The sequence below is a fragment of the Amycolatopsis sp. WAC 04182 genome (assembly GCF_003947465.1).
Lineage (GTDB): Bacteria > Actinomycetota > Actinomycetes > Mycobacteriales > Pseudonocardiaceae > Amycolatopsis.
Window position 1 is genome coordinate 794,390 of the sequence record NZ_QHJJ01000004.1, and the last position, 223,302, is coordinate 1,017,691.

The following is a 223,302-nucleotide window of genomic DNA, read 5'->3' on the forward strand; positions in this document are numbered from 1 at the left end:
CCTGGTCGGGATGGCGCTCGCGCTGGCGGGTTCGCTCATGCAGGCGATCACCCGTAACCCGGTCGCGGAACCCGGTCTGCTCGGCATCAACCACGGCGCCGCCGTCGCGATCGTCCTCGGCTCCGCGGTGTTCTCGGTGACTTCGCCCGGCGAGTACGTCTGGTTCGCCTTCGCCGGAGCGCTCGCGGGAACCGCGCTGGTCTCGGTGATCGGCGGGACGCGCGGCGCCACGAGCCCGCTGCGGCTGGTGCTGGCGGGGGTCGCGGTCCAGGCGGTGTTCGTCGGGATCAACCAGGGCATGCAGATGGTCAACACGCACAACCTGCAGGCCATGCGGTTCTGGCTGGTGGGTTCGCTGGTCAATCGGAACGCCGACCAGCTGACCGTGCTGCTGCCGTTCTTCGTCGCCGGCGTGGTCATCGCGATCGTGCTGGCCCGCGCGCTGAACGCGCTGGCGCTGGGCGAGGACACGGCCCGAGGTCTCGGCGCGAATCCGGCGCTCGTCCGCGTCGCCGGGATGGTCGCCGTCGGGCTGCTTTCGGCGTCGGCGACCGCGGCCTGCGGGCCGATCGCCTTCGTCGGCCTGATGATCCCCCATGTCGTCCGGACGCTGATCGGCCAGGACGAACGCTGGGTGATGCTGCTTTCGGCGCTGCTCGGACCGGTACTGCTGCTCGGCTGCGACGTCCTCGGCCGTCTGCTCGGTTCGCCGGGGGAGATCCAGGTCGGCGTGATGACCGACGTCGTCGGCGGGATCGCGTTCGTGATCGTGGCCCGACGGCTCAAGGCGGTGCGCCGATGACCGCGCTCGTGCGTCGCGAGTCCCGTTTGGACAGACGATCGCTGGTCGTCGTCGCCGCGCTGGCCCTGGTGGTCCTGGCGCTCGTCGTGCTTTCGGTCGGCACGGGCGACTACGAGATGAGCCCCGGCGAGGTGCTCGCGACCCTGGCGGGCCAAGGGACGAAGGCGCAGTACCTGGTCGTCATGGGACGGCTTCCGCGCGTGCTGGTCGCGATCCTCGTCGGCGCCGCGCTGGCGCTGGCCGGGGCGATCTTCCAGACGATCACCCGGAACCCGCTCGGCAGCCCGGACATCATCGGCTTCACCACCGGTTCGGCGACCGGCGGCATCGTGACCCTGCTGCTCTTCGGCTCCGGCCCTGGCCTCGTCTCACTCGGTGCGCTGGGAGGCGGTCTGCTGACCGCGCTGGTCGTGATGGCGTTGTGCGCGCCGCACGGCCTGCTGAGTTCACGGCTGGTGCTGCTCGGAATCGCGGTCAGCGCGGTGCTGGTCGGCGTGAACTCGTACCTGCTGGTGAAGGCGAACCTCGAAGCCGCCGCGCAGGCTGTCGGCTGGCTGGTCGGTGACCTCTCCGGCCGCGACTGGAGCTACTTCGTGCCGCTTGCGGTCGCGATGGCCGTGTTCGTCCCGATCGTGTTCGCGCACGGCCGCGCGCTGCGCATGCTGGAGATGGGCGACGACACCGCCACCGGTATCGGCGTCGACGTCCACCGGGTGCGGCTGACCCTGGTGCTGGTCGCGGTCGCGCTGGTCGCCGCCGCCACCGCGGCGACCGGGCCGCTCCCGTTCATCGCGCTCGCGGCGCCCCAGCTGGCGCGCCGGATGACTCGCCTGCCAGGGCCCAACCTGCTCGCGTCGGCGTTCGTCGGGGCGACGCTGGTCGTCGCGGCGGACTACCTCGGCCAGCGTCTGCTGGCGTCCTCGCTGCTGCCCGCGGGCGTCGTCGCGGCGGCCCTCGGCGGCGCGTACCTGCTCTGGCTGTTGCTCAGGCGCAGGGCTTAGGTCAGCCGGGTCAGCTGCACCGATACGTCCAAAGTGGACTGACCGCCGCCGGTGAAGATCCCCTTGAGCGGCGGCACGTCGGCGTAGTCGCGGCCGTACGCGACCCAGACGTGCCGCGGCCCGACCGGGATCGCGTTCGTCGGGTCGTAGGCCCACCAGCCGCCGGTCCAGACGTCGACCCAGGCATGGCTTTCACCTTCGACCGTCTCGCCGAGCTTCGCCTCCGGTTTCGTGTGCAGGTACCCGGAGACGTACCGCGCCGGGACGCCGATCGCGCGCAGCATCACCAGCGTGACATGCGCGAAGTCCTGGCAGACCCCTTCGCGCGCACGCCACGCGTCGGTCGCCGTGCTGTGCACGCCGGTCGTCCCCGGCTGGTACTTGAGCTGCTTGTTGACCCATTCGCAGACGGCGAGCACGGCCTCCGCCGGTTCGAGGCCCTTCCGCAGTTCGCGCGCGACCTTCGTCAGCTCCGGATCGCGGGGCGTGTACGGCGTCGGCGTCAGGTACTCGGTGCGGTGGTCGACGACGGTGTCGCTCCGAAGGTCCTTCCACGTCGCCGAGCGGACCGGCTCGCCTTCGTCGGCGGTCTCGACCACCGACGTCGCGAGCACGGTGAACTCGGTGTGCGGCGCGTGAAGGTCGAACGAGGTCACGACGGTGCCCCAGTAGTCCGTGTACCGGTAGGCGCGGGTCGCCGGCGTCGTCTCGACGCGGTTCACGACCGTGGTCTGCCGCCGGTCGGAGCGCGGGGTCAGGCGTGCCTCGTTGTACGACTGCGTGGCCGGTGTCGCGTACCGGTATCCGGTCCGGTGGGCCACCCGAAGCTGCCAGGTCACAGCGAAACCTCCGCACCGCTCCAGGCCACCCAAGGCGACGAATGGAAGTACTGCACCGAAACCGCGTCGCCGATGTCCTTGATCGAGGTCTGCAGGGCGCCGAGCCGTTTCGGCAGGTCCTCCAGCAGATCCGACGGCCGCAGGAACTCCAGCTCGCTGCGCGCGCGGCCGAGTTGCCGCAGCGCCTCGGACTTCTCGTTGGCACGCGAGTTGACGCCGGGGTCCAGCCGCTCCAGGCATTCCTCCGCCTGCCGCAGCGCGTGGAACACCGAACGCGGGAAGAGCGTGTCCCGCAACAGGAACTGCACGACCCGGCCGGCGTCGAGCGCGCCGCGATAGGTCCGCAGATAGGTGTCCTGCGCGCCCGCCGAACGGAGCACCGTGATCCAGCCGGGTGACGACGCGCTGTCCTGGACCCGCGAGAGCAGCAGCCGCACCACCATGTCCGCGCGTTCGACCGACCGGCCGAGCACCATGAACAGCCAGCCGTCGTCGCGGCTCATCGTCGAATCCGCGAGCCCGGCGAACATCGCCGCCCGTTCCTCCACAAAGGACAGGAAGGCGTGCGGGCCGGCGCGGCGCGCGTACCGCTGCCGGTCCGGCACCGCGTTCCACGTCGCGTTCAGGCATTCCCACAGCTCGGTCGAAACGACCTCGCGGGCGCCGCGCGTGTTCTCGCGGGCGGAGTTGATCGAACCGACGATCGACGCGGGATTGTCCTTGGCGTAGGCGACCAGCTCGGTCAGCTTCCACACGTCGAGCGTGTCCATGCCCTCCGGCGAGATGCCGAGGACGGCGAGCAGCTGGCGGCTCGCGTGGTCCGGGTCGACGCTGGCGTCTTCGAGCAGCTGGTGCACGGAGACGTTGAGGATCCGGGAGGTGTCATCGGCGCGTTCGACGTACCGGCCGATCCAGTACAGCGATTCCGCGTTGCGGGCGAGCACATCAACCTCCCTTATGCCTGCTGCTGCTGCTGTTGCTGGGTGGTGGTCAGCTCGGGGCCCTGCTCGGCGACCAGACCGTCCACTTGGGACAGCGCGCCGAGCGCCGGCCGTTCCAGTTCCCGCTCCGCCGTCGACGACCGCGTCGCCAGCACCCAGGTGTCCTTGGAGCCGCCGCCCTGCGACGAGTTGACCACCAGGCTGCCCTCCGGGAGCGCGACCCTGGTCAGCCCGCCCGGCAGCACGAAGATCTCCTTGCCGTCGTTGACCGCGAACGGGCGGAGGTCGACGTGCCGCGGCGCCAGCCGATCGTCCACTTTGGAGGGAACGGTGGACAGCTGGACCACCGGCTGCGCGATCCAGCCGCGTTTGTGCGCCCGGACCTTCCGCTTGAGGGCGGTCAGCTCGGCCGGCGTCGCCTCCGGGCCGAACACGATGCCGTAGCCGCCCGAACCTTCGACCGGTTTGATCACCAGCTCGTCCATATGCTGCATGACGTGGTCGAACTCGTCCGGCAGCCAGCACCGGAACGTGTCCACGTTGGGCAGCAGCGGCTTCTCGTTGAGGTAGTACTTCACCATCTCGGGCACGTAGGTGTAGACGAGCTTGTCGTCGCCGACGCCGTTGCCGACCGCGTTCGCGATCACCACGTTGCCCGCGCGCGCCGCGTTCAGGACCCCGGCCACGCCGAGCACGGAATCCGGCCGGTAGTGCACCGGATCGAGGAACTCGTCGTCGATCCGCCGGTAGATGACGTCGACCTGCCGCTCGCCCTCGGTGGTCCGCAGGTAGACGACGTTGTCACGGCAGAACATGTCGCGGCCTTCGACCAGCTCGACACCCATCAGCCGGGCCAGCAGCGAATGCTCGAAGTAGGCGGAGTTGTGCACGCCGGGCGTGAGCACGACGACCATCGGGTCGGCGACGTTCGCCGCCGCCGCGGCCCGCAGCGCGCGAAGCAGATGCGAGGCGTAATCGCCGACCGGACGGACCCGGTGCTGGGCGAACAGGTCCGGGAACACGCGCGCCATCGTGCGGCGGTTCTCCATCACGTACGACACGCCGGACGGGTTGCGGAGATTGTCCTCCAGCACCCGGAAGGTGCCCTCCTCGTCCCGCACCAGGTCCACACCGGACACGTGGATGCGGACGCCGTTGGGCGGGTTGATCCCGAACGCCTCGCGCTGGAAATGCTCACACGAGGTGATCAGCCGTCGCGGGAGGACGCCGTCGCGCAGGATCTGCCGGTCGCCGTACACATCGGCGAGGAAGGCTTCGAGCGCGCGAACCCGTTGCGCCACACCGCGTTCGAGTTTGCTCCATTCGGCGGAGGTGATCACGCGCGGCACCAGGTCGAGCGGGAACGGGCGCTCCTGGCCGGACAGCGAGAACGTGATGCCCTGGTCCACCATGGCGCGGTCGATCGCCGCCGACCGGGACGAGAGGTCGGCCGACGTCAGCGCGGAGATCGATTCGTACAGCGCCCGGTACGGCTGGCGGACCGTGCCGTCGGCCATGAACATCTCGTCGTACGCGCCCGCGTGCGGCCGGGACGGCGAGAGATAGCCGTCGAACTGCGCCCCGGGTTTCGCCGCGCGCCGCGCCGACGTCGTCGTCCGAGGGCGGCGGCCCGCAGGTGGGAGCCGCGGCGCCGGGTTGTTGTTCATGGTCGCCATACTCGCTCACCCTGCCATGCCGGCGCGATACCTCATGCAACGCCCGTGACGGCCGAAACGGCGCTGTAACGTCGTAGTGCTGTGCTTGCCGCCGGATGAGTGGCAATATGCGTGCTCTCGACACATGGGAACTACGAGGAGTGACGACGTGGCTCGATTCAAAGCGCTCGCCCTGATCCCGGCGCTCGCCCTGGCCGCGGGTGCGCTGTCCGCGTGCGGCGAGGAAGGCGGAACCGCGGCCGGCGGCGTCCAGCTCGTCGCGTCCGGCAAGGTCACCACCTGCACGCACCTGCCCTACCAGCCCTTCCAGGTCAAGCAGGGTGACAAGATCGTCGGTTTCGACGTCGACCTGGTCGACCTGGTCGGCAAGAAGCTGGGTGTCGAGCAGAGCATCGTCGACATCGCCTTCGAGACCATCGAGTCCGGCGAAGCGATGAACACCGGACAGTGCGACCTCGCCGCCGCGGGTATGACGATCACCGACAAGCGCAAGGAGAAGTTCGACTTCTCCGACCCGTACTTCGAGGCGACCCAGGCGCTGCTGGTCAAGGCCGGTTCGCCGATCAAGGACCTGTCCAACGTCGCGGGCAAGAAGATCGGTGTCCAGTCGGCCACCACCGGCGCCGACTACGCCAAGAAGGAAGCCAAGGGCGCCGAGATCGTCACCTTCGACGACCTCGCGCTGCTGGAGCAGGCCGTCAAGAACGGCACGGTCGACGCGGGCGTCAACGACAACGGCGTGCTCTACGACTTCGCGAAGACGAACCCGGACACGACGGTCGTCACCGAGTTCAAGACGAACGAGTTCTACGGCATCGGCGTGAAGAAGGGCAACAGCGCCCTCCTCGGCAAGATCAACGAGGTGCTCAAGGCGTCCGCGGCGGACGGCTCCTACGCGCAGATCTACCAGAAGTGGTTCGGCAAGGCGCCGACCTGGCAGCCGGGCAGCCCGGCCGCCGGTTGATAATCAGCTCTCCTGTGGCCGGTGCCAGCGCACCGGCCACAGGCTTGTCGCCACCTGTTTGAGGAGAGAAATGGCTTTGAGCCGCCGCCAGCGCCGTTCGGCCTTCCGGACCGGGCAGTACGTCCTGCTGCTGGTGATCGTCATCGTGCTCGCGCTGCTGGCCGACTGGAGCAGGATCGGCAAGGCGTTCTTCGATCTCGAAGTCGCCGCCAAGCAGTTCCCGGACGTCATCACCGTCGCACTGAAGAACACCATCGTCTTCACCGCGCTGGGCTTCGCGCTCGGCCTCGGGATGGGCCTGCTGCTCGCCCTGATGAGACTTTCCTCGGTCGGCCCGTACCGCTGGTTCGCGCGCGGGTACATCGAGTTCTTCCGCGGCCTGCCCGCGCTGCTGATCTTCCTGGCCGTCGGCATCGGCGTGCCGACCGCGTTCGACACGACCCTGCCCCGCAACGTCGCGATCATGCTGGCGCTGGGCATCGTGTCGTCCGCCTACATGGCGGAAACCATCCGCGCCGGTATCCAGGCGGTGCCGCGCGGACAGGTCGAGGCCGCGCGTTCGCTCGGCATGTCGCCCGCCCGCACGATGATCACCGTCGTGATCCCGCAGGCGTTCCGGATCATCCTGCCGCCGCTGGCCAACGAGCTGATCATGCTGACGAAGGACTCGTCGCTGGCGTTCCTGCTCGGCACCACCCCGGCGCAGCAGGAACTCGCGCAGTTCAGCCGCCAGGCGCTGCTCGAGGCCAAGGGCCTGACCCCGATCGTCGTCGCCGGTCTGTGCTACCTGGTCATCACCATCCCGCTGTCGATCCTGCAGCAGCGGCTAGAGAAGAAATACGGAGCCGGAGTGCCCGGCGGAGGAACGGTATGAGCGCCCAGACGATCGTCGAGGTTTCGGGACTGCACAAGGCGTTCGGCGAACTCGAGGTGCTCAAGGGCATCGACCTGCACGTCGAGCGCGGCCAGGTCGTCTGCATCATCGGCCCGTCGGGCTCGGGCAAGTCGACGCTCCTGCGCTGCGTCAACCTCCTCGAGGAACCGCAGCAGGGCAAGATCGTGGTCAACGGCAGCGAGATCACCGATCCCGACGTCGACATCGACGGCGCCCGCACGAAGATCGGCATGGTCTTCCAGTCGTTCAACCTCTTCTCACACCTGAGCGTGCTCGACAACCTGACGGTCGCGCAGCGCAAGGTGCTCAAGCGCGGCAAAGACGAGGCGGTGCGCATCGCGAGGGAAAACCTCGCGAAGGTCGGGCTGGCGGAGAAGGAGTCTTCGCTGCCGACGCAGCTTTCCGGCGGGCAGCAGCAGCGCGTCGCGATCGCCAGGGCGCTGTCGATGGACCCCGACGTCATGCTGTTCGACGAACCGACATCGGCGCTGGACCCCGAACTGGTCGGCGACGTCCTCGCGGTCATGCGGCAGCTCGCGCAGGAAGGCATGACGATGCTCGTCGTCACGCACGAGATGCAGTTCGCCCGTGAGGTGGCCGACATCGTGCTGTTCATGGACGGCGGCGTCGTCGTCGAGCAGGGCTCACCGGACCAGGTGATCGGGGACCCGCAGGAGGAGCGCACGAAGACGTTCCTCTCGCGGGTCCTGAACCCGAACCACCAGGGTTAGGCCGTGTCCGGTAAGTCTGTCCGCGGTCTCCGCGCCCAGGCGGCCCCTGACGGCACGGGCGATTCAGCCGAGTACAACCCGGTACGAGGCCGAATCGCCCGCACCGTCAGGAACCACCTGGATCACGGAGCCCATCGAACGGACTTACCGGACACGGCCTAACGCCCCCGGAGCTCCGACTCCAGCTGGACCACCTTCGCGACGATTTCGTGCGGCCCGGCGCCCATGAGGCTCACCCAGCCCTTGGCGTCCGGGCCGAACACGACCCGGCCCTGGTCGGTGTCCATCCAGCCCGGTGGCCTTTCAACGCGTTTCCGGTTGCCGCCACCATCGCGGATGGCGACGTAAAGCCTGCCGAAGAAGGTGTGCGGCGACCGGATCCACTGGAGGATCTTCTTGGCGTCACGGATGCTCGGGCCGCTGCCGGTCAGCGTTTCGCCCTTCATCAGGACCTGCAGATCGTCTTCCGAGCAGTTCAGGGACGGTGTGCGCGCGGCGGGAGCCTCGGGGAGCAGGCCGGTGAAATCCTGCGCCAGCGTGTCCGGCCGTGTCGGGGTCAGGTAGACGACCTTGTCGACCAAGACCACCGTGACCGCTTCCCGGCCACTGCCCGCGGCGCGAACGGTCCGCTCACGACCCTCGGACTTCACCCACGAGTAGTACTCCACCGCGGGCCGCTGCAGGAAACGCAGTGTGTCGAGGAATTCGTCGTCGATCCGGCCGCGTCTGAGGAGGCCTTGTCTGTCCAATTCGGACTGTGCGGTGGCGGCCAGCTCGCGACGTTCCTCGGGCAGGTACCACTGCGCGCCACGGACGAGCGTCGGATGGATGTCGCCCAGATTGTGTTGGTCCAGCAGGGTTTCGTAGGTCTGGAGCGTCAGCTCGACGGGTTTCCGCAGCACGATTACGCGCCGATCACCGGCGGAACCGGCTTGTCCCCGTCGTAGCCGCCGAAGAGGGAGTCCCCGTCCTCTTCCTGCAGCGTGATCTTGCGCTGGTGCTCTTCGTCCTCGCCGCCCTTGCCCTTGCCGGCACCGGCGCCCATCCCGCCGCCGCCCATGCCGGGCGCGCCAGGACGTCCCGCCGCTGCGGGGCCTCCCGCCGGCGTACCGCGCATCGCGCCTTCACCGGGCATGGCGGCGCCGACGCCGCGACCCGGCCCCATGCTCCCCGGCCCGCCGGTCGACCCACCCGGCCCGAACCCGGCGCCGGGCCCGAAACCGCCGCTGAACCCGCCCGCCCCCGGGCCGAATCCGCTGCCGCCACCCCCAGGTCCGCCGGGGCCTGGCCCGAAGTTGGGCGGGCGGTGGTCGCCCGGCCGCACCTGTGTCCCTCGGTCCCACTGGGACAGCTCTGTCCGATCGTTCGGCTGCGACGAAGGCAGCGGTCGCGGGACCTGCGGAATCCTCGGCGGCTGCGGGACCTGCGGCGGCCGCGGCGCCTGATACCCCTCGGCGCCCGGAGGCGCGCTGTACGAACTCGGCCCGCCAGTGTACCCACCGGGGCCACCGTGCCGCCCGGAGTCGCCGGGCCCGCCGGTGAACCCGCTGACCTTGGTCTGACCAGGATCGACCGGATCCGGCGTGATCGGCCCGGACGAGACATTCGGATCGTGCGCGGCCGGATAGGCCGGCGCGAGCGACTGCTGCCGAGGCTGAGTGCTCTGGTAGTACGGCTCGTAGATCTCGACGTTGTGCTTCGTGTCCGCGTCGAACTTCGCCGCCGCGATCTCGTCGTCACTCGCCCCGATCGACAGGACGTCCTCGGGCCCGCTGTCCCCTGCGCGCTCCTTCTCGACCGGACGGACATTGCCGCGCGTGTAATGGAAAGAGGCGTTCTGGTCGAACATCGACTGACGGGCGCGGTCCATGTTCTCGCCCGCGATCTTGGAGGTCGCTATGAGCGGGGCGAGGCCCGCGACCCCGCTGTCGGCGGCCTTGCCCTTCCAGAAGGAACTGAGCGCGGTTTGGCTGGACTCCATCGCCTTGCTCATGTCTTCGTGAATGACCATCAGCTTGTGCGATGACACTTGGGCCCTGTCGAGGGTTTCGGTGGTCGCGGGGTTGGTGTTGAGCTTGTCGAAGATCTCCCAACCGCTATAGGTCATTGCCTACGCCCCTTTGAGATTCTTGATGCCCGCGGCACCGACCTTGGCCGCCAAGCCGCACGGATCAGAGTACGAGGGGTGGTCGCTGCCAAGACGTGGGATTATGGTGTAGACGAGATCATCTCGAACGCCGATAGCGAGCGTGCAGGTTCCCGGACCCTCGCCACCGTTCGCATAGACGACGGCCGGGTAGCCAGCGACTGGTTCGACGGGCTTGAACGTGGTCAAGCCGCCAGTCGCGTTTTGGGCGTAGAGAGAGCTAAGGCCGTCTTTATTACCGGCGACAAGTCCGGCGCTCACCGTGTTCGCTCCCTTTGAGAAAATCCAGGCGCAGGCCTTGCCCATGGTCATATTTTCTTGCTCGGAACGCTCGACCTGGCCACCGATCGACTCAATGTCGGCGGTAGGAATAGTTGCGCATGGATCCGATTCGTATCGCGCAGTATTGGCGATCGGATTTGCTACAGCAGGGGCCCCGTTCGAGGGCAGTCCGGTTGGCGAAGGTGCGCTCGTCGGGGTAGGAGTGCCTGACTTCTGGTCGCTGCAGCCACCGAGAAGGGCCATCGAGCTCAGCGCTGCAATGGTCAGGAGTGTGGCCTTGGGTCGCATCAGTCGACCTTTCCAATCTGACGGAGCGCGTCGATCGCGGCTTGGTCTTGCTCTTGGTAGGCGGTACGGATTTGGATCAGAGTGTCGACATAGGCGCGGGTATACTGCTCGGCACTCTGGAGGAAGTTCTTGTATTCGGCGCCGGACTTGTTCGCCGCCACCACGTAGCCCTGGCTGCCGACCTCCTCGCCCGGTGGCTTTATCTGATCCAGCCACACGGCTTCGTTCTGAGCACGCCTGAAGTCATTCTTAAGGCAGTCCTCAAGGGACTTGATCACCTTGTCCATGGCTTCCTGGTCGAACTCCCAGCCGCCGTTCGCCGAGGCGGCCGCGAAGTCAGCCTTTGCCTGCCCGGCGCCGAGATTGCGGTAGTCCGGCGGCGGAGGTGGCGGCGATGAGGCGGCGGCGCCCTGCATCAACCCCGAGTTCGGCGGCGGTGCTTGTGGCCCCGGCCCGTTGATCTGGTCGTAGACCCCCTGAGGGCCGCGTCCCGGTCCTGTCATGACGTGCCTCCCCGCACGGGCCGCGATGGGGCGCGACCTACCCGTAGTTTCCTACTGACTCCAACCCGTGACGATAGCAGGAGGTAAACCGTTGATCAGCCACTTCGAGGAAGATCACCATCGAAAGATGGGACGATCAGCGTGGTCTGGCCTGAAAGACGGTTTTGTCTGATCAAACAGGCCCGGGTCGCCGCCTCGGCTCGTCCCTTCCGGCTCGGCGGATGTCGCCGTGTGTGTGTGGCGCAAGAGGCGTTCTGGGCGTACACCGACCGGCAGGTGCGCTCCGCTGCCGGCGATGAGCTCTCGCATCGCCGATAGGTCATTGGACCGCCTTCAGATGCTGGATCGTGAACTCTGCGATCTTCACGCTCAAGCCGCACGGGTCGTCCAGGTAGGGGTTGCCACGCCGCAGTTGCGTGACCAGGACGTATGTCACGTCGTCGCGGAGGCCTACTGCGAGCTGACAAGCGCCTTTACCTTCGCCGCCATTCGCGTATTCGACTGCCGGATACCCGGCGATGTCCGGCAGTGGTTTGAACGTCGTTACGCCGCTACCTTGAGCTTTGAGCGCGTAGAGGTGACTCAGGCCGTCGGGCTGGCCGACGTTCAATGCGCCGCTGACGTTGCCTGCGGACTCGGCGAAGATCCAGGCACAACCTCGTCCGCTCGCGATGTCTTCGGCCGCTGTGCTTTTGAGCGCTCCTCCCACGCCTTCGACCTCGGTTTTGGTTGCAGCGCCGCAGGGATCCGCGGCCAGCAGATCGGTCTTCAGCGGACTTCGCACGGCAGGGGCGCCTGCTCGCGGTAGGCCCGAGGACGACGCCGGTGCAGAGGTGGGGCTCCCCGAGGTCTTGTCATCGTTGCAAGCCGTTGCAAGCAGCAAAGTCGTGCAGATGATCGTCGAGGCGATGATGAGCCGTCGCGTTCGGAGGGCCCTTCCTGCTTTCGCTTGTCTGGAACCGGGCTCGCCATGGTTCGGCTGCGGAGGCAAAGTGCTACCGCTGCTGCGCGGGCAGTGCGGTACAGCACCGTTGATCTGGTCGTAGATCCCCTTGAGGGGCCGCGTTCCTGTTTTCTTCATGTCGTGCCTCCCCGCACGGGCCGCGATGGGCGCGACCTACCCGTAGTCCACCACCGACTCCGCTGAGTGACCGTAGCAGCGAACCGCCGCCCTCACGCCGAATCCGCTCAAGATCACCAGCGCCGCGAGAAACGGCCTGGTCCGGAACCCGGGGCGGTCGTTCTGCCGTCGTACGCCCGTGGCAGTTTCCGGTCTGATGTCCTGGGCCACTTGCGAATCCCGTGTGTGATCGGCTTCGCTGGTGGCCGAGGAACGACGGGGGAGGGAAGCGAGACGATGCCGGGTTTTCGGCGCAACAACGGGCCGCGCGATCCGGGGGAGGGCGACCAGAACGGTGACACGTCGCTGCCGCCGCTCGATCCGTTCGATCCGAACCCCGACAAGCGGTACGAGGTTCCGGCGTCCGAGCTGATGAAGCCGGGTACGACGGGGCTGCTCCGCTGGCGTCGCCAGGCGACCAACGCGCCGATCGTGCAGGTCGAGGACGCGTACATCACCGGTACGCTCGATCTGCGCGCGGCCGACATCAAGTATCTGTTCCGGTTCGAGCGGTGCCGGTTCGAGCATCCGCCGGACGTCCGCGAGGCGCATCTGCTCGGGCTGGTGTTCCGCAAGTGCTGGCTGCCCGGGCTCAAGGCGCGCAACCTCCGCACCCGCAACGACGTCCGTCTCATCCGCAGTGTCGTGCACGTCGACGCCGAGCACGAGATCGAGGAGACCACGGTCCAGCGCGGCGACGATCGCGAGCGCGGGATGCCGAACGCGGCGGTCAACCTCACCGACGCGGTCATCGAGGGCTCCGTCGTGCTGACCCGCACGGTGATCACGCATCCGCGCGGCAAGGCGATCCAGGCCGACCGGGTCAACATCGTCGGCGCATTGCTGGCGTATCGGTTGGTGGCCAACGGGGAAGTCCGCATCCCGGGCATGCGCGCCGGCGGTAACGTCAACTTCTCCGGCGCGACGCTGAACAACCGGGACGGCTTCGCGCTCAACGGGAACGGGATCCACATCGGCGGCAGCCTGTTGTGCGAGGTGGACAACTACGGTCCCGCTTCGCAGCGGAAACGCTTCTCCGCCAGTGGGATCATGTTCCTGCCGAGCGCCACTGTGGACAGTGACATCATTTTGCGCGAGGCCAGGCTTTCGGTGAACCAGTCCGGGCCGATCGTCGTCGACGCGTGGAAGTCCAACGATCCGTACATCGATCCGCGGCCGGCGCTGGTCGCGGATCGCTCGACGGTCAAGGGGAACCTCGAGCTGAGCGACGGGATGCAGGCGACCGGGACGCTGCGGATGGTCAACGCCCGGATCGGCGGTTCGCTGCGGCTGGCCGGCGCCGAGGTCCAGGTCGTCCGCGGGCAGACCATTCCCTACTACGACCGCGCGATCCACCTCGACGGGACCACCATCGGCGGCGACCTGGAGGCGACGAGCCTGCGGGTGCCGTCGGGGCAGTTGCGCATGGCGGACATCACCGTCGGCGGCAATGTGCTGGCGTGGAACTCGATGTTCCTCCACCCGCGCCGCGACGTCTTTTCCGCACGGCGCGCGAAGATCGCGGGCAACTTCCAGCTCACCGATGCGACCGTCCAAGGCACTTTGCGGTTGCAGGGCGCCGAAATCGGCGGCAGCGTGAACCTGTTCGGCACGAGCCTGACCGAGCCCGGCGCCCGCACGCGCACCAGTTACTCGCTGGACGTCCGCACCGCGCGGATCGGCCGGGACCTGATCCTCACCGAGAACAAGGAACGTCCGTTCGTCGCGCAGGGCGGGGTCAACCTCGACGGCGCACAGGTCGCGCGGCGCGTCGACTTCCGTGGCGCGCGGCTCGGTTCCCTGCCGCAGCACGGGATCGCGCTCGACGGCAGCGACGTCTCGGCCGACGAATTCCTTCTCACGCCCGGCGTCCCGCCGGACGGCCGGATCGTGCTGAGGCGCGCGCATTGCGGGACGCTGGGCGACAACGAGGCCTTCTGGGCGTCGGCGACCGGGATCGAGCTGGAGGATTTCCGTTACGACGCACTGCAAGAGGACATCGCGCTCGACGACGACCGGGCGATCGACCATCGGATCGCGTTGCTGCGCAAGGCGATGGACGGTTACCGCCCGGGGCCCTACGACCAGCTGGCGGCGACGCTGCGCGCGTCCGGTAACGAAGAGCACGCCTCCACGGTGCTGCTGAAGAAGCAGCAGTTCCGGTATGAGGCGCTCGCGAAGGGCTTCAAGTTCTTCGGGCCCGGCGTGCACGTGTGGAGCTGGTTGCAGCGGTCGATGGTCGGCTACGGCTTCCGTCCGGTGCGTGCGCTCGGCTGGCTGCTGACGCTGCTCGTGCTGGGGAGCCTGTGGTTCGGGCTCGGCGTGGACGACTGCATCACGAATCCGAAGCTCACGGTGAGCGGGCCGCGCTGCCTGGTCAACCAGGATGACACCGGGCTGCAGTGGAATCCGGTGCTCTACACGATCGACCTCCTGGTCCCGATCGTCGACTTCGGCAACAAGTCCCGCTGGTACATGCACGGCATGGACAACTGGGTCGCGGCCGGGTTCACCGCCTCGGGCTGGGTGCTGGCGACGACGGTCGCGGCCGGCATAAGCCGCATGCTTCGCCGCGACAACTGAGGGTATTTCACATACCCTCAGTACGGAGGTATGTGATGACGCAGCGCAGCGCCACCGGCGAGATCGCGATCGCCGCCCCGCCCGAGAAGGTGTACGCCCTGGTCAGTGACCCGGGCGCCCTCGCGGACATGGCCGAGGAGTACGAAGGGCACCGCTGGGTCGGTGCGGTGAAGGAGCCCGCCGTCGGCGCCCGGTTCCGCGGCCGCAATCGCCGCGGGATCCGTCGCTGGAGCACCCTCTCGACGATCACCGACGCCGACGAGGGCAAGCGGTTCGCGTTCGAGGTGACCACGTTCGCCGGTCTCCCCGTCGCGCGCTGGCAGTACGACATCGAGGCGACGGCGGACGGTTGCGTGGCCGTCGAAAGCACGTGGGACCGGCGGCCGGGCTGGCTACGCGGGCCGACGTCGCTGTTCACCGGGGTCTGGAAGAGGGACGACGCCAACCGCGCGAACATCGCCGCGACGCTGGCCCGGCTGAAGGCCGCCGCCGAGTCCGTTCACTCCACGAACCGCGACCAGAAGTCGATCTGACGCGGCCCGCCGGGCGGCGGCGGGCCCAAGGGGTCGCCGCAGAAGTCGTGCCGCAGGTATCCCCGCAGGTCGTAGCCGTAGTAGACGATGTCGGTCTGATACACCGACAGCACCGGATAGCCCGTGCTTCCGGCGATCCCCGGCAGGTATCGGTGCCCGCAGACGGGCACCAGCTGAGGGGCGAGCGCCAAATGCGAGCGGGCCCGTGAAAGCGCGTCGGCGAGGTCGATCGGGCGCAGGCCCCAGTCCGGCGGCCAGAAGCCGTTGTGTTCGACGTCGTACAGCACCCCGTCGACCGGCCAGTCCAGGCGTTTCCGCAGCTGGTCGGGGTTGCCGCAGCGCCAGTCCGGCCAGCGGTCGCCGATCGGCACCCCGGCGGAGAGGAAGGTGCGGTGGTCGGCGGCGAACCGGAAGCCGAAGCGGGCTTCGACGTCGTCGAGCTCGGCCTCGCTCAACCCGGGACGCACGGGTTCGGCCAAGCTCGCCTGGAGGTCGTGTGCCTCCTCGATGGTGAAGGCGTGCTCAACAGTGGACATGTGTTCGAGCCTAAATTGCGCAACGCGAAGGCGCCTTCTCTTTTAACACCACTCCCTCATCACCCACATGGGGCTCCTCCCCCGGGGTGAGCTCGCCCTCTCAACGCCTGGACCTCGGAACAGCACGGCCGCGCGTGTAGTTCACTCATGTCGTGACTTCCCCACGAACGCAGTCCCGCGTGCGGGCGCCCGAGCTCGACGGCGACGTGTGGCTCAACACCGGCGGCGAGCGGATCACGCTCGCCGGGCTGCGCGGCCGCGTCGTCCTGCTGGACTTCTGGACCAGTGGCTGCATCAACTGCCTGCACGTGCTGGACGAGCTGCGCCCGCTGGAGGCCGAGTTCGCCGACGTCGTGGTGACCATCGGCGTGCATTCGCCGAAGTTCCTGCACGAGGGCGAGGCGGCCGCGATCGAGGCCGCCGTGCGGCGTTACGAGGTGCATCACCCGGTCCTCAACGACCCGAAGATGGCCACCTGGTCGCAGTACGCGGTCAAGGCGTGGCCGACGCTGGTCGTCGTCGACCCCGAGGGTTACGTCGTCCACGTCGCCGCCGGCGAGGGGCACGCCGAGGCGTTGCGCCGGGTGATCGCCGACCTCGTCGCGACCCACGAGGCGAAGGGCACGCTGCGCCGCGGCGGCAGCCCGTACGTCCCGGCCGAGGAGCAGCGCACCGAGCTGCGCTTCCCGAGCAAGGCCGTCACCACCGCCGAAGGCCGCATCCTGGTCGCCGACACCGGCAACCACTCCATCGTCGAATTCGCGTCCGACGGCGAGACGATCATCCGCCGCTTCGGCAGCGGTGAGCGCGGCGCGCAGGACGGGCCGTTCGACCTGGCGAGCTTCACCGAGCCGTCCGGGATCACCCTGTTGCCGTACGAGGTCGCCGAGCGCGCGGGTTACCACGCCGTCGTCGCCGACACGGCCGGTCACCGGCTTCGCGGTATCGACCTGATCACCGGCGAGGTCTCCACGGTCGCTGGCACCGGCCGCCAGTGGCGTGACGGCGTCGACACCGGCAAGGCGCTCGACATCGACCTCACCAGCCCCTGGGACGTCGCGTGGTGGGGGCCCGCGGGCGGCGTCGTGGTCGCCATGGCGGGCAACCACACGCTGAGCGTGTTCGAGCCGGTCTCGGGCACCATCCGCCGCTTCGCCGGCACGACCGTCGAGGGCCTCCGTGACGGCGACGTCCACGAAGCGTTCTTCGCGCAGACGTCCGGTCTCACGCCCGACGGGCGGAAGCTGTGGCTCGCGGACGCCGAGACGTCGGCGCTGCGCTGGATCCAGCCCGAGGGCGAGACGTTCACCGTGCACACCGCGGTCGGCGTCGACCTGTTCTCCTTCGGGCACGTCGACGGGCCCGCCGACAAGGCGCTCCTGCAGCACCCGCTCGGTCTCGCCGTGCTGCCCGGCGACACCATCGCGATCGCCGACACCTACAACGGCGCGATCCGCCGCTACGACCCGCTCAGCCGCCAGGTGACCACGCTCGCGACCGGTCTCGCGGAGCCGTCCGGCCTGCTGGTGCACGACGGCGAACTGCTGGTCGTCGAGTCGGCGGGAAGCCGTATCGGTCCGGTGCCGCTCGGGGAGCAGGCGGTGGCCGGAGACGCGCACGCGGTCCGCCGCCCGCCGACCGTGCTGGCGCCGGGTGAGCTGGAGTTCTCCGTCGTCTTCACCCCGCCGCCCGGCGAGAAGCTCGACGACCGGTTCGGCCCGTCGACGCGGCTGGAGATCAGCGCGTCGCCGCCCGAACTGCTCGCCGACGGCGCCGGGGTGGGCACGGACCTGTTCCGCAAGCTCCGCTTCGCCGAGGGCGTCTCCGGCGGCGTTCTGCAGGTCGTCGCGCAGGCCGCCAGCTGTGACGACGGGGGCGAGCACCCCGCCTGCCGCATCACCCGCCAGGACTGGGGCGTGCCGGTGCGGTTCGAAAAGGGCGGAGAAAGCGTGCTGAGCCTGGTCATGGCGGGCGATCCGGGTAAGTAGAGTCGTACTCGTGTCAGATCGGCCGAAACTCGAGATTCAGATGCTGCAGGACCGGGTGCTCGTGAAGCTGTCCCCCGAGGACGGGGAGCGCCGAAGCTCCGGCGGCATCGTCATCCCCGCCACCGCGCAGGTCGCGCGGCGGCTCGCGTGGGGTGATGTACTGGGCGTGGGCAACAGTGTGCGGAACGTCAAGACCGGCGACCGGGTGCTGTTCAACCCGGACGACCAGCACGAGGTCGAGATCCAGGGCGAGGGGCACCTGGTGATGCGGGAACGCGACATCCACGCCGTGGCGACCGAACGGACCGAACACGGCACGGGGTTGTACCTGTAACTCAGTCGCGGGAGGGGTGGTGGGAGTTGGCACGCGATGACCACGACGAGCCGGGTGCCGAGCTGTTCACCGACGATCTCCTCCCGGACTCCGACCAGGGCCTGGTGGACGAGCTCTTCGAGGGCGACAGGGTGGTGCATCCGCCACCGACACCCGCGTCGAAGCTCCGCCGGGGGCTGGGCAAGGCCCTCATGGTCACCGGGGTGCTGATGGGCCTGTTCGTGGTGGCCTACGCGGTCGACCTGATCGTCAGCGCCGGGGACGTCCCACGCGGGGTCACGGTCGCGGGGATCGACGTCGGCGGCCTCACGCACAAGGAGGCCGAGTCGAAGCTCCGCCGCGAGCTGGAGCCCAGGCTGATCGAGCCGGTGCGGGTACGGGCGGGCGACGTCCGGACGGTGCTGTACCCGACGTCGTCGGGTCTCGGCCTGGACTGGCCGCAGACGCTGGGGCGCGCCGGTCATCAGCCCCTGAGCCCGTACACGCGGCTGATGTCGTTCTTCAGCAGCCGTGAGGTCGGCGTCGTCACCTGGACCGACGCGCCAAAGCTCGAAAAGGCCGTCTCGGACCTCGCCGCCGCGCAGCTGAACCGCCCGCCGGTCGAAGGGAACATCACGTTCCAGCCCGTCCCGGGCAGCGACGGCGGTGTCGTCCCGGCCGCGGTCGAGCCGCGGAACGGGCAGACCCTCGCCGACGTCAAGGAGGCGGTCGCCGCGGTCATCGACCGCTGGCTGGGCGACGAAGGTGTCGAGCTGAAGGTGAACGTCGCGCCCGTGAAGGCGACTTCGCCCGGTGTGCACGCGGCGCTCGTCAAGATCGTCGTCCCCGCGGTCGCGAAACCGCTCGTCATCCGCGGCGAGGGCAAGGACGCGACGCTGAAACCGAACAAGATCGCGGAGTCCTTCCAGTTCGCCGCGCGCGACGACGGCAATCTCGAAGTCCGCATCGACCAGGGCAAACTACGCGCCGCCGCGCAGCCTCAGCTCAAGGAGACCGAGACCGACGGGGCGGACGCCCAGATCGTCTTCGTCGGCGACAGGCCGGCGGTACAGCCGTCGAAGGACGCCAAAAAGATCAACTGGGACCACACGTTCTCGTCGTTGACCTCGGTGCTCGCGAAGAGCGAAGAGCGGGAGCTGAAGGCGGTCTACGACGCCAGCAGCCCGGCCGTCAGCACCGACGCGGCGAACGTCCTCGGCATCAACGAGGTCATCGGCGAATTCACCACGTCGGGCCTGAACGGGCCGGCGATGACGAACGTGCAGGCGTTGGCGAGCAGGGTCTCGGGCGCCATCGTGAAGCCGAACGAGACGTTCAGCCTCGGCGCGCGGTCCGGGGCGAGGACGGCGGACGCGGGCTACGTCCCCGCTCCGGTGAACGAAGACGGCACCGGACCGGTCGTGGTCGGAGGCGGCGTCTCCCAGCTCGCGACGACGCTCTACAACGCCGCGTACCTGGCGGGGCTGGCCGACGGCGGACATCTGGAACACGACCACTACCTGGACCGCTATCCGGTCGCGCGCGACGTGAAGGCGATCAACGCCGACGGTTCGCCGGTCGAGCTGCAGATCGTCAACGACGCCCCGACCGGGATCGCGATCCAGGTGATCCCCGCCAACGGTTCGGTGACCGTGCGGATCTGGGGCACCAAACGGTTTTCGGTGCAGAGCGTCGGCGGCGAGCGGCATTCCTACGTCCCCCAGCCGGTGCAGATGGGGTCGGGACCCGGCTGCGTGCCGGATCCCGGAGCCCCCGGGTTCGGCACCTCGGACACCCGAGTGCTGATCGACGTCGTCACCGGGACGGAGGTCCGCCGGGAGACCCGCAACGCGACCTACTCACCGCGGGCCGCGATCATCTGCGCCTGAGCCTTATCGCAGCACCATGCAGCCGCGCGCCTCGAAGTCCGCGAGCCACGACGGCTCCCGCAACTCCTTGTTCCAGCGCAGATCCAGTTTGTCCAATTTGGACAGCCGGGCGATGGACGACGGCAGCGAAGTGAGCTTGTTCTCGCGCAGATCCAGCTGACGCAGCTCGCTCAACTCCCCGATGGAGGACGGCAAGGAAGTCAGCAGATTCTTCCGCAGATGCAGCTCGCGTAACGCGGAAAGCGTCCCGATCGACTCCGGCAGTTCGGTCAATCCGTTGCCGTACAAGCGGAATTCGCGCAACGAGGCCAGCCCGGAGAGATCTTCCGGAAGGGTGGGGATGCGATTGTCCGTGCAGCCCAGGTATTTCAGCCGTCCGAGCGAACAGAGCGCGGCGGGGAATTCGGTGAGCCGGTTGTCGCTCACGTAGAGGTATTCGGTCAGCCCGGGGAGTTCGCCGAGTTCGTCCGGCAGGGCCGGAAGCTCGTTGTGCCCCAGATCCAGGGTGTGCAGATTCCGCAGGGCGCCGATCGAAGGCGGGACGGTGGTCAGCCGGTTGGCGGCGAGATTCAGCACGCGGAGCCCGGTCAGCGACCACAGCTCGTCCGGAACGGACGTCAGCCGGTTGTCGTACAGGTCCAGATGCTCCAGCGAGGAGGGGAGGGAGGTGCCGGGCAGGGAGGTCAGCCCCTGGCCACTGAGATCGAGTCGAGTGGTCACAGGGGCCGACCGTAGCCCTGATCAGGTGACGGCGCGGTGCCCGCCGCCCTTGACCTTCGCATAGATGGCGGCCGCGGCGATGACGCCGACGACAGCCGCGCCGACCTGGAAGGCATGCCGGATCCAGTCGATGCCCGGGGTGTCACGGACACCGAACACGCCGGCCAGCCAGTTGCCGATGAAGGCGGCGATGATGCCGACCACGATCGTCAGCCACATCGGGATCTTCTGATCGCCGGACGCCAGCATCCGGCCGATGACACCGAGGATCAGCCCGACCACGATCGTGGTGATGATGCCCCAAAGGCCACCCAACATGGTTCCTCCTTCGCTGGAGATCGATGAGCCCACGGTGACACCGATTCGGGCTCATCGCGCCTCAAGACCCCTTACCGGGTGACACCGCGGCGTCCGTAGAGGTTCGCGGCCAGGGTCACCCCGATCCCGGCGAGGACGATCTGGGTGATGAGTTCGAGCCAGTCGAAGCCCTTCGTGTCCGCGTAGCCGAGTCCACGGGCGATCGCCGTTCCGATGAAGGCGGCGACGATACCGACGACGATGGTCAGCCAGATCGGGATGGACTGCTTGCCGGGGGCGAAGAACCTGCCGAGCACCCCGAGGATCAAACCGACCACGATCGCCGTGATGATGCCGGTGACTGTCATTGAGACTCCTTTGCCGAGGTCTCCGCCCGGAGGCGGACTCAGCACGGTGATGCCCGCCCGAAACCCCCTCGAAACCAGAAAGGCCCTCTCCGCGGGGGAGAGGGCCTTTCGTCACGAAACCGTTTAGAACGCGGCTTCGGAGATCTCCATGAGGCTGTTGTCCGCGGCCTCGACGATCGCGCGGCGCGACGTCAGCTCCGGCAGCACGCTCTTGGCGAAGAACGACGCCACGGCGAGCTTGCCCTCGTAGAACGGGACGTCCTTCGCGGACGCGCCCGCGTCGAGCTTGCCGATGGCGACCTCGGCGTGCTTGATGAGCTGCCAGCCGATGAGCAGGTCGCCGACCGACATCAGCAGGCGGACCGTGTGCTGGCCGACCTTGTTGATGTTCTGCGGGTCTTCCTGCGACGAGGTCAGGTAGCCGATCAGCGAGCCGAGCATGCCCTGGGTGTCTTCCAGCGCCTGCTTGAGCAAGGAGCGCTCGTTCTTGAGCCGCCCGTTGCCGATCTCCGACTCGATGGTCTTCGTGATCTCCCCGGCGACGTAGGCCAGCGAAGCGCCCTTGTCGCGGACGATCTTGCGGAAGAAGAAGTCCAGCGACTGGATGGCCGTGGTGCCTTCGTACAGCGAGTCGATCTTCGCGTCACGGATGTACTGCTCGATCGGGTAGTCCTGCAGGAAGCCCGACCCGCCGAGGGTCTGCAGCGACTGCACGAGCTGCTCGGTCGCGCGCTCGGAGCCGACACCCTTGACGATGGGCAGCAGCAGGTCGTTGACGCCGTGCGCGATCTTCTGCGAAGCCTCGTCGCCCTCGCCGGTCCACACCTGGTCCTGGAAGGTCGCGGTGTAGAGGTACACCGCGCGCAGGCCCTCGGCGTACGCCTTCTGCAGCATCAGCGAGCGGCGGACGTCCGGGTGGTGGGTGATGGTGACGCGCGGCGCCGCCTTGTTCAGCATGTTCGGCAGGTCGGCGCCCTGGACGCGCTCCTTGGCGTACTCGAGCGCGTTGAGGTAACCGGTCGACAGCGTCGCGATGGCCTTCGTGCCGACCATCATGCGGGCGTACTCGATGACCTGGAACATCTGCGCGATGCCGTCGTGCACCTCGCCGAGCAGCCAGCCCTTGGCGGGGGTGCCGTGCTGGCCGAAGGTCAGCTCGCAGGTGGTGGAGGCCTTGATGCCCATCTTGTGCTCGACGTTGGTGACGAAGGCGCCGTTGCGCTCGCCCAGCTCACCGGTCTCGCCGTCGAAGTGGAACTTCGGCACGAGGAAGAGCGAAAGGCCCTTGGTGCCGGGGCGGGTCTCGATGCCGGGGCCCTCGGGACGGGCCAGCACCAGGTGCATGATGTTCTCGACCATGTCGTTCTCGGCCGAGGTGATGAACCGCTTCACGCCGTCGATGTGCCAGGAGCCGTCCTCCTGCTTGACGGCCTTGGCGCGGCCCGCGCCGACGTCGGAACCGGCGTCGGGCTCGGTGAGCACCATGGTGGCGCCCCAGCCGCGGTCGATCATGATCTGCGCCCAGCGCTTCTGCTCGTCGGTGCCGTTCTTGTCGACGATGCCGGCGAAGTTCGGGCCCGCCATGTACATGAACAGCGGCGCGTTGGCACCGAGGATCAGCTCGGCCGCGGCCCACTGCACGGTCGGGGGCAGGCCGAAGCCGCCCAGCTCGTTCGGCAGGCCCAGCCGCCACCATTCGCCGTCCATCAGCGCCTGGTAGCTCTTCTTGAACGACTCGGGGATCTTCACCGAGAAGGTCTTCGGGTCGTACACCGGCGGATTGCGGTCCGCGTCGGCGTACGAGTCGGCGAGGGGACCGGAAGCGAGCTTGTTCAGCTCGGTCAGCACGCCGCGGGCGGTCTCCTCGTCGGATTCCGCGAGGACGCCCTTGCCGAGGCGGTCCTGCACGCCGAGTACCTCGAAGAGGTTGAACTCCAGGTCTCGGACGTTGCTCTTGTAGTGGCCCATTTCGTCACTCCAATGTGTTCGGCTCCCCGGCCGGGCACACGTCCCCTACTCGCCGGTAACTTCAGGATATTACCTGTGGGTAACCGGCGGCAAGTGAATGGCCACTGTTGTGATGTGTAAATCAGCAATACGGGGGGTCTCAGCGCGAAGACGGCGCGATCGAAGTAGCCGCCGGCGTCTCGACCGGCGTGTGCGCGTCGTCGGGGTTCGTGACCAGGATGCCGGAGCGGAACGCGATCGTCACCGCGTGTGTCCGGTCGCGGGCGGAAAGCTTGCGCAGGATGCTCTTGACGTGCGTCCGCACGGTTTCCACGGACAGGAACAGGATCTTCGCGATCCCGGAGTTCTCCAGCCCCTCCGCCACCAGCTGCAGGACCTGGTACTCGCGGCGGGACAGCGGCATCAGGCCGCGCGCGGTCGCCGGTTTGGGGGCGTCGCCCGGCTTCGGGAGCACGGGCTGGCGTTTCGGCCGCGCGGTCAGCGCCGCCAGCGTCGGATCGATGTAGCGGCGGTCGCTGTGCGCGCGCCGGATCGCCTCGGTCAGATGCCGCCCGTCGGTCGCCCGCGGCACGATCGCGTGCACGCCGGCCGCGATCGCCGCGGCGAGGTACTGCTGCGTGCGGTTCGTGTCCCTGATCATCGTGATGATGACCAGCGCCGGGTCGCCGCCGCTGAGCAGGCGGGACAGGTGGCAGTTCGGGTCGAGCGCCGAATCCAGCACGATGACGTCCGGTTTGAGCTGTTCGCACAGTTGGAGCGCCGCGTGATGGCTGGTCGCGTGCCCGAGCCACTGCAGGCCCGGCGTGCGATGGACCAGTGAGCTCAGGCCCTCGCAGAAGATCGGGATCGGATCGACGGCGGCCACGCCGAGTCCGCGGCCGCCTGGTGACAGTCCGCCAGGCCTGCCGGCCTGCGTTCGGTTCGGCTCGATGCTTCGCATCACGGACCCCTCCGTTTTCCTGCCCGCCATCTCCGAACGAGAGGACCCGTGAGTCCATTCGGTGACCACCGCCCCCCGGCGTGGTCACCCTCGTCAACCGGTCCCCCCTGCGGGACCGGACAGAGATGACACCTCGTAACTATTACGAGTCAGTAGGTCGGAGCACGTGACGCGATATCCCCCTCATAGATGTATCGCTCCGTCGCGGCAAACTCTGCGTACCAGCTGGTGGTGGATCTCTTGCTCGAATGAGCGCGCCGAGGGGAGAACCTGACCAGTTCGCTACTCAGAGTGGACTTCGGCGCGTAGGCGGCCGAATTCGTCTCCTAGCGCCGCGGGCGTCCAATGCGCGTTCAGCCCGCTGGGATTGGGCAGGACCCAGACCCGTGCCCCGCCGATCTCGCCGTTCTGCGGGCCGATCTTCGCCTTCGGCAGCCCGAACGCCGTCCGGAAGGCCGTGATCCCGACCACGGCGAGCCAGTGTGGCCGGTATTCGGCGACCCTCGCCGCGAGGAGGCGCCCGCCTTCGCGGAATTCTTCCGGCGTCAGCTCGTCGGCCCGCGCCGTCGTCCGCGCGACGACGTTCGTGATGCCCAGGCCGAGGCCGAGCAGTTCGTGCTGCTCACTGGGATCGAGCAGGCGCGGGGTGAAGCCGCCGCGGTGCAGTGCCGGCCAGAACCGGTTCCCCGGCCTGGCGAAGTGCAGGCCGAGCGCGCCCGAGTAGAGACCGGGGTTGATCCCGCAGAACAGCACGTCCAGGTCGGGCGCGATGACGTCGTCGATGGTCTTGCCGTAGGCGGCGGCCAGGTCGTCCTTGGTCGGTTTGGTCCTCACCGTGCCAGTTTCCGGCACGCTGGCGGGTATGGAGCAGGGGGCGTTCACGGCCGACGGCTGTCCGGTCGAGGTCTACCGGCTGCTGCCGCCCGGCGACGAGCCGGGGACGGTGCACGCGGCGATCCCGGAAGGCGCCTCGATCCTGGAGCTCGGCAGCGGCGTCGGGCGGATCACGCACGCGTTGCTGGACCTGGGTCATCCGGTGGTCGCGGTGGACGACTCGCCGGAGATGCTCGCGCACGTCCGCGCGGACAAGGTGTGTTCGAAGATCGAAGAACTGCGGCTCGGCCGTGTCTTCGACGCGGTACTGCTGGGCAGCCACCTGGTCAACACCGCCTCCGCGGTCGATCGCGAGGCCTTCCTGGCCACCGCTCGCGCCCATGTCGCGCCCGGTGGCCGGGTGCTCGTCGAGTGGCATCCGCCGGAGTGGTTCGACTCGGTCCGTGAAGCCCAGGGCGGCAGGCTCGGTGAGGTCGACGTCCGGCTCGAACGCGTCGTCCGTGACGGTGACCTGCTGTCGGCCGTCGTGCGGTACTCGGCGGCGGACCGGTCGTGGAGCCAGCCCTTCACCTGCCGCCGTCTGGACTCAGCGGCACTGAACGCCGCCCTGACCAGGGCCGCCCTGGTCTTCGAGCGCTGGTGCACCGCCGACCGGACCTGGTTCTCGGCGACGCCCGCGTGACCTGGGACACCCACTTTCGTCTCAAGGGGTGGTCAAGTCACCACGATGTGCGTACTGTTTGTGATCTCGCACACAAGGTCGTCTTCGAGGAGGCGTTTTGCAGCTCTCGCTCATCCTCGGCCTGGTCGCGTTGATCTTCGTCGTGGCCACCGTGCTGGTGATCGCGGAAGACCGGCGGGCCGCACGGCGTGCGGCCCAGCGACGGCAGGCGAGGCTAGCGGACCTGGGCGAGGTCGACCCGCTCGCCACGCAGCGGCTGCATCTCGACCATTGAGGGAGCGGGCTTCCGCACGAGGCTGAGCAGCAGCGCCCCGGCGATCCAGCCGAGCATCGCGCCACCGGTGTTGTTGAGCAGATCGTCGACGTCGAAGATCCGGTAGACGTAAGGCGCGGTGCCGAAGTTCGCGGTCAGCTGCGTGATCTCGATCAGGAGCGACGCGGCGAGCCCGATCAGCGTCGTGCCGATGAGGCCGCGCTTCCAGAGAGTCCTGGCGAAGAAGCCGAGCGGGACGAACAGCAGCACGTTCATGGTGGCCTGCTGGAAGGTCTGGGTGGTGAACCAGTCGGCCGCCGGCAGCCCGTGCTTGAGCAGTTCGGTGTGGATGTCGGCGATCCACTGGAACGGGTGCAGCTGCACGGTCTGGCTCAGCCGGTTGAGGCCGGGGCCGGGCAGCGGCAGGAAGGTCACCGCGAGCGTCATGCTGACGTAGAGCAGCACGGCGGCCATGGTCAGGACAGGACGAAGCCGCACCCGGCCGTGCCGCGCGTGCAGGACGATCAGCTGCGGGATCAGCACCGTCGCCCAGAGCGCGAAGAAGCCGATCAAGCCGTACTGCAGGGCGGTGACCTGTGCGTTCGTCATGACCACGACGTTATGGATCAGGCGGGTGCCGCCACTTCGGTCGAAGAGCCGCCGCCGACGGGGCCGGATCGGCCGAGTGGCCGACCCCGATCTTGGCCGATCGGCGATATTCATTCCCTGCTTCGCCGTCGGACGTGGGATTCTGCCCGGATGGTGCTCGTTCGACGGCTCATCCCCGCGGACCTCGACGTCTTCCGTGAGATCCGCCTGCGTGCCCTGACGGACACGCCGGAGAACTACGGCTCGATCGCCGCGGCGGAACGCGCGCAATCCGACGAGGAGTGGCTCGAGAAGCTGGCCGGGGACGCCTGGTTCGCCGCCTTCGACGACGGGCGTCCGGTGGGTCTCGTCGCCGGACGGGCGCGGGACGACGGCTGGATCCTCTACTCGATGTGGGTCGCGCCCGAAGCCCGCCGCCGGGGATTGGGCGCCAAGCTGATGGGCGAAGTGCGGGCGGCCGCCGAAGACGACGGTGCGCGCGAGGTGTGGCTGCACGTCGCGGAGGACAACGACCAAGCGCGGCGGCTGTATTTGAAACTCGGTTTCATCGCGACGGGTGAACTGGAGCCGATGCCGAACGACGTCACTCGCCGGCGCGAACGTCTCTATCTGCCCGTCACCATGTGACGTTTGCCTATCGTCCTGCTTTCTGCCCTGGTGAAGGTCAAATCCGCAAGGCAGACTCCTCCGCCGTGCGAATCGGAGGAAGCATGAAACTCTCTACCCGGCTGGCCGTGGTCGCCGGCGCCGCGCTGACCGCGCTGGCCGCCGTCGCCGCGCCCGCTTCCGCCACGTCGGCGACCACCGACGTCCGGCTGATCACGTTCAACGACCTGCACGGCAACCTCGAACCGCCGTCCGGTTCGAGCGGCCGCGTCACCCTGCCCGACGGAACGACCGTCAACGCGGGCGGCGCCGCCTACCTCGCGACGCACCTGAAGAAGCTTCGCGGCGAAGTGCGTAACTCGGTCGTCCTGTCGGCAGGTGACAGCATCGGCGCGTCGCCGGTGATCTCGGCGCTGTTCCACGACGAGCCGACCGTCGCACTGTTGAACCAGCTCGGTGTCGAGGCTTCCGTGGTGGGCAACCACGAATTCGACGAGGGCCTCAAGGAACTCCGCCGGATGCAGAACGGCGGCTGTCACCCGACCGACGGCTGCCAGTTCCGCGAGTCCTTCAAGGGCGCGAACTTCCCCTTCCTCGGGTCCAATGTGTACTACGAGAACGGCTTCCCCGCGTTGCTGCCGTTCAACGTCGAGTTCTCCGGCGGCGTCCCGATCGGCGTCATCGGCGCGACGCTGAAGGATCTGCCGCAGGTCGTCACCCCGGAGGCGATCAAGGGCCTGAAGTTCGGCGAAGAGGTCCAGGCCATCGACCGCACCGCCAAGCTGCTCGACCTGTTCGGGGTCAAGGCGCAGGTCGTGCTGCTGCACCAGGGCGACAACTCCGAGACCGCCGGTCCGGACGAATGCAGGGTCAAGCCGGGAGCGGCGACCGCCATCGCGCAGCAGGTGACGTCCACAGTGGACGCCATCTTCACCGGGCACAGCCACCAGCAGTACAACTGCGTGATCAACGACCCCGACGGCAAACCTCGCCCGGTGATCCAGGGCGCGTCGTTCGGCCGTCTGCTGTCGGTCGTCGACCTGAAGATCGACCGCCGCACCCTCGACGTCGTCCGTGGCGAAACCCAGGCGCACAACCAGATCGTCACCCGCGACGTCAAGCCCGACCGCGCCGTGCAGGACCTGATCGACGAGGCCAAGACCAAGGCCGCGCCGATCGCGAACAAGGCCGTCGGCACCATCACCGCGGACCTGTCCGCCAAGGGCACCCCCTCCGGTGAATCGCCGCTCGGCGACGTCATCGCGGACGCTCAGCTCGAAGCCACGAAGTCGAACGGCGCGCAGATCGCGATGACGAACCCGGGCGGGATCCGCACGGACTTCACCCACGAGTCGTCGCCCGCCGGCGAAGGCGACGGTGTCGTGACCTACGGCGAGGCGTTCGCCGTGCAGCCGTTCGCGAACATCATGCAGACCATCACGCTCACCGGGGCGGACCTGAAGAACGTCCTCGAACAGCAGTGGCAGGCCAACGGGGTCGTGCGGATCCTGCAGATCTCGAAGTCGCTGAAGTACTCGTACTCGGCGTCGGCGGCCCAGGGGTCACGCGTCTCGAACCTGACGCTCGACGGCACGCCGATCGACCCGGCGGCGTCGTACCGCGTTTCGGTGAACAACTTCCTCGCCGCCGGCGGGGACGGCTTCACCGAGTTCACAAAGGGGACCAACCTGTTGGGTGGTCCGGTGGACCTGGACGCGCTGATCGCGTACTTCGGGGCGCACCCCGGTATCGCGCCGCCCGCCGCGGACCGGATCACCGCTCTTCCGTAGCCCTCACGAGTGCCAGGAAAGGTCCCTTCCTTGCGAAATTTGCGAGGAAGGGACCTTTCCTGGCGTCTGCGGGGTGGTTTTGTCAGTGACCCAGGGCACAATGGCCGCCATGACGACCTGGCAAGAAGTCGTGGAACTGGCGGGCAGGCTGCCCGAGGTCGAGGAGTCCACTTCGTACCGCACGCCGTCGCTCAAGGTCGCGGGCAAGAGCTTCGCCCGGCTGCGCACCGAGGCCGAGGGTGGGCTGATGCTGCTGTGCGAGCACGCGGAGAAGGAGGCGCTGCTGGCCTCCGGCGACCCCGCGTACTTCACCACGCCGCATTACGACGGCTATGGCGCGATCCTCGTCGACCTGGAGAAGGTCGAGAAGACACAGCTGCGCGAACTCATCGAGGAGGCCTGGCGGATGAAGGCACCCGCCAGGCTCACGAAAGGACTGAACGACTAGCGGAGTTCCCCTTCGAGCAGGCTCATCAGGTACTCGTCGTGCCACTCGCCGTTCTGCCCGCGGAACGACTGCCGGTGCCTGCCGTCCACCTGGAACCCGAGCTTCTTGTAGATGTGGATCGCGGCCTCGTTGTCGACCACGACCCACAGTGCGATCATGTGCAGCCGCATCATGTCGAAGCCGTAGCGGCAGAGCGTGCGCATGGCGTCGGTGCCGTACCCGCCGCCCCAGTGGTCCTTCTCGCCGAGATAGATGTCGAGTTCCGCGCGGCCCTGCTCCGGGGTGGCGTCGCGCAGGGTGCAGGTGCCGATCAACGAGCCGACGGCCAGACTTTCGATCGCGAAGTTCACCTGGCTGAAGTTGTTGGGCTTCTGGCGGGCGAAGCGCTCGCGGATCTGGGCGAGGGATTCCGGGTGGTCCGCGGGCAGCCAGCGCGTGACCTCCGGGTCGTTGTGCCAGCGCCACAGCGTGTCCGCGTCCTCGGGTTCCAGCGGGCGCAAGCGGATCAGTTCACCGGTCAGCATCGTCCATCCCAAGATCGGTATCGGACTTTCCAGACTATTGGGCGACACCCGCGAGCAGCCACCGCTTAACGGGGACTTCCAGCAGCACCCTGGCGCCGAACGGCTCGATCTCCTCGCCCGCCGCCCAGCCGTCGTACTTCGCCGCCAGGGCCGCAAGGATGTCTTCGCGCAAAGCCCCTCGATGGACGCGCCCCATGCCTTCGGCGACTGCGGGAGCGTCGCCGTCCTCGAGCGCCAGGCTGACCCGCGGATCGCCGTCGATGTTGCGCACCTTGACGTTCCGCTCGCCGCTCCCGATCCAGAAGACGTCGTCGAGGTACACGAACCACACCGGCGTGACGTGCGGCGAACCGTCCGCGCGGAGCGTGCAGAACCAGACGTTGCGCTCCCGCGCGAGCCGTTCGATAAGCGATTGATCACGTTTCACCTGGTCAGCCTGCCCGAAAGCTAGGGTGCCGGGCGTATGAAGGTCCACCAGTACTGCTACTTCGCCTTGAAGAGCGAAACCGTGTCCGCCGCGGAGATCACCGCGCGGCTCGGCATGGCGCCCGACGAGGTCCTGGTACTGGGTTCGCGGTCCGCCGAACACCGGTTGCCGCGGATGCACGCCTGGAAGGTGACGCACCGCGGTTCGGAACCGGTCGACGACCAGATCGAGAGCGTGATCGGCAGGCTCGCCCCGGTCCGCCCGGAGATCCGGAAACTGGTGGACGAAGGCGCCAGCGCGGTGCTGCAGGTCGTGCGGTACTTCCATCACCGTGACGGCGGCGAGGAATTCGGCTGGCACCTGTCGCCCGCCGTGCTCGCGTTCCTCACCGAAGCCGCCGCCGCGCTCGATGTCGACGAGTACGACCTCAGCGAATGAGCTTCCGCCGGTCCGGTGCGCGGCGGGAACCCCGAAGATGGTGGGATGGTGCCCCACAGCCGGACAACCCCGTTGGGAGCCCAGCATGTCGAGCGAGAACTGGCCGCTGAGTCAGGATCCCGAGTCGCCGGTGATCATCTCCCGGTCGCTGGTGGACGACCCGTCGAACCTCGCGTTCGTCGTACTGGACGACGACGGTGACTGGTTCATCAGCGACGGCAACGAGTTCTCCGAGGACATGGAGGAGAACAAGGACGCGTTCGGCGCGCTGCCGCTGCGGGAAGCGGTGGAGCTCATCCCCGAACTCGCCGTGCTCGCCGGCCTCCCCACCGGCATGGCCGCCGACTGGGATCCGGAGCGGCGCTCGTGGCTGCTGAGTTCGGTCGCCGACTCGGACGACGACGAGGAAGACCTCCTGGTGCGCGCCGCCCGTCTCGCCGCGTGGACGCATCCGGGCTCGCCGCTGGAGGAAGTCCACGTGAGCACCGAACTCGCCGAGATCTCCACCGACCCCGCCGCCCCGGCCCGTGCCGTGCGCCAGGTCGTCCGCGAGGCCGACGGCAGCTGGCTGCTCGTCGGCTTCCAGGTGCCGGAGAACGAGGACTTCGAAGTCGAAGCCCTCGAAATGGAGCACGCCGTCACGCTGTACCCGGACGTCGCCCTGGTGCTGAGCGCCGCACCCGGCCAGGTGTACGACCGGCCGAGCGCCGACGCCCCCTGGGAACTCGTCGAAGGCTAGAGGCAACGCAGCCAGACGGCGTGGCGCCACGACATCCCGTCGGCTCGGACATCGACGACGCCGAGCTGGACGTGGGTGGCGGCCATGGTGTTCGTGCCGACACAAGTGGGCCCCGATGAGCCGTCACGCCAGACGTTGTCGGCGCTGGTCCACCGGGCGCCCGCGAGGATGAAGCCGTTGCCCTTCGAGTTGCCGTCCGGTGTCTCGGTGAGCCAGACCGTGTTCCCGGCCGAGTTCGGCCACGCCCAGCCTTCGAGGGTGGCCGGCCGGATATCGCGGTTCAGCAGCCAGGTCGCTGTCACGGCAACCGCCGTCGCGGCCACGACTGCCGTGACCGCGTGTCTCTTGATCGTCTCGTTCACTCTTTTCGGCCGAAGTCGCAGTACATGACGTGCAGCCCGATGCGCCCCAGCGTCGGGTGCTCGAACGCGCCCGGCACCGTGCCGACGATCTCGAACCCGAGCCGTTCGTAGATCCGGATCCCGGCCACGTTCGATTCGGCGACCGCGTTGAACTGCATCCCCGCGAAGCCCTGTTCCCTTGCCCACTGCAGAGCGTTCGCGCACAGCGCACCGCCGATGCCCTTGCCGCGAACATCCTTGTCCACCATGAAACTGGCCGTCGCCACATGCGACCCGGGCCCGCCGCGGTTCGGCCCCATCTTGGCCGTTCCGAACACGCGGCCGCCCTCGACCGCGACCACCGTCCGGCCCGGCGGTGCCGCGATCCATGTCTCGCGGGCGTCGTCCTCGCTGAGGTTCGGGTCGTAGGTGTACGTGTCCGCGGCTCGCACGACTTCGCGCACGATCGGCCAGACCCGCGCCCAGTCCTCGTCGGTGAATTCCCGGATCTCCATACCCTGCACGGTAATCAAAACCCCGCCCGGCGGTTCTGGTGCCACCGCCGGGCGAAGCCGGAAGCCAAGGCCAGCCCGGCGCCCGTCAGGGCCGCGCCGATCCAGATCATCGTCGAGCCGGATTCCCGCTCGACCCGCGTCCCCGGCGGCAGACCGTCCGCGATCCCGTCGATCTTGGTCTGGACCGAACGATGGTCGAAGACGCTCAGTCCGCCGTCTTCCGCCAACGTCGCCAGCCAGTGGCGAACGTCGTCGTTCTGCTCACGGGAGAAACCGGGGAATTCGAGCGAGGACGTCCGGAGCACGCCAGGACCCATGCACCTCAGCGGCTCCCCCGTGGACGCCTCGAGGTACTGCCCTTTCGCCCCGCATTCGTCGCCCACCGCGGCGAAAACGACGGTGTACGGCCCTGGTGCGCTGCCCGTGTTCAGGCCGACGGCGACGAAGATCCCGCCGACCAGGAGAAGCGGAAGGATCAGCGACCCCGCCAGGACGGTCAGCAACGCGACCGCCGTACTGTCGCTTGATTTCCTCCGCACGCGTCGGAAGGTAGCCGCCCGGCGAGGGGACGAGTCCCGAACCGACCGGCGCATGCCCTGACTGAGGCAGGATGGCGGTATGACCCCTGAGCCGTTTTCGCTGCGTGAGGAGGCTCGCCGCCTTCTCGACACCGTCCCCGATGAGCGGCTGCCTGCTGGGCAACCACGTCGCTGTTTTCGCACGGTCGGTGTGTTCGACGGTGAGCACGATCTCGGCCGGTCCTGCAAGGCTAGCCGGTACCGGCCGGCTAATGGCCCATTAATGGCACGCGAGGGCCGATGACCGGACAAAGCGAAAGCCCCAGGTCCTAAGTGGACATCCACTGACCTGGGGCTTTCGCTTGAGAGCGGATGACGGGAATCGAACCCGCGTATTCAGCTTGGGAACCAGGGTGATCATGCTGGAAAGTGGCTCTGACCTGCGGACGGCGCTTCCTCGGGGTGGCCGCGATTGACCGTGGTTGACCCCTCTGAATGGCCCGTTAATGGCCCAACGCGCTCCTGCCCCCACCTGCGTCTTTGTGCCTGTTCGCTCCGCTTCCCTCGCCCCTGCCATCTCTAGCACCGGGTCGGTCGTGTCAAGGCACGCTTTCCCGCCTTGATGCGGGCGACACGGTGTTAGACGCTGAGCAGCGAGGGACACCCGGTGACCACTGCCACGCGGTCAGGTGGGTCGGGTGATCTGACGTCATGCTCCATGGGTCTCCGGGGGCGGCGGCGCGCTGTGCGGTGCTGCCTCGTCGGCGGGCTCGCCCGGCGGCGCCTGCCGGAGCGGAGCGGGAGGCCGGCGTCCGCCATGGGCGAAGCCCGCCGTACGGGCGGTGACGTGCGCGCCGCCGGGGGCGGCGCCTTGATCCCATAGAGCCAAGTTCGGCAAGGCAACGTGGTGGGCGAGATGAGCATCCCTGGTGATTTCAGTCACGAGGCTCCAGGTAACATCAGCACGTGGCGAGGAAAAAGGACAGGACGCGCGGTTCTGGTTCGCGCTCGGGTTCTGGGTGGCAACGCATCCTCGGATTTTTTGCTCTGGCGCTGATTACGCTTGTGCTGGCTACCTTGACGGTCGTAGTTGGTGTTCAAGAGCCTCCAAACAAGCTGGCCGCGTCGATCATGCAGGGCATGACACTTCTTTTCGGTGTTCTAACTGCACATGTTTACGGATTGCTTTCTGCAAAAAATGCAGCTAAAGAAATGGTTCGTTTACACGCTCGAAAATCGATCCGGCGAATAGTTAACTTGCAGCAAGCGCTATTTAGACATGATCAAAAGCATTCGAGCTACCTTGATGAGCTGCAAGAAGCCTTAGTTGACGACGAGGCGGGTAAGTCGTATGTCGATTTTACTCAAGTCAAGTGGGCTATCGGCACTTTGCAGCAGTTGACCCAGGAGTTGCAGGCGACATGTCGCGATTCCCTGGAAGACTGGAAAGATATTGCTCCAGAGGAGCTGGAATCAGAGTCGGGCGTGACTCTGAAGGAGGAGCCTAATGCCTGACGTTGAAATTAATGGGTTAGTAGCGCGGGTTATTGCGTCTGACGAACTAATTATCAACCGTGGTTCTTTAGATGGCGTCACCGTAGACATGATCTTTGCGGTTGTGGATGAGCGTACTCAATCTGTAACCGATCCTGTAACCGAAGAAGATCTGGGCTCTATTGAGCGCATGAAGGCCAAAATATATATTACGGACGTTGCCGAGCGGATCGCTTTGGCAAAGTCTATGCGACGGCAATCTTTCAGGTCGATTATCGCCGCCTCGGATGCTGATGCTTCACGCCGTACGATTCTCGGTAGCAGTCAAGTTTGGCCTGAAGGGGTGCGGAGGGGGGACGAGGTTCGTTTTACGGGGAATTATGTAAAGCGTGAAGCAAAGTAGTAGTTGTGTTTTGGGTGGCTAATAGGAGAATAACCTCGTCTGCGTCTCGTTGGCCCGACCGCTCGTTGATTTATTCTGTGTATGGACCTTGGTGCGGCAAGGCCTATACACAAGAGGCTTCGGGATGCTGAATCGTCACATGGGGCGCAATGAGCGCGTTGTGTGTGCTTTCCATATAATCTCGGGTCTTGCCTGTCAGACGAGGAAATCTCTTCTGTGAATAGGCTGATGTTTACAGTCTGTTTCGCTTCGGCCGACCACGCGGAACTGGCGGCTGCCATGTAGTGCGTGAAGCGGCGCTGCCTTTAGAGCAGGCGTTCCGTGAAACCTACTCGCACCAACTGGTCGTACGCACCCTTAACGTTTTCTGGGATCATCTGTCGGACTGCGAAGCCGCGTTCGGCGTAGACGGTGATGCGCTGGGTGTCGCCGACAAGCATGTTGATGACGCGGTCCACGTCGCCGATGCTCTCGATGTACTCGTCCAGCGGGAGCGGTCGCGAAGCGCACGTGACGTCAACCTCGGGCCAAAGCTTTTTGCAGGTCGCGTAGGCGCGTCGCTGCTGGTACGGCCGTGAGATGAGGACGACCGACCCGACTTCGATTCCGTGAGAGTCCAGTAGTGCGCGAGTGAGCGTGATGTTGTCCCCGGTGTTCCGCGCCTCGGGTTCAACCAGGATGGCGTCATCCGGCACGCCCAGCTCAAGCGCATGTTCGCGGTAGTGCACCGCCTCGCCGCGCGGAAACCGTTCGACAGTCGTCGGCGCATTGGCCCCGGTGAAGACGATGAGCGGGAACATCCCGGCGTGGAACAGTTCCGCGGTGAAGGTCGCGACCCCGAGATCATGGCTGCCAAGTCCGATCCCGACATCGGCGGGCCGGAGTTCGTGGTGCATGTCGTGGTAGTCCCAGAGCGTCTGGACGTCGGCGCGGAGGTTGTCCGGCAGGGTGGTCGAACGCTCGGGCATGGGGGTCTCCGGGGTCAGTCGGGGATCTTGAAAGTGTAGGTCCAGGAGAACCGGCTTGCGGCGTGCACGCCTCGTGCGAACTCGACCACGCGGCCGTCCTCGGTGTACGTGCGGCGTTGCAGGACCATGACGGGTTCGCCTGCGGGCAGTTCGAGCTGTTCGGCCTCGTCGGGCGTCGGCATCCGCGCGTAGAAGGTCTCGGTCATGGTGTCCGGCTCAAGACCTTGCAAGGTGAGGACCAGAAACCCACCGCCTCGTCCGGCTGGGCCAGGGGTTGGGTCGACGATGGGCGTGCCTTCGACGTCGGCGGGCCGGTAGTAGCTGGTGAGCACGTGGGTGGGCTGGCCGGCGTCCTTGACCAGTCGTGCCCGCTCGTAGACCGGTGATCCGACGATGACACCGAGGGCGTCGGCGACCTCTCGGTCAGCTTCGATCTTGGCGACGGTCTGCGTCTGGTCGGTCGGCTTCCAGTCTCGGCCGGACGCTTCACGGTCTGCGACGAAGGCGACGGTATCGCCGTACTTCCACTTGCTCTTCGCGTACCGATCCTTGCCCAGGCGCTTCATGGGCGGGCGTGCACGAACGACTGTCCCGCGTCGTCTGATCGGCGTGACCAATCCTTCGGCTTCGAGGACCCCAACGGCCTTGCGAACGGTGTTGACGTTGACGTCGTACTCGTCGGCCAGCTCGTCTTGCTTGGGCAGCGTGGTGTCCGGGGCGTAGTCGCCCCGCTGGATCGCGTCTCGCAGGATCGCGGCCAGCTCTCGGTAGCCAGTGCCCACCTGGTCCTCCTTCGTCGGTCGATAACGCTAGCGGTATCACCCCATCATGGTCTACAGAGCCCGATAGAGATAGTTCTATTGACAACTGGCACGGCAAAGCGCTTAATAGAACTACCTCTAACAGATGCAAGCCCGGTAGGGCTCCAGAGACGACAGGAGACAGACGACATGGCGATTGCCAAGGGACACCGTTTCGAGATCGACTTTGATGCTGCGTTCCCGCTGGGGCTGGTGATGGTCGGAGAGGTCGCGCCGGACAATGAGTACCAGTCGCGGGAAGACCGCTCCGCAGGCCGACCTGTTCGTCAGCGGGTCGACGAAGTGACGGGCAAGCGGCAGTGGAAGGCCACGGTCACCGACCCGAGCGAGACCAACTCCAAGCGCGCGTCCTACGACGTCACGTTCCTGGCCGATGTGCAGCCAGTGCCGACCACGTCGGAGGTGCTGCCGGGTATGCGGCCGATCGAGCTGGAGGGCCTAACGGCTGAGCCGAAGGTGGCTGGTCAGGGCGAGTTCAAGTACCAGTCCTACGTATTCCGCGCGACCGGTTTCAAGGCTGCCGCATCGGGTGGCGCATCCAAGTCGGGCCGTGCCTCCAACACTGCCGAGTCCACGCCCAAGGCGGCGTGATGACGGGCCGGGTGCCTGGCAGTCAGGGCGCGGCCGTGGTTCCACCGCACCTGGTCCAGAGCTGGGAGACGGCGTATCGCCACTACAGCGCGATGACGCAGCGGACCGCACAAGGTGGGGATGCCTTGGCGGCGCATGACATGGCCGTCGCTTCCTTCGCGGTGGCAACTGCGTGGCGGGAGCTGGCGACTCAGGGTCAGTTGCCGTGGTGGGTGCTGGCTGCGGTGTCGGCGGCTGCCGAGGGGTTCGAGGAGAACGCGCGGTCCTGGGAGATCCGTGCTTACAGCGAGGAAGGGCAGGTCCGTGGCGTTCAACGCGATGTGGAAGCCGGGACGGCAGGCGGTCGCGGGGATGCAGGGCAATGGTTCGGCGAACCCTGCTCTGGTGATCTATCTGGATCCGGACAGCCTGGCGATCCTGCCGCCGTCCGACCCGGCCGAGTGGCCGGAGTTCATCCGGCTCCTTCGCCAAATCCGCGACAGCGCGGACGAACTGGCCGTCTTCCTCGCCAAGCATCAGGTGGCGCGCGATGACGACACCCGGCCGGAATGAACCCCAAACCCTCCGAGACGCGCACGCGGTCGCCTCGGCCCGCAGGCCGAAGCCGGGGTCGAACCTGGAGACGTGGCTGAAGTTCCACCAGACCAACGCGCGCATGTACCGCGCTGTGTCTGATGTGGACCGAGGACATCACCACGAACTTCGTTACTGGGTGGGCTATGAGGAGCGGAAGGCCGAGGAGGTGGCCGCGCAGATCCAAAAGGGCAAGTCGCAAGTCGGCTAGAAACTGAATGACAGAGCGAAAAACGCACGCGGGGACGTGCGGCGTACAAACACGTCCTCACACGCTTCCCTTGTCTCGTAAGGCGCAGAACCGGTAACTGGCCTAGGAACCTCGCCGGTTCTGCGCTGTCCACAACCTCTGGAAGTGAACAATGACAACGCTAAACGATGGCAACGAGCGTCCGCTAGACGGGGTCACCCGAACGCGCTGCACAGTCTGTAAGCGGTTCGCCAAGCTCCTGCCCGGCGAGACGGAATGCGCTCCCTGCCGGGGAATGCTGCCGCTGGACCTGACTGGCGGTGGTCGCCGATGAACGCGAACGGGGTCGGTCTTCTCTTGGTCGGCGGCGGGGTGCTGGGTGTGGTGGTGTGGCTGCTGCACAAGCTCGGCCGCGCCTTGGCCACGATCGCGGAAGTCCTCGCCGCCGCAGCGGTGGTCTTCATCGCCCTGTGGTCAGCCGTGAAATTGTTAGTGTGGCTGGGAAAGCAGGTCTTCACGCACTGGAGGACCAGTCTCGCCGTGATCGGTGCGGTGGCCTGGTGGCAGTGGCTAGGCTGGCTCTCACTCGCCATCACCGTCGGTTCGGTCGGCGTGGTGCTGGTGGTGTGGCGGCTGATCGACGTGGTGTCGTTCGACCGGTGCTGCGGCCGGTTCCTGCGGGCGTGGTGGCTGCGCTGGTTCACCTACACCCGAAAGCTTCCCGGCTGGCTGCACGCCTGCGGCCTGTCCATCTCCGACGGCACGGTGCCCGTCGAAGTGACCGTGAACCTTGTCGGCCGTCGCCGGAAGGCGGTCTCTCGCGCTACTGGTGGTGCTGCGGTGCAGGTGCCGAAGGTGCTGGGTGTGAAGTCGGGGCCGTCGTGGGATGAGGTGCGTGTCCGGCTCGTGCCGGGGCAGAAACCGGAGGACTTCGACGACGCTGCCCGCGCTTTGGCTGTGGCTCGCAAGGTCACGCGGTGCCAGGTGCGGGAGCTCGAACCCAACGTCGTCTCGCTCGACTTCCAACGCCGGGACCTCCTCACAGCACCTGTTGACTGTGCGGAGCTACCCGAGCTGGCGGCCGTCGACGGCGTGGATCTGCGGCGGGTGTTCGCCGGACGGACCGAGTACGGGAAGGACTGGCGGCTACCGCTGACCGGTCCGGGCGCTCACATGCTCGTCGCCGGGGCGACAGGCGCCGGAAAGAACTCCGTGATGTGGTCCCCACTGGTGTCGGCCGCCTCGGCGATCCGGGCCGGGACGGTGCGTGTCTCGGGGATCGACCCGAAGGGGATGGAACTCGCTTACGGGCGTGGAATCTTCGCCCGCTACGGGGTTGCGGGCAAGGAAGCGATCGAGGTCCTGGACGACCTGCTCGACGGCCTTGAGTCCCGCAAGCGCGACTTTGCCGGGCACACCCGCAACGTCCCGATCTCCACCGATCACCCCTTGGAGATCTTGGAGTTCGACGAGATCGGCGCGCTCACCAAGTACACCGACCGCAAGACCCGCGAAGCCATCGTCGAACGGGTCGCGATCCTGACCACACAGGGCCGGGCGCTGGGCTACACGGTGCGCGGATACGTCCAAGAGCCGACGAAGGACACCGTTCCGGTTCGAGAGCTGTTCCCCCGGCGGGTGTGCCTGCGCGTCACCTCGAAAACGCACGTCGGGATGGTCCTGGGCGACGGCGCTTACGAACGTGGGGCGTGGGCTAACCGGATCGAGGAGTCGGCTGCGGGCGTCGGCTACATCTGGGGCGAAGGCATCCGCGAACCGCTGCGGGTCCGCGCGGGCTGGGTCCCGGACGAGACGGTCAAGGCACTGGAGACCTACGTGACCAACGGCGGTGCTCATGTCGTCGACCTGGCCACCCGTCGCGGTCCCGAGGGGGTGGCGGCGTGAATCGCGTTTCGGTGTTCCTCGATGCGATCCGCGATCACCTCGACTCCTATGCCTTTCCGCCGGTTGCGTCCGTGCGCGTTGGGATTGGTCCGGACCCGGTGTCTGTCCAGCTCGACACCGACCGTCTGACGGACGCGGCGCGGGGCCTGGTCGTCTGGGCGGATTCGCTAGAGAACGTGACCGCCTCGATCTGGCGGGTTCCCCATGGCGGCCGTGTGCACCTGGAAGTACAGGGCCGGACTCCCTGCGGCATCCCGGTCGTGGTCTACGGCGGAGTCCGGTTCGACGAAGTGACCTTCCCGGACCTGCCTGCGGGGATACGGCAGGAGATGCCGGTGTTCGTGCTGCGGCAGTGGAGTACGCCTGGGGAGGTGGCCGCCTGATGAGCACCCAGGAATCCGCGGTGACCATGCCGGCCAAAACGCGGGCCGCTCGGATGCGCGAACCCCTCGCCTCCGACGTGGTCAAGGCGACCGCTGAGAAGTACGGCGTGTGCGTCCGGCCGTTCACGATGGAAGTCGGCGACACCGACACCGGCGAACTCCGCTACGTCCCCGTTCCTTGCGGCTCGACCGTCGAATCGGTCTGCCTGCCCTGCGCCCGCAAGGCGAAAGCACTGCGACAGGTCCAGTGCCGCGAAGGCTGGCACATGACCGAAGAACCCGACTTCACCGCAGAGCAACCGACTGAGGTCCAGACGGAGCTACTGGCCTTCCGGGCTGATCTGGTGGCGGCCTACCGTGAAGTGAGCGACCAGGCCGAGGCCGATGAGCTGCGGGAGGAGATCCAAGGAGTCGACGACGAACTTCGGCAACTCGGGATGCGGGGCCGTCTTCCGTCGATCGACCTGCCGACGAAGCGGGCGGTGAAGCGCTCGACCAAGCGGCGGCAGGACGCGCCGAACCTGCCTCGGCGCAAGGTCGCCAAGACCACCGTGGGCCGGGAGTACGCGGGACGGTTTCGGCCGTCGATGTTCGTCACGCTCACCTGCGACACCTACGGTCCGGTTCGGTCGGACGGTTCCCCGGTCGATCCGTCGACTTATGACTACCGGCGGGCGGCTCGGGACGCGGTGCACTTCTCCGCGCTGGTGGACCGGTGGTGGCAGAACCTCCGGCGGGTCGTCGGCTGGGACGCGCAGTACTTCGCGACCGTGGAGCCTCAACGCCGGGCGGCTCCGCACCTCCACGCGGCAATTCGAGGTTCAGTGCCGCACGACGTGATCCGCCAAGTCACCGAAGCGACCTATCACCAGGTCTGGTGGCCCAACCATGACCATGCCGTCTACGTCGATCGGATGCCGCTCTGGGACGGCGACCGCCGGGTGTTCGTCGACCCGGACACCCGCGCACCACTGACCGACTGGGACGACGCGATAGAAGCCGTGGAAGACCCGGCCCACGTGGTCACCTTCGGGCGACAGGTCCACTCCAAGGGCATCCTCGGCGGGACGGAGGAAGCCGGACGGCACATCGGCTATCTCACGAAGTACCTCACCAAATCCACGGGCGAAGTCGTGGAAGCCGACACCGCGCGGCAGAAGGATCACCACGACCGGTTGCACGCGGAACTGTCGGTGACGCCCTGCTCTCCTCGGTGCGCGGTGTGGCTGCTCTACGGCATCAACCCCAAGGGAGCCAACGGAAAGACCACTCCGGGGCACTGCAAGGGACGGGCTCATCGGCGGACCACGCTCGGCCTGTCCGGGCGTCGGGTGCTGGTCTCGCGCAAGTGGTCCGGGAAGACGCTCGTCGACCACAAGGCGGACCGGAAGGCGTTCGTCCTGGAGGCGCTGGCGGCCGTGGGTATCGAGAAACCCGCACCCGATCCGGCTCGGCTGGTCTGGCGCAAGGTCGACTCCGGCGACCCGTCCGTGCCGCCTCGGGACCACCTGGTGATGCACGCGATCTCGGAACGGATCACCTGGAAAGCCGAGTACGACAAGGCACTGCTTGCCGCACAGAGCCCGCCCGATCTTTCGGCAACTCCGCTGGCGGCCTAGGAACTGGGGAGGCGAACGTGGAAAAGAACTATCTGACCGTCGAAGAAGCGGCGGCGTATCTGAACACGCGCGTCCGGTTCGTGCGGCGCTTGATCGCTGAGCGGCGCGTGGCGTTCCACAAGGTCGGCGTACATGTGCGGTTCGCCGTCGCTGATCTTGAGGAGTTCATCCAGGCCGGTCGGGTCGAACCGATCACGCGGGCATCGGTGATTCGGGACCTCGGAAGGGCGGCCTGACATGGCGAAGAAGCGCGGGCGGCGCGGCTTCGGCAACGTCCGGCAGCGCGCGTCGGGGAAGTGGCAGGCGCGTTATTCAGGGCCGGACGGCCAAATGCGGAACGCTCCCACCATGTTCGCCAGCAAGCGCGCGGCCGAACAGTGGTTGTCGGTGACGGAAACGCAGATCATCCAGGGTGAGTGGATCGACCCTGAGAAGGCGAAGGTCACGCTCGGGCACTACGCGGACCAGTGGATTACACAGCGACCCGGCTTGCGTCCTCGTACGGTCGAGTTGTACCGCTGGCTTCTGAGGAAGCACATCGAAGCGGATCTTGGCGGCGTCGAACTGGGCAAGTTATCGACGGCGATCGTTCGGCAATGGCGCGCGGATCGGCTGGCGGCGGGAGTGTCGGAGTCGGTCACTGCCAAGGCATACAGGCTGCTCCGGGCGATCCTCACTACGGCGGTCGACGAAGACAAGATCTTGCAGCGCAACCCCTGCCGGGTGCGGGGTGCCGACAGGGAGAACCCGGCGGAGCGGCCGATCCTGACCGTTCCACAGGTATTCGATCTGGCTGGGCGGATGCCGGAGCGGTTCCGGGCGCTCGTGCTGTTGGCCGCGTTTGCGTCGCTCCGTTGGGGTGAGGTGTCGGCGCTGCGGCGGTGCGACGTCGCGGAGGATGGGAGCTGGGTCCGGATCTCGCGAGCGCTGGTCGAGGTTCCGGGGCGGGGGCTGATCGTCGGTCCACCGAAGTCGCGGGCAGGAGTGCGGACGCTGATCGTTCCGGCGGCGATCCGGCGGGACGTCGTGAAGCACCTCGACGTGTTCGTGAAGCCGGAGCACGATGCGTTCCTGTTCACCGGTGAGCGTGCAGGTAACCCGGTGCGTCGGCCGAACTTCAGTCAGCGGACCAAGTGGACGGAGGTCGTGACGAAGATGGGGCTCAAGGGTCTGCACTTCCATGACCTCCGGCACGCGGGGAACATCTGGGCGTCGAAGGTGGGCACGTCGACCAAGGACCTCATGGCGCGGATGGGGCATGACGACATGCGGGCGGCGCTCATCTATCAGCGGGCGACCAGCGACGCTGACGAACGGATCGCCGACAGGCTGTCGAAGCTCGTCGACAAGCACCGTACTGGCGGCACGGACGACGATGACGACGGCCTGAGCGGTCAGCCGGTTCCGGTCGGCTAATGGCCCATTAATGGCCCAGCTCGGAGAATGATCTACCAAAGCGAAAGCCCCAGGTCCAAAGTGGACATCCACTGACCTGGGGCTTTCGCGTGAGAGCGGATGACGGGAATCGAACCCGCGTATTCAGCTTGGGAAGCTGATGTTCTACCATTGAACTACATCCGCAGTGCGCCGCCAGCATACATGGTCCGGATCTCCCCTTGCCAAGCCCCACCCCATCCTTGACGTCGCCCGCGAAAGTGACAACACTTGTTGTCGACCTCGGAGGTGATCCGGATGGGCGAGCGGCTGCCTGATCCCGAACTGTTCCGTCAAGGTGGGTTCCGAGTCGCGTCGAGGTTGTTCATCGAGGGCGACATCAGGGGCGACGAGCGCCAGGTGGCCCGGTTGCGGCGATTCGCGCAGCGGGAGGATCCGGCGGCCGACGTGTTGGTGCCGCTACTGAGAAAAGGCGCCCAAGGCCAGTTCGAACAGGCGCTGCGGCAAGGCATCGACAGCGTCGAGAGTCCGCCGGAGGAACTCGAAGCCTTCTTCCGCGATGTCGAGGCGACGCCGTACTGGGTCGACCCGGACCGCCTTGACAGCGGAGCGCGGGCGATCACGCGTGCCGGGTTGCTCGGCCTGTTTCCGCTCGGCGACGTCTCGCTGATGGGCGGCTATCTCGCGTCGCGCGCCACGAAGGCGCTCGTCGGCACCGGCGAGATCGAGTACAAGGCGGCGCGGCGGCTCGTCGAGACGGCGACGTGGTGGATCCACGTGACGACGCCCGGAGCGCTGGTGCCCGGCGGGCGCGGGTACGAGTCCGCGTTGCGGGTGCGGATCGTGCACGCCCATGTCCGCGCGGCCATGAACCGCCGCAAGGACTGGGATTACGCCGCTTGGGACAAGCCGGTCAACCAGGTCCAGACCGCGGGCACGCTCCTGCTCTTCTCGCTCGTCTACGTCTTCGGCACGCAACTGCTCGGGCTCCGCTACAGCGCCCGCGAGCGCGCCGACATCCTGCACCTTTGGCGTTACGTCGGCTGGCTGATGGGCGTCGACGAGGAACTCCTGCCCGCCGGCGAGGACGACGCCTGGCGTCTGCTGTGGCTGCTCGCCACCACCGAGTTCATCCCCGACGACGATTCCAAACGGCTCGCCGCCGCGCTCATGAAGTCCCACGCCGCGATCGGCGAGGGCCGGGGCGCGGTCGGCAAGGTCCTTTCGCATGTGTCGGTCGCGGGGCACGGGGCGATCAGCAGACTCCTGCTGGGCAAGACCAACGCCGACTTCCTGGAGCTGCCCGACGATCCGCTCGCGCAGGCGGCCGTGGTCGCAGTGGCGGGCGTCAACTTCGCCGCCGAGACGGTCCGGCGGGTGGTGCCCGGCGCGACAGCGCTCCAGGAGCTGATCGGCGCCGCCGGACGGCGGCACTATCTCCGGCAGGTCACCAAGGTGTTCGGGCTCGACCCGACCTACGGCAGGCACATGAAGGCCGCTTGACTACGCTGATCGCGTGCTCCTCAGCGACCGTGACCTCCGTAAAGAGCTCGACGCCGGCCGTCTCGGCGTCGACCCGTTCGACCCGACGATGGTCCAGCCGTCGAGCATCGACGTGCGACTCGACCGCTACTTCCGCGTGTTCGACAACAGCAAGTACACGCATATCGACCCGCAGCTCCAGCAGGACGAGCTGACCTCGCTGGTCGAGAAGGAGGGCGAAGACCCCTTCGTCCTCCACCCGGGCGAGTTCGTCCTCGGCTCCACCTACGAGACCGTCACGCTCGCCGACGACCTCGCCGGCCGCCTGGAGGGCAAGTCCTCCCTCGGTCGCCTCGGGCTGCTCACACACTCCACCGCGGGCTTCATCGACCCCGGCTTCTCCGGACACATCACGCTGGAGCTGTCGAACGTCGCCAACCTGCCGATCACGCTCTGGCCGGGCATGAAGATCGGTCAGCTCTGCATCTTCCGCCTGTCCAGCGCGGCGGAGTTCCCGTACGGCTCGAACGAGGCCGGTTCGCGCTACCAGGGCCAGCGGGGGCCGACCCCGAGCCGCGCGTACAAGAACTTCCACCGCGTGGACACCTGGCGGTGACGTTGGTCGAGCGCTGACGGAAACCCGCCGAAGGGGCGACGCCGCATACCTGGCTCAGTCGGGTGCGAAAGCGCCCCTTCATCGTGTTTCCGTGGGCCTCCGGCCCAAGAACGGGCGCTCGACGCTGAAGTCTCCGTCGGGCGCTGAGCGCCCTTGGGGAGACATCGGCCCTTAGCTCACCGGAGCCTCCCACTCGATCCGGTGCCGCCACATGAAGGCGTTCGGATCCTCCTCCGGCGGGTTCTTGAACGCCCGAGTGAGGAAGAAGTCCCGGATCACCCGTCCGACGGGGCCGACCGCTTTCGCGTCGCCGTTGCGCTTGCCGCGCTCGACGACGGCCTCGACGCGCTCGCGTCGCAGTCCCTCGTAGGTGGCGAGCGCCTGGGGGATCGAGGGCACGTCACGCAGGCATCGCGCCAGCGTGACGGCGTCCTCGATGGCCATCGCGGCACCTTGTCCCGCCGCCGGTGAGGGCGCGTGGGCGGCGTCGCCGATGATGACCATCCGATCCGTCCGCCAGGTCGGCACGCTCGGGAAGTCGTATGTCGCCCACGGCCGGTAGATCTCCCGCGTCGCGCGCACGATCTCGACGGCCGGGGTGCGGTCCACCGCCAGCTGCCGGATCAGGTCCTCTCGCCAGGTGGTCATCTCGGCGAGGTCGGCCGGCGACGGCTCATGCTTGCGGGGGACGTTCGCGAACCACCAGACGCCGCCGTCCGGATGGACGACGTGCGCGAAGAACAGCCGCTTGCCGAACGTCATGTGCATGACGCCGGGTTCGTCGTCCAGCCGCAGCCCTTCGGCCATCCCGCCGGTGTTCAGCAGGGGCACGTAGCGCGGTGACGGCGCCCGCGGGTCGATGATCGTCCGCACCCGCGAGCGGAGCCCGTCCGCGCCGATCAGCAGGTCGCCCTCGGCCGATGAGCCGTCCTCGAAGGTCGCGAGTACGCCCGAAGTGGTCTCTTGTGCGTCGGCCAGACGCTTGCCGTAGCGGATCTCGATGCCGCGTCTGACGGCTTCGTCGCGAAGCCCGATGTACAGGTCTGAGCGCAGCACGGTCTGGCTCACGGTGCCGTCCTCAAGCTGTCCGCCGAGCGCGAGGTCGGCCAGTTCGCGGCCGCCGCCCAGCCGCATCTTGATCCGCGGCGTGTCGAAGCCCAGGTCTTTGACCAGGCTTTTCAGGCCCAGCGGTCCCAGCGCGTCGAGACCGTTCACCGCGAGGGTCAGGAACGCGCCGACCCCTTCCGCGGTCCGGTCGTACGCCTCGTGGATCACGGGCTCGTGGCCCGTCTCGTGCAGTGCGATCGCCGTGATCGTGCCCGCGATACCCCCGCCGGCGATCAGTACCTTCGCCATGTCGTTCACCCCATCGAATATCTTAGAAACTAATTCGTTCTGTCGAACTAAAGACTCCGCTAGGCTGGTCGGCGTGTCAAGCGAGCGAGCTGAACTGGTCGAACGAGTCCTCGGCGGATCGCGGGCGCTGTCGACGGAGACGGTCATGTTCCACACCGCGATCGCCGAGCAGCGCGGCCTTTCGGTGGTCGAAAGCAAGGTGACCGACTACCTCGCCCGCTTCGGGCCGCAGACGCCGAAGGCGCTCTCGCGGCTCGCGGGGCTCGCGCCGGCGTCGATCACCGCGCTCATCGACAGGCTCGAGAGCAAGGGGATCGTCACGCGGAAGCCGCATCCCGAGGATCGGCGCAAGGTGCTCATCGAGATCGACGGGGCGGCGATGGCCTCGGCCGCGCCGTTGTGGGACCACCTGGTGAAATCGGTCCGCGAGGCCTGCGAGAAGTACGCGGACAGCGAGCTGGAGGCGGTGCTCAAGTTCTTGGCCGACGCCACCGCGATCACCCACGAGTCGACCCAAATGATCACGCAGGGCGACCGCTGACCGTTATTACTACTTTCGGGGGTATTGCCGTAACCAGTTCGTGATAGTTTTCGGCCCCGTGTCCCCCAATAGAACACGAAGCCGGTTACTGCTGGTCACGCTCAGCGTCCTGCTGGGCGGGGTGATCGCCAGTGCGAGCTACCTGATGGTGACCGATCGGTTCCAGGGTACTGCGCTGAGTAATCTGTCACTGAGTGTTCCCGACACCAAGGGCAGGCCCGGCGACGCCCTCGCGAAGCCTCCCTCTTACTTCGGTCAGACGTCCGCCCCGGCCCCTGGTGGCCCCGCGGCCGGCTCGCCCGCGCCGACGTCGTCTTCCGCTGCCCCCACGTCTTCCTCCGCGCCGCCGAGTTCGTCCTCCGCCGCGGCCGAGCCGCCCGCTCAGACCTCCGAGGCGCCCAAGCCCACTCCGAGCAAGGCGCCGGTGCCGCCGCGTTCGCAGGACAGCTCACTCGCCGGACAGGTCATCGACCTCGTCAACGCCGAGCGCGCCGACGCCGGCTGCTCGCCGGTGAGCAACGAGTCGCATCTCGCCGCCGCCGCGCAGGGCCACAGCGACGACATGTCGGCCCGCAACTACTTCTCGCATACGACACCGGAAGGCGTCACGTTCGACCAGCGCATCCGCGCCGCCGGCTACGACAAGCCCGGCGCCGAGAACATCGCCAAGGGGCAGTCGAACGCCGCCAAGGTGATGGACGCCTGGATGAACTCCGCGGGGCACCGCGCGAACATCCTCAACTGCAAGCTGAAGAAGATCGGTGTCGGCGTCAACACCAAGGGCATGTACTGGACGCAGAACTTCGGCTACTGACCCTTGCCCCAGTCGCCGTAGCGCGCCAGCACGGCCGCGCGCAGTTCGGCGTCCGTGCGCGGGACGGGTTCGATGAACACCTCGGTGACGTCGCCGAAGGTCCGCGTCAGCTCGGTCGCCATCCGGACGCAGGCGCGTTCGACCTCCGCGGCGCCGAGGGAATCGTCGAAGTCGACGCGGGCGCACACGAGCACCTGATCGGTGCCCATCAGCATGGTCTGCAGATCGACGACGGCCTCGATCTCGGGCGCGCCCAACAGGTGGTCCCGCACCCCGCGCACCAGCCTGGGATCGGCCTGCCTGCCGATCAGCAGGCCGCGGTTGGTGCGCCCGAGCATGTAGGCGACCAGCGCGAGCAGGACACCGATCGCGATAGACGCCGCGCCGTCCCAGACGTGGGATCCGGTGAGCTGGTGCAGCCCGATCCCGGCGAACGCGAGCAGCAGGCCGATCAACGCGGCCGAGTCCTCGAACAGCACGGTCTTCGGGGCCGGGTCGTCGATCATCCGCAGATAGACCGACACCTTCTGGCCCGACTCCGCGGCGTCGCGCCGCACCTGCCGCACGGCCTGGAACCACGAGACGGATTCGAGGGCGAACGCGATCGCGAGGACGACGTAGCCGACGATCGGATCGGTCTGCTCGGTCTCCTCGCCGAAGACCGTCGAGAAGCCTTCGTAGAGCGCGAACATCGCGCCGGAGGCGAAGATCGACACGGCCGCGAGCAGTGACCAGAAGTACCGCTCCTTGCCGTAGCCGAAGGGATGGACGCGGTCGGCGGGACGGTCCGACCGTTTCAGCGCGGTCAGCAGGAGTACTTCGGTGATCGTGTCGGCCACGGAGTGCGCGGCCTCCGACAGCATCGCGCCGGAGCCGGTGATGATCCCGGCGATCAGTTTCAGCACGGCGATGGCGAGGTTGACCCCACCCGCCAGCACCACGGTCAGCGTGCTTTCGTCACCGGATTCTTCACTCACCTCGCGTAGCGTAGTGCGAGTGCGGTGATCTCACAGGCGACGCAATCCCTGCAGGACACGTTCCATCAAGGCGAGTGCCGGATGGCCGTCGAATTCAGCCTGTGTTTCATGAACGGTGACCAAACCGAGTTCGGCCATATCACCCAAAAGGACCTTTGCAACGCCGAGTGGAACGCATAGTGACGCCGCTACTTCGGCGACGGAAGTCGGCCGTCGGCAGAGATTTCTCACGGAATGGAATTCGACGCTGAACCCCGGCGCGTTCCACGGTGCGTCGTTCCGGACGGAAATCATCGCTTCGATCGCGAAGTTCCGTTTGGACTGGGTGCGTCCGCCCGTGCGGACGTACGGGCGGACGCGCGTGCGACGACGTTCCTGCCGCGGCGGCCGCCGGGCGGCCGGGATGCTGGGGATGGTCGCTTCCTGGGCCATCCCGGCGAATGCCGCGGACGAAGGGACGCGGGCGGGCGGGCGAACGGTCGGCGATCCCGGCAGTGCGAGCCGGTGTTCCTTGACCGAGCGGAGTTCGTGCCGGTTGCCCATCGATTTCCTCGCCCCTTTTCCGGATCCGCTGCAGCCTATCGCCACGGTGTACCGCCGAACGGGTAACGGGACCGAATGGTCCGTACGCCATAAAACAAGAGGGGACATTCTCTCGCATTATGTGCGAGAGAATGTCCCCTCCGGTTGTGACGTTCTACTTGTCTTCCTCCGGCAGCGGGGTTCCGGTGGCCGTTTCGTCGGTGGGCACGTCGGCCTTTCCGTCGAGTTCGGCGTCCGAGACGGAGTCCAAAGAGGGCGCTCCCGCCGGGACCAGTTGCGGCTCCGGCTTCCGCTTGACGGCGGTCAGCAGCAGCTGGGCGACGTCGACGACCTCGACCTTCTCGCTCGCCTGCCCGTCGCTCTGGCGCGCCGTGACGCCGTCGGTGAGCATCACGCGGCAGAACGGGCAGCCGGTCGCGATCTTGGACGGGGCGGTGCCGAGCGCCTCGTCGACGCGTTCGACGTTGATGCGCTTGCCGATCTTCTCTTCCATCCACATCCGCGCGCCGCCGGCGCCACAGCACATCGAGCGGTCGCCGTGCCGCGGCATTTCGCGCAGCTGCGCGCCCGAAGCGCCGACAAGCTCACGCGGAGCGTCGTAGACCTTGTTGTGGCGGCCCAGGTAGCACGGGTCGTGGTAGGTGACGTCCTCGGCGACCGGGGCCACCGGGGTCAGGTGCTTCTCCCGCACCAGGCGGTTGAGCAGCTGCGTGTGGTGCACGACGTCGAACTGGCCGCCCAGCTCCGGGTACTCGTTCGCGAGGGTGTTGAAGCAGTGGGCACAGGTGACCACGACCTTGCGCGCCTTGCGTTCCCGGCCCTCGAACACCGAGTTCAGGATCTCGACGTTCTGCTGCGCCAGCATCTGGAACAGGAACTCGTTGCCCGCGCGGCGGGCCGGGTCACCGGTGCAGGACTCCTCCGAGCCGAGCACGGTGTACTTGACGCCGGCGATGTGCAGCAGCTCCGCGACGGCACGCGTGGTCTTCTTCGCGCGGTCCTCGAACGCGCCGGCGCAGCCGACCCAGAAGAGGTACTCGGTGTCGCCGAGGTCGCCGTCGAACACCGGCACCTCGAAGTCCAGGTCCTCGGTCCAGGCGAGCCGGTCCTTGGCGTTCTGGCCCCACGGGTTGCCCTTGTTCTCCAGGTTCTTGAACATCCCGTTGAGCTCGCTGGGGAACGCGGACTCGATCATCACCTGGTAGCGGCGCATGTCGACGATGTGGTCGACGTGCTCGATGTCCACCGGGCACTGCTCGACGCACGCGCCGCAGGAGGTGCAGGACCACAGCACCTCGGGATCGATCACACCGCCGTCGTCGCCGATGAGGGCCTTCTGGGACTCCGCGATCGCGAGGACGTCGATACCCGCGTACATGTTGTCGCCGGACAGACCGACCTCGTCACCCGCCATGTCGCGCTTGCCGCCCGCGAGCAGGTACGGCGCCTTCGCGTAGGCATGGTCGCGAAGCTGCGTGATGAGCAGCTTCGGCGAAAGCGGCTTGCCGGTGTTCCACGCGGGGCACTGCGACTGGCAGCGGCCGCATTCGGTGCAGGTGGAGAAGTCCAGCCAGCCCTTCCAGCTGAAGTCCTCGATCTTGCCGACGCCGAAGGTGTCCTCGTCCGGGTCCGCCTCTTCGAGGTCGAGCACCTTGCCGTTGCTCATCATCGGCTTGAGCGCGCCCAGAGCGACGCCGCCGTCGTCCTCGCGCTTGAAGTAGATGTTGAAGAAGGCGCTGAAGCGGTGCCAGGCGATGCCCATGGTCATCGTGCGGGCGATGACGATCAGCCAGATCGTGGCGCTCATCAGCTTGACGAACGCGAACACCGACACCAGGTCCGGGCTGGCGGGCAGCAGCTCGCCGATCGGGTGCGAGACGAACGCGGCCCAGATCGGGGTTTCGTGGACGTTCAGCGCGGACTTCGCGGCGCGGACGCCGATGATGCCGATGCCCTCGATGAGCACGACGGCCTCGATGAAGTACGCCCACTTGAAGTTGGAGCCCTGGAAACGGGACTGCCGGTCGGCGCGGCGCGGGTGGTTCTTCTGGCGGACCCAGATCAGCACCAGGATGCCGACGATCGTGCCGACCCCGAGCAGCTCCATGAGCAGCTGGAACAGCGACCAGTCGTCGAGGATGGGCCAGCCCCAGGTCGGGACGAAGACCTCGCCGTACGCTTCGAACAGGGCGAGGGACCCGATCAGGAAGCCCCACATGACCAGCCAGTGCGCCGGGCCGACGCTCTTGACCTTGTTCATCCGGGTGTGCGCGGCGAATTCCTTGATCAGGGTCTTCATGCGCGGGATGAACGGGCCGTTGCGGGTCGCGTCGGGCTGGCCGAGGCGGATCACCCGCACGAAGCGGGCGATGGTCGCGAAGAACATTCCCCAGGCGACGACGCCGAGCAGGACCGCGATCCCGCCGAGCGTCAGCTGTACAGCGCCCATCGTCGGGTGCCTTTCGTCCGAATGAAGCTGTGGTGGTTCGGGCAGACTAATGCTTCTTACTGATGGGTAACCCACTGACCGCGCCCAAGTCCCACCGATGTGGTGTACGCCTCTCTTGGTTTTAAGACGATCGTCCAGGTAGTTTTTGTGACATGGGTGCGTACCTTCTCCTCGCTTTGGCCATCGCCGCTGAGGTATCCGCGACGGTGTCGTTGAAACTTTCCGAGGGCTTCAGCAAGGTGGGCCCGTCGATCGTCGTGGTCGTCGGGTACGCCGTCGCGTTCGTCGCGCTCGCGTACGTGCTGAAGGCGGGCGTGCCGGTGAGCATCGCCTACGCGATCTGGGCCGCGGCCGGGGTCGCGCTGGTGGCGGCCGTCGGCATCGTGTTCTTCAAGGAGCCGGTCAACCTGTCCGTGATCGCCGGGCTGGTACTGGTGATCGGCGGTGTCGTGTTGATCGAGGCAGGAGGCGCGCACTAAGTGAAGATCCAGGTCGACGGCCGGAAGGCCAGGGGCGAGAAGCGGCGCGAGGAGATCATCGCGGCCGCGCTGCGGGTGATCGAACGCGACGGCGTCGCCGGTGTCACGCACCGGACGGTCGCCGCCGAGGCGGGCGTGCCGACGGCGTCGACCACCTATCACTTCTCCAGCCTCGACGACCTGCTGATCGCCACCCTCATCTCGTGCGCGAGGGATATGGCGACCGAGGTCTACTGGATGATCGACCGCGCCCGCTCCCGGGGCAGCCGCGGTGCTGAAGAGGTCGCCGGCCTGCTCGCGGAGGCGCTGGGCCCGCGGCGCGGGCGGACGATGGCGGAGTACGAGCTGTACCTGCTGGCCGCGCGCAAACCCGAGCTGCGGCCCGCCGCCCGGCGCTGGCTGGACGTGCTCACCTCGATGGTCCGGCACGACGACGAGGTCGCGTTCCGGGTCTTCCTCGCCGGGATCGACGGGCTGCTGATCCAGGGCCTCATCGACGACGAACCGCCGTCCGCGGAGGAGCTGCGGCCCGTGGTGGACTACCTGCTGAAACCTCGTTGACCTGCTGGGTAGCGTTCGGATCATGAGGACTGTCGGCGCATACGAACTGGATGACGACCCGGCACGGATGGACCTCGACGTGGTGTGGAAGTACCTGTCCACAGAGGTCTACTGGGGCAAATGGCGAGACCGCGAGCTGGTCGAGAAGGTCTTCAGGAACGCGTGGCGGGTCGTCGGCGCGTACGAGACTTCGAGCGGACGGCTGGTCGGGTTCGCGCGGGCGTTCTCGGACACCGTCGGCAGCGCGTACCTCGCGGACGTCTTCATCGTCGACGAGGCGCGCGGCGCGGGGCTCGGCAAGGAACTGGTCCGGGAGATGATCGACAACGGGCCGGGTGCGGAGTTCCGGTGGATGCTGCACACCGCCGACGCGCACGGTTTGTACCGGCAGTTCGGCTTCGGTGACCCGCCCGAGGGGCAGTACATGGAGCGGAGCCGGGCTAGCGAGGGCTGAAGGGGCCCTTCCCCGCATGAGACGTGGTGAAAGCGTCCTTCACCGCGTGCCATGCGGGGAAAGCGTCCTTCAGCCCTTGTTCTCGTGCAGGGCCGTGAGCGACGCCCGGGCGATGGCGTGGCCGAAGAGGTTGAAGCCGAGGAAGGCAGGCGTGGCGTCTTCGCCGACTTCCAGCTTTTCGACGTCGACGGCGTGCACCGTGAAGATGTACCGGTGCGGCCCGTGTCCGGGCGGCGGGGCGGCGCCGAGGAACTGCTTCACGCCTCCGTCTCCCTTCAGGGTCACAGCGCCCTCCGGCAGGCCGGAGCCCGCTTCGTCGCCCGCGTTCGCGGCCAGTGCTGTGACCGACGCGGGGATGTTGAAGACCGCCCAGTGCCAGAACCCGCTCGCCGTCGGGGCGTCGGGGTCGAAGCAGGTCACGGCGAAGCTCTTGGTCCCCTCGGGGAAGCCCTCCCACGACAGTTGCGGGGAACGGTCCTCGCCGCCCGCGCCGAAGATCCCGGAGAGCTGGGGCGTCGGCAGGAAGCCGCCTTCCTCGATGTCGGTGCTGCTCAAGGTGAAGGCAGGCAGATCGGGCAGGAAGTCGTACGGATCGGGTGCCTGCGGCATGCGTCCTCCTGATCGTCGAACAGATGACGGAGCCAGGTTATGGCCCCGGCGACCCCGGTGCGGGATCAGGGACGAATCCGGGGGTTACCCCTATGTCCAACCCGCCGCGCTGCCCTTAGCGTCGAGCTACACGAAAACTGCTCTGGAGGGACTCAAGACCATGGCGCGCCCACTCCTCGCGATCGGAGGCATCGCCCTGATCGGCGTCGGTGTCCTCACCGGCCTCGGCTGGTGGTGGCCGTCCGACGCGGAGGCCACCTCGGAGGTCACCCAGCCGATCCGCAGTGTGCGCATCGAAAACGACGAGGGCCGGGTCAAGGTCCGCACCGGCGAGGGGCCGGTCCGGGTGCACCAGGAGTTCGAGTACCGCTGGGACAAGCCGGGCGATTCGTTCCGTGTGGAAGGCGACACCCTGGTCCTCGGCGACTGCGGCAGCAGCTGCGAGGTCCGCTACGACGTGGTGGTCCCGGCGGGCGTCCCGGTCACGGGCACCCTCGACTCGGGGGCGATCGACATCGCCGGAGTGTCCACTGTGGACGTCACGGTCGATTCCGGCGCCGTTTCCGTCAGCGACGTGCCGGGCACCGTGAAGGTGCGGTCCGACGCGGGCCGCGTCGAGCTGGCGAACATCGGCCAGGCCGTCACGGTGCAGGCGTCGTCCGGCGCCATCAAGGGGGAACGGCTCGGCGGCAACGTCGAGGCCCGCACCGACAGTGGCCGCATCGAACTCCAGCTGGTCAAGGGCGCCGACGTCACCGCGCAGACCGACAGCGGTTCGGTCGAGGTCACCGTCCCGGCGGGCGACTACAACGTCACCGGCACCACCGGCAGCGGCAGCCGCGACATCGACGTGAACCAGTCCGGTTCGGCACAGCACAAGCTCGATCTCAACACCGACAGCGGAAGCGTCAAGGTCAAAGCGGCCTGACGGACTTTATCGGGGGAACACTTTCTCATGGGGAACAAGGAGAAGCGCGTCCTCGGCGCGCTCGCTCTCGGCGCGCTGACCGCCTTCGGGATCGTCGGCTGCACAGGCGAAAGCAACCAGAAGCTGAGTGACGGCGCGCCCGTCACCGAACAGGTCACCGCGATCCGGGTGGACGTCCCGGTCGGCGCGGTCACGCTCCGGGTGGAGGACGGCGCGCCCGTCTCGCTGCGCCGCGAAGTGACGTACACCGGCAAGAATCCCGGCAAGACCTACAGTGTCGAGAACGGCACGCTGGTCCTCGGCGGCTGTCAGCAGTGCGGCGTGGACTACGACGTCGTGGTGCCGCGCGAGCTGGCGATCTCCGGGACCATCGGCACCGGCAAGATCACGCTCGCCCGGGCGGCCGCGGTCGACCTGAAGGGTGACGTCGGCGATCTCAAGGTGCTGAGCACGTCCGGGCCCGTCAACCTGCGCACCGGCACCGGTGACATCGAGGTCGGTCTCGCGAAGCCCGGCGCGGTCACCGCGAACGCGGAGGTCGGCAAGGTCGTCGTGTCCGTCCCCGACGGCGCGTACCAGGTCCGCGCGAAGACGGAGGTCGGCAAGGTCGAGACGGGTGGTGTGCGGCAGGACCAGGCTTCGGCGAACGTCCTGGACCTCCAGTCCGGCACCGGCTCGATCACGGTGAAGCCCGTATGAAGACGCTCGCCGCGATCACCGCGCTGACCCTGCTGCCGCTTTCCGCGCTGCCCGCGTCCGCCGCGCCCGGGATCGACTGGAAGCCGTGCGCGACCGAGTACGCGCCGACGCTGGAATGCGCGAGCCTGCCGGTGAGCGACGGCTTTTCGATCGCGCTGGCGAAACTGCCCGCGACCGAGCCCGCGCGCCGCGTCGGTTCGCTGCTGACCAATCCGGGCGGGCCGGGCGGGGCCGGCGTCACCGTGCTCAAGTACGGCGGCCGCGGTTTCGCGCTGGACCAGCCGGAAATGGCCGAAGTGCGGCAGCGGTTCGACGTCATCGGGTTCGACCCGCGCGGCGTCGGCGACAGCAGGCCCGCGATCACCTGCGGGCCGGGGCTGCACGATCCGGCGATCAGCCGATTCCCGCGGAGCCGCGCCGAATACGACAAGCTCCTCGCGCACAACCGCGCTTCGGGCAGCGAATGTCTGAAGAGGACAGGACCCGGATTGTCCTCTGTGGACACTTGGCGGGCCGCGGACGACGTCGAAGCGATCCGGGTCGCCCTCGGCGAGCCGAAGGTGAACTGGCTCGGCGTCTCCTACGGTTCCGAACTCGGTGCCGTGTACGCGGAGAAGTACCCGAAGCGCGTCCGGACGATGGTGCTCGACGGCGCGGTCGACCATTCGCGGCCGACCAGGCAGGCGGTCCTCGAAGAGGCAATCGCGACCGAAAGCGCGCTCAAGGACTTCGCGCGGTGGTGCACGACGTCGGCCGACTGCCCGCTTCGCGGCAAGGACGCCCTCGCCGCTTACGACGCGCTGATGCGGACGCCCGGGGGTGTGCCGTCGAAACAACTCGGGCGGAACGTGACCGCCGAGGAGATGGCGGCCGGCGTCTACGGCAGCCTCATCCTCCCCGCGTTCTGGCCGGAACTCGCGAAGGCGATCGAGGCCGCGACGGCGGGGAACGCGGACGGACTGCTGCCGTACTCCCAGCTCGACCCGTCTTACGGCGCGTATCGCGCGATCGGCTGTCACGACTTCGGCTCGCCGTTCACCTCCTACGCCGACATGCGGGCGATGCAGGGACTGGTGAAGACCCTCTCGCCGCACGGCTGGCGGTACTCGGAGTTCTGGGACATGGCGAGCGGGTGCGCGGGCTGGCCGGTGCCTTCGGCGTACCTGCCGCGGCCGCAGCGCGTCCAGGGGGCGGCGCCGATCCTCGTGGTCGGCGGCGAACACGATCCGGCGACGCCGCTGGTGTGGGCGAAGGGGCTCGCGCGGAACATCGAGAACTCGACGTTGCTGGTCGACGCCGGGTACGGGCACACGGGGCTGCTCAACTCGGCCTGCGTGCGCACCCAAGAGGTGAAATACCTGGTGAGCGGCGTCACACCCGCTCCGGGCGCGGTCTGCCGGTAGTCCGGGAACAAGACGATCGTGCCGCACGTTGAGCCGGATACAAGGTTGAGTGAGGGTGACTCAAGTCCGGCTTGACGGAAGCCCCACCATCCCGATACAACTTGCGTTGAGCCCACTCAAGGTGGGCCGATACGTGCAGGTCACGAACTAGCAGGAGGATCACACCATGGCGCGAGCGGTCGGCATCGACCTCGGCACGACCAACTCGGTCGTCGCTGTCCTTGAGGGCGGCGAGCCGACGGTCATCGCCAACTCGGAAGGTTCCCGCACCACCCCGTCCATCGTCGCCTTCGCCAAGAACGGCGAAGTGCTGACCGGCCAGCCGGCGAAGAACCAGGCCGTGACGAACGTCGACCGGACCATCCGGTCGGTCAAGCGGCACATCGGTACCGACTGGAAGACCGAGATCGACGGCAAGGCCTACACCTCGCAGGAGATCAGCGCCCGCGTGCTGATGAAGCTCAAGCGCGACGCCGAGGCGTACCTGGGCGAGACCATCACCGACGCGGTCATCACCGTCCCCGCCTACTTCGAGGACGCGCAGCGGCAGGCCACCAAGGAGGCCGGGCAGATCGCCGGCCTGAACGTGCTCCGCATCGTCAACGAGCCCACCGCGGCGGCGCTGGCGTACGGCCTCGACAAGGGCGAGAAGGAACAGACCATCCTGGTCTTCGACCTCGGTGGCGGTACGTTCGACGTCTCGCTGCTGGAGATCGGCGAGGGTGTCGTCGAGGTCCGTGCGACCTCCGGTGACAACCACCTCGGCGGTGACGACTGGGACGAGCGCATCGTCACCTGGCTGGTCGACAAGTTCAAGTCGTCCAACGGCATCGACCTCACCAAGGACAAGATGGCGCTCCAGCGCATCCGTGAGGCCGCCGAGAAGGCGAAGATCGAGCTCTCCAGCTCGAACTCGGCCAGCATCAACCTGCCGTACATCACGGTGGACGCGGACAAGAACCCGTTGTTCCTCGACGAGCAGCTCTCCCGCGCCGAGTTCCAGAAGATCACCTCGGACCTGCTCGAGCGCACCCGCAAGCCGTTCAACAACGTCATCCGTGACGCGGGTGTCGCCGTCGGCGACATCGACCACGTCGTGCTCGTGGGTGGTTCCACCCGCATGCCCGCCGTGTCCGAGCTGGTCAAGGAGCTGACCGGCGGCCGCGAGCCGAACAAGGGCGTCAACCCGGACGAGGTCGTCGCCGTCGGCGCTGCGCTGCAGGCCGGTGTGCTCAAGGGTGAGGTCAAGGACGTCCTGCTGCTCGACGTGACCCCGCTTTCGCTGGGCATCGAGACCAAGGGCGGCGTGTTCACCAAGCTCATCGAGCGCAACACCACGATCCCGACCAAGCGTTCGGAGATCTTCTCCACCGCGGACGACAACCAGCCCTCGGTGCAGATCCAGGTGTTCCAGGGTGAGCGCGAGATCGCGGCGCACAACAAGAAGCTCGGCATGTTCGAGCTGACCGGTCTCCCGCCCGCCCCCCGTGGCGTGCCGCAGATCGAGGTCACCTTCGACATCGACGCCAACGGCATCGTGCACGTCCTCGCGAAGGACCTCGGCACGAACAAGGAGCAGTCGATGACGATCACCGGTGGCTCCGCGCTGCCGAAGGACGACATCGAGCGCATGGTCAAGGACGCCGAGGCGCACGCCGAGGAGGACAAGCAGCGCCGCGAGGAGGCGGAGACCCGCAACCAGGCGGAGACGCTGGTCTACCAGACCGAGAAGTTCGTCAAGGACAACGAGGACAAGCTGCCCGACGAGCTCAAGGGCAAGGTCAAGACCGCGATCGACGAGGCCAACGAGGCGCTCAAGGGCACCGACTCGGCGAAGATCCGCGAGTCCATCGAGAAGCTGAACACCGCTTCGCAGGAGCTGGGCACCGCGCTCTACGCCAACGCGGCGGGCAACGCCGCCGACGACGCCGCCGCCGGTGAAGGCGCCGCCGGGACCGCGGGTGCGGGCACCGGTTCGCAGGCCAAGGCCGACGACGTCGTCGACGCCGAGATCGTCGAAGAGGACGAGAAGGACAAGAAGTGACGGGACGCTACGACGAAACCGAGGGCCAGGGCCCGGATGAGCCGGTGGTCGTGCGGGACCGTAGGCGGATCGATCCGCTGACCGGTGAGGTCCGCTCGGCCGCCCCGGAGGCCGAACCCAAGGAAGGTCCGAAGCACGCCGCTCCTGCCGAGGAACCGGCTGCTCCGACGGAGCCGGAGCCCGCGGCACACGCGGGCCCCGGCCTCGGGGAGTCCATTGTGGACGACTCGGTGTCGGTGGCCACCGGGCTGGAGAAGGAGCTGGCGGAACGCACCGCCGACCTCCAGCGTCTCCAGGCGGAGTACGCCAACTACCGCAAGCGCGTGGACCGCGACCGCGAGCAGGTCGTCGCCGGCGCGAAGGCGTCGGTCGTCAACGATCTGCTCCCGCTGCTCGACGACATCGAGCGCGCGGAACAGCACGGCGATCTGACGGGCGCCTTCAAGGCGGTCGGCGAGAAGCTGGTCGGGAGCCTGCAGCGGTCGGGCCTCGAGCCGTTCGGCGCCGAGGGCGAGCCCTTCGACCCGAGCGTCCACGAGGCGGTCCAGCACAGCACGTCGCCGGACGTCACCGAGCCGACGGTCACCATGGTCATGCGCCGCGGTTACCGCTTCGGCGAGCGTGTGCTGCGCCCGGCGATGGTCGGGGTCACCGACCACGAGCCGGGCGCGGCTCCCGCGCCGTCGGCGCAGGACGCCCCGGTGGACCCGCCCGTCGGTGGCGAACTGCCGCTCGAGGGCGAACTTTTCGATGAGAACAACCGCTGATCGGCGATACGGCGTGAAAGGAGGAGACGTTCGGTGAGTGCACGGGAATGGATCGGTAAGGACTTCTACCGTGAGCTGGGCGTCTCCTCCGACGCCACCGCGGACGAGATCAAGAAGGCCTATCGCAAGCTGGCCAAGGAGAACCACCCCGACGCCAACGCGGGCAACGCGGAGGCCGAGAAGAAGTTCAAGGCGGTCTCCGAGGCGTACGGCGTTCTTTCCGACACGTCCAAGCGCAAGGAGTACGACGAGGCCCGCCGCCTCTTCGGCTCCGGTGGTCCCGGCGGCTTCGGCTTCCCGGGGGCCGGCGGTGGCGGCGGCGGTTTCGACGTCGGCGACATCTTCGGCCAGGCGGGTCAGCAGCAGGGCGGCTTCGGCGGTCTCGGCGACATCCTCGGCGGGCTCTTCGGCCGTCGCGGCGCCGCCGGTGCCACCGCGAACCGGCCGCAGCGCGGCTCGGACGTGGAGACCGACGTCCGGATCGACTTCGCCGAGGCGGTCAAGGGCGCGACCCTGCCGCTGCGGCTGTCGAGCCCGGCGACCTGTTCCACCTGTGGCGGCAACGGCGCGAAGCCGGGGACCTCCCCGAGGACGTGTGCGACCTGCCAGGGCAGCGGGCTGGTCAGCCGGAGCCAGGGCGCGTTCGCGTTTTCGGAGCCCTGCCGGGACTGCCGCGGCCGCGGCACGCTCATCGACGACCCCTGCCCGGAATGCGCGGGCGAGGGCATCAGCACCCGCACCCGCACGCTGACCGTGCGGATCCCGCCGGGCGTCGCCGACGACCAGCGGATCCGGCTGGCGGGCCAGGGCGAACCGGGCCGTGGCGGCGCGCAACCGGGCGATCTGTACGTCCGCGTGCACGTCGCTCCGCACGCGGTGTTCGGGCGCAAGGACCTCGACCTGACGATCACCGTGCCGGTGTCCTTCACGGAACTGGCCCTCGGCGGCACGATCACCGTGCCGACGCTCGAGGGGAAGGTCTCGCTGAAGGTGCCGCAGGGCACGGCGAGCGGTCGCGTGCTCCGGGTGCGCGGCAAGGGAATCGCGAAACGCGACGGCTCGCAGGGCGACCTGCTGGTCACCCTGCAGGCGGCCATCCCGGCCAAATTGGACGACAAGGCCCGTGAAGCGCTGGAGGCCTACGCGGAGGCCATGGCCGACCACGATCCGCGACCGGAGATCACCGAACTTCTCGAAGGCAGGTGAGCACGATGTTCGGCGGGCTGCCGCACGGTGCGGACGAGGACACCCCGGTGTTCGTCATTTCGGTGGCGGCGCAGCTTTCCGGCCTGCACGCGCAGACCCTGCGGTCCTACGACCGCCAGGGTCTCGTGTCGCCGGGCCGGACCTCCGGTGGTGGACGCCGTTACTCGATGCGGGATATCGCGTTGCTGCGCGAAGTGCAGCGACTGTCCCAAGAGGACGGTGTCAACCTCGCGGGCATCAAGCGGATCATCGAGCTGGAGAACCAGGTCGACGCGCTCCGCGCGCGAATCGCCGAACTGACCGATGAGCTCACGGCGGCATATGTCGCCGCCGAACAGACGGCCGCGGCCGTGCACGCCTCCTACCGCAAGGACCTCGTCCCCCTGCGGCAGCAGACGGCCCTGGTCGTCTGGAAGCCCAAAAAACGTACTTAGGTCCCGCGTGATTGAACGTGTCACTCGCGTGATTGAGCACGCAACTCGCGTGATTGAAGGCGTAACTCACGAGTTACGCCTTCAATCACGCGAGTGACACGTTCGCGCACAGAGGACTGAACGCGTTATTGGCCGGGCACCAGGGTCCGGATCTGCTGGACCTCGCCGGTGCGCGAATCCATGATCCGCTGGGCCAGTGCCTTCGCCTCCGGGTTCTTGCCGTCCTTCAGTTCGGTCCTCGCCAGCGCGACCCCGTTGTGCTGGTGCGCGACGAAGATGTCGGCGAAGTCGAGGCTGAACTCCGCACCATCCTTTTTGGACAGTGCTTCGAGCAGTCCCTTGTCCGTGAGCCCGTCGCCACCGTGATGGTGGTGCGCGTGCGGATCCGCCGAGCCCGTCTCGGGTTTGCCCCAGGCCTTCAGCCAGTTCCGCATGTCGGTGGTCTCGGTCTGCTGCGTCGCCTCGATGGCCGCCGCGAGATTCGTCAGCTCCTGCTTCTGCCCCTGCTTGGCCTTCACCAGCTTGACGATCTCCACACCCTGGTCGTTGTGGGCGATCATCATCTGCAGGAACATCACGTCGGCGTCGTTGTACGCCGCCGACGCGCCCGCCGACTGGGGGACCGGGGAGAGCGGGGCGCCGGCGTTGGGGGGTGAGCCGTCGCCGGACCCGCAGCCCGCGAGGGCCACGAGACCGGCGACGAGAACGAGGGCCAGCTTCACTGGCGTGTCCACAGGGCCGGGGTGTTCGGCGGCTCCCAGCCTTGGATCGCCGTATGCGCCATCTGGCACCGGTAGGTGGCGCCGCCGTAGGTCACCGTGCTGCCGACCGAGTAGGACGCGCCGGCCGCCCAGGTGCCGCCGGTGGGCGGGTTGGTCGTGCTGGTCGGGGGGTTCGACGTCGTAGGCGGGTTGCTGGTGGTCGGCGGGTTGCTCGTGGTGGGCGGGTTGCCGCCGCCGATCTGCAGGTCGATGCAGCTGTAGAAGGCCATCGGCGTGTCCGCGATGTTCCAGATGGCGAGCACCTTCTGGCGGCCGCTGAAGCCGTTCAGGCTCACCGTGTGCGACGTCGGGTCCTTCGGCGCGGAGTTGTTCCCGCTGATGTCGGCGATCTTGGTGCCGCCGATGTAGTACTCGTAGTTCGTGGTCCGGTGGTAGGCGGTGAACTTCCAGTTGAAGGTCACGCTGTTGCCGACCGACGCGGCGGGCCACGGCTTCGACTCGTCGTTGAGCTCGGCGAATCCGGGAAGACCGCCGTTGCAGCTGCGGAGCCCCTTGGGGCCTTCGACGCTCTGCGGTTCGTAGACGATGGCACCGCAGCCGGAAACCTTGCCCTGGGCGCAGTTCGCCTGGCGGCTGGGCGGGGACAGCACATAGCCGTGGGCGCTGGCCACCTGCGGGATGGCCACGATGGCGATCGGGGCGAGGATCGCACCGGCGGCGGCTGCCACGAGCTTGCGTTTGACGGTCATGCCGGCTCCTGGGGGATGGAACGACGGTGTTCCCGTAAGGGGGAGCAATGTGGTCTAGACCATAAATCCGCCGGTGACCGCGGTCAATGATTCACTGACCTACTGCTGCGTCGAGCCCAGGTGGAACAGCCGATCGGCCTAATACGAAGGACGCATCGGCTCAGTCCAGGGTGAAGGGGTCGTACTTGATCCGCGCCAGGTCCGTGCCCGCGGCGAGCAGTTTCGCGATCGTCGCCCGGATCATCGACGGTGACCCGGCGACGTACACGTCGCGCTCCTTCCAGGCACCGCGCTGCGTGACCGCCGTGGCCAGCGTGCCGCGGTCGCCGCCGGCGATGGTGCCTTCCTCGGTCACCGGGGTCACCGTCAGCCAAGGGCAGGTGACGGTCAGCCCGCGGAGCTCGTCGAGGGCGTAGAGGTCTTCCGGGCGGCGGCCGCCGAAGAACAGGTGCACCGGCGGGTTGTGCTTCCAGCGCGACATGTCGTCGAGCAGGGCGAGCAGCGGCGCGACGCCGGTGCCGCCGCCGATCATCAGCAGCGGACGGCTCTCCGTGTGGTTCACCGAAAGCGCGCCGAGCGACGGGCCGAGGCGCCAGACGTCGCCGAACCGGGTGTGGTGGACGATCGCGCGCGAGACCCAGCCTCCGCGCACGGCGTGCACGTGGAACTCCATCGTCCCGTCGGCGTGCGGCGCGGTGGCGGGCGAGAAGTACCGCCACATCCGCGGCCGCTGCGGGACTTCGACGCTGACGTAACCGCCGGCCCGGTACGGGAGCGGCTGATCGGTGCGTACCTTGACGATGGCGACGTCACGGGACACGACGCGGTGTTCGATGACGGTCGCCTTCCACCACGCCGGCCCGACTTCCTTGCCCGCGGCCTCGCGCATGTTCTTCGAAATGACGCCGTACGCGGTGACCCAGGCGTCTTCCAGCTCCGGTGTCCAGTCGTCCTTCAGGAACCTTTTCAACGCGGCGATCAGCGCGACGCCGACGGCGTCGTAATGGCGGCCGAGGACGTCGAACTTCCGGTGGTCGCGGCCGAGTTGCCCGAGGAACGTGGCCAGTTCGTCGGGCCGGTCCACCATCTGGACGACGTAGACGAGTGCGCGCAGCAAACGATTTCGCTGCGTGGCCATGTTGATCGGGAACAACGCCCTCGCGTCCGGCGAAACGGAGAAGAGCACGCCGTAGAAGTACTGGGACAGCTCTTCGGCCTTCGTTTCGACGGCGGCGAAACTCTTCCTGATGAGCTTGGCCATCTCGACGGTCTTGTCCGCGGACGGCGTCTCGATCAGGGGCGGAACGGGAATCGGTGAAGATCTCGACGAACTCGGTGGATGCTCGTATTTCACTGTTTCGGCAGTCATGGGTGAACGATTTTCTCCAGTTGGATCGGGCATATTCTCCAGACCCGATGTCATCGTGCTCGTGTTCCCCCGAGGGTTCTCGACTGTATGCCCGAACGTCGCGAAAGGATCCACGAATGGTTGTTTCCCGCTCGAACGGAGCAAACGATATACGCGCCGTCAACACCGTCTGGCACTAAGTAAAGGAAAGCGTGATCGGCCGATCGGGTGGGTTTTCTCCGTGATTACGGGATCACGTAACGCGGCTGACCACCATTGTGGAATGGAATTCCTAGTCGATGGTGAAGGGGTCGTACGCGATCTGGTCGAGCGCGCTGCCCGCGACCAGCATCCGGGACACCGTCGCGCGGATCATCGCGGGCGAACCGGCGACGAGGACCCGGTGCCCCGGCCAGGATCCTTGCTGGGTAACGGCTTCCGCGAGGGTGCCCTGCACGCAGCCGGGCGCCTCTTCGCCGTGCTCGACCACCGGCGTCACGGTGAGCCACGGGTTCGTGGCGGCGAGGGCGCGCAGCTCGTCGAGGTCGTAAAGGTCCTCACGCGACGGTCCGCCGTAGAACAGCTGGACCTTCGGGTTTTCGCCCCACTGCGCGAGGTCGTCCAGGATGGCGCGCAGCGGCGCGATACCGGTACCGCCGGCGATCATCAGGACGCCGCGGCCGTCGGTCCGGTCGACCGAAAGCCTGCCGAGCGGCGGCCCCAGCCGCCAGACGTCGCCGGGCTGCGTGTGGCTGACGATGGCGCGCGAAACCCAGCCGCCGTCGACGGCGCGCACGTGGAACTCGATGCCGCCGTCCTCGCGCGGCGCGTTCGCCGGCGACAGGTAGCGCCAGAGCCTCGGCCGCTGCGGGACTTCGACACTCATGTATTGGCCGGGCTGGTACGGCACCGGGAATTCGGGCTGGACGCGGACCAGGGCGAGATCCCAGGTGAGCCGCCGGTGTTCGAGGACGGTGGCCGACCACGATGCCGGGTTGACGTCGGCCGCGGCGGCCTCCTGCATCGCGCGGGCGACGATGGTGAACGCCTCGGCCCAGGCCCGTTCGACCTCCGGTGTCCAGTCCGGACCGAGGTGGTTCTTGAGCGAGGCGAGCAGTGCGGTGCCGACGGCCTCGTAATGCCGCGGGATGACACCGAACTTGCGGTGGTCGCGGCCGAGCTGGGTCAGGAACGGCACGAGGTCGTCGGGCCGGTCGACCATCTGCACGATGTGGACCAGCGCGCGCACCAGCCTGCCGCGCTGGACCTCCATGTTGATCGGGAAGAAGTCGCGGGTCGCCGGCGCGAGGGTGAACAGCATCCCGTAGAAGAACTGGGAGATCTCCGGGATGAAGGGCTCCGACTTCGCCCAGGTGTCCCGGATGAGCCGCACCATCGCGGTGACCGCGGGCGGGGCTTCTCTCGGTGCCGACGACCGCGGCACCGGACTGACCGCGTCGGCCGTCACGGGCTGGGAGTCGCTGATCGGGTAGCGCATGCCGGAAGACAGTTCCCCAGAATCACGGACGAGGATCCACTGGAGAAGAATTCACGGATCATTCACCTCTCCGGTCAGTGGCTGTCGGGCCGGTCGGCTGGTTCCGGCTCGTTCGCGAGACTAGCTGCCGAGAGCCCTTTTGCCCGCATCGTTGCTCCGGACGGGTGTACTCGAAACCGGGCGGCAGTGGGCGATCTCACGAGGTAAATAGTTGTCTTACGCAAGTGTCGCCGAATAAAGTTGTACTGTACAAGTAGCCGGGAGGCATCGATGAGCTCCGCAGACGACGCCAGGGTCGAACTGATGCGTGAGTTGAAGGCCGCCTCCCAGCTGCAGCACGCCTGGATAATGCAGGCCTGGCAGGACGACCCCGGCCTGCACCCGGCGGCCGCGATGCTGCTGTCCGACCTGGCGAAGCACGGCGAGGCCCGCCCTTCGGAGTTGGCCAAACGACGCTTTGTGGACCTTTCGGTCATAAGTCGTCAAATCTCCCAGCTGTCCGCGGCGGGCATGGTGGACCGCCGTCCCGCGCCCGAGGACGGCCGCGCGTCGATCATCAGCATCTCCGAACGCGGGCGCGCGGAACTGGGCCGCAGGCGGGCCGGATATCTGGAGTTCATGGAGCGCGCGCTCGGTGACTGGGACGACGAAAAGGTCCTCGAACTGACCACGCGGCTGGCGGAGATGAACGCGGACGTCCGAGCGGCCCTGTCCGTCCGGACATGCGACGTTTGACGGCGGCCGTTCCTACCCGCCGGTCTTGACTGAACGGACCTTTCGCGACGCTGTCACGCCGGTAGCGTCGAAGGTGTGCGAAGCAGGGTCGCGTTGCTGGTCGCGTTGGGTATCGACAACTTCGGCTCGGGACTCTTCCTTCCGTTGGGCCTCGTCTTCGTCATCCGTGTGGTGGGTCTGCCGCTCGCCCAGGCGGGGGGCGCGGTCACTCTCGGTGCGTTCGCCGGTCTGCTCGTTCCCGCGCTCGCCGGGCGCCTCGTCGACCTGATCGGCCCGCGGACGGTGATGATCTGCTCCCACGTCCTGCAGGCCGCCGGAGCGAGCGCCTTCCTGCTGGCGGACGGGTTCGCCGGCGTCGTCGGCGCGTCCGTCATGCTCGCGGCCGGGCAGCAGCTGTTCTACAGCTCGCAGTTCTCGCTCATCGCCGACGTCGCGGGCGAAGGACCGAAGGACCGGCCGTTCGCCGAAGCCGCGATGGTCCGCTCCGCGGGCTTCGGGCTGGGCGGGCTCGCGGCCGCCGGACTGCTGGTGTGGATCGGCCGCGAGGGCCTGTACGTCGCCGTGATGGTCGACGTCGCGACCTTCGTCGTCGCCGCGGCCATCCTGGCGACACTGGTCGACCCCGCCCCGCGGCACCTGCCGCGCCTGTCGGGGTCCGCGCGGATCTGGCGGAACCGCCCGTACCTGGCGCTCATCGTGTTCAGTGGGCTGTTCGCGCTCACGATGGACTTCTTCCTCATCGGGATGCCGGTGTACGTCTTCAACGCCTTGCACGGCCCTCGGTGGCTTCCCGGCGCGATCATCGCGCTGCTCACGGTCGTCACCAGTCTGGGTGGAGTCGTCGCGTTGCGGCTCACCCGGAAGCTGACCCGGATCGCCGCCATGCGCGCGGGCTCGGCGTTGTTCGCGGTGTGGTGCCTGGCGTGCGTCCTGGTGGTGTTCGTGCCGAAGGTCTTCCAGCCGGTTTACCTGCTCGGCGCGACCCTCGTGCTGGCCGCGGGCGATCTCGCGTTCGGCCCGCGGTCCGGGGCGCTGGCCGAAGCGGCGGCCCCGCCGGAGGCGCGAGGCCGGTATCTGGCGGCCTTCCAATACGCGTTCACGCTCGCGGCGGTGATCGCTCCGGCCGTCGTGGCGTTGTTCTCCGTGGCAGTCTGGATCCCGTGGGTGCTCGTGGCCGCGTGCGCCTGCACGGCCGTCGTCGGCCTCGGCCGGGTGGGTCCGCGCCTGCCCGTGGAGGCCGTCTCGCCGACCGGGCGCTGAAACTTTTCAAGGTTGAGCGGAACAGACTCAACTTTGCTGACGTTGTACCTGTCGACAAGAACTTCGCAGGACCTAGTACGAGGTGAGGGATGGACGCTTTCAACCCGACCACGAAGACCCAGCAGGCGATCTCGTCGGCGGCGCAGGCGGCCACGATGGCGGGAAACCCGCACGTGGCGGCCGCGCACCTGCTCGGCGCCCTGCTGGCGCAGGGTGAGGGGCTCACCGCACCGCTGCTGACCGCGGTCGGGGCCGATCCGGCGCAGGTGCACAAGGAGCTGGAGCCGCTGATCGCGGCGCTGCCGTCGGCGACGGGCGCCACCGTGTCGAGCCCGCAGTTCGACGCGCACGCCGTCAAGGCGCTGACGCACGCGCAGAAGCTGGCGACCGAACTCGGCGACGAGTACGTCTCGACGGAGCATCTCCTCGTCGGCCTCGCCACCGAAGGCGGGCCGGTGGCCGAGCTGCTCAAGCGGCACGGCGCCACCCCGGACGCGCTGCGCGAGGCGTTCGCCAAGGTGCGCGGCTCCGCGCGGATCACCAGCGCGGATCCGGAGAGCACGTTCAAGGCGCTGGAGAAGTACGGCGTCGACCTGACCGAACGCGCCCGGGCCGGCGAGCTGGACCCGGTGATCGGCCGCGACACCGAGATCCGCCGTGTGGTGCAGGTGCTCTCGCGCCGCACCAAGAACAACCCGGTGCTGATCGGTGAACCCGGCGTCGGCAAGACGGCCATCGTCGAAGGGCTCGCCCAGCGCATCGTCGCCGGTGACGTGCCGGAGTCGCTGCGCGGCAAGCGCGTGGTGGCGCTGGACCTCGGTTCGATGGTCGCGGGCGCCAAGTTCCGCGGCGAGTTCGAGGAGCGGCTGAAGGCCGTGCTCAAGGAGATCACCGACTCCGCGGGCGAGGTCGTCACCTTCATCGACGAGCTGCACACCATCGTCGGCGCCGGCGCGACCGGTGAGGGAGCGATGGACGCGGGTAACATGATCAAGCCGATGCTCGCCCGCGGTGAGCTGCGGATGGTCGGCGCGACCACGCTCGACGAGTACCGGCAGCACATCGAGAAGGACGCCGCGCTGGAGCGGCGCTTCCAGCAGGTGCTGGTCGGCGAACCGTCCACTGAGGACACCATCGGCATCCTGCGCGGGCTCAAGGAGCGGTACGAGGTGCACCACGGTGTGCGCATCACCGACGCCGCGCTGGTCGCCGCCGCGACCCTGTCCGACCGCTACATCACCGCCCGGTTCCTGCCGGACAAGGCGATCGACCTGGTCGACGAGGCCGCGTCGAAGCTCCGCATGGAGATCGACTCGCGGCCGGTCGAGATCGACGAGGTCGAGCGCGCCGTGCGGCGGATGGAGATCGAGGAGATGGCACTGTCCAAAGAGGACGACGCCGCCTCCAAGGACCGCCTTGCCGCGCTGCGTTCGGAACTCGCCGAGAAGCGGGAGACGCTGACGGCGCTGACCGCGCGCTGGCAGAACGAGAAGGGCTCGATCGAACGCGTCCGTGACCTCAAGGAGCAGCTGGAGCAGCTGCGCGGCGAGTCCGAACGCGCCGAACGCGACGGCGACCTCGGCAAGGCCGCCGAACTCCGCTACGGCCGGATTCCCGCGCTGGAGAAGGAGTTCGAGGCCGCGATCGCGGCCAGCGAGGTCAGCCAGCAGAACGTCATGCTGAAGGAAGAGGTCGGCGCGGACGACGTCGCCGACGTGGTCAGCGCGTGGACCGGCATCCCGGCCGGGCGGCTGCTGGAGGGCGAGACGGGCAAGCTGCTCCGGATGGAGGAGGAGCTCGGCAAGCGGGTCGTCGGGCAGAAGGAGGCCGTGCAGGTCGTCTCGGACGCGGTGCGCCGCACCAGGGCGGGCGTCGCCGACCCCGACCGGCCGACCGGTTCGTTCCTGTTCCTCGGCCCGACCGGCGTCGGCAAGACCGAACTGGCGAAGGCGCTGGCCGAGTTCCTGTTCGACGACGAGCGCGCGATGCTGCGGATCGACATGAGCGAGTACGCCGAGAAGCACTCGGTGGCGCGCCTGGTCGGGGCGCCTCCTGGCTACGTCGGCTACGACCAGGGCGGCCAGCTGACCGAGTCGGTGCGCAGGCGGCCGTATTCGGTGGTGCTGCTCGACGAGGTCGAGAAGGCGCACCCGGACGTGTTCGACGTGCTCCTGCAGGTGCTCGACGACGGACGGCTCACCGACGGCCAGGGCCGCACGGTGGACTTCCGCAACACGATCCTGGTGCTGACGTCGAACCTCGGCTCGCAGGCCATCGCCGACCCGTCGCTCGACGAGCGGCAGCGCACCGACGCGGTGATGTCGGTGGTGCAGCGGCAGTTCAAACCGGAGTTCCTGAACCGGCTGGACGACATCGTGGTCTTCCACGCGCTGGGCACCGACGAGCTGACGTCCATTGTGGACATCCAGATCGAGCGGCTCGCCACGCGGCTGTCGCGGCGCCGCCTGACGCTGGACGTCACCGCCGGGGCCCGCGAGTGGCTCGCGCTGAACGGCTTCGACCCGATCTACGGCGCGCGGCCGCTGCGGCGGCTGGTGCAGTCGGCGATCGGCGACAAGCTGGCGAAACAGCTGCTGGCCGGTGAGATCCGGGACGGCGACACGGTGCGGGTGGACATCCCGGCCGAGGAGGCGTCGGCCGCGCTCACAGTCACCCGGGTGGACTGACGCCTCCGGGCCCGGCCGCGGCTTTCGCAATCCGGCGGGGCGGGGCGCGTCGCCCAGCAGGACCCCTCAGTACATGAAGGCCCCCTTCCTTGCGCCAGGCGCAAGGAAGGGGGCCTTCATGTACTCGCGTGAGCAAGGGCCCAGCCGCGAGTCGTCCGCCCGATCACGTGAGTCGTCCATTCCCGCACGCGTGTCGTCCGTCCAGTCACGAGTGCGGGGATGAAAGGCCACTCACGAGCCTTGGCGACACAGCGATTTGTCGACCTTTCGCCGCGTCTTTCGTGGTCTTTCCCGGGCGCGGCACCGAAAGGGGTGGCGCGACACGGCGCCCGGCGGTCACATCCGGTGAGGGCAGGGGGATACCCTGACCGGCGTGGGTATTCCGGCGTGGATCTGGTTCGTCATCGCCGCCGTCGCCTTGGTGGCGGGGCTGGCGCTGCTCGCGGCCGACCGGGCGAAGGAGGGCTCGCGCAATCGCGAGCGCATGCGCTGGGCCGAGCTGCGCGGCTGGCAGTTCGTCGAAGAGGACGAACGGCTGCCGAGGCAGTGGTCCAACGGCGCGATCGGGTACTTCGGCGCCCAGCTGGCGGTCAACGTCGTCGCCGGGTCCACCTTCACCTCCGACGGGCGGCGTCCCGTCTTCATCTTCGACATCGAGACCGAGGGCCAGATCCCGGCGGTCGTGGTCGCCGTGCGGTGCAACCGCGTGCACGAGGTGCCGCTGGAGATGTGGCTGTCCAGCGTGCCGTTCCAGCGCCAGGACATGCCCGAGATGCTCGGCCCGATCGGTCAGCGCTACGCCTTCGCGGACGACTCCGAGGGTGCCCGCAAGGTGATCACGCAGGATCTCGTCGACGCGGCGGACTCGCTCGGCGGCGACGTCGGCGTGGCGTGGCTGGAGAACGAGTGGGTGCTCGCGAGCGTCGCCCCGAACGCCGGGCCGTCGCGGCTCGAGCGGCTGCTGCGCGACCTCGGCGAGATCGCCGACATCGTGGACCCGTTCGACGAGGAGTACGACAACGCCTCGACCCCGGGCCGTCACTGGCAGGCCGAGGCCGCCGACGACATCGAGCCCCAGGCCTAAGCCGGTTCTAGTTCCAGCGGGAGCGCCCCGGCGACGAAGCCGGTGTGCGACGGCTGACCGAGCAGGGTCAGGTCGAGTGTCCCGGACTGCGTCAGATGCCCTGCCTGTGCGGGATCGGCGGTCGGCAGGACCCCGCGCACGGACGACGTCGAGGTGCCGCGGACGGACGCGACCTCTCCGATGCCGAGGTCGCCGCTGATCGTGTGCGAACCGGATCCGGTGAGCCCGGCGCCGGGCTGCGCCAGATTCACGTTCTGCCCGGTGGTGACCAGCCCGGTCGACGGGCCGATGGTGCCGCCGAGTGCGTGTTCCTGGCCGTAACCCGCACCCGAGCCGACGTCGAGCGGCAGGACACCGCGGAACCGGCCGTTGCCGTGCTGCGCCGAGGTCGCCCCGATGGCGGCGAAGTCGCCGACGTCGATCGCGTGCCCGGACGACCGCCCGGCCTCCAGCACGCCGCCGAGGTCGCCGGAGAACGCGCCGTCGAGCCGCATGGCCCGGTCGAGGCCGCCACCGGCCTGCTGGTCCGTCTCGTTGATGACGCCGACCCCGGGCAGCGGGCGGACGGCGTGATAGGTCCCTTCGGAGGCGCGAAGGCCGCGGCTGTCCTCGGAGACGAAGGTGGGGACGCCGGTGCGCGGGTCGAGCGAGACCTCGGTCAGCCGTTCGCCGGTCCGGTCGAGTTCGGTCTCGTTCCCGGCGACGACACTGCCGTAGCGCTCGACCTTCACCGCTTCCCGCTGGCCCTGCTTGACGGCCTCGGAGGTCTTCGCCGCGGCGAGCGCGCCGACCTTGTCCGGGCGGGCCGTGACCCTGTCGCGGGTCTCGACGGTCTGGCTCACCGAGCGGCGGACGTCCGCGACGGTCTTCGCGTCACCGAGGTCCTTGCTGAAGACGTTGCGTTCGGTGTTGGTCAGGAAACCGCGAAAGACGGTCGTGTCGTCTTCGCTGGTGAAGCCGACTCCGCGATCGAAGCTGCCTTCGCGCTGGTGGTCCAGCGGAAGCGGGATCGACGGGTCGGTCTGGGTGGCGAGCGCGGTGGCCGGACCGGCGAGCAACAGCGCCAGTGGCGCCGCGCCGACCGCGACTTTGGGCAGGTAGCTCGGCTTGCGCCTGCTGTGCTTCCCCATGGGGGCGGACGATACTTCCCGACTTCCGCGGTTGCACGTCAAATCCCCACGGTGGGTGACCCCCACGCTTGCCCCAGCCGAGCGTGCTCGCGGAACCCGACCGAGGAGTAGGTTCCCGATATGACACAGACCGCCCTGATCACCGGCGCCACCGCCGGCATCGGCGCGCAGTTCGCGCGCAGGCTCGCCGCCGAGGGGTACGACCTCGTGCTCGTCGCCCGCGACGTCGACAGGCTGGAGGGCTTCGCCGCGGAACTGGTCGAGGCGCATGACGTCGACGTCGTGGTCCTGCCCGCCGACCTGTCCGAAGTGGACGGACGGGCGCTGGTCGAGGACCGCCTGGCCGAAGCGCCGGTGGACCTCCTGGTGAACAACGCGGGCTTCGGGCTCAACGGCGATTTCTGGACCATCCCGCCGGACGCGCTGCAGCGTCAGCTGGACGTCAACGTCACCGCCGTCCTGCGGCTGACCCGCGCGGCGCTGCCGGGGATGATCGACCGCGGCGAGGGCGCGATCATCAACGTCAGCTCGGTCGCCGGCTTCTTCAGCGGCCGCGGTTCGACGTACACCGCCAGCAAGAACTGGGTCACCTCGTTCACCGAGGGCATCGCCGCCTCGCTGCCGGGGAACATCCGGATGATGGCGCTCTGCCCCGGGTTCACCACCACGGAGTTCCACGAGCGGGCCGGACTGGACAAGCCCGGTCCGAAGGCGTTCTGGCTCGGCGTCGAGCAGGTCGTGGACGAGGCCCTCGCGGATCTGCGTCGCGGCAAGGTGATCTCGGTGCCGAGCCTGCAGTACAAGGTGCTCGTCGCGGTCGGCGGGCTGCTGCCGAGGGCCGTGCTGCGCAAACTCGGCGGCGGGTTCGGCGGTAAGGGCCGCACCTAGTCGTCGTCGGCGGTTTCGATCGACCGCACGCCGTCGGCCCCGGCGAGCACGGTGGGAGCGGCGGCGGCGTCGGGACCGGTGAGGTCGAGCGTCACGGTCACTTCGCCGTCGCGGTCGTCGGCGATCCGCAGGGACGTGATCGACCATCGGTGGCTCGTGCACAGCGCCAGCAGGTCGCGCAGGACCCCTTGCCCGTCCACGTAACTCACGCGAAGCCTGGTCGTGCCCGTGCCACCGGGCAGATGCGCGCTCAGCCAGGTGAAACCGAGTACCACCACGAAATGCAGGACCGTCACCACGACCGCCAGCACCAGCAGGCCGGCACCCGCCGCCATCCCGATGGCCGCGGTCTCCCAGACGGCGGCGGCCGTGGTGAGCCCGCGGATCGCGCCCTGTCTGGTGATGATCAGCCCGGCGCCGAGGAAACCGACACCGGACACGATCTGCGCCGCGATCCGGGACGGGTCGAGTACCACCTGCCCGGTCGCGAGAATATCGCCGAAACCGTACTTACTGACCAAAAGGATCAGTGCGGACGCCGTGCCCACGATGGTCTGCGTCCGTAGTCCGGCGCTCTTGCCCCTGAGCTGCCGTTCCAGCCCGATCGCCGCCGACAGTGCGAACGCCGTCGTCAGCTCACCGATCTGGAGCCAGCCCTGTCCGTTCGAGACCATCACCCCACAGTGCCATCGGCCGGACGACGGTTCGAGCCCGTGCGGGGCGGGTACGCGTAGATCATGAAGTCGACACTTCTTGTCATCGCGGTGGCGCTGACGCTGGCCGCCTGTTCCACCGAACAGGCGCCCGCCCCGGCGGCACCGGGTCCGGTCGAAGCCCAGCCGGTGAAGGCGATCCAAGCGGCGGCAGGCGCTTTGCCCGACGGGCGGGTGTTCGACGTGGAGCCCGCGAACGACGGCTGGGAGATCAAGGTCGCGTCACACGGGCAGGAACACAAGGTGCGCGTGAGCCCGGACGGCGGCCAGGTCCTCGGCAAGCAGCAGACCGCCAAGCCGAGCGACGACCTGGCGAAGGTCGAGCAGGCGGGTGTCGACGCGGTCAAGGCACTTCAGGCCGCGCAGCAACGCCAGCCGGGTGACCTCGACGAGATGGAGGTCGACTACGCCGCCGACGGCACCCTCGTCTGGGAGGTCGGGCTCCGTGACGGCAAGGGCGTCGAGCATGACGTCAACGTCGATGCCAGGACCGGCGCGGTGAGGTAGGGCCCGCCCTACCCAGGAGACGCACGCTTGCCCCAGGGTGCTTCCGACCTGGGGTTCCTAGTGTTTTCCCCATGAACACTGGGTGGAACGGTGACGCGGTCCGGCTCGACGGCGTCCGCAAGGAATACGGCAAGGGCGTCGTCGCTCTGGACGGGGTGACGCTGGCGTTCCCGCGCGGCGGTTTCACCGCGGTGATGGGGCCTTCTGGCTCGGGCAAGAGCACCTTCCTGCACTGCGCGGCCGGGCTGGACCGGCCGACGTCGGGGTCCGTCGTGCTCGACGGGCAGGAGCTCGCCGGGATGAGCGAGACAAAGCTGACGAAGCTGCGCCGCGACCGGGTCGGCTTCATCTTCCAGGCCTTCAACCTGCTTCCGGCGCTGACCGTCGAGCAGAACGTCACGCTCCCGCAGCAGCTCGCCGGCGCCAAGCCGGACCGCCGCGTGGTCGAGGAGATGCTCGCCCGCGTGGGCCTTTCCGGCCGCCGCAAGCACCTTCCCGGCGAACTTTCCGGTGGGCAGGCACAGCGCGTCGCGATCGCGCGGGCGCTGGTCACCCGGCCCGCGGTGGTCTTCGCCGACGAGCCGACCGGCGCGCTCGACACCCGCACCGCCGCCGAGGTCCTCGCGCTGCTGCGCGATTCCGTCCGGACGACCGGCCAGACGGTGATCATGGTGACCCACGACCCGATGGCCGCCTCCTACGCGGACCGCGTCATCTTCCTCGCCGACGGCCGGATCGCGGACGAACTGCACGCGCCGACCGCGGACGTCGTCGCCGAACGCATGACCCACCTGGGTGCCTGGGGCAGCCCGGTCAGGGCGGGTGCGTGATGCTGCGACTCGCCTTCCGGACCTTGCGCCTGCGCAAGGGCGGCTTCATCGGCACCTTCATCGCCGTCTTCTTCGGCGCGCTCATCGTCGCCTCCTGCGGCGGTCTCATGGAGACGGGGATCCGCAGCAACGCGGAACCCCAGCGCCTCGCCGCCGCGCCGATCGTCGTCACCGGCGGCCAGACCTTCGAACTGCCCAAGGCGGACCCCGCCTCCCTCGAACCCGACGACAAGCGCAAGTTCGAGGACGCGCGGCTTCCCGAGCGCGTCCGGCTCGACGACGGGCTGGTCTCCCGGCTGCGGTCCGTTCCCGGCGTCTCGAACGTCGTCGGTGAAGTGAGTTTCCCGCTCGCGGCGGGTGGCAAGCCCGGCCTCGGGCACGCTTGGGACTCCGCAGCCTTGACCCCGTACGCGCTGACCACGGGTGCCGCGCCCGCAGCGGGTGAAGTGGTCGTCGAAGCCACGTCGGGAGCGAAGCCCGGTGACCTCGTCGAGATCGCCGCGCGCGGCAAGACCGAAGCGTTCCGCGTCTCCGGCGTGGCCGGTGCGCCGCGTTCGATCACACAGGCCGCTGTGTTCTTCTCGGCCGCCGACGCTGCCCGGCTCTCCGGGCACCCCGGCAAGGCCGACGCGATCGGCGTCTTCACCGTGCCGGGTGCGGACGTCGAAGCGGTGCAGGCGAAGGTCGCCGAGGTCGCGGCCGGGGCGAACGTCCTGACCGGCATCGACCGCGGTGTCGCGGAATTCCCCGAAGCCGATTCGAGCGGCTCCAACCTGATCGTCATCGCCGCGGTGTCCGGCGGGCTCTCGGTGATGGTCGCGATGTTCGTCGTCGCCAGCACATTGAGCCTGTCCACCCAGCAGCGTTCGCGCGAACTCGCGTTGATGCGGGCGATCGGCACGGCCCCGCGCCAGCTCCGGCGCATGGTGCTCGGCGAAGCGCTGGCCGTCGGCCTCCTCGCCACCGGGCTCGCCGCGGTACTCGGCCCCTTCCTGGGCGAGTGGCTGTTCGGGCAGCTCGTCGAGAACGGTGTGGTGCCCGCGGTGCTGCGGTTCTATCAGGGCTGGCTGCCCGCCGTCGTCGGCGCGGGCGCCGCGATGCTCGCGGTGTTCATCGCCGCCTTCTTCGCGGGCCGCCGCGCCGGGAAGATCCGGCCGACCGAGGCGCTCGCCGAGGCCGCGGTCACCCGCCGCTGGCTGACCCCGACGCGCGTCATCGTCGCCGCGCTCTGCTTCGGCGGCGGCACCGCGCTGGCCATCGTGACCGTCGCGGTGATGACCGGCCCGATCGCGGCCAGCACCGCCGGCCCCGCGGTGATCCTCTGGGCGCTCGGCGTCGCGATGATCACCCCCGGTGTCGCCAAGGTGATGACGGCGATCCTGCAGTGGCCGATGCGCCTGCTCGGCGGCATCGACGCCCGGCTCGCCGTGCTCAACACCCGGGCGGGCATCGTCCGGGCGGCGGGCGCGGTCACCCCGATCATGCTCGCGGTCGGGATCGCGACCGCGAACATCTACCTGCAGACCACCCAGCAGGAGCTGGCGAACCAGGCGTTCACCGAAGACGTCCGCGCCGACGCCGTGATCGCCTCCGCGGCGGGCGGGCTGTCCCCGGACCTCGTCCAGCGGATCCAGGCCGTGCCCGGGGTCGCCGGGGCGTCCGAGTACGTCACCAGCAGCGTGTTCCTCGAGAACCCGTACGACTCCTCCGACGAGGGCCGTCCGGCGGTCGGCCTCACGGCTTCCGGCGCGGGCGCGACGACCGACACCAAGGTGGTCCAAGGCGACCTCAAGGCGCTCACCGGCATGACCGTCGCACTCCCCGAAGTCTTTGCGAAGGACTTCGGCCGCGGCGTCGGCGACACACTGGGCCTGCGGCTCGGCGACGGCTCGCCGGTCGACGTCGAGGTCGTCGCGGTGACCAGCCAGCGTCCCGGTTTCGAGAGCCTGCTGCTCCCGGCCGGTCTGCTGGCCCCGCACACCACCGCCGGGCTCGCCCCGCAGATGCTGGTCCGCGCCGCTCCGGACGTCGATCCGGCGGCGCTCACCGAACGGCTTCGCGAGGCGACGGCCGGGCTGCCGGTGTCCGTCGGCGACCGGGCGGCGCTCGTCGCGGCGCACGACAAGGACCAGGCCGTCGGCGCCTGGGTGAACTACCTGCTGGTCGGGATGATCATCGCCTACACGGTGATTTCGGTCGCGAACACGCTCGTGATGGCGACCGTCCGGCGGCGCCGCGAGTTCGGTCTCCAGCGGCTCACCGGTTCGACCAGGGCGCAGGTGCTGCGGATGGCCGGTTTCGAAGGCGGGCTCGTCGCGCTGGTCGGGATCGTGCTCGGCACCATCGTCGCGGCGGGCTCGATCGTCCCGTTCTGCCTGGTGGCGGCCGATTCCCTGCTGCCGATGGGCTCCCCGCTGATCTACCTGACCATCATCGGGCTCGCCGCGGCGCTCGCGCTGGCGGCGACCCTGGTCCCGGCCTGGGCGGCGACCCGCGGCCAGCCCGTCGACGCGGCGACGGCCGGCAATGACTAGAGCTACCGTCGAAGGACCCGCCGGGTCGTGTGTAAGACTCTCGGCCGTGGCTTACCCCGGTGTTGATCAAGCGGCGAAACTCGAACTGGCGAGACTGGTCGGCGAACTCGCCGTCGTGCACGGCAAGGTGACCCTGTCCTCGGGCAAGGAGGCCGATTACTACATCGACCTCCGGCGGGCGACGCTGCATCACGCGGCCGCCCCGCTCATCGGGAAGCTGCTCCGCCAGCTCACGCACGACTGGGACTACGTCGCCGCCGGCGGCCTGACCCTCGGCGCGGACCCGGTGGCGCTGGCGATGCTGCACTCCGCGGCGACCGACGGCGTCGTGCTCGACGCGTTCGTCGTCCGGAAGGCCGTCAAGGAACACGGCATGCAGCGCCGGATCGAAGGCGTCGAGGTGCTGGGGCAGCGCGTGCTGGCCGTCGAGGACACCTCGACCACCGGCGGCAGCGTGCTCACCGCCGTCGAGGCGCTGCGCGAGGCCGGCGCGAACGTGGTCGGCGTCGCGACCGTCGTCGACAGGGACACCGGAGCGCGCGAGGCCATCGAGAAGGAAGGCCTCGAATACCGTTACATTTTGAACAAGGACGATCTCGGTCTGTCCTGAGTAGCCGCGGTGAACCCGCGTCCGCGACTCGACAGCGGATCAGGCGCCCTGCCACCGCGATAGCGGGGCCTTCGGCCGGGGCGGGTTCACGTGTCAGGTCACTTTTCGGGCCCATCTTCTGTTCCGCCCCCTGTCGCCGAATAAAGCGTCCCGAACGGGGCATCCTCCGTGCGAACGGAGGATGCCCCGTTTTTTCGTGAGCGTTTCTCAATCGGAGAGGGGTAACGTCGCTGGTAGGGGTGTGAAAGGGGGCTTGAGGTGGCGGGTTTCCTGGCGAACGTGACAGTCGCGGTGCATATTTTCGCGCTGGTGTTCATCGGATTCGGTGGTTTCCTCGCGTGGCGGTGGCCGAAGGTGATCTTCGTGCATGTGTTCTTCGCCGCATGGGGTGTCCTCGTCAACGTCTTCCCGTGGCCCTGCCCGCTGACGGCGGCGGAGAACTACTTCCGGCACCAGCAGGGTCTCGGCGACCTGCCCGGCGGCTTCAACGCCTACTACCTCTACGACACCGTGTTCCCGCGCTCGTCGCTGCCGGTCGTCGTCGTGGTCGCGATGGCAACGGTGATCATCTCCTACATCGGCGCGTACCAGCGCTGGCGTCACCGCCACCACGACGGGGACGCACCGGCGCACCGCGTCAGCATGGGCTGAGTGACAATCCTCGGGTGAACTCGGAAGAAGCCGGTCCCACCGAATGGGTGGCGAAGGAAGAGGTCGGCGTCGGTCCGTGGGAGGGCGAGTGGCCCTCGGACGAGCGCTACGACCCCGAACTCCTGGCCAACGGCGACCGCCGCAACGTCGTCGACCCGTACCGGTACTGGCGGCGCGAGGCCATCGTGTCCGATGTGGACAGCCGTCGGCATCCGTTCCACGTGGCGATCGAGAACTTCCAGCACGACCACAACATCGGCACCGTGGTCCGGACGGCGAACGCGTTCGCCGCCGCGGCGGTGCACATCGTCGGACGGCGGCGCTGGAACCGGCGCGGCGCCATGGTGACCGACCGCTACCAGCACCTTCTCCACCATGAGGACGTCGACGGCCTGCTGACCTTCGCCGCGACGGAGGGGCTCGCCGTGGTCGCCGTCGACAACACCCCCGGCTCGCAGCCCGTCGAGACCGCCGAGCTGCCGCGCGAGTGTGTCCTGCTGTTCGGCCAGGAAGGGCCGGGTCTGTCGGCCGAGGCGCAGAAGACGGCGGCGCTGGTCGTCTCGATCGCGCAGTTCGGCACGACCCGCTCGATCAACGCCGGCGTCGCCGCCGGGATCGTCATGCACGCCTGGATCCGGCAGCACGCCGACCTGTCCCAAGCCTGGTGACGGGGGCTGAAGGACGCTTTCCCCGCATAAGACGTGGTGAAAGCGTCCTTCACCGCATGAGACGCGGGGAAAGTCCCCTTCAGCCCCCGGCTAGACGGGGGCGACCTCCACCGGGATCCCGTTCAGCACGGCGTTCCCGGAGGGCACGTCGAGCAGGGTCTCATCGGCGACCAGGTTCGAGTTGACCCCGGCGTGCGCGGCCGCGACCCGCGTGCGCGTTCCTTCGAGGTCGTGACCCCAGCCGTGCGGCATGCTCACCACGCCGGGCCGGACGTCGGCCGTGACCTCCACCGGCGCTTCGAGCTTCCCCGCCCGCGACGTCAACGCCGCGAGCCCGCCGTCGGTCAGCCCGAGCCGGGCGGCGTCGTCCGGGTGAACCTGGACGGTGCACCGGTTTCCGCCTCGGACCAGCGGCGTCAGGTTGTGCATCCACGAGTTGTTCGAGCTCAGGTGCCGTCGTCCGATCAGCAGCAGCCCGCCGTCCGGCGCCTTGTCCAGCTCCGCGCGCAGACGGGGGACGTCCTTCGTGATCGCGTCCGGCGCCAGCTCGACCTTCCCGCTGGCGGTGGCGAGCGCCTCCGGCAGCCGCGGTTTCAGCGCGCCGAGGTCGATGCCGTGCGGGGCGGCTTCGAGATCGGCCAGGCTCAGCCCGTACGGGCCGCCGCGCAGCATCAGGTCGATCATCCGCGCCGGCCCTGTGCGGCCTTCGGCGAGCGAGAGGTCGACGCCGGTGCGCCGTGCCGTTTCGCCCGCGACCATCGTGTCGAAGGCGGCGACGTCGATGTCCGGACCCTGGCCGGCGGCGATCCCCGCCAGTCGCAGCAGGGTCACCCATTCCTGCGGCAGATCGGTTTCCAGCGTCTGGGGCGTCCAGTTTGCGACGTTCCGCACGGCGAGCGCGTACAACGCGACGTCGTAATGCGGCCGCTCCAGCGGTGACGGCCCGGGCAGGATGACGTCGGCGTGCCGGGTGGTCTCGTTGAGGTACACGTCGAGGGAGACCATGAAGTCCAGTTGCCGCAACGCTTCCGTGAGCCGCGCGGAGTTGGGCGTGCTCAGTGCCGGGTTGCCGCTGATGGTCACCAGCGCCCGCACCTGGCCTTCGCCGGGCGTCTCGATCTCGTCCGCGAGCGTGGCGACCGGCAGCTCGCCGAGCACCTCGGGATACCCGCGCACCCGGCTCGTCCAGCGGCCACTGGTGAACGGCGAGGACCGGCGCGGCCGCCAGAGGGCGGGCAGCGGGAACATCACGCCGCCTTCGCGGTCGAGGTTGCCGGTGAGCGTGTTGACGACGTCGACCAGCCAGCTCGCGACCGTGCCGAACGACTGCGTCGTCGTCCCCATCCGGCCGTACACCGCGGCGCGCTCGGCGTCCGCGAGTTCGAGCGCGATGCGGCGGATCTCGGCGGCGTCGATCCCGGTCGCGGGCGCGACCGCCTCCGGGGTGAAGGGCTCCGCCAGAGCGCGAACCTCGTCGACGCCGTTGACGTGCTCTCCCGGAGTGACCCGGTTCTCCGCGAACAGGACGTTGACCAGCGCGAACAGGAACAACGCGTCGGTGCCGGGCCGGATCGCGTGGTGCTCGTCGGCGAGTTGCGCGGTCCGGGTGCGGCGTGGATCGAGCACGACGATCTTGCCACCGCGCTTCTGGATCCCGCGCAGCCTCCCGCGGGTGTCCGGGGCGGTCATCAGGCTTCCGTTGGACACCAACGGGTTCGCGCCCAGGATGAGCAGGTGCTCGGTGCGGTCGAGGTCGGCGACGGGAATGGTCTGCGGGTCGCCGAAGAGGTAGCCGGAGGAGAAGTGCTTCGGCATCTGATCGACCGTGGTCGCGGTGTAGAAGTTCCTGGTGCCCAAGGCTTTGAAGAACACGCGGCCGTAGAGCACCAGCGCCGCGTTGTGCACCGTCGGGTTGCCGGAGTAGACGGCGACGGCGTTCTTGCCGTGCTCGTCGATGATCGGCCGGAGCCGCCGGTCGATCTCGGCGAAGGCCTCGTCCCAGGTGACCTCGACGAACTCGCCGTCGCGTTTCACCAGCGGCGCGGTGAGCCTGTCCGGGTCATGGTGCAGCGCGCCGATCGAAGCACCCTTCGGGCAGATGTAGCCCTGCGAGAAGACGTCCTGACGGTCCCCCTGCGCGCGGGTGACCAGGCTCTTTTCGTCGATCGTCACCTCCAGCCCGCAGGTGGCTTCGCAGAGCGGGCAGGTCACATGCGCCGTGGTCATGAAGCACCTCGCGGGTTCGGGAGTCCTCCCAACATACTGAGCGGTATGTCAGCGGGCAAGGGATGATGGCGCGATGACTGCTCTCGCCGACCGTGCCGCGATCGCCGAGCGCGCGATCCGCGACCGGCATCTGAGCCGTGTGTGGGGGCTGCCCGGGACCGTGCTCGGCCGCAGCGGCTGGCCGCCGTCGGCGGGGCAGCGCGCCCACTGGCACTGGAACTACTGGTGGCAGGCACATCTGCTGGACACCCTCGTCGACGCCCAGCTGCGAGACCCTTCACCGGATCGGCTGAAGCTGATCGACCGGTTCGTGGGGTCTGTGCGGCTGCGCAACTTCGGCAAGTGGATCAACGACTACTACGACGACATCGCCTGGCTCGGCCTCGCGCTGCAACGCGTCGGGCATCTCGGGCTGGACGTCCGCGGCGGGCTGGAGGCGATCAGCTCGCGGCTGCGCGAAGGCTGGACCGACGACGCGGGCGGCGGGATCTGGTGGCGCGCCGGCGACGATTTCAAGAACGCCCCCGCGAACGGCCCGGCCGCGATCTTCCACGCCCGAGAAGGCACAACGCAGCACGCTCGTGGTTTGACCGACTGGATGACCGAGCGGCTCGTCGACCCGGATTCCGGGTTGGTCTGGGACGGCCTTCGGGTCGGCAGCGGTGAAATCGTCAAACATATTTTCACGTACTGCCAGGGGGTTTACCTCGGCGCCTGCCTCGAACTGTCCGAAATGGACAGAGTGGAGCGGACGATCCGCGCGGTCTCGGACCACGTCGCGCCGAACGGGGTGATCCGAGGACAGGAAGGCGGCGATGGCGGCCTGTTCGGCGGGATCCTGGCGCGCTATCTCGCGCTCGCGGCACCGCTGCTGCCGAGCGGGATCGCACGCGAACTGGTCATCCGGTCGGCTGACGCCTGCTGGTCCGGTGCCACCGAGACACCGCACGGGCCGCTCTTCAGCGCAGACTGGGCGACCCCGGCGCCTTCGCTGCCCCTCGCGGGTGATGCCCCGGAACGTGATCTGTCCGTTCAGGTGAGCGCGTGGATGCTCCTGGAAGCCGCGGCCAGCCTGGAACACCGCATTTAGAGGACTAAACGCGGGCAGGGGCAAAGGTGGCAGGTTGCGAAAGCCACTTTCGCAACGTTGAAGGTTGCGAAAGTGGCTTTCGCAACGTCCGGAGGGCGGCCCCTCGCATTTAGAGGACTAAACGCGGGTCACCAGACGTCGCCCGAGCGCCAGTCGCAGGTGATCTCCCCGTCCAGGTCCAGGGTGACCCCGACCGGCAGCACGTGGATCGACCCGTCGTCCTCCTTCGTCGCTTCGATACCCGAAGGCGTCATGGCCGACGAAATACCGCGCCACAACAGCCAGCCGCGCGACGCGTAGAACTCCAGCGCCTCGTCGGACGCCGAAAGCGCCCCGAGGTCGTACGCCTTCCGCAGGACCCGCTCCAGCGCGTCCATCATCGCGGCGCCGTGCCCGCGCCGCCGGTGATCCGACCGGACGGCGACCGCCTCGACATAACCCGTGCGGAGGACCCGTCCGTCGTGCACGAGGCGCCGCTGGACCAGCGACGCGTGCCCGATCAGCTCGCCGCCCTCCCAGATCAGCGTGTGCATGCCGCCGAGGGCGTTTTCCCAGTCGTCGTCGCTGAAATCGCCGTCGAAGGCGTCGTCGAGCAGGGCGCGCGCCGCTTTCAGCACGGCGGCGTCGAGGTCGGCGGTGTGCACGGTCCACAGCTCGGTCATTCCGCCATCATCACCCGGCGGCGGGCTTCTCACCAGCGACTTGTGATTCAGCAGCCGCACGACTGGCGGTGTATGAAGCGCGGCGCGAGCCGTACGGATTCGGGTCGTCGCTCAGGGTCGGTGATCCGGGCGAGCAGGAGTTCGACGGCCTTGCGCCCGATCTCCTCGATCGGCTGCGCCATCGTGGTGACCGCCGGGGTCACCTGTCCCGCCCACTCCATGTCGCCGTAGCCGACGATCGCGAGGTCCCGCCCGATCCGGATGCCGAGCCGGTGCGCCTCGTACTGGACGCCGATCATCATCGCCTCGCTCGCCACCACGAGCGCGGTCGGCGAGGGCCAGCTGTCGAGCAGTTTCGCCGTCGCGGCGGCCGCCCCGCCCGGGGTCGACTGCCCGCACGCGACCAGCTGCGAAGTCCACCGGAGGCCGGAGCGGCCGAGGCCGAGCCGGTAGCCCAGCGCCCGCTCCTCGTAGGTGGTCATGTCCTCTTCACCCGAGATGAAGCCGATCTTGCGGTGCCGCAGCCCGGCGAGGTGCCGCACGAGCGCGCACACGGCCTGGATGTTCTCGGAGCCGACCTGGTCGACGTCGTTGCGGCCGGCCATCCGGTCGACTAGCACGGTCGGCACGCCCATCCGGACCAGTCCGTTGATCACCGCTTCGTCGCCTGCCGCCGGGACGAGCAGGACACCGTCGACGCGGTCCGCCCGCAGCGCGCGGATGACCGCGGCTTCTTCGGCGACGCTGTCACCGGTGTCGGCAAGGGTGATCTCGCAGCCGTGACGGCGTGCGGCGCGGCGGATGGCGCGGACGAGTTCACCCGAATACGGGTTCGCGTGCATCGCCATGGCCACCCCGAACCGGTGGGTGACAGGGGTGTCCTCCCACAGGGGTAACGCCGGGGACAGTGCGGTCATCGCTCCACGCCTTCATTCGAGCTTGAATGACGGTAACGGCTGACGGAGCGTCGCTCGGCGGCGAGACCGGAAAGTCTCCCAACAATCATCAATGTGAGTGAACGAGAGCGCATCCGCAGGACGCGCGATGGCGGAGCGTAGGCGGAATCCGCATCGTCTGGGCCTTGCGTGCCGGATCGTTGATCCTGGCCAGCAGCAGGCGTACTGCCTGTGTGCCTATCTCCTCGATCGGCTGCGCCATCGTCGTCAGCGGCGGATCGACCAGGTCGGCCCATTCGACGTCGTCGTAGACCACGACCGGCAGATCGACGCCCGCCCGCAGCCCGCGGCGCCGCAACTCGTGCAGCACCCCGACCATCATGGTGTCGTTGGCGACCACCAGCGCCGTCGGCGGTTCCGGCAGTGCGAGCAGCGTGCTCAGCGCGAGGGCTCCGCCCGCCTGCGAGGACTGCCCGCACGCGACCAGGTCCTCCGACCAGGTCAAACCCGAGCGACCGAGCCCGAGGCGGTAACCGAGGATCCGCTCTTCGCTCGTGCTCAGCCCGGCGGTGCCGCTGATCATGCCGATCCGCTGGTGCCCGAGCGACGCCAGATGCGCGGTCAGCGCGGACGTCGATTGGATGTTCTCGGCGCCGACCTGGTCGACGTCGGTGCGGGTGGACAGCCGGTCGATGAGCACGGTCGGGACGTCGAGTGAGACGAGTTCGCCGATCACCGATCCGTCGCCCGGCGACGGCGTGATCAGCAGCCCGTCGACCCGGCGCGAACGCAGGGTCCGCACGGTCTCACGCTCGGTGTCGACGGTGTCGTGGGTGTCCGCGAGCAAGACCGTGTACCCGGCCAGGGCGGCCTCGCGTTCGATCGCCTGGATCAGGACGGCGAAGTACGGGTTCGCGATGAGGGAGATCGCGACACCGATCGACCGCGTCCCGCCGGTCACCAGCGAGCGGGCGATGGCGTCGCCGGTGTAGCCGGTCTGCTCGATCGCGCGGAGGACGGCCAGTTTGGTGTCCTCGGCCACCGCTCTCGTCCCGTTGACCACGTGGGAAACGGTGGTGATCGAGACTCCCGCCAGCTCGGCGATGTCGCGTTGGGTGGGGCGGGACGAGCGAGACGGCGGCATGACCAATCCTCGGGAAGACAGCTGGCAAGCGTTTGCGCAAACGCTTGCGACTGAGCATAACCCTGTCTACCTTCCGGTCCATCACGGACAGCCTTGAATCGGAGGGCATCCCCCATGAGACAGCGCAGTCTCTTAGCGCTCGCCATGGTCGCCGCACTCGCGGTGACCTCGGCCGGGTGCACCGTCGAACGCCACTGGGGTGGCGGTTCGAACGCGGGCGGCGGTGGCAAGGCCAAGGTCGGCCTGGTCACCAAGACCGACACCAACCCCTACTTCGTGGAGCTGAGAGCGGCCGCCAAGGCCGCCGCCGAGGCGAACGGCGCGGAGTTCAGCGCGCTCGCCGGCCAGTTCGACGGCGACAACGACGGCCAGGTCAGGGCCATCGAGAACCTCATGCAGCAGGGTGCGAACACCATCCTGATCACGCCGAGTTCCTCGACCGGCGTCCTCGACGCCATCGACCGCGCCCGCAAGGCCGGGGTGCTGGTCATCGCGCTCGACACGGCGACCGAACCGGACACCGCCGTCGACGCCACCTTCGCCACGGACAACTTCGAGGCCGGACGGCAGCAGGGCGCGTACGTCAAGGCCGCGCTGGCGGGCAAGCCGCCGAAGCTGTTCATGGTGGACGGCACCGCCGGGTCCACAGTGGACACCCAGCGGCACACGGGGTTCCTCAAGGGCATCGGGCTGACCGACGCGTCGCCGGAGATCAAGGGCAAGACGCCCGCGAACGGCGACCAGAGCCTCGCACAGCAGGGTGTCGAGAACCTGTTGCAGCGCACCACCGACATCAACGCCGTCTACACGATGAACGAGCCGATGGGCCGCGGCACGTACGCCGCGCTCCAGGCCCGCGGCCTGGTGAACCAGATCGTGATGGGCTCGATCGACGGCGGCTGCGAAGGCGTCAAGAACGTGCGCGACGGCCAGTACGCCGCCACGGTCATGCAGTTCCCCAAGAAGATGGCCGAGCAGGGCGTCCTCGCCGCCGTCGAATACGCCAAGACCGGCAAGAAGCCGAGCGGGTTCGTCGACACGGGTTCCGCGGTGATCACGGACAAGCCGATCCCCGGCGTGGAAAGCCAGGACACCAAGTGGGGCCTCGAGAACTGCTGGGGGACGAAGTGACTACCGCAACCCTCAAAGGCAACGAACGCCCGACGATCGGTGAGTTCTTCCTGCGCGCGCCCGCGGTCGGGCCCGCGCTGGCCCTGCTCGTCGCGATCGTGGTGTTCTCGCTCTCGACCGACACCTTCCTCGACCTCGACAACCTTTCCCTTGTGGTGCAACAGTCCCTGGTGGTCGGCACGCTCGCCCTCGGGCAGACGCTGATCATCCTGACCGCGGGGATCGACTTGGCCAACGCGGCCGCGATGGTGCTCGCGACGCTGATCATGGCGAAACTCGTGGTCGGCGGCGTCTCCGGGATCTGGGCGCTGCTGCTGGGAATCGTGGCGACGGTGGTGATCGGCATGGTCACCGGTTCGCTGGTCACCCGGATCAAACTGCCGCCGTTCATCGTCACGCTCGGCCTGCTGACCGTGCTCACCGCGGCCGCGAAACTGTTCGCGAGCGGGCAGGCCGTCCCGGTCGCCGACGAACTGCTCAAATGGCTCGGCACCCGCCGGTACCTCTTCGGCGGCATCCCGATCACCTACGGCATGACGCTGGCCTTCCTGATGTACCTGGGACTTTGGTACGCGCTCACGCGGACTCCCTGGGGCAAGCACGTCTACGCGGTCGGCAACGCGCCGGAATCCGCGCGGCTGTCTGGGATCAAGGTCAACCGCACGATCCTTTCGGTGTACATCGTCGCCGGGGTGATCGTCGGGATCGCCGCCTGGCAGGCGCTCGGCCGCGTGCCGAACGCCGACCCGAACGCCTTCCAGCTCGGCAACCTCGACTCCATCACCGCGGTGGTGCTCGGCGGCGCGAGCCTGTTCGGCGGCCGGGGTTCGGTACTCGGCACGATGATGGGCGCGCTGGTCGTCGCGGTCCTGCGGTCCGGCTTGACCCAGCTCGGCGTCGACGCGCTCTACCAGGACGTCGCCACCGGTGCCCTGCTCATCGGCGCGGTCTGCGTCGACCGTTTCGCGAGGAGGCGGCAGTCATGACGACACCCACGTTGTCCGCTCAGGGACTGGTCAAACGCTACGGCCGGGTCACCGCCATCGACGGTGCCGACTTCGAGCTGTTCCCCGGCGAGGTGCTCGCCGTCGTCGGCGACAACGGCGCCGGGAAGTCCAGCCTCATCAAAACCCTCTCGGGAGCGGTGATCCCGGATTCCGGCGAGATCAAAGTGGACGGTGCGACCGTCCACTTCAAGTCCCCTTTGGACGCTCGCCACTACGGGATCGAGACGGTGTACCAGGATCTCGCCGTCGCGCCCGCGCTCGACATCGCGTCGAACATGTTCCTCGGCCGGGAAAAGCGGCGTAAGGATCTCCTCGGGCAGCTGTTCCGGAAACTGGACACGGCGACTATGCGGGCCGACGCGCAGCGGATCCTCGACGAACTCGGCATCAACATCAAGTCCATCACGCAGCCGGTGGAGACGTTGTCCGGCGGGCAGCGCCAGGGTGTCGCGGTCGCGCGGGCGGCCGCGTTCGGCACCAAGGCGGTGATCATGGACGAGCCCACCGCCGCGCTCGGCGTCGCCGAATCCGGCAAGGTGCTCGATCTGATCAACCGGATCCGCGAACGCGGCCTGCCGGTGGTGCTGATCAGCCACAACATGCCGCACGTGTTCGACATCGCCGACCGCATCCACGTGCACCGCCTCGGCAAGCGCGTCGCGGTGGTCTCGCCGAAGACGCACACCATGAACCAGGTCGTCGGCCTGCTCACGGGTGCGCTGAAGATCGGTGAGAACGGCGAAGTCGAAGAGGTCGCGTCGGCCGTCCACACAGGACTGTAGTGAGAGTGCTGCTGGCGGGCCTATGCACCGTCGACCAGGTTCAGCGCGTCGCCGAGATCCCGGCGCCGGGCGAGAAGGTGCGTTCGCTGTCGATGGACGTCGCCGCCGGGGGGCCGGCGACGAACGCGGCGGTGACCGTGGCCGCGCTCGGTGCCGGGGCGACGCTCCTGACGGTCGCCGGTGCGCACCCGCTGGCGGCACTCGCGCGCGCGGACCTCGAAACGCACGGCGTCGACCTGGTCGACCTCGATCCGGGACGGCCCGATCCGCCCGCGATCAGCGCCATCGTCGTCCGTGACTCCGACGGCGAACGGACCGTCGTCTCGCGCAACGCCCACGCTTCTGCGCATTCAGTCCTCTCGATGCGGTCCTTGCACGCGCGACTACCGCATTCAGAGGACGAAATGCCCGGGTGCGTGCTCCTCGACGGGCACCATCCGGAGGTGGCCCTGGAGGTCGCGCGCTGGGCGAAGGAGCGCGCGATACCGGTGGTGCTCGACGCCGGGAGCTGGAAGCCGGTCTTCCCCGAACTCCTGCCGCTGGTCGACATCGCCGCGTGCTCCTCGCTGTACCGCGGGGACGACCCGCGCGAGCACGGCGTGCCCGTGGTGATCACGACCGCCGGACCCGACCCGGTCCGCTGGTCGACGGCGGACGGATCCGGTGCCGTCCCCGTCCCGGTCACCCGGGCGCGTGACACGCTGGGCGCGGGCGACGTATGGCACGGGGCTTTCGCGTACGCGGTCGCCCGGGACCAAGGGGACGTCCCTGGCTGGATCGGGTTCGCCAACGAGGTGGCCGCCGAACGGGTGCGGCATGAAGGACCGAGGTCGTGGACGGCCGCGGTCGCGAAGAGGGGAGAAGTACTGCCATGACAGCCATGCCTCCGGTGTTCGAGGACCTGCTGAGCAGGGCTCAGACGCTGGCGAAGCCGGGACAGCGCAGCGTGCTCGGCATCGTCGGCGCCCCCGCGTCCGGCAAGACGACGCTGGCCTGGGGCCTGGCGAAGGCGCTGGGCACGAGGGCCGCGGTGGTCGGGATGGACGGCTTCCACCTGGCGCAGGTGGAACTGCAGCGGCTCGGGCGGGTGGAGCGCAAGGGCGCGCCGGACACCTTCGACGCCGCCGGGTACGTACACCTGCTGCGCAGGCTCGCCGAAGGCCGCGAGACGGTCTACGCGCCCGAGTTCCGCCGGGAGATCGAGGAGCCGATCGCCGGCGCCGTCGCGGTCACGCCGGACGTCCCGCTGGTCATCACCGAGGGCAACTACCTGCTCATGCAGGACGACCCGTGGAGCGGCGTGAAGCCGATCCTCGCCGAGTCGTGGTTCCTCGCGCCGGACGAACCCGAGCGCATCGAGCGGCTCGTCTCGCGGCACCGCCGCTACGGCCGCTCGCTGGTCGAAGCGCGTCGCCGCGCGCTCGGTTCCGACCAGCGCAACGCCGATCTGATCGCGTCCACCAGCAGCCGGGCCGACCTGGTCCTCGAGAACCTCCCGCTGGTTAACTTCGCCATATGAGTGGTGTTCTCGTCGTTACCGGCGGAAGCAAGGGCATCGGCGCGGCGGTCTGCGAACTGGCCGCCGCGCGCGGTTACGACGTCGTCGTCAACTACGCGGGTGACGCCGAAGCGGCCGAGGATGTCGCGTCGCGCGTCCGGAAGCACGGGGTCCGGGCGATCACCCAGCGCGGTGATGTCGCGTCCGAAGACGACGTGGTGGCCCTGTTCGACGCCGCCGTCGAGCTGGGCCCGCTCGCCGGGCTGGTCGCGAACGCGGCCATCACCGGCAACACCCCAGGCCGCTTCGACGAATACGACGTCGACGTCGTCCGTCGTGTCGTCGATGTCAACATCACGGGGGTCTTCCTGTGCGTTCGCGAGGGCATCCGCCGGATGTCCACCCGGTACGGCGGTGACGGCGGCGCGATCGTGACGCTGTCCTCCACCGCCGCGCGGACCGGTTCGCCAGGCGAATGGGTCCACTACGCCGGCACCAAGGCCGCGGTCGAAACGATGACTTACGGCGTTGCGCAAGAAGTCGCGAAAGAATCCATTCGGGTCAACGCGGTCGCACCGGGCATGATCCACACCGGACTGCACGCCGCGGCCGGCTTGCCCGATCGGATGGAGCGGATCGCGCCGACCATTCCGATGGGACGGGCGGGCGAACCCGGCGAAGTCGCGGAAGCCGTGCTGTGGCTGCTTTCCCCCGCCGCGTCGTACACCACCGGGACGGTGCTGACCGTCGGCGGAGGACGTTGACATCCGGGGCCACGGAGCGGTCACGGGGCGATATCGGCTCCGCGTGCGGTTCAGCCACTTTTTAACACTGTTTCCCGGCGGATATCACGATTCATGTGGGAAGTCGGCGGATCACCTCGTGGCCCGAGGCGCCTGTGTCACCCTGGTTGCGCCCCCAAGCTCTTGATCAGGACGGTCATCCCCGATGTCCAAGCTCATGTCTGTGCACCACCTGGCACTCACCGTGACCGATGTGGACCGGAGCGTGCCCTGGTACGCCCGAGTGCTCGAACTCGAAGAGTTCACGCGTCGTGAAGACCCCGAAACGGGTCTGCGGAAGGTCGTGCTCAGGTCGCCGAGCGAGGGTTTCGCGGTGGTACTGGTCGAACACCAGGACACCGAGCGGCCGCGATTCGACGAACGACGCACAGGTCTGGACCACGTGGCGTTCAAGGTCTCATCGCGCTCGGAGCTGGCCGAATGGGAAGCGCGGCTCTCGGAGTACGGCGTTTTCTACACGCCGTCGAAGGGGTCGCGGACGCTGGAAGGTTCGTCGGTCATCGTGTTCCGTGACCCCGACGGCATCCAGCTGGAGATCTGGGCGGACCCCGAGGTTTAGGCGGTGCTCTCCTCGGTCTCTTCGGCGGGGCGCCGCATCTCCTGGCGGTAGCGGATCACGCCGTAGGCCGTGCCGACCACGAAGAACGCGACGCTCACCCAGAGCGCGACCGTCTTCACCCACGGAAGCTGGTCCAGCAGGCCGGCGCCGTAGTAGCCGAGCAGCACCAGCGTCGGCACCCAGAGCAGCCCGCCGAGCGCGGTCGCGAGCGCGAACCGGCGCGGATCCATCCGCGCGGTCCCCGCGATCAGCGGCGCCAGCGTGCGGATCCACGGGATCCAGCGCGCGGCGACGATGGCGAAGAAACCCTTGCGATCCAGGAAGGCCCTGGCGCGGTCCAGGTTGTGCCGGTTCAGTACCTTGCCGCCGCGGCGCGCGATCAGCTTCGTGCCCGTCGACCGCCCGATGTAATACCCCACCTGGTTGCCGAGGATCGCGACCAGCAGCGCGGCGGCCGACAGCAGCCACGCGTTCAGGTCGGAGCCGTGCTGCGCGAGGACGACCCCGGCGGCGAACAGCAGGGAGTCGCCGGGCAGGAAAAGTCCGATGATCAGCGCGCACTCCACGAAGATGAAGCTCAGCACGATCACCCAGACGAGCACCGGCCCGGCGGTGTCGAGCCAGCTCACGCCGATGCCCGCGGCCTCGGTGTACACCTCACTCACGACGCGAGCCTACGTGTACTTCGCGAACCGCATGCGGCCGAACCGTGGAATCGGGGTGTCAACGGCCCGGTCACCCGCGGCGAGATGGTCGTGAGTGGCGCTTCGGGTTAGGACAAAGGGTGTCTTGGGTACCTACTGAATGCGGCGGCCAGGTGGTCGCGGGTCCGTGAAGGCTCCTGCCCCAAGTACATGAAGGCCCCCTTCCTTGCGCCAGGCGCAAGGAAGGGGGCCTTCATGTAGTGCAGGGGGCGACCAACCCGACCCAGGCCTCACCGCCGCCCCACCCGTGCTAGGAACGGACCGTTCCTAGCGCTCGGGACTAGTGCTCGACAAGCTCGTCGAGCGCCTGGTCGTAGCTCAGCCGGACGTCGTGTTCGGCCTGGTCACCGCCCAGCAGGTCCACCCGGCTGGTCGCGGGCGGGTAGCCGCTCGCGATCACCGTGTAGGTCCCGGCGGGCAGGTCGCTGACCGTGTAGTTGCCCTCCGCGTCGGTCCTCGCCACGGCGGCGACACCGCCCGAGGAGTCGAGCACGGTGATCCGCGCGTCCGGCACCACCCGGTCACCGTCGGTGCGGGCGACCCCGCTCAGCAGGATCGTGCTGACCAGTTCGAAGTCGTGGCGCAGCACCCCGGCCCCGGTGGCGGTCAGCGTCGCCGCGACCGGCCGGAACCAGCGGCCGCTGGCGACGAGCGTGTACCGCCCGCCCACGATGCCGGCGAACGAATAGACGCCGTTCTCGTTCGTGTGCGTCCTGGCCACCTGATTGCCGTTGTGGTCGATCAGGGTCAGCGCCGCCCCCGCGACGTTCGTGGCGTCGTCCCGGCGGACGTGCCCGCTGATCTGCGCGGATCCCGCCCGGTACGCCCCGTTCCCGTTGGTGATCGCGTGCTTCCCGGCCTCGACGGGCGCGGTCACGACCGTCTTCTCGGAGGCCGTTTCGACAGGCGCGTCCTCTTCGAGGAGTGCTTCGCCGCCTTCGAGGGCCGAAGCCGCCGAAGGTGCCGAACCGCCGAGAAGCGGGATCTCCTTCATGAACATCAGGACCAGCGTCGCCAGCAGCGCGACCGCGCCCGCCACGTAGAACACCGTGGTGATCGACTCGGTGAAGCCGATCAGCACCGGGGTCTTGATGGCCTCGGGCAGGTTCGCGATCCCGCTCGTGTTCGTGGTGAGGTCGCCCAGCGCCGCGGCGCCTTCACCGGTCGGCGCGTTGCCGCCGAACGCCTTGGTGATGTTGCCCGGCAGGACGTTGAACAGGATCGTCAGGAACACCGCGACACCCGCGGTACCACCGATCTGCCGGAAGAACGTCGCCGAAGCGGTCGAGACGCCCATGTCGCTGCGCGGGCCCGCGTTCTGCACCGCGATGATCAGCGTCTGCATGCAGGCACCGAGGCCGAGCCCGATGATCGCGGCCGCGACCAGCGGGTGCCACAGCGCGCTGTTGTACTCGACCTGCGCGAAGAAGAACGCGCCCGCCGCGATCAGCAGCGTGCCGACCACCGGGAACACCTTGTAGCGGCCGGTCTTGCTGGTGATCTGGCCCGAGATGATCGAACCGCTCATGATGCCCGCCATCAGCGGGATCATCAGCAGCCCCGACTCGGTCGGCGAGAACTCCTGAACGACCTGCATGTACTGCGGGATCATCATGATCGCGCCGAACATCGCGACACCGACGATGACACCGCCGATGATCGCGACCGTGAAGGTCGAGTTCTTGAACAGCCGCAGCGGGATCAGCGCCGCGTCCTTCATCAGCTTCTCGATGAAGATGAAGGCGACCACGCCGATGGCGCCGATGACGTAGCAGAGGATCGCGTTCTGCGAGCCCCAGCCCCACTTGTTGCCCTGCTCGGCGACGATCAGGAACGGCACGACGGCGACGATGAGCGCGAGCCCGCCCCACCAGTCGATCTTGTGGTCGTGGCGCTGGTGCGGCACGTTGAGCACGCGGGCGACGACGAACAGCGCGACGATCGCGATCGGCACGTTGATCAGGAACACCCAGCGCCAGCCGGCGATGTCGTAGCCGAAGACGCTGCCGAGCTTGTCGAAGTCGGCGAAGAACCCGCCGAGCACCGGGCCGAGCACGGTGGAGATACCGAACACGGCGAGGAAGTAACCCTGGTAGCGGGCACGTTCCCGCGGCGGCACGATGTCGCCCATGATCGTCATCGCCAGCGACATCAGACCGCCGGCGCCGAGACCCTGGATCGCGCGGAACGCGGCCAGTTCGTACATCGACGTCGCGAACGCCGAGGCGACCGAGCCGATCAGGAAGATCGAGATCGCGGCGATGTAGAACGGCTTGCGCCCGTAGATGTCGGACAGCTTGCCGTAGATCGGCGTGACGATCGTCGAGGTGATCAGGTAGGCCGTGGTGATCCACGCCTGCAGGTCGAACCCGTTGAGGTCGTTGGCGATCCGGACGATCGAGGTCCCCACGATCGTCTGGTCGAGCGCGGCGAGGAACATGCCCGACATCAGGCCGATCAGGATCGTGACGATCTGACGGTGACTGAGCCGGGGCCCGTCTTCTTCGACGGCTGGTGGACTTTCTACTGCGGAACTCATTGCTTCAGGCCCCCTTGGCCTTCGACGCCGACGCGGGGTCGGCGAACTGTGGAGATGTTTTTTCGAGGTCGTCGTTCAGCCGGTGGAACAGCGAGTTGAGGGTCTTCCGGTCTTCGTCGGACCAGTCGCCGAGTACCTCGGCGAGCCACTGGTTCCGCTGCTTCCGGTTCTCCTCGAACACCCGATGCCCTTCGGCGGTCGGTGCGAGCAGGCAGGCGCGGCCGTCTTCGGGGTCGGCCAGGCGCTCGACCAGCCCGTGCTGGACGAGAGAGCTCGACTGCCTGCTGATGGTCGAGATCTCGGAGTGCAGGAACTCGGCGAGTTTGCTGGTCCGCTGGGGGCCGACGTGGATGAGGCAGAAGAGGATCGCGTACGCGGCCCGCTCGATGCCGTCCGGTCCCTGTTTGGACACCTGGGACTTCGCCCGGTTGACCAGGCGCACGAGCCGCACGAGCTCGTGCCCGAGGGTGTCGGCCAGATCGAGGTCGGCCTTCGACCTGGTGCCGGGTGTCGTGGGGGTCATGGTGGTCTCTCTCGCCGGTTGCTTGGTCACTGCAACTAGTTGCCTAGAGCAAGGATGTTCCTCTCAAAGATGCTTCGCAAGGAGAAAGTGACGTTGTGTGTCGGATGACACTTTAGTTGCCGCATGCAAGCACATTTATTCGTGCATGTTTGTCCGGTTCGCCCTGAGCTGCACTTTTGCTTTGATGGAGACATGACCGACTCCGCGCTCTACGCGATCCTCGCCGCCCGAAACTTCGGCACCCTCGCCACCATCAAGCGGGACGGGCGGCCCCAGCTGTCGACCGTCAACTACCTCTACGACGCGGACGCCGGCGCCATCCTGATTTCGATCACCGCTCCGCGCGCCAAGACCAAGAACCTCCGGCGTGATCCGCGGGCGACGTTCCACGTGTCGACCGAGAGCGGTGACGGCTACGTCGTCGTCGAAGGCCCGGCGGTGCTCACGCCGACCGCCGCTTCGCGCGACGACGCGACCGTCGACGCGCTGGTGGACCACTATCGGCGGGCCCGGGGCGAGCATCCGGACTGGGACGAGTTCCGCGACGCGATGGTCGCCGACCAGCGCGTTCTGCTGACCATCCCGATCGAGCGCGTCTACGGCCTGCAGATGTAGGGCCTCTGGCGTCAGCGCTGGAGGCGGGCCTTGATCTCGTCGATCCGGTCGAGCAGGGGGCTCGCGTCGTCCCGGCCGAGTGCCGCCCGCAGGTAGAGGCCGTCGCCCACCAGGATGATCAGTTCCGCGGTCAGCGGGTCGTCGACGTGCTCGCTGATCAGGTCGTGGATCTTCTGGTTGTAGACCTGGACGACCTCGGCGACCCGCGGTTCGTTGAGCATGATCCGGATCGTCGCCATGGTCGTGCGGTGCAGCGGCTTGCGCTGGGTCACGTCGGTGATGGCGGTGCGCAGGTACCAGGAAACGACGCCTTCCGGCGCCTTCTGTGCCTGTTCGAGGTCTTCGTCCGACAACGTGGCGAGACGCTCCATCAGGCCCTCTACCAGGGCTTCCTTCGAGCCGAAGTGGTAGAGCAGGCCACCCTTCGAGACGCCCGCGTGCGCGGCGACGGCGTCGAGGGTGACCCCACCGGGGCCGTGCTCGATGAGGATCTCCTCGTAGGAGTCGAGGATGCGTTCCTTCGCGGTGGGCTTCGCCATATCAGTTGACTATACCGTCTGGACGGTTTACCTTCGAACGAGGCGGTAACTGTACCGTCCAGACGGTTTAGCTAAAGGAGAGTGCGCCATGGCGAGGCGCAAGCAGTGGTGGGCGTTGGCGGTACTGGTGCTTCCGGTGCTGCTGATCAGCGTGGACATGACGGTGCTCGGGTTCGCGCTGCCGTTCCTGTCCGAGGATCTGGCGCCCACCGGTGCGGAGCAGTTGTGGATCGTCGACATCTACTCGTTCATGCTGGCCGGCCTGCTGGTCCTGATGGGCACGCTCGGTGACCGCATCGGCCGCCGCAAGCTGCTGCTCATGGGCGCCGCGGCGTTCGGTGCCGCGTCGGTGCTCGCGGCCTTCTCGACCAGCGCGTTCATGCTGATCATCGCCCGGGCGCTGCTCGGCGTGGGTGGCGCGACGCTGATGCCGTCGACGCTGTCGCTGATCCGCAGCATCTTCGTCGACGCCAAACAGCGCCGGACCGCGATCGCCGTGTGGAGTGCCGGGTTCTCCGGTGGGATGGCGCTCGGACCGGTGCTCGGCGGCTGGCTGCTGGAGCATTTCTGGTGGGGTTCGGTCTTCCTCATCAACGTCCCGGTGATGGTGGTGCTGCTGGTCGTCGGCCCGTTCCTGCTGCCGGAGGCGCGTGACCCGAAGCCGGGCCGCTTCGACCCGCTGTCGGCGCTGCTGTCGCTGGCCGCGATGCTGCCGGTGGTCTACGGCATCAAGCTGGTCGCCGAAGACGGCTTCACCTGGAAAGCCGCGGTCAGCGTCGTGCTCGGGCTCGCGCTCGGTGTCGTGTTCGTCCGCAGGCAGAACAGCCTCGACGAGCCGATGCTCGACCTGAAGCTGTTCTCGAACCGGGCCTTCAGCGGCTCCGTCGTGACGAACATGCTCGGCGTGTTCGCCATGGTCGGCCTGCTGTTCCTGGTGCCGCAGTACCTGCAGCTGGTGCTCGGGCTGAGCCCGGTCGTGGCCGCGCTGTGGATGCTCCCGGCGACGGTCGCCGGTGTCGCCGGCGCGCTCCTCGCGGCCTGGCTCGCGAAGCGGATCCGGGTATCGCTGTTGGTCAGTGGTGGTCTCCTGGTCGCGGCGGTCGGTTTCCTGGCACTGACCCAGGTGTCGTCCGGCGGCGGGCTCGCGTACGTCGTGGTGTCGTTCACGCTGCTCGGTGGCGGTGTCGCCCTGTCGGAGACGCTGACGAACGACCTGGTCATCTCGGCCGCTCCGACCGAACGCGCCGGGGCCGCTTCGGCGATCTCCGAGACCGGGTTCGAGCTGGGCGGCGCGCTTGGCACGGCCATCCTCGGCAGTGTCGCGACCGCGGCCTACCGGTCCGGCCTGCCGGAGGGGACGGCCGAAGCCGCCCGGGACACGCTGGGTGGCGCGGTCGCGACGGCGCAGCAACTCGACCCTGTCGCGGGACAGGCGCTCCTGGAATCGGCTCGCGAAGCCTTCACCCAAGGGGTGCACGTAACCGCATGGGCGGGTGTGGCCGTGCTCGTCTATACAGGTGTTCAGGCCTTCATTCTGCTCGATCGGAAAAAAATTTCCGCAGAGCGGATCTAATCGAGCCTACGATGAGGGTATGAACAACCATGCCCTGGTCACCCGGCTCCGCGAGCATCTCGGCGACGCCGCGGTGCTCACCGACACCGACGTCACGGACGCCTACTCGCGCGACATGATGCCGCTGGCCGACAGCGGCAAACCCCTCGCGGTGGTGCTGCCGTCCGACGTCGAGGGGGTGCAGGCCGTGGTCAAGGCCTGCGCGGAGTTCGAGGTGCCGATCGTGCCCCGCGGCGCCGGCAGTGGTCTGTCCGGCGCCGCGAACGCGATCGACGGCTGTGTCGTGCTGGTGCTGACCAAACTCGACAAGATCGTCGAGATCGACGAAGGCAACCGGCTCGCCGTCGTGCAGCCCGGCGTGGTGAACCTCGATTTCCGCAACGCGGTGGAGAAGCACGGCCTGTTCTATCCGCCGGACCCGTCCAGCTACGACTGGTGCACCATCGGCGGGAACCTGTCCACCAACGCCGGCGGGCTGTGCTGTGTGAAGTACGGCGTCACCACGGATTCCGTGCTGGGACTGGAAGTCGTGCTCGCCGACGGCTCGGTGCTGAAGACCGGGCGGCGCACCGTGAAGGGCGTCGCGGGCTACGACCTCGCGCGGCTCTTCGTCGGCAGTGAGGGCACGCTCGGCGTGATCACGGAGGCGACCGTCGCGCTGAAACCGTTGCCACAGTTGCCCGCCACCCTCGTCGCCGCCTTCAACAGCACGGAGGCCGCGGGCGAGGCCGTCGCGCGAGTCGTGCGCGAGGGACTGGTGCCGTCGCTCATGGAGATCATGGACGCGACCTCCATCAAAGCGGCCGAGGCCTACCTCAAGACCGACCTCGGCACGAGCTCGGATTGCAAAGCCCTGCTGCTCGCGCAATCCGACTCCGGCGGCGAGGTCGCCCGCCGGGAACTCGCGGCGCTGGAACAGATCTGTGTCGACTGCGGCGCGGATCTCGCCTACGCCACCGAAGATCTCGAAGAGGGCAAGATGCTGCTGCAGGCGCGGCGGGTCGTGCTCACCGCGCTGGAGATGTACGGCGTCTGGCTGACCGACGACGTCTGCGTGCCGCGCACGCGCATCGCCGAACTGATCGCCGGCTGCGAGCGGATCAGCGAAGAGGTCGGGCTGCGGATCGCCGTTGTCGGCCACGCCGGTGACGGCAACATGCACCCGACGATCGTCTACGCGCCCGACTCCGAGGAGGAGTTCGCCCGCGCGCGGACGGCCTTCGACGCGATCCTCGACGTCAGCCTGTCGCTGGGCGGAACGGTCACCGGCGAGCACGGCATCGGCCGGATCAAACGCGAGTGGCTCGCGAAGGAGATCGGCGAGGTCGGCATCCGCGTGCACCGGCAGATCAAGCAGGCACTGGACCCGGGGAACCTCTTCAACCCGGGCTCGATGTTCTCCCTCTGAAAGCCGTGTTGTGGCCCAAGTACATGAAGGCCCCCTTCCTTGCGTCTAGCGCAAGGAAGGGGGCCTTCATGTACTTGCCGTAAGGGTCAGTCCCGTACGCGCGGGATCTGCTGCGTGATGTCCTCGGCGGTGTCGGCGACGAGGCCGGTCGCGGTGGCCGCGTGCTTCTTCTCGCGGCGGGACTTGAGGTACTCGATCACGATCGGCACCACCGACACCAGCACGATCAGGATGAAGATCGCGTCGATGTTGTCGCGGATGAACGGGATGTCGCCGAGCAGGTGGCCGAGCGCGGTGATCCCGGCGGCCCACAGGATGCCGCCGATGACGGTGTAGGTGAAGTACTTCTTCGGGTCCATCTTGCCGATGCCGGCGATCCAGGTGATGAACGTCCGCACGAACGGCACGAACCGCGCCAGCACGACCGCCTTCGGCCCGTGCTTCTCCAGGAAGGCGTGGGTCTGGTCGACGTACTTCTTGTTGAAGAACTTCGAATCCGGCTTGCGGAACAGCCAGGGGCCGATCTTCCAGCCGAGGCCGTAGCCGAGCATGTTGCCGAGCAGGGCGGCGACGGTGACCAGCACGCAGACCAGCCACAGCGGGGCCTGGATCTTGTCCCCGGCGATGAGCAGGCCCGCGGTGAACAGGAGGGAGTCACCGGGCAGCACCGGGAAGATGCTGCTCTCGATGAAGATGATCAAGCAGAGGATGGTGATGACCGGGACGGTCAGCCCGTCGAGCAGGTGGATCGGGTCCAGCCACTCCGGCAGGAGGCCCATCGTCGTCACGGTGTTCTGCGCCAGGATCACACCAAAACGGTACAGGGTGACGCTGAGTGCCTTGATCCGGCGGGAGAGGGCGGCTCAGATCAGCGTGAGCAGCCCGATCACCGAGCCGGCGGCGAGCCCCAGCAGGACAGCCAGCAGCAACACCCAGTACGCGGGCAGAGGCGGGCTGCTCGGCGAAGGTGCCGGAGGCGGGGTCGGGCGCTCCGCCAGCCTGGCCGTTTCGGCGTCTTCCAGCGCGACGCGCTCCCGTTCGAGGGAGCCGGCGCCGGCACCGGACAGCAGCCCGTACTGAAGCGGCAGCTCGTGTTCTCCGGGACCCCCGGAGTTACTCTCGGTGTCCGTTTCGGTCGGTTTGTCCGCGGTCGTCTCGGAGGCCCGCTCCGCCGAAGGGGCGAAGACTGCTTGAGCGCGCAAGGCGTCGGCTAGGAGCTTCTCCGGGTCCTTGGGCTCGCTCATCCGGGACTCCTTTCGCCGCTACCCGTCGCTGACCGACACACCGCCTTCGACCGCCCCGCTCAGCGGGGCCGTGGCGCTCAATGTAGCCGCAGCCTCGTCCTTGACCCACTCGCCCTGACGAAGCACCTTGACCGGTCGCAGGTCGCGGTCGAGCACGACGACGTCGGCCGCGAGCCCGGCGCGCAGCGAGCCGGTCCGGTCGGCGATGCCGAGCAGTTCGGCGGGGCGCCCGGAGGTGGCCCGGACGGCGTCGAGCAGGTCGATGCCCGCGCCGCGGACCATGTTGCGGAAGGCCGCGTCCATGGTCAGCGTGCTGCCCGCCAGCGAACCGTTGCCCGCGAGGGTGGCGACACCGTCGCGGACGTCGACCTCGAGGCGGCCGAGGATGTAGCTGCCGTCGGCGGCGTCGGTGGCCGACATGGCGTCGGTGATGAGCACCGTCCGGCCCTTGCCCGCGTGGTGCGCGGCCAGCCGCAGCACGGTCGGGTGCACGTGGACGAGGTCGCAGATCAGTTCGACGGTGATGCGCTCGTCGTCGAGGAGGGCGCCGATCGGGCCGGGTTCGCGGTGGTGGAGAGGCCGCATGGCGTTGAAGAGGTGGGTCGCGACGGAGGCGCCCGCGTCGATCGCGGGGATGATCTGGTCCTCGACGCCGTCGGTGTGCCCGATGGCGGCGATGACGCCCGATTCGGCCAGTTGCCGGACCGCCTTGATCCCGCCGTGCAGTTCGGGGGCGAGGGTGACCATCCGGATGTCGCCGCGGCCGGCGCCGAGCAGCGCGTTGACCGTCGCCGTGTCCGGCTCGATCAGCGTCGCCGGGTCGTGCGCTCCGCACCGCGCCTTCGAGATGAAGGGTCCTTCAAGGTGAATTCCGGCAAGTTCACCCTCTTGGACCAGCTCACGCAGGGCCGCGATCTGGTCCCTGAGCACCGGGACGGGGTCCGAGACCAGACTGCCGAGCATGGTCGTGGTCCCGTGCCGCCGATGCGCGCGGACCGCGCGCATCAGTTCCTCGGGGTTCGCGCTGGAGAACGATCCGCCCCCGCCGCCGTGGCAGTGGGTATCGACGAAGCCGGGCACTACCAGGCACCCGTCCACGTCCACGCGGTCGATGTCCGGGGGTGTCCCGGAACCGATTTGGACGATCTTGCCGCCGGCGATAGCCAGCCAGCCGTCGTCGAGTACACGGTCCGGGGCGACGACCCGGCCGCCCACGATCACGAAATCTCCGGCGCCTCTCACGCCCCCCAGCATATATTGGTCTGGACCAAGCATGGCGGCACAACCCAGCGCTCGAGATTAAGGCCGGGTGTCAGTTCGGCGACTGCATCGCTTTCTGCAGTGCCTCCAGCGCCCGGCTGGCGGTTGACTTAACGGTACCTTTCGAAATCCCGGCGGCCTCGGAGATTTCGGCCTCACTCAGCCCACCGTAGTAACGGAGGACCAAAACCTCGCGCTGGCGAGGGGGCAGTTTGGACAAAGCGCTCACCACGGCCTGATGTTCACTCGACAGCATGGCGAGGCTTTCGGCCGAACGCGCGTTGACGGCGTGCGGTGCGACGTACTCGCGCGCGGTCTTGCGGCGGCGCAGCACGCTGCGTGATCCGTTGACCACGGCGGTGCGCAGGTATCCGACGGCCGCGGCGGCGTCGCGCAGGCGTCCCCAGTTGCGGTGCAGCCCGGTGAAGGCCTCCTGGACGACGTCCTCGGCGGTCGCGGGTTCGTCCACGAGCAGGATGGCCAGCCGGACGAGCCGCATCCGGTGCTGGCGATAGAGATCCTCAAGGGTCAGCGGTGCCGCAGGCGGCGGTGGCGTGACCGGTCCGTCCATGGTGCGCAAGTGGCCGAGGGTCGCCTCGACACTGCGTTCCGCATTGCCCTCGAGCATGTACCCCTACCTGTTCATTTACCCCTTTGAAGCACAACCTGTGCGTGGCGCTCGATCAGCGTATCGGGTGGGGCGGGAGTCCTGCCTGATCGGATCCTGAGAAGCTGGGGGCGTCTGTTGGAGCGACCTTGGAGATGTCGATGGCCTGGTTCCTGGTGGAGATCACGTACGTGCAGGAGAAGCTGGCGGACGTGCGTCCCCGGCACCGGGATTTCCTTTCCCGCCTCGCCGACCAGGGCGTCGTCGCGCTCGGTGGCCCGCTGGGCGACGGCTCCGGCGGTATCTCGATGTACCAGGCGGCGGACGAGGCGGCGCTGCTGGAGATCATCGACAAGGATCCGTACCACCTCGAAGGCGTCGTCGCGGAGCGGACGGTGCGCGAGTTCAAACCGGTGATCGGTTCCTGGATCCCGAAGGAATCCTGACGGCTCAGAGGTCGAGGGTGACCGGCTCGCGTTCGACGCAGACCCGGACGCGGTCGCCGGACACCGTCGGCAGTTCGCACGTCCCGCAGAAACCCTGACGGCACGAATAGGCGATACCGGGCACGGTTTCGCGCAGGACGTCGAGCGTCGTCCGGTCGGCGGGCACGTCCAGAATCCTGCCGCTGCGGGCCAGTTCGACGCGGAACGGCTTGCCGCCGACGATCGGCGGCGTCGAGAACCGTTCGAAGAACACCGGCCCCGAAGCACGCAGCGCCGCGTCCGTGCGGACACCGACGATCATCGGAACCGGGCCACAGCAATAGATCGGCGCGCCTTCCGGGGCACCTTCGAGAAGTTCGGCGCCCGAAGCGGGGATCCCGTGGTCCGTGTCCGGGCGAATCCAGACACGATCCCCGAATCCGGACAATTCCTCCAGGAACGGCATCGAGGCTTCGTCGCGCCCGGTGTAGACCAGCCGCCAGTCCGCGCCCGCCGCGGCGGCTTGCCGCACCATCGGCAGGATCGGCGTGATCCCGATACCGCCCGCGATGAACAGGTACGCCGGGCTCGCCACGAACGGGAAGGCGTTGCGCGGGCCGCGCGCGGCGATCCGGGCGCCCTTCTTCAACGCGTGCACCGCCGTCGAGCCCTCGCCGAGCAGGCGAACGCCGACGCGGTAGGCCGAGCGGTCGTCCGGATCGCCGCAGAGGGAGTACTGACGGACAAGCCCTGGCCGTGGCGAAAGGTCGATGTGCGCGCCGGGCCGCCATCGCGGCAGCGGCTCACCGTGTTCGTGCACCAGCTTCAGGCTGACGACGCCGTCGGCCTCGGTGCGGAGATCGTCGACGACCAGCGGGAGGTCACGGTCGACGGCGGTCACCGGCGGACGACGGCGGCCGCTCACCCCGCTGAGCCTGCGGTACAGCGCGACGACACCGGTCAGCGACGCCATCGCGCGATCGGTCCGCCCGCTGCCGTCGAGCCGCAGCGGTCTGGTCGGCGGCGTCACCGTGGTTCGTCGGCGGCCAGCGCGGCCGGCGAGCTCGCGAGGTACGCGACGGCCTGATCGGTGTTGCCGGTTTCCGTCGGGTGATAGGACTTCCGGAAGTACGGCCGGATCTCGCGCCGCAACTGCTTGCCCGAGGGCAGGAGCCCGAGCTTCGCCACGCGCAGATAGGTCCGGAAACTCGTCTTGCCCGGCCGCGTCGGATCGTTCTTCATGAGGAACCTGGTGCCCCGCAGGAAAACCCAGGCGAGCACCGGCGTCACCACGAGCATGCTGCGCACGCGGCGGGTGTAGCGGCCGTCGAGGTGCATGAACAGATCGAAGGCGACCGAGCGGTGCTCGACCTCTTCGGCGCCGTGCCAGCGCAGGAGATCCAGCATTGTTGGGTCCGCGCCCGCTTTGTCGAGCGCTTCGGCGTCGAGGATCCACTGGCCGAGGAAAGCGGTGTAGTGCTCGATCGCGGCGACGATGGCGAGCCGTTCGATCAGCCATTCCTCGCGCCGCTTGGCGGAAAGCTCACGGTCGCCGAGCAGACGGCGGAACATCCACTCCATCTGCGCGATGTACGGCCGGACGTGGACACCCGCCGCTTCGAGGTGTTCGGCGGCGCCGTCGTGCGCCTCGGCGTGCATGGCCTCCTGGCCGATGAAGCCGAGGACGTCCTCCTTGAGCCGTTCGTCGCGGATCAGCGGCACGGCCTGCTTGAACACCTCGACGAACCAGCGTTCGCCCTCCGGCAGCGCCAGATGCAGCACGTTGATCGTGTGCGTCGCCTGCGGTTCGCCCGGGATCCAGTGCATCGGCAACGAAGCCCAGTCGAACTCGACGTCGCGCGCGTGCAGGACGATCTGCTCGTGGTCCGTCACGACGACCTCCCGCTGAGTTCGTAGTCGCTCGGGTCGACCTTGCGGGTTTCGAGCCAATAGCGCCAGGTGAATCCGGGCCAGATCGTGCGGTTGACGCCCTTCGCGTCGAGGTACCAGCTCTTGCAGCCGCCCTGGGTCCACACGCCCTTGACGAGTTTGTCCTGGATCTCGCGCTGGAACTTGTCCTGCACGCCGGCGCGGACGTCGAGCGCGGCGGCGCCACGCGAATCGGCGAGCTTGATCGCGTCGACGACGTACCGCGCCTGCGACTCGATCATGAAGACCACGGAGTTGTGGCCCAGCGCGGTGTTCGGGCCGAGGAGGAAGAACAGGTTCGGGAAACCGGAAACGGTGATGCCCTTGTGCGTGTGCATCCCCTCGGTGGCCCATTCCTTGGCGAGGTCGCGGCCGTCGATCCCGGTGATGTCCAGGTATTCCAAGGCATCCGTGACCTTGAAACCGGTGCCGTAGATGATCGCGTCGACCTCGTGCTCGACGCCGTTCCCGTCGACGACGGTGTGCGCCTTGACTTCCCGCACGCCTTCGGTGTTGACGTCCACATTGGACCGGTTGATCGCCGGGTAGTAGTCGTTGGAGATCAGCACCCGCTTGCAGCCCATGGTGTAGTCGGGGGTGACCTTCTTGCGCAGCTTCGGATCCTTGATGGCCTTGCCGATGTGACGCTTCGCGATCACCTCGCCCGCCTTCATGATCGCGGGGTGGCCGTTGAAGCCGACGGCGCGCACTTCGAGGAACCAGTACAGCGCGTTGCGGTAAAGCCTTTGCACGCCGGGAATCCGGCGGAACGCGGTCTTGGCCCAGCCCGGCATGGCGTGGTCGGGCTTCGGCATGATCCACGGCGGCGTGCGCTGGAACAGTGTCAGCTCGCCGACCTCGGGGGCGATCTTCGGGACGAACTGGATCGCGCTGGCGCCGGTGCCGACCACGGCGACCTTCTTGCCGCGAAGGTCGTACTCGTGGTTCCACTGCGCGGAATGCCAGGTCTGGCCCTTGAACTTCTCGATGCCGGGCAGCTCGGGCACTTGAGGGATGTGCAGGCCGCCGACGCCCGAGACCAGGAACTGCGCCTCGAATTCACCCGACTTCGTGTGCACGTGCCAGCGGCGCTCGGTGTCGTCCCAGGTCGCGCCGGTGAGCTCGACGCCGAAGCGGATCTTGCGCCGCAGCCGGTACTTGTCGGTGACGTCCTTGAGGTACTGGAAGATCTCCGGGGCGGGCGAGAACGACCGCGACCAGTCCGGGTTCTGCTCGTACGAGAACGAGTACATGTGGGACTGCACGTCGCAGGCGCAGCCGGGGTACGAGTTGTCGCGCCACGTACCGCCGACTTCGTCCGCCTTCTCCAGGATCACGTAGTCGGAGATCCCGGCTTTTTCGAGCTGGATGGCCTGGCCGAGCCCGGAGAACCCGGTGCCCACGATCACGACCTTGAATCGCTCGGTCATCTGGCAATCCTCCACTTCGAGGCGTTCGTGCCCAGATGACGTTACCTCAAGTAACAGTTACTTGCTAGTACTACCTACCCGTCAGTATGTGCCGCCGAGCTTCGTGTGGTCCCAGCTCACGATCTTGGTCGGCCGGAAAATCAGCCCGATCCGCTTCGGGGCCTGCTTGCCGATGAAGCCCGTGAGCTCGTCCGGCACGGGATCGCCCGGTTTCGCGCCCGCGTATCGCTGCATGAGCTGAATACCCATCTGGGTGACCACGGCCGTATCGGTGATGACCTCGACGTCGGCTTCGAGCGAAACCCCGCGCAGCTTGTCGTAGCTTTCGCCGTCCTCGATGAGCACGGTGGCGCGCGGGTCGCGCTCGAGGTTCTTCGCCTTCTGGGACGTGCCATAAGTCCAGGTCGCGACGCCGGACTCGTGCGGGTAGTACCAGAGGGGCGCCAGATGCGGGCGGCCGTTCGGGCCGATCGTCGCGACGTTGATGACCTTCTGCTCGTCGAGGTACGCGGCGAGTTCGTCAGGTGACATGCGGATCTGGTCGCGACGGGACATACGGTTACCCCTTTTTCGTGGCGGCCCGGCCTGCCTGACCGGTTATTGAAGATTCGTACGCGCCGCGCTCCTCGATGTCCACGAGTGCGGCGGCATCGGCCTTCTTGATCCGGCTCCTGGCGCCGATCTCGATGATCGGCGGCAGGAACGCGCGGATCAGCTTCAGGCCGCCGACCCAGCGGGGCACGTGCACGGTGCGGGCGCGTTTGTTGACGCCGGCCTGGAGGTGGTCGAGCGCGACGGACAGCGGATAGGTCTTGCCGAGCAGGCCGGGCATGCCGGTGCGGAGCTTGCCGAAGACCGGGTGCTGGTCGGCGCTTTCGACGAGGTCGGTGCGGATCCAGGTCGGGTGCGCGACGCCGACCTTCACGCCGAGGTGGGCGACTTCGGCGCGGAAGCTGTTGCAGAACGCCTCGACGCCCGCCTTCGCGGCGGCGTAGTTGGCCATGCCGGGAGCGTGCGTGATCGCGGCCAGCGAGGAGATCGCGAGCAGGTAGCCCTTGCGGTCGATGACATGCGGAAGGGTGACGCGGAAGGTGCGCCAGACGCCGAGCAGGTCGACCTCGATCACCTTCTCGAAGGCGGCCGGATCCACCGACCGGACGAAACCGGAGGTCGCGATGCCGGCGTTCGCGATGACGATGTCGATACCGCCGAAGTGCTCGACGACGCCCGCGGTCGCGCGCTCGAGGTCGTCCCAGCTGGTGACGTCGGCTTCCCAGGCGTGGGCGCTGGGGCCGATCTTGTCGGCGACGGCCTGCTGTTCCTTGGCTTCGATGCCGACCAGTGCGACCTTCGCGCCCTGCGCGGCCAGGCGCTCGGCGAGCCCCGCGCCGATGCCCCTCGCGGCGCCGGTGATCAGGACGACCTTGCCGTTCACGCTGTTCTTGGCCACGTTGCCTCCTCGTCCGAGCCCTAAGACTTTCGGACGGTACCTCAACCTACCCGGAGTAAGCTACCCGCAAGTAGGCGGGCTGAAGGGGCCCTTCGCCACATGCGACGCGGTGAAGAGCCCTTTCGGTGCATGAGATGCGGGGAAAGTCCCCTTCAGCCCCCGGAGGCGGCGCCGAGGGCGTCGACCTCCTCGGTGGTCAGCGCGAGGTCGGCGGCGGGCAGGAGGTCGTTCAGCTGCTCGACCGAGCGGGCGCTCGCGATGGGCGCGGTGACGGTCGGCTGCGCGAACAGCCAGGCGAGGGAAACCGCGGCGACCGGGACGCCGCGGGACGCCGCGACCTCGTCGAGCGCCGAGAGCACCCGCTCACCCCGTTCGTCCAAATAGGACGAAGCGCGGGCGGCGCGCGGGCTGTCGCCGAGGTCGTCCTTCGACCGGTACTTCCCGGCGAGGAAACCCTTGGCCAGCGAGAAATACGGCAGGACGGTCAGTCCTTCGCGGTCGACCGTCGGCGCCAGGTCCCGCTCGTAGTCCCGCTCGACGAGGTTGTAGTGCGGTTGCAGCGCGACGAACTTCGCCAGCCCCTCGCGGTCCGAAATGGACAGTGCCTCGCTCAGCCGTTCGGCCGAGTAGTTCGACGCCGCGACATACCGGACCTTGCCCGCGCGCACGAGCGCGTCGAAGGCGCGCAGCGTCTCCTCGATCGGGGTGTCCGGATCGTCGATGTGCGCGTAGTAGAGGTCGATGTGATCGGTCCGGAGCCGTCGGAGCGAGTCTTCGGCCGCCGCCGCGATGTTCGCCGCCGACAGGCCCTTCCGTTCTTCCCACATACCGGTCTTGGTCGCGATGACGACGTCGTCGCGTCGGCCGCGTTTGCTCAGCCACTCGCCGATGATCGTCTCGGAACCGCCTGCCGAATAGAGGTCGGCCGTGTCGATGAAGTTGCCGCCCGCCGCCGTGTAGGCGTCGAGGACGGCGAAGGACTGCTGCTGGTCCGCGGTCCAGCCGAAGACGTTCCCGCCGAGATTGATCCCACGGACGTCGAGGTCGGTGTTCCCGAGTTTCGCCATACCCCGAACTTAAGGGAAGACATCGCCCGCCCGGGGCGTTGCCTCGGAACATGGGAATCGAACTCGGCAGGATCGGTATCTGGCAGCACGAGAGCGTGTTCACCCCGGAACTCGCGCGTGAGCTGGAGGAACTCGGCTACGGCGCCGTCTGGCTCGGCGGCTCACCGGACGGCGACCTCGTGAAGGCGGAGGAACTCCTCGACGCCACGAAGACGATCAAAGTGGCCACCGGCATCGTCAACATCTGGAAGGACGACGCGGCCACGGTCGCCGAGTCGTACAAGCGCATCGAGGCGAAACATCCGGGCCGCTTCCTGCTCGGGATCGGCGCCGGGCACCGTGAGCACACCGCGGAGTTCAAGAAGCCGTACGCGGCGCTGGTCGAGTATCTCGACGCTCTCGACGCCGCCGGAGTGCCCGTCGAAGGCCGCGCGCTCGCCGCGCTCGGCCCGAAGGTGATCAAACTCGCAGGAGACCGCACAGCGGGAGCCCACCCGTACCTGATGACGCCCGAACACACGCGCCAGGCGCGCGAGATCCTCGGCGAAGGACCGCTGCTCGCACCCGAGCAGAAGGTCGTCCTCGAGACCGATCCGGCGAAGGCCCGCGAGATCGGGCGGGGCACCGTCAAGTTCTACCTCGGCCTCGTCAACTACACGAACTCCCTGCGGAAACTCGGTTTCACCGACGAGGACCTGGCGGGCGAGGGCAGCGACAAGCTGGTCGACGCGCTGGCCGTGCACGGCGACGCCGAGACGGTCGCCCGCGGTGTCACGGCGCATATCGAAGCCGGGGCGGACCACGTCAACATCCAGGTACTGAACCAGGACCCCCTGCCGGTCTACCGGGCGCTCGCCGCGGTCCTCTTCTGACGCGACGGCTGTAGGCACCTCCCGGCCGACCTCGTACGATGCGGCCGAGAGGTGCACCAGCCTGCTTCGAGGAGGAGTAAACGATGCCCATCGCCACCCCCGAGGTCTACGCGGAGATGCTCGACCGGGCGAAGGCGAACGAATTCGCCTACCCGGCCATCAACGTGACCTCGTCGGAGACCCTGAACGCCGCCATCCGCGGGTTCGCCGAGGCGGAGAGCGACGGGATCATCCAGTTCTCCACCGGCGGCGCAGAGTTCGCGTCCGGCCAGAAGGTCAAGGACATGGTGACCGGTTCGGTCGCGCTCGCCGAGTTCGCCCAGGTCGTCGCCGCCAAGTACGACGTCAACGTCGCGCTGCACACCGACCACTGCCCGAAGGACAAGCTCGACGGCTTCGTCCGCCCGCTGATCGAGATCTCGGCGGAGCGCGTCAAGAACGGCCAGCACCCGCTGTTCCAGAGCCACATGTGGGACGGCTCCGCGATCGACCTCGACGAGAACCTCGAGATCGCGCAGGAGCTGCTCGCCAAGGCCGCGGCCGCGAACATCATCCTCGAGGTCGAGATCGGCGTCGTCGGCGGCGAGGAAGACGGCGTCGAAGCCGAGATCAACGAGAAGCTGTACACCGCCGAGGGCGACTTCCTGAAGACGATCGACGCGCTCGGCTCCGGCGAGAACGGCCGCTACCTGCTGGCCGCGACCTTCGGCAACGTGCACGGCGTCTACAAGCCCGGCAACGTGAAGCTGCGCCCGGACGTGCTCAAGGGCGGCCAGGAGGCGGCGTCGAAGAAGCTCGGCCTCCCGGCCGGTTCGAAGCCGTTCGAGCTGGTGTTCCACGGCGGTTCCGGCTCGCTGCCGGAGGAGATCCGCGAGGCGGTGTCGTACGGCGTCGTGAAGATGAACGTCGACACCGACACGCAGTACGCCTTCACCCGGCCCATCGCGGACCACTTCTTCAAGAACTACGACGGCGTCCTGAAGATCGACGGCGAGGTCGGCAACAAGAAGGTCTACGACCCGCGCAGCTACCTGAAGGCCGCCGAGGCCGGCATGGCCACGCGCGTCGTCGAGGCCGCTCAGTCGCTGGGCTCCGCAGGCAAGAAGCTCTGACCAGTAAGCGTTTAGTCCTCTAAATGCGGAAGTACGTGAAGGCCCCCTTGCTTGCGCTAGACGCAAGCAAGGGGGCCTTCACGTACTCGGAGCCTCAGGCGGCCGGCAGCGTCGTCTTCTCGCGGCGCTTCTCCAGCAGCGAGTTCATCGCCCGCGTTCCCGGACCGGCAACGGCCCACAGCACGCCGACGCCGACCAGACAGACCGCGGCCGTCCAGTAGGCCACCGGCGGCGCCGACTCCGTCTGCGCGTCACCGAGGATCCACGGCCGGAACTGCGACTGCACCCACAGCATCCCGTAGCCGAACGCCGTCACCAGCAGCGCGCCCGCGCCCGCCGTCAGCAGCGGATGGCCCCGGCCGATGCGGAACGCCAGGTCGACCGCGAGGCCGACGGCGAGCAGGTAGAACGGCACGACCGAGATCGGGAAGCCCATCCCGAGCAGCAGCGGCCACATCACCAGCCGGTAGGCGAGGTAGGCGGCGGCGACCGTCGTCCCGGCCCAGCGGAAGCCGGTCGTGTGCCGCGCCAGCGCGAAGATCAGTGCCATCACGCCGATACCCCACAGCGGGTACACCCAGTCGTCGATCGGCATCGTGAAGTACTCGACGGCCACCCGGTCGACCGGATGCCCGATCTGGTTGGCGGCGAAGTTCAGCAGCTCGGGCTCGGCCTCGGGCGTGCCGCGCTCCCAGGCGCGCAGGCCGAGGATGCCGTACTCCTGCTGACCGTTCGGGAAGAACGTGTTCTCCAGGAAGAACGCCCACAGTCCGATCAGGACACCGGTGCGCAGGCGGCCGGGCTTGGCGTACTTCAGCCAGCCCATGATCACACCGGCCTGCATGATGCCCGTTCCGATGTAGAGCATCATGTGCGACGGGCTCCACGCGGTCAGGTCGAGACCGTTGACGCGGTGGTTGATGACGTCCAGCGGCGCCGCGATGAGGAACACCACGAGCCCGATCTGCATCAGCCGCAGGGACCGCCGGTCGGCGCCCATCCCGGTGTAGCTGTGGATCGCCACCAGCACCATGATGATCACCGTGCCGACGGTGTTGATCAGGTGCGGCGGGGCGAGGTCGTCGCGCAGCCACATGAAATGCCACGACATGTCCCACGACGAGCCGACCAGCTTGAAGGCGAACGCCGCCAGCCACATCGAGTAGCAGAAGTTCAGCACCCAGTCCGGCGTCGCCTGTCCCGGCGCGCCGCGGTGCCAGTGGAGCTTGAAGAACAGCCTCGTCTTCGCGATCGGGCTGCGGGGGATGACACCCGGCGAAAGGTCCCCGGTCACTTCTGTCGCCTTTGTCATGCGGGCCATCTTCCCTGCTCCAGATCACGGGATGAGCATTTGGGGTCGAAAATCGGGGTTCACCCGTAGGGGTGGCGGATTTGCGGTCGGCGTGCGAAGCAGGGCAAGGTGTGCCGCCATGATGCCGAAACGACTCGTCGCGGCGGTCCTCGTCGCCGCTCTGGTGCTGGCCGGTGGGGGCATTCTCGGGAGCCTGTTCTTCTAGTCACAGCGTGGCTGATCGCGCGCTGACGAAAGCTCGCCGAAGGGGCGTCGTTCCGTACACCGGTCGCGTGACGCGGGCAGCGCCCCCTCATCGAGCTTTCGAGGGCCTTCGGCCCAAAGAGGGCGCGCGATGCGAAGTCTCCGTCGGGCGCAGGGCGCCCTTGAGGAGACGGGTGGGCACAATGGCCCGTATGACGAACCTCCTCGGCCCCCAGCCGACGCATCTCCCCGAGCACACCGCCGCGCAGGCGGCGCTGGACGCCGGGACCGATCCGGCCGCCGTCGCCGCCGAGCACCCCGACTACAGCGAGGCGTGGGCCTCCCTCGCCGAGAAGGCGCTCGAAGCCGGCGAGACCGTCGCCGCGTACGCGTACGCCCGCACCGGTTACCACCGCGCCCTCGACCAGCTTCGCCGCGCGGGCTGGAAGGGACACGGCCCGGTCCCGTGGTCGCACCGCCCGAACCAGGGTTTCCTGCGTTCCCTCGCGGTCCTCGGCAAGGCCGCCGGCAAGATCGGCGAGACCGAGGAGTACGACCGCTGCCGGACATTCCTGAGCGACTCGGACCCCGCCGCCGCGGAAGCCACAGGCCTCAAGTAGCGCGCTAGGAAAGGTCCCTTCCTCGCAAAATTTGCCAGGAAGGGACCTTTCATGGCGTCCGGTGACCCCTAGAACAGCCCGCAGTTCCCCACCGCAGGCAGCCCCGCGAAGCGTCCCTCAAGCCAGGCGAAAGCCTCCGGGAAAGCCCGGATCGCCCCGCCGACATGCGTCGGAACCAGCGAAGTCGAGAACTGCACCTTCGCGCCCTTCGCACACCACGAGCGAGCCATGGTCCGCCCCTGCACGTAGGGGACGATGTCGTCGAGTGCACTGTGGACGACCAGCGTCGGCGCGCCCGGCTTCCGTGCTCCGATGAGCTGCTCGCCGACTCGCGTCTTGTACGGCTCTTCGCCGAGGTACGCGGTCAGCGGCCTTCCGTCCTTCGTCAGGTCCTTCGACTGGGTGAACGCGTGGCCGAAGATCGCGTCCCCGGTGCACTCCTGCTTCACCTTCTCGAACGCTTCGGCGCCCTTCGCGTTCAACAGCGCGGGAATGTTCAGTTCCGGGTACGCCGCGTCCATGCTGACCAGCGTGAATCCGAGGAACCCGAAGGCGTAGTGCCCGTCGATGTTCTTGCCGACCTCGGCAAGGTCGGCCGGGACGGCGCCCGCGTACGAGCCCTTCAGCTTGAGTTCGGGCGCGTACGACGGCTGGAGTTCGGCGGCCGACGCCGACGCCCCGCCGCCCTGCGAGTAGCCCGCGGTCGCGACCGGGCCGTTGTCCGGCAGGTTCGCTTCGGGCAGGCGCTGTGCCGCGCGGATCGAGTCGAGGACGGCGTTGCCCTCGGCGACGCGGTTGACGTATGTGTGGACGCCTGGGGTGCCCAGACCCTCGTAGTCGGTGACTACGACGCCGTAGCCGCGAAGCAGCAGCCCGGCGATGAAGGGGCCTTCGTACTCCATGCCCGCCGCGAGGGCTTTCGACGGCGCGCACTGGTCGCCGACGCCCTGCGTACCGGCCGCGTAGCCGATGACCGGCCGTTCGCCCGCGCCGGTCCACGCCTTCTTCGGGGTGAGGACGGTGCCGGTCACGGCGTTGGCCTTGCCGTGGGTGTCGGTGCTGCGGTACATGATCCGCCGCACGTCCGCGTCGGCCTTGACGAGTTTCACGGGATCGACGTAGAAGGTGGACGGTTCGTGCCGGATGATGTCGCCGGGAGCACCCGCGGGCAGCGGCGACGGGGGATCGTAGAAGGACGGGGCGGCGCTGGCCTGCGGTGCCCCGAAGGTCAGCAGGGCCGCGATGGTGGCCGCTGAGACGGCGGCGGACACACCGCGCCGGGATCCTGGACGCATGCTTGCTCCTCGTTGAGCACAAACATTTTCGACAGACGTGTCGAAAAAGAGAGTCAGTGAGGTGGCGCACAATGTCAAGTCCGGCGCCGCGAGGGAGACCCCGCAAACTCCCGATCGGCGAGCAACGCGCGCGGGTGCTGAGTTCGGCCGCCGGTGTCTTCGCGGTGCACGGCGCGCAGGCCGCGACGATCGAGCAGATCGCCCGGCGCGCGGGGGTGTCCCGCCAGGCCGTCTACGAGCAGTTCGGCGATCGCACGACGTTGTTCACGCAGGTCGTCGCGGATATCGAGGAGCGGGCCTTCGAGGCGATCGGCGCACCCGCCCTGGATCTCTCGCAGCCCGAACTGCGGTCCTGGGCCCGTGCCAACTACGCCAACATGTTCGCCTTCGTCGCGGCGAACCCCGACGCGTTCCCCGTGCTGCGCGAGGCGGAGCGCATGGGAGACCCGGCCCTCACCCGGCTGCGGGAACGGCTCGCCGGCGTCTACACCGAGGCCAGCAGGCAGCGCTGGGCCCGGCACGGCGTCGACTCCGGCCGCGCGGACAAGGCGCTGGTCACGCTGTTCTTCGCGATGACCGAGGCACTCGTCCAGGCGAGCTGGGACGGTGAGCCGCCCGACCCGGACGCGCTCATCGACCTGCTCACCGAATTCACCGTCGGCGGCGTCGTCCGCCTGCGGACCGAGGCCGCCGACGTGATGGAAAGACTGCGCTAAGCCGCGACGGCCTCCAGTGGCATTTCGGCCACATCGGCGACCGCGGCCAGGTCCGGCGACGAGACCACGCGGTTGCGGCCGTTGCGTTTGGCCGCGTAGACCGAGGCGTCGGCGGAGGCCATGACCTCGTCGATCGTCCGGCCGTCCAGCGGGTACGTCGCGACGCCGACCGACGCCGTCCGCTGTTCGATGACGACGGGGTTGCCCTCGTTGTCCTGGGTCCTGATGACCATTTCGCTGATCCGCTGCCTGATGCGCTCGGCGACCGCGACGGACTCGTGCTTCGACGAGGCGGTCAGGAGCACGACGAACTCCTCACCGCCGAAGCGGCCGGCGAGGTCCTGCGTCCGCGTTTCGGACTTGACCAGCGCCGCGACACCCTTGAGCACGTCGTCGCCCGCGAGGTGGCCGTACGTGTCGTTGATGCTCTTGAAGTGGTCGAGGTCGATCATCAGCGCACCGAACTGGCCGTTCTCGCGCTCGGCGCGGGCGACCTCGCGGACGGCGCCCTGTTGCCAGGTCGTGGCGTTGAGCAACTGGGTCTTCTGGTCGGTGGTCGCGAGTTCTTCCAGCTGCTTGATCAGCACCGACCGCTGCAACACGTACAGCGGCAGGAAGACCAGCAGGACGAGCGCGGGCTGGTGGGTCAGCGCGGCGGTGACCAGTCCGCCGAGGCACAGCGTCGAAAGTTCGAGGATGTTGTCGTCCCAGGTGCCGATGCAGGCAGGCGCGGACGCCTTTTCGGGCGCGGCGAGATAGAGGCCGATTCCTGTGAGGACGGTGTTGACGACGAAGAACGCGAAGGCGGCGACACAGATCGAAGTCACGCTCGCGGAGCCGTCTCCGGAGAGCTGCAGGACGGCCCAAGCGGCGAACGACGACAGCGTCATCGTTGTGGCGTTCGCCACAGTCCTATGCGGATTCACGTGGCGAATTCCCGACCAGCTACGGAAACCGAGGTGCAAGTAGATCACCGCGACCAGGAGTGCGGCGAGCTGCGGCGGGAGCAGGAACGCTCCGGGAAGGACCCAGACCGACGTCATGTTGACGTGCGGGGTGATGCTCAGCCGGCGTCGCTGGTGTTCGATCCGCCTGGTCGCCTCGGACTGCGCGATGGCGAGCCCGGCGAGCAGTCCACACGTGATGACCTGCGAAGAGTCGACGGCGATGGATGCGGCGAAAACCCCCGTGAACGCCAGCATCGCGATAATGGTCGAGCAGGTGTACACGATCCAGTGCAGCGGCCTTTTCCACAGCTCCCACGTCATTACCGTGAGAGCCGAACGATGTCCAGCGCGTTCCTCCGATGTGATCATCTTTCCCCCTGTCGCTTGCGTCATTCTCCGAAACCCCCTACTTACCGACAGCTTCCACCGGCTTGCGGGCTGTCGACAAGGCCTGGAGGTGTGTACTTTCTTCCTGAGATCGAGGGAAAGGTGTCCGCGATGGCCGGCAAGGACCAGTGAGCAAGGGCGCGAGTCGGACGGCTGCGCAGCGTTAGCCACGCGTAGAGCACGTCAGTGTTCTGCGCGTGCGCCGTCATGCTCTCTCCACCTGTCCGGTGTGTCCCGCAGGCTCTTCGCCCAGGCCACCGCGAGCGGAACGGTCAGCAGCAATCCGGCAAGCCCGAAGAAGCCGACCGTCGACTGCGCGCCGACCTGGTCGGCGAGGACACCGCCGATCAGCGGGCTCACGCCCATGGTCGTGGTCAGCCCGGTGTTCGACAGCCCCATCACCTGAGCGCGGCTTTCGTCGGGGACCGCGAGGGTCAGCGACGCCGTCGCCTGCATGAGCGCGACCGTGCCCAGCCCGCCGGACACGACGAACAGCGCGATCGACGCCCACGGCCCCGGCTGCAGGAAGCACAGCAGCAGCGGGATCGCCGTCAGCGCGGAAAGCGGCCCGATCAGTTTCGGTCTGACGTGGGCAGGCACCCAGCGCGAGTAGATGAACGCGCCGATCACGCTGCCGATCGGGTCGGCGGCCAGCAGCAGGCCGATGACCTCGGGGCCGCCGCCGGACGACGCGACGTAAGGCGCCGCGATGCCCTCGTACACCGGCAGCAGGCCCATCAGCCAGGTGAACAGCAGCAGTGAACGCAGCCCTGAGCTGGCGAAGACGATCTTCCCGCCCGAGCCGATCGATGCGAAGAACGACTTGCGTTTCTCTCCGGACGCCGCGGCCGGGCGCGACGCCAGTCCGAACCGGACGAACAGCGCCGAGACCACGAAGGTGACGGCGTCCAGCGCGAGGGCGATGTGGGGTTCCAGCGCGGTCAGCAGGAGACCGCCGCCGGCGAACCCGGCCAGCTGTGCCGATTGGACGGTCATGCTGCGGATCGCCATGCCGACGACGAACCGGTCGCCTTCGAGGATCTGCGGCAGCAGGGCCAGCTGGGCCGCCTTGAACGGCGGATTCAGCAGCGAGACGGCGCCGACGAGGACACACAGGACCCAGAACGGCAGTACCGGGACCGCGACCAGCGCGATCAGCAGGGCTCTCAGCAGGTCGACGGTCACCATCACCGTCCGCCGGGGGAAGCGGTCCGCGAACCCGGTGAGGAAGATGCCGCCGAGCAGCGACGGGGCGTAGGTCAACGCGTAGGTGAGACCGGTCAGGGTCGCGGAACGGGTTTCGGTGAAGACGAGGACGGAGAGCGCGACCCTGGCGAGTTGATCACCGAAGATCGAGAACAGCTCGGCGAACCAGAGCGAACGGAACTCGGCTACACCGAACACCTCTCGGTAAGTGACCCGTCCGGCCGAAGCCATGCTGCCCCCAATAGGGTCCTTATTACGCGACAAACTCGTGACCGAGAGTAACGCGGTCACGAGCTCGTCACGAAGCGTCATTCGTTCACGTAAGTGTCTCCTGACTGTTGGTGATTGGCTAGGTTCTTTCGCCGGGTTTCTGGAGTTGGAGATCTTTTTCGTGGATGGACGTCCGCTCGCGAAGATGTCCCGGTGACCGGTCCCTCGGCTCGGACCTGCGACTTTCGGTCGTTTTGGGCTTTTCGCCGGGAAAAGCCGCACCGGGCCCGCGTCACCCGGCGCGGGGATACGACGCGCCGCGAGCGCCCCGGGCCGCTCGCGTTCGCACGGTGCGCGAATGCCTTACGACTCCGCTCCGCGACCGTCGCGTCCATAAGGCGGTACCGATACGCTCGCCCGAATGGATGACTGATGGGCCGTTCGGTGGAGTGACGGCTCAGCCGTCGACCGCGAGCACCTCGCGGGCGGAAGCCGCCTTCGCCGCGTCGCGTTTGGCGACCTCTTCGCGCACGATCGGGATGACGTGACGGCCGAAGTCGATCGTGTCGCCGAGCATGTCGTAGCCGCGCGCGGAGAGGATGTCGACGCCGAGGTCGTAGTAGTCGAGCAGGGCCTGCGCGACGGTTTCGGGTGTGCCGACCAGCGCGTTGGAGTTCCCGGCGCCGCCGGTCGCGGCCGCGGTGGGGGTCCACAGTGCACGGTCGAACCGTTCCCCTTCGGCGGCGACCGCGAGGAGCCGCTGCGAGCCGGTGTTCTCCGGGTTCGTCAGCGAATGCCGCCGGGTCAGCTGCTTGCCTCCGCTCGTGCGGGCCTTGATGGCGTCGACCGTGCGATGCGCCTTCTCCCAGGCGAGTTCCTCGGTAGGCGCGATGATCGGGCGGAAGGCGACCTGGATCCGCGGGACCTCGGTCCGTCCGGCGGCCTTCGCCGCGGCCTTGACGGACTCGATCTGCTCGGCGGTCTGTGCGAGCGGCTCACCCCAGAGGCAGAAGATGTCCGCCTCCGCCCCGCCTGCCGCGTACGCCGCCGGAGACGACCCGCCGAACGAAACGCCCGGACGTGGTTGTTGCACCGGACGGACGTCGAGGACGAAGTCGGCGAAGCGGTAGTGCTCGCCTTCGTGGTCGAAGGGCTCTTCGGATGTCCAAGCCTTCTTGACGATCTGGATGTACTCGCGGGTGCGTGAGTAGCGCTCGTCCTTGGTGAGGTAGTCGCCTTCGCGCTGCTGTTCGTGGTCGCTGCCGCCGGTGATGAAGTGGACCGTGAGCTTTCCGTCCGAAAGCTGGTCCAACGTGGCGAACGTCTTCGCCGCGAAAGTCGGGTACGAGACGTTCGGCCGGTGCGCCAACAGGATCTGGAGCTTGTCGAGTTTCGTCGCCACGTATGCGGCGGCCTGCGCCGGATCCGGTCCGCTGGAGCCGTACGCGAACAGCACCCGGTCCCAGCCGAAGTCCTCGTGCGCCCGCGCGAGGCGCAGCGTGTAGTCCTTGTCGAAGACGCCACCCGATCGCGGATGGGTCTCCGAACCGTCGTTGGTGCCTCCGATACCCAGGAATTCGACCGGCATCGCGCGTTCCTCTCGTCCGTGTCCCCCTGTTCGACGAGTACGCGCCGGTTCTTCGCCGTGGCAACGGGTTCCGCTCCTTGAGAACCCGCACGCCGCCCGGAATCCCGGCGTAGCTTCGGCTTCGTGAGTACCGCAGACCTGCCCTACGTGCTCGCGGTGGTCGGCGCCGGTCCACGTGGGGTGGGCGTGCTCGAACGGCTCGGCGCCAACGCCGCCGAGCTGCTCGGCGGGCGGCGGCTGGTGGTGCATCTCGTCGATCCCTTTCCCGCGGGGGCGGGGCGGGTCTGGCGCTACGAGCAGTCGCCGTTGCTGCGGATGAACTCCATGCCCGAGGACGTCACGGTGTTCACCGACGACACCGTGCGCATCGACGGTCCGGTCAGGCCGGGCCCGTCCCTGATCGAGTGGGCGCGGCTGGTCCGCTCGGGCGGGCTCGACACCGGAATCGACGACAGCCTGCACGCCGAACTCGAGGCACTGCAAAGCGATCACTTCCCGACGCGACGGTTGCAGAGCGCGTATCTCGCCTGGTTCCACCGCAAGGTGCGCGCCGAACTCCCGTCCGGGATCGAGGTCGTCGAGCACCGGACCCGCGCGGTGCGGCTCGAAGACGGCGAGCCGCAGTCGCTCTGGCTGGAAGGCCGCACGGAACCCCTTGCGGTGGACGCGGTCCTGTTCACCGTCGGGCATCTCGACGCCGAACCGGACGAACGGGAAGCCGCGCTCGCGGACTTCGCCGCCCGCCACGACCTCGCCTACTATCCGGCCGGCTACACCGCCGACGTCGACTATTCGGCGATCGGGCCGGGGGAAACCGTGCTGGTGCGCGGATTCGGTCTCGCGTTCGTCGATCTGATGCTGCTGCTGACCGAAGGCCGCGGTGGCCGTTTCGAAGAACAGGCGTGCGGCGGACTGAAGTACCACCCCAGCGGTGCCGAGCCCGTGTTGCACGTCGGTTCGCGGCGCGGCGTCCCGTATCACGCGAAGATCGGCTATCGGCTTCGCGGAAAACCCTTGCGGTTGCCCAAGTTCTTCAACGCCCACGCCATCGGGAATCTGTGCGCGGCACCAGGGCGGATCGATTTCCGCCGCGACGTCTGGCCGCTGATCTCGAAGGAGATCGCGTGGGCCTACTACAGCGAACTGTTCACCGCTCATCCCGAGCGGGTGCGCATGGATTTCGCCGTCTTCGCCGACGCTTTCGCGGACGCCGCGCCCGGCGAGCTCGACGCGCTGGTGGCGCGCGCGGTCCCGGCGCCGGACGACCGGCTGGACCTGGATCGTCTCGACCGGCCCATGGCGGGCAAGGATTTCGGCACCGCCGAGGAGTACGGCAAGGAATTGCGCGAGTACGTCGAAGCGGACTTGAGCAGGCGGGCGGACCCCGAGTACAGCGCGGATCTCGGGGCGTTCACGGCCCTGTTGTCCGTGATGGGCCAGCTTCCCGCGCTGGTGCAGACCGGACGTCTCGACGCGGTCTCTCAACTGTCCGATTTGGACGGCTGGTTCCTCGGCTTCTTCTCCTATTTCGCCAGCGGTCCGCCTCCGCGTCGGCTCGAAGAACTGCTCGCGCTCCAGGAAGCAGGCCTCGTTTCCTTCCTGGGCGCCGAAATGCGGGTGTCGGCGGACGAGGAACGCCGGGCCTTCGTCGCTTCCGGCGCGAGTTTCCCCGGCGAGACCGAGGCGCGGACGCTCGTCGAGGCGAGGCTGCCCGAACCGAGCGTCACCAGGGCTTCCGACGTCCTTTTGCGCCGGTTGCACGCCGGCGGCGCGCTCGGCGAGGAGACCGTGCTCGACCCGGTGACCGGCGAGAGGCTCCTCGCCGGGCGTATCCACACCCGTGTCTCCGACGGCCGGATGCTCGACCGCGAGGGCCGTCCGCATCCCCGTCGGTTCGCGCTCGGGCCGCATACGTCCGCGCGGTCGGCCGGGGCGTTCACCCGGCCGCGGACGAACGCGCTCCCGTTCCGGCAGAACGACGTCGTCGCGCGGGAGATCCTGCGGCTGGTCGCGGAGGCGTGACTTGCGTGCTTGGAGGCGTAACTCACGTGTGCGCCGTCTGATCACGCGAGTTACGCCTCCAAGCACGCGAGATCCGCCTTCGATCACGCGTGTGCGGCGAACTCCTCCAGCCGCCCGACGACCTCCGACGGCGCGGGCATGGCGGCGATCTCGTGACGAGCCCTCGCCGCCACCTCGCGCACGCGGGCGTCGTCGAGGAGGGTCTTGGCCCTCTCCTCGACGGCGTCCGCGGTGATCCGGTCCCCGGTCAGCGCCCGCCCGGCGTTGGCCGTCTCCAGCACTTCGGCGTTGACGAACTGGTCCGCGCCCTGGGGGAGAACCAGTTGCGGCAGTCCCGCCGAGAGCGCGCCGAGCACGGTCCCGGTGCCGCCGTGGTGGACCACGAGGTCCGCGCGCGGAAGGATTTCGGACTGCGGCACGAACCCGGTGACGTGGACGTTCGGCGGCATCTCGCCGAACTCGCCCGGGTCGCCAGGGCCACGGGCGACCAGGACGTCCACCGGCAGCCGGGCGAGCCCGTCGATGGCGGCGCGCAGCGTGCCGGTGGCGCCGAAGGCGACGGTGCCCAGCGTCAGGTAGACAAGGGGGCGGTCGCGTCCGTCGAGCCACGACGGCACCGGGCCCGGTTCGTTCCACGGCACGGGCCGGAGCCGGAAGACCGTCGGCAGGGCGCTCACTTCCGGGTCGCGGACGATATCCGGCCATACGTCGATCCCGGCGTCGCCGAGCATCAGGTTGGCCGGCGGCTTCCCGTCCCAGACCGGGGCGAACCGGTCCGCGGCGGCGGTCATCAGCTCGGCGGGCATCGACCGGCCGATCACGTGGGACACCACCGCGATCCCGGCGCGGCGGGCGACGGCGGCCGCGCCGATGTCGCTCATCTCGTAGACGACCAGATCCGGGCGGAGCACGGGGATCAGCGGGGTCAGATCGGCGATCGTGGCGCTCGGCAGGATCTCGGCGAAGGCGGTCAGGATGGTCTCCAGCGCGTCGCCCTCGGCCTGGTCGACGCCTTCCTGGATCGAGATCCCGACCTTGTGCGCTTCGAAACCCAGCGCGCGGACCTTGTCCAGGAAGGCCTCGCCGGTCCCGAAGAGCACCTCGTGCCCGGCGCCGCGGGCGGCGAGTGCGAGCGGCATCAGCGGGTAAAGGTGGCCATAGGCGGGGCGGCACGTGAAGAGGATGCGCACCTTTCCGAACGTACTAGCTTTCCCAGACCCGCGAGGGCAGTTCCTTCCGCACGATCGGGACGACGTCGGCGGCGAAGAGCTCCAGGACTTCCCGTGCCTCCCCGGATTCCAGACCGTCGACCGACACCGCCTGCACCTCGTGCCCGAAGGACGCGTGGTAGTCGCCGATCTTGTCGATCACCTGCTCCGGGCTCCCGACCAGCGCGGAACCGTTGGCGATCTTGTCCTCCAAGGTGGTGAACTCGGACTTGTTGTGCTGATACGCGGGCGTCTTCATCAGCGCCTCGAAGTACGGCCGGTAGCCGTCCAGCGCCTCCTGCGAGGTCTTGGCGACGTACAGCCCGCCCGCGCCCGAACCGACGAGCGCGTCCGCCGGGTCGTGGCCGTACTCCGTCCACCGCCACCGGTAGTGGTCGATCAGGTCGGCGTACTTCTTCTTGGGATGGAAGCCGTTCGCGGTGAACAGCGGGTCGCCGAACTTCGCCGCCAGCTCGGTCGACTCGGTGCTCGACGCGCTCCCGTGCCAGATCCGCGGCCGCGCGTGGAACGGCCGCGGTTGCGTCGTGACGTCGGTCAGCGGTGTGCGGAACTCGCCGTCCCACGTCACACCCTCCTCCAGGAACAGCCTTCGCAGCAGGGCGAACTTCTCCGCCTGGTACTCCCACTGCCGGTCCTCTTCGAGGCCGAACAGCGGGAAGTGCCGGGGATCGTTGCCCTTCCCGATCATGAGTTCCAGCCGTCCACCGGAAAGCTGGTCGAGCGTCGCGTAATCCTCGGCGACGCGGACCGGGTCCAGCACGCTGATCACGGTCAGCGTGGTCAGCAGCCGGACGCGCCGGGTGCGTTCGGCCACCGCGGCCAGGATCACCGGCGGAGCCGAGGACAGGAACGGCTCACCGTGCCGTTCGCCGACGCCGTACGCGTCGAAGCCCAGCTCCTCGGCGAAGATCGCTTCGTCGACGACGCGGCGCAGGCGCTCGTGCTGGGTCGGTGTCACCCCGGTCGCCGGGTCGGGATGGTTGGCGACGAGCGAGAAGAGCGCGAATTTCATCGGGTCTCCAACGGTTTCCGGCCGGGGATGGCGGCGAGCAGTTCCCGGGTGTAGTCCGCGCCCGGCCGTTCGAGGACGTCCTGGGCGGGGCCGAGTTCGACGAGTTCGCCGCCACGCAGCACGCCGACGGTGTCCGCGATCTGCCGGACCACGGCGAGATCGTGCGAGATGAACAGGTACGTCAGGCCGAGTTCGTCCTGAAGGTCGGCGAGCAGCCGCAGGATCTGCGCCTGCACCGAGACGTCCAGCGCGGACACGGGTTCGTCGGCGACGATCAGCTCCGGGCGCAGCGCGAGCGCCCGCGCGATGGCCGCCCGTTGCCGTTGCCCGCCGGACAGTTCGGCGGGTTTGCGCTTCAGCACCGAAGACGGCAGCGCGACCTGGTCGACCAGCTCCGCCGCCCGCGCCCGCCGTTCGGCCTTGGTGCCGACGCCGAAGGCCCGCAGCGGCTCGGAGATGACGTCCTCGATGCTGAACTTCGGATTCAGCGACGCGTACGGGTTCTGGTACACGAGCTGGAACCGGCGCCGCAGCCGTCGCAGCTCTTCACCGCGCAGCGAGGTGATGTCCTCGCCGTCGAACTCGACGACGCCGTCGGTCGGCGTCTCCAGCCGCAGGATCATCCGCGCGGTGGTCGACTTGCCCGAACCGGACTCACCGACCAGCGCGAGCGTCCGGCCGCGGGCGATGTCGAACGAAACGCCGTCCACGGCGCGGACGGTCCCGAAGGTCTTGCCGAGGCCGCGGACCGAGACCAGGACGTCGGACGACGGCGGCTTCGGCTCCCGCAACGGCGTGTCGGACAGGCTCGGTGCGGCGGCGAGCAGATCCCGCGTGTACTTCTGGGTGGGCGCGGCGAGGATCTCACCGGTCGTTCCTTCCTCGACCACTTTCCCCTGGGACAGCACCACGATCCGCGACGCCCGGTCGGACGCGACGCCGAGGTCGTGGGTGATCAGCAGGATGGCGGTGCCCGCGTCGGCGGCGAGTTCTTCGAGATGGTCGAGGATCTGCCGTTGCACGGTGACGTCGAGCGCGCTCGTCGGCTCGTCGGCGATGACGAGTTTCGGGCGTCCGGCCAGTGCGGCGGCGATCAGCGCGCGCTGACGCAGCCCGCCGGACAACTCGTGCGGGTACTGCCGTGCCCGCGCCTCCGGGTCGGCGATTCCGGCCTTGCGCAGCAGTTCCACCGCCTCCGCGCCGGCGGTGCGCTTGTCCGCCAGACCGTGGATCAGCAGCACCTCCGCGACCTGATCGCCGATCCGGTGCACGGGGTTGAGCGACACCGTCGGATCCTGGGGGACCAGCGCGATCTCGCGGCCGCGCACCGAACGCCAGGCGCGGTCGGAGAGTTTCGTGAGGTCGCGGCCGTCGAAGGTGATTTCGCCGCGATCGATCCGCCCGCCGCGTGGCAGCAGCCCGATCGCCGCGTGCGCCGTCGTGCTCTTGCCCGAGCCGGACTCGCCGACCACCGCGACGATCTGTCCTTTGTGGATGGACAGGTCGACGCCGTCCACGGCGGGCACGGATTTGTAGGAAACCGCGAGATCGCGGATGGTCAGCAGTGCGCTCACCGCACGTCTCCTTCGATCGCTCTGGACAGCCGGTTCGCGGACAGCACCACGGCCGCGACGGTGAGTCCGGGGAAGGTCGTCATCCACCAGGCGGTGGCGAGGAAACCGCGGCCGCCTGCCACCAGCGAGCCCCATTCCGGGGTCGGCGGGGTGGCGCCGTAGCCGAGGAAGCTCAGCGCGGACACTTCCAGCACGGCGGTGCCGAAGGTGAGCGTCGCGAGCGCCAGCACTGGGCCGAGCGCGTTGGGCAGCACATGCCGTCCGAGTACCCCGGTCCACCGCACGCCTCCGGCGCGGGCGGCCTCGACGAACACGCCACTGCGGACACGCAGCACCTCGGCCCGCATCAGCCGGGCGAACTGCGCGAGATTCGCGACCCCGACGGCGATCGCGACGTTGGTCGTGCCGAAACCGAGCGCGGTGACCAGTGCCAGCGACAGCAGGATGGACGGGATCGCCAGCAGGACGTCGACGCAGCGCATGATCGCCGAATCGAGGGCACCGCCCCGGAACCCGGCGAGCAGACCGAGCGCGGAACCGGCGACCAGTGCGACGACGACGGCGATCACGGTCGCCTGCAACGAAAGCGCGGCACCGTGCACCACCCGCGCGAAGATGTCCCGCCCGGTTTCGTCGGTGCCGAAGAGATGCCCGGGCGACGGCCCCTGCATCTTCTCCGCGGGGACGCCGGCGAGCGGGTCCTGCCCGGTGAAGAGGTCCGGGACGAGCGCGGCCAGCAGAGCGAACGCCAGCACGGCGATCGCGACGAGCAGGCCCGGTCGCCTGGTGTGCACGAGGACGTCAGGCATCGGCCGTCTCCCGGTGTCGGATCCGCGGGTCCAGCAGGGGATAGAGGAGGTCGACGAGCAGGTTGACGACCACGAACGCCAGCGCGGCGAGCACGATCACCGCCTGCACCACGGGGATGTCCTGCGCGGTGACCGCCGACGACGTCACGCGCCCGAGGCCGTCACGGGAGAACACCGTCTCGGTGATCACCGAACCCGCGATCAGGTTTCCGGCGACCACTCCGGCGATGGTCAGCGTCGGCACCGCCGCGTTGCGCAGGAGGTGTCCGAAGTGGACTCGCGACCTGCTCGCCCCTTTTGCCAGCGCGATCTCGGCGTAGGGCTCGGCGAGTTGTGTGCGGAGGCTTTTCGCCAGTACCTGCCCGATGATCGCGCCGGTCGGGATGGCGAGGGTGATCGCGGGCAGGATCAGCGACTCGAAGCCGTTCGAACCCAATGCGGGCAGCAGCTTGAGCTGGAAGGAAAAGAACTGGATGAGCAGCAGCCCGACCCAGAACGGCGGCAGCGAGATCCCCAGCGGCGGCAACGCGAGCAGGAGATTGCCGAGCCAACGATGCCGCGTGACGGTGCCGGCGATCGCGATCCCGCCGCCGAACAGGATCGCCAGTACCAGCGCGAATCCGGTCACCGCGAGCGTCGGGGGCAGCGCCGAGACGACCATGTCCGTGGCGTCGTCCCCGGTGGCGATCGAGCGGCCGAAGTCGCCCTGGACCGCCGCGAGCAGCCGCTTTCCGTACTGTAGTGGCAACGGATCGTCGAGTCCGTACTCCGCCTTCGCGGCGGCCAGTTGTTCCGGCGTGACCGAAAGACCGGCCTCGCCTCCGCCGAGTTTCGCGCTGACCGCGTCACCCGGCAGGAGGTAGAGGATCACGAAGGAGACGGTGAAAGCGGCCCACAGGACGAAAACCGCCTGCAGCACTCGCCGGAGCAGGTACCGCCTCACGAGCCGGACACCCAGGCGTCGAACAGCTGAAGCCGGGACGACGCCTCGAACCCGACGCCGTGCGCGTTCGGCCCGTGCGCCAGCACCTGGGTCAGCTCGAACACCGGCGCCGAGTAGCCGTGCTCGATGATCGCGCGCTGCGCCTCCTCGGCGGCGGGCTTGCGCTTCGCCGGGTCCACAGTGGACGACTGGGCGTCGAGCGGCGCGTCGACCGGGTTGTCGGCGGGCAGCTTGCTGCGGTTGTTCGCCTTGGTGGAGAACAGGTTGCGCAGGATGTCCGGATCGGCGCGGGTGGTGTTGTACCAGAGGTACTCGTAGTTCCCGCTCTGCGTGATCTGCACGCTCTCGGCGGTCGTGCGCTGTTCGATCTGGAGGTCGAAGCCGATCTTGCGCAACTGCTGCTGCACGAGTTCGAGCACACTCTTGTTCTGGTTGAACACCAGGGAGAAGACGACCTTGGCGGTCAGCCGCTGCCCGTTCTTGGTCCGGATCCCGTCGGGGCCGGGAAGCCAGCCCGCGCTCTCGAGCAGCGCTGTCGCGCCTGCCGGATCGTAGGCGAGCAAGGGCGAAAGGTCGGTGTAGAACGGCGTCGCCGAGCCGAGAATGCTGGTGGCGGGCTTGTAGTTCGGCGTCAGCACGGTGTTCGTGACCTCGGGCCGGTTGATGCCCTTGACCACCGCCTGGCGGACCTTTTCGTCGGTGAGCACGCCCTTGGTGACGTTGGCGTGCAGATTGAACACGACGCCGGGGTTCGGTCGGGTGGGCTCGGTGAAACCGTTGCCGGTGAACTGCGGTTCGTCGACCGGCTGGACGTCCGTGATCGCGTCGAGCTGCGCGGAAGCGAGACTTCCGGTGCGCACGCCGGGTTCCGGCACGATCTTGTAGGCGATCTTGTCGAGGTACGCCTCGCCCTGATGCTTGAACAGCGACGAGCCCCAGGTGTAACCCTTGCGTTTGGCGAGGACGATTTCCTGGTTCTGCTTCAGGCTCTCGAAGACGAACGGGCCCGAGCCGATCAGGCCGTCGCCCTGGCAGCGCTGATCGGCGGTCTTCTGGTACGCGGCGGGCGCGAGGACGCCGAGCGACATCGTCGAGCTGGCCTGCAGGAACTGGGCGCTGGGAACGGAGAACTCGATCTTGACCGTCTTCGGATCGACGACCGTCGTTCCCTTGTAGACGGCCAGATAGCCCGAGCCGAGCTGCGATTTCGGGCCGAGGGCCTTGATCGCGTCGAAGCTCGTCTTGACCGCGGCCGCGTCGACGGGGCTGCCGTCGGAGAAGGTCGCGCCGTCGCGCAGATGGAAGGTGAACGCGGTCGAATCCGCGTTGCTCTCCCATTTTTCGGCCAGCCACGGCTTGATCTCGCCGGTGGCCGGATCCTGGTCGGTCAGCGAATCGACCAGCTGGCGGCCGACGTTGAGCGAAGCGTTGGTGCCGACCTGTTGCGGGTCGACGCAGTCCGGGCTCGAGGAGATCCCGAGGCGCAACGTGCCGCCGGGTTGGGGCGGCCCGGCGTCGGCACCCGTCGAACCGCCCGCGGACGAGCAGGCGGTGGCGAAAAGTGCGGTGAGCGCGAGTAAGGAAGTGGCGGCGGTACGGGACACCGGATGGCCTCCAGCGGGGAACGGGGCGCGCTTTCGTTTGCGCTGACCCGATTCACGCTAATCACGGCCTTGAGGCCCGCCCACATACTGAGCCCGGCTCCCAGCCCGCGAAACGTCCCACCTTTCCGCTTGACAGCACTGAAAGTACGTGAAGGCCCCCTTCATGTACCTAGGCGCAAGGAAGGGGGCCTTCATGTACTCAGGGGTTTCAGCAGCGGTTGAGCATGTCCGTCAGCGCGGTCTTCTCCGCGGACTTGATGGAGAGCTTGTACTTGTACTTCACCGTGGTCCACATCTTCGCGTAGGTGCACCAGTAGCCGACGGTCGGCGGTTTCCAGGCGTCCGGCGACTTGTCGCCCTTCTCCTGGTTGACGTTGTCGGTGACGGCGATCAGCTGCGGCGCGCTGAGGTCGTTCGCGAACGCCTGCCGCTGCGACGTGGTCCACGACGACGCCCCGGTGCGCCACGCGGCGGCCAGCGGGACGACGTGGTCGATGTCCACATCGGACGCCGCGGTCCAGGTGGCGCCGTCGTACGGGCTGGACCAGCTGCCGGAGACGGCGGCGCAACTGCTGTCCTGCTGCACGTTCGTGCCGTCCCGCTTCAGCACGACCTCACGCGTGTTGCAGCTGTTGCCCTGGTCGGACCAGTGCGGGAACTTGTCGCGGCTGTACCCGGTCGACGAACCGTCCGGCTTGACGGTCAGCGCGGCGAGCTGGGTCTTGGCGGTGTCGGCCGACGGGATGCCGGGGGGCGTCGCTTCGGCGACGCCGACCACGCCTGCCGAGACGATCGCCGAGACGGCGAGGACGGTGAAGGAGCGACGAACAGCAAGCGCAGTTGGCATATTGCTGCCTCCGTGTCAGGTTTGGGGACCTGGTCACCTTGCGGTACGGATATGGCCCACGCAACACCATCGGATGACACTCTGCTGGCTATTCGTGAACGGAGGGTGTCACGAGCAGGTCGGACAGGGTGTCCGCGCCCGAAAAATCTTCGGAAAGTCCAGCTGAAGGTTCTGAGCCGAACGGGTTAGGCCGTGTCCTGGGAGTCTGTTCGAAGACCGCGAACATGACTTGCAGGACACGGGCTAGTCCAGCCCGCGGACCAGCCGGAGGTCCTCCGTGTGCCGGTACCAGGTCCACCGGCTCATCGCGCGCGGATGGGCGACGCCGTCGAGGCTCGGCCGGGTCGGGATGCAGCCGAGCTGGAACGCCCGCGCGTAATGCGTCGAAGGCCGCTTGAACAGCGTCCCCTTGGTCACCCGGACCATCAGCCCGGGGCCGCTCGTGTCCGGTTCGACCTCGATCGAGCGCGCGGGCCCCCGCAGGACGGTGTGCTCGTCGCAGTAGGCCACCCCGCGGATCATCCCGATCGTCCCACGCCCGACCAGCACCCCGCCGGTGTCGTCGCGGATCAGCGGCACCGGATCGACCTCGCCACGCAGAGCGAGCGAGAGGGCACGCAGCGGCTGCGTCGGCAGGCTCCAGATACGGGCGACGTCGGAGTCCGGCGACGACGGCACGAAACCGAGCGACACGCCCGAGAGCTGTTCTTTTCGTAACAGCCGCAGCGCGACGGCCGCGAGGTCCGCGTCGGTGCCCGCGACCACCAGGTGATCGTGTTCCCCCAGCAAGGGGTCGATATCCGCCTTGCCGGGGCGGCTCGGGACGTGCACCATTTCGACGTCGTCGATCTCCGGGAGTGTGGGCTCGCCCTCGGGACAGACCACCACTATTCCGCGCACCCGAAGGCCCTCCGTTACGCTCATGCACCGGCATTTACCAGCGCCAAACCACAAGTCGCCGAACACCTGGAGTGTCACATGCCGGCCATCGTGCTGATCGGGGCCCAATGGGGGGACGAGGGCAAGGGCAAGGCCACCGACCTGCTCGGCGACCGCGTCCAGTGGATCGTGCGTTACCAAGGCGGTAACAACGCGGGCCACACCGTAGTCCTTCCCGACGGGCAGAACTTCGCCCTCCACCTCATCCCGTCCGGGATCCTCACGCCGGGCGTCACCAACGTCATCGGCAACGGTGTCGTCATCGACCCGGGCGTGCTGCTCGACGAGCTCGCCGGGCTGGAGGAACGCGACGTCGACACCAGCAAGCTGCTGATCTCCGCCGACGCGCATTTGATCATGCCGTACCACGTGGCGATCGATAAGGTCACCGAGCGTTACCTCGGCAGCCGCAAGATCGGCACCACCGGCCGCGGTATCGGCCCCTGCTACCAGGACAAGATCGCCCGCGTGGGCGTCCGCGTGCAGGACCTGCTCGACGAGAAGATCTTCCGGCAGAAGGTCGAGTCGGCACTGGAGTTCAAGAACCAGGTGCTGGTCAAGGTCTACAACCGCAAGGCACTGGACGCGAACCAGGTCGCCGACGAGGTGCTGGCCGCGGGCGAGAAGTTCGCGCACCGCATCGCCGACACGCGCCTGCAGCTCAACCAGGCCCTCGAACGCGGCGAGACCGTGCTGCTCGAAGGCTCGCAGGGCACCCTGCTCGACGTCGACCACGGCACCTACCCGTTCGTGACGTCGTCGAACCCGACTTCCGGTGGCGCGAGCGCGGGTTCGGGCATCGGCCCCGGCAAGATCGACACCGTGCTGGGCATCCTGAAGGCCTACACCACGCGTGTCGGCTCCGGACCGTTCCCGACCGAGCTGGACGACGAATCCGGCGAGTACCTGCGCAAACAGGGCGGCGAGTTCGGCGTCACCACCGGCCGCTCGCGGCGCACCGGCTGGTTCGACGCGGTCATCGCGCGCTACGCGGTGCGGGTCAACGGCATCACCGACTACTTCCTCACCAAGCTGGACGTGCTGTCCGGGCTGGAGAAGGTGCCGGTGTGCGTCGGCTACGAGGTCGACGGGTTCCGCACATACGACATGCCGATGACGCAGACCGACGTGCACCACGCGCTGCCGATCTACGAAGAGTTGCCGGGCTGGTTCGAGGACATCTCGGGCTGCCGCACCTTCGAGGAGCTGCCCGCCAACGCGCGGGCCTACGTCGAGCGGCTCGAAGAACTCTCGGGCGCGCGGATCTCGGCGATCGGCGTCGGTCCGGGCCGGGAGCAGACGATCGTGCGGCACGAGTTCGTCTGACCCCCTTACGCGCGCCATGAAAGGTCCTTTCCTTGCAAATTTTGCAAGGAAAGGACCTTTCATGGCGTCTCAGGCGAGCGAAGTCTTCACCGGCGTCGGGTTCCGGAACAGGTCCAGCACGGGGCAGTGCTCGTCCACCTGCCGCTTCAGGTCCTCGTAGACCTCCGTCCTCGCGGGCCCGCTCAGCTCGACCGAAACGCGCACGTCGCCGAAGCCGGGCCGAGTCTCCGAGAACCCGAAGAACCCGTGCAGGTCGATGTCGCCGTCCACGGTCACCTTCACGCCTTCGAGCGGCACGCCGAGCTTCGCCGCCCAGAACTGGTAGGTGATCACCTGGCACGAGCCCAGCGCGGCGAGCGCGTATTCGACCGGGTTCGCCGCGGTGTCGGTGCCGCCGAGCGCGGCGGGCTCGTCGACGGTGAACGAGTGGTCGCGCACCCGCACGTCGACCTGCGTCGCGGTTCCGGGGTTCAACGCGTTGGCGACGCTGAACGAGACGGCGGCGTTGCGCGGATCGGCGTCGACGGCGGTCTTGGTTCCTTCGATGACATCGGTCAGCGACATCGGGTCACTCCAGGATCGGGGGTTCGGACGCCGCCCAGGGTGGGGCAACACCGCGAACCGCGCGCGTGATCCCAGTCCGTGAAAAGCGAAATATCCTTTCGTCAGCGTCGTTGGCGTTGAACATGACCATCGGAGTGGCACTCCCGTCCGGGGACACCGCGGACGCCGTCAACATCGTCGACGAACTCATCACGCAGACCCGGCAGGCCGCCGACGCGGGCCTGACGTCCGTCTGGTTCTCCCAGCAGATGGAGCACGACGCGATCACCGTCGCCGCCCTCGCGGGCCGCGCCGTCCCGGGGATCACCGTCGGGACCGGCGTCGTGCCGATCTACCCGCGACATCCCTTGCTGATCACCGGTCTCGCGCAGACGGCGCAGGCCGCGACCGGGGGCCGGTTCGTCCTCGGACTCGGGACCGGCGCGAAGAACTGGCTCGAACCGGCGTACGGCATCGAGTACCCGTCGCCGATCAAGCATCTTCGCGAGTACCTCACGATCCTTCGGCAGGTGCTCGACGGCGGCGAAGTCGATTTCCACGGCGAGACGGTCCGGGCGCACGCCAAGGGCTTCGCGGCTTCGCTGTCCGTCGCGGGGTCTTCGGACATCCCGGTGATCGTCGCGGCGATGGGACGGCAGGCGCTGCGGGTCACCGGCGAACTCGCCGACGGCACGATCCCCTTCCTCGCCGGACCGAAGGCCCTTTCCGGGCTGATCGTCCCGGAGATCACCAAGGCCGCCGCCGGCCGCCCGGCGCCGCGGATCATCGCGATGGTCCCGGTCGTCGTGACCGACGATCCCGGCGCCGTCCGGGCGCAGGTCGACCGGCAGTACGCGTTCTTCCGCGACATCCCCTCCTACCGTGCGATCTTCGACGCCCAGGGCGTGGATTCCGCCGGTGAGCTGGTGATCGCCGGAGACGAGGAGACCGTCGCGGCCGAAATCCGGCGGTACTTCGACGCCGGGGCGACCGAGGTCGTCGCGACACAGAGCGGCATCCGGAGTGCGGAAGAACGGCTTCGCACCTGGAGCGTCCTCGGAGACCTCGTCAAGCGCTGAACCCACAGGTCATGAAGGGGCGTTCAGGACATTCATCGTCCTGAACGCCCCTTTCATGACTTTCAGGGGCCCAGTGGCCTTGCTCACAGCGTTCGGATTGTGCATACTCGTGCGCATAGCGAACAAGCTGGAGGTCCCCAATGTCCCCTGCCGCGGCCCGTTCGTGGGTGGTCCCACTCGCCTGGACGGCGGTACTGCTCGACGGATTCGACCTGGTCGTCCTGGGCACGGTGCTGCCCGCGCTGCTCCGTGACCACGTCTGGGGCCTGACGCCGGGCACGGCGTCGGTGATCTCGACGTTCGGCCTGATCGGCATGATGATCGGCGCGATGGCGATCGGCACGATCACCGACGTCATCGGCCGCCGCAAGGCGCTGATCATCGCGGTCACCGCTTTCTCGGCGTTCACCGCGCTCTGTGCGATCTCGCCCTCGGCGTTCGTCTTCGGTCTGCTCCGCTTCCTCGCCGGGCTGGGCCTCGGCGGTTGTCTGCCGACGGCGATCGCGCTGGTCACCGAGTACGCCCGCAAGGGGAAGGGCGGCAGCGCGACCACCACGGTGATGACCGGCTATCACGTCGGCGCGGTGCTCACCGCCCTGCTCGGCATCTGGCTGATCCAGCCGCTCGGCTGGCGCGCGATGTTCGTCGCGGGCGCGCTGCCCGCGCTCGTGCTCGTGCCGCTGATGATCAAGTACCTGCCGGAATCCGAGTCCTTCGAGCGGGCGCGGGAGACGCAGGAGAACTCGGCGACCCAAGTCGTCGGCGGGCTGTTCCGCGGCGGGCTCCTGCGCGCCACCATCGCGTTCTGGGTGACGTCGTTCATGGGGCTGCTGCTGGTCTACGGGCTCAACACCTGGCTGCCGGAGATCATGCGCCAGGCCGGGTATCCGCTGGGCGCGGCGCTCGGGCTGCTGCTGACGCTGAACCTCGGCGGCGTCGTCGGCCTGCTCGTCGCGGGCCGCGTGGCGGACAAGGTCGGCGTGCGGCCCGCGGTGATCTTCTGGTTCCTCGGGGCGGCGCTGTTCCTCGCCTTGCTGAGCGTGAAGCTGCCCGCGGCCGGCCTGTACGCGGCTGTGTTCCTCACCGGCGGTTTCGTGTTCAGCGCGCAGGTGCTCGTGTACGCCTACATCGGCAAGACGTACCCGGATGCCATGCGCGCCACGGGAATCGGCTGGGCGGCGGGGGTCGGCCGGGTCGGCGCGATCAGCGGCCCGATCCTCGGCGGTGCGCTGCTGACCGCCGGAATCGCGTACCCGTGGGGTTTCTACGCCTTCGCCGCGGTCGGGGCGTTGGGAGCGGCCGCGGTGACCGGAGTCCGCGCCGGCCGCTCCCGGGAGGAGACCGCTACCCCAGTTCCTTGAGTTCCTTTTCCACCGCGGCGAGTTCTTCCTCGGAACCCTGCACCTTCGGACCCGTGAACCACTTGCGCGCCGAGGCGAACCACCACACCGCCGCACCACCGAGCACGACGAGGAAGGCGATAGGCGTGTAGTTGAAACTGTCGATGGTGATCGGTGATCCCTGCGGGAGCATGAACAGCACGAAGATGAAGCACACCCAGACCGTCGCGACGGTCCCGATGAGCTTCCCCCAGCGGCCGAGGTTCCACGGTCCGGGTTCGAAATCGTCGCCCTTGCGCACCCGCAGGAACACCGGGATCACGTAGGCCACGTACAGGCCGACGACGGCGATCGAGGTCACCGCGGCGTAGGCGGTCGCGCTCCACAAGTACGGCAGGGCGAGCAGGAGCGCGCCGCCCGCGGCCAGCCACACCGCGTTGGTCGGCGTCTGGGTGCGCTTGTTGATGCGGTGCCAGAACTTCGAACCCGGGATCGCGCCGTCGCGGGCGAAGGCGTAGATCATCCGCGAGTTCGCGGTCACCGACGCCATCCCGCAGAACAACTGCGCGCCGATGCAGATCAGCAACAGGAACTTGCCGGTAGTCGCGCCGGTCGCGTCGATGAAGATCTGCGCGGGCGGCACCCCGGTTTCGGAGCCGACGGCGCCCTCGTAGTCCTGGATGGCGAAGGTGATGCCGATCAGCAGGATCCAGCCGGCGACCAGGGAGACGAGGATCGAGTTGATGATCCCGCGCGGCCCGGCCTTCGCCGCGTTCTTGGTCTCCTCGGTCATATGGGCCGAGGCGTCGTAGCCGGTGAGTGTGTACTGCGCGAGCAGGAGACCCAGTAAGAAGACGTAGACGGGTGAGGCCCAGCCGGTGTTGTTCACGAACTCGCCGAAGACGAACGACGCGTCCTGGTGGTTCTCGGGAACGATGATCAGCACCCCGACGATGACCAGCACACCCGCGAGATGCCACCACACGCTGATGCTGTTCAGCAGCGCGACGATCTTGACGCCGAAGGTGTTCAGCAGCCCGTGGATCACCAGGATGATCGCCAGCAGCAGGATCGTGTGGCCCGGCGTCGCCTCGAAGCCGAACTGCAGGTCGAGGAAGGCGTTGAGGAACAGCGCCGCGCCGAAGTCGATCCCCGCGGTGACGGCGATCTGCCCGATGAGGTTGAACCAGCCGGTGAACCACGACCACGCCGCGCCGTTGCGCGGGGCGAGCTTCGCCGCCCAGTAGTAGAGGCCGCCCGCGGTCGGGTAGCTGGAGCAGACCTCGGCCATGCCCAGCCCGACCAGGATGACGAAGAGGCCGACCAGCGGCCAGCCCCAGATCATCGCGGCGGGCCCACCGGTCTTCATGCCGAACCCGTAGAGGGTCAGGCAGCCGGAGAGGATCGAGATGATCGTGAAGGAGACGGCGAAGTTGGAGAAGGCCGACATCGTGCGCCGGAGTTCCTGCGCGTAGCCGAGTTGGTGGAGCCGGGCACTGTCTTCGTCGGCGGGTTCTGCGGCCTGCTTGTCAGAGACATCCATCGGGCACCCACTTCAAAGGTATGCGGACAGACCATTGAGATCCGCCGAAATTAGGCCCGCCGACCTGCGCATGTCAAGGTCCCGTCAAGAAACCCGTCCTCAGATGTCAGGAAAGGGTCGTTCAGGACGGCTCTCGTCCTGAACGACCCTTTCCTGACACTCACCGCGCCGAGCGGCGATTCGGGTGCTCTGGAGGGGTGCGGCGAAGGTGTCGTGATACTCGCGATCGGTCGTTTGAGGGCACGCGCCTTCGCCTCATGTGGCCACCCGGCGTAGTCAGTGGCGGGCGATTGTCACCGCGGGTGAGGCGTGTGTGGGAATAGAGACGTTCAACGTCTCTATTTCCACACACCCCCTCGCGTCTCTGTCGGTCTGGCCCGCGTGACCGGGCCGGTAGCGCGGGCACTGTGTGGATTTCTGATCATCCAACGCCCCAAAATCCACACAGTCGGCGCCCGTGGGGGCCTTCACGTACTTCGGGGTCAGCGACCTCGAGAAGCTCAGCGCCCCCGGAACGCCTTCACGGCCTCCAGCGCGGTGTCCGGGTGGTCCGCGAAGTACCCGTCGACACCCGCCTTGAGGAACGCCTCCTGCTCGGCGAACGCGTTGCCGTACTCGGCGGGGTTCGCCGACGAGCGCAGGCTCTGCGGAAGGAAGTTGTTCTCGTTGCGGAACGTGTACGGCCCGACCTTCAGCCCGGCCTGGTGCGCGTCGGCGACGAGCTTGGTCGGCTGTCCCAGCGCGCCGTTCACCGCCGGGATGACCTGCGCCTTCTCCGGGCCCAGGTAGTCCGCGTACTTCGAGATCTCCTTCAGGCCCGCCGGCGTCACGAGGTCGGCGTACGTCCGCGGGTCGCCCTTCGCGACGAAGTCGGCCGGAGCGCCGGTCGCCGAGGTCAGCTGCAGCAGCGGCACCCGCACCTGGCGCGAGAGCGCGATCAGGTTCGACACCTCGAACGACTGGATGATCACCGGCGCCTTCGGGTGGTTGAGCCCGTTGCGCTTGAGCACCTCGACCAGCTTCGGCTCGGTCGGGTTCTTGATCGAGGAGAAGTAGGTCGAGTGCTTGATCTCCGGGTACGTCCCCAGTTCACGGCGCAGCTCGCGGCCCAGCCGGCGCGTCAGGTCGATCACCTCCTGGTAGGTGGCGATCTGGTAGCGGCCGTCGTAGATCTTGTTGTTCGGCCGCAGCTGCGGGATCCGCTCGGTCGCGCGCAGGGTCTTCAGCTCGGCGAGCGTGAAGTCCTCGGTGAACCAGCCGGTGAACGACGTGCCGTCGATGACCTTCGTCGTCTTCCGGCTCGCGAACTCGGGGTGCTTCGCGACGTCGGTGGTCCCGCCGATCTCGTTCTCGTGCCGGGCGACCAGCTGGCCGTCCTTGGTGGGCACGAGGTCGACGTCGACCCAGTCGACGCCCTGACGGTAGGCGAGCTCATACGAGGCGAGCGTGTGCTCCGGGCGGTAGCCGGGGGCGCCGCGGTGTCCGACGATCACCGGACCATCGTGACCCTTCGCCAGCGCCGACACATCTTGGGCGTTCGGCTCGGCAGCGCCCGCCAGACCGGTGACGCTGAGTACGGCGAGTCCGGACAGGGCGAGCACGCCCAGGCGCTTTCGCATGGTGGGTAACCTCTTTCGCTTGAACTCGGGGTACCGCGCAACCCTTGACGCAGGAGGCGTCCGGACGGCGAAGACGGACCGGCGGAGCGCTGACCGCCGGGTGAACGCCGGATGGAACCACCCGCTCGAGGACGGCGACGTGTTCGGGGCTCACCGGCCCGGTTACCCTGTGCGTCGTGCGCGTACTGGTAATCGGGTCCGGCGCCCGTGAGCATGCACTTGTCCTCGCGGTCGCGGAAGACCCTTCCGTCACCGCACTGGCCTGTGCCCCGGGTAACGCCGGCACCGCCGCGGTGGCCGAACAACTCGGCGTGGACGCGGCGGACCCCGAGTCCGTCTCCGCCCTCGCCAAGCAGTGGCAGGCGGACCTCGTCGTGGTCGGCCCCGAGGTCCCGCTGGTGGCCGGTGTCGCCGACGCGGTCCGGAAGGCGGGCATCGCCTGCTTCGGCCCGTCCGCGTCCGCGGCCAGGATCGAGGGTTCGAAGGCGTTCGCGAAGGACGTCATGGCGGCCGCGAAGGTGCCGACGGCGCACTGCGAGGTCGTCGACAACCCGGCCCGTCTCGACGCCGCGCTCGGCCGCTTCGGCCCCACCTGGGTGGTCAAGGACGACGGTCTCGCCGCGGGCAAGGGCGTCGTGGTCACCACGGACGTCGACGTCGCGCGCAAGCACGCCCTGATGCTGCTCGACGGCGGGCACCCGGTGCTCCTGGAGTCCTTCCTCGACGGCCCGGAGGCCTCTCTCTTCTGCTTCGTCGACGGCCGCACGGTCGTCCCGTTGCTGCCCGCGCAGGACTTCAAGCGTGTCGGCGACGGCGACGCGGGCCCGAACACCGGCGGCATGGGCGCGTACGCCCCGTTGCCGTGGGCGCCGAAGGACCTGGTCGACGACGTCGTCGCCCGCATCGTGCAGCCCGTGGTCGACGAGCTCGACAACCGCGGCGCCACCTTCTCCGGCCTGCTCTACGCCGGTCTCGCGCTGACTTCCGAGGGCCCGCAGGTCATCGAGTTCAACTGCCGGTTCGGCGATCCGGAGACCCAGGTCGTCCTGGCGCTGCTGCGCAGCCCGCTCGGCAAGGTCCTGCACGCGACGGCGACCGGCAAGCTCGCCGACCTGCCGCCGCTGGAGTGGGATTCCGGCGCGGCGGTCACCGTCGTGCTCGCCGCGGACGGCTACCCCGGCAAGCCGAGGACCGGCGACGTCATCACCGGTGGCGAGCTCGAAGGCGTGCTCCACGCCGGCACCCGCCGCCGTGACGACGGTGCCGTGGTCTCCTCCGGCGGCCGCGTGCTGTCGGTGGTCGGCACCGGCAAGAACCTGAAGGCCGCCCGCAAGGACGCCTACGCGACGGTCGAGAAGGTCCACCTGGCCGGCTCCCACCATCGCACCGACATCGCCCTGCTCGCCGCCAAGGGAGAGATCGCCACCCCGGTCTCGTGAATTACGGACGGAACCGCTTCGGCGACCGCTGCGTCTAACCCGGTATTTCCTGAGAAGCTTAGGCGCTCGATACATCGGCGTTGGTAGCCTCGACAGGGCGAACGGTCACCGTGCGTGTTTCCAAGGGGTGGGGAATGGCAGCATCGAGCAAGATCCAGGACCTCACGTCGGCGGTCCCGACGCCACCGTCGGTGGCCGACATCAGAGTCGATCCGTCGAAGCTGCTCGAAGTCGCGAAGATCGTCGAAGAGCAGATCGACGCGTTGCAGGACAAGCTCATGACGCGGCTCGACCAGCTGCGGATCGACACGCCCGCCAACGACACCGTGAGCGTGCACGCGACCAGCGTCTGGAACGAGCTCGTGGCCGACGGCGACCAGTCGTACGCCGCGCAGGTCCGGGCGTACGTGGCCGGTCTGCGGGGCCTGGTCAACCAGCTCCGCACGGCGGCCAAGGAGTACAAGACCAGTGATGCGGACAAGGCCGCCGCGTTCGGGGACCGTGGTGTACACCGGGCGTAGGTCTCGCCTGCTGGTGACCGGCGGGGTGCTCACCCTCGCGCTGGCCGGATGCGCCACGGACACGGGCGGGCAGGCGTTCCCCGACGAACCGGCGCTGGCCTCGGTCACGCAGGGCGCCAAAGCGTCGGCACTGCCCGCCAGGCCCGCCGAACTGAGCCTGCAGGGCGTCGATCCGTGTGCCCTGCTCACCGATCCGCAGCTCGACCAGCTCAAGATCAACAGCAAGCCGCGCGCGGCCGCGGAACCGATCGACGGCCCGACCTGTGTCTTCGATTCGGACACCGCGCAGCCCTTCCACGGCTATTACGTCCGCACGATCACCGCGGACGTCGAAGAGTGGTTCACCGGCAAGCGCCGCAAGAACAGCATGACGACGGAACCGACGGCGGTCGGCGGGTTCCCGGCCATCAGGAACCACCGTGACGCCGGCACGCCGGGCGACTGCGAAACGCTCGTCGGTGTCGCTCAGGGACAGACGCTGGCGGTGCGGGCGGTCGCCGTCACCGCCGGCGCGTTCACCATGCCGCAGCTGTGCGAAATGTCCGCGCAGGCGGCCGATTCGGCTTTGCAGACCTTGAAAGCACGCAACTAGGGAGGGCGGCGTGAACGTTTCCGACCTCGCGGGCAGGCTCCGCGATCTTCGGTTCGACGGCTACACCGACACCGGGATCGCGACCGAGATCGAACGCTTCCGCAGCGGTGACGGCACCGGCAGCATCGGTATCGCCGTCGACGCGTTGAAATCCGTCGCGGGCGCGCTCGCCGACACCGACAAGACGCTGCGCGACGAGCTGGGCAAGCTCGGCGTGGAATGGCAGAGCGAGGCCGGCGGTGCCGCCGGTCAGGTGTTCACCGAGCAGGCGGGCTTCTCCCAGGACGCGAACTCGAAGGTCTCGCATTCCGCGGAGATGATCTTCGCCCAGGGTGAGGCCTTCAACCGGACGCTGCACAAGCTCCCGGATCCGGAAGTGGTCCGGAAGGGCGCCGGCGGCCTGACCATCGGTGACGTCGTCCTGAGCCTCATCGGGTTCGAGACCGACCACGCCAAGAGCGTCAGCGCCGCGAACAACGCGCGGGCGCAGGCGCAGGAGGCGTTGAACGACTACGCCAAGACGAGCGGCGAGAACCTGCTGACGACCGACACGCTGGCCGACCCGCAGGCGATGAACCTGACCCAGACCACGACGGCCGCCGGAGCGGGTGGCGGTTCCGCCCCGATCGACCTGGCGGGCACGGCCACGGATCTGACCCCGGACGGCAGTGTGCGGCCCGCGTCGGCCGCCGTCGAGTCGAAGTACGTGCCGCCGGTCGCGCAGCCCGTCGGCAACCCGAAGGCGCCGTCCTACGACGCGCCGACGCCTGCCTACGGCCTCGCCATGGGCGGTGGGACGGCCCGCAAAACCGGTGCGTCGGCGCCGAACGCCGGGACCACGGCTCCCGCGGCCGCCGCCCCGACGACAGTGCCGTCCAAGACACCCGCGCCGGGCGCGGGCTGGGTGACGCCGAACCGGCCGTCCCCGCAGCCCGAACAGGGCAGGCCTTCGTACCCGGGCACCGGCTCGCCGACGTCGCCGCCGTTCGTTCCGCCGGGCGCACCGGGCGCGCCGAACACCCCGAACGTCCCGCCGGGTCAGTCCACCGGCAGCGCGCCGCCGAACAGCACCACGTCGGCGCAGCCGGTCGGCAAGTCGTTCGGCACCGGCCCCGGTGTCGACGGCGCGCTCGGCAAGGGTCCCGGCTCCAGCTCCGGTCCGGGTGTCTTCGGCAACATCGGTGGTGGCACGGGTGGCGACCAGGCGCTCGGCAAGGGCCGCTCGGTCGGCTCCGGACCGCAGACGCCGATGGCCCCCGGCAACGAATCCGGCCGCGGTTTCCCCGCCGTCCCGAAGATCACCGGTCCGGCCGCGGGCGACCTGGGCGCCGGTGCCGCGGCGCTCGGCGCCGGTGTCGCCGGTGGTGCGCTGAGCGGCGACCGGGAACGCGACCGCCGTCCCCGTCAGGAAGGCGGCGTGAAGCCGACCCGCCAGCTCCCGATCGGTGAGCTTCCCGAAGAGGAGGCCATGCGGCGCTCGGAGAAGATCGGCGCGAAGCAGCCGAAGCCCGAGTCGAAGTTCATGGAGCGCGCCGCCACCCAGGACGTCGAAGAGGACGCGGAGCACATCAGGCGTTACGGCGTCGACGACAAGGACCTGTTCACCGACGAGCGGCTGGTGTCGCCGGACGTGATCGGTGACCACGGCAACCGGGAAGCGCGCTGAACCTGTGCCGAACGACAACGGCAGCCTGGTGCTGTCCGCACTCGAGTTCGAAATGCTCTGGGAAGCCGAACGGCTCCCCGGCCGCCATGTCGCACTCGACGTGCCGAGCCCCGGAACGACCCACACGGAGCGGGCGGCACTGATCGAAGAGGCCTGGGAATCCCTGCGCGCGCGAGGTCTCGCGCGGGGACACCAGGCGTCGGGCGAACTGGTCGACATGCTGAACCTCTTCGCGCACCCCCGGGTCGCGATCGACGTCTGGGTGTGGACCGACCGCGAGATCAAAGGCCAGGCGGTGAGCGTCGGCAACCAGGCGTTGCTCGGCGTGATCGACTCCGGCCAGGTGTGGCTGATCCCCGCCAGGGAGAGCTCCCTCGCCGAAGCCGCGGTCTCGGTCGCGGGCGATCTCGGCCCCGGCGTCGGCCAGTCGATCAGCATCCCGCACGACGTCCTCGTCCAAGCCGACGCCGCCGCCCGCGGCGAGGCGAAGGCATTGGTCACCGCGCTCGAAGACCTGGACGTGCCCCTCTGGCAGGCCCAGGAGGTGGCGGGCATGCTGCTCGGCCAGGAGGCGCGCGGCCAGTTCGGTGTGGAACGCGCCGGCCGCGACGGCCGCCCCCGGCGCGCGGACAGCGTGGTCGCCTTCTACGACACGGACGCGGGCCGATACCTGTTCCAGGTCGCGCGGAACCGGGACGGGCGGGATTGGGCGACCATCACCCCGGCGGACAACCAGTTGCTGGCGACCCGGATCCGGGAAGTCGCCGATTTCTGACTTGCCCGATTCGGCTGTTTCGCGAAGTCGATATCGGCGGGGTGGAAGTTGGCGTGGATGCGCGCACGCCGCACCGCCGAGGTCTTAAAGTATGCGCGGGAACCGTCCTGATCGGCCGCGCGTCTGATCGGGCGGATACGAGTTTTTCCGTGAAGGGGATGACGAACCGTGCCTGTGTACGACCCGGAATCCATGGGGATCGCCGCCGGTCAGGTGGAGAAGCTCAAGGACGAGTTCGAGAAGACCAAAAAAGGCGTCACCGGGATGGATGACGAGAAGGAATCCCCCTTCGGCGGAGTGGACGAGCACGGCGACGCGAAGGGTGCGGTCGGCAAGTTCAAACAAGGGGTCCACAACGAATTCGATTCGGCCGGTCAGCTGATGGAGGCCACGGCCTTCGTGCTGCGAAAGGCGGCAGGCTTGATCAAGGAGACCGAAGCGGTCCACGTGGACAACCTGAAGGTGCACGGAGACCTGTGACGATTCGCCAGGCCGGGGGCCAGGGAACAAGGGGGCTTGAGCAGTGGGGTTGAACGGTGTCGGCGCCGGGGAGCCGGACGGCTGGGGCGAACTGGTCAAGAAGGCCGAACAGATCGAAAAGGTCAATCTGGCCGCCATTCAGAACGCGTCGAAGCAGTTCAAGACGGCCGCTGACAACGCGGGTGACCACAGCGCGGCGTTGACCAACTCGACCCAGGCGTTGAACGGCGGGGTCTGGGCCGGGCCCGCCGCGGAGGCCTTCTTCGAGTACGTCAAGTCGATCACCAAGGCCGGGAAGAACGTCGAAGAGCAGCTGGGCAAGGTGGTCGACGACCTCGACCGGGTCCATGCCGATCTCGGCAACATCAAGACCCAGGTCGCCGACGCCTACAAGGGCGCCGAGGAAGCGATCAACAAGCGCAACACCCAGGCGGAGACGGACAAGAACGCGGCGATCCAGGCCGCCGCGCAGGCCGAGAAGGATCACAAGCCGGCGCCGAGCCCCTCGGCCGCCGAGATCATCCAGAAGGCCAAGACCGACATCAACAAGATCGCCAGTGACGCCGACACCCGGGTCAAGGGCCTGGTCGACCAGGCCAACCAGATGATCCAGAAGTCCCAAGAGCTGATGAAGAAGGACATCGAGGGCGGCTACTCGAAGGTCCCGATGCCGGGCAAGGACGGCAGCGTCCCCAAGCGCACAGGCGGTCTCCACGCCGGAGGCGGTGGCGGCGGTGGAGGAGGCGGCGGTGGCGGTGGGGGCGGCGGCCTCGGCCCGAGCGGTGGCCCGCCGTCGACGACGCCCCCGGGCAACGTCCAGCAGTGGATCCAAGAGGCCATCAAGATCCTGCAGGCCAACGGGATCCCGGTGACCGAGGCGGACATCCAGAAGATCTGGACGATCATCGAGAAGGAGTCCGGCGGCAACCCCAACGCCATCAACAACTGGGACTCCAACGCGGCGAAGGGCACGCCGTCCAAGGGGTTGATGCAGTGCATCGACCCGACCTTCAACGCGCACAAGCTTCCCGGGCACGACGACATCTACAACCCGGTGGACAACATCATCGCGGGCGTCCGGTACACGTTCTCGCGGTACGGCGGCTTCGAGGGGCACCCGGGGCTGAAGTCCATGGCCGGCGGCGGCGGATACCAGGGCTACTAAACGACCTCGTTTGGCCGCAGGCCGGTCCGTGAAGGCCTCCTTGCCTACTTTGAGAGTAGGCAAGGAGGCCTTCACTACCTTGGTGACCGTCACGCTCGTCCGCCGGATCACGCGAGCCCTGGCCGTCGTGTTGCGAAAGCCACTTTCGCAACGTTGAAGGTTGCGAAAGTGGCTTTCGCAACACCCCCCCGGCCCTCCGTCCTTACCACTCACGAGCGGTTCAGTAATCCTTGAGTACCAGGCCATTCGCCGCCTCCGTCAGCGGCCGCATGGCCGACTTCATCAGGCGATCCCGGAGCGGCAGGTAAGGCAACAGCCGCATCGACTGGATCTGCTTCCACTGCCGGAACCGCGTCTGCTTCTTCTGGTTCATCGACGCCAGCGCTTGGTTCTGGAGCACGAAAGGCCGCATTTCCCTTTCGTAGGAAGCGAAAGCGGCGCGATGATCACGAGAAGCGGCCAGTGAACCGGCGAGCACGTAGGCTCCGACGAGCGCCAAACTGGTGCCCTGTCCCGAAAGTGGCGAAGGCCCGTAGCCCGCATCGCCGACCAGCGCGACGCGTCCGTCGGTGAACCGGTCCATCCGGATCTGGGTCATGGAGTCGAAGTACAGCTCGCTCGACTCCATTTCTCGCAGCAGGCGCGGTACTTCCCAGCCGTGGCCCAAGAAACGGTCGGCGATCAGCTTCCGTTGCTGCTCGACGTCGTAGCGGTCGTAGTCGATTTCCGGCGACTGGAAGCCGAGCATCGCCCGCGCCTCGGTGTTCTTTCGGGCGCTGTAAAGCCCGGCCAGCTTTCCCGGCGTCATGTGGAAGGTCTGCCAGCGGTCCAGGTCGAGGAAGTTCGGCACGGTGAACACCGCGAGATAGGTGTCCAGGTAGTGCGAAAACTGTTTCTCAGACCCGAAAACCAGCGATCGCACGGCTGAGTGCTGGCCATCCGCGCCGACGACGAGATCGAAGTCCCGCGCCTCGCCGTGAGCGAAGGTGACCCGGACGCCTTCGGTCTCCTGGGCGATCCCGGTGATCCAGTCCCCGTAGACGTACTCGACGCCTTCCTGAGCGACCGACGCCAGTGTGCCGGTGAGGTCGTCCCGCAGGATCTCGACGTCTTCGCTGTCGGTGAGCCCGCCGGTCAGCGTGTGGTCGGTGACTTTCACGAGGGTCTTCCCCGCGCCGTTCACGAACGACATCCCGCGCATGTCGGTGCTCAGCTCGCGGAGGCGCCCGAGCACCCCCACCCGGTCGACGACGCCGAGCGCCGTACCGCGGATGTCGACCGCGTGCCCGCCGACGCGGGGCGCGGGTGCCCGCTCGACGACCGTCGGCGCGAAACCGTGCCGCCGCAGCCAGTACGCCAGCGTCGTACCGGCGATTCCCGCCCCCGAAATCAGGACCTTCCGCATGTCCACTCCTTGTGTACGGTGTCTTGAAGCACTGCGTACAACGTATGGACGCCCAACCGAAGCCCCAGGAAAAAGCGCAGAAAATCTCCGACGCACTAGTGCGGTCAACGTAGTGCGGGAGGAGAAAGGGAGTTAGGTGCACTATGGCAGGGAGCCGACCATGACCGATCCGCCCTATCTGCGGATCGCCGCCGAGATCCGCCGACGGATCACCTCCGGCGAGCTGCGCGAGGGCGACAAGGTCCCGTCGACGCGCCGGATCATCGCCGAGTGGGGTGTCGCGATGGCGACCGCGACGAAGGTGCTGGCCACGCTGAAACGGGACGGCCTGGTCGTCGCCAAACCCGGCGCGGGCACGGTCGTCGCGAGCCGTGGCCGGAAGCCCGCGCCCAGAACCGAGGCGGAGCTCTCACGCGAGCGGGTGGTGAAGGCCGCGATCCGGATCGCCGACGCCGAGGGCATCCGCGCGCTCTCGATGCGCCGCGTCGCCTCCGGCCTCGGCGTCGCGACGATGGCGCTTTATCGCCATGTCACCGCGAAGGAGGAGCTGATCCTCGAGATGGCGGACATGGCGCTCGGCGAAATCCGCTTCCCGCCCGAACCGCCGCCCGGCTGGCGAGCCCAGCTGGAGCTGATGGCGAGGGCGCAATGGGCGTTGTTCCGGCGGCATCCCTGGCTCGCGCAGGCGCTCTCGATCACCCGTCCGCAGCCGCTGCCGAACCTGCTGGCCCACGCGGACTGGGCGACCCGCGCACTCGACGGCCACGGCCTCCCGGCGTCGACGATCATGTACGCGCACATCACGATCTTCAACCACGTACGCGGCATCGCCCTCAGCTTCGAGGCCGAAGCCGACACCGAATCCGGGACGGCGGTCACGGCCGACGCCTGGCTGGCGGAGCACGAGCCGATCCTCTGGGACCTGGTCTCCGGCGGTCGTTTCCCGAACTTCGCCGGCGTCGTCTCGCGTGCCCCGTTCGACTACGACCTCGACACGCTCTTCGAGTTCGGCCTGCAACGGCTCCTCGACGGGTTCTCGGTCCTCCTCGCGAAGGCAAGTTAGCCTCACTCGCATGTCCTTCCCTGGCCCCGCCGCACGTTCCGCCGTCCCGCCGTTCCACGTGATGGACGTCCTTTCGGCCGCGCAGGCGCGGCAGCGCAGTCACGGGGACCTGGTCCCGCTGCTCGCGGGGCAACCGTCCGCGCCGGCGCCGCAGCCCGTACTCGAAGCGGCGCAGCGGGCGCTGAAGGACCACAACCTCGGCTACACCGAGCAACTCGGCATCCCGGAACTGCGCGAGGCCGTCGCGGAGCACTACAACCGCACCTATCCGGTCGAAGTGAGCCCGCAGGACGTCATCATGACGACCGGTTCCTCCGGCGGTTTCCTGCTCTCGTTCCTCAGTGCCTTCGAGGCGGGCGACCGGGTCGCGATGGCGCGTCCCGGATACCCGGCTTACCGCAACCTGTTGAAGGTGCTCGGCTGCGAGGTCGTCGAGTTCGCCACCGGCGCCGGGACGAACTTCCAGCCGACCGTCGCGCTGCTCGACGAACTGGGGCCGATCAAGGGACTCATCGTGGCCAGCCCGAGCAATCCCACCGGCACCGTCCTGCCACCGGGTGAACTGGCGGCGATCAGCGGCTGGTGCGCGTCACACGGCGTGCAACTGATCAGCGACGAGATCTACCACGGGATCTCCTACGGCGCCGGGCTCGATTGCGCCTGGCAGTACGGCGACGAGGCGCTCGTCCTCGGCTCGTTCTCCAAGTACTTCGCCATGACCGGCTGGCGGCTCGGCTGGATGCTCGCGCCCCAGCGGCTGCATCGCGCGATCGACGTCCTGACCGGCAACTTCACCATCTGCCCGCCCGCGGTCTCCCAGCATGCAGCGGTCGCCGCGTTCACTCCGGAGGCGTACGCGGAGGCCAACGGCCATGTCGAGCGCTACCGGGCCAACCGCGACGTGCTCTTCACCGGCCTCAAGAGCATCGGCATCGACAAGCTCGCGCCGGCCGAAGGCGCCTTCTACGCCTACGCCGACGTCTCCGCGTACACGAACGACAGCCTCAGCTGGTGCCAGCGGCTCCTCGCCGACACGGGTGTCGCGATCGCTCCCGGGATCGACTTCGACCCGGTCGACGGCGGGCGGTTCGTGCGCTTCTCCTTCGCGGGCTCTCGCGAGGACATCGACGAAGGGGTCCGGAGGCTGGGCGACTGGCTCTAAGGGGGAACCCGGAATTCACCCTGAACGTTAGGCAGAACGAAGGCGATCTCGAGCTCCGCCTGACAACCTGGACTCACCGGGCCCGCATGGGCACGGTGAGGCAATCGGAGGATGCCATGTTCTGGAAGATCGTCGGCGGGCTGATCCTGGCTTGGGTGGCCTTCATGGTGCTCGGATCCGTGCTCGGTTTCCTCGTGAAGGCCGTCTTTTGGATCGCCGTCATCGGCGGCGCGGTCTTCCTCGGCACGGCCGCGTACGGCGCCATCAAGGGCAAGGGCACCCCGAAGCAGCTCCGCCGCTAGGGCTTACGCGCCACCCCGCCGAGCGACGTGAAGTTCACGGGCGAAAGCGGGGTGAAGCGCGGCCCGTCCGGCCACCACAGGTGCGGATACGTCAGGCCGGGCTCCATGAGATCGAGTCCCTCGAAGAAGGACTCGATCTCGTCGCGCGTCCGGTACAGCGTGTCCAGCCCTGTGCCGGTGAAGCGCTTCTCGAGTGACGTCGCGACGTCGGCCGCTTCGGAGCCGTCGGCGGGATTGTGCTGGTGCAGCAGCGCGACGAACGAGCCTGGCGCCAGCGCGTCGACGTAGGCGCGGACGATCTTCCGTGCCTCGTCGAGATCCTGGATGTGGTGGACGATCGCGCACAGGATCAACCCGACCGGCCGGTCGAACTCCAGCCGGTGGGTGCGGGCGAGCTCCTCGATGACCTCGGCCGGTTCGGTCAGGTCGGCGGCCGTCATATGCGCGAAGTCGTTCGCCGCGAGGAGCGCGCGGCCGTGCGCCTGGACCACCGGATCCCGGTCGACGTAGACGACCTGGGCCTCGGGGTTGTACCGCTGCGCGACCTGGTGCGTGTTGTCCATGGTCGGGAAGCCGGAGCCGAGGTCGAGGAACTGGTCGATGCCTTCCCGGTCGGTCAGGTAGCGCACGGTCCGGACCAGCCAGTGCCGGACCTCCTTGGCCATGGCCCGCGCGTCCGGCGAGATCTCCAGGATCTGGCGCAGCGCCACCCGGTCGGCCTCGTAGTTGTCCTGGCCGCCCATCAGTGCGTCGAAGACCCGCGCGATGCTCGGCCGGTCGAAATCGACGGGCACGAACGGGCGTTGGTCCGCGGACATGGGCACCTACCGGGGGTTAATCGGTTTGGACTGGTTCAGCGTAGGTCATCCGCTTCACCGCGCGTAAGCGGATGAGCGACGAGGGTGAATTATTCCTCCGAAGAGCCGAAGCCGGATTTCGCCGTGGTCACGCCGACCCAGCGTTCCGCCCGCATCCCGACCGCCCGCGCACCGTCCACATTGGACTGACGGTCGTCGAAGAACAGGCAGTCGGCCGGTTCGGCGCCGAGTTCGGCGAGCAGGATGCGGTAGATCTTCGCGTCGGGCTTCATGCAGCCGAGGTCACCCGAAAAGAGCTTCACGCGGAACAGCTTCGCCCACTCCTGCTCGCGCACCCACCGGCCGAAGGTGGACGACGCGTTCGAGAGCAGCGCGAGCGCCGCGCCCGCTTCGTGCAGCCCTTCCAGCAGTTCGAGCACGTCGGGCTCGACGTGTGTCCAGCCGGTGACGTCGATGGCGGTCAGTTCGTCGGAGAACGCCTTGTCCACCGGGACGTCCAGCGCGCGGCCGATGCTCTGCCAGTACTCGAGGTCCGTGCCGCCGGAGTCGTACCGGACCCGTTCGGCCCAGTAGTGCGGTTCGAAGTCGGCGACTTCGAGGCCGAAGGCCTTGGCCAGCGTCGGCAGCGCGTCGGTGTGCGCGCTGATGACGTCGCCGTAGTCGAAGACGATCCAGTTCATGTTCAGCCCCCGGTCTTGATGCGGTGAAGGGTTTCCTCGATGTCCGCCGCGGAAAGGTCCCGGTGCGCCACGAACCGGATCCGGCCGGAGCTGGGCAGCGTCAGGATCCCGAGCCCGGCCAGCCACGCCAGCCTGCCTTCGAGGTCGGGAGCGGCCACCTGCACGATGTTGGTTTCGGGCGCGTTGACCTCCCAACCGTGCTCCGCGAGCCCGGTGGCGAGCCGTGTCGCGTTCTCGTGCGTCTCGGCAAGGTCGCCGATGCGATCCAGCGCGACCATGCAGGCCGCGGCCAGCACACCGCCCTGCCGGATACCGCCGCCGAGCATCTGGCGCATCCGCCGCGCCTTCTCGACGAACTCCGCGCTGCCCGCCACCACCGAGCCGACGGGTGCCCCGAGCCCCTTGGAGAAGCAGGCGGAAACGGTGTCGACGCCGACCGTGAGCGCCGCCGGCGGGATCCCCAGCGCGACCGACGCGTGCCAGATGCGGGCGCCGTCGAGGTGCACGGTCAGCCCGGCCTCCTTCGCCACCGCGACCAGTTGCGCGTGCTCGTCGGGCGGGGTGACTGCGCCGCCCGCGGAGTTGTGCGTGTTCTCCAGGCACAACAGCGGGGTGCGCATCGCGTAGTACGGCCCGCGCGGGTTGCCGATCGCCGCCGAAAGCGTTTCCGGCGTCGGACGGCCAGGCCCGGCGTCGTGCTCCAGCGGCTCCGGCATGCCGCCCGCGAGCCAGGCGGCGGATCCGAGTTCGTCGGTGATCACGTGCGCGCCGCGCGGGGCGAGGTACCGGTCACCGCGCTGGAGATGAAGGCTCAGCGCGATCAGGTTCGCCATGGTCCCGGTCGGCGTCCAGAGCGCCGCGGGCATGCCGAGCAGCTTCGCGGCGCGCTGTTCCAGTGCGCCGACGGTCGGATCGCCGTCGAGGACGTTGTCGCCGACCTCGGCCTTCGCCATGGCCTGGCGCATGACGTCGTCCGGCCGGGTCACGGTGTCGGAGCGGAAATCGATCTGCGGGAGAGAGCGCGAGGTCACGGTACGATCACATCACATCGACGGGCCCGCCATGAATCTCCTCCCCGGCTGGTCCGCCACGCCCGCTCATGCAACCGTGGACGCCCCCGGTTCCGTCCTACCCACCGACGAGGCAAGAGCGGAGACAAAAACCGCGTGAACCAGCGCGACGAACAAGAGTTCGCGGAGTACTTCGCCGCGAAGCGGGACTCCGTGCGCAGGACCGCGTACATGCTCTGCGGTGACTGGCATCGTGCGGACGACCTCGCGCAGACGGCGTTCGTCGCGCTGCACCGGAGGTGGAAGAAGATCAGAGAACGGGCGGCGACCGACGCCTACGTGCGGAAGACGCTGGTCAGGGCGGCCATCGACGAGTCGAGGCGGCCGTGGCGGCGGGAGTGGCAGACCGAGGAGCTGCCCGAACCGCCGCAGGACGGCTTCGACCTCGGCGAGCAGGTCGTCACCAGGGAAGACCTGCTGGCCGCGTTGCGCGAAGTGCCCCCGAAGCAGCGGGCCGTGCTGGTGCTCAGGTTCTTCGAAGGGCTGGACGTCGGTGCGGCGGCGAAGGCGCTCGGCTGCAGCGAAGGAAACGTGAAGAGCCAGACCGCGCGCGGGTTGGCGAACCTCAGGCAGGTCATGGAGAAGGAGGAGGTGGCACGGGATGGACGAGAATGATCTGAAGGCGTTGTTCCGTGACGCCCCCGGCGACGCGCCGTCGCCGACCTTCGACACCGCCGACGTGGTTCGCGCCTCGAAACGCGCCACCGCTCGACGCCGAAACGGTATCGCGGTGGCCTGTAGTGCGGTGGTTTTGGCCTTGGCCGGAGTGGGCATGTTCGGCGTGCTCGGCGGAAGCGAGCTCCAGACGGGGAGCGCGGCCAAGTCCGACAACGAAGCGGCCTCCGCGGGGCAACCCGGGGCGGCGTCCGTACGTCCTCTTGACAGCGGGGACCCCTCGAACTTCTCGAACCCGCCGCCTCAGCAGGGGGGCGACGGGCCAGAGAGGACCGGCCAGATGACGGCCGAAGGCACCTACGGGTGCGACCAGGTGGACCGGGAGCTCGCCACCGCCCTCGCTGGCGAGCTCCCGGTCCCCGTGGATGTCGCCAAGTCGACGCCCGGCGACCTCTGTACGACGGGAGCCAGGTCCGCGGGGTTCCAGGTGCCGGGCGGCACGGTCTCCGCCGCGGTCTTCCCGGCCGGTTCCGCCGTTCCGTCGCTGCCGACGGGGGCGTCCAGTGCCCAGCGGACCACCGCCAAGGGATCACTGGTGGTCGTGGTGAGCCTCGGTGACGGATCCGGCAGGCCCGCCCTCCCCGAATCCGACGTCGACAGGCTGGCGGGCGTGCTCGCCGCCCGTTACTAGCCGAGCTGGCAAAATAGCCCGCCATGACCGCCGCAGCGACCACACCGAAGGGTGAGCGACGCCGGGCCGAGCTCATCGAGGCCGCCGCGTCGCTGCTGGCCGAGGGCGGTTTCGACGCCGTGCGGCATCGTGCGGTCGCCGAACGCGCGGGGCTGCCGCTGGCCTCGACGACGTACTACTTCGACTCGCTCGAAGAGCTGGTCACCGCCGCGGTGGAACATCACGCGAAGGTGGAATTGGAGACCGGGCGGCAGCGCCTCGACGAGCTGGCGACCCGCAACCGCGGCGTCGAGGCCACCGTCGACCTGGTGCTGGACATGCTCCTCGGCCCGCTCCGCCCGGATCGCGAAGCCGACGCCGAAGCGGTCCTCCTGCGCTACGAACGTCTCGTCGGGACAGGCCGTCGTCCGTATCTTCGGCCACTGATGCGGACGCTGTCCGCGCAGCTGTACGAACTGCTGCACGAGATCTTCGCGCGCTCCGGCACGCCTGTGGACGGCACCGAGCTGGAGCGGCTGGTCGCCCTGGTCGACGGTGCCGTGGTCAACGCGCTGATCGAGGTCGACCCGGAGCCGCGCGCCGCCGCCGCCCGGATGCTGCAGGCCGCGCTCGCCTAGCGCCCGGTTAGGCCGTGTCCTGCAAGTCATGTTCGCGGTCTTCGCGCCCAGGCGCTCCCTGACGGCACGGGCGGGCTCGGCCGAGTACGACCCGGTACGAGGCCGGCCCGCCCGCACCGTCAAGAACCACCTGGATCACGAAGCCCATCGAACAGACTTACAGGACACGGCCTAGTCTGGCCGCGTGACGGACAAGCCCCGCATCCCCAACGTGCTCGCCGGCCGCTACGCCTCGCCTGAGCTGGTCGAACTGTGGTCCCCGGAACGCAAGGTCGTGCTGGAGCGTGAGCTCTGGCTCGCCGTGCTCCGCGCGCAGGCCGACCTCGGCGTCGAGGTGCCGGACGGTGTCGTCGCCGACTACGAACGCGTGCTGGAGCAGGTCGACCTCGACTCGATCGCCGCGCGCGAGCGGGTCACCCGGCACGACGTGAAGGCCCGCATCGAGGAGTTCAACGCGCTCGCCGGGCACGAGCACGTCCACAAGGGCATGACGTCGCGAGACCTCACCGAAAACGTCGAGCAGCTGCAGGTGCTGCGTTCGCTGGAGCTGGTGCGCGGCCGCGTCGGCGCGGTGCTGGCCCGGCTCGCCGCGATCGCGGTCGAGCACTCCGACACGGTGATGGCGGGCCGTTCGCACAACGTCGCCGCGCAGGCGACGACGCTGGGCAAGCGCTTCGCCACCGCCGCGGACGAACTGCTGGTCGCCTTCGACCGGCTCGAAAACCTCATCGGCCGCTACCCGCTGCGTGGGATCAAGGGCCCGGTCGGCACCGCGCAGGACATGCTCGACCTGCTCGGCGACGAGTCCACTTTGGATGAACTGGAGTCGCGGGTCGCGGCCCACCTCGGCTTCGAGAACGTGTTCACCAGCGTCGGCCAGGTGTACCCGCGCTCGCTCGATTTCGACGTGCTGTCCACCGTCGTCCAGCTCGCGGCCGCCCCGTCGAGCCTCGCGAAGACCATCCGCCTGATGGCGGGCCACGAGCTGGTCACCGAAGGCTTCAAGCCCGGGCAGGTCGGCTCGTCGGCGATGCCGCACAAAATGAACACCCGTTCGTGCGAGCGCGTCAACGGGCTCGCCGTCATCCTGCGCGGCTACCTGTCGATGATCGGCGAGCTCGCCGGGGACCAGTGGAATGAAGGCGACGTGTCCGACTCCGTCGTCCGACGGGTCGCGCTGCCCGACGCGTTCTTCGCGCTCGACGGCCTGCTGGAGACCTTCCTCACCGTGCTGGCCGAATTCGGCGCCTTCCCGGCGGTCATCGGACGTGAGCTCGATCGCTATCTGCCGTTCCTCGCCACGACCAAGGTGCTCATGGCCTCGGTCCGCGCGGGCGTCGGGCGTGAAACCGCTCACGAGGCGATCAAGGAGAACGCCGTCGGCGTCGCGCTCGCGATGCGGGAGCAGGGGCTGGCGGAGAACGACCTCCTCGACCGGCTCGCCGCCGACGAGCGCATCCCGCTCGACCGTGGTGAGCTGGACAAACTCCTCGCGGACCGGATCTCGTTCACCGGTGTCGCGCCCCGTCAGGTGGCCGCGATCGCGGCCCGCGTCGAGGGCATCCTGGAGCGTTTCCCGGAGGCGGTGAACTACTCGCCGGCACCGATCCTCTGACCTGTGAGCAGCCCCACCGCGGGGTGTTCACAGAGTGAGACGAAGTTACTCGATCGGGCGAAATGCCTAATCTCGATCGCTGAACCCGGAGCGCCAGGCCGCCCATGAGGCGGCCTGGCGTGTTTGTATCGCGCCTTGCGCGCCGAACCCACGGAAGAAGCGATGAGATCCACGCTGTCGAAATTCGTCGCCGTCGTCACGGCCGGAGCGGCCACCCTCGCCCTCGCCGCCTGCGGCTCCGGTGACGCGAGCACGACCGGCCAGAAGCTGCGGGTCGGCACCCTGACCGACGCGCCGCCGTCCATCTACCTGGAGAACGGCACCTTCACCGGCTACGACAACGAACTGCTGCGCGACATCGCGAAGCGCGAGGGCTTCGAGGTCGAGTTCGTCGGCACCGAGTTCGCCGGCCTGCTCGCCGCCGTCGCCTCCAACAAGTTCGACATCGGCAGCTCCACCATCTCCACCACCGAGGCCCGCAAGAAGACCGTCGCGTTCAGCAACGGCTACAGCACCGGGTTCACCACGATCCTCACGAAGAAGGGCGCGTCCCTCAAGGACGTCGGCGCCTTCAGCGGCAAGCGGCTCGGCGTCGTGCAGGCGTCGGTGCAGGACGACTTCGCCACCGGCAAGGTCCCGGGCGCCAACGTCGTGCGCTTCCCCGACTACAACGCCGGTTTCGCCCAGCTGAAAGCGGGCAGCCTGGACGGGTGGGTCGTACCGAAGGACATCGGGCAGAAGTACATCGACCAGAACCCGGACGTGCCGCTGGAGTTCGGCTACACCGTCGAGACCAAGGACACGCCGTCCGCGTTCGCCGTCCGCAAGGACAACAAGGAACTGCTGAAGAAGCTCAACGACGGCCTCGCGAAGGCCGTGGCGGACGGCACCGTCGCCCGCCTGCACGCTCAGTTCTTCAAGACCGAGCCGCTGCCCAAGGAACTCGAAAAGGGCGGCCCCGGCCTGCCTGTCCAGAACGCGGGGATTTGAAAACCATGAAGAAGACGCTGCTCGCCACGCTGGCCGCCGGCCTCGTCGCCGTGCTGGCCGCTTGCGGTGGCGGCGAGTCCGCCACCGAGAAGACCCTGCGCGTCGGGACGCTGAGCGACGCGCCGCCGAACATCTACGTCGAGAACGGCAACTACACCGGCTTCGACAACGAGCTGCTGAAGGCCATCGCCGCCAAGCAGAACCTGAAGCTCGAGTTCGCCTCGACCGACTTCTCCTCGCTGCTGGGCCAGGTCGCGAACAACCAGTTCGACATCGGCAGCTCGGCCATCGCGCAGACCGACGAGCGCAAGAAGAACGTCGACTTCTCCAGCCCGTACAACTTCGAGGTCATGAGCATCCAGACCAAGGACGGCTCGCCGATCACCGAGGAGAAGGGCCTGTCCGGCAAGCGGGTCGCGGTCATCCAGGCGACCGTCGGCGACAAGTGGCTCACCTCGACGGTGCCCGACGCGCAGGCCGTGCGCTTCCCGGGGTACGCGCCGGCGCTGGCCGCGCTCAAGAGCGGCGCCGTCGACGCCTACATCCTCGACCAGGCGATCGCCGAGACGAACGTCAAGGAGAGCACCGACGCGAAGCTCAAGGTCGTCAAGTCCTTCACCACCGACGTGCCCCACGGCTTCGCGGTGAAGAAGGGCAACAGCGAGCTGCTCACCAAGATCAACGAGGGCCTGAAGCAGGTCATCGCCGACGGCACCTGGGTCAAGCTGCACGAGAAGTTCCTGCCGACGGCCCCGGTCCCGGACCAGTTCAAGGCGTGAGGATCACGATGAAGAAGTCACTCGCCGCCGCTGTCGGCGCCGTCCTCGTGGCGGTGCTGGCGGCGTGCGGCGGCGGTGAGAGCGCCACTGCCGGCACCTTGCGCGTCGGCACGCTCAGCGACTCGAAACCCAACGCCTATCAGGAAAACGGCGTGTTCACCGGGTTCGACAACGAGCTGCTGAAGGCCATCGCCGCGCACCAGAACCTGAAACTCGAGTTCGTCTCCACGGAGTTCTCGACCCTGCTGAGCCAGGTCGCCAACGGCAAGTTCGACATCGGCAGTTCGGGGATCTCGCAGACCGACGAACGCCGCAAGACCGTCGACTTCTCGGCGCCGTACAACTACCAGTCGCTCGGCATCGAGGCCCGCGAGGGCGCCGGTATCACCGACGAGAACTCCTTGGCGGGCAAGCGGATCGGGGTCGTGCAGGGCACGGTGTCGGACAGCTGGCTGGCGGCCAACGCGCCCACCGCGCAGGCCGTCAAGTTCCCGCAGGACGCCGCGACGCTGGCCGCGCTCAAATCGGGCGCGATCGACGGCGCGATCTTCGACCAAGCGACCGCCGAGGACTACGCGGCGAAGAACCCGGACGCGAAGCTCAAGGTGGTCAAGGCGATCACGACTACGATCCCGCACGGCTTCGCGGTCAAGAAGGGCAACACCGAGCTGGCGGGCAAGATCAACGCCGGGCTCAAGGCGGTCATCGCCGACGGGACATGGGAAAAGGTGCACCAGCGGTTCGAGCCGAACGCGCCGGTGCCCGCGGAGTTCAAGGCCGGGCAGAAGTAAGTGGACGACTTCCTCAACACCTTTCTGAACTGGGAGTACATCTGGGAGGTCTTCCCGGACCTCCTCGGGACCGGCCTGCTGAACACGCTGATCCTGTCGGTGTTCTCGGCGCTGATCGGCACCGTGCTCGGCATGCTGCTGGCCACCATGGGCCTGTCCAGCAAGGCGTGGCTGCGCTGGCCCGCCCGGGTGTACACGGACATCTTCCGCGGCCTGCCCGCGATCCTGACCATCCTGGTGATCGGCCAGGGCGGCGGGATCCTGATCCCGTCGCTGTCCCGGAATCCGTACCCCCTGGGCATTCTGGCGCTGAGCCTGATCGCGGCCGCCTACATCGGCGAGATTTTCCGCGCCGGTATCCAGAGTGTCGAAAAAGGACAGATGGAGGCCAGCCGCGCGCTGGGCATGAGCTACACCAAGGCGATGACGCTCGTCGTCATCCCGCAGGGCGTGCGGCGCGTGCTGCCCGCGCTGGTGAACCAGTTCATCGCGCTGGTCAAGGACTCCAGCCTCGTGTACTTCCTCGGCTTCCTCGCCGAGCAGCGCGACCTGTTCCGCATCGGGCAGGACCTCGCGGCGAACACCGGCAACCTGTCGCCGCTGGTCGCGGCGGGCGCGGTGTACCTGGTGATCACCGTGCCGCTGACGCATCTGGTCAACTACATCGACAAGAAGCTGCGCACCGGCAAGAAGATCCGGGTCGACGACGACGGCGGCACGACGGAACTGCTGAACGCCGGAAAGGTGCCGATGTCATGACGACCGCCGTACGTTCCTCCAGCGTCGAACTCCGCGACATCCACGTCTCCTTCGGCACCCTCGAAGTGCTGAAGGGCGTGAACCTCAAGGTCGAGAAGGGTCGCACGACCTGCATCATCGGCCCGTCCGGCTCCGGCAAGTCGACGCTGCTGCGCTGTGTGAACCGCCTCCAGGAGCCCGACTCGGGAGACCTGCTGCTGGGCGGCGAGAGCGTCATCTCGTCCGACCCGGACGCGCTGCGCCAGCGGGTCGGGATGGTGTTCCAGCACTTCAACCTGTTCGGGCACCGCAGCGTGCTGGACAACATCACGCTGCCGCTGCGCAGCGTCCGGAAGCTCGGCAAGGCGGAGGCCGCGGAGATCGCGCACGCCCGGCTCGCCGAGGTCGGCCTCGCCGACAAGGCGCCGTACCGGCCGAGCGCGCTCTCGGGCGGGCAGCAGCAGCGGGTCGCGATCGCGCGGGCGCTCGCCATGGAGCCCGAGGTCATGCTGTTCGACGAGGCGACCAGTGCGCTGGACCCGGAGCTGGTCAAGGGCGTCCTCACCCTGATGGCTGGGCTGGCCGAGCGCGGCCTGACCCTGCTCGTGGTCACCCACGAGATGGGTTTCGCCCGCGGCGTCGCCGACGAGGTCGCGTTCATGGACGACGGGAAGATCGTCGAACAGGGCGCTCCGGAGGCGATCTTCGACGCTCCGCGGAGCGAGCGTTTGCAAAGGTTCCTGTCGCAGGTGCTCTGAGCCAGCGGCGGTGGTCGTGGGGCTCGTGAGCGGCAATGACGGTTCTAACCGTCCTTACCACTCACGAGACCTGACTCGCTAACCTGCGGCTATGGCGAGAGTGGCGAAGCTGGTCTATTACCCGGTCAAGGGCTGCGCCGGGACGTCGGTCGAAACGGCCGACGTCACCCCGGCGGGTTTGAGGTTCGACCGTGCCTGGATGGTCGTCTCCCCGGAGGGCGAGTTCCGCAGCCAGCGGAAGCATCCGGTGATGGCCTCGATCCGGGCCGAGGTGCTGGACGACGGCACCCGTCTGCGGCTCGCCGCTCCCGGCGTCGAAGATCTCCTGGTCGAGACGGTCGCGGACGGGCCGCGGCAGCCCGCCGCGACGTTCACCTGGCAGGGCAAGGGCGTCCACCAGGGTGACGAGGCCGCCGAGTGGTTCTCCGCCGTCCTCGGCCTGCCGTCGGTGTTCGTCGGGCTCGCGCCGGAGCACGAACGCGTCACCAACGGCGAGATCCCGGGCACCGCGGCGTTCGCCGACGCGCACGCGATCCTGTTGACCTCCGAGTCCTCTTTGGACGGACTGAACGAGCGGATCGCGTCGCGCGGCGCCGAGGCCGTGCCGATGGATCGCTTCCGGCCCAACATCGTCGTCTCGGGGTGGCCGGAGCCGCATCGCGAGGACGACGTCCGCTCGCTCACCGCCGGCGGTCTCGAACTGGGGTACGCCAAGGTCTGCGTCCGCTGCACGGTGCCGATGGTCGACCAGGAGACCGGCAAGAAAGCCGGTCCCGAGCCGATCCGGTCGCTCGCCGACTACCGCCGCGAGCCCGAGGGCGGCGTCTCGTTCGGGATCAAGATGGCGGTGACCGGTCCGGGTCAGGTGTCGGTCGGCGACGAGGTGATCGTGCACTCCTGGGCCGGTCCCAGCCCGAGCACATCCGACGCCGAGCCGCCGTTCACGGCGACCGCGAGCCGCCCCGCGGAATCGGTGTAGAGCACGTTCCGGCCCGGCGGCACCGTGCCGAAGGTGTCGCCGACCAGCGCTTTCACCAGGACGTGTTCGCTGCTGACGGCGACCGTGCCGGACAGCCCGGCCAATTCGAGGTCGGCGGGGCTCGCGGCGAGTTGGACGTTGCCGAAGTGGTCGACCGTCAGCACCTCGGCCACCAGCTTGCCGGGGAACACCGCGACGAACGGGTCCGGCAGGCGCACGAGGTCGTCGACGCGCGGCCCGAACTCCTCGGGAGCGACGCCGAGCGCGAGATGCGCCGCCGCGGGGGCGAAGACGTCGCGCCCGTGGAACGTCGACGAAGTCACCGGAAGGCGGTACTCCGGGGCCGCGAGTTCGTACGCCGCTATCACCCCGGTGAGTGTTTCGGCGGCGGGAATGAGAAGTCCGTTGTCCGGGCCGACGAGCATTCCGCGCTCGGTGACCACCACGACACCGCGCCGCGCCGTGCCGACGCCGGGGTCCACGACGGCGAGATGGACGGACTCCGGCAGGTACGGCACGGTCTGGGCGAGTACCTCGGCGCCGGTCCTGACCTGCTGCGGAGGGATCTCGTGGCTCACGTCGATCACCCGTACGGACGGCGCGATCCGCGCGATCACGCCGTGGCACGCGGCCACGAAACCGTCTCTCAGCCCGTAGTCGGTCGTGAACGAAACGCAGTGGATCGGCATGATCAGCCATCATCCTTGCTCGCTAGGGTGCAGCCGTGACGACGCTCGAATACCCGAAGATCGCCGCCGGCAAGGTCCGTGAGCTCTACGCCGTCGATGACGAGCATCTGCTGCTCGTCACTTCGGATCGGATCTCCGCCTGCGACGTCGTCTTCGACACTCCCATCCCGGACAAGGGACGGGTGCTCACCGCGATGAGCGTGTTCTGGTTCTCCCTGCTCTCCGATGTCCTCCCCAACCACCTGGTCTCCTACGAAGACGAACGCATCCCCGCCGAGGTCCGCGGCCGCGCGCTGCTGGTGCGGCGGCTGGCGATGCTGCCGCTCGAAGCCGTCGCCCGCGGGTATCTCACCGGTACCGGTCTCGCCGATTATCGCGCGTGCGGCAGGGTTTGCGGGGTCGAACTCCCCCCTGGCCTGACCGAGTCGTCCCGGCTCCCCGAACCGATCTTCACTCCCGCGACGAAGGCCGACCGCGGCTCGCACGACGAGAACATCGCCTTCTCCGACGTCGTCGGGCAACTCGGCCGCGAACGGGCCGAGGAGGTCCGCGAGGCGACGCTGGCGGTGTACCGCCGCGGCGCGGAGTTCGCCGCCGAACGCGGCATCCTGCTCGCGGACACGAAGCTCGAATTCGGTATCGACCGCGAGGGGAACCTCGTGCTCGCCGACGAGGTCCTGACCCCGGATTCCTCGCGCTACTGGCCCGCCGGTGGTTACGCGCCGGACAGCCCGCAGCCGTCGTTCGACAAGCAGCCCCTGCGGGACTGGCTCACCAGTCCCGCGTCCGGCTGGCATCGCCGGGACAGACCGGGGTCACCACCCCTGCCCGAGGACATCGTCGCCGCCACGCGGGCGAGGTACATCGAGTCGTACGAACGCATCACCGGCCGGTCGCTGCAGGATTGGCCCGCCTGACCTGCGGAGTTCACTCCGACGTCAGTCCGCCGAAAGCCCCGGCTGGCTCACTGGTGGGGTGGATGCACGTTTGCTGGTTTCCCTGTCCGGCGTGACCACCCGGACGTTGCACCGCTGTGCCGATCTCGCGGCCGAACTCGACCGGCGCAGGGTCCCGTTGTCCGTGCTCTACGCCGCTCGCACCGGCGAGGGCCCCGTGACCGAGTGGGTCAGGACGCGCCGCGCCCAGGGCGACTCCGTCCTCCTCCACGGTTACGACCACCAGGTACCGCCCACCCATCGCGCCGTCTACCTGGGCAAACGCGCCGAGTTCGCGGCTCTTCCCGCGCACGAGGCGCGGCTGCGGCTCATCGCGGCGAAGGCGGCGCTCGACGTCAACGGCATGGCCGTCGACGGGTTCGCGCCGCCGCGCTGGATCGCGTCGGAAGGCACCTTCCAGGCCCTGCGCGAGCACGGGTTCAGGCTGTGCGCGGACCTGGCCTCGGTGCGGGACCTGGTTTCCGGCGAGGTCCAGCGCGCCAGGGTGCAGGAGTTCGGCGGGCCGTCGCACCGGACGGAGACCGTCCGGTGTTTCGCGCTGGTGCTGGCCGCCGCCAGGGCCGCGCGCCGCGGCGGGCTCGTCCGGCTCGGTATCGACGCCGCGGACCTCGCCCGGCCGGGGCTGCGGCAGGCGTTCCTCGACGCCGTCGACGTCTCGCTGGAGAACCGCGCTTTCGGAACCACCTACGGCTCGCTCTCGCGAACGCGGGTTAAATTGTCGGGATGACCGACGAGGGTGACGCACCGGCGACGCTGATGCGGCTCTGGCGGCGGTCGGAACGCCCGACGCGCGGCAGGCCGTCCGTGCTCGACATCGACAGCGTCGTGGCGGCCGCGGTGGACCTCGCCGATCGCGAAGGCGTCGCGAACGTGACGCTGGCGAGCGTGGCGAAGGATCTGGGCGTCACGAAGATGTCCCTGTACCGCCACATCGGTTCGAAGGCGGAGCTGCTGGAGCTGATGGCCGATTTCGCCATCGGCGATCCGCCGACGGTGGAGCCCACCGGTGATTGGCGGGCCGAGCTGACCACGTTGGCCGAGGCCAACCGCGATGTCCTGATGAAGCACCCGTGGCTGGTCGAGCTGCCGCTCACCGGCCCTCCGGCCGGGCCGCACGCGGTCGCCTGGATGGACGCGATCCTGCGCACGCTGCGGGACACCGGTCTCGACTGGGGCACCAAGGGCGGGATCCTGGTGCTCGTCGGCGGCTACGTCCGCCTCGCTTGCGCGCAGGCCATCCAACTCGCCGAGGGCAGGAAGGGCAGCGGGTTGAGCCAGGAGCAGGCTGAACAGGCCTACGGCAAAGGTCTCGCCGAGCTGGTCGATCCCGAGCGTTTCCCCGACGCCGCGGGTTTCCTGACCTCAGGACTCGGTGGCTCCGAACAGAATTCCGACTTCGACTTCGGTCTCGAAGTCGTACTCGACGGCATCGCCGCTCTCGTCGGCGCCGGCTGACAAGTAACCTCCTCCGCCTTTAGTATCCGTCGGACATTAATTAGTGTACGTTGGATACTAAAGGGGGATCCATGACATCGACACCGACGGGCGAGCGTGTGCTCGCACCGGACCTGGCCAGGGGTTTCGCGCTCTTGCTGGTCGCGCTGGCGCATACCGCGAGCATCTTCCTCGGCAACACGCCGGGCGTGGACCAGACGCCGCAGGGCCTGGAACGGCCGTACTTCGTGCTGCTGTTCGTGCTCGTCCACGCGTGCGCGCTGCCGCTGTTCGGCATGATGCTCGGCTACGGGATGGTGCAGTTCGCCGACCGCCAAGAGGCGCTGGGGCAGCCGTGGCCGCGGACGCGTGGCGTCCTGCTCCGCCGTCACGCGTGGCTGCTGGTTTTCGGCGCCGTCGACGGGGTGCTGTTCTTCTCCGGCGACGTGCTCGGCGCGTACGGCGTGATCGGCGTGGTGTTCGCCCTGCTGCTTTTGAGGCGCGGCAAGGGATTCTATCGGATTCCGGTGCTGTACCTGGGTTTCGGCGTTTGCTACCTCGCCGTGCTGATGTACCTGGTGCTCAGCGGGAACACCGGCGGCGAGGCGCCGTTCCCCTCGGTCGAGGATCCGTCTTCCCTGGCGCCGACCTACGGCGACGCGGTGCGGGAGAGGCTCACGGAATGGCCGATGACCACGGCGATCCTGCTGTCGTCGATCCTTTTCGTCTGGGTAGGTGCCTGGGCCGCGAAGAAGCGCCTCCTGGAGGAGCCGAAGCGCAAGGTTCTCCTCTTCGGCCTGTTCGGCGGCTTCGGCGTCGCGATCGCGGGCGCGTTGCCGATGGGCCTGTTCGCCGGCGCCTACGTCGACCTGGACGAGGAGACCGCCGGGCTCGCCAAGCTGATGTACGAAGGAGCCGGTCTGTTCGGCGCGATCGGGTACATCAGCCTGTTCGGCCTCGTCGGCATGACGGTCGGCACGAAGCGCCGAGGCGTCGTGGTCACCGCGATCTCCGCCCTCGGCCAGCGCACGCTGAGCGCGTACCTGTTCCAGTCGGTGGCGTGGCTGATCCTGGCGCCGCCGTTCATGCTGGGGCTCGGCGGTGACACGTTCGTGGCGGCCGCGTGCGGGCTCGGCGTGTGGCTGCTGACGGTCGTGGTCGCGTACCTGATGCACCGCCGGGCGTATCGGGGACCTGCGGAGATCCTGGTACGGAAACTCGCCTACCGGAGCTGAAGAGCGCGTTGCGAAAGCCACTTTCGCAACCTTCAACGTTGCGAAAGTGGCTTTCGCAACGCCTCGCGTACTGGCCTACCGCTAAAGCTTCACCGGCTCCCCGACGTCGAGCACCTTCACCTCGGTGCCTTCCGGGGCGAGGTTGGTGAACAGGCCGTAGTGCATCTGCGGCCGCGCGAGGACGGCTTCGTGGATCGGCACGGCGAGGCGCGGCGACACCGCACGCAGGTAGTCGACGGCCTCGCCGGCCTTGAGCCACGGGGCGCCGGTAGGCAGACCGAGGACGTCGATCTTCTGTTCCGGTACGAAGAACGAGTCGCCCGGGTGGTAGAAGACGCCGTGGTCGACGAGGTAGCCGACGTTCGGGATCACCGGGATCTCCTCGTGGATCACCGCGTGCTCACCCCCGACCACGTTGATGCTGCTGGACCCGATTTCCCAGGCGTCGCCGGGGTTCGCGATCTGGAACTCGGTGCCGAGCTTCCCCACGGCCTCGGCGGAACCGGGGTCGACGATCAGCCGCACGCCGGGGTTCGCCGCCAGCAGCGCGGGCAGCCTGTCCAGGTCGAGGTGGTCGAAATGCTGGTGGGTGATCAGGATGGCGTCCAGCTCACGCTCGCCTTCGAAGCCCGCCGAGAAGGTGCCGGGGTCGATCAGGATCCGCGCGCCCTCGGTCTCCAGAAGGGTGCAAGCGTGTCCAAAATGGACAATGCGCATCGGTGTTCTCCTTCGCGGTAGCTCGATTCCAGCCTATGCCCGGAGCAGGGCGTCGCCAAGTTCGGTGCGCAGATAGCGCACTTCGCGGCCGCGGCGCCGCGTCTCGAGCAGGCCCGCCGCGTGCATCGCGGTCAGATGCTGTGAGACCGTCGGTGGGGAGAAGCCCAGCCTGCGCGCCAGTTCGGTGGTGCTCGCGGGTTCGTTGAGGGTCGTGAGCAGCGCGGCCTTCGTCCTGCCGAGTACTCCCGCGAGCGCGCCGGGCGGCTGTTCGGGGTCCGACCAGAGTTCGGCCACTCCGCGAGCCGGGTACAGCAGCGAAGGCTGCCACGGCTCCATCGTGATCACCCCGACCGAAGGCCACGCGAAGACGCCGGGGATCAGCAGCAGCCCGCGCCGGTCGAGGTGGACGCGGCCGCGTTCCTTCATCTCGATCACCAGGACGTCGCCGACGAGCCGCACGCGCGGGTGGATGTCTTCGAGTACCAGCGCGATACCGCCGGCGGCCAGGCGTCGCGAGCGTTCCTCGATGTCGGCGACGAGGAAGCGGCGCATCCGGGGCCAATGCGGCTCGACCAGTTCGGTCCAGGCGATCTCCATCTGGCTCGCCAGCAGATCCCTTGCCTCGGCGGGATCTTCCGGCAGCCCGCTCAGGTCGGCGTCCACTTTGGACAGTTCATGTGCGACCTGCTCCGGCGATGTGCGGCGGATTTCGGCGAGCTGGGCGGACGCGGTGGTCTCCGGGCCGCTCGGCGGCGGGCTGAGGAAATCGGTGATGTAGTGCCGCGCGCTCATCACCTTCGCGAAACCGTCGATGGGCAGGTCCGGCAGTTTCGCGGCGGCCTCGCGCAGCCACGGCAGATGACTCGGATGCCCGCGCCGTCCGAGCAGCGTCTGCATCGCGCCCATGGTCTCGTCGAGCGGGGAGATGCCGAAGCGGACGCGGTTGGCACTCTCGGCGGTCAGGACCAGCTCGATCATCGGATTAGGCTATTCCCTAATCAATGGTTCGACCAGACCGGGTTCGGCAGTGTTCGTGGCATGACGTTGCTGCGTAATTCCGGGTATTGGCGCTGGTCGGCGGGGGTCCAGCTGAACCGGCTGCCCGCCACGATGGCGCCGCTGGCCTTCACCGTGCTGACCACCGCGGCCACCGGTTCGTACCGGCTCGGCGGGATCATGATGGCCGTGTTCGTCGCCGCCGAGATGGTCGGCGCCGTGCCGACCGGGCGGCTGCTCGACCGCGTCGGACCCGCGCGCGGTCTCGTCGTGCTGCTTCCGCTGGTCGCCGCGGGACTGTTCCTGCTGGCCGCGGTCGCTTCGGCCGGAGCCCCGGACTGGGCGCTGCTCGCGCTGGCGATCCCGCCGGGGCTGGTCGCGGGTGGGTTGAACGGCGGCTTCCGGACACTGTTGGCCGGGACGGTGACCGAGGACGAGTTGCCGAGGGCGGTTTCGATCGACGCGATGATCCTCGAAGGCGTCATCGTCGGCGGCCCGCTGCTGGTGGCGCTCCTGGCGACGTCCGGGCCGGTCGTCCCGGTCCTCGCGATGGCCGTCGTCGCCCTGCTCGCGGCCCTGCTCGTGCCGCACCGCACTGTTCGCGTTGCTCCACAAAGGACAGTCGAGCGTCAGCGGATCCCGGTCGCCGCCTGTGTGCCCTGGCTGGCGGGGTTGTTCACCGTCGGGCTCCTGCTCTCGACCATCGAGGTCGGCCTGCTGCCGCTCGTCCAGCGCCTCGGCGCCCCCGATTCGGCGACGTCGATCGTCATCGTCGTGCTGTGCGCCGCGAGCATCACCGGGAGCGCAGTGTACGCGGCGCGGGGGAAGGAAGGCGATCCGCGGCTGTTCCTCGCCGGTTTCGTGCTCGGCGGGATCGTGGTTTCGGCGGGCTTCGGCTGGGCCGGACTGCTCGGCGGGGTCGCGCTGATCGGCCTCTGCACCGGTCCGCTGATGGCCGTCTCGTCGGTCAACCTGCAGAAGCTGCTGCCCGAACGCCGCCGGTCGGAGGGCTTCTCGCTGGCCTTCACCGTGCAGGCGTCGGGCTTCGGGCTGGGCTCGCTGGCGATCGGGATACTGCCGGTCCGGCTGGCCCCGCTTCTCGGTGTCCTTGCGGCCCTCGTCTCCTGTGCGATGCTGGTGGCACGCCCCAGGCGAGCTATTGGCACGCCGTCAGTAACGTCGTAGCCTGGGCTTTGAGCCGAGACACGGGAGAAGTCGATGACCGCAGTCCAGCCGAAGCCGACCGCGCACAGCGTGGGGGAGACCTTCGATTCCCTCAGCCCGGCGACCGACGAGGTCGTGGGCACCTACCCGGTGCACACCAGGGAGGACGTCCGCGCCGCCATCGCCCGCGCGAAGGACGCCGCCGAATGGTGGGCCGGGCTCGGCTACGACGGCCGCGCCGAACGCCTGCGCCGCTGGAAGGGCGTCATCACCCGCAGGCTGCCGCAGCTGTGCCAGGTCGTGCGCGACGAGACCGGCAAGCCGATCGCCGACGCGCAGCTGGAGAGCGTCCTCGCCATCGAGCACATCGCGTGGGCGGGCAAGCACGCGCGCAAGATCCTCGGCAAGCAGCGCCGTGCGGCCGGGCTGATGATGTCGAACCAGGCGGCGACGGTCGAGTACCAGCCGCTCGGCGTCGTGGGCGTGATCGGCCCGTGGAACTACCCCGTCTTCACCCCGCTCGGCTCCATCGCGTACGCCCTCGCCGCCGGCAACACGGTCGTCTTCAAGCCGAGCGAGTACACGCCCGGCGTCGGGAAATGGCTGGTCGACGCCTTCGCCGAGGTCGTCCCGGAGTGGCCGGTGCTGCAGTTGATCACTGGTTTCGGCGAGACCGGCGCTTCGCTCGTCACGGGAGGCGTCGACAAGATCGCCTTCACCGGTTCGACCGGCACGGGCAAGAAGATCATGGCCGCGGCCGCCGAGACGCTGACCCCGGTCATCATCGAGGCGGGCGGCAAGGACGCCGTCCTGGTCGACGCGGACGCCGACCTCGAAGCCGCCGCCGACGCGACCGTCTGGGGCGCGTTCTCCAACTCGGGCCAGACCTGCATCGGCGTCGAGCGCGTGTACGTCCACGAGCGCGTGCACGACGAGTTCGTCGCGAAGGTCGTCGAGAAGTCGAAGGACGTGCGGGCAGGCTCGGACGCGGCCGCGCAGTACGGCCCGGTGACGATGCCTTCGCAGCTCGCGGTGATCAAGCGCCACATCGCGGACGCCCTCGAACGCGGCGGGAAGGCGCTGGTCGGCGGCGTCGACGCGGTCGGCGACCGCTACGTGCAGCCGACGGTGCTCGTCGACGTGCCGGAGGACTCCGCGGCGGTCCAGGAGGAGACGTTCGGCCCGACCGTCACCATCGCCAAGGTCCGCGACATGGACGAGGCCGTCGAGAAGGCCAACGACACGAAGTACGGCCTCGGCTCGACGGTGTTCTCGAAGTCGCGCGGCCTCGAACTCGCCGGACGGCTACGCACCGGCATGACGTCGATCAACGCGCCGCTTTCCTTCGCCGGTATCGCTTCGCTGCCCTTCGGCGGCGTCGGCGACTCGGGCTTCGGCCGGATCCACGGCCCGGAAGGCCTGCGCGAGTTCGCCCGGCCGAAGGCCGTCGCGCGGCAGCGGTTCACCGCGCCGATCGTGCTGACCTCGTTCTCCCGCAAGGAAAAGACCGACGCGCTGGTCGCGAAGCTCATTACCGTGCTGCACGGCAAACGCTGAGCTGAAGGGCGCTTTCCCCGCATGAGATGCACGGAAAGCGCCCTTCACCGCGTCTGATGCGGGGAAAGCGTCCTTCAGCCGCGGCCCCGGATGAGGTCCGCGGCCTTCTCCGCCACCATGATCGTCGGCGCGTTCGTGTTCCCGCGCGGCACCACGGGCATCACCGACGCGTCCACCACCCGTAGCCCGTCCACTCCACGCACCTTGAGCGACGGGTCGACGACGGCGTTCTCGCCCGTCCCCATCGAGCAGGTCCCGACCGGGTGGTACAGCGTCTGCGTCTTCTCGCGCACGTAGTCGGCCAGTTCGCTGTCGGTCAGGTCGTGGCGCTCCGGCAGGAACGGCTTGTCCAGATACCGCGCCAGCGGACCGGACTTCCCGATCTCCACCAGTGCGCGCATCCCGGCGAGCATCTTCTCCATGTCCACGGATTCGGCGTAGTAGGCCGGGTCGATTTCGGGCTTCCACATCGGATTCGACGACTTCAGCCGCAGACGGCCCCGGCTCGCGACGTCCACCAGGGTCGCTGCCGACGTGAAGCCCGGCACCGTCGGCTCGCGCATTCCGTTGTCGTAGAACAACGTCGGCGCGACGTGGATCTGCATGTCCGGCGGCGAGGCACCGTCCGCGGCGGGGAAGAACGCCCCAGCCTCGCCGATGTTCGAAGCCAGCGGGCCGCGTTTGGTGAGCTGATAGCGCACCAGACCGCCCGGCGTCGCCGCGTCCACGAGATCGGTGGTGCCGCGGGTCGACCAGATGATCCCGCAGGCGGGGTGGTCATGCAGGTTGTCGCCGACACCGGGAAGCGCCGCCACGACGTCGATCCCGTGCTCCCGCAGGTGTTCCGCCGGGCCGACGCCGGAGAGCATCAGCAGTTGCGGCGAGTTCACCGCGCCGCCGCTCAGCAGGACCTCCGTCGACGCGCGCACCGTCGTCTCGACGCCCCTGTCCAAATAGGACACACCGACGGCGCGCGTGCCTTCGAAGACGACGCGGGTCGCTTGGGCGTTGGTCCGCACGGTGAGGTTCGGCCGCGACAGGGCGGGCCGCAGGTACGCGTCGGCCGTCGACCAGCGGCGGCCCTTCTTGCACGTCACCTGGTAGACGCCGGCGCCTTCCTGTGACTCGCCGTTGAAGTCGTCCGTGCGTTTGAGTCCCCAGGCGACCGCGGAATCCACCCAGGCGAGGGACAGCTCGTGCGTGAAGCGACGGTCCTCGACGTTCAACGGGCCGTCGGTGCCGTGCAGCGGCCCGCCGAGCCGCTGGTTGCCTTCCGCCCGTTTGAAGTACGGCAGGACGTCGTCGAAACCCCAGCCCTCGGCGCCGTGCCCGTCACGCCAGCCGTCGTAGTCCGCGCGGTTGCCGCGGATGTAGATCATCGCGTTGATCGACGAACAGCCGCCGAGCGTCTTCCCGCGCGGCCAGTACAGCGTCTTGCCGGTGTGCTTCTGCTCGACCGTCTCGTAGTTCCAGTCCCACTTGGTCTTGAACAGGCCGGGGAACGCGGCGGGGATGTGGATCTCGTCGGCGTCGTCCTCGCCGCCGGCTTCGAGCAGGAGCACCCGCGCCGACGGATCCTCGCTCAGCCGGTTCGCCAGTACGCATCCCGCGCTGCCCGCGCCGACGATCACGTAGTCGAAGGAGTCCTGATCGGCCACGGTGCCTCCTGCTGCTCGCCCGGTGTTGACGCCCCGCCAATGGGCTCATCTTGGCCCAGCGCCGCGCTCCGAGCATCCCCCAGACGAAGGATCGGTGCGAGCTCAGTCGGAGTCGGGTGAAAAAGAAGCCACGCAGGGGCCGCCCTCGGCGTCGTCCTCGGTCTCGATCCGGCCGGGATTCCGGACGCCGTCGACGTCGCCGGTGAGGTGCAGGATCGTCTGCTTCGCGGTGGTCAGCACGTCGGCGGTGTCCACGGTGTACCGCCCCTCGCCGTGGATGATCTGCTGCACGCCGTCACGGGTCGTGTCGGGAACCTGCTCGCACAGCACGGACAACGCCGCCGGGATGTCGCGCGCATTGATCGCGTCGACGAACTTGTTCCCGGCCTCTTCCCCGGTCTTGACGTCGGGCCGCGGTGACGGCTTCGTCTCGAGGCCCGGCAGCGGCTCGGGCTCGCCGCCGATCTTGGCGTCGCGCACGCACCAGCCGCCTTCGCCGGGGATCATCGCGATCCCGACGGTCTGGCCGCCGGTGGCGAGCGCGGCCGAGTACTCCTGCGGCGCACGCTGGTGCGCGGGCGTGCTGAGCTGTGCGCCGTCGGAGACGGCCATGACCTGCTCGGAGGTGTAGGACCGCTTCGAGCGGATCGGGCACCAGAGCGAGCTGAGGCGACCTTCGCCGACGCCGTTCACGAACGACTGGCTCAGTTGCTCCGGAGTCGCGCGCGAGGTGGTGTCGGCCTTGGCCTTGAAGAAGCCCGGCGTCACGAAGCCGGTGAACGCGACACCGCCCGCGATCAGGACGAAGACCAGCGCCAGCGTGATCCAGAGCCAGGCCTTCGACTTCTTCGGCGGTGTGTACTGCCCGTAGGTCATGCGGCAACCGTAGTGAAGTAGGCTCTGGCGGTACCCACGACCTGCGTGAATAAGGAGCAGCCTGCCGTGGCCCGAGTCGTCGTCGACGTCATGCCCAAGCCCGAAATCCTCGACCCGCAGGGCCAAGCCGCGCTCGGCGCGGCCGGTCGTCTCGGCTTCACCGGGATCACCGAGATCCGTCAGGGCAAGCACTTCGAGATCGAGGTCGACGACTCCGTCGACGACGCGACGCTCGAAAAGATCGCCGAGGGTTTCCTCGCGAACCCGGTGATCGAGCAGTGGATCATCAAGCGGGTGGACGCGTGACCGCCCGCATCGGGGTCATCACCTTCCCCGGCACGCTCGACGACGGTGACGCGGCCCGCGCGGTCCGCTACGCCGACGCCGAAGCCGTGCCGCTGTGGCACGCGGACGAGGACCTGAAGGGCGTCGACGCCGTCGTCGTCCCCGGTGGCTTCTCGTACGGCGACTACCTCCGCGCCGGCGTCATCGCCCGGTTCGCGCCGGTGATGTCGTCGGTGATCGACGCCGCCCACAAGGGCATGCCGGTGCTGGGCATCTGCAACGGCTTCCAGATCCTGTGCGAGGCCGGACTGCTGCCGGGCGCGATGATCCGCAACGCGGGCCTGCACTTCATCTGCCGTGACCAGTGGCTGCGCGTCGAGAACAACGACACCGCGTGGACCACCCGGTACGACAAGGACGCCGAGATCCTCATCCCGATGAAGAACATCGACGGCTGCTTCGTCGCCGAGCAGGCCACCCTCGACGAGCTCGAGGGCGAGGGTCGCGTGGTGTTCCGCTACGTCGGCGGCAACCCGAACGGCTCGCGCAACGACATCGCCGGGATCCGCAGCGAGAACGGCCGCGTCGTCGGGCTCATGCCGCACCCGGAGCACGCCATCGACGCCCTCACCGGACCTTCGGACGATGGTCTCGGCATGTTCTACAGCGCCGTGGACGCCCTCGTCTCCGCCTGACCGCGTGCTATGAAAGGCCCCTTCATTGCAAATTTTGCAATGAAGGGGCCTTTCATAGCACTTCAGGAGGCGGCGGCCACCAGAGCTGCGTAGGGCCCGCCGGCGGCGAGCAGGTCCGCGTGCGAGCCCAGCTCGGTCACCCGGCCGCCCTCGATGACCGCGACCCGGTCGGCCGCGGCCGCGGTGTGCAGCCGGTGCGCGATCGCGATCACCGTGCGCCCTTCGAGCACCGCGCTCAAAGACCGCTCCAGCTCCCGCGCCGAACCCGTGTCCAGCAGCGACGTCGCCTCGTCCAGCACCAGCGTGTGCGGGTCGGCCAGCACCACCCGCGCCAGCGCCAGCTGCTGCGCCATGGCCGCCGGGACGGCGACCGCCCCGGCCCCGACCTTCGTGTCCAGCCCGTCCGGCAGGCTCGCCACCCACTCCGAAGCGCCGACCGAGGCCAGCGCGGCCAGCAGCCGGTCGTCGGTCCAGTCCCCGGCGGGCAACGTGAGGTTGTCCCGCAGCGTCCCCGCGAAGACGTGCTGCTCCTGGGTCAGCAGCAGGACCTCGCCGCGCAGGACGTCGTCCGGCAGCGTCGACACCTCGGCGCCGCCGATCCGCACCGAGCCCGACGTCGGCGCCGACATCCCGGCCAGCAGCCGTCCCAAGGTCGACTTGCCGGCACCGGACGGGCCGACGATCGCCAGCCGTTCACCGGCGGGCACCCGCAGGTCGATCCCATGCAGCACTTCGCGGTCCGTGTTGTAGCCGAAGCGCACGTCGCGGACCTCGATGTCCTGGCCGCGCGGAGTTTCCGAGGTCGTCTCCGAAGACGGAGCGGGCCGCACGCCCAGCAGCCGCCGCAGCGAGGCCCCGGCGACCTGCATGTCCGCGAGCCAGAACAGCGCCTCGTTCAGCGGACCGGTCATGACCTGCGAGTACAGGAGCATCGCGGTGATCGTGCCGAGCCCTTCCCAGCCGTTCGAGTAGGCGAGCAGACCCAGGCCGAGCATCACCGGCACCGGCAGCACGTAACTGATCTCCAGCGACGGGATCCACCGCATCTGCAGCGCCCGGATCTTGCGCTCGCCCAGCATCGACGCGTCGAGGCCGTCGTGCCCGGTCCGGATCCGGCGGCCGGTCAGGCTCAGCGCCTCCGCCGTCCGCGCGCCCTCCGCGGTCTCGTGCGTGGTGGACTGCAACTCGGACCACTTGTCGAGCATCCGCCGCATCACGTCGGGGATCCGCCGCTGGTACCAGAGGTTCACCGGCACCAGCAGCGGCAGCGCGACCAGCAGGCCCAGCGCCAGGAACGGTGACGTGATCACCATCGCCGCCACCGTGAACACCACCGTGACGGCGGCGATCAGGATCTCCGGCGCGCCGAACCGCACCGCGTGGTCGATGCGGCTGACGTCGGTGGTCGCCCGGCTGAGCAGGTCACCGGTGCCCGCGGCCTCGACCGTCCCGAGCGGCAGGTTCAGCGCGTTCCCGACGAACTCCTCGCGGTTCTTCGCCAGGATCCGCTCGCCGAACACCCGCGCGCGAAGCCGGGCCAGACCCTTGAACCAGGCCTGCGCGCCCAGCACCACCACGAACGCGACCGCGAGCCAGGTGATCGTGGTGACCGTCGTGCCTTCGACGACCTCGTCCACCAGCGCGCCCAGCAGTTGCGGGCCGGCCAGCCCGATCGCGGTCGCGACACAGAACAGGCCGAGCATCACGGAGAACTCGCGCTTGTTGGCGCGCGCGGTCTCCTTGATCCAACGTCTGACGTCTTTCTTGTCTGCCAGCGGCAGCTTCTTCATGCCGGTACTTTCGTACTCACGACCACGTCGGCCACATGTGTCCACAGTGGACTCTGACTGAACACGACGGTGGTCTTGCCGCGCCGCAGCTTCGCGACGCGTTCGGTTATGCGGGCTTCGGTGTGCGCGTCGACGGCCGAGGTCGGCTCGTCGAGCAGCAGGACGTCGGCGTCGGTCGCCAGCGCGCGGGCCAGGTTCAGCCGCTGCCGCTGACCGCCGGAGACCTCACGTCCGCGTTCGCCGATCACCTCGTCGACGCCGTGGGGCAGCGCGTCCACGATGTCCTCGGCGTCCGCCGCGTACAGCGCTTCCGTGATCTCGACTTCGCCGGGCTCGGCGGGGGTGACCTGCTCGCGCAGCACACCGGAGAACCAGATGTCCTGGTTGTGCGCGAACACGACCCGCCGCCGCATCTCGCCGAGGGAGACCTGGTCCACCGGAACCCCGCCGACGAGTGCAGGTTCACTCGGGTCGGTGAACCGCGCCATCCGCGAAGCCACCGCTTCGGCGGCGGCCCCGACGTCGATGACGGTGAGCTTCCCGGCCTCGGCCTTGATCCCGGACGTCTCGTCGTACAGGTCCAGCGAGCCTTCCGGCAGCGGGACCGGGTGTTCCGGCTCGGCGAGCGTGCGCTCGGTGGACAGCAGTTTGCACACCTTCCGCGCCGAAACGAGCGCGGCGCTCAGCACACCCGCGAACTCGGTCGCCGTCGTCACCGGGATCACCAGGAACACCGAGACGCCGTAGAACGTGATCAGCTCGCCGACGCCGATGGTGCCGTTGATCGCCAGCTGCGCGCCCAACCAGGTGATGACCACCGTGACCAGTCCCGGCAGCGCGACCTCGGCCGCCGCGAGCCACGCCTCGCTGCGCCCGACCTGGACACCGGCCGCCCGGACCCGCTGGCTGGAGCGGCGGAAGCGGTCGAGGAACTGCTTCTCGCCGCCGACACCGCGAAGGATCCGCAGGCCGGAGACGATGTCCGCGGCCAGCGCGTTGACGTCGGTCTTCTCCTCGCGCTGCTTCGTCTGGCGCTTCTCCAGCGGCTTCAGCAGCGGTCCGATGCCCACCACCGCCAGCGGGACACCGATCAGCGCGACCACGCCGAGCAGCGGGGACGTCGTCAGGAGCGCCGTCGCGCACACGATGAACGCGATGAGCGAACCGAAGGCCCGCCCGAGCACCTCGAACGAATCACCGATCGGGTTGATGTCGCTGGTGGTGATCGCGACCACGTCACCCGTGGTGGTCGTGTCCCGCAGGTTCGCGCCCAGCTTCGCCGCGTGTTCGGTGGCGAGGCGCTGCGTCACCCCGGCGCCGTGGATCCAGCAGCCGTAGGACGCGAAGTGCTGCACCGTGCCGGCGATCGTCTGCGCGATCCCGAGGCCGGCGGCCGCGAGACCCCACAGCCAGACGGAATCGCCGTCGCCGCGGCCGATCGCGTCGATGCCCCGGCCGATCGCGACCGGCAGCAGGGCGATCGGCAGCGACCACAGCGCACCGCTGATCGCCGAGACGGCGAGCAGTCCCGGGCGCGCGAGCATCATCCTGACCAGGTACCGCCAGGCGGTCGGCTTGGCGGGCAGTCGTAGTCGCGGAAGCGGATATGTGGCGGAAAGCACGATTGCCGACGGTAAGCCGATCACCGTCGCGGGCGCGACCGATTTATCCGTGGGCGACGGCAGGGTGAACAGACCCCTCACCTACTCTTAAGGCCGTGGCGAACCCTGATGCGGACACCGTGACCAGCACCGTTGACACCACTCAACGCGCCGAGGCGACCCCCGAACTGACCCAGCCGTATGTCGAGCTCGGCCTCGCCGACGACGAGTACGCCCGGATCCGGGAGATCCTCGGCCGCCGTCCGACCGACGCCGAACTGGCGATGTATTCGGTGATGTGGAGCGAGCACTGCTCGTACAAGTCCTCGAAGAAGCACCTGCGCTACTTCGGCGAGACGGCCACTCCCGAAATGAAGGAGAAGATGCTCGCCGGTATCGGCGAGAACGCGGGCGTCGTCGACATCGGCGAGGGCTGGGCGGTCACCTTCAAGGTCGAGAGCCACAACCACCCGTCCTACGTGGAGCCGTACCAGGGCGCAGCGACCGGCGTCGGCGGCATCGTGCGCGACATCATGGCGATGGGCGCGCGCCCGCTCGCGGTGGCGGACGCGCTGCGCTTCGGCCCGGCGGACGCCCCCGACACCCGCCGTGTGCTGCCCGGCGTGGTCGCCGGCGTCGGCGGTTACGGCAACTGCCTCGGCCTCCCGAACATCGGCGGCGAGCTGGTGTTCGACCCGAGCTACTCCGGTAACCCGCTGGTCAACGCCCTGTGCGTCGGCGCGATGCGCGTCGAGGACCTGCACCTGGCGTTCGCCTCGGGCAAGGGCAACAAGATCATCCTGTTCGGCGCGCGCACCGGCCTCGACGGCATCGGCGGCGTGTCCGTCCTCGCCAGCGACACCTTCTCGGGTGACGAATCCTCGGGCGGCCGCAAGAAGCTCCCCAGCGTCCAGGTCGGCGACCCGTTCACCGAAAAGGTGCTCATCGAGTGCTGCCTCGAACTGTTCGCCCAGAAGCTCGTCGTCGGCATCCAGGACCTCGGCGGCGCCGGGCTCTCCTGCGCGACGTCGGAGCTCGCGGCCGCCGGTGACGGCGGCATGCACATCTACCTCGACCGGGTTCCGTTGCGCGCCACCGGGATGACCCCGGCGGAGGTGCTCTCCAGCGAGTCGCAGGAGCGGATGTGCGCGGTCGTCTCGCCGGAGAACGTCGAGGCGTTCATGAAGGTCTGCGAGAAGTGGGACGTCATCGCCACCGACATCGGTGAGGTCACCGACGGCGAGCACCTGGTCATCACCTGGAACGACGAGGTCGTCGTCGACGTGCCGGCGCACACCGTGGCGCACCAGGGCCCGGTGTACGACCGCCCGATCCAGCGTCCGTCCACACAGGACGCCCTGCAGGCCGACACCTCGGCGAAGCTGCCGCGTCCGTCCACTTCGGACGAACTGCGCGCCGACATCCTCAAGCTGATCTCGTCGCCGAACCAGGCGTCGAAGGAATGGGTGACCTCCCAGTACGACCGCTACGTGCGCGGCAACACCGTGTCCGCGCAGCCGTCGGACTCGGGCGTCATCCGGATCGACGAGTCGACCGGCCGCGGGGTCGCCGTCTCGACCGACTGCAACAGCAAGTTCGTCTACCTCGACCCGTACGAGGGCGCGAAGCTCGCGCTGGCCGAGGCGTACCGCAACGTCGCCACCAGTGGCGCGAAGCCGGTCGCGGTGTCGGACTGCCTGAACTTCGGCGCGCCGACCGACCCGGGTGTGATGTGGCAGTTCGAGCAGGCCGTGCACGGTCTGGCCGACGGCTGTGTCGAACTCGGCATCCCGGTCACCGGCGGCAACGTCAGCTTCTTCAACCAGACCGGTGACACGGCCATCCTGCCGACCCCGGTGGTCGGCGTGCTCGGCGTGATCGACGACGTCACCCGCCGCATCCCCACCGGAATCGGCGCCGAGGCCGGGGAAGCCCTGCTGCTGCTCGGCGAGACCCACGACGAGCTGGACGGTTCCGCCTGGGCGCGCGAACTGCACGGCCACCTCGGCGGCCGCCCGCCCAAGGTCGACCTGGCGCGCGAGAAGCTGCTCGCCGACATCCTCATCGCCGGTTCCCGCGACGGCATGATCTCCGCCGCGCACGACGTCTCCGACGGCGGCCTGATCCAGACCCTCGTCGAGACCGTCCTCATCGGACAGTGCGGTGCCCGCGTCTTCCTCGACGCGGAGCAGGACCCGTTCGTGCAGCTGTTCTCCGAGTCCGCGGGCCGGGTGCTGGTCGCCGTGCCGCGTACCGAGGAACTGCGGTTCACCGAGATGCTGACCGCGCGCGGCCTGCCGTGGCGCAAGACCGGTGTGGTGGACCCGGAGTCGGGCTCGCTCGAACTCCAGGACATCACGGAGTTCACGCTGGACGAGCTTCGGGAGACCTGGGAGCGCACGCTCCCGGCCCTGTTCGACTGAGCTGAAGGGGACTTTCCCCGCATAGGACGCAGCGAAGGGCGCTTTCACCGCATGTGATGCGGGGACAGCGCCCTTCAGCCCTCTTTGGACAGAACCGCGCCCTCCAGCGACGGAGGCTCCGCGAAGGACGCCACGCTCAAGTCGACGGGCGCCTCGACGACCAGGTTGTCCAGCGACACCTTCCGTTCGAAGCTCGCCCTGGTGACCTCGAACCTGCCCCGGATCACCGCGTTCTGGAGCAGGAACTTCCCGGACAGCTGAGCGTCGGTGAGGTCGAGATAGGACAGCACCTCGCACCGATCCGCGCCGAACCAGCCGACCCGCCTGCCGAGCAGCCCCAGCTTGTCGAGCCGGGCGTCGCTGAGGTTGAGCGAAAGCGTCGGCCCGGTCGTCCCGGCGTGGGGAAGGATGTCGCGGATCAGCCGCTCGGCCGCCCGCCGGACCAGCCGTTCCCGCTCCGCGGCCGCCCGCTTTTCCTTGTCCTTCCAGTCGAGGCCCGGATCGAAACTCGGATGCTCGAACGGCCGCCGCAGGTAGGCGCACAACACGTCGAGCACCGTCTGCCGGTACTCCGGACGCGTCCTGGCCAGCCCCGCGAGCGAATGCATCGCCCCGATCCGGACCTGATCGGCTTCGTTGCCCAGCAGTTCGATCGACTTGGCGAAGCGCTCGTCGGAGATCCGGCTGCGCTCGATCTCGTGCCGGTCCTCTTCGGTACGCCTTCGCCGGTCGTTGAGCCAAAGTCCGTAGAGCGCGGCGATCGCCCCGCCCGCCAGCGCGCCGGTCTTGAGCGCGTCGCCGCGGCTGGTCGCGCGGTCCGTGAGCAGCCAGGCGGTGACCCCGACGAGCACCACGACCGAAGACAGCAACGTCCACAGCAGCGGCGAGGAGAGCAGGCGCCTCATCAGTCCTTCACCGTGAGCCGGGCCCGGCCGTCCGGCAGGGTCTCGACGGCCCAGCCCGCCGGGAGTTCGTGGTCCCTCGCCGGTTCCACCGACGTGTTGTAGAGCGACACCGTGCCGGGCGGCTTACGGAAGCTCAGATCCCCGAAGCCTTCGAACCGCGCGCGGCGCAGATCCAGCGTCTTCTTGAACTCGGTGTCCGCGAAGACGGCGTCCTTCGCGAAGACGCTGTCCTTGAAGGAGGTTTCGCCCGCGAACACGGTGCCGCGGAACTCGACGTCCTCGGAGAACCGGACCCCGCTGAACCACGCCCGCTGCTCGAACTTGGCTTCACTGCACCGGAAGAAGCCGATGCGTTTTTTCTCTTTCGTTCCCGCGCCCGTCAGGTACACCGGCCCGAGGAACACACAGCCGGACAGGTTGGTGCTGCTGTACAAACCGGCGTAGCGGAGCAACAGCTTGCCGATCTTCCGCTCCGAAAGATCGAAGTACTCCAGTACGGCGCCGGTCAGGTCGAGGTCGTACCCCGGCGTGCCTTCGGAATCCGCGGCCGGGAGCAGTTCCCCGATCAGCCGTTGCGCGGTCTGCCGCACCTGGAGTTCTTGGTCCTCCGTCGCGGAGCCCTCTTCCGGTGCGGTGTTCCCGTCCCGTTTCGCCGTGTCCTGGTACCGCGGATGCTCGAACGGCCGCCGCAGGTACGAGCACAGGATGTCCAGCACGGTCTGCTTGTAGATCTCGCGGCCGCGAGCCAGCCCCGCCAGCGCGTGCAGGGCCCCGACCCGCACCTGGTCGGCCTCGTGGCCGAGCAGTTCGACGGCCTTGGCGAACCGTTCGTCCGAGATCCGGTCCCGGTCCTGGTCGGCCCGCCGCTGCTCGAGTTCCTGCCGCTGCCGTTCGACCTCCTGCCGTCGCTCCTCGACCCGGCGCCGCCTGTCGTTGAGCCACAACGCGTACAGCGCGACGATGGCGCCCCCGGCGATGCCGCCGGTCTTCAGCGCCTCGCTGCGGCTGGTCGCCGGATCCGTCAGCAACCAGCCGCCGACCGCGAGCAGCAGTACGAGCGAGACGACGAAGGTCCAGAGCAGGGGGGAGCGGAGAAACCGCTTCATCCGCTCAGAATACGAAGAAGTTGCGGACGCAGAAGGACTTGTCCGGGTTGTCGTCCGAGGAGATCCCCGAGCCGCTCACCTTCTTGCCCTTGACCGTGCCCTCGATGTCACCGGTGATGAACCCGTCGCCGATGCCCGCGGTCGAGGTGACCTCCAGCTGCGACGGCGCCGGCGCCATGATGTCGATCGAGTCGCCCATGGTCGCCTTCATGTCCTGGCACACCAGCGCCAGCGCGCCGGCCTTGTCCCCGGCGCTCACCTTGGCCAGGAAGTCCTTCAGGTTCTGGATGCCCTTCGGGTTGCCTTCGGAGCCCGTGCCCCCGCTTTCGGTGCTCCTCGGGCTGCTGCGGGGCGAGCTCGACTTCGGGCTGCTCTTCGGCGCGGAGGTCGGAGCCTGCTCGGACGACGACGCGGGCGGCGGCGCGGCCGTGTTGTTCCCCTCGTCCTTGCTGAGCAGGAAGCCCGGTGCGACGAACCCCGTGACCCCGAACGCGATCAGCACGACGAGGCCGATCACGATCCCGATGATCAGACCGGTCTTACTCTTCGACGGCGGCGCGGGCGGGCCGCCGAAACCCTGCTGGTAGCCCTGGTTGTTCGGGTCCCAGCCCTGCTGGGGCTGCTGCGGATACTGCTGGGTCTGGTCCCAGCCCTGCTGCGGCTGCTGCTGGTACTGCTGCGTCTGGTCCCAGCCCTGCTGCTGTCCGTACTGCTGCGGCTGACCGTACTGCTGGGTCTGGTCCCAACCCTGCTGCGGCTGCTGTCCCTGGGGGTCCTGGCCGTAGGGCTGGCCTGGCTGGGGTGGGTAGGTCATCGGTCTCGCCTTCCGTACTGGGGCCTGAGGCTGCAGATCAGACGACCGGCGGTCAGCGCTGGTTCCGGATCCGCCCGTGCCAGGGATTTTCCAGAGGCAAGGTACCCCGCGCGCGAAAGCGGCTCCCGGCCGAGGCCGGGAGCCGCTCGTTCACGGAATGCGCAGCTCAGCCGTTGGCCAGTGCCTGCAAGCGGTCGTAAGCGCCGTTGAAGGTGTTCTGGTCGAGCGGGCTGGAGGTGTACTGCCACACGGTGTAGAAGCCCCAGCCGTAGGGCAGCGCGCCCACCGTGGACGCGTACCGCGCGATCCACAGCGGGACCGTGCCACCGAAGTTCTGCGACGTGCCGACGCAGGTGCTCCACCAGCTCGTCGAGGTGTAGATGACGGGCCAGCGGCCGGTGCGGGCCTTGTAGCGGTCATGGAACGCCCGGATCCACGCCCCCATGGCGGACTGGCTCAGGCCGTAACAGGTGGCGCCGTACGGGTTGTACTCCATGTCCAGCGCGCCCGGCAGGGTCTTGCCGTCCTTGGACCAGCCGCCGCCGTTGTTGATGAAGAAGTCGGCCTGCGCCGCGCCGCTCGAGACGTTCGGCAGGGCGAAGTGGTACGCGCCGCGGATGAAGCCCTGGTTGTAGGAACCGTTGTACTGCTGGGCGAAGTACGGGTTCTTGTAGCTCGTGCCTTCGGTGGCCTTCGTCCACACGAAGCGCTTGCCCTGACCCCACCAGTAGGCCCAGTCGACGTTCTTCTGGTAGCTGGCCACGTCCATGCCCGCGACGGTCGCGAGCACCCCGGCCTCGGGCTGCGGCTGCGCGGCCTTGGCCTTCGACTCATGCGTGGAGGTGTCGCCCTCCACGCGCCGGATCTGCGATCCGATCGTGTGGTCGTTCTGCTGGAGATCCTGTTCGATCGACATGATCTCGGGGGACGGGGCGGCCGACGCCTGGACCGTGCTGCTGAGCAGGAGCAGCGCGGAGCCGACGGCGATGGCGATTCTTCGGGAAGTGCGCATTACGACAATCCCTTCACGGATAACCCTCGCTGAGGACGGCAACCTTGCAGGTGGTAGCCGTCCGGGCACGATTGTTGACGACGAGTGCCGGGTTTGTCACTAACTTCCGTGAAATTGGTACTACGCGTGGGTGATTTTCATTTCCAGGTAGGTCGGGTTATGTGATCTTGTAACGCCCACTCGGGTGGGTGTTCAGCCGAGGGACAGCGCGCGCACGCGATCGACCGTGCCGTTGAACCAGTTCTGGTCGCCGGGCAGGCTGCCCTTGTTCGAGAACTGCCAGATGGTGTGGGTCTTCCAGCTCGCGGGCAGCTCGCCGATCTCGGTGTTGTAGCGCGCGAGCCACAGCGGGTTCTGCCAGAACGCGTTGCTGTTCCCGGTGCACCGCTTCCACCAGCTCGTCGACGTGTAGATCGCCGGATGCCGCCCGGTCCGCCACAGGTAGGTCTCGGCGAACGACGCCATCCACGCGACCATCTGCGCCGGCGTCTTGCCGTAACAGGTTTCGCCGTACGGGTTGTACTCGACGTCGAGCGCGCCCGGCAGGGTCTTGCCGTCCTTGGACCAGCCGCCGCCGTGGTCGACGAAGTAGTGCGCTTGCGCGGCGCCGTCCGAGATGTCGGGGCGGGCGAAGTGGTACGCGCCGCGGATCAGGCCGACGCCGTAGGAACCGTTGTACTGCTGGGGGAACCGGGGATTGACGAAGCCGGTGCCCTCGGTCGCCTTCACGTAGACGAACTTCGCGCCGGTCCTGGCGGCGGCGGGCCAGTCGACCTCGCCCTGGTGTCCGCTGACGTCGTGACCGAGCGTCTGCGCTTCGCCGCCGTACAGCGGCCCCACCGACACATTGACGCCTTCGTGCAGCGCGATCTGTGAACCGGCGTAGTGCTCCTCGGCCCCGTCGTAACGAGGCCCGCTTTCCCGTGCGACGGCGGGGGTCTGCGCGAGCAGCAAAACCCCCGCCGCGAGGACGGCCCCCCAGCCTTTTGAACACACTCTGCGACTCATCACGTCGCCACGATCCCCCGCGAAAAGGGAATCAGCGACTCGAACATCACCCGAAAGAGTTGCTTTCGCCCCGAATAAATTGGGCCGAGTGGGTTAATCGGGCCTTAACGACGCTCGTCCAAAAGGGCTTTGTCGAGGTGCTCCGAGGGGATGATCGCGGTGAGCCGGTCGTGGGGATTGATCGTCACCGGGTGCCCGGCGAGCAGCGGGACCATGTCCCGGCCCAGCACCGCCCTGGCGTGCGGCCATTCGCGCGGCACCAGCGACTTCGCCGTGTACGCGGGAACGAGCACCTTGCCGTCGGTGTTGTGGAAGCCGATCACCGTGCGCTGCACCGGCGAAAGGGCGTAGACGAACAGTGTCGAGTCGAGGATGACCCGCGGCAGGTCGGCGGCCGGGCGGTGGTTCGTGCGCACCAGCTGGAGCAGCTGCTCGAGTTCGTTGCGCGGCTCGGGGAAACCGAGCGCCTTCGGCGAGGGACGGTAGCGGTCGTTGGGGTGGAAGTCCTCGACGATCTCGCCCCCGCCGTTCACCGGGTACGCGCCGACGACCGCCCAGGACGGCACCGGGCCGTCGGGGTCGAAGGCCTCGTCGATGACGTAAAGCCAGCTGTTGGGATTGGCCTTGGCGTTGGCGCGCATCTCTTCGGTGATCTTCGGCTTGGCCTGTTTCCGCTTGCCCGCCGGGCTCGACGCCAACCGATCCGCCTCGTCCCGCTGCGCCATCGCCATCCCCACGTTCCGGGTGCCTGAAGGTTTGTTCGCGCTCACTCTACTGTTCTCCCATGGCCTCTTCGCGTTCGGTCGACCCCGCTGAGTTACGAGCCGCGATCGCGGCGATTTCCCCCTGGTTGAGCGGATCCGGTCCGAAACCGGCCCGTCCGGAGCTGGCCGCGGCGGTGCGGCTGAGCCTGCGGACGCTGGCCGGGGACGCCCCGGGGAAGAGTGTCGAAGTGCGGGTGCCGCCGTTCGCGGCTGTGCAGTGTGTCGAAGGATTGCGCCATACCCGCGGGACGCCGCCGAACGTCGTCGAAACGGATCCGCGCACGTGGCTGGAACTGGCGACCGGGCTGCTCGGCTGGGCCGACGCCGTCGAGTCGGGGCGGGTCACCGCCTCCGGGAGCAGGGCCGATCTGGCCCGCTGGCTGCCGCTGGTCCGCCTCTGAACCTCGGGGTCGCGCGTGAGATGAAAGGCCCCTTCATTGCAAAATTTGCAATGAAGGGGCCTTTCATTGCGGCGCCAAGGGCTCAGGCCTTGCGGCCGATGCCGCCCGAGATCGTCCGCTGAGCCGTGTTCAGCTCCTTGATCCGCGGGCCGTCCGGCCACCAGTCCGCGCACAGCTGGACGCCGGGCTCGACCATCTCGAGGTCGTGGAACAGCTCCTCGATCTCGGCCTTGGTGCGGAAGGTGCCCGAGCCCATCGGGCTGTGGATGAAGAACTCCTCCATCTTGCGGGCGACCTGCGACAACTCGTCCTCCGGGTCGGAGAAGTGCGAGATCGCCACGTACGAACCCGACGGCAGCGCGTCGATGTACTTCCTCATGATCTTGGCGGGCTCGTCGTGCGGCCCGTTGTAGTGGTGCAGGGTCCCGAGCTGCAGCAACGCGATCGGCTGCGTGAAGTCGATGTGCCGCCGGATGTCCGGGTTCTCGATGATCCGCTCCGGCTCGAAGATGTCGTCCGAGACGAAGTGCGTGTTCTCGTTCTCTTCGAGCAGCGCGCGCCCGTGGGCGAGCACGACCGGGTCGTTGTCGACGTAGACGACCTTGATCTCCGGGTTGATCCGCTGCACGACCTGGTGCGTGTTCTCGGCCGTGGGCAGGCCGGATCCGAGGTCGAGGAACTGGGTGATGCCCGTCTGGCTGGCGAGGAACCGGCACGCGCGGATCAGGAAGCCGCGGTTCTCGGTCGCCAGGTCCTGCGCCTCGGGGGCCGCCTGCTGGACCTTGCGCAGCACCTCCCGGTCGATCTCGTAGTTGTCCTTGCCGAGGAGGAAGGCGTCGTACACCCGGGCGATGCTGGCCCGGGTCGGGTCGACACCCACGGGCACTCGTTCCGTCCGGGTCGGGGCGTCGGGCATCTTGAACCTCACAAAACTGTGTCGGAAGTCTCGGGCTCTACGTAGAGTAGAACCACGTACGCGACCGGTAAACCGAGCCGTCCCTGTCGTGTCGAGGTCCAAACGTGTACTTTCAGTAATCGGCTAGTTCTCCTGTGAGTGTCGTCTTGCGAAAGGTCCCCGGTCGATGAACGCGGTCACCCCGCCTGGCGGTGAGCAGTCCCTGGGTCCCACCGCGCGGCGGATGATCCTCGGCTCTCAGCTCCGCCGGATGCGCGAGGACGCGGGCATCACGCGCCAGGAGGCCGGCTACAGCATCCGCGGCTCCGAGTCGAAGATCAGCCGTCTCGAGCTGGGCCGCGTCGGCTTCAAGGAACGCGACGTCGCCGATCTGCTGACCATGTACGGGATGACCGATCCCGGCGAACGGCAGCAGTTCCTCGACATGGTCAAGGAGTCGAACGAGCCGGGCTGGTGGCGCCGTTACGGCGACCTGATGCCGAGCTGGTTCAACGACCTCGTCGGGCTCGAAGAGGCCGCGGCCCGTATCCAGGTGTGGGAGCCGCTGTACGTCACGGGCCTGTTGCAGACCGAGGCCTACGCGCGGGCGATCATGAGCCACGGCCGCAAGGACATGGTCAACGAGCAGGTCGACCGCCGCGTCGCGCTGCGGATGCGGCGGCAGAAGATGCTGTCGCGGCCGGACGCGCCGCGGTTGTGGCTGGTGCTCGACGAGTCGGTGCTCTACCGGCCGATCGGCGACCGCGAGGTGCTGAAGGGCCAGATCGACCACCTGCTGGAGATGATCCAGCAGCCGAACATCTCGGTGCAGGTCCTCCCGTACGACCGGAGCGGCTACTCCGCGGACAGCGCGTTCTCGCTGCTCAGGTTCGCCGAAGAGGAATTGCCGAACATCGCGTACACCGAGTACCTGACCGGCGCGCACTACATCGACAAGCGCGACGAGATCGAACGGTACAGCCGGGCGCTGGACATGCTCGCGGTCGACGCGGAGACGCCGGACCGCAGCCGCCAGATGCTGCTGAAGCGCCGCGCCGAAATCTGAGCCGCTCACCTTTGTGGTGCCGTCGGCCGTCTCCAGGGCGGCCGAGGTTTCCTTGCGTGTCCTCGAAAATTCGGCCACGACTGGTAGTTGTTCACCCGTTGGGGGCTGCGCTCGTCACCCTTTAGTGGGGTAGTCGAGGACTTAAGTCATCACCGCCCGCGAATCCTGCAAAAACTTCTGCACGTGCATTTACCGCTGCAGTCACACGTGCTAACTTTGGGATCACAGGCAAATGCACATGCAGATGCATCGCCCGAAGTCTTCTGTCGGGGAAGGTGGGGACCATGGCTGAACAGTTCGACAACGGCATCCCGGCCGATCGTCTTACCGGCGCCCAATGGCGCAAAGCCAGTTACAGCAACGCGATCGGCAACTGTGTCGAGGTGGCGCCGCTCGCCTCCGGCGAGATCGCGATGCGCAACTCGCGCTTTCCGACCGGGCCGGCCCTGATCTACACCCAGGCCGAGATGGCCGCGTTCCTCGCGGGCGCCAAGGACGGCGAATTCGATGACGTCCTCGGGTGACACCATCACCGCGGAGATCACCGATATCGAAAGCGGTCTGCAGGAACTGATCCACCGCGGGTACCAGTTCGTGCACCCGTGCGACGCGAACGGCGAGGTCTTGGCCGTGGTCGGCGTGCGAGTCCACGACAACGTGGTCGACGTGGTCCGGCTCAACGCCGAGGACGACGTCGTCGCCACCCGCATGCCCGGGACCGAGGAGGACATCCTCGAGCCCGAGGTCTGGCTGTGGCGGTTCGCCGGCGACGCCGCGACGGTGCTGACGGCACTGCTCGCGCTTCCGGACGAGCGGACCCCCGGCTCGCTGTACGTCCCGGAGACCTCGGCCAAGGGCTGCTGGGTCCCCGGCCGCGGCGGCACGTCCAAGTGGCTGGCCGCTGGTTGAAAGCGGCGGGTTGATCGCCTCCTAAGCACAGTCGGCCGCCTCTGTCGAGGGGGAGCGGCCGGCTGGTCGGGGGTCGTGAGTGCCGGGCCTTGACACCCGCCCGTCACTCACGGTCATCACACGAAGCGTGTCCAGTGCCACGTCGTGCGGCGCGTTGATCTCCTGCTCACCGTTTACACTGGTGGCGGCCTGCCCTCTTTCTCCCTGGGAGCACCTCGGTGGTTTCCGACCCGTCCCTCGCCGGACAGCCCGTGACCGACCAGCCCGATCCGGAACCCCGCGAGGAATGCGGCGTCTTCGGTGTCTGGGCGCCCGGAGAAGAGGTCGCGAAGCTGACCTACTACGGGCTCTACGCACTTCAGCACCGCGGCCAGGAAGCGGCCGGCATCTCGGTCTCCGACGGTTCGCAGATCGTCGTCTTCAAGGATCTCGGCCTGGTCAGCCAGGTGTTCGACGAGCAGGTCCTGCAGTCGCTGCAAGGACATATCGCCGTCGGCCACTGCCGTTACTCGACCACCGGCGCGACCATCTGGGAGAACGCGCAGCCGATCTTCCGGACCACCGCCACCGGCAGCGGATTGTCCTTCGCGCACAACGGCAACCTCGTCAACACCGCCGAGTTGCGGGATCGCACGGTCGAAGCCGGGCTCAAACCGCACGCGGGCCTGACCGGTTCGTCCAGCGACTCCGACCTGGTGTGCGGGCTGCTCGCGGCCAACGCCGCCGACAAGGGCATCGAGGCCGCCGCGCTGGAACTGCTGCCCACCCTCAAGGGCGCCTTCTGCCTGGTCTTCGCCGACGAGTCCACCCTGTACGCCGCGCGCGACCCGCACGGTGTGCACCCGCTGGTGCTCGGCAGGCTCGAACGCGGCTGGGTCGTCGCGAGCGAGACGGCCGCGCTCGACATCTGCGGCGCGTCGTTCGTCCGCGAGGTCGAGCCCGGCGAGCTCATCGCGATCGACGCCGAGGGTCTGCGCTCCTCGCGGTTCGCGAACCCCGAGCCCAAGGGCTGCGTCTTCGAGTACGTGTACCTCGCCAGGCCCGACACGTCGATCGCCGGCCGCAGCGTGCACGCCACCCGCGTCGAGATCGGCCGCAAACTCGCCGCCGAGCACCCGGCCGACGCCGATCTGGTCATGCCGGTGCCCGAATCCGGCACCCCGGCCGCCATCGGCTACGCGCAGGGTTCCGGCATCCCCTACGGCACCGGCCTGGTGAAGAACGCCTACGTCGGCCGCACCTTCATCCAGCCGTCGCAGACCATCCGCCAGCTGGGCATCCGGCTCAAGTTGAACCCGCTGCGCGACGTGATCCGCGGCAAACGGCTCGTCGTCGTCGACGACTCCATCGTCCGCGGCAACACCCAGCGCGCCCTGGTCCGCATGCTGCGGGAGGCGGGCGCGCTCGAGGTGCACGTCCGGATCGCGTCGCCGCCCGTCCGCTGGCCGTGTTTCTACGGGATCGACTTCGCCTCGCGCGCCGAACTGGTGGCCAACGGCGTCGACCTCGACGGCATCCGCCGCTCCATCGGCGCGGACACCTTGGGCTACATCTCCCTGGACGGGCTGGTCGCGGCTTCGGAGCAGCCGAAGTCGCGGTTGTGCACCGCGTGCTTCTCCGGCGAGTACCCGATCGCGCTGCCCGAAGACGCGCTGATCGGGAAGCACCTGCTGGAGAGCCTGGACTCGGTCAATGGCGCGGCGAAGCCCGTCAGCCCTGCCGGGTACGGTGCTGAGGACGCCATCCGGCGTCCCTAGACCTCACTTCCAGAGTTGGAGTCCGCTTCCGTGAGCGAGTCCACGAGCGCCACGTACGCCGCCGCCGGCGTCAGCATCGACGCCGGTGACAAAGCCGTCGAGCTGCTCAAACCGCACGCCGAGAGGGCCACGAGGCCCGAGGTGATGGGCGGGGTCGGCGGTTTCGCCGGGCTGTTCTCCCTGAAGCTGGACAAGTGGAAAGAGCCGGTGCTGGCCTCGTCGACCGACGGGGTCGGCACCAAGATCGCCGTCGCGCAGGCGCTCGACAAGCACGACACGGTCGGCATCGACCTGGTCGCGATGGTCGTCGACGATCTGGTCGTCACCGGCGCCGAGCCGCTGTTCATGCAGGACTACATCGCCGTCGGCAAGGTCGTGCCGGAGAAGATCGCGGCGCTGGTCGGCGGGATCGCCGAGGGCTGTGTCCAGGCGGGTTGCGCGCTGCTCGGCGGCGAGACCGCGGAGCACCCCGGCCTGATGGGCGAGCACGACTACGACCTTTCGGGCACCGGCATCGGCGTCGTCGAGGCGGCGAACGTGCTCGGCCCGGAGCGGGTCCGCCCCGGTGACGTCGTCCTCGCGCTCGGCTCGTCCGGCCTGCACTCCAACGGCTACTCGCTCGCCAGGCACGTTCTGCTGGACATCGCGCGCATGCCGCTCGACGGGCACGTCGAGGAGTTCGGCCGCTCGCTGGGCGAGGAGATGCTGGAGCCGACCAGGATCTACGCGAAGGACTGCCTCGCGCTGGCGTCCGAAGCCGACGTCCGCACGTTCGCGCATATCACCGGCGGCGGCCTGGAACAGAACCTCGCCCGCGTCATGCCGCGCGGCCTGGTCGCCCGGCTCGAACGCGGCACCTGGACCCCGGCGCCGGTGTTCGCGCTGATCGGCCACCGCGGCAAGGTCGAGCGGGCCGAGCTGGAGAAGACGTTCAACATGGGCGTTGGCATGGTCGCGATCGTCGGCGCCGACGACGTCGACCGCGCGCTGGCGATGCTGACCGCGCGGCACGTGCCGGCGTGGATCCTCGGCGACGTGCAGCCCGCGGAAGACCCGGACGGCCCGCGCGCCGTGCTCTCCGGCGACCACCCGCGCTTCTGAATATTCTCTTGGCCCTGGTGGAACACTGGGTCCGTGGCTGATGACGTGGTGGTCGGCACCCGGTTCGTGATCCCGGGTGCCGAATTGAGCGAACGGTTCTCCCGGTCGTCGGGTCCGGGTGGGCAGGGCGTGAACACCACGGACTCGCGGGTCGAACTGTCCTTCGACGTGGCCGGTTCGGCGTCCGTCCCGGAGCATCTCCGGGCGCGGATGCTGGACCGGCTTTCGTCGCGGCTGGTCGACGGGGTCGTCACGATCACCGCTTCCGAACACCGCTCCCAGCTGATGAACCGGGAAGCCGCGCGGGCGCGGCTGGTGATGTTGCTGCTGGACGCGTCGGCGCCCCCGGCCGCCAAGCGGCGTCCCACCAAACCTTCGCGAGGTTCGAAGGAACGCCGCCTGGCGTCGAAGAAGCGCCGCGGCGAGGTCAAGAAGTCACGCCGCGGCGGTTATTCAGACGACTGACAGGTGCACGCATTCGGCCGCGGTCTCGAAGCCGACCCGGCCGTAGACGCGTTCCGCCTGCCCGGCACCCGGCGTCAGGAACACCGACCGGCCACCGCGCGCGTGGGCTTCACGCGTCAGATACTCCGTCATCGCCGCGGCGATCCCGCGGCTCCGGTACTCCTTGACCACCCCGATCCCGGCGACCTCGGTCGCGCCGTCGAGGATCGGCGTCGCGACCCCGCCCCCGACGACCTCGCCGGTCTCGGCCACGGCCATCACCGACAGGGTCTCGCCGCTCAGCTGATCCGGGGACGGGTCGAGGTGCTGATCGGGATCCTCCTCCCCGAACGCCACGTTCTGCGCCCGGATCATCTGCCGGAGTTCGCCCTCGGTTTTCGGGGTGACCAGGCTGATCCCGGCCGGTTCCGGTTGCGCGACGACCTGCCCCGGGGAGCAGATCATCAGCGGGATCCGCCGCTCCAGCGTGTAGCCGCACTCGACGAGCACGGCCTCGGCGGCGGGAACCGCTTCGGTGAGGAACTCCAGACGCGGCACGAGCCCGCGCTTACGGAACGCCTCGGTGAGCGCGGCGACGTCGTCCGCGGTGGGCACGGCGCCGTCGTCGGGGATCGCGTAGTTGAGGAAGGGGCTGTCGGCCTCGAGGTAGTACGTGGCCAGGAACGGCCCGATCCGCTCGGTCTCCCGGAACTTCGCCGCGGTGAGGCGAATGTAGGACTGCAAAGCACGAATCGTCTCGGAAAGCACTGGTGGAAAGCCTTTCGGGCAGAAGAAAGAGACGCACGGGAGGATCCGCGTGCGTGGTGGAGCTGGCGTGTGCGCCGGCTAGCTCGTGCCGACGCCACCGAAGGCGTCAGGCATGAGGCATCCCTCTTTCTCAGTACGTAGGGCTTTCGCGATCACTCTCGCATGACGGTCAACCGATTTACCTCCGCTGCGGATGCGCGATGCCCGAATACCGCTCGTCCCACACCGATCTCGGGACCCGCAGCCGGACGGGGGCGTCGCACACCCGCCGTACCTGGACCGGGATCCGCACCGCCGGCCGGACATCCAGGCGATGCCACAGACGTCTGCTCAGCGCGGCACCCACCACGGCGCCCAGCGTGTTCAGCAGGATGTCGTCGGCCGAGGTCACCCTGCCCGCCTGGATCAGATATTGCGTACCTTCCACCAGCACCGAGACGGCCAGCGCGCCCAGTGCGATCCGGCCCAGCGACCGCAGGCGGCGGGACCGCACCGGGAGCAGGGCGCCGAGCGGGCTCAGCATGAGGACGTTGCCCAGCGCCTGCCAGAGATTGGCGCTGTCGGACAGGGCCAGGCGCAGGTCGGTGCCGGGTTCGAGGTTCAGCCTGCTGCCCTGCACCCCGGTCACCGGCATCGTGACCAGGCACAACACCAGGAAACAGGCCAGTGCGAGGGTCATGTCGACGGCGGCCGTCGCCGACGCGGAGAAGGGGTCGGCCCGTCTTCGCCGTCGATGCGCCGCGAGGAGCGGCCACCCGAGCAATGCGTACGGAATCGCGATGATCGTCAACGGGATCATCCCGCCGAAAGCGCGGAGCAGCTCACCCATGGCCTTCCTTTCCGGAGCGCCCAAGATCACCTTCGCATCGCAAGATCGACTCGGCACGGCGGAGCGAACGCACTAAGAGGTGATCTTTTCCGGTGGCGGAAAAGGTTTTCCCATGCTGCTGACCGTCCACAAAGGAACCTGTGGACAAACCTGTGGATGACCGCGAACTCTTCGGAAGAAGGCCTTATCGCGTAAGGGAAAGCCTTGTGGGTGACCTGTGTACTACTTGCCGTGTCCGGCGAGCTGCCGCGCGTGTTCGAGCAGCTTCTGCAGGTGCAGCCCGCGACGCACGTCACACGGGTGCGAGGTCGTCCCGCTCGCGGCCATCGCGGCGAAATCGTCCAGGAGCGCGGTGTACGACTCGCCCGCCGAGCCCGGCTTGCGGCCCAAAGTGCGGTAGCCGTGCTCGCCGTAAACGGCCACTTCGACGACCGTCGGCTGGATCGGCAGCCGCAGCGACAACGTCGCCGTACTGGTCGCGCCACCCTCGTGGGCTAACAGCAACTGCCACAGATCGTCATCGGTCCGGTTCGCCGCGAGCACGTCGGTGATCTCACCGAGCGCCGCGTCCAGCAGATCGAGGGCGTGCGGGCCGATGTCGGCGAGCGCGCCGGAGTCGTGCCGCCACGCCGAGGACTGGTACTGGCCGCCGAGCAACGCGCCCGAAAGCCATCGCGCCCCGCCGCCGCGCCAGCCGCCCGCCTCCTTGATGCCGTCGAGCCACTCGCGGGTCATCGGCGAAAACCGCAGGATGAGGACCACGAGGGCCGCGACGCCGGCGGTCTCGACCGCGTCCGCGAGCCGGCGCGCGCCGTCGAGATCCGCGGCGATCGGCTTCTCCAGGATCAGATGCTTGCCCGCCTCGGCCGCCCGGACCGCCAGCTCCGCCTGGACGGCGGGCGGTACGGCGAACGCGACCGCGTCCACCTGGTCGAGCAACTCGTCGAAGCTGTCGACAGCTTGGGCGCCGTGCGCCTCGGCCAGCTCCTTCGCGGCCTCGGGACGCCTGGCCCAGACCGCGCGCAACGTCATGCCGGGGTGATCGGCGAGACCTGGCGCGTGCACCGTCTTCGCCCACGGACCGGCACCGACCAGACCCGCGCGCAGCTGTCCCTGTCCCACGCCCCCGAGTCTAGGACCCTCGCATTTAGTCCTCTGAATGCGGTAGTTGCGCGTGCAAGAACCGCATTCAGAGGACTAAACGCGTAGGAAGAAGAAGAAGCCGGTCAGGAGTAGCTGTAGAACCCGCGGCCGGTCTTCTTGCCCAGCAGGCCGGCGTCGACCATGCGCAGCAGCAGCGGCGGCGAGGAGTACAGCGGCTCCTTGAACTCGGCGTACATCGAGTCCGCGATCGCCTTGATGGTGTCCAGGCCGATCAGGTCCGACAGCCGCAGCGGGCCCATCGGGTGCGCGGTGCCCAGCTCCATACCGCGGTCGATGTCCTCCGCGGACGCGAAACCCGACTCGATCATCCGGATCGCCGAAAGCAGATACGGCACGAGCAGCGAGTTCACGATGAAGCCGGCGCGGTCCTGCGACCGGATCACCGTCTTGCTCAACGCCGTCGTCGCGTGCTCCTCGGCACGGCGGGCGGTGTCCTCGCTGGTCAGCAGCGAGGGCACCAGCTCGACGAGCGGCAGCACCGGGACCGGGTTGAAGAAGTGGATGCCGACCACCTGCTGCGGGCGGCCGGTGGCCATCCCGAGCTTCATGATCGGGATCGAGGAGGTGTTGGACGCGAACAGCGCGTCCTCACGCTCGACGATCTTGTCCAGCGACCGGAACACCTCGACCTTGGCCTGCTCCTGTTCCAGGATGGCCTCGATGACGAGGTCGCGGTCGGCGAACTCGCCGATCTCGGTGGTGAAGCGGAGCCGTCCGAGCGCCGCGTCGGCGTCTTCCTGCGAGAGCTTCCCGTTCTTGACGCCGCGTTGCAGCGACTTCTCGATCCGCGCCCGCCCGGAGTCCAGCGCCGGCTGGTTGACCTCGGTGACGATCACGTCCAGCCCGGCCCGCGCGTGCACCTCGGCGATGCCCGAGCCCATGAGCCCGGCCCCGACGACACCTACTCGCGCTACGTCAGACATGGCACCTCCTCGTATTTTGGGCAGCACGCGACACGCGAGGGCGGTCTACCGGGGCAAACCCGGATCCCACCCTCGCGTGTCACGCGTTGCTCAGCGGCGGTAGTCGTCGTACCCGTCGTACGGGTCGTCGTCATACCGCTTGTCGTCCTCGTGCCTGTCTTCCGAGGAACTACTGGACAGCTCGCGCTGCAAAGCATCGAAGTCGGTTTCGTGCGAGCTGTACTTGAGCTCGCGCGCCACCTTCGTCTGCTTGGCCTTAGCCCGGCCGCGCCCCATGGCTCGACCCCCTCGCACAGGGGCGGGGCGGCCGGGGGAATCGGCGGCCCCGCATCGTCTCGACAATTCTTTCCTGCTGACACCGTACCGTGTCCGGGGGGTTGGATGCGACGTGGCACGGTGTGCCGGTGGCGACAGTGTTCACGGAACGCCGGTTACCGGCCGGTCGGTGGCGATAGTCGCAGGTCGGCGTGCCACGATGCTCGTGTGCCCCGTCCGTTCGCGGCTTATCTCCGCGTCTATGAGCCCCTGCTCGCGCTGGGGGATCCACCGGACGAACGCCTGCTCGAGGCCGTCGAAGCGGCTCGGCTCGATCGTTCGTCCGCGGGCGTGCGCGAGCAGGCATTGTGGCTCAAGTCACAGCATGTGGGCCGGTTGCTGCCCGCGGAACTCGCGGACGGCAGGGCCGCGCCCAGTCTCGTCACCGACGTCCTCGTCCTGGATCCCGAAGACGTGCCGGAGGGTGAGCACGGCGACGCCGGCCCAGGGCCGCTGATCTGCCCGATGGAGATCCGGGCGCGCTCGGCCGCGGCGCTGGTGACCTTCCTCGGCGACGCGCATCCCGCGCTGAAGAACGCGGTGCTCGACGCGGGCGGCGCTTCACTCGACACGATCCGCTCGCGGGCGAAGTCCGCCATCGGCGATCTGTCCGCCTCGGCCTCGCACACGCTGTCGACGACGTGGACCGTCCCGCTGCCGTGGTTCGTGCTGTTCGATCCCGGGATGCGCCGGGTCAAACTCGGCAAGGGCCGCGACGACCCCGAACGCGAGGTGTCGTGGCGGGTCTCCATCGCCGACGCGCGGCATCGCGCCCGCGAGGTCGGGGATCTGCTCGAGGCGACCTTCGGCGACTCGGGACCGGGCCGGGTGCTGCTCGAGACGCGCCGCTGGCTCGACAGCTTCCACCCAGGCTCCGCGGTCGAACTCGACTACGGCGGTCTTGTGCAGCTCTTCGCCGACTCGATCCTCCAGGCCGACACGACCGCCGAAGAGGTGCACGACATCCTCGACGCGCTCCGCACCGGCAATGTCGACGAGCTGGCCGAACTGTTCGCCGACTTGCGGGACTTCTGGGGCGATCTGGCCGCGCGGGAACGGGCGAACTAGCCGTAGAGGCCTTCGGTGACCCTCAGTTCGCCGACCGGTTTCCCGCCGCCCAGGACCGCGTTGCGCCCCAGGTCACCGGCTTCGTCGCCCGGGTCGATGCCGAGGTGGCGCAGCGTCGCGAGCAGCAGCGGGATGCGGGCTCGGGCCGCGCCGTCGTCGATCTTCAGTGCCAGCGCCGTGCCGTCCGGGAGCGCGAACGCGTGCACTCCCTCGGCGCCGCCCTTCGAGAGCAGGCCTTCGATGTTCCGCATCAGCACCGTGTCCTCGCGGCCGGTGCCCGCGACCTGCCACGGATGTGCGCGGACCGCGTCGGCGACCCTGCGCTCCGGCCCGCCCATGGCCGTGACCAGCCTGCCGAAGGAGCGGGCGAGGCCGGTGAGGGAGAACGCGAACAGCGGCGCGCCGCAGCCGTCGACGCCGACCGTCTCGATCGGCTCGCTGGTGAGGTCGGCGACGGTGGCCTGGACGATCTTCTGCAGCGGATGGATCTCGGACTCGTAGTCCTTGGTCGGCCAGCCGAGTTGCGCGCAGGTCATGAGCATCGCGGCGTGCTTGCCGGAGCAGTTCATGGCGGCGCGGCGCTTCCCGGCCGAGGCCACGGCCAGCATGCTGGGCTCGTGCAGCGGGAAGGCGGGCGGGCAGGCCAGCGCGTCCTCGGTCAACCCCGCGCGGGAGAGCATCGCCAAGGCGCCCTCGACGTGGCCGGGCTCGCCGTTGTGCGATCCGCAGCCGAGCGCGAGCTCTTCATCGTCGATCGTGAGACCGGCGCGGAGCATGCCGACGGCTTGCAGGGGTTTGTTGGACGAACGCGGGTAGACCGGCCGCTCGATGTCGCCCGCGGAGAACCGCACCGAGCCGTCCGGGGCGGTGATCACGAGCGCGCCGCGGTGCACGCTCTCCACGAAACCGGATCGGACGACCTCGACCAGGACCGGATTCGTCACTCGGATCCGCCGCGTTCGGTGTCGAGCAGGTCGTCGACCGACGCCGTGCCCTTGCGGTAGCGGGTCGCGATCTCGGCGTTGATGGTGTCCATGACGCTCTGGACCTCGCGACGGTACGAGGAGACCGAAACCTCTTCGTCGGCGTACCGATTGAGGGCGTTGACCAGCTTCTCGTCCGAGAGCGTGCTGACATCGGAAAGGTCCGTGTCGCCGATGAGCGCCTCGGCGAACCGGCGGTGCTCACCCGCGCGCGACGGCTCCAGCCGCTGGTGCCTGCCCGAACCCGTCGCCGGGCCGATCGCGTTGTCCGCCAGGATCGCGGCCAGCCGCTCGACGACGCTGCTCTCGCCGCCCGAACTCCTGCGCTCCTGCTCGGCCCGCACGATGTCGATCCGCGCGTGCAGCAGGCGCCGCAGGTACGACAGGTCGGTCTCCTCCTGCGCGGCCTCGTCACGGCGCTCGCGCAGCACGGAAAGGGTCAGCTCGCCGAGGTCGCTGAGATACCCAGGGCCGAGCACGCGGTCGATACGACGGCGACCACCGGGCCGGACTTCGATCACGCGCGTAGCTTATCGCGCTCCAGCGAAAATGTTCCGCAGGGAGCGATACCACAAGGATCTCCGCCTCTCGCGGCACCCTCGCCGTCGTCAACTCGAGGATCACGCGAAGGGGCCGTTGAAGGCCAGCCGAGCGAAGCGCTCACCCAGACGCTGGTAGCCGGCCGGATCGAGATGCAGCCCGTCGGGCGGTGGGAGTTCGGCGTGGTCCTGCTCGCCGAAGAGGGCGCGGCCGTCGAGGTAGTGGAGGTGGGGGTCGGCACGTTCGGTGGTGATGCGGGCCAGTTCGTCGCGGACGATCGAGAGACAGAGGCGTCCGCCTGCCAGGTCGTCCGCGACGCCGAGAGCGCGGAAGCGCAACGTGGTGGCGTCGAAGTCGGGCACGACCGGGCCGGGGACGTCCTCGACGATCGGGCTCAGGATGGGCGAGACGACCAGGATCGGCGTGTCCGGGTGGCCGTCACGGATGGTGTCGAGGAAGCCGTGCACGGCAGGGCCGAACGCACGCAGCCGCATCAGATCACCCGTGACGAGGTTGAGGCCGATCTTGAGACTGATCAGGTCGGTGTCGGCGTCGCGGATGGCGCGGGCCACGAAGGGGTCGAGCAGCGCGTTGGTGCCCAGGCCCAGGTTGGTCAGCTCGACGCCGGCGAGCCGGGCGGCGACAGCGGGCCAGGTCCCGGTGGGACTCGCGGCCTCGGCGCAGTGGCTCAGCGAACTGCCGTGGTGCAGCCACCGTCGGCCGGACGTCGTCGGCGCGTCGACCGGCGCGTCGGTGCGCAGCGCGATCAGCTCGGTGATCTCCGCCTGCGGCAGCCAGATCTCGACGTCCTTCGGTTCGGCGGGCAGGCCGTCGAACCGGACGGTGCCGGGACGGCCGGGCGTGGTGTGGAAGCGGCGGGCAGGCATGTCGAGGATCAGCCTGTTGCCGGCCGGAGTGCCTGCCTGCGCGGCTAGGCGGCCGTTGATCACCAGGTCGTACCCGCCGTCGGGCACGGCCGGCGCTCCTTTGTAGACGGTCTTGGTGGGCAGCACGTCCAGCTCGACGATCGTGGCCGCGGTGCGGAAGACCAGCCGTACGCCCGCCGGTTGCGCCTCGACCATCGTCAGCGGCTGTCCGTCGAACCGGGCCCTGTGGTTGTCCGGGAACCGGGCACGGGCGGCGGCGGGCAACCGGTGTGGCAGCAGCCCGTGCGGGGTGTGCTCGATGTCGAGGGCGCCGCGGATGGCGACCGGTCCGTCGACGAGCGGGATGGTGATCATGCGTGGCTCCTGAGCAGGTCGTGGGTGAGATCGGCGAGCCGTGCCGCCGCGACGCGATCGAGGTCCGGGACGATCCGCCTGCCTTCCACGAAGGCGCTGAGCGGCACACCGGGTGGTTCGTCGACGAGCGCGATGATCGGCGCGATGCCTTCCGCGACGGGCTTGCCGAATTTCTTGAGCCGCTCGACGTGGGCCAGCGTGGCCGCGTCGTACTCGCCGGAGAAGCTCGTGGCCACGGCGCCCGGGTTGACCAGCACGTACGAGATCGAGTCGAATCGGGCGGCGAAGTCGACGCCGAGCAGGTCGTTGGCCCGTCCTGCCTGCATCTGGGCGGTGACGCCGTCGTAGCCTCGCTCCAGGCCGGTGTCGTCCCAGTGGATCTCGGGTTTGGGCACGCCGGGGCCGGACACGTTGACGATGACGGGTTTCCCGGCTCGGTTCAGGGAGCAGGCAAGGCCGTGGCCGAGCAGGAAGCGGCTGAGGTACTCCAACGCGAACGTGCTTTCGAAGCCCTCGGCCGTCTGTCGCCTTGCCGAGCGGAAATGCCGTGCGCACAACACGAGCGCGTCCACCACGGGGAACGCCTCGGTGATGTCCGCGACGACCTTCCTGGTGTTCGCGACCGAGCTCAGGTCGGTCCGGATGAAGCCGGGGAAGTCCGCGCCCTTGTCCGGATCGCGACCGAGGACGACGACGGTGTCGCCGCGATCCTGGTAGTGGCGGGCGAGGGCCCTGCCCATGCCGTCGGTGCCGCCGGAGATCACGATGGTCTTCACCGGGCATCTCCTTGCGCGACGAGGGTGTCGGCGGGACGGCCGGGTAAGAAGGCGCATGCGGCGAGAAGGGCGAGGATCGCGCCGGTCAGGAACCAGTACACGCCGTGGAGACCCGAGAGGGTGTCGGTCGCGGTGTCCATGGTGAACGCGACGACGGCGATCCCGATCGAACCGCCGAGCTGGTTGAGCATGTAGAGCACCGAACTCCCCTGTGGCACCAGCGGCCCCGGCAACGTGCGGTAGAGCGAGCCCATCGCGGGTGGCCCGGTGAAACCCAGCCCCACCCCGAGGGCGAGCCCGGCGAGCACCACCCACACCTCATCGGTGCCGTGCCCGATCCGGGTGAAGGCGAACGCGGACAGCGCCGCGACGGACCCGCCTGCCAGCGCGAGGTTCCGGGAACCGATCCGGTCGCTGACACGTCCGGCCAGCGGTGCGGCGACAGCGGCGCCGACGCCGAGCGGCGCGACGAGCAACCCGGCGGCGAGCGCGCCGTGTCCGTGCGCCTGCAGGAAGAACAGGGGAAGCACGATCAGGCCGGCGAACATCGCGAGACCCGTGAGCGCCATGACCGTCACACTCGCGGCGAAACCGCCACGGGCGAACAGCCGCAGGTCGACCAGGGGCCGGTCGCGGCGCAGGGCATGGACCGCGTAGCCGGCCAGCAGGGTGACACTGACCACCAGCGGAACGAGCACCGGCCAGGCGGCGAACTCGGCACGGTCCGCGGCCTGCGACAACACGAGCAACAGGCTCGCGAAGCCGGGCCCGAGCAGCGCGACGCCGAGGGCATCGAGCCGTGCCGGTGTCCCCTCCGGCGGAAGATCCGCGGGCATGACCCGCCGGGCGAGCACGAGCGCGAGCACACCGATCGGCATGCTCAGCAGGAACATCCACCGCCAGCCCAGCCCGGCGAGCACGACACCGCCGACGACCGGACCCAGCACCGGGCCCAGCGAGAGGACCGCGGCCATCAGGCCCATCACCCGGCCGGCGTGCCGCGGACCGGCGGCGCGGGCCAGCAGCGTCAGCACGAGCGGGTCGAGGATGCCCGCGCCGACACCCTGCAGCACCCGGAACGCGATCAGGCTCCCCGTGTCCCACGCCAGCCCGCAACCGAGCGAGCCGAGCACGAACACGCCGAGACCGGCGAGCCACATCCGTCTGGCGCCGAAGGACTCCCCGGCCCAGCCGGTGACCGGAATCGTCACGGTGACCGCGAGCAGGAACCCGGTCGAGACCCAGCCGATCGTGCTGAGCGAGGCGTCGAACTCGCCGGCCAGCCGGTCGATGCCGACCGCGACCATCGTGCTGTTCAGGATCCCCAGCGCACCGCCGAGCAGGATCACGCCGATCAACCGCCGCAGGGCGGGAGCCAGTCCGTCGTCGTCGATAAGACTCATAAGACTGTTCTACCAGACTCATGAGTCTAGTTTGTCGGTCAGGCCGGTATGCTCTTGGTATGAGTGGAGTTGCCGCGGCACGCGGGCGGATCGACAAACGGCAGGCGATCCTGGACGCCGCGTTCACCGTCTTCGCGCGAGAGGGATACGCGCAGGCCGGGGTGGACGTGGTCGCCGCCGAGGCAGGCGTGGCCAAGGCCACCGTGTACAGCCACTTCCACGACAAGGAGAACCTGCTCCGGCAGGCCATCGCGGCCTCGGCCGACCAGGCGCTGACCGAGAACCTCGCCGCGGTCGAGCAGCTCACCGACCGCGGCGACAACCTCCGCGTCACCCTGGAGAGCGTCGGCCTCCACCTGCTCCAGTGCTACTGCCACGACCGGTCATGGGCGCTGCGCCGACTGCTCTCGGCGGAGATCAACCAGTTCCCCGACCTGCTCGACATCGTCCATACCCGCACGGCCGACCGTGTCACCGACGCACTGGCCGACCGGCTCGCCCGCCTCGCCGTCGCCGGCCATCTCCACACGCCGGACCCGCTGCTGGCGGCGGATCAGTTCGTGGCACTGCTGTCCGGCCCGATCGACAAGCGGGCACGGCTCGGTACCCGCCGTGTCCCCACCGCCGAGCTGCGCGACGTGACACGGGCCGCCGTCGACACCTTCCTGCAGGCGTTCGGTCCGCGGTAAGTGGTGGATAGCGCGTGAAGGGCCTTCACGCGAACGACGACTAGCCCCGCAGCCGCTGAGCCGCTTCCCGTCCAGGCGCCGGAGCCTCACCGGGCACCGAGTCCGGGTCGATGGCCGCCTGCACGACGCGATCCTCGGCGCCCACCAGCAGTTCCGCGCCCGGCTGCGTCGAGCGTTTGACCAGTGCCAGCGCGATCGGGCCCAGTTCGTGGTGCTGCACCACGCTGCCGACGCGGCCGACCGTCCGCTCGCCGAGCATCACCGGGTCGCCGGTTTCCGGCGTGATCTCCGGCGAACCGTCCAGGTGCAGCAGCGCCATGTACCGCGGGGGCCGCCCGACGTTGTGGACCTTCGCGACGGTCTCCTGCCCGCGGTAGCAGCCCTTCGCGACGTGCGCGGCCGAGTCGACCCAGTTCACTTCGTGCGGGATCGTGCGATCGTCGGTGTCGAGGCCCAGCCGCGGCCGCAGCGACTCGACCCGCAGCGCGTCGAACGCCCAGCTGCCCGCAGGGCGCGCGCCCGCGTCGGTCAGGCGCCGCCACCAGTCGGCGAGTTCGGCGCGGGGGACGGCGAGGTCGACGCTGTATCGCCCCGGCCACGGCATCCGCCGCACGAAACCGCCGGGGATCGCCACGACCGAATACGGTTCCGAGCCAACGGAGACGCCGACGGAGTCCAGCACACGGTCCGCTTCGGGACCGAGGACGGTCAGCAGCGCCAGCTCATCCGAGACATCGCGGATGTCCACTTTGGACCAGAACTTCATCGCTTCGAGGTACTCGCGCAGCGGCTGCTTGCCCCCGGACGGCAGTGCGCTGGAGGCCACCGCGCCCCTGTCGCTGTCCAGCCACACCGTGCCGTCCGCGTGCGCGACGACCATGTGCGTGTCGACGCGGCCTTGGCTGTCCAGCACGAGCGCCTCGGTGCCGGTGCCCTCGGCGAGCCCGGTGACGTGCTGCGAGATCACCAAATGCAGCCAGGACAACCGTTCTTCCCCGGTCACGGCCAGGATTTCGCGGTGCGATCGGTCGATCACGACCGCGCCGCGCGCGGCCGTCCGTTGCTCGGCGAAGGGGTCACCCCAATGCCACGGGACACCCTCTTCCGGATGCCCGTCGGGTGCCGCGATCGGTCCGGGAAGGTCGAGCAGGGGGGAGCGGTAGGGCATGAAACCCATGCTAGTGAGTACCGTGTCCCCATGCGCGTGCTTGCCTTCCTCGACGGGACCCTGGCCGACCCCGAAGCCGCTCACCTGCGGGTGGACGATCTCGGACTGCTCCGCGGCGACGGCGTGTTCGAGACGATCCTCGTCGTCGACGGACGGCCCCGCGAACTCCGCCCGCACCTCGAGCGGCTGGCCCGTTCCGCGGCCATGCTCGACCTGCCGGAGCCGGACCTCGCCGCCTGGGAGCGCGCCGCGCAGGTCGTCATCGACAACTGGTCCGGCCCGGCCGAGATCGCGCTGAAACTGGTGTACACCAGGGGAATCGACGGCGATCCGGAGGCGAAGCCGTTCGGGTTCGCACTCGGCGTGGAGATCGACGAGAAGGTCCAGCGGGCCCGCGTCGAAGGCGTCGCGGCGATCACTCTCGAGCGCGGTATCGAGCCCGACCTCGCCGAGCGCGCGCCGTGGCTGCTGCTGGGCGCGAAGTCGATTTCGTACGGCGTCAACATGGCCGCGCTGCGGGAGGCGGGCCGCCGTGGCGCGAGCGATGTGATTTTCACCGCCGCCGACGGCACGGTCTTCGAAGGGCCGACGTCGACGGTCGTCCTCGCGAAGGACAAGACGCTCTACACGCCGCCGGCGACCATCGGCATCCTGCCGGGCACGACGCAGGCGGCGCTGTTCCGCGGCGCCGAGCGCGCGGGTTGGTCGGTCAAGGTCGAGCCGCTGAAGGTCTCGGACCTCACCGGGGGCGAAGGGCTGTTCCTCGCGTCGTCGGTCCGCAAGCTGACCAGGGTGCACACGCTCGACGGCGCCGCGCTCACCGACTCCAGCGCGATCCACGCCGAGCTGGCCGCCGCGTACGAGAGCGAGTACGCGATCAGCTGAGCGTCGCTCGCAGCTTGGCATGATCCGGAGGAACACGCGCCACGGCGCAGGTCAGCCGTTCGGGTGCGACCGAGGCCCGGGCCGCGGATCACGGAACCGTGCGGCGTCCATCAGTTGAGCGGGCTGATGATCAGCAGGTGCGGCAGGATCGCTTCTTCGCGGTAGGCCGCGATCTTGTGGTGCCCATCGAGGATGACCGCGGCTTCGGTGGTCTCCAGCACGATGGCGACCGGCCGGTGACCGCTCTTGATCGCCGTCCGGTAGTAGCCGACACGGGACACGTCGGTGGGCGGCCAGTCGGCGCTCGGGGTCAGGTAGCGGTCCTCGGCCAGCCGTTCGGGTCCGGCCACCTGGTATTCGCCGTCGGCGAAGAGATCGAGAAGCGGGCGGAGCGTATCGCCGAGCGGGCGTCGCATCTGACCGGTGGCCAGCGCGATCCGCAGCGACTGCGGAAGCTCTGGTTGGGTGGGGACCGAATTCGTGTCGATGACACCTGTGCCACCGTCGACCTTTACCTGTTCCACACCCTCGTGGACGAGTGAAAGCGGAGAAGGGTTCCGGGTCTGGCCTGTGCGAGGGCCGGGAGTGACGCCTGTCTCACCACGGCCGCCACCGGATAACCACCGGTAGTTGGATGATCCGCCAAGAACACCACCGGCAATCCGTTCGGCGGAACCTGCACGGCACCGGTCACCAGGCCCTCGCTCGGCAGTTCCCGCTCCGCGTATTCGTGCCCGCGAGTCAACGCGGGTCCGTCGAGCCGGAGCCCGACGCGGTTGGATTCCGCCGTCACCGTCCAGGTCTTCGCGAGGCCCGCCGCCGGATCCTCGAACCAGTGCGCCCGTGGGCCCGGGTCCACCCGCACGACCAGTTCCGCCGGTGCCGTCGTGGGCAGAACGACGTCGGCGCCGCCGGACACGGACGACGGGCCGAGCGGCAGGAAGTCGCCCTTCTTCAGCGGCGCGGGGCCGATCTCCGAGAGGACGTCCCGCGACCGGCTGCCGAGTTCCGCGTCGACCATGATGCCGCCGGAAACCGCCAGGTAGCAGCGTAATCCGGTGGCAGGCGCGCCGATCGCCACGACCTGACCCGGCGCCAGCCACACCGGAGCGTGCGAGCCGACGGGGCGCCCGTCCACCTCGACGGCGACGGAAGGGCCGGTCACCGCGACCGTGCAGGACGTCGTCGCGCGCAGCCGCGGCCCGCCGAACAGGCATTCCACGCCGGCCGCGTCCTCGGCGTTGCCGACGAGCCGGTTGGCCAGTTTCAGCGCCGGGACGTCCAGCGCGCCCGACGGAGGCACGCCGAGATGCGCGTAGCCGGGCCTGCCGAGATCTTGGATCAGCGCGAGCGGGCCGGTCTCGAGCACTTCGATGGCCCTCATCCGGCGCTCCGGAACCGCACGCGGTCGCCGGGCGCCAGCAGCGCGGGCCGGTCGGCGCGGGGATCGAACAGGACGGTGCGGGTGTGGCCGATCAGCCGCCAGCCGCCGGGCGAGACGCGGGGGTACACGCCGGTGAACTCGCCCGCGATGCCGACCGAGCCCGGCGGCACGCGAGTGCGCGGGGCCGACAGCCGCGGCTGCCGCAGCGGCTCGGGAAGTCCGGTCAGGTAACCGAATCCGGGCGCGAACCCGGTGAAGGCCACGGTGTAGACGGCGCCGGTGTGCAACCGCACAACGTCCTCAGTGGACACTCCGGCGTCCCGTGCGGCGAGTTCGAGGTCTTCGCCGTCATAGGTCACGTCGAGCGTGATCTCGCGGGATTCGCCTTCCGGCGGATGTTCGAGGTCGGCGTCCGCGAGCAGTTCGCGGACGGCCGCGAGGGCGCCGGAACCCGGGATCTCCACCACGAGCAGGCTGCGGGCGCCGGGCACGAGTTCGGCGATCCCGGGCGGGCGCGCGGACGTGACCGTCGCGTGCGCCGCCATCGACTCGGCGAGGGAAGCGCAGTCGAGCAGGGCGGCGTGCTCGCCGTAGGCACGCCACCGCATGGGAAGAGGGTCAGCCCACCACGCGACGCAGCAGCGCCGACGTGTGCGGCTGCAGTTCCTGGCCCATCATCGCGCGCTCCTCGACGTAGCCGAGTTCGCCGTTGACGATGCCGTAGAGCCGCTGCGAAGCCGTGACGTCCTTGGCGGACGAAGTGCGGACGACCGCGTCGGTGCCGAGCTCCCAGGCCGGGACCGAGGCCTTGCCCCGCGGCTTGCCGTAGAAGAGTTCCACGATGCCGGTGTTGTGGGTCAGCAGCAGTTCGATCGTGTCGTCGGCCTGCGGGCGCCAGAACCCGGACTCGCGCGCGGCCGGACGGATGACCTTGCCGTCCTCGTCGAGCAGCCAGGCTCGCGCCTCGTGCGTGAGGAACGGGCGGCCGTCGTGCGCGATGGTCAGCTGCATGCCGAACCGGTACGGGCCTTCGATGGTCGGGTAGTCGACCTCGCCCTCGCCGCGCCAGACGCCGACGAGCGGCAGGAGCGCCAGGCAGGCGTCGTTGAGGTTCGCTCCTTCGCGCAGGTTCGCCGTGTCGCCCGGGATGGGCATGTCGTCGAACTGCGGAAGGTTCCGGTCGCGCGTGTTCTCCGCGCGCTTTTCCGCGGCCTGGATGGCCTCGTCGCCACTAGCCGTCATGGGTCAGCGCTGGTCCGCGTAAAGCCGGTAGACGACGTACACGGCGAACCAGGTGATCGCGACGCCGGCGAGCACCAGCAGGGTCGTAAACAGGATCTCCACGCCACGCACTTTAGTCGCTACCTGCCCGGACGGGCCTGCCGAGGTCGCGTGGCCGTGGCCACAGGGGCTGAAGGACGCTTTCACCGCATCAGACGCGACGAAGGGGCCCTTCACCGCTGGAGAAGCGGTGAAGGGCCCCTTCAGCCCGTCTTAGGCGACCGAAATGGCGAGCTGGTGCACGCCGGGTCCCTGCGCGGTCACCGAGGCCTCGCCGTTGCCGGAGCGGTGCAGCGCGCGCACCGTCCAGTCACCGGGGGCCGCGTAGAAGCGGAAATCGCCGTCGGCCGACGAGACCACCTCGCCGGTGAAGTCGCCGCCGCCGTCCAGCAACCGGACGAAGGCGCCGCCGACGGGGCCCTCCGCGCCGGTCACCTTGCCGGCCAGCACGACCTGGCCGCGGGTGTCGTAATCGGCGGGCGTGGCCTCCTGGGCCGGTGCGCCGCAGCTGTCGTCTGCCATCACTTGGCTCCCAACTCGACCGGCACGCCGACGAGCGAGCCGTATTCCGTCCACGAACCGTCGTAGTTCTTCACCTGGTCGTAGCCGAGGAGCTCGTGCAGCGCGAACCACGCGATGGACGAACGCTCACCGATCCGGCAGTACGCGATCGTGGCCTTCGACTCGTCGAGGCCCTCGTCGGAGTACAGCTCCTTGATCTCTTCCTCGGTCTTGAAGGTGCCGTCCTCGTTGGCGACCTTCGCCCACGGGACGTTCAGCGCGCCGGGGATGTGGCCCGGGACCTGCGACTGCTCCTGCGGCAGGTGCGCCGGGGCGAGCAGCTTGCCGGAGAACTCGTCGGGCGAGCGCACGTCGACGTAGTTGCTCTTGCCGATCTCGGCGACGACCTCGTCGCGGAACGCGCGGATCGAGAGGTCCTGCTCCTTGGCCTTGTACTCGGTCGGCTCGCGCTTGACCTCGTCCGAGTTCAGCTCGCGGCCGTCGAGCTCCCACTTCTTGCGGCCGCCGTCGAGCAGTTGCACCTTGTCGTGGCCGTAGAGCTTGAAGTACCAGTACGCGTACGCGGCGAACCAGTTGTTGTTGCCGCCGTAGAGGATCACGCGGTCGTCGTTCGAGATGCCCTTCTCGGACAGCAGCTTCTCGAAGCCTTCCTTGTTGACGAAGTCGCGGCGGACGCCGTCCTGCAGGTCCTTGCGCCAGTCGAACTTCACCGCACCGCGGATGTGTCCGTTGTCGTACGCGGTCGTGTCCTCGTCGACCTCGATGAACACGACACCCGGGGTGTCCAGGTTCTCCTCGGCCCACTGGGTGGTGACCAGGACGTCTTCACGGCTCATGGGAGCTGACTCTCTTTCTGGGTTAGGACGCGCGAGGGCTGGGGCTGAAACGCTTGATGAGCAGGTACATCTCGCAACCGAGACAGAAGTTGAACGCCGCGTTGAGGAAGGCCGCGAGCAGCGCGAACGCCGTCGCGACGAAGCCGAGCGCGGTCAGGCCGGTGGCGAAACCGACGGTGCCGACGACGGCGAACACGAATCCGACGGCCTGCGCGAACCGCAGCGGGGCGGCGTCCTCGCGTTCGGTCGCCGGGCCGAGCCGCGGCGCGACGAGGTGGCGATAGAGCAGGGAGTACGGCGCCGGCTTCAGTCCGATGAAGGCACCGATCGCGAACACCACCGCCTGCGCCGCGAGCAGTGGCCACCACTGGGTGATGAGCACGACCGCGAGCACGATCGTCGTCAGGATGGCGGCGAAACGCGGACCACGGGGGTCGACGGCCGGTCCTGCGGACATGGTTCCTCCTGCGAACGAGAGGGAGAAGATGCGTACCGGAAGAGGCACGCGCGGCGGCTGAGCGCGATCAGCGAGCCGGACACAGGCTGCTGCGAACGCGGCACAGGTCCACTGCGCGGCGCTGGGTCAGCAGGGTTCGGGGCAGCCGGTTCACGGGCACGAGGGTACGCAGAGCTCCCTCAGGTTGGGAACCGTGTTCACACCTTGGGACGCTTCCCAAAATTCGGGATCAGGCGTTCGCCAGATGGGGCTTCAGGGCTTCGAGAAGGTCCTGACCTCGGGGAACGCCGCCGACGCGGAAGACCTCCCGGCCGTCCGCGGTCAAGGCCAGGGTCGTCGGGGTTCGCAGCACCGACAGCGCCTGGGCGACTTCGGGGGTTTCGGTGACGTCGAGATCGACGTGGGTCAGGCCGTCGGTCTTCTCCGCGAGCGCGGACAGGATCGCGCGGGTGTGGCGGCACGGCGCGCAGAACGTCGTGGAGATCTGGACCAGGGTGACGCCGTCGGGCGCGAGGGCGTCCGCGACACGGCCGGGCAGTGTGGGCGCGCTGGACTTCGCCGCGCGGATGCGGCCGTTGCGCGCCTGCAGCAGCGCGCCCGCCACCCCGCCGAGCACCAGCACGCCCAGCAGCACCCACACCCCGGTCATCCGCAAGTCACCCCTGAGGCTTCGCTCCGCTGAAGGCGACGTTCTTGCCTTCACCCTTGATGGTCACCGAGCCGCTGTTCACCCGCACCGACGTCGGGGTCACCGAGAACGGCATCGCGCCCGTGTCGATGGTCGCGTTGAAGTTCGGCAGCAGCGCGTCCTGTACGGCCTGGGGAACGACGGTGGTCTCCTTGTCATTCCCGAACTGGAGCCGCTTCGGTTCGAGGCGGATCTTCTGCCCGTCCAGTTCGATCATCGCGAAGCAGAAGATCTCCACCTTCTGCCCGGCGATCTGCACATTGCCCGAAACCCGGATCCCGGTGCTGGCGGTGTCGACCGGCTCGCCGTTCTCGTTCGTCGCGGTCGGCTTCGTCTCGCCCTGCCCGCTGTCGCCGTTGCGGACGTAGTCCTCGGTGACGGGCTCGATCTTCAGGTTCTCGATCTTGTCCAGCGGCGCCTGGCGCGCGATGTCCGCGGCCTTGATCGTCACCTCGCCCTTGAGCGTGCCGATGACGATCGACTTCGTGTTGCCGGACGTCAGATCCGACAGCGGGGCGGTGACGTCGCTCAGGTCGGCGTTGAAGTCCACGTCCCGCAGCCGCGGCGGGACGGCGACGCCCTGGGCGTTGATCGTGATGTGACTGTAGTCACCGGAAAGGGCCTGGGTCAGGAACGGGAAACCGTGCACCGTGACCGCCGGATCGTTGGCCAGTTCCAGCTGCTGACGGGCCTTCTGGGAGATCGTGTGCTCGGCGAACGCCGCCGCCCCGAAATCGGCCCCGACCAGCAGCACCACCAGCACCGCGAGGGCGATGAGCCAGCCCCGGCCACGGCGCTTTCCTCGCTTGGCCGGCCGGCCGGAAGACGGTCGGTCGTCACGCGCCACGGGCCTGCTCACCATTGTGTCGAATCTCCTTCGTAAACCTCTTTGGCCAGGTGTGATCGATCCAGCACGGGGTAGGTCCTCGGCTGTTCACCCGCTATTCTCACCAAGCACCGGCTGTAGCCACGTTCGAGGCGACCACGACTGAAGGCGGTGCGGCGATGAGCCTGGACCTTCTGGTACTGACCGCGGAAGCAGATGCCACCACGGTATTGCCCGCTCTGGATCTGCTGCCCCACACCGTACGCGTCCGTGCTCCGGAAGTGACCGCGCTGCTCGACGCCGGCCACCGCGACGTCATCGTCCTCGACGCCCGCAGTGATCTCGCGTCCGCGAAGAGCCTCTGCCGTCTGCTCAAGGGCGCCGGTGAGGACGAAACCTCCACGCCGGTCATCGCCGTCGTCGGCGAGGGCGGGCTGGTCGCGGTCAGCGCGGAATGGCGCACCGACGACATCCTTCTCCCGACGGCCGGTCCCGCCGAGGTCGACGCCCGGCTGCGGCTGGTCACCACCCGCGACGGCGGCGCCTCGCAGGTCGACGCCGAGCTCCGGGTCGGCGAGTTGGTCATCGACGAGGCGACGTACACCGCGAAGCTGCGCAAGCGCACCCTCGAACTGACGTACAAGGAGTTCGAGCTCCTCAAGTACCTCGCCCAGCACGCCGGCCGGGTGTTCACCCGCGCTCAGCTGCTGCAGGAGGTCTGGGGTTACGACTTCTTCGGCGGCACGCGCACGGTCGACGTCCACGTCCGGCGCCTGCGCGCGAAGCTGGGGCCGGAGCACGAGCAGATGATCGGGACCGTGCGCAACGTCGGCTACAAGTTCGAGCGGCCCTCGAAGGGCAACACCGCCGCGGCCAAGCAGGCCATCGCCCCGGACGCGAGCGTCTACGAGCCGACCGAGCTTTCCGCGCACTGAGTCCCCTCTCCTGCCTGACAAGACGTCCGGGCGGGCACCGGGTTCCCCGGTAGGGTCGGTTTCATGCTTGATCTGGTGTGGACCCGTGAACCGGAAACGGAAGAGATCCGCCGCTTCCTGCTCGCCGTGCGCGAGGCCGACGGCCGTCCGGAGGACACCGGGTTCGCCGGCGGGCAGCATCTTCTGGGGCGCCTCGACGGTGAGTTGGTCGCGTACGCGCACCTGGACACCGAAGGCGACTCGCACGGCAATCAGGTCGCCGAACTGTTCGTGCACCCGGCGCATCGCCGTTCCGGGCACGGCAGGGCACTCACCAAGGCGCTCGTCGACCACGTCGCGGGGAAACCGCTGCGCGTCTGGGCGCACGGCGACCACCCCGCCGCCGTCCATCTCGCCGGGACCGAAGGCTTCGAGCGCGCCCGCGAGCTGCTGATCCTCCACGCGGACGTCGAGACCGCCGACTGGCCGGAGCCCGTGACGCGCGAAGGTGTCACGCTGCGCACGTTGGTCCCCGGGCAGGACGAGGAAGCGATGGTCCGCGTCAACGCGCGCGCCTTCGACTGGCATCCCGAGCAGGGCGCGCTGACCGCCGACGAGGTCCGGGCGACCGAGAAGGAAGCCTGGTTCGACCCCGAGGGCTTCTTCCTCGCGGAAGAGGACGGGAAGGTCATCGGCTTCCACTGGACGAAGGTCCACGAAGCCGTCCCCGGCCGCTTCGGCGGCGAGCCCGCGGGCGAGGTCTACGTCGTCGGCATCGATCCGGACGCCCAGGGCGGCGGTCTCGGGAAGGCGCTCACGCTCGCCGGGCTGCGGTACCTCCGTGATCGCGGGCTGGGCCAAGTGATCTTGTACGTCGAAGGCGACAACGCGCCGGCACTGGCGGTCTATTCGAAGCTCGGCTTCACCCGATACGAGGTAGACGTCCAATACGCTCGGTAACGGCGTTCACACGTGCGGCACTTGACCGGTCACGGAGAGCAGACGCGCAGGTCACGGCTGGGACACGGGCCACTTTCGGAGTAGTCGCGCTGCTCACATCGGCCGCCTTGTTCACCTGTCGTTCACCCTTAGACGGTCGCCTGTCCACTGTCGGTGCTTAGTGTCCGGGTCCGGAAGGAACGCTCCCGTTCCACCGATCCGGCGAAAGTCTCCCAGTGGAGGAAATGCAGTGAAGATCATGCGGCCCGCGGGCGCGATCGGCATCGTGGCCACCGCCGCCCTCGTGCTCGGCGCCTGTGGATCCGACCCGGCGGCGACCAAGCCCGGCAGCACCGGTGCCGCCGCCGCCCCCAGCGGCGCGGCGAACGTCGAATGCGGTGGCAAGAGCCCGCTTTCGGCCGAGGGCTCGTCCGCGCAGAAGAACGCGATCGACATCTTCGTGCAGGCTTACGCCGCCAAGTGCTCCGGCCAGAAGGTGAACTACAACCCGAGCGGTTCGGGCGCCGGCATCAAGCAGTTCAACGCGAACCAGGTCGACTTCGCCGGTTCGGACTCGCCCCTCAAGGACGAAGAGGCCGAGAAGGCCAAGGCCCGGTGCGCCTCCGACGCGTGGAACCTCCCGCTCGTCGTCGGCCCGGTCGCCGTCGCCTACAAGCTTTCCGGGGTCGACAAGCTGACCCTGACCCCCGAGGTCACCGCCAAGATCTTCAACGGTGGCATCACCAAGTGGAACGACCCGGCCATCAAGGCGGTCAAGGGCAACGAGAGCCTCAACCTGCCGGACAAGGCCATCCAGGTCATCTCGCGCACCGACGAGTCGGGCACCACCGACAACTTCCAGAAGTACCTGAAGGTCGCGTCCAAGGGCGCCTGGACCCAGGGTGACGGCAAGAAGTTCAACGGCGGTGTCGGCAACGGCGCGGAGAAGTCCAACGGTGTCGCCAACGCGGTGAAGTCCGCCGACGGCGCCATCACCTACGTCGAGTCCGCGTTCGCGAAGGACGGCATCAGCACCGCCCTCATCGACAGCGGCTCCGGCGGTGTCGAGCTCAACGCGGCGAACGTCGCCAAGTCCCTCGACGCGGCGAAGTTCAAGAAGGAGGGCACGAACGACCTGGCCCTCGACCTGGACTCGATCTACTCCAGCAACGTCCCGGGCGCCTACCCGGTCATCCTGGCCACCTACGAGATCGTGTGCTCCAAGTACGCGGACGCCGAGGTCGCCAAGGCCGTCAAGGCCTTCCTGAACGTCGCCGCCACCGACGGTCAGAAGCCGCTTTCGGAAAAGGGCTACGTGCCGATCCCGCAGAGCCTGCAGGACAAGGTCCTGACCGCCGTCAAGGCCATCGCCTGACCCCTCCGGTTGATCGGTAAAGACAGGCTGGACAGAAGTAGTCGATGAGCGATTCATCTTCGCCCAGAACGCCCACCGGCGACCCCGGTGGGCGTTCTGGCGTCCGCGAGACCTTCACGGAGGACCCGATTTCGGAGCAATCTGCCGCGTCACCACCCGAGAAGTCCTCGGTGCGACTCGCGAGCCCCAATTCCAGGACGGTGCGACCCGGTGACCGCATCTTCCAGATCCTGACCACCGGAGCCGGCGTCTTCGTCGTCTCGCTGATCGGCCTGATCGGGTTGTTCCTGCTGGTGCAGGCCATCCCGGCGCTCCAGGCCGACAACGTGAACTTCCTGACCAGCCAGGTCTGGCAGACCACCCCGGACGACATGCGGTTCGGGATCATGGGCCTGCTGCTGGTCACGGTGTACTCGTCCCTGCTGGCGCTGATCATCGCGATGCCGATCTCGCTCGGGATCGCCCTCTTCCTCACGCAGTACGCGCCGAAGCGGCTGGCGCGGCCGTTCGCGTACGTGATCGACCTGCTCGCCGCGGTCCCCTCGATCATCTACGGCCTGTGGGGCCTGATGGTCTTCGCGCCGGCGATCGAGCCCTTCTCCCAATGGGTCAACGACACCTTCTCGTGGATCCCGCTGTTCGCGGCGGGCAACGTCTCGCCGGACCTGCGCGGCACCATCTTCACCGCGGGCATCGTGCTGGCCGTGATGATCCTGCCGATCATCACCTCGCTGTCCCGTGAGGTGTTCGAGCGGACCCCGACCCCGCATATCGAGGGCGCGCTGGCGCTGGGCGCCACTCGCTGGGAGGTCATCCGCACCACGGTGCTCCCGTTCGGCAAGGCGGGCTACATCGGCGCTTCGATGCTCGGCCTCGGACGCGCGCTCGGTGAGACGATCGCGCTCGCGATCATCCTGACCGGCGCGGTCGGCCGCGAGTTCACCTGGAGCCTCTTCGACGGCGGCGCCACGTTCGCGTCGAAGATCGCGGCGGACTACGCGGAACTCAACAACGAGATCTCGGCGGGCGCGTACATCGCGGCAGGTCTCGTGCTGTTCCTGCTGACGCTCGTCGTCAACTTCATCGCGCGATCCGTCATCGCCAAGAAGGGGGACTGAGCATGTCCACCACGCTCGAGAAGACCCCCGCCACCACCCCCGCCTTCCAGCAGGTCAGCCTGGCCAGGAAGGTCAAGAACGGCTTCGCCACGACATTGATCTGGCTGTCGTTTCTGATCGCCGTCGTGCCGCTGGTGTGGCTGCTCGCCACCGTGGTCATCAACGGTGTCAAGCGGATCCCCTACAGCAACTGGTGGACCGAGGACTTCGGCTCGGTGCTGTCGGACGAGGTCGGCGGCGGCGTGCTGCACGCGGTGATCGGTTCGGTGCTGCAGGGCCTGGTCTGCGCGATCATCGCGGTCCCGATCGGCATGCTGGTCGCGATCTACCTGGTCGAGTACGGCCGCGGCAAACTCGCGAAGATCACCACGTTCATGGTCGACATCCTCTCCGGTGTCCCCTCGATCGTCGCGGCGCTGTTCATCTACGCCCTGTGGATCACCACGTTCGGCCTCCCGCGCAGCGGTTTCGCCGTGTCGCTCGCCCTGGTGCTGCTGATGATCCCGGTGGTCGTGCGCTCCTCGGAGGAGATGCTGCGGATCGTCCCGGACGACCTGCGCGAAGCCTCCTACGCGCTCGGCGTGCCGAAGTGGAAGACGATCATGAAGATCGTCCTGCCGACCGCGCTGTCCGGCATCATCGGCGGCATCATGATGGCGCTCGCCCGGGTCATGGGCGAGACCGCGCCGCTGCTGGTCCTCGTGGGCTACTCCGCCTACGTGAACTGGGACATCTTCGGTGGCGAGCAGGCCGCTCTGCCGCTTCTGATGAACAACGAACGGGTCAGCAACCCGTTCGACGAAGGTACCGTCGCGTTCGACCGGATCTGGGGTGCCGCGCTCACCCTGGTGCTGATCATCGCGATCGTGAACCTCCTCGCCATGCTCTTTGCCCGTCTTGTCGCCCCGAAGAAGAAGTGAGCTGTTTGAGATGGCCAAACGAATCGACGTCAAAGACGTGGACATCTACTACGGCAAATTCCACGCCGTGGACGGCGTCACCCTCTCGGTGCCGCCGCGGAACGTCACCGCGTTCATCGGCCCGTCGGGCTGCGGCAAGTCGACCGTCCTGCGCACGCTGAACCGCATGCACGAGGTCATCCCCGGCGCCCGCGTCGAGGGTGAGGTGCTGCTCGACGGCGAGGACATCTACGGCGCCGGGGTCGACCCGGTGCAGGTCCGCCGCACGATCGGCATGGTGTTCCAGCGGCCCAACCCGTTCCCGACGATGTCCATCCGCGACAACGTCGTGGCAGGCCTGCGCCTGGGCGGCGCCAAGGGCAAGAAGGAACTCGACGAGGTCGCCGAGCGCGCGCTGCGCGGCGCGAACCTGTGGAACGAGGTCAAGGACCGGCTGAACAAGCCGGGCGGCGGCCTCTCCGGTGGTCAGCAGCAGCGGCTCTGCATCGCGCGGGCGATCGCCGTGCGGCCCGACGTGCTGCTGATGGACGAGCCGTGCTCCGCGCTCGACCCGATCTCGACCCTCGCCATCGAGGACCTGATCGGTGAGCTCAAGAAGGAGTACACGATCGTCATCGTGACGCACAACATGCAGCAGGCGGCGCGGGTGTCGGACCAGACCGCGTTCTTCAACCTGGCCGGCGTCGGCCAGCCGGGTCGCCTGGTGGAGCTGAACGACACCGAGAAGATCTTCTCGAACCCGGACGAGAAGGCGACCGAGGACTACATCTCGGGTCGCTTCGGCTGAGTCTCTTTTTTTCGCGTGAAGGCCTCCTTCCCACGGCTGAGCCGTGGGAAGGAGGCCTTCACGCGCTTGGGGGTCTTGGAGCGGGCGGGAGTCTGTGCGAGGTTGCGAAAGCCACTTTCGCAACGTTGAAGGTTGCGAAAGTGGCTTTCGCAACCCCCACCCGGCGGCAACACGCGCGAGGCGCTCGGTACCGGCGCCCGTGCCCGCCCGAAGTACATGAAGGCCCCCTTCCTTGCGCCAGGCGCAAGGAAGGGGGCCTTCATGTACTGGGCAAGGTGTGAAGGTCGAGTTCCACGCGCGACCGCTGTGCCTGCTGCGGCCGCTGGTGTACCTGGGGCGAGAGCGGCGATCCTGAAGGTAGTGAAGGAGGCCTTCACGACCCGCGCGAGGTCGGCCCGAGCATGTCGCGAAAGCCACTTTCGCGACGTCAGATGTCCCGAAAGTGGCTTTCGCGACACGCTGAAGGTGGCTTTGGGGGCCGTGACGTGACGAAGGGGCCCTTCACCGCGTGAGATGCGGTGAAGGGCCCCTTCGCGACAGAAATTACAGCTCGTCGGGTCCGTAGCCGGGCATCTTGCCGGTCACCACGAAGATCATCCGGCGCGCGACCGAGACGGCGTGGTCGGCGAAGCGCTCGTAGAAGCGGCCCAGCAGGGTGACGTCCACGGCCGCGGCGACGCCGTGGTCCCAGTTGCGGTCCATGATGACCGTGAACAGGTGCTTGTGGATCTCGTCGACCTCGTCGTCGTCCGACTCGATCGTGCGGGCGGCCTCGACGTCCTTGGACTTGATGACCTGCTCGACCTGGCGGGCCAGGCTCACGCCGACCTCGCCCATCTTGGCGAAGTCCGCCTTCACCTCGTCGGGCAGCACGGGGTCCGGGTGACGGCGGCGCGCGGCCTTGGCCACGTGCAGCGCCAGATCGCCCATCCGCTCCAGGCTCTCCGCCGCGTGGATCGCGGCGAGGACGGTCCGCAGGTCGGTCGCGACAGGTGCCTGCAGGGCCAGCAGCGCGTACGCCTGCTCCTCGCATTCGGCGCGCGCGTCGTCGACCTTCGCGTCGTCGCTGATCACCTGCTCGGCGAGTCCGAGATCGACCTCGAGCAACGCCCGGGTCGCCCGCTCCATCGCGTCGGCGACCTGGAGCGACATGCTCGCTAGGTTCTCGGCGAGCTGTTCGAGTTCGACATGGTAAGCCTCACGCATGGCCCAACCCTACGGGGAACAGGGGCCAAAAGCCGCATCCCAGAGTGAACCCGACGTGAACCCGGACTAACGAATGATCCTCAGCCTGAGCTGCTGCTCTTCTTGGCGCCGCCGGACTTGGCGGAGCTGGTCGGAGTGGACGCCGTGTCGCCGGCGGGAGGCGCCGGCGCCTTCTCTTCCAGCGGGGTGTTGTTGATCAGCGCGTCGAAGACGGCCTTCGCCTTGCTCTGGACCAGCACCTCGTTGCCGCGTTTGTTCGCCTCTTCGGTGGTGGGCACGGTCAGGAACTTGACCTTGTCCGAGCCCATCCCGCGCATCGACTTCGCCAGCGTCATCATCTGCTTGATGCCGAGGTTCTCGCCGAAGGTGGCCTTGGCGAACGCGTCGATGAACCCGCTGAGCTTGCCGGTGTCCAGGATCACGTCCTTCGACATCACGGTCTTCAGCAGCGCGCCGAGGAAGGCCTGCTGCCGTTTGATCCGGCCGTAGTCCGACGTCGGGTCGCCCTTGACGTGCCGCGCCCGGACGTAGTTCAGCGCCTGGTCGCCGGAGATCCGGACCTCGCCCGCCTGCGGGATGATCATGCCGAGCGTGGTGTCGTCGACCGGCTTCTCGTTGTACACGGTGACGCCCTGCACGGCGTCGACCATGGATTTGAAGCCGTTGAAGTCGATCCCGACGAAGTGGTTCATCTTCATGCCGGTGATCTGCTGGATGACCTTCGTGACGCACTGCGGGCCGCCGACCGCGTAGGCCGTGTTCAGCTTCGCGATCTTCTGCGCCGGCGAGGTCTCCTCCGAGTACGACGACGTCGCCGGGTCCCAGCGCTTGCATTCGGGGCGGCTGATCTCGAGGTCGCGCGGGAAGGAAACCATGACGACGCGCTGCCGGTCGGCGGGGACGTGCGCGATCATGACCGTGTCCGAACGGGCGCCCGGGGTGCCGTCGGCATCGCCGACACCGTCCTCGGCGGCCGCGCCGTCACGGGAGTCGGAGCCGACCATCAGGAAGTTCTCGTCGCCGGTCTGGCCCGCGGCGTCCTGGATGTCGGCCGAGTCTTCGTCGAGCGAAGCGACGGTGTTGAACTTCGCGTCGAACCAGGTCTGGGCGCCCCACGCCGAACCGATGGAGAGGAACACGAGCGCGGCGACCACGGCGGCGGCGATCCGGCCCGCCTTGGCCGTCTGGCGGGTCTTGCGTTCCTTCTTCTCCTGCAGACGGGTCTGCGGCGCCGATTCCTCGGCGGCTTCCGCAGGCGCGGAATCGGCCGTGACCACCCGCTGCAAGGCCGTGCGGGTCTGCTCCAGCAGCGCGGCGGGGCGGGCGGCGAGCCGTTCGCGGCGCTCGCGTTTCTTGGCCTCTTCGGCCTCGAGTTCGTCGTGCGCGGCGGAGAACCGGGCCAGCGTGTGGTCGATCTTGCGCTTGGTGATCGTCGCGTCGTCGATCGCCTCGAGCTCGTCGGTCATGGTGAGCCGGTCCATCTCGGACCTCGGCGGGACGCCGGGCGACGGCGGCGGGACCGGTGCCTGCTGCACCGGCCGCTGCACGGGGCGGCGGGGACGACGCGGAGGCGGCGGTGCCGCGGGCTGCTGCTGCGCGCCCGGGTTCACCAACGGCGGACGGCGCTGAGTCGGCGCCTCGGGACCGGGTGCGGCCTGTGTGGCGCGACGCGGCTGGCGCGCGCGAGGGGGACGCGGGGTCTCGGCGGGCTGCGGGCTCCGCGGCGGCGTCTGTGCCCGCGGCGTGGCGGGTTTGGCCGCGCGAGGCGCGGGCGCCGGGCTCTCGACGGGCGCGGCCGGACGGGGGCGACGAGGTGCGGGCGGCTCCTGTCGAGCGGCGCGCGCACCGGGTCTCGGAGGCTCGGGCGCCGGTTCATTCTGCCGGAGACGGCGCGGAGCGGGCGCGTCGGCGGAGGGATCGAAGACCGGGCGTTCACCGGTGTGACGTGCGACGACGTCGGAAACGCTGATCCCGCCGTGGGTGTCCATCGAGCGGCGCCTGCCCCTGCGGCCGCGTTCGCCGGCGCTTATGTCCGTGTGACTGTGGCGACCGGTCCCCGGGTTGTGGTGCTCGTCGGGCACTCGGTCTCCTTTCACGACTCGTCGAAGCTCTTTCGTTATCGTACGGACACCTCGGGTTCGTGACGACAACCATCCCGGAATTTTCTTCACTCAAGGTACCGAGAAGCGCCGAACGGTCCATGCGATCGGGTGAGCGGTCGTGGTTAAAGCTGCGTTAAAAGGTACGAAACCGCTACGCAGAGTGCGACGGGTGACTGTGTGGGTGGGCAGCGAGTTGGCTAGGCGCCCGCGGACTCGGCCGCGTTCATCGCCTGAGGAATCGTCCGTGACGATTCCTCGTCCTGATAGGCCACTTTGTTTCTTCCCGCCCGTTTCGCCATATACAACAAAGCGTCGGCGCTGCGCAACTGCCGTTCCGGTTCCGCCGCGATATCCGGTTCCGCGCGGCTTTCGTGCGCGAGTCCCACGCTGATCGTCACCGTGAGGCCGGGGCGGATCCGGCGCCACGGATGGCGGGCCACCCGGATACGGGCGGTGTCGGCGATACGCACCGCGCGGGCGGCGTCGACGTCGGGGATGACGAGCGCGAACTCCTCACCGCCGTAGCGGGCGCAGAACGCCTCCGGCGGAAGTCCTTGCTGCAGGAGGTCGGCCACTTCGCGGAGCACACGGTCGCCGACCAGGTGTCCGAAAGTGTCGTTGACCTCCTTGAACAGGTCCAGATCGACCAAGGCGATGGCGACGCCGGGCGGGCCGCGGTGGTCGACGGCAGGGCCGTGCAGCCACTGATCGAGGTAGCGGCGGTTGTAACTGGACGTCAGGGTGTCCCGGAGGCTGCCTGCCCTGGCTAGGTCCAAAGCGGACTTGAGGTGGTGGTACGCGCGGCGCCAGTCACCCTGCGTGGCGAGGACTCGCGCGATCGACTCGTGCAGGCTGAGCAGATCGGTGGTCGGCGCGCCCGAGGGGAGCGCGGCCTCGTCGTCGGCTGCCACGCTCACCTCCGCCACGAATTGGTTTTCGTCGTATAGGAGGGATCTCTTGAGGTATGAGTACGGGCCAAAGTGAATATCGCTCAAGAGGACGACGGTTCGGCGCCATTGTCACGCACCGGAGTGCCGTTCTGTAAGGACGAAAACGGCTCAGTGTCTTTGAGCTGCGAAAACTGATCTTTCGCCCAGTAACTCACGTCAGTCACATCGTCATTCAGCAACAGTGCGTAATCATTCCAGCTCAGCCAGCGCCAGTCGCCGACCTCGTCCGGATGCGGTTCCGGATCTTCGTCGACCCAGGCGACGAAGACGGGGCAGAACTCGTTCTCGACCACGCCTTCGAACGGTGGCGTCGAGTAGCGATAGGACGGAAGGACGCACCGGAGTCCGTTCAGCCGGGGCAAGCCGAGCTCGAAGGCGGCCCGGCGCCGGACGGCCTCCTCGATCGGTTCACCCGGTGCGGGATGCCCGCAGACACTGTTGGTCCATACCCGGGGCCACACCTTCTTACCGGCGGCGCGGCTGGTGATCAGCAGGGCCTGGTCGCTGCTGCGCAGCAGATAGCAGGAGAACGCGAGATGCAGCCGGGTGTTCTCGTGGTGGGCAGCCAGTTTGGGCGCGGTTTCGCCGGTCGGCTCACCGTCCTCGGTGACGTAGACGATACGTTCGGTGTCCACTTCGGTCATGTTGTTCATCGGCCCCACTGAACCAGCAGGCCCGCTGTAACCGGTACCGCGACCAGAGTTACCCCTGTTAGTGGGATGAGAGGTGCTCCACGAGCAAAGAAGTGACGGCTTCGGGTGCCTCTTCCACCACCCAGTGTGAGACGTCCTCGATCATCTCGAAGCGGTACGGGCCGGTGACCCGGTTCGCGGTGTCGAGCGCGGCCGTCGAGCCGAAGGCGGCGTCCTCGGTGCTCCAGATGTAGAGCGTCGGTACCTCGATCGGGCCGATCTTCCCGCCCGGACGGCCGGCGCGGTACCAGTTGAGTGCGGCGGTCAGGGCGCCCGGTTCGGACAGGCGCCGGACGTACTCGTCGACCTTGCTCGGCGACACCTTCCAGTCGAACATGCGGCGCAGCGCGTCGGCGTCGTTCTCGAGCATCCGCCGTTCGGTGACCCGGGTCTGCCGCCATTCGGTCATGTACCCCGAACGGAGGTGCTGGTCCTCGTCGGTCTTCATGGCCTCCGCCAGCGCCGCCGGATGCGGCGTCGAAATCACGGCGAGACTGCGAAGCCTGCCGGGATGCGCGTCGGCCGTCCACCACGCGACAGCGCCGCCCCAGTCGTGCCCGACGAGATCGAATTCCTTCCACCCCAAGCGATCCGCGATCGCGATGACGTCGCCGACGAGGTGGTCGATGTTGTACTCGGACGCCTGTTCCGGCCGGACGTCCGGGGAGTAGCCGCGCTGATCCGGGGCCACCGCGCGATAGCCGAGCACGCCCAGTGTCGCGACCTGGTGCTCCCATTCCACCGCGGCCTCGGGAAAGCCGTGCAGCAGCAGGACAGGGCGGCCGTCCTCGGGGCCGGCCGCGATGGCGTCGAAGGAACCGGCGTCGGTGGGGATGCTCAGCTGCTCGATCACGACGCCGACTTTACGGAATGGCTAGCCGCCCGAATGCGTGTCCTCGGCCTCGGGCACGCAGTCGTCGTCGGGATCATCGAGCCAGCCGTGCGGCAGCGTGACCTTGCCCGGCGAGCCCTGCCGCCCGCGCGGCCCGGTGGCGGCGCTGGGGAACGGGGCGTCGTGGTCGAGCTTGGCGATGAGATCGTCGAGTTCGTCCATGCTGGACAACATCGCGAAACCGCGGCGAAGTTCGGAGCCGACCGGGAAACCCATGAAGTACCAAGCCATGTGCTTGCGGATGTCGCGCATGGCCTTGTCGTGGCCGTCGTGCTCGACGAGGAGTTCCGTGTGGCGGCGCAGCACCTTCGCGACCTCGCCGAGATTCGGCGGCGTGGGCTGCGGGCGCCCGGCGAAGGCGGCTTCCAATTCGCCGAACAGCCACGGCCTGCCGAGGCAGCCGCGGCCGACCACGACGCCGTCGCAGCCGGTCTCGTCGACCATGCGCAACGCGTCCTCGGCGGAGAAGATGTCGCCGTTGCCGAGCACTGGAATGCTGGTGACCGCTTCCTTGAGCGCCGCGATCTTCGTCCAGTCGGCCTGGCCGGAGTAGCGCTGCGCGGCGGTGCGCGCGTGCAGGCTGACCGCCGCCGCCCCCTCCGCCTCGGCGATGCGCCCGGCGTCGAGGTAGGTCAGGTGGTCGTCGTCGATGCCGACCCGGAACTTGACCGTGAACGGCACCCCGGCCTCGGCCGCGGCCTTCGCCGACTCGCGCACGATGTCGGCGAACAGCTTGCGCTTGAACGGCAACGCCGCGCCGCCGCCCTTGCGCGTCACCTTCGCCACCGGGCAGCCGAAGTTGCTGTCGATGTGGTCGGCGAGCCCCTCGCCGGTGATGATGCGGACGGCCTCGGCCATCGTCTTGGGGTCGACCCCGTAAAGCTGCATGGACCTGGGCTTTTCGTTCTCGCCGAAGGTCATCATGTGCATCGTGCCGGGGTGGCGCTCGACCACCGCGCGGGCGGTGATCATCTCGCAGACGTAGATGCCGGCGCCGTACTCCTGGCACAACTGCCGGAACGCGACGTTCGTGATGCCCGCCATGGGAGCGAGCACGACCGGCGGATCGACCTCGTAGGGGCCGATCTTCAGGCTGGGCTTGCTCAGGGTGGCTGTCACGTCCTCCATTGTCGCCTGTGGTGTCTGTCACTCGCAGGTGGGCTGGTGGACAGGCTCGTCTGCGGCGTGAGCCCGCGCTGGCACTGTGTGGATTTTGGGACGTCAGATGTCCCAAAATCCACACAGTGGCCGAGTGTTCACACGATTCGCGCGGTGTTGCGGCAACGCGAATCCGGCTGCCGGACCGTACCTATCGAGCGGGGCGGGAATCCCTAGGCTCGGCGGATGTCCGCGCTTCAAGCCTTCGCCGACGAATCCTTCAAAGAAGACGACGACGGTGGTTTCTACGTACTCGCGGCCGCGGTGCTGCCCGTCGAACGGCATGCCGAGCTGCGCAAGGTCATGGTGGGCATGAGGGCCGAACGCACAGGGAAGCTGCATTGGAACGTCTTGGCCGATGCTCAGAAGCGAGCGGTCGTCAAACAGGTCGCCGACTTCGAAGAGCTGCACCTGGTGGCGGTGGGCACGCCGGTGCCAGTGCGACGCCAGGAGCGTGGCCGTTCCCTGTGTATGCAGCGACTGGTGATGGAGCTGCACCTACTCGACGTCGGCCTCTTGGTCGCTGAAGGCCGCACAGCCCAACTTGATGCCCGCGACGTGCGCACCGTCCAGCAGTGCCGCTTTTCCCTGCCTCGAGGCGCCGCGTTTCGCATTCGGCACGTTCGTGGCGCGGCCGAGCCGCTGTTGTGGATTCCGGACATCGTCGCCGGGGCCGTCCGCGCTCGAAGACAGGGAATCCCCGACTACGCCGACCAGTTGGCCACGTGTGCGATCGAGCTGGAGGTCGACACACGTGCCTGATCCCGGATATGCGTAAGGCCAGGGTCCCGGTATTCCCCGGGTGCACCTGGCCCTGCGACTCGTGTGATGCCCACGGCGTCACACTCCACATCAAGCGTAGCTCATGTGCGTTCATAGTGCTGAAGGCCTGATTTCGGTAGCTTCGCCTCCATGAGCGTCCGGACCAGGCTCGACGACCTCTACGCGCGACGGCTCCGCGCCCGCCTCCGCCGAGGTCCGCTGCCGCGGCACGTCGGCGTGATCATCGACGGCAATCGCCGCTGGGCTCGCCAGATGGGGTTCGAGGACGTCCGCGAGGGGCATCGGCACGGCGCCCGGCACATCGCCCGGTTGATGACGTGGTGCGAGGGACTCGGCATCGGGCACGTGACGGTGTACCTCGCTTCGGTCGACAACCTGACGAAGCGCGCGTCGCCGGA

Annotated in this window: 230 protein-coding genes, 1 tRNA gene and 1 pseudogene (2 of these 232 only partly in view); 119 read left to right on the top strand and 113 right to left on the bottom strand. The window is 68.4% G+C overall.

Features of this window, described 5'->3' with window-relative positions; all coding sequences use genetic code 11:
• Window positions 1–802, top strand: the 3' portion of a protein-coding gene (locus DMH01_RS24020; RefSeq protein ID WP_233621648.1) for an iron ABC transporter permease. 230 nt of this gene lie to the left of the window's left edge; only the last 802 of its 1,032 coding nucleotides appear in the window; the start codon falls outside the window, past its left edge; the stop codon is at window positions 800–802.
• The gene (locus DMH01_RS24025) at window positions 799–1,803 is read left to right on the top strand and encodes an iron chelate uptake ABC transporter family permease subunit (RefSeq protein ID WP_125679479.1); all 1,005 of its coding nucleotides are present in this window, start codon (window positions 799–801) and stop codon (window positions 1,801–1,803) included. The genes DMH01_RS24020 and DMH01_RS24025 overlap by 4 nt, the downstream gene beginning before the upstream one ends.
• Here the strand turns inward: DMH01_RS24025 and DMH01_RS24030 are convergent.
• The 3 genes from DMH01_RS24030 to DMH01_RS24040 are packed head-to-tail and all read right to left on the bottom strand — an operon-like array spanning window position 1,800 to window position 5,259.
• Window positions 1,800–2,642, bottom strand: a complete 843-nt coding sequence (locus DMH01_RS24030) for a transglutaminase family protein (RefSeq protein ID WP_125679480.1) — start codon at window positions 2,640–2,642, stop codon at window positions 1,800–1,802. The genes DMH01_RS24025 and DMH01_RS24030 overlap by 4 nt on opposite strands.
• Window positions 2,639–3,586 carry an alpha-E domain-containing protein gene (locus DMH01_RS24035; protein ID WP_125679481.1) on the bottom strand — a complete coding sequence of 316 codons (948 nt, stop codon included), beginning with the start codon at window positions 3,584–3,586 and terminating at the stop codon, window positions 2,639–2,641. The genes DMH01_RS24030 and DMH01_RS24035 overlap by 4 nt, the downstream gene beginning before the upstream one ends.
• An 11-nt stretch (window positions 3,587–3,597) precedes the next feature.
• Window positions 3,598–5,259, bottom strand: a complete 1,662-nt coding sequence (locus DMH01_RS24040; RefSeq protein WP_125679482.1) for a circularly permuted type 2 ATP-grasp protein — start codon at window positions 5,257–5,259, stop codon at window positions 3,598–3,600.
• Window positions 5,260–5,407: 148 nt separating this feature from the next.
• On the opposite strand from DMH01_RS24040, the gene DMH01_RS24045 reads away from it, so the two are divergent.
• From DMH01_RS24045 to DMH01_RS24055, 3 genes are all read left to right on the top strand, one after another.
• The gene (locus DMH01_RS24045) at window positions 5,408–6,223 is read left to right on the top strand and encodes a basic amino acid ABC transporter substrate-binding protein (RefSeq protein ID WP_125679483.1); all 816 of its coding nucleotides are present in this window, start codon (window positions 5,408–5,410) and stop codon (window positions 6,221–6,223) included.
• A gap of 70 nt (window positions 6,224–6,293) precedes the next feature.
• On the top strand, window positions 6,294–7,097 hold the full coding sequence (locus DMH01_RS24050; protein ID WP_125679484.1) for an amino acid ABC transporter permease: 804 nt from the start codon (window positions 6,294–6,296) through the stop codon (window positions 7,095–7,097).
• A complete protein-coding gene (locus tag DMH01_RS24055) occupies window positions 7,094–7,849 on the top strand; it encodes an amino acid ABC transporter ATP-binding protein (protein ID WP_125679485.1) in 756 nt (251 codons plus the stop codon). The genes DMH01_RS24050 and DMH01_RS24055 overlap by 4 nt, the downstream gene beginning before the upstream one ends.
• A 158-nt stretch (window positions 7,850–8,007) precedes the next feature.
• Here DMH01_RS24055 and DMH01_RS24060 read toward each other — a convergent pair whose 3' ends face one another.
• From DMH01_RS24060 to DMH01_RS24080, 5 genes are all read right to left on the bottom strand, one after another.
• Complete coding sequence (locus tag DMH01_RS24060) at window positions 8,008–8,751, bottom strand: ESX secretion-associated protein EspG (protein ID WP_125679486.1); 744 nt, start codon at window positions 8,749–8,751, stop codon at window positions 8,008–8,010.
• Between the two features lie 2 nt (window positions 8,752–8,753).
• Window positions 8,754–9,956: a hypothetical protein gene (locus DMH01_RS24065; RefSeq protein WP_125679487.1), complete on the bottom strand. Its 1,203-nt coding sequence runs from the start codon at window positions 9,954–9,956 to the stop codon at window positions 8,754–8,756.
• 3 nt (window positions 9,957–9,959) lie between these two features.
• A complete protein-coding gene (locus DMH01_RS24070; RefSeq protein ID WP_125679488.1) occupies window positions 9,960–10,565 on the bottom strand; it encodes a DUF3558 domain-containing protein in 606 nt (201 codons plus the stop codon).
• On the bottom strand, window positions 10,565–11,068 hold the full coding sequence (locus DMH01_RS24075) for a hypothetical protein (RefSeq protein ID WP_125679489.1): 504 nt from the start codon (window positions 11,066–11,068) through the stop codon (window positions 10,565–10,567). The genes DMH01_RS24070 and DMH01_RS24075 overlap by 1 nt, the downstream gene beginning before the upstream one ends.
• A gap of 319 nt (window positions 11,069–11,387) precedes the next feature.
• Entirely contained in the window at window positions 11,388–12,149 is a 762-nt protein-coding gene (locus DMH01_RS24080; protein WP_125679490.1) for a DUF3558 domain-containing protein, read from the bottom strand.
• Between the two features lie 276 nt (window positions 12,150–12,425).
• Here DMH01_RS24080 and DMH01_RS24085 point away from each other — a divergent pair, with 276 nt between their 5' ends.
• Window positions 12,426–14,771 carry an oxidoreductase gene (locus DMH01_RS24085; protein WP_125679491.1) on the top strand — a complete coding sequence of 782 codons (2,346 nt, stop codon included), beginning with the start codon at window positions 12,426–12,428 and terminating at the stop codon, window positions 14,769–14,771.
• Between the two features lie 35 nt (window positions 14,772–14,806).
• Window positions 14,807–15,304 (top strand): SRPBCC family protein, encoded by a 498-nt coding sequence (locus tag DMH01_RS24090; RefSeq protein ID WP_125679492.1) that lies wholly within the window; start codon window positions 14,807–14,809, stop codon window positions 15,302–15,304.
• Here the strand turns inward: DMH01_RS24090 and DMH01_RS24095 are convergent.
• Window positions 15,271–15,840, bottom strand: a complete 570-nt coding sequence (locus tag DMH01_RS24095; RefSeq protein WP_125679493.1) for a hypothetical protein — start codon at window positions 15,838–15,840, stop codon at window positions 15,271–15,273. The two genes, DMH01_RS24090 and DMH01_RS24095, sit on opposite strands and share 34 nt — an antisense overlap.
• Window positions 15,841–16,019: 179 nt before the next feature.
• Between DMH01_RS24095 and DMH01_RS24100 the strand changes: the two genes are divergently transcribed.
• The 3 genes from DMH01_RS24100 to DMH01_RS24110 are packed head-to-tail and all read left to right on the top strand — an operon-like array spanning window position 16,020 to window position 20,030.
• On the top strand, window positions 16,020–17,828 hold the full coding sequence (locus DMH01_RS24100; protein WP_125679852.1) for an NHL domain-containing thioredoxin family protein: 1,809 nt from the start codon (window positions 16,020–16,022) through the stop codon (window positions 17,826–17,828).
• A 40-nt stretch (window positions 17,829–17,868) separates the two neighbouring features.
• Window positions 17,869–18,162 (top strand): co-chaperone GroES, encoded by a 294-nt coding sequence (locus DMH01_RS24105; protein WP_007032412.1) that lies wholly within the window; start codon window positions 17,869–17,871, stop codon window positions 18,160–18,162.
• 26 nt (window positions 18,163–18,188) lie between these two features.
• A complete protein-coding gene (locus DMH01_RS24110; protein WP_125679494.1) occupies window positions 18,189–20,030 on the top strand; it encodes a VanW family protein in 1,842 nt (613 codons plus the stop codon).
• 3 nt (window positions 20,031–20,033) lie between these two features.
• Here the strand turns inward: DMH01_RS24110 and DMH01_RS24115 are convergent, their stop codons facing one another.
• The 6 genes from DMH01_RS24115 to mug all read right to left on the bottom strand — a co-directional run bounded on the left by DMH01_RS24115 (window position 20,034) and on the right by mug (window position 25,157).
• The gene (locus DMH01_RS24115; protein WP_125679495.1) at window positions 20,034–20,750 is read right to left on the bottom strand and encodes a leucine-rich repeat domain-containing protein; all 717 of its coding nucleotides are present in this window, start codon (window positions 20,748–20,750) and stop codon (window positions 20,034–20,036) included.
• A gap of 21 nt (window positions 20,751–20,771) precedes the next feature.
• Window positions 20,772–21,068 (bottom strand): GlsB/YeaQ/YmgE family stress response membrane protein, encoded by a 297-nt coding sequence (locus DMH01_RS24120; protein ID WP_037307283.1) that lies wholly within the window; start codon window positions 21,066–21,068, stop codon window positions 20,772–20,774.
• 71 nt (window positions 21,069–21,139) lie between these two features.
• Window positions 21,140–21,415, bottom strand: a complete 276-nt coding sequence (locus tag DMH01_RS24125; RefSeq protein ID WP_125679496.1) for a GlsB/YeaQ/YmgE family stress response membrane protein — start codon at window positions 21,413–21,415, stop codon at window positions 21,140–21,142.
• A 123-nt stretch (window positions 21,416–21,538) separates the two neighbouring features.
• Entirely contained in the window at window positions 21,539–23,383 is a 1,845-nt protein-coding gene (locus DMH01_RS24130) for an acyl-CoA dehydrogenase (protein WP_125679497.1), read from the bottom strand.
• A 139-nt stretch (window positions 23,384–23,522) separates the two neighbouring features.
• Window positions 23,523–24,323, bottom strand: a complete 801-nt coding sequence (locus tag DMH01_RS24135) for a response regulator transcription factor (RefSeq protein WP_125679498.1) — start codon at window positions 24,321–24,323, stop codon at window positions 23,523–23,525.
• A gap of 282 nt (window positions 24,324–24,605) precedes the next feature.
• Window positions 24,606–25,157, bottom strand: coding sequence for a G/U mismatch-specific DNA glycosylase (mug, locus tag DMH01_RS24140; RefSeq protein ID WP_125679499.1), 552 nt, complete (start codon window positions 25,155–25,157; stop codon window positions 24,606–24,608).
• A 1-nt stretch (window position 25,158) separates the two neighbouring features.
• Between mug and DMH01_RS24145 the strand changes: the two genes are divergently transcribed.
• Window positions 25,159–25,839: a bifunctional 2-polyprenyl-6-hydroxyphenol methylase/3-demethylubiquinol 3-O-methyltransferase UbiG gene (locus DMH01_RS24145; RefSeq protein WP_233621649.1), complete on the top strand. Its 681-nt coding sequence runs from the start codon at window positions 25,159–25,161 to the stop codon at window positions 25,837–25,839.
• A 97-nt stretch (window positions 25,840–25,936) separates the two neighbouring features.
• Window positions 25,937–26,113, top strand: a complete 177-nt coding sequence (locus DMH01_RS43070) for a hypothetical protein (RefSeq protein WP_199745606.1) — start codon at window positions 25,937–25,939, stop codon at window positions 26,111–26,113.
• Here DMH01_RS43070 and DMH01_RS24150 read toward each other — a convergent pair.
• Window positions 26,054–26,701, bottom strand: coding sequence for a VanZ family protein (locus tag DMH01_RS24150; RefSeq protein ID WP_125679500.1), 648 nt, complete (start codon window positions 26,699–26,701; stop codon window positions 26,054–26,056). The two genes, DMH01_RS43070 and DMH01_RS24150, sit on opposite strands and share 60 nt — an antisense overlap.
• Before the next feature lie 150 nt (window positions 26,702–26,851).
• Here DMH01_RS24150 and DMH01_RS24155 point away from each other — a divergent pair, with 150 nt between their 5' ends.
• From DMH01_RS24155 to DMH01_RS24165, 3 genes are all read left to right on the top strand, one after another.
• Complete coding sequence (locus DMH01_RS24155) at window positions 26,852–27,328, top strand: GNAT family N-acetyltransferase (protein WP_125679501.1); 477 nt, start codon at window positions 26,852–26,854, stop codon at window positions 27,326–27,328.
• An 83-nt stretch (window positions 27,329–27,411) separates the two neighbouring features.
• Entirely contained in the window at window positions 27,412–29,097 is a 1,686-nt protein-coding gene (locus DMH01_RS24160) for a bifunctional UDP-sugar hydrolase/5'-nucleotidase (protein WP_125679502.1), read from the top strand.
• A 109-nt stretch (window positions 29,098–29,206) separates the two neighbouring features.
• Window positions 29,207–29,545, top strand: coding sequence for an MmcQ/YjbR family DNA-binding protein (locus DMH01_RS24165; protein WP_034314411.1), 339 nt, complete (start codon window positions 29,207–29,209; stop codon window positions 29,543–29,545).
• On the opposite strand, the gene DMH01_RS24170 is transcribed toward DMH01_RS24165, so the two are convergent.
• Window positions 29,542–30,069 carry a GNAT family N-acetyltransferase gene (locus tag DMH01_RS24170; protein WP_125679503.1) on the bottom strand — a complete coding sequence of 176 codons (528 nt, stop codon included), beginning with the start codon at window positions 30,067–30,069 and terminating at the stop codon, window positions 29,542–29,544. The genes DMH01_RS24165 and DMH01_RS24170 overlap by 4 nt on opposite strands.
• Window positions 30,070–30,103: 34 nt before the next feature.
• A complete protein-coding gene (locus tag DMH01_RS24175; protein WP_125679504.1) occupies window positions 30,104–30,496 on the bottom strand; it encodes a pyridoxamine 5'-phosphate oxidase family protein in 393 nt (130 codons plus the stop codon).
• 36 nt (window positions 30,497–30,532) lie between these two features.
• Between DMH01_RS24175 and DMH01_RS24180 the strand changes: the two genes are divergently transcribed.
• On the top strand, window positions 30,533–30,934 hold the full coding sequence (locus DMH01_RS24180; protein WP_125679505.1) for a DUF4279 domain-containing protein: 402 nt from the start codon (window positions 30,533–30,535) through the stop codon (window positions 30,932–30,934).
• A gap of 85 nt (window positions 30,935–31,019) precedes the next feature.
• On the top strand, window positions 31,020–31,673 hold the full coding sequence (locus DMH01_RS24185) for a hypothetical protein (protein ID WP_125679506.1): 654 nt from the start codon (window positions 31,020–31,022) through the stop codon (window positions 31,671–31,673).
• On the opposite strand, the gene DMH01_RS24190 is transcribed toward DMH01_RS24185, so the two are convergent.
• Genes DMH01_RS24190 through DMH01_RS24200 form a run of 3 tightly spaced genes read right to left on the bottom strand, consistent with a single transcriptional unit; the run spans window position 31,670 to window position 33,068 of the window.
• Window positions 31,670–31,975: a hypothetical protein gene (locus tag DMH01_RS24190; protein WP_125679507.1), complete on the bottom strand. Its 306-nt coding sequence runs from the start codon at window positions 31,973–31,975 to the stop codon at window positions 31,670–31,672. The two genes, DMH01_RS24185 and DMH01_RS24190, sit on opposite strands and share 4 nt — an antisense overlap.
• Before the next feature lie 56 nt (window positions 31,976–32,031).
• Window positions 32,032–32,529 carry a GNAT family N-acetyltransferase gene (locus DMH01_RS24195; RefSeq protein WP_125679508.1) on the bottom strand — a complete coding sequence of 166 codons (498 nt, stop codon included), beginning with the start codon at window positions 32,527–32,529 and terminating at the stop codon, window positions 32,032–32,034.
• Between the two features lie 14 nt (window positions 32,530–32,543).
• Complete coding sequence (locus DMH01_RS24200) at window positions 32,544–33,068, bottom strand: hypothetical protein (RefSeq protein ID WP_125679509.1); 525 nt, start codon at window positions 33,066–33,068, stop codon at window positions 32,544–32,546.
• Between the two features lie 945 nt (window positions 33,069–34,013).
• Between DMH01_RS24200 and DMH01_RS24210 the strand changes: the two genes are divergently transcribed.
• Both DMH01_RS24210 and DMH01_RS24215 read left to right on the top strand, forming a co-directional pair.
• Entirely contained in the window at window positions 34,014–34,562 is a 549-nt protein-coding gene (locus tag DMH01_RS24210; RefSeq protein ID WP_125679511.1) for a hypothetical protein, read from the top strand.
• Entirely contained in the window at window positions 34,555–34,944 is a 390-nt protein-coding gene (locus DMH01_RS24215) for a hypothetical protein (RefSeq protein WP_125679512.1), read from the top strand. The genes DMH01_RS24210 and DMH01_RS24215 overlap by 8 nt, the downstream gene beginning before the upstream one ends.
• Before the next feature lie 305 nt (window positions 34,945–35,249).
• On the opposite strand, the gene DMH01_RS24220 is transcribed toward DMH01_RS24215, so the two are convergent.
• Window positions 35,250–35,912: a YdcF family protein gene (locus DMH01_RS24220; RefSeq protein ID WP_125679513.1), complete on the bottom strand. Its 663-nt coding sequence runs from the start codon at window positions 35,910–35,912 to the stop codon at window positions 35,250–35,252.
• 14 nt (window positions 35,913–35,926) lie between these two features.
• A complete protein-coding gene (locus DMH01_RS24225; protein ID WP_073845835.1) occupies window positions 35,927–36,694 on the bottom strand; it encodes a GntR family transcriptional regulator in 768 nt (255 codons plus the stop codon).
• 168 nt (window positions 36,695–36,862) lie between these two features.
• Here DMH01_RS24225 and DMH01_RS24230 point away from each other — a divergent pair, with 168 nt between their 5' ends.
• From DMH01_RS24230 to DMH01_RS24265, 8 genes are all read left to right on the top strand, one after another.
• Window positions 36,863–37,324, top strand: coding sequence for a hypothetical protein (locus DMH01_RS24230; RefSeq protein WP_101611406.1), 462 nt, complete (start codon window positions 36,863–36,865; stop codon window positions 37,322–37,324).
• A 303-nt stretch (window positions 37,325–37,627) separates the two neighbouring features.
• Window positions 37,628–37,876, top strand: coding sequence for a hypothetical protein (locus tag DMH01_RS24235; protein WP_125679514.1), 249 nt, complete (start codon window positions 37,628–37,630; stop codon window positions 37,874–37,876).
• The gene (locus DMH01_RS24240) at window positions 37,854–38,108 is read left to right on the top strand and encodes an AMED_5909 family protein (protein WP_125679515.1); all 255 of its coding nucleotides are present in this window, start codon (window positions 37,854–37,856) and stop codon (window positions 38,106–38,108) included. Before DMH01_RS24235 ends, DMH01_RS24240 begins: the two co-directional genes overlap by 23 nt.
• A 309-nt stretch (window positions 38,109–38,417) precedes the next feature.
• Window positions 38,418–39,992 (top strand): FtsK/SpoIIIE domain-containing protein, encoded by a 1,575-nt coding sequence (locus DMH01_RS24245; RefSeq protein ID WP_125679516.1) that lies wholly within the window; start codon window positions 38,418–38,420, stop codon window positions 39,990–39,992.
• Window positions 39,989–40,375, top strand: coding sequence for a hypothetical protein (locus DMH01_RS24250; protein WP_125679517.1), 387 nt, complete (start codon window positions 39,989–39,991; stop codon window positions 40,373–40,375). The genes DMH01_RS24245 and DMH01_RS24250 overlap by 4 nt, the downstream gene beginning before the upstream one ends.
• Window positions 40,375–41,994, top strand: coding sequence for a replication initiator (locus DMH01_RS24255; RefSeq protein WP_125679518.1), 1,620 nt, complete (start codon window positions 40,375–40,377; stop codon window positions 41,992–41,994). The genes DMH01_RS24250 and DMH01_RS24255 overlap by 1 nt, the downstream gene beginning before the upstream one ends.
• 17 nt (window positions 41,995–42,011) lie before the next feature.
• Complete coding sequence (locus tag DMH01_RS24260) at window positions 42,012–42,230, top strand: helix-turn-helix domain-containing protein (RefSeq protein WP_125679519.1); 219 nt, start codon at window positions 42,012–42,014, stop codon at window positions 42,228–42,230.
• A gap of 1 nt (window position 42,231) precedes the next feature.
• A complete protein-coding gene (locus DMH01_RS24265) occupies window positions 42,232–43,410 on the top strand; it encodes a tyrosine-type recombinase/integrase (protein WP_199745607.1) in 1,179 nt (392 codons plus the stop codon).
• 94 nt (window positions 43,411–43,504) lie between these two features.
• Here DMH01_RS24265 and DMH01_RS24270 read toward each other — a convergent pair.
• Window positions 43,505–43,575, bottom strand: a tRNA-Gly gene (locus tag DMH01_RS24270).
• A gap of 111 nt (window positions 43,576–43,686) precedes the next feature.
• Between DMH01_RS24270 and DMH01_RS24275 the strand changes: the two genes are divergently transcribed.
• Together DMH01_RS24275 and dcd are read left to right on the top strand one after the other, a co-directional pair.
• Entirely contained in the window at window positions 43,687–44,892 is a 1,206-nt protein-coding gene (locus DMH01_RS24275; protein WP_125679520.1) for an oxygenase MpaB family protein, read from the top strand.
• A gap of 13 nt (window positions 44,893–44,905) precedes the next feature.
• A complete protein-coding gene (gene dcd, locus DMH01_RS24280) occupies window positions 44,906–45,487 on the top strand; it encodes a dCTP deaminase (RefSeq protein WP_125679521.1) in 582 nt (193 codons plus the stop codon).
• Window positions 45,488–45,658: 171 nt separating this feature from the next.
• Here the strand turns inward: dcd and DMH01_RS24285 are convergent, their stop codons facing one another.
• The gene (locus tag DMH01_RS24285) at window positions 45,659–46,843 is read right to left on the bottom strand and encodes an NAD(P)/FAD-dependent oxidoreductase (protein WP_125679522.1); all 1,185 of its coding nucleotides are present in this window, start codon (window positions 46,841–46,843) and stop codon (window positions 45,659–45,661) included.
• A 73-nt stretch (window positions 46,844–46,916) separates the two neighbouring features.
• On the opposite strand from DMH01_RS24285, the gene DMH01_RS24290 reads away from it, so the two are divergent.
• Both DMH01_RS24290 and DMH01_RS24295 read left to right on the top strand, forming a co-directional pair.
• The gene (locus DMH01_RS24290; RefSeq protein WP_125679523.1) at window positions 46,917–47,384 is read left to right on the top strand and encodes a MarR family winged helix-turn-helix transcriptional regulator; all 468 of its coding nucleotides are present in this window, start codon (window positions 46,917–46,919) and stop codon (window positions 47,382–47,384) included.
• Window positions 47,385–47,505: 121 nt separating this feature from the next.
• Entirely contained in the window at window positions 47,506–48,198 is a 693-nt protein-coding gene (locus tag DMH01_RS24295; RefSeq protein ID WP_125679855.1) for a CAP domain-containing protein, read from the top strand.
• On the opposite strand, the gene DMH01_RS24300 is transcribed toward DMH01_RS24295, so the two are convergent.
• The 3 genes from DMH01_RS24300 to DMH01_RS24310 form a co-directional block, all read right to left on the bottom strand.
• Window positions 48,192–49,175 (bottom strand): cation diffusion facilitator family transporter, encoded by a 984-nt coding sequence (locus DMH01_RS24300; RefSeq protein ID WP_125679524.1) that lies wholly within the window; start codon window positions 49,173–49,175, stop codon window positions 48,192–48,194. The genes DMH01_RS24295 and DMH01_RS24300 overlap by 7 nt on opposite strands.
• Before the next feature lie 30 nt (window positions 49,176–49,205).
• The gene (locus DMH01_RS24305) at window positions 49,206–49,607 is read right to left on the bottom strand and encodes a DUF742 domain-containing protein (RefSeq protein WP_233621650.1); all 402 of its coding nucleotides are present in this window, start codon (window positions 49,605–49,607) and stop codon (window positions 49,206–49,208) included.
• 265 nt (window positions 49,608–49,872) lie between these two features.
• Entirely contained in the window at window positions 49,873–52,167 is a 2,295-nt protein-coding gene (locus DMH01_RS24310; protein WP_125679526.1) for a (Fe-S)-binding protein, read from the bottom strand.
• Between the two features lie 152 nt (window positions 52,168–52,319).
• Between DMH01_RS24310 and DMH01_RS24315 the strand changes: the two genes are divergently transcribed.
• From DMH01_RS24315 to DMH01_RS24325, 3 genes are read left to right on the top strand one after another with little or no spacing between them, the layout of a single operon-like run.
• Window positions 52,320–52,646 (top strand): multidrug efflux SMR transporter, encoded by a 327-nt coding sequence (locus DMH01_RS24315; protein WP_125679527.1) that lies wholly within the window; start codon window positions 52,320–52,322, stop codon window positions 52,644–52,646.
• Window positions 52,647–53,207 carry a TetR/AcrR family transcriptional regulator gene (locus tag DMH01_RS24320; protein ID WP_016338154.1) on the top strand — a complete coding sequence of 187 codons (561 nt, stop codon included), beginning with the start codon at window positions 52,647–52,649 and terminating at the stop codon, window positions 53,205–53,207. It begins immediately after the preceding gene.
• Between the two features lie 22 nt (window positions 53,208–53,229).
• The gene (locus DMH01_RS24325) at window positions 53,230–53,661 is read left to right on the top strand and encodes a GNAT family N-acetyltransferase (protein ID WP_125679528.1); all 432 of its coding nucleotides are present in this window, start codon (window positions 53,230–53,232) and stop codon (window positions 53,659–53,661) included.
• 69 nt (window positions 53,662–53,730) lie between these two features.
• Here DMH01_RS24325 and DMH01_RS24330 read toward each other — a convergent pair whose 3' ends face one another.
• Window positions 53,731–54,270 (bottom strand): YbhB/YbcL family Raf kinase inhibitor-like protein, encoded by a 540-nt coding sequence (locus DMH01_RS24330; protein WP_125679529.1) that lies wholly within the window; start codon window positions 54,268–54,270, stop codon window positions 53,731–53,733.
• A 160-nt stretch (window positions 54,271–54,430) separates the two neighbouring features.
• Here DMH01_RS24330 and DMH01_RS24335 point away from each other — a divergent pair, with 160 nt between their 5' ends.
• The 7 genes from DMH01_RS24335 to DMH01_RS24365 all read left to right on the top strand — a co-directional run bounded on the left by DMH01_RS24335 (window position 54,431) and on the right by DMH01_RS24365 (window position 61,751).
• Entirely contained in the window at window positions 54,431–55,198 is a 768-nt protein-coding gene (locus tag DMH01_RS24335; RefSeq protein WP_125679530.1) for a DUF4097 family beta strand repeat-containing protein, read from the top strand.
• A gap of 27 nt (window positions 55,199–55,225) precedes the next feature.
• Complete coding sequence (locus DMH01_RS24340; RefSeq protein WP_125679531.1) at window positions 55,226–55,897, top strand: DUF4097 family beta strand repeat-containing protein; 672 nt, start codon at window positions 55,226–55,228, stop codon at window positions 55,895–55,897.
• Window positions 55,894–57,300 (top strand): alpha/beta hydrolase, encoded by a 1,407-nt coding sequence (locus DMH01_RS24345; RefSeq protein WP_125679532.1) that lies wholly within the window; start codon window positions 55,894–55,896, stop codon window positions 57,298–57,300. The genes DMH01_RS24340 and DMH01_RS24345 overlap by 4 nt, the downstream gene beginning before the upstream one ends.
• Before the next feature lie 166 nt (window positions 57,301–57,466).
• Window positions 57,467–59,344, top strand: coding sequence for a molecular chaperone DnaK (dnaK, locus tag DMH01_RS24350; protein ID WP_125679533.1), 1,878 nt, complete (start codon window positions 57,467–57,469; stop codon window positions 59,342–59,344).
• On the top strand, window positions 59,341–60,111 hold the full coding sequence (gene grpE / locus DMH01_RS24355; RefSeq protein WP_125679534.1) for a nucleotide exchange factor GrpE: 771 nt from the start codon (window positions 59,341–59,343) through the stop codon (window positions 60,109–60,111). The genes dnaK and grpE overlap by 4 nt, the downstream gene beginning before the upstream one ends.
• Before the next feature lie 33 nt (window positions 60,112–60,144).
• The gene (gene dnaJ / locus DMH01_RS24360) at window positions 60,145–61,317 is read left to right on the top strand and encodes a molecular chaperone DnaJ (protein WP_125679535.1); all 1,173 of its coding nucleotides are present in this window, start codon (window positions 60,145–60,147) and stop codon (window positions 61,315–61,317) included.
• A gap of 5 nt (window positions 61,318–61,322) precedes the next feature.
• Window positions 61,323–61,751: a heat shock protein transcriptional repressor HspR gene (locus tag DMH01_RS24365; protein ID WP_125679856.1), complete on the top strand. Its 429-nt coding sequence runs from the start codon at window positions 61,323–61,325 to the stop codon at window positions 61,749–61,751.
• A gap of 125 nt (window positions 61,752–61,876) precedes the next feature.
• Here DMH01_RS24365 and DMH01_RS24370 read toward each other — a convergent pair whose 3' ends face one another.
• From DMH01_RS24370 to DMH01_RS24385, 4 genes are all read right to left on the bottom strand, one after another.
• Window positions 61,877–62,485: a DUF305 domain-containing protein gene (locus DMH01_RS24370; protein WP_233621651.1), complete on the bottom strand. Its 609-nt coding sequence runs from the start codon at window positions 62,483–62,485 to the stop codon at window positions 61,877–61,879.
• On the bottom strand, window positions 62,470–63,222 hold the full coding sequence (locus DMH01_RS24375) for a lytic polysaccharide monooxygenase (RefSeq protein WP_125679536.1): 753 nt from the start codon (window positions 63,220–63,222) through the stop codon (window positions 62,470–62,472). Before DMH01_RS24375 ends, DMH01_RS24370 begins: the two co-directional genes overlap by 16 nt.
• A gap of 160 nt (window positions 63,223–63,382) precedes the next feature.
• Window positions 63,383–64,483, bottom strand: a complete 1,101-nt coding sequence (locus DMH01_RS24380) for an FAD-binding oxidoreductase (protein ID WP_125679858.1) — start codon at window positions 64,481–64,483, stop codon at window positions 63,383–63,385.
• A 379-nt stretch (window positions 64,484–64,862) separates the two neighbouring features.
• Window positions 64,863–65,966 carry a globin domain-containing protein gene (locus DMH01_RS24385; protein ID WP_125679537.1) on the bottom strand — a complete coding sequence of 368 codons (1,104 nt, stop codon included), beginning with the start codon at window positions 65,964–65,966 and terminating at the stop codon, window positions 64,863–64,865.
• A 372-nt stretch (window positions 65,967–66,338) separates the two neighbouring features.
• On the opposite strand from DMH01_RS24385, the gene DMH01_RS24390 reads away from it, so the two are divergent.
• The 4 genes from DMH01_RS24390 to DMH01_RS24405 all read left to right on the top strand — a co-directional run bounded on the left by DMH01_RS24390 (window position 66,339) and on the right by DMH01_RS24405 (window position 71,834).
• Window positions 66,339–66,803 (top strand): MarR family winged helix-turn-helix transcriptional regulator, encoded by a 465-nt coding sequence (locus DMH01_RS24390; RefSeq protein ID WP_034312360.1) that lies wholly within the window; start codon window positions 66,339–66,341, stop codon window positions 66,801–66,803.
• 75 nt (window positions 66,804–66,878) lie between these two features.
• Window positions 66,879–68,063, top strand: a complete 1,185-nt coding sequence (locus DMH01_RS24395; protein WP_125679538.1) for an MFS transporter — start codon at window positions 66,879–66,881, stop codon at window positions 68,061–68,063.
• Window positions 68,064–68,152: 89 nt separating this feature from the next.
• On the top strand, window positions 68,153–70,750 hold the full coding sequence (gene clpB / locus DMH01_RS24400) for an ATP-dependent chaperone ClpB (protein ID WP_125679539.1): 2,598 nt from the start codon (window positions 68,153–68,155) through the stop codon (window positions 70,748–70,750).
• A gap of 373 nt (window positions 70,751–71,123) precedes the next feature.
• Complete coding sequence (locus tag DMH01_RS24405) at window positions 71,124–71,834, top strand: hypothetical protein (protein WP_125679540.1); 711 nt, start codon at window positions 71,124–71,126, stop codon at window positions 71,832–71,834.
• Here DMH01_RS24405 and DMH01_RS24410 read toward each other — a convergent pair.
• Window positions 71,831–72,964 carry a hypothetical protein gene (locus tag DMH01_RS24410; RefSeq protein WP_125679541.1) on the bottom strand — a complete coding sequence of 378 codons (1,134 nt, stop codon included), beginning with the start codon at window positions 72,962–72,964 and terminating at the stop codon, window positions 71,831–71,833. The two genes, DMH01_RS24405 and DMH01_RS24410, sit on opposite strands and share 4 nt — an antisense overlap.
• A gap of 120 nt (window positions 72,965–73,084) precedes the next feature.
• Between DMH01_RS24410 and DMH01_RS24415 the strand changes: the two genes are divergently transcribed.
• Complete coding sequence (locus DMH01_RS24415) at window positions 73,085–73,852, top strand: SDR family oxidoreductase (protein ID WP_125679542.1); 768 nt, start codon at window positions 73,085–73,087, stop codon at window positions 73,850–73,852.
• Here the strand turns inward: DMH01_RS24415 and DMH01_RS24420 are convergent.
• Entirely contained in the window at window positions 73,849–74,529 is a 681-nt protein-coding gene (locus DMH01_RS24420; RefSeq protein WP_125679543.1) for an MgtC/SapB family protein, read from the bottom strand. The genes DMH01_RS24415 and DMH01_RS24420 overlap by 4 nt on opposite strands.
• Window positions 74,530–74,589: 60 nt before the next feature.
• On the opposite strand from DMH01_RS24420, the gene DMH01_RS24425 reads away from it, so the two are divergent.
• The 6 genes from DMH01_RS24425 to DMH01_RS24450 all read left to right on the top strand — a co-directional run bounded on the left by DMH01_RS24425 (window position 74,590) and on the right by DMH01_RS24450 (window position 80,365).
• Window positions 74,590–75,072: a PepSY domain-containing protein gene (locus tag DMH01_RS24425; protein ID WP_125679544.1), complete on the top strand. Its 483-nt coding sequence runs from the start codon at window positions 74,590–74,592 to the stop codon at window positions 75,070–75,072.
• A gap of 71 nt (window positions 75,073–75,143) precedes the next feature.
• Complete coding sequence (locus DMH01_RS24430; protein WP_125679545.1) at window positions 75,144–75,902, top strand: ABC transporter ATP-binding protein; 759 nt, start codon at window positions 75,144–75,146, stop codon at window positions 75,900–75,902.
• Window positions 75,902–78,436, top strand: a complete 2,535-nt coding sequence (locus tag DMH01_RS24435; protein ID WP_125679546.1) for an FtsX-like permease family protein — start codon at window positions 75,902–75,904, stop codon at window positions 78,434–78,436. The genes DMH01_RS24430 and DMH01_RS24435 overlap by 1 nt, the downstream gene beginning before the upstream one ends.
• 46 nt (window positions 78,437–78,482) lie before the next feature.
• Window positions 78,483–79,046 carry an orotate phosphoribosyltransferase gene (gene pyrE, locus DMH01_RS24440; RefSeq protein ID WP_016338130.1) on the top strand — a complete coding sequence of 188 codons (564 nt, stop codon included), beginning with the start codon at window positions 78,483–78,485 and terminating at the stop codon, window positions 79,044–79,046.
• A gap of 258 nt (window positions 79,047–79,304) precedes the next feature.
• Window positions 79,305–79,697, top strand: coding sequence for a DUF2784 domain-containing protein (locus tag DMH01_RS24445; protein ID WP_125679547.1), 393 nt, complete (start codon window positions 79,305–79,307; stop codon window positions 79,695–79,697).
• A 14-nt stretch (window positions 79,698–79,711) separates the two neighbouring features.
• Complete coding sequence (locus tag DMH01_RS24450; protein ID WP_034312382.1) at window positions 79,712–80,365, top strand: TrmH family RNA methyltransferase; 654 nt, start codon at window positions 79,712–79,714, stop codon at window positions 80,363–80,365.
• 90 nt (window positions 80,366–80,455) lie between these two features.
• Here DMH01_RS24450 and DMH01_RS24455 read toward each other — a convergent pair whose 3' ends face one another.
• The gene (locus DMH01_RS24455; protein WP_125679548.1) at window positions 80,456–82,591 is read right to left on the bottom strand and encodes a molybdopterin oxidoreductase family protein; all 2,136 of its coding nucleotides are present in this window, start codon (window positions 82,589–82,591) and stop codon (window positions 80,456–80,458) included.
• A 73-nt stretch (window positions 82,592–82,664) separates the two neighbouring features.
• Here DMH01_RS24455 and DMH01_RS24460 point away from each other — a divergent pair, with 73 nt between their 5' ends.
• The gene (locus tag DMH01_RS24460) at window positions 82,665–83,681 is read left to right on the top strand and encodes a glycoside hydrolase family 76 protein (protein WP_125679549.1); all 1,017 of its coding nucleotides are present in this window, start codon (window positions 82,665–82,667) and stop codon (window positions 83,679–83,681) included.
• 128 nt (window positions 83,682–83,809) lie between these two features.
• Here DMH01_RS24460 and DMH01_RS24465 read toward each other — a convergent pair whose 3' ends face one another.
• The 3 genes from DMH01_RS24465 to DMH01_RS24475 form a co-directional block, all read right to left on the bottom strand.
• Entirely contained in the window at window positions 83,810–84,343 is a 534-nt protein-coding gene (locus DMH01_RS24465) for a GNAT family N-acetyltransferase (protein WP_125679550.1), read from the bottom strand.
• 47 nt (window positions 84,344–84,390) lie between these two features.
• Complete coding sequence (locus tag DMH01_RS24470) at window positions 84,391–85,260, bottom strand: LacI family DNA-binding transcriptional regulator (RefSeq protein WP_034312391.1); 870 nt, start codon at window positions 85,258–85,260, stop codon at window positions 84,391–84,393.
• Between the two features lie 88 nt (window positions 85,261–85,348).
• Complete coding sequence (locus DMH01_RS24475; RefSeq protein ID WP_037334537.1) at window positions 85,349–86,383, bottom strand: LacI family DNA-binding transcriptional regulator; 1,035 nt, start codon at window positions 86,381–86,383, stop codon at window positions 85,349–85,351.
• Window positions 86,384–86,497: 114 nt separating this feature from the next.
• Here DMH01_RS24475 and DMH01_RS24480 point away from each other — a divergent pair, with 114 nt between their 5' ends.
• The 7 genes from DMH01_RS24480 (at window position 86,498) to DMH01_RS24510 (ending at window position 92,163) form a co-directional block, all read left to right on the top strand.
• Window positions 86,498–87,514: a substrate-binding domain-containing protein gene (locus DMH01_RS24480; protein ID WP_125679551.1), complete on the top strand. Its 1,017-nt coding sequence runs from the start codon at window positions 86,498–86,500 to the stop codon at window positions 87,512–87,514.
• The gene (locus tag DMH01_RS24485) at window positions 87,511–88,500 is read left to right on the top strand and encodes an ABC transporter permease (protein WP_125679552.1); all 990 of its coding nucleotides are present in this window, start codon (window positions 87,511–87,513) and stop codon (window positions 88,498–88,500) included. The genes DMH01_RS24480 and DMH01_RS24485 overlap by 4 nt, the downstream gene beginning before the upstream one ends.
• Window positions 88,497–89,303 carry an ATP-binding cassette domain-containing protein gene (locus tag DMH01_RS24490; protein ID WP_125679553.1) on the top strand — a complete coding sequence of 269 codons (807 nt, stop codon included), beginning with the start codon at window positions 88,497–88,499 and terminating at the stop codon, window positions 89,301–89,303. Before DMH01_RS24485 ends, DMH01_RS24490 begins: the two co-directional genes overlap by 4 nt.
• A gap of 5 nt (window positions 89,304–89,308) precedes the next feature.
• Window positions 89,309–90,178: a PfkB family carbohydrate kinase gene (locus tag DMH01_RS24495; RefSeq protein WP_199745627.1), complete on the top strand. Its 870-nt coding sequence runs from the start codon at window positions 89,309–89,311 to the stop codon at window positions 90,176–90,178.
• Entirely contained in the window at window positions 90,175–90,822 is a 648-nt protein-coding gene (locus DMH01_RS24500) for a nucleoside/nucleotide kinase family protein (RefSeq protein ID WP_125679555.1), read from the top strand. Before DMH01_RS24495 ends, DMH01_RS24500 begins: the two co-directional genes overlap by 4 nt.
• Entirely contained in the window at window positions 90,819–91,565 is a 747-nt protein-coding gene (locus tag DMH01_RS24505) for an SDR family oxidoreductase (protein WP_125679556.1), read from the top strand. Before DMH01_RS24500 ends, DMH01_RS24505 begins: the two co-directional genes overlap by 4 nt.
• 184 nt (window positions 91,566–91,749) lie before the next feature.
• The gene (locus DMH01_RS24510; RefSeq protein ID WP_125679557.1) at window positions 91,750–92,163 is read left to right on the top strand and encodes a VOC family protein; all 414 of its coding nucleotides are present in this window, start codon (window positions 91,750–91,752) and stop codon (window positions 92,161–92,163) included.
• Here the strand turns inward: DMH01_RS24510 and DMH01_RS24515 are convergent.
• The 3 genes from DMH01_RS24515 to DMH01_RS24525 all read right to left on the bottom strand — a co-directional run bounded on the left by DMH01_RS24515 (window position 92,160) and on the right by DMH01_RS24525 (window position 95,929).
• Window positions 92,160–92,828, bottom strand: coding sequence for a DedA family protein (locus tag DMH01_RS24515; protein WP_125679558.1), 669 nt, complete (start codon window positions 92,826–92,828; stop codon window positions 92,160–92,162). The genes DMH01_RS24510 and DMH01_RS24515 overlap by 4 nt on opposite strands.
• Before the next feature lie 319 nt (window positions 92,829–93,147).
• Entirely contained in the window at window positions 93,148–95,406 is a 2,259-nt protein-coding gene (locus DMH01_RS24520; protein WP_125679559.1) for an MFS transporter, read from the bottom strand.
• A 4-nt stretch (window positions 95,407–95,410) separates the two neighbouring features.
• Window positions 95,411–95,929: a MarR family winged helix-turn-helix transcriptional regulator gene (locus DMH01_RS24525; protein ID WP_125679560.1), complete on the bottom strand. Its 519-nt coding sequence runs from the start codon at window positions 95,927–95,929 to the stop codon at window positions 95,411–95,413.
• 192 nt (window positions 95,930–96,121) lie between these two features.
• On the opposite strand from DMH01_RS24525, the gene DMH01_RS24530 reads away from it, so the two are divergent.
• Window positions 96,122–96,544, top strand: a complete 423-nt coding sequence (locus tag DMH01_RS24530; protein ID WP_125679561.1) for a PPOX class F420-dependent oxidoreductase — start codon at window positions 96,122–96,124, stop codon at window positions 96,542–96,544.
• An 11-nt stretch (window positions 96,545–96,555) separates the two neighbouring features.
• On the opposite strand, the gene DMH01_RS24535 is transcribed toward DMH01_RS24530, so the two are convergent.
• Complete coding sequence (locus tag DMH01_RS24535; protein ID WP_125679562.1) at window positions 96,556–97,083, bottom strand: TetR/AcrR family transcriptional regulator; 528 nt, start codon at window positions 97,081–97,083, stop codon at window positions 96,556–96,558.
• A gap of 88 nt (window positions 97,084–97,171) precedes the next feature.
• Here DMH01_RS24535 and DMH01_RS24540 point away from each other — a divergent pair, with 88 nt between their 5' ends.
• On the top strand, window positions 97,172–98,656 hold the full coding sequence (locus tag DMH01_RS24540) for an MFS transporter (protein ID WP_125679563.1): 1,485 nt from the start codon (window positions 97,172–97,174) through the stop codon (window positions 98,654–98,656).
• 19 nt (window positions 98,657–98,675) lie between these two features.
• Window positions 98,676–100,064 (top strand): FAD-binding oxidoreductase, encoded by a 1,389-nt coding sequence (locus DMH01_RS24545; protein ID WP_125679564.1) that lies wholly within the window; start codon window positions 98,676–98,678, stop codon window positions 100,062–100,064.
• Between the two features lie 86 nt (window positions 100,065–100,150).
• Here DMH01_RS24545 and DMH01_RS24550 read toward each other — a convergent pair whose 3' ends face one another.
• The 4 genes from DMH01_RS24550 to DMH01_RS24565 all read right to left on the bottom strand — a co-directional run bounded on the left by DMH01_RS24550 (window position 100,151) and on the right by DMH01_RS24565 (window position 103,196).
• On the bottom strand, window positions 100,151–100,873 hold the full coding sequence (locus tag DMH01_RS24550) for a DedA family protein (RefSeq protein WP_125679565.1): 723 nt from the start codon (window positions 100,871–100,873) through the stop codon (window positions 100,151–100,153).
• 54 nt (window positions 100,874–100,927) lie between these two features.
• Window positions 100,928–101,308: a hypothetical protein gene (locus DMH01_RS24555; RefSeq protein WP_125679566.1), complete on the bottom strand. Its 381-nt coding sequence runs from the start codon at window positions 101,306–101,308 to the stop codon at window positions 100,928–100,930.
• A gap of 18 nt (window positions 101,309–101,326) precedes the next feature.
• On the bottom strand, window positions 101,327–102,529 hold the full coding sequence (gene nagA, locus DMH01_RS24560) for an N-acetylglucosamine-6-phosphate deacetylase (protein ID WP_125679859.1): 1,203 nt from the start codon (window positions 102,527–102,529) through the stop codon (window positions 101,327–101,329).
• A gap of 91 nt (window positions 102,530–102,620) precedes the next feature.
• Entirely contained in the window at window positions 102,621–103,196 is a 576-nt protein-coding gene (locus DMH01_RS24565; RefSeq protein ID WP_007032484.1) for a SigE family RNA polymerase sigma factor, read from the bottom strand.
• Between the two features lie 140 nt (window positions 103,197–103,336).
• Between DMH01_RS24565 and DMH01_RS24570 the strand changes: the two genes are divergently transcribed.
• Entirely contained in the window at window positions 103,337–103,621 is a 285-nt protein-coding gene (locus DMH01_RS24570; RefSeq protein ID WP_125679567.1) for a YciI family protein, read from the top strand.
• 4 nt (window positions 103,622–103,625) lie between these two features.
• Here DMH01_RS24570 and DMH01_RS24575 read toward each other — a convergent pair whose 3' ends face one another.
• The 6 genes from DMH01_RS24575 to DMH01_RS24600 all read right to left on the bottom strand — a co-directional run bounded on the left by DMH01_RS24575 (window position 103,626) and on the right by DMH01_RS24600 (window position 109,476).
• Window positions 103,626–104,630, bottom strand: coding sequence for a PDR/VanB family oxidoreductase (locus DMH01_RS24575; protein ID WP_125679568.1), 1,005 nt, complete (start codon window positions 104,628–104,630; stop codon window positions 103,626–103,628).
• The gene (locus tag DMH01_RS24580; RefSeq protein ID WP_125679569.1) at window positions 104,627–105,493 is read right to left on the bottom strand and encodes a metal-dependent hydrolase; all 867 of its coding nucleotides are present in this window, start codon (window positions 105,491–105,493) and stop codon (window positions 104,627–104,629) included. The genes DMH01_RS24575 and DMH01_RS24580 overlap by 4 nt, the downstream gene beginning before the upstream one ends.
• The gene (locus DMH01_RS24585) at window positions 105,490–106,959 is read right to left on the bottom strand and encodes an NAD(P)/FAD-dependent oxidoreductase (protein ID WP_125679570.1); all 1,470 of its coding nucleotides are present in this window, start codon (window positions 106,957–106,959) and stop codon (window positions 105,490–105,492) included. The genes DMH01_RS24580 and DMH01_RS24585 overlap by 4 nt, the downstream gene beginning before the upstream one ends.
• Window positions 106,960–107,040: 81 nt before the next feature.
• Window positions 107,041–107,514: a pyridoxamine 5'-phosphate oxidase family protein gene (locus DMH01_RS24590; protein ID WP_125679571.1), complete on the bottom strand. Its 474-nt coding sequence runs from the start codon at window positions 107,512–107,514 to the stop codon at window positions 107,041–107,043.
• Between the two features lie 4 nt (window positions 107,515–107,518).
• A complete protein-coding gene (locus tag DMH01_RS24595) occupies window positions 107,519–108,409 on the bottom strand; it encodes an SDR family oxidoreductase (protein WP_125679572.1) in 891 nt (296 codons plus the stop codon).
• Window positions 108,410–108,561: 152 nt separating this feature from the next.
• Window positions 108,562–109,476, bottom strand: a complete 915-nt coding sequence (locus DMH01_RS24600; RefSeq protein WP_125679573.1) for an aldo/keto reductase — start codon at window positions 109,474–109,476, stop codon at window positions 108,562–108,564.
• A gap of 50 nt (window positions 109,477–109,526) precedes the next feature.
• Here DMH01_RS24600 and DMH01_RS24605 point away from each other — a divergent pair, with 50 nt between their 5' ends.
• Together DMH01_RS24605 and fbaA are read left to right on the top strand one after the other, a co-directional pair.
• Window positions 109,527–110,348, top strand: a complete 822-nt coding sequence (locus tag DMH01_RS24605; protein WP_125679574.1) for an LLM class F420-dependent oxidoreductase — start codon at window positions 109,527–109,529, stop codon at window positions 110,346–110,348.
• An 83-nt stretch (window positions 110,349–110,431) separates the two neighbouring features.
• Complete coding sequence (gene fbaA, locus DMH01_RS24610; RefSeq protein ID WP_125679575.1) at window positions 110,432–111,460, top strand: class II fructose-bisphosphate aldolase; 1,029 nt, start codon at window positions 110,432–110,434, stop codon at window positions 111,458–111,460.
• A gap of 94 nt (window positions 111,461–111,554) precedes the next feature.
• Here the strand turns inward: fbaA and DMH01_RS24615 are convergent, their stop codons facing one another.
• Entirely contained in the window at window positions 111,555–112,772 is a 1,218-nt protein-coding gene (locus DMH01_RS24615) for a hypothetical protein (protein ID WP_125679576.1), read from the bottom strand.
• Window positions 112,773–113,167: 395 nt separating this feature from the next.
• On the opposite strand from DMH01_RS24615, the gene DMH01_RS24620 reads away from it, so the two are divergent.
• Entirely contained in the window at window positions 113,168–113,575 is a 408-nt protein-coding gene (locus DMH01_RS24620) for a DUF3151 domain-containing protein (protein WP_125679577.1), read from the top strand.
• A 68-nt stretch (window positions 113,576–113,643) separates the two neighbouring features.
• Here the strand turns inward: DMH01_RS24620 and DMH01_RS24625 are convergent, their stop codons facing one another.
• Window positions 113,644–114,870 carry a lipase family protein gene (locus DMH01_RS24625; protein WP_125679578.1) on the bottom strand — a complete coding sequence of 409 codons (1,227 nt, stop codon included), beginning with the start codon at window positions 114,868–114,870 and terminating at the stop codon, window positions 113,644–113,646.
• A 134-nt stretch (window positions 114,871–115,004) separates the two neighbouring features.
• Between DMH01_RS24625 and DMH01_RS24630 the strand changes: the two genes are divergently transcribed.
• A complete protein-coding gene (locus DMH01_RS24630) occupies window positions 115,005–115,586 on the top strand; it encodes a TetR/AcrR family transcriptional regulator (protein ID WP_199745628.1) in 582 nt (193 codons plus the stop codon).
• Here the strand turns inward: DMH01_RS24630 and DMH01_RS24635 are convergent.
• The 3 genes from DMH01_RS24635 to DMH01_RS24645 form a co-directional block, all read right to left on the bottom strand.
• A complete protein-coding gene (locus tag DMH01_RS24635) occupies window positions 115,583–116,902 on the bottom strand; it encodes a GGDEF domain-containing protein (RefSeq protein ID WP_125679580.1) in 1,320 nt (439 codons plus the stop codon). The genes DMH01_RS24630 and DMH01_RS24635 overlap by 4 nt on opposite strands.
• Window positions 116,903–117,103: 201 nt before the next feature.
• Complete coding sequence (locus DMH01_RS24640) at window positions 117,104–118,357, bottom strand: MFS transporter (protein WP_125679581.1); 1,254 nt, start codon at window positions 118,355–118,357, stop codon at window positions 117,104–117,106.
• A 436-nt stretch (window positions 118,358–118,793) separates the two neighbouring features.
• Window positions 118,794–119,924, bottom strand: coding sequence for an LLM class flavin-dependent oxidoreductase (locus DMH01_RS24645; RefSeq protein ID WP_125679582.1), 1,131 nt, complete (start codon window positions 119,922–119,924; stop codon window positions 118,794–118,796).
• Window positions 119,925–120,047: 123 nt separating this feature from the next.
• Between DMH01_RS24645 and DMH01_RS24650 the strand changes: the two genes are divergently transcribed.
• A complete protein-coding gene (locus DMH01_RS24650; RefSeq protein WP_125679583.1) occupies window positions 120,048–121,946 on the top strand; it encodes an FAD/NAD(P)-binding domain-containing protein in 1,899 nt (632 codons plus the stop codon).
• An 83-nt stretch (window positions 121,947–122,029) separates the two neighbouring features.
• Here DMH01_RS24650 and DMH01_RS24655 read toward each other — a convergent pair whose 3' ends face one another.
• The 8 genes from DMH01_RS24655 to DMH01_RS24690 form a co-directional block, all read right to left on the bottom strand.
• On the bottom strand, window positions 122,030–123,136 hold the full coding sequence (locus tag DMH01_RS24655; protein WP_125679584.1) for a glycosyltransferase: 1,107 nt from the start codon (window positions 123,134–123,136) through the stop codon (window positions 122,030–122,032).
• A gap of 13 nt (window positions 123,137–123,149) precedes the next feature.
• Window positions 123,150–124,187 (bottom strand): LLM class flavin-dependent oxidoreductase, encoded by a 1,038-nt coding sequence (locus DMH01_RS24660; RefSeq protein WP_125679585.1) that lies wholly within the window; start codon window positions 124,185–124,187, stop codon window positions 123,150–123,152.
• Window positions 124,184–125,761, bottom strand: a complete 1,578-nt coding sequence (locus DMH01_RS24665) for an ABC transporter ATP-binding protein (protein WP_125679586.1) — start codon at window positions 125,759–125,761, stop codon at window positions 124,184–124,186. The genes DMH01_RS24660 and DMH01_RS24665 overlap by 4 nt, the downstream gene beginning before the upstream one ends.
• On the bottom strand, window positions 125,758–126,570 hold the full coding sequence (locus DMH01_RS24670; protein WP_125679587.1) for an ABC transporter permease: 813 nt from the start codon (window positions 126,568–126,570) through the stop codon (window positions 125,758–125,760). Before DMH01_RS24670 ends, DMH01_RS24665 begins: the two co-directional genes overlap by 4 nt.
• Window positions 126,563–127,513, bottom strand: a complete 951-nt coding sequence (locus DMH01_RS24675) for an ABC transporter permease (protein ID WP_125679588.1) — start codon at window positions 127,511–127,513, stop codon at window positions 126,563–126,565. The genes DMH01_RS24670 and DMH01_RS24675 overlap by 8 nt, the downstream gene beginning before the upstream one ends.
• Complete coding sequence (locus DMH01_RS24680; protein WP_125679589.1) at window positions 127,510–129,117, bottom strand: ABC transporter substrate-binding protein; 1,608 nt, start codon at window positions 129,115–129,117, stop codon at window positions 127,510–127,512. Before DMH01_RS24680 ends, DMH01_RS24675 begins: the two co-directional genes overlap by 4 nt.
• 208 nt (window positions 129,118–129,325) lie before the next feature.
• Window positions 129,326–129,964, bottom strand: a complete 639-nt coding sequence (locus tag DMH01_RS24685; protein ID WP_125679590.1) for a DUF1524 domain-containing protein — start codon at window positions 129,962–129,964, stop codon at window positions 129,326–129,328.
• A gap of 243 nt (window positions 129,965–130,207) precedes the next feature.
• Complete coding sequence (locus DMH01_RS24690; protein WP_233621653.1) at window positions 130,208–130,888, bottom strand: hypothetical protein; 681 nt, start codon at window positions 130,886–130,888, stop codon at window positions 130,208–130,210.
• A gap of 54 nt (window positions 130,889–130,942) precedes the next feature.
• Between DMH01_RS24690 and DMH01_RS24695 the strand changes: the two genes are divergently transcribed.
• A complete protein-coding gene (locus DMH01_RS24695) occupies window positions 130,943–132,229 on the top strand; it encodes an adenylosuccinate synthase (protein WP_016338079.1) in 1,287 nt (428 codons plus the stop codon).
• Window positions 132,230–132,298: 69 nt separating this feature from the next.
• On the opposite strand, the gene DMH01_RS24700 is transcribed toward DMH01_RS24695, so the two are convergent.
• Window positions 132,299–132,793, bottom strand: coding sequence for an OsmC family protein (locus tag DMH01_RS24700; RefSeq protein WP_125679591.1), 495 nt, complete (start codon window positions 132,791–132,793; stop codon window positions 132,299–132,301).
• A gap of 122 nt (window positions 132,794–132,915) precedes the next feature.
• Between DMH01_RS24700 and DMH01_RS24705 the strand changes: the two genes are divergently transcribed.
• A complete protein-coding gene (locus tag DMH01_RS24705) occupies window positions 132,916–133,851 on the top strand; it encodes an LLM class F420-dependent oxidoreductase (RefSeq protein ID WP_125679592.1) in 936 nt (311 codons plus the stop codon).
• 140 nt (window positions 133,852–133,991) lie between these two features.
• Window positions 133,992–135,212 carry an aromatic acid/H+ symport family MFS transporter gene (locus tag DMH01_RS24710; protein WP_125679593.1) on the top strand — a complete coding sequence of 407 codons (1,221 nt, stop codon included), beginning with the start codon at window positions 133,992–133,994 and terminating at the stop codon, window positions 135,210–135,212.
• On the opposite strand, the gene DMH01_RS24715 is transcribed toward DMH01_RS24710, so the two are convergent.
• Both DMH01_RS24715 and DMH01_RS24720 read right to left on the bottom strand, forming a co-directional pair.
• Window positions 135,196–136,734: an amino acid permease gene (locus DMH01_RS24715; RefSeq protein WP_125679594.1), complete on the bottom strand. Its 1,539-nt coding sequence runs from the start codon at window positions 136,732–136,734 to the stop codon at window positions 135,196–135,198. The genes DMH01_RS24710 and DMH01_RS24715 overlap by 17 nt on opposite strands.
• Before the next feature lie 500 nt (window positions 136,735–137,234).
• Window positions 137,235–138,353 carry a glycerophosphodiester phosphodiesterase gene (locus tag DMH01_RS24720; protein ID WP_125679595.1) on the bottom strand — a complete coding sequence of 373 codons (1,119 nt, stop codon included), beginning with the start codon at window positions 138,351–138,353 and terminating at the stop codon, window positions 137,235–137,237.
• 176 nt (window positions 138,354–138,529) lie between these two features.
• Here DMH01_RS24720 and purD point away from each other — a divergent pair, with 176 nt between their 5' ends.
• From purD to DMH01_RS24755, 7 genes are all read left to right on the top strand, one after another.
• On the top strand, window positions 138,530–139,792 hold the full coding sequence (gene purD, locus DMH01_RS24725) for a phosphoribosylamine--glycine ligase (protein ID WP_125679596.1): 1,263 nt from the start codon (window positions 138,530–138,532) through the stop codon (window positions 139,790–139,792).
• 134 nt (window positions 139,793–139,926) lie between these two features.
• On the top strand, window positions 139,927–140,313 hold the full coding sequence (locus DMH01_RS24730; RefSeq protein WP_125679597.1) for a PE domain-containing protein: 387 nt from the start codon (window positions 139,927–139,929) through the stop codon (window positions 140,311–140,313).
• Window positions 140,264–140,905, top strand: a complete 642-nt coding sequence (locus DMH01_RS24735) for a DUF3558 domain-containing protein (protein ID WP_233621654.1) — start codon at window positions 140,264–140,266, stop codon at window positions 140,903–140,905. Before DMH01_RS24730 ends, DMH01_RS24735 begins: the two co-directional genes overlap by 50 nt.
• 10 nt (window positions 140,906–140,915) lie before the next feature.
• Window positions 140,916–142,571 (top strand): hypothetical protein, encoded by a 1,656-nt coding sequence (locus DMH01_RS24740; protein ID WP_125679598.1) that lies wholly within the window; start codon window positions 140,916–140,918, stop codon window positions 142,569–142,571.
• A gap of 4 nt (window positions 142,572–142,575) precedes the next feature.
• A complete protein-coding gene (locus DMH01_RS24745) occupies window positions 142,576–143,346 on the top strand; it encodes an ESX secretion-associated protein EspG (RefSeq protein WP_125679599.1) in 771 nt (256 codons plus the stop codon).
• A gap of 168 nt (window positions 143,347–143,514) precedes the next feature.
• Window positions 143,515–143,826 carry a hypothetical protein gene (locus DMH01_RS24750; RefSeq protein WP_034312505.1) on the top strand — a complete coding sequence of 104 codons (312 nt, stop codon included), beginning with the start codon at window positions 143,515–143,517 and terminating at the stop codon, window positions 143,824–143,826.
• 43 nt (window positions 143,827–143,869) lie between these two features.
• Window positions 143,870–144,991 carry a transglycosylase SLT domain-containing protein gene (locus DMH01_RS24755; protein ID WP_125679600.1) on the top strand — a complete coding sequence of 374 codons (1,122 nt, stop codon included), beginning with the start codon at window positions 143,870–143,872 and terminating at the stop codon, window positions 144,989–144,991.
• A 220-nt stretch (window positions 144,992–145,211) separates the two neighbouring features.
• Here DMH01_RS24755 and DMH01_RS24760 read toward each other — a convergent pair whose 3' ends face one another.
• The gene (locus tag DMH01_RS24760; protein ID WP_125679601.1) at window positions 145,212–146,396 is read right to left on the bottom strand and encodes an FAD-dependent monooxygenase; all 1,185 of its coding nucleotides are present in this window, start codon (window positions 146,394–146,396) and stop codon (window positions 145,212–145,214) included.
• Between the two features lie 160 nt (window positions 146,397–146,556).
• Between DMH01_RS24760 and DMH01_RS24765 the strand changes: the two genes are divergently transcribed.
• The 3 genes from DMH01_RS24765 to DMH01_RS24775 all read left to right on the top strand — a co-directional run bounded on the left by DMH01_RS24765 (window position 146,557) and on the right by DMH01_RS24775 (window position 148,923).
• Entirely contained in the window at window positions 146,557–147,459 is a 903-nt protein-coding gene (locus tag DMH01_RS24765; protein ID WP_125679602.1) for a TetR/AcrR family transcriptional regulator C-terminal domain-containing protein, read from the top strand.
• 10 nt (window positions 147,460–147,469) lie between these two features.
• Window positions 147,470–148,621, top strand: a complete 1,152-nt coding sequence (locus tag DMH01_RS24770) for a pyridoxal phosphate-dependent aminotransferase (protein WP_125679603.1) — start codon at window positions 147,470–147,472, stop codon at window positions 148,619–148,621.
• Window positions 148,622–148,737: 116 nt separating this feature from the next.
• Window positions 148,738–148,923, top strand: coding sequence for a hypothetical protein (locus tag DMH01_RS24775; protein WP_007032516.1), 186 nt, complete (start codon window positions 148,738–148,740; stop codon window positions 148,921–148,923).
• Here DMH01_RS24775 and DMH01_RS24780 read toward each other — a convergent pair.
• From DMH01_RS24780 to DMH01_RS24790, 3 genes are all read right to left on the bottom strand, one after another.
• Window positions 148,920–149,741, bottom strand: a complete 822-nt coding sequence (locus DMH01_RS24780) for an SAM-dependent methyltransferase (protein ID WP_125679604.1) — start codon at window positions 149,739–149,741, stop codon at window positions 148,920–148,922. The genes DMH01_RS24775 and DMH01_RS24780 overlap by 4 nt on opposite strands.
• 89 nt (window positions 149,742–149,830) lie before the next feature.
• Window positions 149,831–150,421 carry an HAD family phosphatase gene (locus DMH01_RS24785; RefSeq protein WP_125679605.1) on the bottom strand — a complete coding sequence of 197 codons (591 nt, stop codon included), beginning with the start codon at window positions 150,419–150,421 and terminating at the stop codon, window positions 149,831–149,833.
• A gap of 2 nt (window positions 150,422–150,423) precedes the next feature.
• Window positions 150,424–151,452, bottom strand: a complete 1,029-nt coding sequence (locus DMH01_RS24790) for a low specificity L-threonine aldolase (RefSeq protein ID WP_125679606.1) — start codon at window positions 151,450–151,452, stop codon at window positions 150,424–150,426.
• Window positions 151,453–151,587: 135 nt separating this feature from the next.
• Between DMH01_RS24790 and DMH01_RS24795 the strand changes: the two genes are divergently transcribed.
• From DMH01_RS24795 to DMH01_RS24840, 10 genes are all read left to right on the top strand, one after another.
• Window positions 151,588–152,106 (top strand): SigE family RNA polymerase sigma factor, encoded by a 519-nt coding sequence (locus tag DMH01_RS24795; RefSeq protein ID WP_005152531.1) that lies wholly within the window; start codon window positions 151,588–151,590, stop codon window positions 152,104–152,106.
• A complete protein-coding gene (locus DMH01_RS24800) occupies window positions 152,093–152,797 on the top strand; it encodes a hypothetical protein (RefSeq protein ID WP_125679607.1) in 705 nt (234 codons plus the stop codon). The genes DMH01_RS24795 and DMH01_RS24800 overlap by 14 nt, the downstream gene beginning before the upstream one ends.
• Before the next feature lie 23 nt (window positions 152,798–152,820).
• Window positions 152,821–153,414, top strand: coding sequence for a TetR/AcrR family transcriptional regulator (locus DMH01_RS24805; protein ID WP_125679608.1), 594 nt, complete (start codon window positions 152,821–152,823; stop codon window positions 153,412–153,414).
• Between the two features lie 184 nt (window positions 153,415–153,598).
• Window positions 153,599–155,029 (top strand): adenylosuccinate lyase, encoded by a 1,431-nt coding sequence (gene purB, locus DMH01_RS24810; RefSeq protein WP_125679609.1) that lies wholly within the window; start codon window positions 153,599–153,601, stop codon window positions 155,027–155,029.
• Window positions 155,030–155,191: 162 nt separating this feature from the next.
• On the top strand, window positions 155,192–156,019 hold the full coding sequence (locus DMH01_RS24815) for an ABC transporter substrate-binding protein (RefSeq protein WP_125679610.1): 828 nt from the start codon (window positions 155,192–155,194) through the stop codon (window positions 156,017–156,019).
• Window positions 156,020–156,024: 5 nt separating this feature from the next.
• Window positions 156,025–156,798, top strand: coding sequence for an ABC transporter substrate-binding protein (locus DMH01_RS24820; RefSeq protein WP_125679611.1), 774 nt, complete (start codon window positions 156,025–156,027; stop codon window positions 156,796–156,798).
• Window positions 156,799–156,806: 8 nt separating this feature from the next.
• Complete coding sequence (locus tag DMH01_RS24825) at window positions 156,807–157,589, top strand: ABC transporter substrate-binding protein (protein WP_125679612.1); 783 nt, start codon at window positions 156,807–156,809, stop codon at window positions 157,587–157,589.
• A complete protein-coding gene (locus DMH01_RS24830; RefSeq protein WP_125679613.1) occupies window positions 157,590–158,348 on the top strand; it encodes an amino acid ABC transporter permease in 759 nt (252 codons plus the stop codon).
• On the top strand, window positions 158,345–159,085 hold the full coding sequence (locus DMH01_RS24835) for an amino acid ABC transporter ATP-binding protein (RefSeq protein ID WP_034312531.1): 741 nt from the start codon (window positions 158,345–158,347) through the stop codon (window positions 159,083–159,085). Before DMH01_RS24830 ends, DMH01_RS24835 begins: the two co-directional genes overlap by 4 nt.
• Before the next feature lie 91 nt (window positions 159,086–159,176).
• On the top strand, window positions 159,177–160,064 hold the full coding sequence (locus DMH01_RS24840; protein ID WP_199745609.1) for an MOSC domain-containing protein: 888 nt from the start codon (window positions 159,177–159,179) through the stop codon (window positions 160,062–160,064).
• On the opposite strand, the gene DMH01_RS24845 is transcribed toward DMH01_RS24840, so the two are convergent.
• Entirely contained in the window at window positions 159,947–160,753 is an 807-nt protein-coding gene (locus DMH01_RS24845; protein ID WP_125679614.1) for an S-adenosyl-l-methionine hydroxide adenosyltransferase family protein, read from the bottom strand. The genes DMH01_RS24840 and DMH01_RS24845 overlap by 118 nt on opposite strands.
• Before the next feature lie 35 nt (window positions 160,754–160,788).
• Here DMH01_RS24845 and DMH01_RS24850 point away from each other — a divergent pair, with 35 nt between their 5' ends.
• From DMH01_RS24850 to DMH01_RS24865, 4 genes are all read left to right on the top strand, one after another.
• Window positions 160,789–161,670 carry a phosphoribosylaminoimidazolesuccinocarboxamide synthase gene (locus DMH01_RS24850; RefSeq protein WP_125679615.1) on the top strand — a complete coding sequence of 294 codons (882 nt, stop codon included), beginning with the start codon at window positions 160,789–160,791 and terminating at the stop codon, window positions 161,668–161,670.
• A 58-nt stretch (window positions 161,671–161,728) separates the two neighbouring features.
• The gene (locus DMH01_RS24855; RefSeq protein ID WP_233621655.1) at window positions 161,729–162,436 is read left to right on the top strand and encodes a DUF2334 domain-containing protein; all 708 of its coding nucleotides are present in this window, start codon (window positions 161,729–161,731) and stop codon (window positions 162,434–162,436) included.
• Window positions 162,433–163,164 (top strand): TetR/AcrR family transcriptional regulator, encoded by a 732-nt coding sequence (locus DMH01_RS24860; protein WP_125679616.1) that lies wholly within the window; start codon window positions 162,433–162,435, stop codon window positions 163,162–163,164. The genes DMH01_RS24855 and DMH01_RS24860 overlap by 4 nt, the downstream gene beginning before the upstream one ends.
• A gap of 71 nt (window positions 163,165–163,235) precedes the next feature.
• Complete coding sequence (locus DMH01_RS24865; RefSeq protein ID WP_125679617.1) at window positions 163,236–164,378, top strand: DUF418 domain-containing protein; 1,143 nt, start codon at window positions 163,236–163,238, stop codon at window positions 164,376–164,378.
• 81 nt (window positions 164,379–164,459) lie between these two features.
• Here DMH01_RS24865 and DMH01_RS24870 read toward each other — a convergent pair whose 3' ends face one another.
• Together DMH01_RS24870 and DMH01_RS24875 are read right to left on the bottom strand one after the other, a co-directional pair.
• Window positions 164,460–165,095, bottom strand: coding sequence for an MBL fold metallo-hydrolase (locus DMH01_RS24870; RefSeq protein ID WP_125679618.1), 636 nt, complete (start codon window positions 165,093–165,095; stop codon window positions 164,460–164,462).
• 33 nt (window positions 165,096–165,128) lie between these two features.
• On the bottom strand, window positions 165,129–166,073 hold the full coding sequence (locus DMH01_RS24875) for a DUF5937 family protein (protein WP_125679619.1): 945 nt from the start codon (window positions 166,071–166,073) through the stop codon (window positions 165,129–165,131).
• 60 nt (window positions 166,074–166,133) lie between these two features.
• Here DMH01_RS24875 and DMH01_RS24880 point away from each other — a divergent pair, with 60 nt between their 5' ends.
• Together DMH01_RS24880 and DMH01_RS24885 are read left to right on the top strand one after the other, a co-directional pair.
• Window positions 166,134–167,276, top strand: coding sequence for an MFS transporter (locus DMH01_RS24880; protein ID WP_125679620.1), 1,143 nt, complete (start codon window positions 166,134–166,136; stop codon window positions 167,274–167,276).
• A 33-nt stretch (window positions 167,277–167,309) separates the two neighbouring features.
• A complete protein-coding gene (locus DMH01_RS24885) occupies window positions 167,310–168,812 on the top strand; it encodes an aldehyde dehydrogenase family protein (RefSeq protein WP_125679621.1) in 1,503 nt (500 codons plus the stop codon).
• A 74-nt stretch (window positions 168,813–168,886) separates the two neighbouring features.
• Here DMH01_RS24885 and DMH01_RS24890 read toward each other — a convergent pair whose 3' ends face one another.
• Together DMH01_RS24890 and DMH01_RS24895 are read right to left on the bottom strand one after the other, a co-directional pair.
• Window positions 168,887–170,470 (bottom strand): GMC family oxidoreductase, encoded by a 1,584-nt coding sequence (locus DMH01_RS24890; protein ID WP_125679622.1) that lies wholly within the window; start codon window positions 170,468–170,470, stop codon window positions 168,887–168,889.
• A 102-nt stretch (window positions 170,471–170,572) separates the two neighbouring features.
• A complete protein-coding gene (locus tag DMH01_RS24895) occupies window positions 170,573–171,346 on the bottom strand; it encodes a hypothetical protein (RefSeq protein WP_125679623.1) in 774 nt (257 codons plus the stop codon).
• Between the two features lie 66 nt (window positions 171,347–171,412).
• Between DMH01_RS24895 and purS the strand changes: the two genes are divergently transcribed.
• Entirely contained in the window at window positions 171,413–171,652 is a 240-nt protein-coding gene (purS, locus tag DMH01_RS24900) for a phosphoribosylformylglycinamidine synthase subunit PurS (RefSeq protein ID WP_125679624.1), read from the top strand.
• The gene (gene purQ, locus DMH01_RS24905; protein WP_125679625.1) at window positions 171,649–172,326 is read left to right on the top strand and encodes a phosphoribosylformylglycinamidine synthase subunit PurQ; all 678 of its coding nucleotides are present in this window, start codon (window positions 171,649–171,651) and stop codon (window positions 172,324–172,326) included. The genes purS and purQ overlap by 4 nt, the downstream gene beginning before the upstream one ends.
• Before the next feature lie 62 nt (window positions 172,327–172,388).
• On the opposite strand, the gene DMH01_RS24910 is transcribed toward purQ, so the two are convergent.
• Together DMH01_RS24910 and DMH01_RS24915 are read right to left on the bottom strand one after the other, a co-directional pair.
• Window positions 172,389–174,116, bottom strand: coding sequence for an ABC transporter ATP-binding protein (locus DMH01_RS24910; RefSeq protein WP_125679626.1), 1,728 nt, complete (start codon window positions 174,114–174,116; stop codon window positions 172,389–172,391).
• Entirely contained in the window at window positions 174,113–175,738 is a 1,626-nt protein-coding gene (locus DMH01_RS24915) for an ABC transporter ATP-binding protein (RefSeq protein ID WP_125679627.1), read from the bottom strand. The genes DMH01_RS24910 and DMH01_RS24915 overlap by 4 nt, the downstream gene beginning before the upstream one ends.
• A gap of 119 nt (window positions 175,739–175,857) precedes the next feature.
• On the opposite strand from DMH01_RS24915, the gene purL reads away from it, so the two are divergent.
• Complete coding sequence (purL, locus tag DMH01_RS24920; protein ID WP_125679864.1) at window positions 175,858–178,140, top strand: phosphoribosylformylglycinamidine synthase subunit PurL; 2,283 nt, start codon at window positions 175,858–175,860, stop codon at window positions 178,138–178,140.
• A gap of 74 nt (window positions 178,141–178,214) precedes the next feature.
• Here the strand turns inward: purL and DMH01_RS24925 are convergent, their stop codons facing one another.
• From DMH01_RS24925 to DMH01_RS24950, 6 genes are all read right to left on the bottom strand, one after another.
• On the bottom strand, window positions 178,215–179,045 hold the full coding sequence (locus tag DMH01_RS24925; RefSeq protein ID WP_125679628.1) for a hypothetical protein: 831 nt from the start codon (window positions 179,043–179,045) through the stop codon (window positions 178,215–178,217).
• On the bottom strand, window positions 179,045–180,151 hold the full coding sequence (locus DMH01_RS24930; RefSeq protein ID WP_125679629.1) for a pentapeptide repeat-containing protein: 1,107 nt from the start codon (window positions 180,149–180,151) through the stop codon (window positions 179,045–179,047). The genes DMH01_RS24925 and DMH01_RS24930 overlap by 1 nt, the downstream gene beginning before the upstream one ends.
• Before the next feature lie 4 nt (window positions 180,152–180,155).
• Entirely contained in the window at window positions 180,156–180,965 is an 810-nt protein-coding gene (locus DMH01_RS24935; protein ID WP_125679630.1) for a Twin-arginine translocation protein TatA, read from the bottom strand.
• Between the two features lie 166 nt (window positions 180,966–181,131).
• The gene (locus tag DMH01_RS24940) at window positions 181,132–181,977 is read right to left on the bottom strand and encodes a lysozyme (protein ID WP_125679631.1); all 846 of its coding nucleotides are present in this window, start codon (window positions 181,975–181,977) and stop codon (window positions 181,132–181,134) included.
• A gap of 192 nt (window positions 181,978–182,169) precedes the next feature.
• Window positions 182,170–182,985, bottom strand: a complete 816-nt coding sequence (locus DMH01_RS24945) for a lysozyme (protein ID WP_199745630.1) — start codon at window positions 182,983–182,985, stop codon at window positions 182,170–182,172.
• Window positions 182,986–183,089: 104 nt separating this feature from the next.
• The gene (locus DMH01_RS24950) at window positions 183,090–183,716 is read right to left on the bottom strand and encodes a type VII secretion system-associated protein (protein ID WP_125679866.1); all 627 of its coding nucleotides are present in this window, start codon (window positions 183,714–183,716) and stop codon (window positions 183,090–183,092) included.
• 53 nt (window positions 183,717–183,769) lie between these two features.
• Here DMH01_RS24950 and DMH01_RS24955 point away from each other — a divergent pair, with 53 nt between their 5' ends.
• Window positions 183,770–184,150 carry a sterol carrier family protein gene (locus tag DMH01_RS24955; protein WP_125679632.1) on the top strand — a complete coding sequence of 127 codons (381 nt, stop codon included), beginning with the start codon at window positions 183,770–183,772 and terminating at the stop codon, window positions 184,148–184,150.
• Between the two features lie 82 nt (window positions 184,151–184,232).
• Here the strand turns inward: DMH01_RS24955 and DMH01_RS24960 are convergent, their stop codons facing one another.
• The gene (locus tag DMH01_RS24960; protein ID WP_199745610.1) at window positions 184,233–185,030 is read right to left on the bottom strand and encodes an SAM-dependent methyltransferase; all 798 of its coding nucleotides are present in this window, start codon (window positions 185,028–185,030) and stop codon (window positions 184,233–184,235) included.
• A 202-nt stretch (window positions 185,031–185,232) separates the two neighbouring features.
• On the opposite strand from DMH01_RS24960, the gene DMH01_RS24965 reads away from it, so the two are divergent.
• From DMH01_RS24965 to arfB, 6 genes are all read left to right on the top strand, one after another.
• Entirely contained in the window at window positions 185,233–186,111 is an 879-nt protein-coding gene (locus tag DMH01_RS24965) for a helix-turn-helix transcriptional regulator (protein WP_125679634.1), read from the top strand.
• Between the two features lie 284 nt (window positions 186,112–186,395).
• Window positions 186,396–186,635, top strand: a complete 240-nt coding sequence (locus DMH01_RS24970; protein ID WP_005152616.1) for a DUF397 domain-containing protein — start codon at window positions 186,396–186,398, stop codon at window positions 186,633–186,635.
• On the top strand, window positions 186,619–187,020 hold the full coding sequence (locus tag DMH01_RS24975) for a hypothetical protein (protein WP_034312581.1): 402 nt from the start codon (window positions 186,619–186,621) through the stop codon (window positions 187,018–187,020). Before DMH01_RS24970 ends, DMH01_RS24975 begins: the two co-directional genes overlap by 17 nt.
• Window positions 187,021–187,238: 218 nt before the next feature.
• On the top strand, window positions 187,239–188,777 hold the full coding sequence (purF, locus tag DMH01_RS24980) for an amidophosphoribosyltransferase (RefSeq protein ID WP_007032554.1): 1,539 nt from the start codon (window positions 187,239–187,241) through the stop codon (window positions 188,775–188,777).
• A 30-nt stretch (window positions 188,778–188,807) separates the two neighbouring features.
• On the top strand, window positions 188,808–189,878 hold the full coding sequence (purM, locus tag DMH01_RS24985) for a phosphoribosylformylglycinamidine cyclo-ligase (RefSeq protein ID WP_125679635.1): 1,071 nt from the start codon (window positions 188,808–188,810) through the stop codon (window positions 189,876–189,878).
• Window positions 189,879–189,911: 33 nt separating this feature from the next.
• On the top strand, window positions 189,912–190,343 hold the full coding sequence (arfB, locus tag DMH01_RS24990) for an alternative ribosome rescue aminoacyl-tRNA hydrolase ArfB (protein ID WP_233621656.1): 432 nt from the start codon (window positions 189,912–189,914) through the stop codon (window positions 190,341–190,343).
• Here arfB and DMH01_RS24995 read toward each other — a convergent pair.
• From DMH01_RS24995 to DMH01_RS25015, 5 genes are all read right to left on the bottom strand, one after another.
• Complete coding sequence (locus tag DMH01_RS24995; RefSeq protein WP_125679636.1) at window positions 190,332–191,090, bottom strand: GNAT family N-acetyltransferase; 759 nt, start codon at window positions 191,088–191,090, stop codon at window positions 190,332–190,334. The two genes, arfB and DMH01_RS24995, sit on opposite strands and share 12 nt — an antisense overlap.
• A 178-nt stretch (window positions 191,091–191,268) precedes the next feature.
• On the bottom strand, window positions 191,269–191,919 hold the full coding sequence (locus tag DMH01_RS25000) for a VanZ family protein (protein ID WP_125679637.1): 651 nt from the start codon (window positions 191,917–191,919) through the stop codon (window positions 191,269–191,271).
• A 222-nt stretch (window positions 191,920–192,141) separates the two neighbouring features.
• A complete protein-coding gene (locus tag DMH01_RS25005; RefSeq protein WP_125679638.1) occupies window positions 192,142–193,041 on the bottom strand; it encodes a Gfo/Idh/MocA family protein in 900 nt (299 codons plus the stop codon).
• 104 nt (window positions 193,042–193,145) lie between these two features.
• Window positions 193,146–194,006 carry a 3-hydroxybutyryl-CoA dehydrogenase gene (locus tag DMH01_RS25010; RefSeq protein WP_125679639.1) on the bottom strand — a complete coding sequence of 287 codons (861 nt, stop codon included), beginning with the start codon at window positions 194,004–194,006 and terminating at the stop codon, window positions 193,146–193,148.
• Between the two features lie 90 nt (window positions 194,007–194,096).
• Window positions 194,097–194,282 carry a DUF3073 domain-containing protein gene (locus tag DMH01_RS25015; RefSeq protein WP_125679640.1) on the bottom strand — a complete coding sequence of 62 codons (186 nt, stop codon included), beginning with the start codon at window positions 194,280–194,282 and terminating at the stop codon, window positions 194,097–194,099.
• Between the two features lie 207 nt (window positions 194,283–194,489).
• On the opposite strand from DMH01_RS25015, the gene DMH01_RS25020 reads away from it, so the two are divergent.
• A complete protein-coding gene (locus DMH01_RS25020; protein WP_125679641.1) occupies window positions 194,490–195,389 on the top strand; it encodes a hypothetical protein in 900 nt (299 codons plus the stop codon).
• On the opposite strand, the gene DMH01_RS25025 is transcribed toward DMH01_RS25020, so the two are convergent.
• The 5 genes from DMH01_RS25025 to DMH01_RS25045 all read right to left on the bottom strand — a co-directional run bounded on the left by DMH01_RS25025 (window position 195,386) and on the right by DMH01_RS25045 (window position 200,332).
• Entirely contained in the window at window positions 195,386–196,333 is a 948-nt protein-coding gene (locus DMH01_RS25025) for an asparaginase (protein WP_125679642.1), read from the bottom strand. The two genes, DMH01_RS25020 and DMH01_RS25025, sit on opposite strands and share 4 nt — an antisense overlap.
• Window positions 196,330–196,893, bottom strand: coding sequence for a hypothetical protein (locus DMH01_RS25030; protein WP_007032564.1), 564 nt, complete (start codon window positions 196,891–196,893; stop codon window positions 196,330–196,332). The genes DMH01_RS25025 and DMH01_RS25030 overlap by 4 nt, the downstream gene beginning before the upstream one ends.
• Before the next feature lie 99 nt (window positions 196,894–196,992).
• The gene (locus DMH01_RS25035; RefSeq protein ID WP_125679643.1) at window positions 196,993–198,153 is read right to left on the bottom strand and encodes an SGNH/GDSL hydrolase family protein; all 1,161 of its coding nucleotides are present in this window, start codon (window positions 198,151–198,153) and stop codon (window positions 196,993–196,995) included.
• Entirely contained in the window at window positions 198,150–198,929 is a 780-nt protein-coding gene (locus DMH01_RS25040; RefSeq protein ID WP_125679644.1) for an SDR family NAD(P)-dependent oxidoreductase, read from the bottom strand. Before DMH01_RS25040 ends, DMH01_RS25035 begins: the two co-directional genes overlap by 4 nt.
• Window positions 198,926–200,332: a DHA2 family efflux MFS transporter permease subunit gene (locus DMH01_RS25045; RefSeq protein WP_125679645.1), complete on the bottom strand. Its 1,407-nt coding sequence runs from the start codon at window positions 200,330–200,332 to the stop codon at window positions 198,926–198,928. Before DMH01_RS25045 ends, DMH01_RS25040 begins: the two co-directional genes overlap by 4 nt.
• A gap of 59 nt (window positions 200,333–200,391) precedes the next feature.
• Here DMH01_RS25045 and DMH01_RS25050 point away from each other — a divergent pair, with 59 nt between their 5' ends.
• Window positions 200,392–201,021 carry a TetR/AcrR family transcriptional regulator gene (locus tag DMH01_RS25050; protein ID WP_125679646.1) on the top strand — a complete coding sequence of 210 codons (630 nt, stop codon included), beginning with the start codon at window positions 200,392–200,394 and terminating at the stop codon, window positions 201,019–201,021.
• Between the two features lie 40 nt (window positions 201,022–201,061).
• Here the strand turns inward: DMH01_RS25050 and DMH01_RS25055 are convergent, their stop codons facing one another.
• Window positions 201,062–202,189, bottom strand: a complete 1,128-nt coding sequence (locus DMH01_RS25055; RefSeq protein ID WP_125679647.1) for a folate-binding protein YgfZ — start codon at window positions 202,187–202,189, stop codon at window positions 201,062–201,064.
• Between the two features lie 30 nt (window positions 202,190–202,219).
• On the opposite strand from DMH01_RS25055, the gene DMH01_RS25060 reads away from it, so the two are divergent.
• Complete coding sequence (locus tag DMH01_RS25060) at window positions 202,220–203,074, top strand: aminodeoxychorismate lyase (protein ID WP_125679648.1); 855 nt, start codon at window positions 202,220–202,222, stop codon at window positions 203,072–203,074.
• Window positions 203,075–203,184: 110 nt separating this feature from the next.
• Here DMH01_RS25060 and DMH01_RS25065 read toward each other — a convergent pair whose 3' ends face one another.
• The 9 genes from DMH01_RS25065 to DMH01_RS25105 form a co-directional block, all read right to left on the bottom strand.
• Entirely contained in the window at window positions 203,185–203,598 is a 414-nt protein-coding gene (locus DMH01_RS25065) for a hypothetical protein (protein ID WP_125679649.1), read from the bottom strand.
• Window positions 203,586–204,458 (bottom strand): biotin-dependent carboxyltransferase family protein, encoded by an 873-nt coding sequence (locus DMH01_RS25070; RefSeq protein WP_125679650.1) that lies wholly within the window; start codon window positions 204,456–204,458, stop codon window positions 203,586–203,588. The genes DMH01_RS25065 and DMH01_RS25070 overlap by 13 nt, the downstream gene beginning before the upstream one ends.
• Window positions 204,455–205,066, bottom strand: a complete 612-nt coding sequence (pxpB, locus tag DMH01_RS25075) for a 5-oxoprolinase subunit PxpB (protein WP_125679651.1) — start codon at window positions 205,064–205,066, stop codon at window positions 204,455–204,457. Before pxpB ends, DMH01_RS25070 begins: the two co-directional genes overlap by 4 nt.
• Window positions 205,067–205,076: 10 nt before the next feature.
• On the bottom strand, window positions 205,077–205,700 hold the full coding sequence (locus DMH01_RS25080; RefSeq protein ID WP_125679652.1) for an FABP family protein: 624 nt from the start codon (window positions 205,698–205,700) through the stop codon (window positions 205,077–205,079).
• 252 nt (window positions 205,701–205,952) lie between these two features.
• Window positions 205,953–206,261, bottom strand: coding sequence for a DUF1416 domain-containing protein (locus DMH01_RS25085; protein ID WP_125679653.1), 309 nt, complete (start codon window positions 206,259–206,261; stop codon window positions 205,953–205,955).
• Complete coding sequence (locus DMH01_RS25090) at window positions 206,261–207,097, bottom strand: sulfurtransferase (protein WP_034312619.1); 837 nt, start codon at window positions 207,095–207,097, stop codon at window positions 206,261–206,263. Before DMH01_RS25090 ends, DMH01_RS25085 begins: the two co-directional genes overlap by 1 nt.
• 22 nt (window positions 207,098–207,119) lie before the next feature.
• Window positions 207,120–207,554 (bottom strand): DUF4395 domain-containing protein, encoded by a 435-nt coding sequence (locus DMH01_RS25095; protein WP_125679654.1) that lies wholly within the window; start codon window positions 207,552–207,554, stop codon window positions 207,120–207,122.
• A 229-nt stretch (window positions 207,555–207,783) separates the two neighbouring features.
• Complete coding sequence (locus DMH01_RS25100) at window positions 207,784–208,203, bottom strand: thioredoxin family protein (protein WP_125679655.1); 420 nt, start codon at window positions 208,201–208,203, stop codon at window positions 207,784–207,786.
• 7 nt (window positions 208,204–208,210) lie between these two features.
• Window positions 208,211–209,104, bottom strand: a complete 894-nt coding sequence (locus tag DMH01_RS25105) for a DUF2993 domain-containing protein (RefSeq protein ID WP_125679656.1) — start codon at window positions 209,102–209,104, stop codon at window positions 208,211–208,213.
• Window positions 209,105–209,247: 143 nt separating this feature from the next.
• On the opposite strand from DMH01_RS25105, the gene DMH01_RS25110 reads away from it, so the two are divergent.
• From DMH01_RS25110 to pstB, 6 genes are all read left to right on the top strand, one after another.
• Complete coding sequence (locus tag DMH01_RS25110; protein ID WP_125679657.1) at window positions 209,248–210,003, top strand: response regulator transcription factor; 756 nt, start codon at window positions 209,248–209,250, stop codon at window positions 210,001–210,003.
• A gap of 63 nt (window positions 210,004–210,066) precedes the next feature.
• Window positions 210,067–210,942, top strand: a complete 876-nt coding sequence (mshD, locus tag DMH01_RS25115) for a mycothiol synthase (protein ID WP_125679658.1) — start codon at window positions 210,067–210,069, stop codon at window positions 210,940–210,942.
• A 229-nt stretch (window positions 210,943–211,171) separates the two neighbouring features.
• Window positions 211,172–212,296: a phosphate ABC transporter substrate-binding protein PstS gene (gene pstS / locus DMH01_RS25120; protein WP_125679659.1), complete on the top strand. Its 1,125-nt coding sequence runs from the start codon at window positions 211,172–211,174 to the stop codon at window positions 212,294–212,296.
• 200 nt (window positions 212,297–212,496) lie between these two features.
• Window positions 212,497–213,414 carry a phosphate ABC transporter permease subunit PstC gene (gene pstC / locus DMH01_RS25125; protein WP_016338002.1) on the top strand — a complete coding sequence of 306 codons (918 nt, stop codon included), beginning with the start codon at window positions 212,497–212,499 and terminating at the stop codon, window positions 213,412–213,414.
• 2 nt (window positions 213,415–213,416) lie between these two features.
• On the top strand, window positions 213,417–214,334 hold the full coding sequence (pstA, locus tag DMH01_RS25130) for a phosphate ABC transporter permease PstA (protein WP_125679660.1): 918 nt from the start codon (window positions 213,417–213,419) through the stop codon (window positions 214,332–214,334).
• A 10-nt stretch (window positions 214,335–214,344) separates the two neighbouring features.
• Window positions 214,345–215,121 (top strand): phosphate ABC transporter ATP-binding protein PstB, encoded by a 777-nt coding sequence (gene pstB, locus DMH01_RS25135; RefSeq protein ID WP_125679661.1) that lies wholly within the window; start codon window positions 214,345–214,347, stop codon window positions 215,119–215,121.
• A 543-nt stretch (window positions 215,122–215,664) separates the two neighbouring features.
• Here pstB and phoU read toward each other — a convergent pair.
• The 6 genes from phoU to dusB form a co-directional block, all read right to left on the bottom strand.
• Window positions 215,665–216,327 carry a phosphate signaling complex protein PhoU gene (phoU, locus tag DMH01_RS25140; RefSeq protein WP_125679662.1) on the bottom strand — a complete coding sequence of 221 codons (663 nt, stop codon included), beginning with the start codon at window positions 216,325–216,327 and terminating at the stop codon, window positions 215,665–215,667.
• 80 nt (window positions 216,328–216,407) lie between these two features.
• Window positions 216,408–217,808, bottom strand: coding sequence for an LCP family protein (locus DMH01_RS25145; RefSeq protein WP_125679867.1), 1,401 nt, complete (start codon window positions 217,806–217,808; stop codon window positions 216,408–216,410).
• Window positions 217,809–218,626: 818 nt separating this feature from the next.
• A complete protein-coding gene (locus tag DMH01_RS25150; RefSeq protein WP_125679663.1) occupies window positions 218,627–219,355 on the bottom strand; it encodes a GGDEF domain-containing protein in 729 nt (242 codons plus the stop codon).
• A gap of 65 nt (window positions 219,356–219,420) precedes the next feature.
• Entirely contained in the window at window positions 219,421–220,032 is a 612-nt protein-coding gene (gene idi / locus DMH01_RS25155; protein WP_125679664.1) for an isopentenyl-diphosphate Delta-isomerase, read from the bottom strand.
• 58 nt (window positions 220,033–220,090) lie between these two features.
• Window positions 220,091–220,924 carry an alpha/beta fold hydrolase gene (locus DMH01_RS25160; protein WP_125679665.1) on the bottom strand — a complete coding sequence of 278 codons (834 nt, stop codon included), beginning with the start codon at window positions 220,922–220,924 and terminating at the stop codon, window positions 220,091–220,093.
• 21 nt (window positions 220,925–220,945) lie between these two features.
• Window positions 220,946–222,091 (bottom strand): tRNA dihydrouridine synthase DusB, encoded by a 1,146-nt coding sequence (gene dusB, locus DMH01_RS25165; protein ID WP_125679666.1) that lies wholly within the window; start codon window positions 222,089–222,091, stop codon window positions 220,946–220,948.
• Between the two features lie 216 nt (window positions 222,092–222,307).
• Between dusB and DMH01_RS25170 the strand changes: the two genes are divergently transcribed.
• Entirely contained in the window at window positions 222,308–222,883 is a 576-nt protein-coding gene (locus DMH01_RS25170; protein WP_125679667.1) for a hypothetical protein, read from the top strand.
• A 150-nt stretch (window positions 222,884–223,033) separates the two neighbouring features.
• Window positions 223,034–223,302 (top strand): annotated as a pseudogene (gene uppS, locus DMH01_RS25175) (polyprenyl diphosphate synthase); it runs 488 nt beyond the window's last position.

Excerpts from the sequence above, each read along its gene's own strand:
- DMH01_RS24025 (WP_125679479.1), top strand. The coding sequence starts at position 799 with ATGACCGCGCTCGTGCGTCGCGAGTCCCGTTTGGACAGACGATCGCTG.
- DMH01_RS24040 (WP_125679482.1), bottom strand. The coding sequence starts at position 5,259 with ATGGCGACCATGAACAACAACCCGGCGCCGCGGCTCCCACCTGCGGGC.
- DMH01_RS24050 (WP_125679484.1), top strand. The coding sequence starts at position 6,294 with ATGGCTTTGAGCCGCCGCCAGCGCCGTTCGGCCTTCCGGACCGGGCAG.
- DMH01_RS24055 (WP_125679485.1), top strand. The coding sequence starts at position 7,094 with ATGAGCGCCCAGACGATCGTCGAGGTTTCGGGACTGCACAAGGCGTTC.
- DMH01_RS24065 (WP_125679487.1), bottom strand. The coding sequence starts at position 9,956 with ATGACCTATAGCGGTTGGGAGATCTTCGACAAGCTCAACACCAACCCC.
- DMH01_RS24070 (WP_125679488.1), bottom strand. The coding sequence starts at position 10,565 with ATGCGACCCAAGGCCACACTCCTGACCATTGCAGCGCTGAGCTCGATG.
- DMH01_RS24075 (WP_125679489.1), bottom strand. The coding sequence starts at position 11,068 with ATGACAGGACCGGGACGCGGCCCTCAGGGGGTCTACGACCAGATCAAC.
- DMH01_RS24080 (WP_125679490.1), bottom strand. The coding sequence starts at position 12,149 with ATGAAGAAAACAGGAACGCGGCCCCTCAAGGGGATCTACGACCAGATC.
- DMH01_RS24085 (WP_125679491.1), top strand. The coding sequence starts at position 12,426 with ATGCCGGGTTTTCGGCGCAACAACGGGCCGCGCGATCCGGGGGAGGGC.
- DMH01_RS24090 (WP_125679492.1), top strand. The coding sequence starts at position 14,807 with ATGACGCAGCGCAGCGCCACCGGCGAGATCGCGATCGCCGCCCCGCCC.
- DMH01_RS24095 (WP_125679493.1), bottom strand. The coding sequence starts at position 15,840 with ATGTCCACTGTTGAGCACGCCTTCACCATCGAGGAGGCACACGACCTC.
- DMH01_RS24105 (WP_007032412.1), top strand. The coding sequence starts at position 17,869 with ATGCTGCAGGACCGGGTGCTCGTGAAGCTGTCCCCCGAGGACGGGGAG.
- DMH01_RS24120 (WP_037307283.1), bottom strand. The coding sequence starts at position 21,068 with ATGTTGGGTGGCCTTTGGGGCATCATCACCACGATCGTGGTCGGGCTG.
- DMH01_RS24125 (WP_125679496.1), bottom strand. The coding sequence starts at position 21,415 with ATGACAGTCACCGGCATCATCACGGCGATCGTGGTCGGTTTGATCCTC.
- DMH01_RS24130 (WP_125679497.1), bottom strand. The coding sequence starts at position 23,383 with ATGGGCCACTACAAGAGCAACGTCCGAGACCTGGAGTTCAACCTCTTC.
- DMH01_RS24135 (WP_125679498.1), bottom strand. The coding sequence starts at position 24,323 with ATGCGAAGCATCGAGCCGAACCGAACGCAGGCCGGCAGGCCTGGCGGA.
- DMH01_RS24150 (WP_125679500.1), bottom strand. The coding sequence starts at position 26,701 with ATGACGAACGCACAGGTCACCGCCCTGCAGTACGGCTTGATCGGCTTC.
- DMH01_RS24155 (WP_125679501.1), top strand. The coding sequence starts at position 26,852 with ATGGTGCTCGTTCGACGGCTCATCCCCGCGGACCTCGACGTCTTCCGT.
- DMH01_RS24160 (WP_125679502.1), top strand. The coding sequence starts at position 27,412 with ATGAAACTCTCTACCCGGCTGGCCGTGGTCGCCGGCGCCGCGCTGACC.
- DMH01_RS24165 (WP_034314411.1), top strand. The coding sequence starts at position 29,207 with ATGACGACCTGGCAAGAAGTCGTGGAACTGGCGGGCAGGCTGCCCGAG.
- DMH01_RS24170 (WP_125679503.1), bottom strand. The coding sequence starts at position 30,069 with ATGCTGACCGGTGAACTGATCCGCTTGCGCCCGCTGGAACCCGAGGAC.
- DMH01_RS24180 (WP_125679505.1), top strand. The coding sequence starts at position 30,533 with ATGAAGGTCCACCAGTACTGCTACTTCGCCTTGAAGAGCGAAACCGTG.
- DMH01_RS24185 (WP_125679506.1), top strand. The coding sequence starts at position 31,020 with ATGTCGAGCGAGAACTGGCCGCTGAGTCAGGATCCCGAGTCGCCGGTG.
- DMH01_RS24195 (WP_125679508.1), bottom strand. The coding sequence starts at position 32,529 with ATGGAGATCCGGGAATTCACCGACGAGGACTGGGCGCGGGTCTGGCCG.
- DMH01_RS24215 (WP_125679512.1), top strand. The coding sequence starts at position 34,555 with ATGCCTGACGTTGAAATTAATGGGTTAGTAGCGCGGGTTATTGCGTCT.
- DMH01_RS24220 (WP_125679513.1), bottom strand. The coding sequence starts at position 35,912 with ATGCCCGAGCGTTCGACCACCCTGCCGGACAACCTCCGCGCCGACGTC.
- DMH01_RS24230 (WP_101611406.1), top strand. The coding sequence starts at position 36,863 with ATGGCGATTGCCAAGGGACACCGTTTCGAGATCGACTTTGATGCTGCG.
- DMH01_RS24240 (WP_125679515.1), top strand. The coding sequence starts at position 37,854 with ATGACGACACCCGGCCGGAATGAACCCCAAACCCTCCGAGACGCGCAC.
- DMH01_RS24245 (WP_125679516.1), top strand. The coding sequence starts at position 38,418 with ATGAACGCGAACGGGGTCGGTCTTCTCTTGGTCGGCGGCGGGGTGCTG.
- DMH01_RS24255 (WP_125679518.1), top strand. The coding sequence starts at position 40,375 with ATGAGCACCCAGGAATCCGCGGTGACCATGCCGGCCAAAACGCGGGCC.
- DMH01_RS24265 (WP_199745607.1), top strand. The coding sequence starts at position 42,232 with ATGGCGAAGAAGCGCGGGCGGCGCGGCTTCGGCAACGTCCGGCAGCGC.
- DMH01_RS24275 (WP_125679520.1), top strand. The coding sequence starts at position 43,687 with ATGGGCGAGCGGCTGCCTGATCCCGAACTGTTCCGTCAAGGTGGGTTC.
- DMH01_RS24285 (WP_125679522.1), bottom strand. The coding sequence starts at position 46,843 with ATGGCGAAGGTACTGATCGCCGGCGGGGGTATCGCGGGCACGATCACG.
- DMH01_RS24305 (WP_233621650.1), bottom strand. The coding sequence starts at position 49,607 with ATGGCCCAGGAAGCGACCATCCCCAGCATCCCGGCCGCCCGGCGGCCG.
- DMH01_RS24310 (WP_125679526.1), bottom strand. The coding sequence starts at position 52,167 with ATGGGCGCTGTACAGCTGACGCTCGGCGGGATCGCGGTCCTGCTCGGC.
- DMH01_RS24315 (WP_125679527.1), top strand. The coding sequence starts at position 52,320 with ATGGGTGCGTACCTTCTCCTCGCTTTGGCCATCGCCGCTGAGGTATCC.
- DMH01_RS24325 (WP_125679528.1), top strand. The coding sequence starts at position 53,230 with ATGAGGACTGTCGGCGCATACGAACTGGATGACGACCCGGCACGGATG.
- DMH01_RS24330 (WP_125679529.1), bottom strand. The coding sequence starts at position 54,270 with ATGCCGCAGGCACCCGATCCGTACGACTTCCTGCCCGATCTGCCTGCC.
- DMH01_RS24335 (WP_125679530.1), top strand. The coding sequence starts at position 54,431 with ATGGCGCGCCCACTCCTCGCGATCGGAGGCATCGCCCTGATCGGCGTC.
- DMH01_RS24340 (WP_125679531.1), top strand. The coding sequence starts at position 55,226 with ATGGGGAACAAGGAGAAGCGCGTCCTCGGCGCGCTCGCTCTCGGCGCG.
- DMH01_RS24345 (WP_125679532.1), top strand. The coding sequence starts at position 55,894 with ATGAAGACGCTCGCCGCGATCACCGCGCTGACCCTGCTGCCGCTTTCC.
- dnaK (WP_125679533.1), top strand. The coding sequence starts at position 57,467 with ATGGCGCGAGCGGTCGGCATCGACCTCGGCACGACCAACTCGGTCGTC.
- DMH01_RS24365 (WP_125679856.1), top strand. The coding sequence starts at position 61,323 with ATGTTCGGCGGGCTGCCGCACGGTGCGGACGAGGACACCCCGGTGTTC.
- DMH01_RS24375 (WP_125679536.1), bottom strand. The coding sequence starts at position 63,222 with ATGACCGTCAAACGCAAGCTCGTGGCAGCCGCCGCCGGTGCGATCCTC.
- DMH01_RS24380 (WP_125679858.1), bottom strand. The coding sequence starts at position 64,483 with ATGGCCAAGCTCATCAGGAAGAGTTTCGCCGCCGTCGAAACGAAGGCC.
- DMH01_RS24385 (WP_125679537.1), bottom strand. The coding sequence starts at position 65,966 with ATGGTGCGGCTCATCCGGGACACCTGGGCGAAGTCGGAGCCCTTCATC.
- DMH01_RS24390 (WP_034312360.1), top strand. The coding sequence starts at position 66,339 with ATGAGCTCCGCAGACGACGCCAGGGTCGAACTGATGCGTGAGTTGAAG.
- clpB (WP_125679539.1), top strand. The coding sequence starts at position 68,153 with ATGGACGCTTTCAACCCGACCACGAAGACCCAGCAGGCGATCTCGTCG.
- DMH01_RS24410 (WP_125679541.1), bottom strand. The coding sequence starts at position 72,964 with ATGGGGAAGCACAGCAGGCGCAAGCCGAGCTACCTGCCCAAAGTCGCG.
- DMH01_RS24415 (WP_125679542.1), top strand. The coding sequence starts at position 73,085 with ATGACACAGACCGCCCTGATCACCGGCGCCACCGCCGGCATCGGCGCG.
- DMH01_RS24425 (WP_125679544.1), top strand. The coding sequence starts at position 74,590 with ATGAAGTCGACACTTCTTGTCATCGCGGTGGCGCTGACGCTGGCCGCC.
- DMH01_RS24430 (WP_125679545.1), top strand. The coding sequence starts at position 75,144 with ATGAACACTGGGTGGAACGGTGACGCGGTCCGGCTCGACGGCGTCCGC.
- DMH01_RS24435 (WP_125679546.1), top strand. The coding sequence starts at position 75,902 with ATGCTGCGACTCGCCTTCCGGACCTTGCGCCTGCGCAAGGGCGGCTTC.
- DMH01_RS24455 (WP_125679548.1), bottom strand. The coding sequence starts at position 82,591 with ATGACCACGGCGCATGTGACCTGCCCGCTCTGCGAAGCCACCTGCGGG.
- DMH01_RS24460 (WP_125679549.1), top strand. The coding sequence starts at position 82,665 with ATGACTGCTCTCGCCGACCGTGCCGCGATCGCCGAGCGCGCGATCCGC.
- DMH01_RS24465 (WP_125679550.1), bottom strand. The coding sequence starts at position 84,343 with ATGACCGAGCTGTGGACCGTGCACACCGCCGACCTCGACGCCGCCGTG.
- DMH01_RS24470 (WP_034312391.1), bottom strand. The coding sequence starts at position 85,260 with ATGACCGCACTGTCCCCGGCGTTACCCCTGTGGGAGGACACCCCTGTC.
- DMH01_RS24475 (WP_037334537.1), bottom strand. The coding sequence starts at position 86,383 with ATGCCGCCGTCTCGCTCGTCCCGCCCCACCCAACGCGACATCGCCGAG.
- DMH01_RS24480 (WP_125679551.1), top strand. The coding sequence starts at position 86,498 with ATGAGACAGCGCAGTCTCTTAGCGCTCGCCATGGTCGCCGCACTCGCG.
- DMH01_RS24490 (WP_125679553.1), top strand. The coding sequence starts at position 88,497 with ATGACGACACCCACGTTGTCCGCTCAGGGACTGGTCAAACGCTACGGC.
- DMH01_RS24500 (WP_125679555.1), top strand. The coding sequence starts at position 90,175 with ATGACAGCCATGCCTCCGGTGTTCGAGGACCTGCTGAGCAGGGCTCAG.
- DMH01_RS24505 (WP_125679556.1), top strand. The coding sequence starts at position 90,819 with ATGAGTGGTGTTCTCGTCGTTACCGGCGGAAGCAAGGGCATCGGCGCG.
- DMH01_RS24510 (WP_125679557.1), top strand. The coding sequence starts at position 91,750 with ATGTCCAAGCTCATGTCTGTGCACCACCTGGCACTCACCGTGACCGAT.
- DMH01_RS24520 (WP_125679559.1), bottom strand. The coding sequence starts at position 95,406 with ATGAGTTCCGCAGTAGAAAGTCCACCAGCCGTCGAAGAAGACGGGCCC.
- DMH01_RS24525 (WP_125679560.1), bottom strand. The coding sequence starts at position 95,929 with ATGACCCCCACGACACCCGGCACCAGGTCGAAGGCCGACCTCGATCTG.
- DMH01_RS24530 (WP_125679561.1), top strand. The coding sequence starts at position 96,122 with ATGACCGACTCCGCGCTCTACGCGATCCTCGCCGCCCGAAACTTCGGC.
- DMH01_RS24535 (WP_125679562.1), bottom strand. The coding sequence starts at position 97,083 with ATGGCGAAGCCCACCGCGAAGGAACGCATCCTCGACTCCTACGAGGAG.
- DMH01_RS24540 (WP_125679563.1), top strand. The coding sequence starts at position 97,172 with ATGGCGAGGCGCAAGCAGTGGTGGGCGTTGGCGGTACTGGTGCTTCCG.
- DMH01_RS24545 (WP_125679564.1), top strand. The coding sequence starts at position 98,676 with ATGAACAACCATGCCCTGGTCACCCGGCTCCGCGAGCATCTCGGCGAC.
- DMH01_RS24555 (WP_125679566.1), bottom strand. The coding sequence starts at position 101,308 with ATGAGCGAGCCCAAGGACCCGGAGAAGCTCCTAGCCGACGCCTTGCGC.
- DMH01_RS24565 (WP_007032484.1), bottom strand. The coding sequence starts at position 103,196 with ATGCTCGAGGGCAATGCGGAACGCAGTGTCGAGGCGACCCTCGGCCAC.
- DMH01_RS24570 (WP_125679567.1), top strand. The coding sequence starts at position 103,337 with ATGGCCTGGTTCCTGGTGGAGATCACGTACGTGCAGGAGAAGCTGGCG.
- DMH01_RS24585 (WP_125679570.1), bottom strand. The coding sequence starts at position 106,959 with ATGACCGAGCGATTCAAGGTCGTGATCGTGGGCACCGGGTTCTCCGGG.
- DMH01_RS24590 (WP_125679571.1), bottom strand. The coding sequence starts at position 107,514 with ATGTCCCGTCGCGACCAGATCCGCATGTCACCTGACGAACTCGCCGCG.
- DMH01_RS24600 (WP_125679573.1), bottom strand. The coding sequence starts at position 109,476 with ATGGCGAAACTCGGGAACACCGACCTCGACGTCCGTGGGATCAATCTC.
- DMH01_RS24605 (WP_125679574.1), top strand. The coding sequence starts at position 109,527 with ATGGGAATCGAACTCGGCAGGATCGGTATCTGGCAGCACGAGAGCGTG.
- fbaA (WP_125679575.1), top strand. The coding sequence starts at position 110,432 with ATGCCCATCGCCACCCCCGAGGTCTACGCGGAGATGCTCGACCGGGCG.
- DMH01_RS24615 (WP_125679576.1), bottom strand. The coding sequence starts at position 112,772 with ATGACAAAGGCGACAGAAGTGACCGGGGACCTTTCGCCGGGTGTCATC.
- DMH01_RS24620 (WP_125679577.1), top strand. The coding sequence starts at position 113,168 with ATGACGAACCTCCTCGGCCCCCAGCCGACGCATCTCCCCGAGCACACC.
- DMH01_RS24625 (WP_125679578.1), bottom strand. The coding sequence starts at position 114,870 with ATGCGTCCAGGATCCCGGCGCGGTGTGTCCGCCGCCGTCTCAGCGGCC.
- DMH01_RS24635 (WP_125679580.1), bottom strand. The coding sequence starts at position 116,902 with ATGATCACATCGGAGGAACGCGCTGGACATCGTTCGGCTCTCACGGTA.
- DMH01_RS24640 (WP_125679581.1), bottom strand. The coding sequence starts at position 118,357 with ATGGCTTCGGCCGGACGGGTCACTTACCGAGAGGTGTTCGGTGTAGCC.
- DMH01_RS24645 (WP_125679582.1), bottom strand. The coding sequence starts at position 119,924 with ATGCCGGTCGAATTCCTGGGTATCGGAGGCACCAACGACGGTTCGGAG.
- DMH01_RS24660 (WP_125679585.1), bottom strand. The coding sequence starts at position 124,187 with ATGAAATTCGCGCTCTTCTCGCTCGTCGCCAACCATCCCGACCCGGCG.
- DMH01_RS24670 (WP_125679587.1), bottom strand. The coding sequence starts at position 126,570 with ATGCCTGACGTCCTCGTGCACACCAGGCGACCGGGCCTGCTCGTCGCG.
- DMH01_RS24685 (WP_125679590.1), bottom strand. The coding sequence starts at position 129,964 with ATGCCAACTGCGCTTGCTGTTCGTCGCTCCTTCACCGTCCTCGCCGTC.
- DMH01_RS24690 (WP_233621653.1), bottom strand. The coding sequence starts at position 130,888 with ATGAGCGTAACGGAGGGCCTTCGGGTGCGCGGAATAGTGGTGGTCTGT.
- DMH01_RS24695 (WP_016338079.1), top strand. The coding sequence starts at position 130,943 with ATGCCGGCCATCGTGCTGATCGGGGCCCAATGGGGGGACGAGGGCAAG.
- DMH01_RS24700 (WP_125679591.1), bottom strand. The coding sequence starts at position 132,793 with ATGTCGCTGACCGATGTCATCGAAGGAACCAAGACCGCCGTCGACGCC.
- DMH01_RS24705 (WP_125679592.1), top strand. The coding sequence starts at position 132,916 with ATGACCATCGGAGTGGCACTCCCGTCCGGGGACACCGCGGACGCCGTC.
- DMH01_RS24710 (WP_125679593.1), top strand. The coding sequence starts at position 133,992 with ATGTCCCCTGCCGCGGCCCGTTCGTGGGTGGTCCCACTCGCCTGGACG.
- DMH01_RS24715 (WP_125679594.1), bottom strand. The coding sequence starts at position 136,734 with ATGGATGTCTCTGACAAGCAGGCCGCAGAACCCGCCGACGAAGACAGT.
- DMH01_RS24720 (WP_125679595.1), bottom strand. The coding sequence starts at position 138,353 with ATGCGAAAGCGCCTGGGCGTGCTCGCCCTGTCCGGACTCGCCGTACTC.
- DMH01_RS24730 (WP_125679597.1), top strand. The coding sequence starts at position 139,927 with ATGGCAGCATCGAGCAAGATCCAGGACCTCACGTCGGCGGTCCCGACG.
- DMH01_RS24735 (WP_233621654.1), top strand. The coding sequence starts at position 140,264 with ATGCGGACAAGGCCGCCGCGTTCGGGGACCGTGGTGTACACCGGGCGT.
- DMH01_RS24760 (WP_125679601.1), bottom strand. The coding sequence starts at position 146,396 with ATGCGGAAGGTCCTGATTTCGGGGGCGGGAATCGCCGGTACGACGCTG.
- DMH01_RS24765 (WP_125679602.1), top strand. The coding sequence starts at position 146,557 with ATGACCGATCCGCCCTATCTGCGGATCGCCGCCGAGATCCGCCGACGG.
- DMH01_RS24770 (WP_125679603.1), top strand. The coding sequence starts at position 147,470 with ATGTCCTTCCCTGGCCCCGCCGCACGTTCCGCCGTCCCGCCGTTCCAC.
- DMH01_RS24775 (WP_007032516.1), top strand. The coding sequence starts at position 148,738 with ATGTTCTGGAAGATCGTCGGCGGGCTGATCCTGGCTTGGGTGGCCTTC.
- DMH01_RS24780 (WP_125679604.1), bottom strand. The coding sequence starts at position 149,741 with ATGTCCGCGGACCAACGCCCGTTCGTGCCCGTCGATTTCGACCGGCCG.
- DMH01_RS24785 (WP_125679605.1), bottom strand. The coding sequence starts at position 150,421 with ATGAACTGGATCGTCTTCGACTACGGCGACGTCATCAGCGCGCACACC.
- DMH01_RS24800 (WP_125679607.1), top strand. The coding sequence starts at position 152,093 with ATGGACGAGAATGATCTGAAGGCGTTGTTCCGTGACGCCCCCGGCGAC.
- DMH01_RS24805 (WP_125679608.1), top strand. The coding sequence starts at position 152,821 with ATGACCGCCGCAGCGACCACACCGAAGGGTGAGCGACGCCGGGCCGAG.
- DMH01_RS24815 (WP_125679610.1), top strand. The coding sequence starts at position 155,192 with ATGAGATCCACGCTGTCGAAATTCGTCGCCGTCGTCACGGCCGGAGCG.
- DMH01_RS24820 (WP_125679611.1), top strand. The coding sequence starts at position 156,025 with ATGAAGAAGACGCTGCTCGCCACGCTGGCCGCCGGCCTCGTCGCCGTG.
- DMH01_RS24825 (WP_125679612.1), top strand. The coding sequence starts at position 156,807 with ATGAAGAAGTCACTCGCCGCCGCTGTCGGCGCCGTCCTCGTGGCGGTG.
- DMH01_RS24835 (WP_034312531.1), top strand. The coding sequence starts at position 158,345 with ATGACGACCGCCGTACGTTCCTCCAGCGTCGAACTCCGCGACATCCAC.
- DMH01_RS24840 (WP_199745609.1), top strand. The coding sequence starts at position 159,177 with ATGGCGAGAGTGGCGAAGCTGGTCTATTACCCGGTCAAGGGCTGCGCC.
- DMH01_RS24845 (WP_125679614.1), bottom strand. The coding sequence starts at position 160,753 with ATGCCGATCCACTGCGTTTCGTTCACGACCGACTACGGGCTGAGAGAC.
- DMH01_RS24860 (WP_125679616.1), top strand. The coding sequence starts at position 162,433 with ATGACCGACGAGGGTGACGCACCGGCGACGCTGATGCGGCTCTGGCGG.
- DMH01_RS24865 (WP_125679617.1), top strand. The coding sequence starts at position 163,236 with ATGACATCGACACCGACGGGCGAGCGTGTGCTCGCACCGGACCTGGCC.
- DMH01_RS24870 (WP_125679618.1), bottom strand. The coding sequence starts at position 165,095 with ATGCGCATTGTCCATTTTGGACACGCTTGCACCCTTCTGGAGACCGAG.
- DMH01_RS24875 (WP_125679619.1), bottom strand. The coding sequence starts at position 166,073 with ATGATCGAGCTGGTCCTGACCGCCGAGAGTGCCAACCGCGTCCGCTTC.
- DMH01_RS24880 (WP_125679620.1), top strand. The coding sequence starts at position 166,134 with ATGACGTTGCTGCGTAATTCCGGGTATTGGCGCTGGTCGGCGGGGGTC.
- DMH01_RS24885 (WP_125679621.1), top strand. The coding sequence starts at position 167,310 with ATGACCGCAGTCCAGCCGAAGCCGACCGCGCACAGCGTGGGGGAGACC.
- DMH01_RS24895 (WP_125679623.1), bottom strand. The coding sequence starts at position 171,346 with ATGACCTACGGGCAGTACACACCGCCGAAGAAGTCGAAGGCCTGGCTC.
- DMH01_RS24910 (WP_125679626.1), bottom strand. The coding sequence starts at position 174,116 with ATGAAGAAGCTGCCGCTGGCAGACAAGAAAGACGTCAGACGTTGGATC.
- DMH01_RS24925 (WP_125679628.1), bottom strand. The coding sequence starts at position 179,045 with ATGAGGCGCCTGCTCTCCTCGCCGCTGCTGTGGACGTTGCTGTCTTCG.
- DMH01_RS24930 (WP_125679629.1), bottom strand. The coding sequence starts at position 180,151 with ATGAAGCGGTTTCTCCGCTCCCCCCTGCTCTGGACCTTCGTCGTCTCG.
- DMH01_RS24935 (WP_125679630.1), bottom strand. The coding sequence starts at position 180,965 with ATGACCTACCCACCCCAGCCAGGCCAGCCCTACGGCCAGGACCCCCAG.
- DMH01_RS24940 (WP_125679631.1), bottom strand. The coding sequence starts at position 181,977 with ATGCGCACTTCCCGAAGAATCGCCATCGCCGTCGGCTCCGCGCTGCTC.
- DMH01_RS24945 (WP_199745630.1), bottom strand. The coding sequence starts at position 182,985 with ATGAGTCGCAGAGTGTGTTCAAAAGGCTGGGGGGCCGTCCTCGCGGCG.
- DMH01_RS24950 (WP_125679866.1), bottom strand. The coding sequence starts at position 183,716 with ATGGCGATGGCGCAGCGGGACGAGGCGGATCGGTTGGCGTCGAGCCCG.
- DMH01_RS24955 (WP_125679632.1), top strand. The coding sequence starts at position 183,770 with ATGGCCTCTTCGCGTTCGGTCGACCCCGCTGAGTTACGAGCCGCGATC.
- DMH01_RS24965 (WP_125679634.1), top strand. The coding sequence starts at position 185,233 with ATGAACGCGGTCACCCCGCCTGGCGGTGAGCAGTCCCTGGGTCCCACC.
- DMH01_RS24970 (WP_005152616.1), top strand. The coding sequence starts at position 186,396 with ATGGCTGAACAGTTCGACAACGGCATCCCGGCCGATCGTCTTACCGGC.
- DMH01_RS24975 (WP_034312581.1), top strand. The coding sequence starts at position 186,619 with ATGACGTCCTCGGGTGACACCATCACCGCGGAGATCACCGATATCGAA.
- DMH01_RS25000 (WP_125679637.1), bottom strand. The coding sequence starts at position 191,919 with ATGGGTGAGCTGCTCCGCGCTTTCGGCGGGATGATCCCGTTGACGATC.
- DMH01_RS25010 (WP_125679639.1), bottom strand. The coding sequence starts at position 194,006 with ATGTCTGACGTAGCGCGAGTAGGTGTCGTCGGGGCCGGGCTCATGGGC.
- DMH01_RS25015 (WP_125679640.1), bottom strand. The coding sequence starts at position 194,282 with ATGGGGCGCGGCCGGGCTAAGGCCAAGCAGACGAAGGTGGCGCGCGAG.
- DMH01_RS25035 (WP_125679643.1), bottom strand. The coding sequence starts at position 198,153 with ATGATCACCATCCCGCTCGTCGACGGACCGGTCGCCATCCGCGGCGCC.
- DMH01_RS25045 (WP_125679645.1), bottom strand. The coding sequence starts at position 200,332 with ATGAGTCTTATCGACGACGACGGACTGGCTCCCGCCCTGCGGCGGTTG.
- DMH01_RS25050 (WP_125679646.1), top strand. The coding sequence starts at position 200,392 with ATGAGTGGAGTTGCCGCGGCACGCGGGCGGATCGACAAACGGCAGGCG.
- DMH01_RS25055 (WP_125679647.1), bottom strand. The coding sequence starts at position 202,189 with ATGCCCTACCGCTCCCCCCTGCTCGACCTTCCCGGACCGATCGCGGCA.
- DMH01_RS25060 (WP_125679648.1), top strand. The coding sequence starts at position 202,220 with ATGCGCGTGCTTGCCTTCCTCGACGGGACCCTGGCCGACCCCGAAGCC.
- DMH01_RS25070 (WP_125679650.1), bottom strand. The coding sequence starts at position 204,458 with ATGAGGGCCATCGAAGTGCTCGAGACCGGCCCGCTCGCGCTGATCCAA.
- pxpB (WP_125679651.1), bottom strand. The coding sequence starts at position 205,066 with ATGCGGTGGCGTGCCTACGGCGAGCACGCCGCCCTGCTCGACTGCGCT.
- DMH01_RS25080 (WP_125679652.1), bottom strand. The coding sequence starts at position 205,700 with ATGACGGCTAGTGGCGACGAGGCCATCCAGGCCGCGGAAAAGCGCGCG.
- DMH01_RS25085 (WP_125679653.1), bottom strand. The coding sequence starts at position 206,261 with ATGGCAGACGACAGCTGCGGCGCACCGGCCCAGGAGGCCACGCCCGCC.
- DMH01_RS25090 (WP_034312619.1), bottom strand. The coding sequence starts at position 207,097 with ATGAGCCGTGAAGACGTCCTGGTCACCACCCAGTGGGCCGAGGAGAAC.
- DMH01_RS25095 (WP_125679654.1), bottom strand. The coding sequence starts at position 207,554 with ATGTCCGCAGGACCGGCCGTCGACCCCCGTGGTCCGCGTTTCGCCGCC.
- DMH01_RS25100 (WP_125679655.1), bottom strand. The coding sequence starts at position 208,203 with ATGACCGGGGTGTGGGTGCTGCTGGGCGTGCTGGTGCTCGGCGGGGTG.
- DMH01_RS25105 (WP_125679656.1), bottom strand. The coding sequence starts at position 209,104 with ATGGTGAGCAGGCCCGTGGCGCGTGACGACCGACCGTCTTCCGGCCGG.
- DMH01_RS25110 (WP_125679657.1), top strand. The coding sequence starts at position 209,248 with ATGAGCCTGGACCTTCTGGTACTGACCGCGGAAGCAGATGCCACCACG.
- mshD (WP_125679658.1), top strand. The coding sequence starts at position 210,067 with ATGCTTGATCTGGTGTGGACCCGTGAACCGGAAACGGAAGAGATCCGC.
- pstA (WP_125679660.1), top strand. The coding sequence starts at position 213,417 with ATGTCCACCACGCTCGAGAAGACCCCCGCCACCACCCCCGCCTTCCAG.
- pstB (WP_125679661.1), top strand. The coding sequence starts at position 214,345 with ATGGCCAAACGAATCGACGTCAAAGACGTGGACATCTACTACGGCAAA.
- phoU (WP_125679662.1), bottom strand. The coding sequence starts at position 216,327 with ATGCGTGAGGCTTACCATGTCGAACTCGAACAGCTCGCCGAGAACCTA.
- DMH01_RS25145 (WP_125679867.1), bottom strand. The coding sequence starts at position 217,808 with ATGGACCGGCTCACCATGACCGACGAGCTCGAGGCGATCGACGACGCG.
- idi (WP_125679664.1), bottom strand. The coding sequence starts at position 220,032 with ATGAACAACATGACCGAAGTGGACACCGAACGTATCGTCTACGTCACC.
- dusB (WP_125679666.1), bottom strand. The coding sequence starts at position 222,091 with ATGGAGGACGTGACAGCCACCCTGAGCAAGCCCAGCCTGAAGATCGGC.
- DMH01_RS25170 (WP_125679667.1), top strand. The coding sequence starts at position 222,308 with ATGTCCGCGCTTCAAGCCTTCGCCGACGAATCCTTCAAAGAAGACGAC.